Source organism: Pseudomonas sp. SCA2728.1_7 (genome assembly GCF_018138145.1).
GTDB classification, from domain to species: domain Bacteria; phylum Pseudomonadota; class Gammaproteobacteria; order Pseudomonadales; family Pseudomonadaceae; genus Aquipseudomonas; species Aquipseudomonas koreensis_A.
This window is the reverse complement of record NZ_CP073104.1, coordinates 740,130-970,815: the sequence shown is the minus strand read 5'-3', so window position 1 is coordinate 970,815 and position 230,686 is coordinate 740,130. Positions and strand designations below refer to the sequence as shown.

Genomic DNA, 230,686 nt, shown 5'->3' with positions numbered 1-230,686 from the left:
ACAAGCTGCGTCGACTCAGTTACCCGTCAGGCTTTCGATGCAGTGTCTACGCTTGCAGAAGTCGTTTCGATGAGTGTGCCCATGCAAGCCCTGTTCAATTATTTCCGAGCCGTGATCCACCCCGGTCAGGCCGCCTTGCTGTTTGCCCTGCGAACCATCGTGGCGGGCTTGCTGACGCTGTACCTGGCGTTCTTGTTCGATCTCGATCAGCCGAAGTGGTCGATCATGGCAGTGGTCATTGTCAGCCAGCCGTTGGCCGGGATGGCGCTGGCACGCAGCTTCGGTCAGGTGATCGGCACGACCCTCGGGGCGGCGGTGGCGGTATTGATCATGGCGATCTTTCCTCAGGCACCGCTGCCATTCATTACCACCCTGGCCCTGTGGCTGGCGCTGTGCACCGCCGGCGGCACGCTACTGCGCTACACCAGCTCGCAAGCCTTTGTGCTCAGTGGTTATACCGCTGTAGTCGTGGCGTTGCTGGCGATTCCGGATCAGGATGGCACCTTTTTACTGGCGGTTACCCGCGTCACCGAAACCTTGCTGGCCGTGGCCTGCGTATGCGTAGTCAGCCTGTTGACGGCACGCCCGCAAGCGGTGGCCAAGGGATATTTCGCCAAAGTCGATCAAGTCATCAAACTGGCCGCCAGTCACGCTGCGGCGGTCCTTCGCACGGAAGAAAGCGAGGCCGATTTCCAGCGTCGGCAAATGCAATTGCTCGGTGAGATCAGTGCCCTCGAAGGCCTGCGCCGGCACTTGTATTTCGATGCACCACGATTACGCAGCGCCAACCATCTGGTACTGCTGTTGGGCAACCAGCTGATGTTGTTGACCTCGCGATTGACCGCGCTACGCCATCAGCGCGAACTGCTCACCGAGCGCTGGGAAGGTGATCTGCCATTGGACATCCAGCGCCTGCGTGCGGACGAACTGGCGCTTCTTGATCAGTTGGCCGAGCAGGGGCGATCGCTGCCCGAGCCCACACGTCACCGGTTTATCACGCTGCAGCAACAGTTCGAGGCGCTGGCTTATCAGGCCGAACAACTGACTGAAGACATGAGCGCCACGTTGCGTTCACTGGCCTGGGCGTTGCGCTGGGAGCAGGCGCGGCTGTTGCAGCAACTGGAACAGATCCTCGAATTGAGCGATGCCATCCAGGAAGGGCGCGAGGCCAGTTGCCTCTATCGCGGTCAGGTCAGCCCGCTGCATCTGGATTTCACCCTGGCGTCGATGAACGCGATTCGTGCCTTCACCGCGTTGCTGGTGGCCGGGTTGATCTGGATCGAAACCGCTTGGGACGGCGCACGGGGCGGGATGATTCTGGTGGGAATTCTCTGTTCGCTGATGGCGACGTTTCCGCGTCCCCTCATGGCCGCACAGAGTTATGCCCGAGGCTTGGGGCTGGCGCTGGTGGTCTCGGCGCTCTATCAATTCATGCTGGTGCCGGCGATCAGTGATTTCGAGCTGTTGGCATTGCTGCTGGCGCCGCTGCTGTATGTGATCGCAATCGGTCTGGCCAGTCCGGCGACGGCGGGCATCGGCATGGGGTTGGGGTTGTCGAGTTTCCTCATGCTCGGCCCGCAGAATGTCGGGACCGGGCAGAACACCGCGATTCAATGGTTCGAATTTGCCGGAGCCTACGTCAGTGCGGCCATGCTTGCCCTGATCGTTTACGCGTGGATTTTCCCGTTTCGCCCGGCGTGGCGCCTTCGCCGCTTGTACAACGAAGCGCGCGAGCAGGTGTATGCACTGAGCAAAACCCCGGCGACCGATGAACAACAGTTTGCCTTTGAAAGCCGCATGGTCGATCGCCTGACCAGCATGCTCGGCCTGCTGCCAGCGGTGAACAACCGGGCCATGCAGCAACTCTATGAAATCAGCCTCGCTTGCGTGGCACTCGGTGTGGCAATGCACCAGTTGCGGCAGCAGGCGCAAAACAATGCGCTGCTGACGGACGCCTTCATTCAGCGTCTGGCATCGGCCGTGCGCAAGACCGGGCGCTTTGTCGCCGGGCGGCAGGATGTCGAACTGGCGCCATTGATGACCACGCTGCATACATTGGGCGATGAACTGGATGAACTGCACGTCGCCAGCCATGAGCATGTCTGGTCGCTGTTTCGTATGCGTGTGGCCCTGTTGATCGTCGTGTCATTTCTACAACGCCACGGTGACGCTATCCAGCACTCTGTTCCGGAAGGAGAAGCAGCCCTTGCCCATTGATTTCGAGATTGGCGGTGTCTACCTGCCGCCCATTGCCCAGGCGTTGCTGTTGGCCATACCGATATTCATGCTGCTCGACTGGGGGTTACGGCGTCTGGGTGTGCTGCGTCTGGTCTGGCATGAAGCGCTGTTCGAAGGCGCTTTGTATGCCTGCGTCTGTGCCACGCTGATTTTGCTGATGGGAGCCTGATGCCTTGAAAGTGTTATTCACGCGATTGATCACGTTGGCAGTGGTGCTGTTGGCGATCGTCCTCGGCTGGTTTGCCTGGGAGCATTACACCCGCGCGCCGTGGACTCGCGATGCGCGGGTCAGAGCCGATGTGGTGACGCTGTCGGCGGATGTCTCCGGGCGTATTGTCAGTCTGGCCGTGCAGGACAACCAGCATGTCGACAAGGGTCAATTGTTGATGGAGATCGACCCGGCGCGCTACCGCCTCGCGGTGGAACACTCGCGCCGTGAGGTGGAAGTCGCAAAGGCAACGCTGGGTCAGTCGCAAGCGGCAATTGTAGCCAGTGAGGCCTTGCTCAAGCAGCGGCAAAGCGAAGAACGCCGGCGGCGTACGCTCAAGCAGGGTTTTGCGATTTCCGGGGAAGAGTGGGAAAAATCCAGTACCGATGTCGCGGTGGCCCAGGCGGATCTTCTACGCAATCAGGCCAATCTCGGTCTGGCCGAGGCCAACGTGCAGTTGGCGATTGCCGCGCTGACCCAAGCCGAACTGGACTTGCAGCGCACCCGCGTCGAGTCCCCTGTGAGCGGTTATGTCACCAACCTGCTGACCCGTGAAGGTGACTACGCGGTGAGCGGTGGGGCTTTATTGGCACTGGTCGACAGTGACTCGTTCTACATCAGCGGCTATTTCGAAGAAACCAAATTACCGCGGATTACAGAGGGTGATCGGGTACGGGTTCAATTGATGAGCGGGGAGACTTTCGGCGGTACGGTGCAGAGCATTGCCTTTGCCATTGCCGACCGGGAAAACGCGCCGGGCAGCCGGCTGCTGGCCAACATCAACCCGAGCTACACCTGGGTAAAACTGGCACAGCGGGTGCCGGTGCGGATCGACATTGATGGCGACTATGCCGGCAAGAACCGCCTGCGTGCGGGCACCACAGCGACCGTCACCGTGCTGGAAGACACCCAATCCAAAGAACACCGTTAACCCCTGTGGGAGCGAGCCTGCTCGCGAATGCGTTGGATCAGCCCCAATGGTGTCGCCTGACACACCGCATTCGCGAGCAGGCTCGCTCCCACTAGATTTCATTGATCAAAAATGAAAAAAAAGCCCCGCGACCGAATGATACGCGGGGCAAAAAATTTGGTTGGTTGCGGCCAACCAAAGGAGCTCTTTAACAATCGATTACTTGCTGGCAACAGTCTCCGGTTGCCAGCCGCCGCCAAGGGCCTTGTAGATCGCGACGATGCCGCGATACAGGTCGACTTCAGCCTGGGCCTGACTGTCTTCGGCGTTCAACCGTTCGCGCTGCGCGTCGAGCAACACAAGGAAGTCGGTCGTGCCTTCGCGATAGCGGATTTCAGCGAGGTCGGCAGCCTTGCGGCTTGATTCGCTCTGACGTATCAGCGAGATCAGGCGTTGCTGACGTTTGCCGTAATCGCTGAAGGCGTTTTCCGACTCTTCCAGGGCCAGCAGCACTTGTTGCTCGTAAGTCGCCAGTGCGCCTTCGGCTTCAGCATCGGCGCCACGCAAACGGGCGCGTACGCTGCCAAGGTCGAACGCTGCCCATGTAATGCTCGGGCCGAGTGCCCAGGCGTTGGCCGCCGAGGAACCGATCTGCGAACCACGCCCGGCCGTCCAGCCGAGGAAGCCGCTGAGGCTGACCCGTGGGAACAGATCGGCTTTCGCCACGCCAATGCGCGCCGTGGCCGAAGCCAGATTGCGCTCAGCGCTGAGAATGTCCGGACGACGCTGCAGCAGTTCACCCGGATCACCGATTGGCAGGGCCTTGGCAATCGCTGGCAGGTCTTTTGGACTCAGATCGACGGTCAGTTTGTCCGGACGCTCGCCCAAGAGGGTAGCGATACGGTTTTTCTGCCGAACCTGTTCTGCCTGCAATTGCGGCACGCTGGCTTCGACCGAAGCCAGACGTGCATCGGCACGTTCGACGTCGAGCTGATCACCGACACCGGCGTCACGCAGGCTGATGGTGATCTTGCGCGATTCCTGCTGGTTGTTCAGGTTGGCCACGGCGATCTTTTCGCGCAGCTGAGCGCCACGCAGTTGACCGTAAGCGTCGACCAGTTCGGCAATCATGGTGACTTGCAGTTGATACAGATCGGCTTCGGCCGCTTGCTGGTCAGCGTCGCTGGCTTCCAGATTGCGCTGGATGCGGCCAAACAGGTCCAGTTCCCAGGCCATGTCCAGACCGAGGTCATAGCGTTCGCTATTGACCCGGTTGGTGGTCTGGCCAGGGATTTGTCCCTTGGCCAAGTCACTGCTGGCGCGGCTGGTGATGGTCGGCATCGCATCGTTGCTGGCGTCGTCGCGGATCGCCCGGGCGGCTTTCCAGCGGGCGAACGCCACGCGCAGTTCACGGTTGCCTTGCAGCGATTGGGTCACCAACTGGTTGAGGGTCGGATCATCGAATTGCTGCCACCAGATGCCTTCGAATTTCGAACGGTCGAAGTTCTTTTGCCCGGCGGCGCCGTCGGTGACGGCCGTGATATTGGCCGCCTCCGTGGCTGGGGTCTTGTAGTCGGGGCCGACAGCGCAGGCGCTGAGGGCCAGCACCAGCAGACTCGGCAGGAAGACTTTCAGACTCATTGTTGCGCCTCCAGTTTCAGAGCTTTGGCCGCTTTGCGGGCTTCGCCGCGTTCGACAAAGTTACGGATCAGTACGTAGAACACTGGTGTCAGCAACAGACCGAAGAAGGTCACCCCGAGCATCCCGGAGAACACCGCCACACCCATGGCGTGACGCATCTCGGCACCGGCACCGCTGGAGAACACCAGTGGCACCACACCCATGATGAACGCGAAGGAGGTCATCAGGATCGGCCGCAGACGCAGACGGCAAGCTTCGAGAACCGCAGCGAGCGGGTCGAGGCCTTCTTCCTGTTTGTCCTTGGCGAATTCGACGATCAGAATCGCGTTCTTACAGGCAAGTCCCACCAGTACGATCAAGCCAATCTGGGTGAAGATGTTGTTGTCACCGCCCGAGATGATCACACCGGTGATGGCCGACAGCAGGGTCATCGGTACGATCAGGATCACCGCCAGTGGCAGGCTCCAGCTTTCGTATTGAGCGGCCAGCACGAGGAACGCCAGCAATACGCAGAGCGGGAACACGAACAGCGCGGTGTTGCCGGACAGAATCTGCTGGTAGGTCAGGTCGGTCCACTCGTAGGTCATGCCGTTCGGCAGTTCATCCTTCAACAGTTTCTCGATGGCTTTTTCCGCCTGGCCGGAGCTGTAACCGGGAGCAGCCGCGCCGTTGATTTCTGCGGTGATGAAGCCGTTGTAGTGCATCACGCGATCCGGGCCCGAGGTGTCGCTGACCTTGATGAAGGTCGCCAGCGGGATCATTTCGCCTTTGTTGTTGCGTACTTTCAGCTGGCCGATCTGGTCGGATTCGAGGCGGAACTGTTGCTCGGCCTGAACGTTGACCTGATAGGTGCGCCCGAAGCGGTTGAAGTCGTTGGCATACAACGAACCCAGGTAGATCTGCAGGGTGTCGAAGATGTCGCTGACGGCCACGCCGTGGGTCTTGGCTTTTTCACGGTCGATGGCGGCATCGACTTGCGGCACGTTCACGGTGTAACTGGTGAACAGCCCGGCCAGTTCCGGCACGCTGTGGCTCTTGTTGATTATGTTCATGGTTTCTTTGTACAGCTCGTCGTAGCCCAGGTTGCCCCGGTCTTCGATTTGCAGGCGGAAACCACCAATGGTGCCCAGACCTTGTACCGGCGGTGGCGGGAAGATCGCCATGTACGCCTCTTGAATGTTCGCGTACTGGCCGTTCAAGGCACCGGCGATTGCGCCGGCGGACATGCTCGGGTCTTTACGTTCGTCGAACGGTTTCAGGGTCACGAAGACGATGCCGGCGTTCGGGCTGTTGGTGAAGCCGTTGATCGACAGACCCGGGAACGCTACGGCGCTTTCCACGCCTGGCTGTTTCAGTGCCAGGTCGGACATGCGCTTGATCACTTCTTCGGTGCGATCCAGGCTCGAAGCGTCCGGCAGTTGTGCGAAAGCTACCAGGTACTGCTTGTCCTGGCCGGGGACGAAACCGGTCGGCGTGCTGGAGAAACCGAAGAAGGTCAGCACCATCAGACCGGCGTAGAGCAGAAGGGCGATGCCGCTGCTGCGGATAACCCGGCCCACCGTACCGACGTAGCCATGGCTGGCGCGGTCAAAGAAGCGGTTGAACGGACGGAACAGCCAGCCACCGAAGATCTTGTCGAGTGCCTTGGAGAAGCGGTCTTTCGGTGCGTCATGGCTTTTCAGCAATACAGCGGCCAGCGCTGGCGACAGGGTCAGCGAGTTGAACGCCGAGATCACGGTCGAGATGGCGATGGTCAGTGCAAACTGTTTGTAGAACTGCCCGGTGAGACCGGAGATGAACGCTGCCGGAATGAACACCGCACATAGCACCAGAGCCGTGGCAACGATCGGACCGGTTACTTCACGCATCGCCCGTTTGGTGGCTTCGACCGGTGTCAGTCCGAGTTCAATGTTCCGTTCGACGTTCTCCACCACCACGATGGCGTCGTCCACCACGATACCGATGGCCAGCACCAATCCGAACAAGGACAGCGCGTTGAGCGAGAAGCCGAACAGGTGCATCACCGCAAACGTACCGATCAGCGATACCGGCACCGCCACCAACGGAATGATCGAGGCGCGCCAGGTTTGCAGGAACAGGATCACCACCAGTACCACGAGGATCAGTGCTTCGAAGAGGGTGTGTACCACCGCTTCGATCGAACCGCGCACGAAGATCGTCGGGTCATAGACGATGCTGTAATCCATGCCTTGCGGGAAGCCTTTCTTCAACTCGTCCATTTTCGCCCGAACGTCGTTCGAGATGTCGATGGCATTGGAGCCTGGACGCTGAAAGATCGGGATGGCTACGGCCGGCTGGTTGTCCAGCAACGAACGCAGCGCATATTGGCTGGAGCCCAGTTCAACGCGAGCGATGTCCTTGAGGCGAGTGATTTCACCGTCGTCGCCTGCACGAATGATGATGTTCTCGAACTCTTCTTCTGAGACCAGACGACCCTGTGTGTTGACCGACAGCTGGAAGCTCTGGGCATTCGGGGCAGGGGGCGCACCCAACTGACCGGCAGCCACCTGGCGGTTTTGCTCACGAATCGCGGTGACCACATCGGTCGCGGTCAGATTGCGCGAAGCGGTCTTGTTTGGATCGAGCCAGACCCGCAGCGAGTAATCGCCCATACCAAACAACTGCACATCACCAACACCGTTCAGACGAGCGAGCTCATCCTTGATGTTGAGGATTGCGTAGTTGGACAGGTAGAGCATGTCGTAGCGCTTGTCCGGGGAGGTCAAGTGCACAACCATGGTCAGGTCGGGCGAAGCCTTGTCGACGGTGATACCGATGCGCGTCACTTCCTCGGGAAGCTTCGGCTCGGTTCGGGTCACCCGGTTTTGCACCTGCACCTGCGCATTGTCCAGGTCAGTGCCCAGGGCGAAGGTGATGGTCAGGGTGATCTTGCCGTCAGCGGTCGACTGCGAGGACATGTACAGCATGTTCTCGACACCGGTGATGGCCTGCTCCAGCGGAGCGGCCACGGTTTCACCGATGACTTTAGGGTTGGCGCCTGGGAAGTTGGCACGTACCACCACGGTTGGCGGCACGACTTCCGGGTATTCGCTGATCGGTAGCTGGAACAGCGAGATCGCACCGGCGATCAGGATCAACAGCGACAGCACCGCTGCGAAGATCGGCCGTGAAATGAAGAATTGGGAAAAATTCATCGGAGTTGTCGTCCCTTAACCGCGTGGGGTCGTAGCAGCCAGCTTCACAACCGAACCGGACGCGCCTTTGGCAGGGGCGACTTTGGGCAGGTTGCTGGCTTCCAGCGCTTGACGTTGTTGAGCGAGTGCCGCGATGGTCTGTTCGCTGGCCATCGGCACCACTTCAGGCGTGACCGGGGAGCCAGGACGAACCCGTTGCAGACCCTTGACGATGATCGTGTCGTCCTTGTTCAGGCCATTACGAACGATGCGCAGGCCTTCGATTTTCGGACCCAGTTCAACGGCGCGGTACGCGGTTTTGTTGTCCGCATCCATCACCAGTACGAACTTCTTGCCGAGATCGGTACCGACGGCTTCGTCGTTGATCAGCATGGCGTTGTAGGTGCCGCTGCCGACCAGCTTCAGGCGTGCGTAGAGGCCCGGGGTGTAAGTGCCATCGCTGTTATCGAACACCGCACGACCACGGATGGTGCCGGTTTTCGGGTTGACCTGGTTGTCGACGAAGTTCATCTGGCCGAGGTGCGGGTTGCCGTCTTCATTGGACAGGCCCATGTACACCGGAGTGGTCGCGCCGCGCTGGCCGTTACGGGCAAGTTGGGTGTATTTGAGAAACACCCGCTCATCGGCGTCGAAGTAGGCGTAGACGCGGTCAGTGGAAACCACACTGGTCAATGGCGTGGTGTCGGCGGTCACCAGGTTGCCGGCGGTGATCTCGGCACGGCTGACGCGGCCACTGATCGGCGCGGTTACGCGGGTGAAGCTGAGGTTCAGTTTGGCCAGGTCCAGTTGCGCTTGCAGGGCACCGACGGCGGCGCGGGCTTCTTGGGCAGCGCTGGTACGCGAGTCGGCCAGTTCGGCGGAAATGGCGTTGCTGGCGCGCAGACGTTCACCACGACCGGCTTCGTTTTCACTGCGGGTGGCGTTGGCGCGGGATTGAGCTACGAGTGCTTCGAGGCGGCGAACCTCGGCTTGAAACGGACGCGGGTCGATCTGGAACAGCAGGTCGCCTTTTTTGACCAGTGCGCCTTCAGTGAACGCGACGTCATCGATCTGGCCGGAGACCCGTGGACGGATTTCAACGGTTTCCGGCGCTTCGAGGCGCCCGGTGAATTCGTCCCACTCGTTGACCGGTTGTTCCAGCACCTTGGCCACGCTGACTTTCGCAGCGGGCATAGTGGCGGCAGTCTCCGGAGTCTTGCCGCAGGCGCTCATCACCAGTACGGCCAACATGGCCAACGGGAAGCGCAAATGTTTGAGTGACTGTTCCATGGATGCATCCGCCAATGTATTGAAGATGGGCGGATGATGCTCGGCGGGGTGTGATGGCACGAATCGAATGAAGCAAAGGTAACTATCATTCGGAATGATATAAGACTCGAACTAGCCCTCTAGCATGCACCTTTCGTTAGGTGGCTATCAATCTCTTTGAGGGCAACTCTGTGTTGCCCAGTGTGCAAAAGTCTGGGGCGAGGCTGCGCGGCAAGGATTATGCGCGGATTAAAAATGCCGAACCCGCCATGGCGGCGGGTTCGACAATGCGGTCAGAGTTTCGGCAACTGGCCGATGCGGCCGATCATTTCGGTCACGATCTGCAGGTCCAGCTGGAATTGCTCCACGGTCTTGAACTCGCCATCGGTGTGACCGGTGTACTTCACGTTCGGCATGGCCAGACCGAATTGCACGCCGTTCGGCAACTCATGCACCGAGGTGGCGCCGGCGGAGGTGCCGAACTCGTGTTTCATACCGAGGTTTTCTGTCGAAACCGCCAACAATGCCTTGACCCATTCGCCCTCAGGATTGCGGTACATAGGCTCGGCGATCGAATAGTCGAAGGCTACGGTTACGTGGCTTTTCTTGCTCCAGGCAGCCAGTTTCTCAGCGATTTCAGTCTTGAGTTTCTCCGGCGACTTGCCCTTCGGCACGCGCAGGTTGACCGCGAGTTTGAAGGCCTTTTCGTCCATGCCGACGTAGGTCGGCGACGTTGTCAGCGGCCCCATGAAGGCATCGGAGAAACCGACATTCAGCTTGTTGCCCAGGTAATCCAGACCCCAATTGTCGGCAGCGTAACGTGCGGCATCGGTGATGTGGTTGTGCTTGAACGCGACTTTGCCATCAAGGCTATTGATAAAGACCAGCATGCGCGCGACCGGGTTGACCCCGGATTCGGGCTCGGAGGAGTGCGCAGATACGCCAGTCACGGTCAGTTTGACGTCTTTGCCGTCGACCTTGGCGCTCACCTGGAAATCGCCGCCGTTGTGCTTGGCAAACGCGTCACCGGCCTTTTGCAGGCTGGCAGCCAGTTCCGCAGGCGTGTCGGTTACCAGCGTGGCGACCGACGCCGATGGAATCTGGTTGGTCGCCAGGCCACCGGTCATCGAGATGATTTCCGCACCTTTGCCTTCACCTTTGCGCTTGGCAAAGTCGGCCATGACGGTGCCGTAGCCTTTCTCGGCAATCACCACCGGGTAACCACCATCCAGCGCGAGGTTGTAGTTCGGCGTCGGATTGCGTTCGAAGTAGTAAGGGATCGCGTCGCCCGTGGTTTCTTCGGTGGTGTCGACCAGCAACTTGAAGTTGCGCACCAGCGGCAGCTTTTCTTCCTTGATGACTTTCATGGCATACAGCGTAACCACGATACCGTTCTTGTCATCCTCGGTGCCGCGACCGTACATGCGATCGCCGATCAGGGTGATCTTGAACGGGTCGAGGCGGGTGCCATCTTTGAGCACCCAGTTTTCCGGCGTTACCGGCACCACATCGGCATGCGCATGAATGCCAACCACTTCATCGCCGCTGCCGTCGAGAGAGATCTCGTAGACGCGGTTGTCGATGTTGCGGAATTTCAGATTGAACGACTCGGCAAGGCTCTGAATCTTCGCCGCGATCTTGGTGAATTCCGGGTTTTCATGCTGTTCGACACCGTCCTTGCGAAAGGTCGGGATCTCGACCAGTTCGCGCAGGGTTTCGGTGGCGGCGGCGCTGTATTTCGCGCGCGTGTAGAGACCCAGCAGACGATAGATTTCGTTCTGCTGCTCGGCGGTCAGGGTCTTGTTATCAAGGTACGCACCAATCGCCGGGCCGATGTCGGCGGTTTTCGCCAGATCGCTCTTGCCCAGGCTGCCAAGGAACTGGCGGAAGTCCGTGGCTTTGTCGGCGCTGTAGGTCTTGAGAATTTCAGCGCTCTGCTGCGTGGTGATATTGGCTTGCGCGGGCGCGGTGAATACGGCAAGACCGGCCAGCATTAAAGTGGTGGCAGCCAGTTTTTTGAAAGGGACATTCATTACGAAGGGCATTCCTTTGCAGGGCAGTGAGTTAGGCGTGCCTCAACGCTGAGACACATACACTTACAAACTAACACCGTGCCAGAGCCTTGCGGGAGTCCTGAAAGGGGATGTGTCGCACAAAAACGCAAAAGAGGCGCACAAATGAAAAAGCCCGGGGACGGTTTCCGGGCTTTTTTATGGGTGCAATCAAGTGACCATCAGAGCTTCGCCAATTCCCTGCGCCAGGCTCAGCAAAGGGCGGTTATCTGAAGATCTGTTCAATCATGATCCTGGCCGGGATGAATAACGTGTTCGTGTAATACGCCTCATACCCATAGGCAGTTATGCGAACTTTGCACGGGATTGAAGCTTGCGACGCCAGCAACGGTTTGATGGCGTCGTAGTCATTCAAGTCGCGTTGCGTTCCATCCGCATTGGTGTAGTAAAAGATCAGATCGGAGGAAAACTTGTAATTGGGCCTGGCTTGACTGCTTGCGTTCACTCGCCCTTCGGCTTTTACCGCGATTGAATGCTCGGATGAGAATTCCATGTCTCGGTTCAGAGAGCAGATCAGGGTGGGGCTGAGCTGGTTGGAACTTTCGTAATCATTGAAAGCGTTCTGCAAATCCACAGTGGAGTTGAAGTGTGCCGTGAACAGATTGGCGGGGCCGAGCTCAAACGACGATAACGTGAGGTCGGCGGGTGGAATACTGGCCGTTTTTACGCAGCCAGTGCAGAGAAGAACGCCCAGGTAAATGACCGCGCGGAAGCTGTTCATTGGCCAAAGATACCGGTGATTGAATCAAAAATCAGATCGCAAGCGGACTTCGTTCCTTGCACAGGTTCGAAAAACATCCAGTCAGCAGAAGCATGGTGCTTATCAATGGTTTTATTGATGGTCGGACCTGCTTCGATAATCCAGCGCTCGCCGAAGTCAGCGACACCGTCAGATTGGTCGGGTGTACTGGCGTTGGCGCGGATGTTGATCCATGTTTCGGCGACAGGCGTTGGTTCAGAGAAATAGATGTCGGAACCCAGCCATACGAGGAACCCTTCACCCACGGGATCCAGTGTCACCAGATATTTGATGGTGTAACCGGCTTCGGACAGGATCTGTGACAGATGTGCACCGTTCCATGCGCCGAGACTGTGGCCGACGATGTAAACCGGGCAGGACTTATTGGGGATGTTGTCGATGAAGTGAGTCTGGATATCGCCGGCCCCCCTTGCATCCTTATAGCTTTTAGGGAGGCCCGTGTATTTCGCCTTCAGCTTAGCGTTGCCGGCTATTTTGGCGTCGAGCAGTTTTTGTGCGTCATCGATATTGTGGAACGCGCCCTGGAAATAGTATTTCTCCTGGTCGGCAGCCCCGCCGATGAAAAAAACTATCGCTTTCTTTATTGCAACGGGAGCCGTCTTTACAGACTGATCCTTCACGAGTGTTAACGTCGGCGTGACTGCCAGACTCGCGGTATTGCCATTTGGAAGCTGGATTTGCTCTGCCGGCATGTTTTCAATCTTCCAGGAAGAGTTTGAAGGTTTCTGCCACGTGCGAACTGACAACGTGCGTAAACCCCAACGCATCGCTGGTTCCGTACTCGAAGCTGCCGTTAGCGCGTTGAATGGCGTAGCCATGGTTAGGCATGGGCTCACCGGTGCTTTCGTCGATCAACTTGATCTTGTCGCTGAAGTGCACCGGCATCGGCAGCAGACCGCTGAAAGGTGCCGAGACGAAGGTGTCGCCGATGATGACTGTTCCGGAACCGCCCACCACGACGTTGCCGTGTCCGCCTGTGCTGTCAATCGTCGCAGCGTTCAAGCCATTGATGAAAACTGTCGAGCTGACGCCGCCGGTGATTGGACTGCCGCAGGCGGACTTGTCGGTCATCCGCGCGGCAGCAAGTCCGTCGAAGTTCACGTTGGGCGAGCCACTGGCAATTGGATTCGTGCCATGTCCCGGAAGAGGGCAGCTAGTGGGGTCCGAAAGGCGTGCAGCAGGTTTTCCGCTCATTGGAAGTTCCGTTTCAAGAGATCACAGGCTATTCGTTGAATGGTTTTCGTGCAGCGACGGCTGGAAAGCAGCGCTTGAGCTGGCCTGAGAATATCGGCCTCAAGCAGTCATGGTGACGGGGAAGTGCGAAGGTGGGGTGTCAGTTCAGCGAGACTTTGACCACGTGGGCATCCGGACGCACGCGCGTGCTCGCCTTCAATCACATCGACGATGCTTGAAGAGGAGAGATGCACAAGCGCTTGCATGCGCGAAGTACGCATAAAATCTTACCGTCCCTGGAAATTTCGTTGCAAAGAATGCCGCAAGCCAGTGTTGCGTTCAACAGTATTGCGCATCTCAAACGCTGATATCAGAGAGGAATACGGTGTGGCTCGCGCGTATTGTGGCGACAGCCGCCCCAGCAATGACGGCTTTTCACGAGACTTCCTGCGCAGGGAGGTGAGCTTTTGAGAGGGAGAGTGAGTGATAGATCAGAGAGTACGCACGATGAGGATTGATATGTTCAAGGTTAAAAAAATACGTCCCAAATTACACATTGTTGCGAGGATATCCCGGGAGCTGGCACTCGCCTTTGCATTGGGAGGAGTGCCAGTTCTGTTAAATTCAGAGTCGTCAACACAGTTCAAGGCAATGCTGGACCTTTTACTCACCGCGCCTTTTTTGATGGGCTACTACGCGTGTCTGTGTTTAGCATTCGCGATGGCCGCAATTTTTAAATACAAGTGGAGGTTCATGTCCGCTCGGTATCAGTGTTGGCTCGACGCTGTGCATCTTTTTTTAGGTGACATTGGTGGAAGTTTTTTGACTGCAGGCAGAACGGGTCTAGGCGCGATACTGGGATTTTTAACGGTTTGGCACTGGGTCGAACCCGACTCGTTGAGCACTGCGAATGTAATTCGTACGCTTGTCATGGTTGTCAGTCTCACCTTGCTTAGCATGATGCTGGCATTGGGCGAAGAGACTTTGAAAGATCCAAAGCAGGCAGCGGCCAGTAAATAGCTCAGTAAAGTGTTCGGAGCACTCTGTCGAGGGCAAAGACCTCTTGCGGGTCTCGTATAGCGACTGCGAGATATTCAGCGTTCGCTGCATATCAAGTCATACTGACGGCAATAGAGTTCCTGCAATGTACTGAGGTCAAACGGTAACGGATCCGCTTCACGAATCTGCTCTGTTTCGAGTGAGGTTACGGTGTCTTGATGGGCAGTTGTTACACGACTGCCCACGACTTCACGCTTGCGTACATCGAATGAGCTTTTGCCGGTGGTATCCAGCCCCAGGGATGGTAAAAGAGTTTGGTCAACCCGGCGACACGGTTTGTCGCCCGGCGCTGGAAGATAGGGTCAAACGTCACCGAGACCCTCATCATGAAAAACCTCTTCGCTTTCATTGGACTGTGCGTAGTGCTCAAAAAGGGCTACGAGTTCTACACCGAATACACCGACCTCAAACACGAGCAACGCCAGCGAGCAGACTCCTGACGTGGCTGCAGTCATGGATTTGAAGATAACTTCGGGGTGGAACCATCACGGAGTTATGGCAGAATGCCACTCTGTTGAATTGGATTCACTGCAATGCCCGGCCGCTGTAGCGGGCGCGAAGAGTACAAGGAAGTCCTGATGTCCCAGGCTAAAGACACACTGCTCAGGCTGTTTGCCTTGTTGCGCCTTATCCCTACCGAACCGCAGCGTATCGCCACCACGACCTTGTTGGAAAAGCTGCGCGACAAGGGCTTTTCGGTGACGTTGCGCTCGATTCAGCGTGATCTCAACCGGCTGTCCATCCCGTTCTCGCTGCAGTGCAACGATAACGAGGTGCCGTTCCGCTGGAGCTTCACCAAGGACGCGCCGTTGCAGCTGCAGGACATGGACGCCTCGACGGCGCTGGCCCTGTACCTGTCGGAAAGCTACCTGAACACCTTGCTACCGCAGACCGTGCTCGATCAACTCGGCCCGCAGTTCCGCCGGGCCCGCAACTTCCTCGGTGACCTTGGCCACAATGGCCTGGCCGACTGGTCGCGGCGGGTGCGTGCGGTGCCTAACGGCAAGACCCTGATCCCGGCCGCGATAGCCCCGAGCACCTGGGCCCAGGTGTCCCAGGCCTTGCTTGAGCGGCGACCGCTCGACGTAGCCTACCGCAGTCGCAGCAAATGCGAACTCAAGCAGTTTCGCTTGCACCCGGCGGGCCTGGTTTCGCGGCACTCCATCAGTTATCTGCTGGCCTCGGTAGACGGCTATGACGACGTGCGCCAGTTCGCCTTGCACCGCATGCAGCAGGTCGCGGTGGTCGACGCCCGGTCGCCATCGCATAGCCAGTTCGATGTCGACGATTACATCGCCACCGGGATCTTCAGCCACCGCCAGGCCGAGACGCAGGTGGAACTGGTCGCCGACGTCAGCGCGCAGATCGCCGTGCTGCTCGAAGAAACCCCGCTCAGTGCGCGACAGTCCCTTGAGGTCATCCCCGGACAAGCGTGGAAGCGCCTGCACGCCTGGGTACCCCAGGATCGCGACACGCTGTGGTGGATCTTTGGCCTGAACGACAACATTCGTGTCCACGCGCCACAGGTCTGGGTCGATGAGATCGCCCAGCGCCTGCACAGCATGCACGCGCTTTACCGAATGCCTGGCCTAGACGGCCGGCAACTCCTTTCAGCGGACACCGCTATCCAGGAAACCAGCCTGAGGAATACCCATGGATAAAGAACGCCAACGCGCGCTTGAACAGTCCGTCAGCCTGTGTCCGATCTGGACCGTGCAAGCTGCGGACAAGGCCGGGCGCATGCTTGCGGAAATCGGCCAAGCCAACGGCATCCTCGCCAAGGTCTCGTCCACCGCGCAAAACGCCGCGATCAAGGGCGGCTTCGCGGCGGAGACTTGGCACGCCGAGTCATTCAATCTTGACGCGATCCTGAAGGATAAGGACGTGCGCGCCTTCACCGACAACTTTGCCAATACGCCGCTGGGCCGTAACGACATGACCCACGACATCGTGGTCATGCGCGGTGACGACCAGTTGCTGGGCGCGCAGCTCAAGTACTTCAAAAATGCCGAGGCGACGCAGAAGGCGTTTCGCTCCACAAAGGACGGCGTGCACGCCTACAAGGACAGCGACCTGTTCCTCGGTCCCTCGGACCAGATCGAAGGCGTGCGCCTCTCGGCCGAGCGCGACGTCTTGAGGAATCAGCAGACCCGGCCGGAAGTGTCCCGGGCTGCGGAAAAGGTCCGGGACAACACCAGCGGGCAACTGGACGTCGATGGCGTGCAGTCCACTTCCTTGAGCAAGCGTGAGGCCGAGCACCTGGGCACCGCGAGCAAGACCGGCCAGGAGCTGCACGACAACTTGCAGACCGGCTACCTGAACAAGGCAACTGTGCAGCAAAGCCTGCGCGCCGCTGGCTCGGCGGCGGTCATCACCACGGTGATCGCCGGCAGCATTAACACCTTCCAGTACATCAAGCAGTTCAAGGACGGCCAGATCACGGCGGAGCAAGCCACCCTGCGCATCCTTGAGAACACCGTGATCGCCGCTGGCGACAGCGCCCTGAAGGCCGGCGTGGCCAATGCCAGCGTGAGTATCGCCGCGCGTTCCATGCCCGGCCTGTTCACGGGCACTCTGTTCAAGCGCAGCCTGGCCAACGGCGGCGTCGCCGGTGCGACAGTGTGCGCGGTCGACCTGGTGCAGTGCCTGGTGCTGTTCTCGGCCGGCAAGATGAGCGCGCAGGAAATGGAAACCCGCACCGGCAAGAACCTGTTCCAGACCGGCGCGGGCGTGGTCGGCGCGTCGGTCGGCGCCACTGTGGGGGCCATCGGCGGCCCGCCCGGGGCGCTGGTGGGCAGCCTGATCGGTGGCTTGATCACCACCCTGGCGATGAACATCGCCCTGGATAACCATATCGAGAAAGAGTTCCAGCTCACCCTCGCCAGTACCGAGCAGGTGGTGGGCAGCGCCATCGGCATGCATCAAGCGCTGGAGTTTCTGCAGGTTTCCCAGCAGTTCTACGCCGATTTTCACAAGGGCCTGTACCTGTCCGAGCGCCATTTCGCCGGGCAGGTCCGGACCCTGGCAGGACAAAGCAAACGACTGAAACACCAGATCGAAAACCTTTAAGGCCAATGAAATGACCGACACAACTGTTGAGGTAACGCAAGAGATCTTCGAACAGCCTCTCGAAGACGCAGACGCTCGAGCGATCGAAGCTCTGGTGAACCAGCACAAGGGCAATGCCGCCCTGACCCAGCAGTTGGCGCTCGATGCCTCGCGGGTCTTGGCGTCCAGCCAGGAACGCTTGGCCAGGCAGACCGGCGCGGGTTTCTTCAAGCGTTTGGGCAACAAGGTCAGCGGCAAGACCGGCCAGGATCAGTTGCACAACCAGGTCGACATGCTGCAGATGCAGAAATTCGCCTGGCACTACCTCAAGCAATTGCAGCAGCAAAACCTGATCAACGCCCAGAGCATCGCGGTGATCCGCAACAACCTGGGGACGATGAACGAATACATCATCGAGACCCGCGAATTCCTCTCGCTGGCGGTCGACAAGATCAACAGTCGCCTGGTGCAGGTAGAGAACCACGCCAGTTTTACCAACTGGTCGCTGCACATCGAAGCCAACAAGCGTCGCTTCAAGTCGATCCCGCGCAACCTGCTGGTGCTGCACCTCACCTATGACTTCATACGCAGCCACCGCGACGTGGTGTTGACCTCGCGGGACGTCAACCACCTGGTCGTTACCCTCGACAAGCTGGGGATCGACTGCGACGAAGATGTCCGCCTGCTGGACTTCATCATGGAGTTGATCGAGGGCATCGAGCTTGCCGGCATCGATCGCTTCCGCGAAATGATCGCGCTGGGCTTCGACGAGCATGTGGTGGATTCGCACTTCATCCAGAAGAACATCTCCGGCATTGGTTTCAATGCGCTGTATTTCTTGTCCGATCAGTACGAGCGCATCGTCAGCCTCATTGATGACGAAGAGATCTGCCGCAGCGACGAGGACCGCGAGAACATCATCTCGAAGCTGTTCGGCGAGGAGTTCTCCGGGCTGTCGACCACCTACGGCATCCGTGACCTGATCGGCGAGGTGATCGGCGGCAGCGCACTGGCCATCGACATCTACAAGGACGTCAACGGGCTCAACGTCGTCGAGCAGGACGACGAGCACGAGCATCAGGAGGGCGAGCCGCTGTCGCTGACCTCGGCGTTGCCGGAGATCAAGGTGCACAGCTTCTTCGACACGACACCCGACGAAGAAACCCGGCGCACCTACCTGCGCCTGTTCGCTTTGGCCATCGAGGGTTCCGCAACGCTGAACAAAGCAGGCGTGGAGTTCCTTGAACACCTGGCGGAGAAGGCCGGTTGCCCGGACATCGTCGGGCAGATCGGCCAGATCGCCGATAGTCCGCGCAAACTGCAGGACTACCTGCCGGCCATGCAGACGCTGCTCAACGAGGATGACCGCACCTACACCTGGCTGCTGGATGCCTTCTTCCTGCTGACCCTGTGCGGCCGGAAAATCGAGAACCAGTACGTGGCGCGGATTCTCGCGACCCTCAAGCCGGCGCAGTTCCGCGACAACTTCTCGCACATGCAGACGCTGCTCCGGGAGACCGAGGAAAAGCCGTTGCTCGACGCCGCCGCGAAACTGGCTGCACAGACCCGTGGCTGGAAAAACATCATTCGTTACCGCGTCCTGAGCTTCGAGCAGACCTACGAGGACATCGGCAAGAAACTGCACACCGCCAGTTGGGCTGCGACGACCCTGAGCTTCGACCTGATTGCGGTCACCAGCAAGGCCGCGGACCACTCGTTCTATATGGAATCGTTCGACGATGGTTTCTTGGCCAAGGTCAGTTCGGCAGTCTCCGCGTCCGCCTGCTCAGTAGGCCGCGGCCTGGCCCTGTCGAGTCTCAACACTGTGCGCAAGAAGGCCAGCGAGCTGATTTCAGAACACGGCACAGCCTTGAATTCGGCCAACGGCATGATCCGGCGCATGAATCTGCCGCCGATCAACTTCGACAGCGAGCTGGGCTACAGCGACTTCGACTTGGACAACTCGGCCTCGAACGACGACTGGCATGAACAGTTCTGCCGTTACGAAAGGCAGGTCGACAACACCCTGACCACCTTCTCTGAAGCGTGTTCCGCGGCGGATCGGCAGATCGACCTGTTCAAGGCTGGTGAATTCGACAGGTCGGTGGTGGAGATCGAGGCGCAGGAGCGTGCCTCCCGCGAACTGGCCCGGCAGCAGGAGCGGCTGGAGAAGTCGGCCGTCGTGGTCGAGATCGAGGGGAGCGCGCACCGCTTCAGCATCGAATGGCAAAACCTCGACAATCCACCTTGTGATCCGGAAAACGTCCGCCAGATCAAGACCAACGGCAAGGTCTGGTTGCTGGTCGACGACGATGGCGTGTTCCATCGCAGCGAGGACGGGCTGCACTGGCAGGTCGTGCAGCCGGATCCGCAGGAAGAGAAGCTCTACGTCAGGAAACTGTCTGTCGTCGACGGGGTGTGGATCCTGGTGGCGGGGTATCGCGAGGCTTTCTTCTACTCCCATGACGGGGTGTCCTGGCAGCGCAGCCAGATGCCGGACCTGCCCGATACCTACGGGTACTCGCCGACTGAGGATATTGTGCACTTCAATGGCAAATGGCTCTGGCGGTTCACCGAGCGAACCGAGTACTCGTATGTCGAGAAGGGCATCATTTTCGACTCGAACAGGACGGCGAGCTACGACAAGCCGTTGATCTACTGTGCCGATCGTCTTGATGGCACCTGGGAACGCTGGGAGGGTACTCCAAGGCTGCCCGAGGGCGCCGAGGCGAAAAGCATGCGCTCGCTGCCCGGTTCGCCGTGCCTGCTGCTGTTCTGCAGCTACAGCTACTTATACGTCTCGACCAAGAAGAAGAATGACGCGGCGTCCTTCGTCAAATACCTGCTGCCGGGCAAGAGCGACCGCACCTGTACCTGGGGCAGCGACAGGGACCACTTCGACGACCCGCTGATCACCCGCATGAGCGGCAAGTTGATGTGCGTCTGCTGGGATCAGTATCTGACTTCGGACAAGGGTTACGACTGGAAACTCCAGTCGCAGGAATTGCTCGTCGATAGCGTCTTCCACCTGGAGCGCCTAAGCCTGTTCACCAAAGCCAATGACGCCCAGCGCATCTATCTGAGCGAGGACGGCGAAGCGTTCAAAGAGTTCATGCTAGAAGAGGGGCGCTGGCGGTATCTGGCGGCGAAGGATCATGCCGTGTTGAGCGTCCACGAACTCAACGCCCATGAAACCTTTCTGCGCATCGGGCGCATTGTTTGCGAGCCGGTGGGGTGAGGTGATGCGGAGCGTTGCAGTCGCTGAGGCGATTCAACGCTCCGTGAGTATCGTCCGGTCGCCACGTTTCGAGTGAGTTTCGCACTATTATGAGCTAGCGTTCATGGATGCACTTTTCTGATCACTCGCTGGATACTGCTCTTATGAGAGACCTGCCGCCCACCGCGACCTTGCGCGCATTTGAAGCTGCCACCCGGCACTTGACCTTTACGTCGGCCGCACAAGAGCTACATGTGACTCAAAGTGCAGTCAGTCATCAGCTCAAGCACCTTGAGGCCCTTTGGGGAGTGCAGTTGTTTGAACGTGGCAAGGCGTTACGTCTCACCGCTGCGGGGGCTGCGCTGGCGCCCATCGTGCGCGAGTTTTTCATCAGCCTGGAGGCGACTTTGGGCGATTTGCGCGAGCAAAAAGACAGAGTTCGACTCAGCGTCAGCACTACCTATTCCTTCGCTCTCAAATGGCTGCTGCCACGCTTGCCACTTCTCGCTCGTCAGCACCCCGAGCTGCTGGTCTCGCTGGACACCACAGATAGAATAATCCACTTCTCTCAGGGCCAGGCGGATGTAGCCATCAGGCTTGGCAAGGGCGATTACCCCGGTCTGCATTCTGAGTTCCTGTTTGGGGAGCAGGTATTTCCTGTGGCCAGCCCTGAACTGCTGCGACGCGTCGGGACTCCGCAGAGCCCCGCAGAACTGTTGCATTTTCCGCTGCTGACGCGCGATGGTGTCGAACTGGTGCCAAAATGGGCGGTGTGGTTTCAAGCCGTCGGGCTGGCCTATTTGCCGCTCAAGGAGAGCGTCAGATTTGGCGATACCAACATGACGGTCGAGGCCGCCTTGCTCGGCCAGGGCGTTGCATTGGTGCGCAGCGGGCATGTCGAGAACGAAATCAGTGATGGCCGTTTGGTGCGGCTGTTTGATGTGCCATTCCCATCACCGCTGGCGTATTACTTCGTCTGTCCCAAGGGCATCGAAGCGCAACCGCACATCGCCAGCTTTCGCCAATGGTTGGTCAGCGAGGCACTGAAAGTCCGACGACTGGATGAGTGAGTCATGAGTTTTCGTTCATGCTGTGATGAGGAGGCTTCGCTTTAGTCCCGGTGCCGCATTGCCTAAAGTGACGCATGCCTATCCATATCATCTTCCTCGTGCTTTTCGCTGCGCTCCTGCATGCCAGCTGGAATGCGCTGCTGCGTAGCGGTGCCGATCGGCTGTGGTCGATGACAGTGATGTGTATTGCCATCGCCATCACCAGTGTCGTCGCCGCAGTGTTCATGGATCCCCCCGCGATTGAGAGCTGGGGCTATGCGCTGCTGTCGGGGTTGCTGCATGTCGGCTACAACCTGTTTCTGGTGCGCAGTTACCGGGTCGGCGACCTGGGGCAGACCTATCCGATTTCACGTGGATCGTCGCCGGTGCTGATCACCTTGGGGGCCGCCGTGTTTGCCGGAGAACGCATCACGCCTGACGTGTTACTCGGTATTGCGCTGGTGTCAGGCGGGATTATATCGCTGGCTTTCAGAGGGCGCAGTCTGTCGGTTCCCGGCCTGCCTTATGCGTTGGGAACGGGCGGCTTTATCGCGGCCTACAGCGTGGTCGACGGCATCGGCGCCAGGCTCTCCGGCGCGCCGCTGGCCTACACGGTGTGGATGTGCGCCCTGTGGGGCGTGCTGATGCCGGTGGTCTACATCGGCCTACGCGACACCCGCAGCTTGTTCTGCGTCCGGCCCGGAACAGTGACCGCATTGGTCGGCGGGCTGGTCTCTTTGCTTGCGTATGCAATGGTCACCTACGCCATGACCGAAGCGCCCTTGGGCGCAGTATCGGCATTGCGCGAAACCAGCGTGCTGTTTGCGGCGTTGATCGGCTATGTGTTTCTCGGCGAGACGCTCACCGCGCGCCGGATACTGGCATGCGTAGTGATCGCCAGTGGCACCCTCATCATCGGCTGATACAGCCAACGGCTCAGGAGCTTTATTTCATGATCAACGTCTCGCAGGCACCGCTGATTCTAATCACGGGGGGAAGTCGTGGAGTGGGGGCAGCCACCGCGCGGCTGGCCGCCGAAAGAGGTTATGACGTGGCGATCAGCTACGTTGCCAACGCGTCCGCAGCGCTGGCCGTGGCCGCAGATGTAGAAGCATTGGGGCGCCGGGCGTTGACGATGCGGGCCGACAGTGCGGACCCCCAACAGGTGGCCGATTTGTTCGCGGCCATCGACCGCACGTTCGGACGCATCGACGTACTGGTCAATAACGCCGGGATGCTGGCGCCTCAGTCTCGCTTGGAAGACCTCGGCTTCGAGCGGATGCAGCGCATCTTTGCGGTCAATGCCATTGGGCCAATACTCTGTGCCCAACAGGCGGTGAAGCGTATGTCTTACCGCCACAACGGCCCGGGCGGTGTAGTGATCAATGTCTCTTCGGCTTCGGCGCGCCTCGGCAGCCCCAACGAGTACGTCGACTATGCGGCGTCAAAGGGCGCCTTGGAGACGTTCACCATTGGCTTTGCAAAAGAGGTGGCTCGGGAAGGAATACGCGTCAACTGTATTCGCCCCGGACATATCTATACCGAAATGCATGCCAGTGGCGGTGAGCCGGGGCGGGTCGATCGTGTCAAGGACTCGATCCCGATGGGACGGGGCGGACAGCCTGAGGAAGTGGCACGCGCGATTCTATGGTTGGCGAGCGCGGAGGCTTCATTCGTTACCGGTACATTCCTTGATGTAACGGGGGGTAAATGAGTCGGTGGCAGGGATCATCGACTGTTTGCGCTCGATTTCAAGTAACAGCGGGCTGCCTCACCTTGCGACTCAATCCAGGCGTATTGCCCGTAATGCGCTTGAATGCACGACTGAAAGCGGCCTGGGAGGTATAGCCCAAACGCTGCGCCACCTCTTCAATCGGTAGCCTTTCGAGGGTCAGCCACTGGCTTGCAAGCCGCATCCGCAGTTCGGTGACATAGCGCAGCGGAGCCATGCCAATCGTCGCCTGGAAGCGGTCCGCGAAGACCGAGCGTGAGGTATTGCAGTGCTCTGCCAACTGCGCAACAGTCCAGTCGCGGCCCGGTTGTTGATGGAGCGCAAGCAGTGCACTGGCCAAGCGGGGATCGCGCAGGGCGGCGACCAGACCAGAGGCATTGCCGCAGGCGCACTCGACCCAGCCGCGAACGACCATGGCCGCCACCACGTCGGCCAACCGCGCGAGGATACCGGCGAAGCCGACACGAGCGGCGCTTACCTCGCGCTCCATGGTGGTGAGGATCGGCACTAGTCCGGGGTAACGCTGGCCGCCGGCATCAATCAGCATCAGGCCCGGCATCAGCCGGCCAAGGCCATGGATACTGCCCAGTTCAAACTCCATACAAGCACTGAACAGAATAGTGCTCGGAGTGGCGCTGGCATCGGTTCCGGTATCCACCGCGCTGACGGTGTCACCCAAGGGCGCACCGTCTAGATGATCGATGTCCTGAACAGGCGCGCCCTGATGGGAAAACAGTTGATGGGCTGCGCCATGGGAAATAAACACGGCGTTGCCGGCAGACAGCGCGTACGTAGTTCCGTCCTCCATCCGCAACACCGCATTGCCGACGGCCATGAAGTGGAACCAGGCGTGCCCAGGTTTTTCAGCAAAGCCCAAACCGAAAGCTGGACCCGTTTGGATACGCCGGTATTCAACGCCACGCAGGCGCATGCCGCGCAACAGCTCGTTGATGAGGTCCGAGGAAAGAGCAAACTGATCAGCAGGCATCGTTCAGGTGTTTTAGTCAAAAAGTAGAGACTTTGGATCATAGATCATCCGGATTTCGGCGCCTAGACTTCGGCTCTTAATGAAGATTGGGAAATCCGTGCAATGACTGACTGTGTATGTAACACCGTATCCGACCGCCCTTGCGGCGTCGGCGCGGACGTAGAACCTGCAACCCCCGCGTGGATGGCAGTATTTTCGTTGGCAATGGGTGTGTTTGGGTTACTGACCGCTGAGTACCTTCCGGCCAGTTTGTTGACGCTGATGTCTACTGACCTGGGAGTGTCCGAAGCGCTGGCTGGCCAGGCGGTAACGGTCACCGCCGTGGTGGCGCTGTTCGCCGGCTTGTTGGTGCCAGGTCTGACCCGTGGTATCGACCGACGCTGGGTGTTGTTGGGTTTTTCGACATTGATGGTCGCCTCCAATCTGTTGGTCGCCGTTTCCTCCAGCTTCGTGGTGCTGTTGTTGATGCGTATCTTGCTGGGCATTGCCCTTGGCGGGTTCTGGAGCATGGCGGCGGCGGTAGCGATGCGCTTGGTGCCGAGTGCCTTGTTGCCCCGGGCGCTGTCGATCATTTTCAGCGGCATCGCCATCGGCACGGTCGTGGCGGTGCCGCTGGGCAGCTATCTGGGCGGGTTGTATGGCTGGCGCAGCGCGTTCTTCGCAGCGGCGGCGGTAGGCATGGTGACCCTGGCGTTTCAGTCATTCACTTTGCCGCGCCTTGCGCCGCGCCGACCGGCACGTCTGCGCACCGTACTCGAGGTGTTGCAGCGCCCAGGCATCGCCATGGGCATGTTCGGTTGTGTGCTGGTGCACAGCGGCCACTTCGCGATGTTTACCTATGTTCGACCCTTCCTTGAAGGGACTACCGGTATCGGTCCGCAAGGGCTGTCCCTGATGCTGCTGGGGTTCGGTGTGGCGAACTTCGTCGGCACGCTGTTGGCCGGCCGGCTGCTGGAGCGCCACCCGCTGGCCACTCTGGTGCTGATGCCCGCGCTGGTCGGCGTTGCAGCACTGGCGTTGGTGCTGTTGCCGGCCTCGGTGCCGGGGCAGGCGCTATTGCTGGCGGTCTGGGGCATGGCCTTCGGTGGTGTGCCGGTGGCGTGGTCGAACTGGGTCGCCAGCGCGGTACCTGATCAGGCGGAAAGCGCCGGAGGCATGGTAGTGGCCTCTGTGCAGTCAGCCATCGCCACTGGCGCCGCCGCTGGCGGTGCAATGTTCAGCCTCGGTGGCAGCGCAGGCGTATTCGTAGCGGCAGCCGTGTTGATGCTGCTGGCCGCGTTGCTGATTGCCCTGCGTGTCCGCGTCCCTTCTGCCCATGGCGTTCGCCAGTCCAAGCCCGCGTTGCACCTTTGATCCGGTTTGCCAAACCGCCTAAATCCGTCCTGTTCTGTTACTGAACTCCCACGCCGCTAATGGGCCAGTTGGATTGGGTCCAACTGGCGCAGAAGCCGGATCCCGAAATCTGGCAGGGTTGGGTCAGTGAAGCGGCGGCCAGGAAAATCGATGCGACGTTCTGGAAGGTTTTCCAATGCAGGGAAGCCTTTTTTTAATCGCAGATAGATTGCGCTGAGTTTGCCGATGTTCGCCGTTCTAAAGTGCGCACCGTCGCGGTCGATAACTCAGAGTACGCATGGGCTCTATCTCCTCATAACAACACATGCGACGTTCAGTGCTAGCGTTTCCCCTTGCCAAAACTATAAATATCCGCAGGTGAAGTCATGAATATCAAGCAGAAGCTGACCTGGGCGTTTGCGGCAATCGCGTGCGTCCCGGTCATCCTTGTCGCCGTTTTGGTAGTGCTGAATCTGCGAGAGGGGGCCCTGACCAATTTTCTCGACAGCAGCGGTCGCGAGATCCGCCAGATCGACAATGGCATGAAACAGTTTTTCGACGGCATTAGCCAAAACGTCGACTATGTAGCCAAGGACCCGCGCGTTGTTGCGGCCAAAGACCTCAAGAGCTACGCGGGTGCCGAAGCCGCGCAAATTCCACTTACTCAGGCCAACAAAGAGCTGCTGGCGATATTTGACCAGTTCGCCAAAACTCATCCGAGTACCGCTTACCTGTCCCTGGGTCTGAGCGACGGCGGCTACGCCAGTTGGCCGGACGACACCAAGCTGAACAACTACGATCCGCGCGTCCGTCCCTGGTATAAAGCGGCCATCGCCACGCCAGGCACCACTGTGCGCACGGGTGCCTACTATTGGGCGCCGGACGATGTGACGCTGATCGGCACTGTGCGTACTGTCGCCGACGCCGCCGGAAATATCCTGGGAGTGGTTGGCCTGGACGTGTCGCTCAAACAGCTCACTGAACTGGTGCGCAACATCAAGCTGGGCGATAGCGGCTACCTGATGCTGGTGGAAGACAACGGTAACGTGCTGGTAGACGCTAGCGATGCGAAGCACAACTTCAAACCTCTGGCCGATCTGGGTCCCAACTACGCCGAACTAGCCAAGGGAGGCGACGGCGTGACCCAAATCGAGATTGATGGCGTGGCCTACATGGCCAACGTGGTCAGTTCCAAAGGCCTGGGCTGGCGCTTTATCGGCCTGATCAAGCGTGATGAAGTGATGGCCGACGTCACCCGGCTGACCTGGCTGATCGCCGCCATTGCCGCGGCATTGGCGTTGGTGTTCGCGATAGTAGGCGCCAGCTTTGCCAGCGTCATCGTGCGTCCGATTCGCGGCGTGGCCGACGGCCTGCAAGAAATCGCCGAAGGAGAAGGCGACCTGACGCGCCAACTCCAGGTGCAGGGCAAGGATGAAACCGCCAGCCTGGCGGGCTGGTTCAACCAGTTCCTGAGCATGATTGCACAATTGGTGCAACGCATCGGCAACGCCTCATCTGACCTGCAGACCGCGGCCGCCGACACGAGCGAAGTGGCCAACAACATGAACCAGGCTGCAGGTCGCCAGCGTGAGGCCGTGGAGTTGGTGAGCACCGCATTCAACGAAATGGTCGCTACTGCCAACGAAGTCGCACGTTCGTGCAGTGCTGCCGCGACGAGTGCCGACGAAGGCTACCGCGACGTACATGACGGCCAGCAGCACATCGGCGAAGCCACCGGCAGCGTGCTCAAGCTCAGCGAAGACCTGCAGAAATCGACCCAGACCATGCAGTTGCTGGAGCAGGACAGCCAGAACATCAACACCATTCTCGACACCATCCGCTCGATTGCCGAGCAGACCAACTTGCTGGCGCTCAACGCGGCGATTGAAGCGGCGCGCGCCGGTGACCAAGGCCGAGGCTTCGCCGTGGTCGCCGACGAAGTCCGCGCCCTGGCTCGCAGGACAGCCGACTCCACCGGCGAGATCGACAGCTTGCTGGGCAATCTCGCCCGCCGCACCCAAGAGGTCACGCAGCAGATGCAAGGCAGCCTGCAAGTGTCCCACGCCAGTGTGGAACGCATTCAGCAGGCGCGTGACAGCTTCGACAAGATCCGTGGCTCGGTGGACTCGATCCGCGACCAGAATACCCAGATCGCCACAGCTGCTGAGGAGCAGCACCAGGTGGCCGAAGAGATCAATCGCCACATCGCGCAGATCCATGCCGATGCCCAACTGGTCGAAGGCTTTGCTCAGTCGTCACAGGCTGGCTCGGGTCGATTGATAGACATTTCCGGTCAGCTCAAAGGCCTGGTGGGTCGTTTCAAATATTAGTATCCCGACCCGAATGAAAACGGTGAGCACTCACCGGTTTCATTCGGCCGACATACGCAGGTTTATTGCTTCCACTGTTCCGTTGAAAGTCTCAGACCGGTCTATCGAATAGCGGAGAAGACCCTAGAGACTATCCGGATCCCCGAAAAACATCTGAATCCGCGACCGTAACCACCGCTCACCCGGGTCATTATCCTGCGACCCACGCCACGCCATATGCAGTTCAAACGTGCGCGTCGGCAGCGGTGGATCTTCCGCACGAACGCCGCCAGCAGCCGTCAGCGCATCCGCCGTGTAATCCGGCACGGTCGCCACGATGTCAGTGCCTGCCAGCAACGTACTCAAGCCATTGAACTGCGGAACGGCCAGCACCACATGACGTTTGCGGCCCAGTTTCTCCAGCTCTTCATCAATAAAGCCACTGAGGTCGCCAGCAAATGACACCAGCGCATGCGGACGTGCGCAGTAGTCGTCCAGGCTCAACGGCCCCGGCACGGTATCGGCGCGCAGCAGTTTTGGTGCGCTGCGACGCAGGACCTTGCGTTTGGCGTTGGCCGGCAGGTCCGTGGTGTAGCTGACGCCAATGGAGATCTCGCCGGAGGCCAACAGGCCCGGCATCAATATGTAGTTGACGCGACGAATCACCAACACGATTCCCGGCGATTCGGCGCGCAGGCGTTTGAGCAGCATCGGCAGCAGGGCGAATTCGACGTCGTCGGACAGGCCGATACGGAATACCGAGGTGCTGGTCGCCGGGTCGAATTCGGCCGCACGGCTGACGGCGGTCGAAATCGAATCGAGGGCCGGCGAGAGCAGGGCGAAGATTTCCACCGCGCGGGCGGACGGTTCCATGCTGCGCCCGGTGCGCACGAATAGCGGGTCATCGAACAGGCTGCGCAGGCGCGAGAGCGCCGCACTGATCGCCGGTTGACCGAGAAACAGTTTTTCTGCCGCCCGGGTCACACTGCGTTCGTGCATCAATGTTTCGAATACGATCAACAGGTTCAGGTCGACACGACGCAGGTCATTACGATTCATCTGGAGTCCTGGCAGAGTCATCAAGCTTGACGAGAGCGGCCATATGAGAACAATGGCCGGCATGAATCTTACGGGGAAAGGCTGGTACTCTGCACCGGAAAATTCAGCTTTACTGAGACGGTGGCAGCAGTTTTTTCATGGATTTTGCCAACGCCGCCCCTGCTGCGGAATCAATGACAGGCATGTCGACTATTAATAGCCACTGATAGTCTTGGGTCAAAAGCCCAGATAGAGTTCATGGCATTAGAGGTTACTTTGACGAGGTTTGCGATGTCCCGCACGATCCGTTTTCACAAGTTTGGTCCGGCCGAGGTGCTCAAATGCGAAGAGCATGCGGCCGCTCAGCCAGGTCCTGGCGAAGTGCAGGTGCGCGTCGAGGCGATCGGCATCAGCTGGTACGACACCCTTTGGCGTCAGAATCTGGCCTCGTCTCAGGCACGACTGCCTGCCGGTCTTGGTCACGAGATGGCCGGTGTGATCACCGCTGTCGGCGACGGTGTCGATGATCTGGCAGTGGGTGACAAGGTCGCCAGCTTTCCGGCAGAGAGCGCGAACGACTACCCGGTCTACGGCGAGTCGATCGTGCTGCCGCGCACCGCGCTGACCCGTTATCCGGATGTGCTCAGCCCGATCGAAGCCAGCGTGCACTACACGCCGTTGCTGATCGCCTACTTTGCCTACGCCGATCTGGCGCGGGTCAAGCCGGGGCAGTTCGCTCTGGTCACGGACGCCAGCCATTGCGCCGGTCCTTCGTTTGTCCAGTTGGGCAAGGCGATGGGCGTGCGGGTGATTGCCGCGACCAAAGAAGCTGAAGAGCGCGAGTACCTGCTGTCCCTTGGTGCAGAAAAGGTCATCGTCACTGAAGAGGAAGATCTGTTGATGCGAATCAACAAGATCACCGACAACCGTGGTGTCGACGTGGTGTTCGACGGTCTCGGCGGGCCGCAGATGTCGCTGCTTGGCGATGTGCTGGCGCCGCGTGGCAGCCTGGTGTTGTATGGCTTGCAGGGCGGCAATCAGACGCCGTTCCCGGCCTGCGCAGCGTTCCAGAAGAACATCCAGTTCTTCGTGCATTGCATCGGCAATTTCACCGGCAAGCCGGAACTGGGCATTACTCAGGATCACGTCGCGTTGCAGCGTGCCTTGCGTGACATCAACCAGTTGACCGCCGACCGCGTGTTGCTGCCGCTGAAGACGCGTGTATTCCCGTTCAACGAGTTCGTCGAAGCGCATCGCTACATGGACGAATGTCCGTGCCGCGAACGGGTCGCGCTGCAGGTCGAACCGGCGTAAGCCCTGTCATCAGAGTCCGTGGCCCCACGGACTCTTGTGCGTTTACCTTCCCTCCTGAAAAACAGAGCTCCCTGGCACGATGCCCGGGGCCGTTCAGCAACTGAACTGGTTTTTGCTCTTCATCTGTATCTTCTAATCACAATGTAAGCCCTGATAATTGAATGATTACTTTCATCTCAAGGAATGAGTCATGGCTGTGCATTCAATTTGTCCTGCGCGATATCAAACGAATAAATCGATTGATCAAGCCGGTTTTTGTTTAATTGTTGTAGGGCTATTCGGAAACCGCTTCTCTTTTTCTTGTGCTCACTTTCCGTGGGACGTTGTGGGAAGTTTCCTAGGATTATGTCCAGGAAAAAATATCTCAACAATTACAGGGGCTTGGAGGTCCGCTTTGGCAGTTTAAGGCGGTTTGTCAGTTCAAGTGTTTCAAATAACTACAAACTTGTAAGTGTTAGCATTCGAACGTCTATTACTTATTGATGAATTGTCGCCTGACTGATTTTCAGTCCGCGTGGCATGAAACTTTCGATACCGGGTAAATACCGATGAGCACGATCCATGATCAGGCAATGAACTATGTCTACCAGCAAGTATTGCAGCGTTTGCTGAGTTTCTTCTCTCGAGCAGAACGCACGGCGCTGCAGTTGCTGATCCAGCGACTGGCAGTGGCTGCCGGCGGTATGGAGAACATCGGTCATTTCAAGGTACTGGTGAACCAGTCAGGGTCGCGCGACAGTTGTTATACGCTGGCATTGCTGCGGGCCGCTCAACTGACCATCGCTGGCCGTTCGCCCGCGACCTTCCAGTTGCGGGTCGCCAACCTGCGCTGGAACGGCAGCAGCCAGGTGTCGCTGCAAAACATGCATCGCAGCTATAGCGCACTGTTTCTGTATGACGATCCCCGGGTCGAACTGGTGATGGTGGATCACCGCGAGGTTCTGCCGTTTGATCATCAGGCTCCCATTGGCGAGGCGGGGCGTGAGGCCAACCGCATCAATCTGCTGTTGATTGGACATTGTCGAAGCTGGAACGAACCGCTCGAATTATGGGATGACGCTTATCTGGCCACAGCCGAGTTCTATGGACAGGTTGCCCGCTGGAACAATGGCGTCGATGCGATGATCGGCAGTGAGTCCACGCGCCGTCAGAAGCACTTCCTCGACGGATTGGGTCGCGCCGTACAGAAAGCTGCGATCGCCGGACCGCAAGTGAGCACTGTCGGCTTTGACATGCTGTTCCCGCTGCTCGATGGGCTCGGTGGCGATTATTACCGCGAGTTTTACCCCGAAGACGAGCGGGTAACCTGGCGGCCGGAAGGTCAGTTTGAAGCCTGTCGGCGCACCAGTTTTGTCAGTATCAACGACATGATTGTCGGCAAACTCGAAGAGCGCTGGCCTCTGCTGAGCGACTTTCTGGGTTTTCAGGCGGATGACCTGACGCTTTATCAAGGTGATGACGAACACGTGGAGCCTTTGGTGGCCGCGCATTTGCAAGGCATGCAGGCGCAATTCATCGAGGGACGGACCTATGAGGCCGGCGTCGCTGATTACCTGAAAAGCAGCCTGATCACGATGCGGCAAAAGCAGGTCCCAGAACCTGTTTGCGAACAGTTGCTGGCGAGCTTCGGCAATCTGCAGGAACCTGAAAATCTGCGTTTGCAGGCGGAAAGCTCCTTGTTGGCCAACTTCGACCTGAATGAAATTCAGCTGACGTGCCTGCTGTTTGCACCGTTCATCAACAGTGGTGCCGGGCTTGAGCGGTTCCTGCGTAATTGTCACCCCGGCATGTTGGTGGCGTTGCCGGAACTGCACCGGGCCATGCAGGGCCTGCATGCGCCGGAACAGGTCATGAAGTGGATGACAGATGTCAGTGGTCTGCCCGTCAAATTGATTGTGCGTCTTTACAAAATGGGCCCGATTCGTATGCCCGCAGCCAGCGACGAGGCTTCGAACACCGAAGGTGGGGACAACGCGAGTGTCGAACCGACAGTCGACCGATCCGCTGAAGGTTGATCGTGAGCCACTTGCCGGGAGCTAAAACCATGCCCACGGATGCGGGCTCGTGAAAGCGTCGAGGGCGAACGACTTCGTTTATCAGGCGGTGTATCGATATCTGACGTTGTTGATAGACGAGGCGGGGAGCAGTGCGGCGGTGCGCTTGCCCTCACTGCGTCAACTGGCTGATCGACTCAACGTCTCGATCTCGACTGTCCAGTACGCCTATTCGCTGCTGGAAAAGGAAGGCCGGGTGTATTCGATCGCCAAGTCCGGTTACTACGCGCAAGCGTTGCACGTGATGGATTCGCCAGAAAGTGGCAGTGATTTGCTGGAAACCGTTTACGTCAACGCAAGGCGCCCGGGCATGTGCGTGCTCAGCGCTGATGAACCGGCCTCATTGCAACCGCTCGACAGTCCGTTGTTAACGCTGGAGCGGGAGCTGCTGCGCCAGTATCCGCGCCAGCCGCAAGCGCTGGTGCAACCCTGTGGCGAACTGGAGTTGCGTACGGTACTCGCCGCACGTTACACCTCATCAACCGCCAACTATTGGCGTGCAGACGACGTTTACATTGGCGCAGATCTGCGCGGCGTCCTGGAAATTCTGATTTCCGTGCTTGAGCTGCGTCGGGCCACTGTGATCGTTGAATCGCCCTGTGACTGGGTGATTTTACGCCTGCTGGCCGCCGCCGAGGTGCGCGTCATCGAGTTGCCGTTGCTCGCCGGTGGCGTGATTGATCTGCAGCGGCTGGAGTCGTTGCTCAAAAATGAGCCGGTGCGTTTGATGCTGTTGTCGTCAGTGCTGAGCATGCCCCGGGGAAGCCTGATACCGCTGAGTAACCAGCAGGCAATCGCACATTTGCTCGGGCGTCACGGTACCTGGGTGCTGGAAAACGACTGTTACAGCGAGCTTCATGAAAGCGCTGATGCCCAACGGTTGCGCGACTGGCTTGATCCTGACCGTTTGCTGGTGTTTTCCACGTTCGAAAAATTCATCGGGGCCGAGGCGCCTTTTGGCATTTTGCTCTCACGACATTGGCGCAATGAGCTGCAGCGGCAATTTCTGTTACGCGCGTTTCGCTTGTCGCCGATCCGCCAGAAGGCCGTTGCCAGGCTGCTTGGGGGAGGGCGACTGGATCAGCATTTGCTGGTATTGAAACGGATGCTCAAGGAGCGTCGCACGCAATTGATCGAGTTGTTGCGAGAGCGTCTTGGCGATGCGCTGCAGATTGTCGAACCGCAAGGTGGCGCGACGATATGGGTACGTTCTCTGCGCCCGGTGAACATGGCACAGGTGTTCCAGCGCCTGCTCAGACAGCAAATCATCATTGCACCGGGCGAGCTGTTCAGCCTGCAAGGCCTGCATGCGCACCATCTGCGGTTGAGCCCGCTGAACCATGGCGACCATGACCTGGCCAGCGTCGTTGGCCTGCTCGGTGACGCCTTGCGTCTGGCGCCTGCTGAATAACGTTAAAAAACATCGGGAGCGTCCCGGATAGATCCCATCGCACTGCGGTCAAACTGCCAGTAAACTGCGCTCTATTCCTGAACCACTCTATTTCAGAGGTTTTGCATGACACTCAGTCCTTTTGCGGGCAAACCGGCACCGGCAGAATTGTTGGTCGATATCCCGCGACTGGTAACGGCTTACTACACCGGACAGCCCGACGCCTCGATTTCCACTCAGCGTGTGGCATTCGGTACATCCGGACACCGGGGCAGCTCGTTCGACTTGAGTTTCAACGAGTGGCACGTTCTGGCCATCAGCCAGGCGATCTGCCTGTACCGCGAAGCCCAAGGCATCACCGGGCCGCTGTTTGTCGGCATCGACACCCACGCACTGTCGACCCCGGCCGGGGCCAGCGCGCTGGAAGTTCTGGCCGCCAACGGTGTGACGGTGATGATCGCCGAAGGTGATGAATACACGCCGACACCTGCGATTTCCCACGCGATTCTCTGCTACAACCGTGGCCGTACCTCGGGCCTGGCGGATGGCATCGTCATCACGCCGTCGCACAACCCGCCACAAAGCGGTGGTTACAAATACAACCCAACCAATGGCGGGCCGGCTGATACCCACATCACCAAGTGGATCGAAGCCAAGGCCAATGAGCTGTTGGCCGCGAAACTGGCCGGTGTGAAACGCATCAGTTACGAGCAGGCGCTCAAGGCCAGCACCACGCATCGCCACGATTACCTGAACACTTATGTAGCCGACCTGATCAACGTGATCGACTTCGACGCCATTCGTGACGCCAAACTACGTCTGGGCGTTGATCCGCTGGGCGGAGCAGGGGTGCGCTACTGGTCGGCGATTGCCGAGCATTACCGCCTCGATCTGCAAGTGGTCAACAAGGAAGTCGACGCGACGTTCCGTTTCATGACCGTCGACTGGGATGGCCAGATTCGTATGGATCCGTCGTCCAGCCACGCGATGCAAGGCCTGATCGGGCTGAAAGAGCGCTTCGATGTCGCTTTCGCCTGCGACCCCGATCACGACCGCCACGGCATCGTGACGCCGTCCGGTGGTTTGCTTGCGCCGAACAACTATCTCGCCGTCTCGATCGATTACCTGTTCCAGAACCGCCCGCAGTGGCGCGCGGATGCTGGCGTGGGTAAAACCGTGGTCAGCAGCGGTCTGATCGATCGCGTGGCCAAGCGTCTGGGCCGTCGTCTGTACGAAGTTCCGGTCGGTTTCAAATGGTTCGCTGACGGCCTGTTCGATGGCTCGTTGGGTTTCGGTGGTGAAGAGAGCGCCGGCGCATCGTTCCTGCGCAAGGACGGTGGCGTGTGGAGCACCGACAAGGATGGTCTGATCCCGGCGCTGCTCGCCGCCGAAATGACCGCACGCACTGGTCGCGATCCAAGCCAGGCCTACAAGGCATTGACCGATGAGCTGGGCGAACCGTTCTCGGTGCGCGTCGACGCCAAGGCCAATCCTGAGCAGAAAGCACTGCTGAGCAAGCTGTCACCTGACCAGGTCACCTCGACCGAACTGGCCGGCGAGAAAATCCAGAGCATTCTCAGCCATGCCCCGGGCAACGATCAGGCAATTGGTGGTCTGAAAGTGATGACTGAAAACGGTTGGTTCGCCGCGCGTCCGTCGGGCACCGAAGACATCTACAAGATCTACGCCGAAAGCTTCATCAGTGACGACCATCTGAAGCAATTGGTCGTTGAAGCGCAGACGCTGGTGGATGGCGCCATCTCCAGCAAGTGATGCTCGCAAGCGCATGAAAAAAGGGGCAACCATGATGGTTGCCCCTTTTTTTGCCCTTCAGGCGATCAAGCCAAATCCACCAGGACGATTTCGCTGTCCTCAATGGCCGTGACGCTCAACACGCGCTCATGCGCCACCGCCACACCGTCTCGAGCTTGTGCACGCAAGCCGTTGACGTCAATCACGCCGGTGGCCGGTACCAGATACGCGCGACGGCCTTCATCCAGACGATATTCCGCCGTTTCACCCGCCTTGAGATTGGCCGCGACCAATCGCGCATCAGCGCGAATCCGCAGGCTCTGGTCATCGCCGTCCTTGCCGCTGGCCAAGGTGACAAAGCCTTCACGCTGGCCTTTCGGGAACGGTTTTGCGCCCCACGATGGCGGTGCGCCGGTTTCCGTCGGCAGAATCCAGATCTGGAAGATCTTGGTGTCTTTCGCTTCCAGGTTGTATTCGCTGTGAGCGATGCCGGTGCCGGCACTCATCACTTGGACGTCGCCAGCCTCGGTGCGGCCCTTGTTGCCTAGGTTGTCCTGGTGAGTAATCGCACCTTCACGGACATAGGTGATGATTTCCATATCGCGATGCGGGTGCTGCGGGAAACCAGTGCCTGCTGCAATCACGTCATCGTTCCACACCCGCAGGTTGCCCCAGTTCATGCGCTGCGGGTCGTAGTACTCGGCGAACGAAAAGTGGTGATGGGCATCCAACCAGCCGTGATGGGCGCCGCCCAGCGAGCTGAAAGGTCTGAGTTCAAGCATGATCGTCTCCTCAAAAGGTTCGTCATGGGGTGTGAATGGTTGACACCCGACGCGACACCGGTGGTTTATGACGGCCATCATCTATCAGTTAATAATCGATAAAAAGCGTAAAAAGTGCGGCGTTATGATCGAGATTTCAGATAGGAAAACAGCTCGAAAGCGTCTCATCTCACCTTCAGTTCATCGCCTAAACCAATGACCTGTAAGCATTTCGCTAGAACTGAACGGCAAATACAGACACCATAGCCGCAACAGCCTCACACACTGGAGCCCGTCAGCGTGGCGCAACACACCCCCGATCTTCCTCCCGAACTTCGCCCCTTGGCCGAGATGCCATGGTTCAAACGCCTGGCAGCGCGCTTCTTCGGCCATGGCTTGACGCGTCTGCGCGCGCAGCACCGTGCATCGTGGTTGCACGGTCAGGCCGATGGTTTCCGCAGCGGGCATACCGCTGGTGTCGAATATGGCTTTAAGGAAGGCAAGCTTGAGGGGCTGGAAGAAGGTCGGCAGGTGCTGCTGATCCGTGACAGCCGCAACACCGAGCATCGCCCGCCAAGCGTCGATAATCATCTGTTTGATGATTGGCGTCTGCCGCTGACAGCGGAATTGAAGAAGCGCATGAAGGCCGATGTCGCCCGTTTGTTGCCTGAGCACGCTCAGCCAAGCGTCGCGCAATGGAAAATGATTTTCAGCGAAACCCCGTCGACCTCAGTGGTCGCCGGCGCCGGTGCGGGGAAGTCCACCACACTGGTACTGCGAATTCTGTTGCTCAATCACTATCTGGGTTTTGAACTTGATTCGATGACCGTGGTGACCTTCACCCGCGAGTCGCGCAAGGATTTCATCAATAAGCTGATCGAGCTGTTCGCACTCTGGGGCCAGACGCTGAATCTGCGCCAGGCTCGCGACCTGGTGCGTACTTTCCATTCGCGCATTTTGCCGATGGTGCGCAGCTTGCCGGGTTTTGAGCGCTTGCAGGCCTTTGAAAACCTCAGCCACCGAGCGCAAGGTGCTGACGAGGAGGTCGACAGTAATCCGTTCGATCTGCGCATCAACGATGCGCAACGCCAGCAACTCAACGGCTGTTATCACCGCCTGTTCAACGAAGACGAACGTTTCCGTCAGCTGATTCAGCCATTGTCCCGCGCCGGTCTACAGCTCAAGGAGCTGGAACGCGATCACCCGGACGTGCAAAAACGCGTAGCGGTGACGCAGTTAGCCTCACAGCGCGATGAAGAACTGTGCGATGCCATCGAAGATCTGTGGTTTCGTGCTGGCGCCTGGCCGATCAAGGGCATTGAGCCGAACCGGCAGAGTTTCGATATCAACGGCGCAAAATTCCATTGCCATGGCTATATTCCGAGCCTGGATGCGTGGGTGGTGCTTGGTTTCGACCCGCGGGAAAACCCGCAGGTGAGCCGGCCAAACGCCAAGCTAAGCGTGCGCGCAGAGTGGGCAGTAAAGCGCACCCTGTTTCAAGCTTTCTGTCGTAAGCCGTTGATTTGGCTGGATAGTTACGAGTCATCAAGGCGCGTTCTGGCGACGCTGGCCGGCGATGCCAGCGCCGGGCCGGGCTTCGATTACAAGGTCAAAGGCGAGTTGGCCTCCGCGCCGTTACTCGACTGTTTCGTGGCGGCAGCGGGCTTCATCGAGAACCTGGGCCTGGACGTGCCTGATGCGGTCGGTCGCATGAGTTTTGCCAAAGACGATCCTGACCGTTTCTTCTTTGAGGCCCTGAGTCTGTTCTGGCGCGCCTTTGAAGATCATCTGCTGGATCAGAAACCGCCAATCATGACCTACAACCGTATGTTCGCGCTGTTCAGCGAGCACTCGCCGGAGAACCTCAAGCTGTTGAGCGATGAGTTGCTCCGGCCGTTGTCGCACTTGATGATTGACGAGTTTCAGGACGTATCGCCGCAGATCGTTTCGTGGATTCGCGCCAGCCTCACGGAAATCCGCAGCCGTGGCCCAGCCATGCATGTCGGGCGGGGCGCGCAGCGTTCATCGTTGCTGTGTGTCGGCGATGACTGGCAGTCGATTTACGGTTGGCGTGGCAGTTCGCCGAGTTACTTCATGGCGTTCGACAAGGAGTTCCCGTCGCCGAGCACCACGCGGGTGATGCTCAGTGACAACTACCGCAGCCACCAGCACATCATCGATGCCGCTGAGCATATCGTGCGCGCTGCGCCAGCGATCCCCGGCAAAAAAGCCAAGGCCAGCGGTGCGCCCAAGCCGCTGCAGCCAGTCAATGTGCTGGAGCGCGACGATCAGGCCTTGGGGCAACGCCTCGCCGAACACTACCGTCAGGGTCATTCAATCTTGATGCTGTATCGAAAAAGCAGCGATAAGTTATTGATTGAACAGCATATTCAGTCCGTAGTTAATGTGGATTCGAGCTTGCCATACGAGGCGCGGCGGCTGAAACAGCTGACCTACCACAGCGCCAAAGGCTTGCAGGCGGATGCGGTGTTTTTGCTCGGTGATTGCCAGCACTTGACCAGTTCGCCCTACAAGAACCAGGTCTATCGCATGGCAGGTTTGGGTAAATCGGGTGACAGCGAACCGTACGACAGTGCGCAAAAAGACGAGATCCTGCGCCTGGCGTATGTCGGCATCACCCGCGCTGTCAGTCATTGCTACTGGTACGTCGAGCCGCAGGAAGCGCAAGCGGTGAACATGCCTCGGGCATCCGACCGAGTGGCCAAGGGCAAGCCGTTTTTCGTTGATCATCGAGCGGCCAAGCAAAGCGCATAAGCCACAAAAAGCCCACATTGCTGTGGGCTTTTTTGTTTTAAATCATAAGCTTATGCGTAACTCCTGAAAGACTCCGGAGGTACGAAAGCTTCAAGCTCGTCCTCCACAGCCTCGATAATTCGTTCGACATCCGCTGCATTCATCACCGTCGCGCACGGGATACCGGCGATGGCGATCATGGTTTCGCCACTGGCGCGATCAAACAGACGGGCGATCATGCTGCCCGGCGCGTCCATCGTTGCCTCGAAACCCATGGGATGAAAATGCCAGCGCATCAGCTGGCATGCATTGGGGAACGTGACTTTGCTTGACCCTTTATTCATGTGTTGCCCGCCTTCTTCATCGAGCGCTTCCGTTTGCTCATGTTAGGTGGGAAGAGCCTTCATTGGCTCAACCGGTGACTGACATTAAAAGTAGCATCCGGATGTGAAATTCCTGTGAGATTTTTCAGTTCATTTTGCGATTGCTTCGCATTTTTTGATGTAAGTCATGGCCTACGCAATCATCGCCAAATGGCCACTACGGATTAGCCATTGAAGCCCGCGCCGAACTTCGGCAAGCTCGATTCTTTTGCGCCGAGCCCCTTATGCACGCCGACGACGACGGCCCAGAACAGACCCAGGCCACGGCGGCCACGGTCATGCGCTATCACCTGAGCTGGAAACACCGCGACCTCGACAGCGTCATGGCGTTGTACCACCGGGACATCCAGTACAACGATTTCTTCCAGAATCGCGTGCTCGGCCTCGACGAATTGCGCGAGTACGTGCGGGTCAGCATGCCGCGCGAATCTGACGAACTGCTGGAGCATTGCGACCGCATTCGCGTCGACGGCAATACCGCGTTCATTCAATACGAAGTGACCTTGCGCGGCGGTGACGGGCTGGTGTCGTTTCGCTCAAGCGAAGCGATCACGGTGAAGGACGGGCTGATCTGGCGCGTCAACGAATACGCTTCGTTGGTGCGCACGCAAACCCATGGCCCAACCTCTTCAAGCCAGCGCCCGGCGGTCAGTCGTCTGGGCCTTTCGCCGCGCCAGTTAAGCTTCATGGCTGAAGACCTGCAGCAGTACTTCGAAAAGCAGCAGCCGTACCTCGATCCCGAACTCGACCTGCAACGGGTGGCGAAGGAGTGCGGTTACAGCCGCAATCAGATTTCCTATCTGCTCAACCAGGTGCTCGGGCAAAGTTTCTACCGCTACGTCAATCAGGCGCGCCTGCAACATCTGCTGCGCTCGCTCGACAACGCCACGCCGCCGGTGCGCATCGATGAATTGGCGTTCGCTGCCGGTTTCAATTCGTTGTCGGCGTTTTACAGCTGTTTCCGCCAGCACACTGGTCAGTCGCCCAAGGCCTACGCCAAACAAATTTCTTTGCGGGCACGCGCGCAAGACATCAACTGAGCACAGCCACTAGGATCGACGCCATCGAAGGTTTTCAGTGGCGGAGTCTTGCATGCCGGCGTGGCGCACTATCAGTTTGTGGATGGATCAACTCGATGAGCCGCTGACCGCGCGGCCCGAGCTTGAGCGAGATCTGGACGTCGACGTGGCGATCATCGGCGCCGGTTACACCGGGCTGTGGACCGCGTACTACCTGAAGAAGCTTGCGCCGGGGCTCGACATCGCGATCGTCGAAGCGCAGACCGCCGGTTTCGGTGCGTCCGGTCGCAATGGCGGCTGGCTGATGGGCAACCTGCTTGGCGAGGATCGTCTGCTGGCCGGGCTGTCACCCGAGCAGCGCCGCGCGTCGTTCGATCTTCTGCACAGTATTCCAGATGAAGTCGAGATCGTCCTCGAACGCGAAGGTATCAACTGCGATTACCGCAAGGGCGGCGTGCTGTATTGCGCGGCGCGTTATCCGGAGCAGGAAGCCTCCCTGCGTGAATACCTGAACAAATTGCACGCCCAAGGCCTGACCGACGACGATTACCGCTGGCTCAGTCCCGAACAACTGGCGCAGCAGATCCGCGTGGCCAAACCGTACGGCGGGATTTACGCGCCACACGTGGCGACCATCCATCCGGCGAAACTGGTGCGCGGTCTGGCGCGCACCGTGCAGAACATGGGCGTGAGGATCTACGAAAACAGCCCGGTCACGCACTGGCAATCGGGCAGTTTGCGCACCGCGAAAGCCAGTGTGCGCAGTCGCTGGATCGTGCCGGCCGTCGAAGGGTATTCGGTGACTCTGCCGCCGCTGGGCCGTTATCAATTGCCGGTGCAGAGCTTGATTGTCGCCACCGAGCCTTTGTCGGCGGCGACCTGGGACGAAATCGGCCTCAATCGTGGCCAAGCCTTCAGCGAATTCAGTCGTCAGGTCACTTATGGCCAGCGCAGCGCCGACAACCGGCTGATCTTCGGCGCACGCGGTGGTTATCAGTTCGCCGGCAAGCTGCGCCACAACTTCGATCTGACCCGCGATGAAGTCGAATTGCGCCGCTATCTGTTCGGTGAGCTGTTCCCGCAACTGAAAAACGTGCAGATCACCCACGCCTGGGGCGGCAACCTCGGCATGTCACGGCACTTCAAGCCGCACATGCTTTGCGATCGCACCAACGGCATCGCGCTGTCCGGCGGTTATGGTGGGGAGGGCGTCGGCGCCAGCAATCTCGGTGGGCGCACGCTGGCGGATCTGATTCTTGAGCGCGATACCGAATTGACTCAGCAGCCGTGGGTACTGCCCGACGGCGGGATTCATGCACTGCGCGCCTGGGAGCCGGAGCCGTGCCGCTGGCTCGGCTACAACGCCATCATCAAAAGCTTCGTCCATGAAGACCAGACCCTGGCCAACCCCGCGACCGCGCCATGGCGGCGCAAGCTTGCCAGTCAGGTGGCGGGTTTTATGGAAGGTTTCATGCACTAAACGCCGATTGACTTCAAGAAAGCCCAAAAGACAGGTCAGACCATGAGCATTACCCAGTTTAAAAACACTGCGACATTGCAGCTCGACGAATCCAACCCGGTGGCCGTGCCCCTCGGCGAGCCGATCGCGATTGCCTCGACCACCAGCGTCGAGCGCGACGACGGCGTTGAAACCGGCGTCTGGGAATGCACGCCCGGGCGCTGGCGCCGGCAGATCACCGCGCAGGAGTTCTGTCATTTCATTTCCGGGCGCTGCACGTTCACCCCTGACGGTGGCGGCGAAACCCTGCACATACAAGGTGGCGACGCACTGATGTTGCCGGCCAACACGCTCGGTGTCTGGGATATCCAGGAAACCGTGCGCAAGAGCTACGTGCTGATTTTCTGATTGTTTGATCCTTTGATTGCCTGCCAACAAAAAAGAAAACCCACACAGGAATCGATCCATGATCCGCAAGACCCTCGCTCTGGCACCGCTGATGCTCGCCGTTTCCCTTGCTCAGGCAGCGGAAACGGTCAAGGTTTACAACTGGTCCGACTACATCGCGCCGGACACCACCAAGAACTTCGAGAAAGAGACGGGCGTGGGTGTCACCTATGACGTCTACGACAGCAACGAAACCCTCGACGGCAAGTTGATGACCGGTAAATCCGGTTACGACGTGGTGTTCCCGTCCAACCACTTCATGGCCCGGCAGATTCAGGGCGGGGCGCTGAAGAAACTCGACAAGAGCCAGTTGCCGAACTGGAAAAACCTCAATCCGGTGCTGCTCAAAGCGCTGCAGACCAACGACCCGAACAACGAACACGGCTTTCCCTATCTGTGGGGCAGCACTGGCATCGGCTACAACATCGCCAAGGTCAAAGCCGTGCTCGGCGACGACGCGCCGGTGGACTCCTGGGACCTGATCTTCAAGCCCGAGTACATGGAAAAGCTGCAGAAGTGTGGCGTAGCGATCCTCGACAACGGCCCGGAATTATTGCCGGCGGCGCTCAACTACCTGGGCCTGCCGCACCACAGCAAAAATCCCGAGGACTATAAGAAGGCCGAAGCGCTGCTGATGAAAGTGCGGCCGTACGTCAGCTACTTCCACTCGTCGAAATACACCAGCGACCTGGCCAACGGCGACATTTGCGTGGCGGTCGGCTTCTCCGGCGACATCCTGCAAGCCGAGAACCGCGCCAAGGAAGCCAAGAACGGTGTCGACATCGGCTACAACATTCCCAAGGAAGGCGCGGCGATCTGGTTCGACATGGTCGCCATGCCCGCCGATGCCCCGGACGAGAAGGCCGGTTATGCGTTCATGAACTACCTGCTGCGCCCGGACGTGATGGCCGGCATCAGCAATTACGTGCATTACGCCAACGGTAACGAGCAGGCCGACAGCCTGATCGACCCGGCGATCAAGAACGACACCAAGGTGTATCCGAGCCCGGAGATGATGGGCAAGCTGTTTGCGCTGGAGGCGATGCCGTTGAACATTGACCGGATCCGCACGCGGGTGTGGAACAAGATCCGGACTGGTAGCTAATCATCCAGGCATGCATAAATCCCTGTGGGAGCGAGCCTGCTCGCGAAGGCGGCCGGTCATTCAACATCATTGTTGTCTGACTCGACGCCTTCGCGAGCAGGCTCGCTCCCACAATGTCTTTCAGTGTTTGGCTGGTTGATATCAATACACTGGCATCGCACTAATAAAGTGCAGGAAAGTGAGACGCGCCTAACAAAAAACAACTTACCCATATTTAATATTTAAATAGAAAATCGTCAGACAATTAGGCAAAGGCCGCGCAACTAAAACATTCTTTCACCTCCGCACGCTTTGTTTACGGCAGTTTTACGAAACAGCCCGATTTGATCTCAAAAAAATCCTTTACGGCAGATTTCAAATTGTGTCAGGTTTCTTACGCCTTCATTGGGCGAGTGATAGGACGATCTCGCCAGAGAGAGTCCTATCGGACAAAAACTGTTCCATTGCTAAACAAGGAAGTGTGTTTATGTCGAAAGTTAAAGCGAATGCTATTGATACCGCCGAACAGGCTTTTCAGCTGTCTGCCTTCAGCTCGGCGTACAACCAGATCAATAGCTTCAGCCATCAGTACGACCGTGGCGGCAACCTCACGGTCAATGGCAAACCCTCCTTCTCCGTCGACCAGGCCGCAACCCAGTTGCTGCGCGACGGCGCTGCCTACCAGGACAAGGACGGCAGCGGCAAGATCGAACTCACCTACACGTTCCTGACCTCGGCATCGTCCAGCACGATGAACAAGCACGGGATCACTGGGTTCAGTCAGTTCAGTGCGCAACAACAATCCCAGGCCAAGCTCGCCATGCAATCCTGGGCTGACGTGGCCAACGTGACCTTCACCGAGAAAGCCTCGGGCGGTGACGGCCACATGACCTTCGGTAACTACAGCGGTGGCCAGGATGGCGCTGCAGCATTCGCGTATCTGCCAGGCACCGGCGCCGGTTATGACGGCACCTCGTGGTACCTGATCAACAGTGGCTACACGCAGAACAAGAATCCGGACCTGAACAACTACGGTCGTCAGACCCTGACTCACGAAATCGGCCACAGCCTGGGTCTCGCTCACCCTGGCGACTACAACGCCGGCAATGGCAACCCGACCTACAACGACGCGTCCTACGGGCAAGACACCCGCGGCTACAGCGTCATGAGCTACTGGAGCGAAAGCAACACCAGTCAGAACTTCAGCAAGGGCGGTGTCGAAGCGTATTCGTCCGGCCCGCTGATGGACGATATCGCTGCCATCCAGAAGCTCTACGGTGCCAATACCACCACCCGTACCGGTGACACCACCTACGGCTTCAACTCCAACACTGGCCGCGATTTCCTCAGCGCTTCGTCGTCGAGTGACAAAGTGGTGTTCTCGGTGTGGGACGCCGGCGGCAAGGATACTCTGGACTTCTCGGGCTTCACCCAGAACCAGAAGATCAACCTCAATGACGCCTCGTTCTCCGACGTTGGCGGCCTGGTGGGCAACGTGTCCATCGCCAAGGGCGCGATCATCGAGAACGCCATTGGCGGTTCCGGCAACGATCTGTTGATCGGCAACAGCGTGGCCAACGAACTCAAGGGCGGTGCCGGCAACGACATCCTCTGGGGTGGCGGTGGTGCTGACAAACTGTGGGGCGGCGCGGGTTCGGACACTTTTGTGTTCGCCGCCAGTTCCGATTCCAAGCCGGGTGCGATCGATCAGATCCTCGATTTCGTCAGCGGTCTGGACAAAATCGACCTGACCGGCATCACCAACGGTGCGGGCCTGCACTTCGTCAGCAGCTTCACCGGTTCTGCCGGCGACGCCATCCTGACCTCGTCGGGCGGCAACAGCCTGCTCTCGGTGGACTTCTCCGGGCACGGCGTGGCTGATTTCCAGGTCAGCACCGTTGGCCAGGCAGCGAACAGCGACATCGTGGCGTGATGTAGCAGTGGAAAGCGGCGTGTGATGCGCCGCTTTCTTTGCTTGCATCGTATTGGCAGGTAAGCAAGGCTACAGGCCGGAGCGAATATTCCCATGATCTATAAAGCTTTTACCTACACGGTAGCGGCGTGGCTCTCGGCGGCGCTCATCATGATTTCAGGAGAAACCAGCATGGCAAGCAGCCTCAGACTCGAAGAACCGTCCGTATTTGTCGGGCAGTGGCAAGCGACGCTGTCCACCCGAGGTGATGATCCACAAGCGCAAAAGCAGCAGGACAAACCTTCCAACACTTGCTCCTTGGAGTTAAAGGTCAACAAGACCTTGGGCGAGGGCGCCGACTGCCTGGGTGCCTGGCTTGAAGAACTTCCGATCGGCTGGTTTCCCGACCCTGACGGCCTGTCCATCACCGGCAAGGAAGGCTCAAGAATCCAGTTTTTCAGCCGACAACGTGACGGGCTTTATCTGACTACCTTGAAGTCGGGCCTGGTGATTACCCTCGAACGCGCGGCGCACTAGTTGTGATGATCCAGACTGCGACAAGGTTTTAATATAAAGCGCCAGCCGTTGGTTATAAGAAACACCGAGTGGCAACTGCACCGCTGTTAATTGCGCAAGTTGTTATGAAAGTGTAAGCGGGTACTTGCAAGTCATCTTTCGCAGGTAAGCGGAACATTAATTGAAGCCTCGCCCAAGTGTGGCGAGACCGGACATTTCAGGAAGAATCAATGAAGATGGCGAAGGCCCCAGCCACCGCTCCGTTATTCAAGGCTTTGGCTGACTATAAAAGTATCCTGATCAGCGTCGGCTGCTTTACCGCGCTGATTAACGTGCTGATGCTGGTGCCCTCCATCTATATGCTCCAGGTCTATGACCGGGTGCTGTCGTCGCAGAACGAAACGACCTTGGCGATGCTGTCGCTGATGGTCGTCGGCTTCTTTGCCTTCATCGGCATGCTGGAAGTGATCCGCAGCTTTATCGTCATCCGCATCGGCAGTCAGTTGGAGCGCCGCTTCAACTTGCGGGTTTACCAAGCTGCGTTCGAACGCAACCTGTTCAAGGGCGAGGGCAATGCCGGGCAGTCGCTGGGCGATCTGACGCACATTCGCCAATTTGTCACCGGGCCTGCGCTGTTCGCGTTTTTCGATGCGCCGTGGTTCCCGGTCTACCTGTTTGTGATTTACCTGTTCAACGTCTGGCTCGGCGTGCTCGCTACTGCGGGCGCTCTGCTGCTGATCGGCCTGGCCTGCCTCAACGAATACATGACCAAAAAGCCGCTGGGCGAAGCCGCCGGTTATTCGCAGAAGTCCAGCCAGTTGGCCACCAGCCATTTGCACAACGCCGAAACCATTCAGGCGATGGGCATGCTCGGTTCGCTGCGTAAACGCTGGTTTCAGGTGCACTCGCGTTTCCTCGGTCTGCAGAATCAGGCCAGCGACACCGGTGCGGTGATCAGCTCGGTGAGTAAAACCCTGCGTCTGTGCCTGCAATCGCTTGTGTTGGGCCTGGGCGCATTGCTGGTGATCAAGGGCGATATGACCGCCGGGATGATGATCGCCGGTTCGATCCTGATGGGCCGCGTACTGAGCCCGATCGACCAGTTGATAGCCGTGTGGAAACAGTGGAGCGGGGCGAAGCTGGCTTACCGCCGTCTCGATGCGTTGTTGCAAGCGTTCCCGCCGAGTGACGACGCCATGGCGCTGCCGCCGCCGAAAGGCCAGATCACCTTCGAACAAGTCAGCGCCGGCCCACCGGGGCAACGCGCGGCGACCCTGCAAATGGTCAACTTCAATCTGAATGCCGGCGAAGTGCTCGGCGTGCTCGGTGCATCCGGTTCCGGCAAATCGACGCTGGCCCGTGTGCTGGTCGGTGTCTGGCCAACCCTCGGCGGCACCGTGCGCCTCGATGGCGCCGATATTCATCGCTGGAACCGCGATGACCTTGGCCCGTACATCGGCTACCTGCCGCAAGACATCGAACTGTTCAGCGGCAGCATCGCCGAGAACATTGCGCGTTTCAGCGAGGCCGATCCGCAGAAAGTCGTGGCCGCCGCGCAACAGGCCGGCGTCCACGAAATGATCCTGCGTCTGCCGCAAGGTTACGACACGCAACTGGGCGAGGACGGCAGTGGCTTGTCCGGCGGCCAGAAGCAGCGTGTGGCATTGGCGCGTTCAATGTATGGCACGCCGAGTCTGGTGGTGCTGGATGAGCCCAATTCCAACCTCGACACCGTCGGTGAAGCGGCATTGGCCAGCGCCATCGCCGCACTCAAAGCCCAAGGCACTACGGTGGTGCTGGTCACGCACCGTTCTTCGGTGTTGGCCCAGGCCGACAAACTGCTGGTGCTCAATGACGGTCGCTTGCAGGCGTTTGGCCCAAGTCAGGACGTGCTCAAGGCACTTTCCGGCCAGCAGGAACAACAACGGGAAAAAGCTGCACCGGCACCGGGCGGGCTCAGCATGAGCCGTCAGTATCAGCCCTCGACAAGGAATTCGGGTGTATGAGCAGCGCAAGCATGAACACTGAAAACGAAGCGAGCATGGAACACGCCTACATCACCGAACGCCCAGAACGCGATGCGAAGTTTTTCGCGCGCATGGGCTGGATTCTGGCGATCGTCGGCGCTGGCAGCTTCTTCACCTGGGCGGCGCTGGCGCCGCTGGATCAAGGCATTCCGGTGCAGGGCACGGTCGTCGTGTCGGGCAAGCGCAAAGCGGTGCAGTCGATGAGCAGCGGCGTGGTCAGCCGGATCCTGGTGCGCGAAGGCGAAATCGTCAAGCAGGGCCAGCCGCTGTTCCGCCTCGATCAGACGCAAGTCGCCGCCGACGTGCAGTCGCTGCAGGCGCAGTACCGTATGGCCTGGGCCAGCCTCGCGCGTTGGCAGGCCGAGCGCGACAACCTCAAGCAAGTGACCTTTCCCGCCGAACTGAGCAATGACCCGGACCCGCGTCTGGCACTGGTGCTGGAAGGCCAGCGACAACTGTTCAGCAGCCGTCGCGAGGCGTACTACCGCGAGCAGGCCGGACTGCGTGCGAGCATCGAAGGCGCCACCGCGCAACTGGCCGGCATGCGTCGCGCCCGAACCGACCTCAATGCCCAGGCCGACTCGCTGCAACAGCAGTTGAGCAACCTGCAACCGCTCGCCGACAACGGCTACATCCCGCGCAACCGTTTGATGGAATACCAGCGGCAACTGTCGCAAGTGCAGCAGCAACTGGCAGAAAACACCGGTGAAAGCGGTCGGGTCGAGCAGGGCATCCTCGAGTCGCGGCTGAAGCTGCAACAGCACGCCGAGGAATACCAGAAGGAAGTTCGCACGCAATTGGCCGACGCGCAGCTGAAAAGCGTGACCCTGTCGGAGCAACTGACTTCGGCCGGTTTTGACCTGCAACACAGCGAAATCATCGCCACCGCCGACGGCGTCGCGGTCAACCTCGGTGTGCACACCGAAGGCGCTGTGGTGCGCCAAGGCGAAACGTTGTTGGAGATCGTTCCGCAAGGCACCACCCTGGAAGTGGAAGGGCACTTGCCGATCAACCTGATCGACAAGGTTGGCGCGCATCTGCCCGTGGACATTCTGTTTACCGCGTTCAACCAGAGTAAAACCCCACGTGTACCGGGTGAGGTCAGCCTGATTTCCGCCGACCAGATGGTCGATGAGAAAACCGGCGTGCCTTACTACGTGTTGCGCAGCAGCGTCAGCGATCAAGCCATGGAAAAACTCAACGGTCTGGTGATTAAGCCCGGCATGCCGGCAGAGATGTTCGTGCGCACCGGCGAACGTTCACTCCTCAACTATCTGTTCAAACCGCTGCTCGACCGGGCCGGCTCCGCGTTGACCGAGGAATAAGGATGTTCGGCTGTATGAATAAGCTTTCCCTGCTCGGCGCGGCAATGATGCTGCTCGCGAGTCACTCAGCAGTAGCGGCCATGGGGCCGTTCGAGATCTACGAACAGGCGTTGCGCAATGACCCGGTGTTCCTCGGGGCGATCAAGGAGCGTGACGCCGGTCTGGAAAACCGCGCGATTGGCCGCGCCGGCCTGCTGCCGCGCATCGGTTACACCTACAACAAGGGCCGCAACTCGTCGAAAGCCACTTCCCTAGACGAACGCGCGCGTAATCGTACCGATGACCGCAACTACAGCAGTTATGGCTCGGCCCTGACGTTGCAGCAACCGCTGCTCGATTACGAGGCTTATGCCGCGTATCGCAAAGGTGTCGCGCAGTCGCTGTTTGCTGACGAAAACTTTCGTGGCAAAAGCCAGGAATTGTTGGTCCGCGTGCTGGATAACTACACCAAGGCGTTGTTCGCGCAGGACCAGATCGACATCGCCCAGGCGAAGAAGAAGGCCTACGAGCAGCAGTTCCAGCAGAACGAACACATGTTCAAGCAGGGCGAGGGCACCCGCACCGATATTCTTGAGGCCGAGTCGCGCTATGAACTGGCGACCGCCGAGGAGATCGAGGCGCGTAACGAACAGGATGCCGCGCTGCGGGAACTGGGTGCGCTGGTTGGCGTGCCGGCGGTGGATATTGGTGATTTGGCGCCGCTGGGTCAAAACTTCCAGACCTTCGCGCTGATGCCGGCCAATTACGACACCTGGCACGAAATGGCGGTGAGCAATAACCCGAATCTGGCCTCGCAACGTCAGGCGGTGGAAGTTGCGCGTTATGAAGTGGAACGCAATCGCGCCGGGCATCTGCCGAAAGTCAGTGCTTATGCCTCGATGCGTCAAAACGAATCGGAAAGCGGCAACACTTACAACCAGCGCTACGAGACCAACACCATCGGTTTTGAAGTCAGCGTGCCGTTGTATGCCGGTGGCGGTGTTTCGGCGTCGACGCGTCAGGCCAGCCGCACTATGGAACAGGCTGAGTACGAGCTTGATGGCAAGACGCGCGAGACGCTGATTGAGCTGCGTCGTCAGTTCAGTGCCTGTTTGTCTGGGGTGAGCAAACTGCGGGCTTATCAGAAGGCATTGAGCTCGGCGGAAGCGCTGGTGGTGTCGACCAAGCAGAGCATTCTCGGTGGTGAGCGGACCAACCTCGACGCGTTGAACGCCGAGCAGCAACTGTTTACCACCCGCCGCGATCTGGCGCAGGCGCGGTACGACTACTTGATGGCCTGGACCAAGTTGCATTACTACGCCGGGACCTTGAACGAGCAGGATCTGGCGCGGGTGGATGAGGCTTTTGTGGTCGCTCAACAGCCCTCACCCTAACCCTCTCCCAAAGGGAGAGGGGACCGATCCGGGGATATTGCAGACGTACACCGACCTGAACGAGCGTCACTGAATCCAACATCGATTAGCTCCGTTTGCCTTGGCGAGGGAATGCTCTACCGAATCCATAATCGACGCGGTCTTTCAGGTCGATGTATGACGAGAGACACCTCGGTCAGCTCCCTCTCCCTCGGGGAGAGGGCTGGGGTGAGGGAAGTGCTCTACCGAATCCATAATCGACCCGGTGTTTCAGGTCGATGTAAGACGCAAGACACCTCGGTCAGCTCCCTCTCCTGGGGGAGAGGGCTGGGGTGAGGGGAACAGGCAACACCGCAAAACAACCTGCATAAAACAATAAAAGTGAGTGGTGAACATGGACGTACGCATCAAGCCGATTTCGGTCGGCACCCTGCTGCTTGTGGTTTCTGCGACCCAGGCCCAGGCGCAATACCTTGAAAGCGGCCAACCCGGCGATCCCACCAGTTGGCGCAGCGCTGAATTCCTCCGTGACTGGGGCCTGAGCCGCATGCAGGCCGAGCAAGCCTACGCCGCCGGCATCACCGGCCAAGGCGTGAAAATCGGTGCCCTCGACTCCGGTTTCGATGCCGCCCACCCGGAGTTCGCCAGCGACCGTTATCACCCGGTCACAGCCAGCGGCAGCTACATCGACGGTTCACTGTTCAATGTCGACGGCAACCTCAATCCCAACAACGACTCCCACGGCACCCACGTGGTCGGCACCATGGGCGCCTCGCGCGATGGCAGCGGCATGCACGGCGTCGCGTACAACGCGCAGATCTACGTCGGCAACACCAACAAGAACGACAGTTTCCTGTTTGGCCCCAATCCCGACCCGCGCTATTTCAAAGCCGTTTATGACGCCCTCGCCGATGCCGGCGTCCGTGCGATCAACAACAGCTGGGGCAGCCAGCCACCGGACGTCAGCTACCGCACCCTGGCCGATCTGCACGCTGCTTACGCCCAGCACTGGAACAAGGGCACCTGGCTCGATGCCGCCGCCGATGTCTCCCGACGCGGTGTGATCAACGTGTTCAGCGCCGGCAACAGCGGCTATCCGAATGCCAGCGTGCGTTCGGCGCTGCCGTATTTCCAGCCGGATCTGGAGGGTCACTGGCTGGCCGTATCGGGCCTCGATCAAAGCAATCAGCAGAAGTACAACCAATGCGGCCTCGCCAAATACTGGTGCATCACCACGCCGGGGGCGAAGATCGACAGCACCATTCCCGGTGGCGGTTACGCGATCAAGTCCGGCACCTCGATGTCGGCGCCGCATGCGACCGGTGCACTGGCACTGGTGATGGAACGCTACCCGTACATGAACAATCAGCAGGCACTTGAAGTGTTGCTGACCACCGCCACGCAACTGGATGGCTCGGTCACCGATGCGCCGACCGAACGGGTCGGTTGGGGCGTGGCCAATCTGAATCGGGCGATGCGCGGGCCGGGGCAGTTGCTCGGTGCGTTTGATGCCAACCTGGGGGTAGGGCAGCGCGATGTCTGGAGCAATGACATCTCTGACAAGGCGCTGATTCAGCGCCAGAGTGAAGACCTCGCCGAGCACAGCGCCTGGCAGCAAACCCTGCGGGACAAGGGCTGGCAGAACGGCGTTCCTACAGGCGCGAGCCAACAGGATCAGACCGACTACGCGGTCGGCACTGCCCGTGATGCAGCGGCGGCGAGCCGGGTGTATCAAGGCAGCCTGATCAAATCCGGTGGCGGGCAGTTGATCCTCTCTGGTGACAACACCTATCGCGGTGCGACTACAGTCAATGGCGGCTTGCTGACGGTCAACGGCTCGCTGACTTCTTCCGTGACGGTGAACGACAGCGGCACCCTCGGCGGTTCCGGGCGGATCGGCGCGTTGACCGCCAACAGCGGTGGCCGCGTGGCGCCGGGCAACTCCATCGGTACGCTGAATGTGGCTGGCGATGTGAACTTCGCGCCGGGCTCGACCTACGCCGTTGAACTGTCGCCAACCAGTAGCGACCGCATCGTTGCCGGCGGTACCGCCAACATCAGCGGCGCCACCGTCAGTCTGTCGCTGGAAAACAGCCCGACGCTGCTCAGCACCACCGAAGCGCAAAGCCTGCTCGGTCGGCAGTACGACATCCTGCAAGCGGCCGGTGGCATTCAGGGGCAGTTTGGCGCGGTATTGCCGAATTACCTGTTTATCGGCGGCAGCCTCGACTACGCCGCCAACGCTATTCAACTGAGCGTCGAACGTAACGCCACAACCTTCGCCAGCGTCGGGCAAACGCCGAATCAGCGCTCGGTCGCCGTTGCCGTCGAAGGCCTGGGCGCGGGTAACTCGGTGTATGAAAGCATGTTGCTCTCGCCAACAGCCGCTTCGGCGCAACAGGCGTTCCAGCAGTTGAGCGGCGAGATCTACCCGGCATTGAGTTCGATGCTGATCAATGACAGCCGCCAGTTGCGCGATGCGGTGGGCGAGCGCCTGCACGATACCAACGCAGCGCAAAGCAACGGCTGGATCAAGGCTCTCGGGGCGTGGGGCACGACCGATTCGAGCCGTGACACGGCGGGCTACAACACTTCGATTGGCGGTCTGCTGGCCGGTGTCGATGGCGCGCTGGACGAGCAGACCCGCATCGGTCTGGTCACCGGTTACAGCGACAGTTCGCTGAGCATGGGCTCGGGCACGCATTCCTCGGCCAAGGTCGACAGCTACCACCTCGGTGCTTATGCCGGTCACGAAATCGGTGCGTGGCGCTTGAGCACGGGCGCTGCCTACAGCTGGCATCGCGCTGATGTGAAACGCGATCTGCAATACGGCGACGTCAGTGGCAAACAGAAAGCCAAGGTCGACGCGGCGACCACGCAAGTGTTCGGTGAGGCGGCTTATCGCTTGCACCTGCAACCGCTGGCGCTGGAGCCGTTTGCCAACCTGGCCTACGTGCATCTGGACACTGAAGGCTTGACCGAGAAAGGCGACGCAGCCGCGCTGAAAAGTTCGGGCGATCAACGTGACGCCGTGCTGAGCACCCTCGGCGTGCGGGCGATCAAGACCTTCAATCTTTCGCCCGGGCAATCACTGGATGTGAGCGGCCACCTCGGCTGGCAGCACAGCCTCAGCGACATCGACTCCGAACAGCATTTGCGCTTTGCCAGCGGCGGCACGCCGTATTCGGTAGAGAGCTCGGCGCTGGTGCGCGATGCCGCGCTGGTTGGCGTGCAGGCCAGCCTGGCGCTGAGCAAAGACGTGCGCGTCAACCTTGATTACAACGGACAACTGGCCAATCGCGAAAAGCTGCATGGCGTTGGCTTGAGCCTGAACTGGCAGTTCTAAGCAAGATAACCCGGCTTCTGGTGATCGTTCCCACGCTCCGCGTGGGAATGCAGCCCGTGACGCTCCGCGTCACTGGACGCAGAGCGTCCCTAGAGGCATTCCCACGCGGAGCGTGGGAACGATCAGTTGCTCTGTGTGGCAACGATCAGGATTTTTCGCAACATCACTAAGGAAGGTCGCTGGATGAATAACAACAATACCCCCGCGCAAACGGGAGGCCGCTTTGCCCTGAAAACCCTCACGCTCGCCGTGCTCTGTGCCATCGGCACCGCCCATGCCGCGCCCTACGTGGAGAGCGGTCGCACGGGCGATCCGTCGAGTTGGCGCAGCGCCGAGTTCCAGGCCGATTGGGGCCTGGGCGCGATCGGTGCCGATCACGCCTACGCCGCTGGCTATACCGGCAAAGGCGTGAAACTGGGGATCTTCGACCAGCCGGTGTACGCCGCGCACCCGGAGTTTTCCGGCAGCAATAAAGTCGTCACCCTGGTCACCAGCGGGATCCGCGAATACACCGACCCGTACATCCCGGTCAAAGCCGGCGATGCGTTCCGCTATGACGGTTCGCCCTCGGTCGGCTCCGACGGCAAACTCGGCGCCCACGGCACTCACGTTGGCGGTATCGCCGCCGGCAGTCGCGATGGTGGGCCGATGCACGGCGTCGCGTTCGGTGCGCAGATCATCAGCGCCGACAACGGTGATCCGGGCCCGGAAGACGGCATCGTTCGCGGCAACGACGGCGCGGTGTACAAGGCCGGTTGGGATGCGCTGATCGCCAGCGGCGCGCGGATCATCAACAACAGTTGGGGCATCGGCATCACTGACCGTTTCGACCTCGGCGGCCGCGATCCGGCGTACCCGCATTTCACCGTCAATGACGCGCAGTTGCAGTTCAACGAGATCCGCACGCTGCTCGGCAGCAAACCCGGTGGCGCCTACGACGGCGCGATTGCCGCCGCGCGCAGCGGCATCGTGACGATCTTCGCCGCCGGCAACGACTACAACCTCAACAACCCGGACGCCATCGCCGGCCTCGGCTATTTCGTTCCGGACATCGCGCCGAACTGGATCACCGTCGCCGCGTTGCAGAAGAACCCGGATCTGGCCAGCGCCAATCCGTACATCATGAGCACGTTCTCTTCGCGCTGCGGCTATACCGCGAGTTTCTGCGTCTCGGCGCCGGGCACGAAAATCTTCAGTTCGATCATCGAAGGCACCAACGCCGACAACCTCACCACCGGCTACAAAAACTACAACGGCACCTCAATGGCCGCGCCCCACGTCGCCGGTTCCATGGCGGTGCTGATGGAGCGCTTCCCGTACATGAGCGGTGATCAAGTCGCCACAGTCTTGCGTACTACCGCCACCGACCTCGGCGCGCCGGGCATCGACGCCTTGTACGGCTGGGGCATGATCAACCTGCGCAAGGGCATCGACGGCCCGTCGATGTTCGTCACCGAGCAGGATATTCCGGCGGAATTCCGCATCGACGGCGCTTACGGCTCCGGCCAGTTTGTCGCGGATCTGCCGGGCATCGGCGCGATCATCGATCAGGGCAAACCGACCGAACGCGTGTGCACCGACATCACCTGCGGCCTCGACACCTGGCGCAACGACATTTCCGGTCACGGCGGTTTGACCAAGCAAGGTCTCGGCACGCTGGTGCTGACCGGCAACAACACCTACAGCGGCCCGACCCTGGTCAATCAGGGCCGCCTGGCCATCAACGGTTCGCTGCAGTCGGCGGTGACAGTGAATGACGGCGGTATCCTCGGCGGCAATGGCCACATCGGCGCGCTGTCGGTGAACAGCGGCGGTACGGTCGCACCGGGTAATTCCATCGGCACCCTGAACGTGGCCGGTGACGTGACGTTTGCACCGGGTTCGACCTACGCCGTAGAGCTGTCGCCAACCAGCAGCGATCAGATCATCGCCACTGGCAAAGCGGTCATCGAAGGCGCCACGGTAAGCATGTCGCTGGAAAACAGCCCGACCTTGCTGACCACCAACCAAGTGCAAAGCCTGCTCGGCACGCGCTACAACATCCTGCAAGCGGCGGGCGGCATCGAAGGACGCTTCGGTCAGGTGTTGCCGGATTACGCCTTCCTCGGCGGCACCCTGGCGTACTCGGCCGATGGCATTCAGTTGGCAGTCGGGCGTAACGATGCCTCGTTCGCCAGCGTCGGTTTGACGCCAAACCAACGCGCTGTCGGTGCCGCGGCGGAACGTCTGGGCGCCGGCAATGCGCTGTTCGAAACCCTGTTGCTGTCGCCGAATGCGGCGTCGGCGCAGCAAGCCTTCCAGCAACTGTCTGGCGAGATCCATCCGGCGATCGGCACCATGCTGATCAACGACAGCCGTTACCTGCGTGAAGCGGTGGGCGAGCGTCTGCGCGAGCGTGATCTGTTCAATGCTGGCGCACCGACCGACGAGCGCAGCAATGCATGGGTCAAGGTCTTGGGTTCGTGGGGCAAGAGCGATGGCGGGCATGACAATGCCGACTCCAACAGCTCCATCGGTGGCCTGCTGGCCGGTGTTGACGGCTTGATCGCTGAAGATACCCGTCTCGGTTTCGTTACCGGTTATAGCGACAGCTCGTTGAGCATGGGCAGCGGCACGCATTCGTCGGCGTCGGTCGACAGCTACCACTTGGGTGCGTACCTCGGGCATCAGATCGATGCGCTGCGTCTGACCGTCGGTGGCGCCTATAGCTGGCACCGTGTTGACGTCAAACGTGACCTGCAGTTCGGGGACGTCAGCGGTAAACAAAAGACCAAGCACGATGCCGCAACCACTCAAGTGTTCACCGAGGCCGCTTATGATCTGGGCCTGCAACCGATGAACCTGGAGCCGTTCGCCAATCTGTCTTACGTGCACCTCAATACCGAAAGCTTCACCGAGAAGGGGGATGCTGCAGCGTTGAAGGGCGGTGAGGACAATCGCGATGTGGTGCTGTCGACCCTCGGTGTGCGCGCCAAGCGTTCGTTCGCCTTGTCGGATCAGCAGCAACTGGAACTGGGTGCGAGCCTCGGCTGGCAGCACAACCTGAACAACGTTGATGCCGACAGCCATCTGGCGTTCGCCAACGGCAACAGCGCGTTCACCGTGCAGGGCGTGTCGATGGATCGCGATGCCGCAGTGGTCGGCGTGCGCGCAGGTCTGGCGCTCAATCGCGATGTGCGGGTGAACCTGGATTACAACGGCCTGATCGGCTCGAACGAGAAGGACCACGGCGTGGGTCTGACCCTGGATTGGCAGTTCTAAAGAGTACTGGCAGTTCTAAGGCGTGCTGGCAGCTCTGCAAAGAGCTGCCAGTCATTTGAAGGAAGAGAGAGCACAACATGGGACTGTTCGATTATAAAAATGCCGATGGCAAAGCGTTGTACAGCGACGCCATCGCACTGACGCTGTATGCCTACACGCCGACCGGCAAACCGTTGCCGGCCACCGCTTGGGCGCCGCTCACAGCGACGGCGCTGGGTTATCAAGGCAAGGTCGGGCCGCAGGGCACCTTCTTCGGCGAGAAGGACGGCTTCACCAGCGCCGAAGCCGAAGTGCTCGGCAAATACGACGCTGCCGGCAAACTGATCGGCATCGGCGTGGCTTTTCGTGGCACCGGTGGGCTGGGTTACAGCGACACCTTCGGCGACTTGAAAAACAACCTGCTCGCCGCCATCGGGCCGTCGGATTACGCGAGCAACTACGCGAAAAACGCCTTCGACAATTTGCTCAAGGCTGTCGCCGCATTCGCGATTGCCAATGGCATCGCCGCCAAGGACGTCCTGCTCAGCGGCCACAGCCTCGGCGGACTCGGGGTCAACAGCGTGGCCGAGTTGAGCGCGAGCAACTGGGGCGGCTTCTTCAAGGACGCCAACTACATCACCTTCGCCTCGCCAACCCAGAGCAGCACCGGCAATAACGTGCTGAACATCGGGTTCGAGAACGACCCGGTGTTCCGCGTACTCGATGGCACCACGTTCAGCACGGCCTCGATGGGCAAGCACGACAAGCCGCACGATTCGACCACCGACAACATCGTCAACTTCAACGACAACTACGCGTCCACCGCGCAGAACCTGGTGCCGTTCAGCATCGTCAATCCGCTGAACTGGTCGGCCCACAGCTCGCTGGGCTATGCCGATGGCTTGAATCGGGTCATCGATTCGAAGTTCTACAACCTGACGCATAAAGACTCGACGATCATCGTCTCCAATCTGGAAGAAGCTTCTCGCGGCAAGACCTGGGTTGAAGATCTCGGTCGCAGCGGCGAGCCGCACACTGGCAGCACTTTCATCATCGGCACGCAGAGCAACGACTGGCTCAAGGGCGGCGCGGGCAACGACTTCCTTGAAGGCCTGGGCGGCGATGACCGGTTCCGTGATGACGGCGGCTACAACATCCTGCTCGGTGGCCAGGGCCACAACACTTTCGAGCTGCAGAAGCCGTTGCAGAACTTCAGCTTCGCCAACGACGGTGACGGCACGCTGTACGTGCGCGACGCCTACGGCGGCATCAGCATGACCCGCGACATCGGCGCGCTGGTGAGCAAGGAGTCGGGTTCGTGGTGGGGCAGCAAGGAAATCACCTGGGGCGTCACCGCCAAGGGTTTGACCAACGGCAGCGAGCTGACCCAGTACAACCATTCGCTCAGCGGCGATGGCTACGGCAATGCGCTGCACGCCACGGCCGACGGTGACTGGCTGTTCGGCCTCGGTGGCGATGACAAGCTGATCAGCGACAAGGGCCATGTGACTTTCGTCGGTGGCGCCGGCAATGACGTGATGAGCGCAGTGGGTGGCAACAACACCTTCCTGTTCAGCGGCGCGTTCGGTTTCGATGCCATCAATGGTTATCAGGGCAGCGACAAACTGGTGTTCATGGGCGTCGAAGGCGCGGGGCAGGGCTACGACTACAAGCAACACGCGTCGCAGACCGGCAGCGATACCGTGCTGAAGATTGGCGACTATGCCGTGACCTTGATCGGGGTGGGAGTGGCTAACCTGTCGGACTCGGCGTTCGTGTTCGCCTAGTAATCCCTGTAGGAGTGAGCCTGCTCGCGATAGCGTTGTGTCAGGTTGCATTTTTTCATCTGGCACACCGCTATCGCGAGCAGGCTCACTCCTACAGTTTAAAGCTATGTAGATTCTGAAATGCTCCGGGGCGTCCCCGTGGGGCGCCCTGGCTGTGAGCTATCTCTAACAATTCCAACAAGAGAGAGGCAATAGCAATGGGTGTGTATGACTACAAGAACTTCGGCACAGCCGATTCCAAGGCGTTGTTCAGCGATGCCATGGCGATCACGCTGTATTCCTACCACAACCTCGATAATGGCTTTGCCGCCGGTTATCAGCACAACGGTTTCGGCATCGGCCTGCCCGCTACGCTGGTCACGGCGCTGCTCGGCGGCACCGATTCGCAAGGGGTGATTCCCGGCATTCCGTGGAACCCTGATTCGGAAAAACTCGCCCTCGACGCCGTTAAACAGGCCGGTTGGACGCCGATCACCGCCTCGCAACTGGGCTACGACGGCAAGACCGATGCGCGCGGAACCTTTTTTGGCGAGAAGGCCGGTTACACCACCGCGCAAGTGGAAATCCTCGGCAAGTACGATGCTCAGGGCCATCTCACCGAACTCGGCATTGCCTTTCGCGGCACCAGCGGCCCGCGGGAAAACCTGATCCTCGACTCCATCGGCGACGTGATCAACGACCTGCTCGCCGCCTTCGGCCCCAAGGATTACGCCAAGAACTACGTCGGCGAAGCGTTCGGCAATCTGCTCAATGATGTGGTGGCGTTTGCCAAGGCCAACGGCCTCAGCGGCAAGGACGTGCTAGTCAGCGGCCACAGCCTCGGTGGCCTGGCGGTCAACAGCATGGCCGATTTGAGTGGCGGCAAGTGGGGCGGTTTCTTTGCCGATTCCAACTACATCGCCTACGCCTCGCCAACGCAAAGCAGCACCGACAAAGTGCTCAACGTCGGCTACGAAAACGACCCGGTGTTCCGCGCCCTCGACGGCTCGACCTTCACAGGTGCCTCGATCGGCGTGCACGACGCGCCCAAGGCCTCGGCCACCGACAACATCGTCAGCTTCAACGATCACTACGCCTCGACCGCGTGGAATCTGTTGCCGTACTCGATCCTCAACATTCCCACCTGGATCTCGCACTTGCCGACCGCGTATGGCGACGGCATGAACCGGGTGATCGACTCAAAATTCTACGACCTGACCAGCCGCGACTCGACGATCATCGTCGCCAACCTCTCAGACCCGGCGCGGGCCAACACCTGGGTGCAGGACCTCAACCGCAACGCCGAAACCCACAAGGGCAGCACCTTCATCATCGGCAGTGACGCCAACGATCTGATCCAGGGCGGCAGCGGCAACGATTATCTGGAAGGTCGCGCCGGCAACGACACCTTCCGCGACAGCGGCGGCTACAACGTCATCCTCGGCGGACAGGGCAGCAACACCCTCGACCTGCAAAGCGCGGTGAAGAACTTCGACTTCGCCAATGATGGCGCCGGCAACTTGTACGTGCGCGATGCCAACGGCGGGATCAGCATCACCCGCGACATCGGCAGCATTGTCACCAAGGAACCGGGGTTTCTCTGGGGCCTGTTCAAGGATGATGTGACCCACAGCGTCACGGCCAGCGGCTTGAAAGTCGGCAACAACGTCACCGCGTATGAGTCCAGCGTCAAAGGCACCGCTGGCGCCGACACGCTGAAGGCGCATTCGGGTGGCGACTGGCTGTTCGGGCTGGACGGTAACGATCACCTGATTGGTGGCGCGGGCAACGACGTGTTTGTTGGCGGTGCCGGTAATGACCTGATGGAATCGGGGGGCGGGGCGGATACGTTCCTGTTCAACGGCGCGTTCGGGCAGGATCGGGTGGTGGGTTACACGTCCAACGACAAACTAGTGTTTCTCGGTGTGCAGGGTGTGTTGCCGGCGGAGGATTTCCGTGCCCATGCCGCGACCGTTGGACAGGATACGGTGCTGACGTTTGGCAATGATTCGGTGACGTTGGTCGGGGTGTCGCTGAATAGCCTGAGTGCTGACGGCATTGTGATCGCCTGATGTTGATGGGGTGCCGGTAAGGGCCCTTTCGCGAGCAGGCTCGCTCCCACACGGGATCTGTGTCGTTTACAAATCCCCTGTGGGAGCGAGCCTGCTCGCGAAGAACGATAACGCGGTTTCAAAAGTGACTCGACAGCCATTCCCTGACTCAAACCCCTGCAAAACAGCAAGTGCGGCCTAAAGCCGGCACGTGCGCACACGTTCTATAGCTAGCCGCCATTGAGTACAGGAGATTCAAACGTGAAAGGTTTCAAGGGGTATGTCGGGTTCGTTGCACTGACGCTGTGTTCGGCCAATGCCTGCGCCGATCTACCTCAAACTTCGATTCTGAGCCGTTACGGCATCACCACCGACCAACTGCCGAGTCCGCCGAAAACCGAGGTGGTCGAGCCGGTTGAAGAGAAGAGCCGCTTTCAGATTCAGCCCGAACAACCGTTCGTGACCCTGCGCCTGGGTGACGGCAAACAGCCGCAAACCACCGGCAATCTGAGCATTGATCGCATGGCGCAGCAGGATCTGGAACGCTGCCGGCGTTTGCAGGGTGAAGTGGTCAAGCGGGGCGGCACGTACATGCCTTGCGATGGCAGCATTCCGGGTATGCCGACCTTCGAATAATACAAATATCCCTGTAGGAGCTGCCGCAGGCTGCGATCTTCTGCCTTTGATTTTCAAGATCCGGATCAAAAGATCGCAGCCTGCGGCAGCTCCTACACGTATCGCGGGGTGTCAGTCTTCTTCGCGCACGGTCGCGACTTCATCAGCACGCACCTTCACCTTGGCCCCGGAAATATCCTCGAACTCATAGAAGCCGTCCTTGGTTTTGGTCTTCGGCATGTCCTTGGTCAGATACTGGGTGCCGTTCTGCAGAGTGACCACCGTCGGGGTCGAGCAACCGGCCAGTGCCAGCGCGGCAACGACGGCGAAAGGGATGCCCAGTGACTTGATTTTCATACCCACCTCTAAATCCTCATTCGATGTGATGCCGAGCATTGTCGGCCTTCTAACGCGGTTGGTGCCATCCCCGGGGGAAAAGTTCGATAGCCCGGCGAAAAAATGCCATTGATCATTTTCCGTTTGCACCGAGCAGGGCACAGCTGGTATCTGTACGCATAACCAGTACTCGCTCGCCATGGCCCAGAATTCCCGTGACTGCCAATCCCCTCGACGACCCGTTCTATTACCTTAACAACTTCCGGCAAGTGCTTGATTGGCTTGATTTTCGTTATGCCGATGTAATGAGTGAAACGGAGCACGCGTTTATCCGCGACTTCAAGACCTTGCCCCGTGCATCGCAGGGATTACTGGTGCGCATGGTGATGCGCAAGGGCGTGCACTTTCGTGCCGGCAAACTCAGTTACGCTGAAATCGGTAACATCGCCGAGGCCGCGCAACCCTTGTTGCAGCGTGGCTGGATCGATGAACACGCGCCGCTGGCCCTCGCCGAGTTGTTCGACGTGTTGCTCAAGGCCGAAATTCTGCAAGCCTTCGGCGCCGCCATCGAACAGCCCAAGGGGCGCAAGGACGACTGGCTGCCGCTGTTGGTCGAACAGTTCAGTGAAATGCGCAGCCTGCGCGACTGGGCGCCACTGCTCGATGACCGGCTGTTCAGCTTGACCATCATGGACCTGTGCGACCGCTTGCGTCTGATGTTCTTCGGCAATTTGTATCAGGACTGGTCGGAATTCGTCCTCGCCGACCTGGGCATCTTCACCTATGAAAAAGTCGAGTTCTGCGCCGACTCGCGAGGCCTGCGCAGCCGCGAAGACGTCGACGCCTGCCTGTTCCTGCACAACTGCCAATTGCGTTTCGAGGCCGGCGAACCGCTGGAAATCATCGTCGCGCAGGTCAGCGCCTTGCACTTCGACAACCCGTGGCTGCAACGCCGGCGTGGCAAGGTGCTGTTCCAGATCGGCCAGTATTGCGAGCGCATCACCGAGTTTGCCCTGGCCCTGAGCATTTACCGCGACTGCGCCTATCCCGGTGCCCGTTTGCGCATGATTCGCGTGCTGGAACGCAGCGGCGAATACTCGTTGGCACTGGAGCTCGCCACGCTGGCCGAACAGGCGCCGGAAAGCGCTGCCGAGCAGCAAGGCCTGCAACGGATATTGCCAAGGGTGCGGCGCAAACTCGGCGGCCCGCCGCTCAAACGTGTGCCGGCCAGACCGGTCGAGCGTCTGGACCTGCACTTGCCGCGCAGTGATCCCGCGTTGTCCGTGGAGTATTACGTGCAGGCGCATCTGCACGATGACGACGGGCCGGTGCATTACGTGGAAAACAGCTTGATCAACTCACTGTTCGGCCTGTTGTGCTGGCCGGCGATTTTCGCACCGTTGCCCGGGGCATTCTTCCACCCGTTCCAGCGTGGCCCGGTGGACCTGCTCAACGAAGACTTCCAGCAACGCCGCGCCGAACTGTTCCAGGCGTGCCTGAGCGAACTCGACGACGGCCGCTATGCCGAGACCATTCGGCAGCGCTTCATCGACAAGTGGGGTATCCAGTCGCCATTCGTGTTCTGGGGCGCATTGAATGAAACGTTGCTGGAGCAAGCACTGGCCTGCTTGCCGGCCGAACACCTCAAGCACTGGTTCAGCCGCTTATTGCTCGACATCAAGGCCAACCGTGCCGGCATGCCTGATCTGATCCAGTTTTGGCCGCAGCACAAAACCTATCGAATGATTGAAGTGAAAGGCCCCGGCGATCGCTTGCAGGACAATCAACTGCGCTGGCTGGAGTTCTGCCATCAACACCAAATGCCGGTGGCCGTGTGTTACGTGCAATGGGCGGAGCAGAGCGCTTGAGCTACAGCATTGCCGTGCGCGCACTGTGCGAGTTCACCGCCAAGACCGGCGACCTCGACCTGCGCTTCACCCCATCACCCACGGCGCTGGAAGGCATTGCCGGGCACCGCACCGTGGCCTCGCGGCGCAGCGAAAAGTATCAAAGCGAAGTGGCGCTGGAAGGCGAGTTTCTGCAATTGAAGGTCAAGGGCAGGGCGGACGGCTACGACCCGGCGCAAATCTGCCTGGAAGAAGTCAAAACCTACCGTGGCGACCTGAGCAAACAACCGGCCAATCACCGCCAGTTGCACTGGGCGCAGGCGAAGATCTACGGCTGGTTGATGTGCTGCAAACTCGAGCTTGAACAGATCAATCTGGCGCTGGTGTATTTCGATATCGTCAGCGAAAAAGAAACCTGTCTGGTCGAGGCGTTCAGCGCTGATACGTTGAAAGCGTTTTTCGATCAGCAATGCACGCTGTTCCTGCAATGGGCCGAACAGGAAATGGCCCATCGCGAGGCGCGCAATCTGGCCGCGCAACAACTGGCGTTTCCCCATGCGGATTTTCGTCCGGGACAGCGGCATTTGGCCGAGTCGGTGTTCAAGGCTGTCAGCACCGGGCGCTGCCTGATGGCCCAGGCACCGACCGGCATCGGCAAAACCCTTGGCACGCTGTTCCCGATGCTCAAAGCGCTGGCACCGCAGCAACTGGACAAGGTGTACTTCCTCACCGCCAAGACGCCGGGGCGCAAGCTGGCGCTGGACGCCAGCCAGGTATTGTTCGATCAGTCGCCAGCCTTGCCCTTGCGGGTGTTGGAAATGGTCGCCCGCGACAAGGCCTGCGAACACCCGGACAAAGCCTGCCACGGCGAATCCTGCCCGTTGGCCCAAGGCTTTTACGATCGCTTGCCCGCCGCCCGTGAAGCGGCCAGTCGACTCCAACTGCTCGATCAAGCGGCCATGCGCGAGGTCGCCGCGCAACACGCGGTGTGCCCGTATTACCTTAGTCAGGAGATGGCCCGTTGGGTCGACGTGGTGATCGCCGACTACAACTATTACTTCGACTTCAGCGCCATGCTCTTCGGTCTCGCCCAGCTCAACCAATGGAAAGTCGCGGTGCTGGCGGACGAGGCGCACAACCTCGTCGAGCGGGGCCGGCAGATGTACAGCGCCAGTCTCGATCAGTTCACCTTGGGCAGCGTGCGCAAAACCGCGCCGGCGGCGCTGAAAAATTCCCTGCAACGGATCAACCGTGAATGGAACGCCCTGCATGCGCCGCAACTGGCGGCCTATCAGGCTTACGACAAGGCGCCGGAAAAACTTCTGCAAGCGATCTCGTTATGTTGCGCGGCCATCGGCGATTACCTCAATGATCATCCGCAGGGTCTCGACAGCGCCTTGCAGAACTTCTATTTCGACTTGCTGCAATTCGCCCGGGTCGCGGAGCTGTACGACGCGCATTACCTCTTCGACATCAGCAAGCGTGACCTCGAGCGTAAAAAGCCGCTGTCGCAGTTGTGCCTGCGCAATGTGGTGCCGGCTGCATTTATCGGCCCGCGCTTGAAAGCGGCGCGCAGCAGCGTGTTGTTCTCCGCTACCCTCAGCCCGCGTCACTATTACGCCGATTTGCTCGGCACGCCTGCCGACAGCGTGTGGATCGACGTCGAATCGCCGTTTTGCGCCGAACAGTTGCAGGTGCAGATCGTCAGCCGCATCTCGACGCGCTTCAACCATCGGCAGGCCTCGCTGGAACCGATCGTCGAATTGATCGCGCGGCAGTTCAGCGAGCGTCCGGGCAACTATCTGGCGTTTTTCAGCAGCTTCGATTATCTGCAACAAGTGGCGTCGTTACTGGCCGAGCGCTATCCGAACATCACCCTGTGGCAGCAATCGCGGGGGATGCTCGAAGGCGCACGGCAGGCTTTCCTCGATCAGTTCACCGCGCACAGCCAGGGCGTCGGCTTTGCCGTGTTGGGCGGTGCGTTCGGCGAAGGCATCGATTTACCCGGTGCGCGGTTGATCGGCGCGTTCATTGCGACACTGGGGCTGGCGCAGTTCAATCCGGTCAACGAACAGCTGAAATACCGCATGGCGGCGATCTTCGGCGCCGGTTACGACTACACCTACCTGTACCCCGGCGTGCAGAAAGTCGTGCAGGCCGCCGGGCGGGTCATCCGTACCCGCGAGGATCGCGGCGTGGTCATGCTGATTGACGATCGCTTTGCCGAGAGCCGGATCAAACAGCTGCTGCCGCGTTGGTGGGCAATCAATCATGAGTCGGCCGCTTCCCAATTCGCCGGATTGACGCATACTTCCGATCATGACAATGGCTGGTGAGTGTGATGAGCGAGAAAAACAAGACCGCGGCGATCGAAGAGATGCGTTTTCGTCTGCTGATCGATGCGGTGGTCGACTATGCGATCTACATGATCGATCCCGACGGCATCATCACCAGTTGGAACTCCGGCGCCAAACGCTTCAAGGGCTACGAAGAAGCGGAAATCCTCGGCGAGCATTTCTCTCGCTTTTATACCGCTGACGATCGCGCCGCCGGTCTGCCGCAACGGGCGCTCGATACCGCCATCCGTGAAGGGCGCTTCGAAGGCGAGGGCTGGCGGGTGCGCAAGGACGGCACCAATTTCTGGTCGCACGTGGTGATCGACCCGATCATTGATCCCAGCGGCAAGTTGCTCGGTTTCGCCAAGATCACCCGCGACCTGACCGACCGCAAAATGGCCGAGGAAACCCTCAAGCAAAGCGAGCAGCAATTCCGCTTGCTGGTGCAGGGCGTCACCGATTACGCGATCTACATGCTCAGCCCCGAAGGCCGGGTCAGCAACTGGAACCAGGGCGCCCAGCGGATCAAGGGCTATCTGCCGGAAGAAATCATCGGCCAGCACTTTTCGATCTTTTATACCCCCGAAGACCGCGAACTCGGCGAGCCGCAACGGGCGCTGGAAATCGCCACCCGCGAGGGCCGTTTCGAGAACAAGAGCTGGCGCATGCGCAAGGACGGCACACGGTTTCTCGCTCATGTGGTGGTCGATGCGATTCGTGGCGACACCGGCACATTGCTCGGTTTTGCCAAGATCACCCGCGATATCACCGAAGCCCATCAGGCCCAGCAGGCGCTGGAAAAAACCCGTGAAGCGCTGTTCCAGGCGCAGAAGATGCAGGCCATCGGTCAGCTCAGCGGCGGCATCGCCCATGACTTCAATAATCTGCTGACGGTGATTCTCGGCAATCTGGAAATCGTGCAAAAGCGCATGGGTGACGATGCGAAAATCAGCCGGTTGCTGGAAAACGCCACCCAAGGCGCACTGCGCGGTGTGTCACTGACTCAGCGCATGCTGGCGTTCGCCCGGCGTCAGGAACTGAAAACCGAGTCGGTCGATATTGCGCAATTGGTTCAGGGTATTACCGGGTTGTTGCGCAGTTCGCTGGGGCCGGGCATTCGCATCGATACGCGGTTTCCTGCAGATCTGGAGCCGGTGCTGGCGGACACCAATCAGCTGGAACTGGCCTTGCTCAACCTGGCAACCAACGCCCGCGACGCCATGCCCGACGGCGGTACGGTAAGCATCACTGCTGAACCGCAAGTGGTGCTCGAACTCAGTGATTCGGATCTACCGGCAGGTCGTTACGTTTGTCTCAGCGTGATCGACAGCGGGGAGGGCATGGATGAGCACACACTGGCCTCGGCCAGAGATCCGTTCTTCACCACCAAAGGCTTGGGCAAGGGCACCGGACTGGGATTGTCGATGGTCCACGGCTTCATGGAGCAACTGGGTGGGCGTTTCGTCCTCAAGAGCAAAAAGGCCCAGGGCACCACGGCTGAACTGTGGATTCCGGTGGCCGTCGAGGGCATGGCCAGCAAGCCGCTGCTGCCACACGCCGAGCCGGTGACGGTGCCACGACTCAGCGTGCTGGTGGTGGATGACGACTCGCTGGTGTTGACCAGCACCAGCCTGTTGCTCGAAGACCTCGGCCATCGGGTGGTCAGTGCCACGTCCGGGGCGCAGGCGCTGGCATTGTTCGATCAGGGTGAAGTCATCGACCTGATGATCACCGACATGGCCATGCCGCAAATGAGCGGCGCGCAACTGGCCCACGCAGTGCGCCTGCTCAAACCGGATCTGCCGATCATCCTGGCCACCGGTTACGCCGAGCGTCTGGAAGGTTTTGCTGCGCAACTGCCACGCTTGCCCAAGCCGTTCACGCAAATGAATCTGGTGGCGATCATTGCTCAATCGATGAAGTGAGGCAGCGGTCAATCGTTCTGAACTTGCGCGCCGGTGGGGATTTCTAAATGTTTTCCCCAACCCGGAGCGTGCATCTTTTGTCTCGCATACTGACTGAGCCCACCGCTGAAGAAACCCTGACCGAACATGACGCGAAAATGTTCGGCTCACCCAAGGAACGGCTGGATTTCTATCGCCGGGAGATCCAGTACGAAACCAGCATCCTCGCCAACCGCACCGACGCCTATCTGGCGGCGCAGTCGTTTCTGGTGATTGCCTTTGCGTCCTGCATGGCCAATCTCAACCCGGAGTGGGGCAAGTTATTTACGTTGGTGGTGCCGCCGTTTCTCGCCTTGCTCGGACTGCTCAGCTCGCTGAATGCCTGGCCGGGGATTCGCGCGGCGTACGACATCATCGATCATTGGCATTTCAAACAGAGCCACTTGCTGCACAGCGAGCCGCTGATGGGCCTGGCGTATGACGAATCGCCGCTGTTCAGTGAGATGGAGTCGAGCCACAAGGGGTATCGCAAGTCGCTGCTGTTTTCGGTGCGCACGCCTTGGATCTTTGCGACGTTCTGGGTGTTGCTGGGGAGTTATGCGGTATTTATTCAGGTGACCAATCCTGGAGGGTGATGGGCAGATATAGAAAAGCCCGGCTTATGTGGCCGGGCTTTTTCATTCGCTTGGATTTTGTGTTGCCATTCAGACCGATCCCCCTCACCCCAACCCTCTCCCCCAAGGGGGCGAGGGGGAAGGGAGCAGATCTTCGTTGTGGTCAAAATCCGCGTTCGACTCGGTATCTCAGTGTCGTGGTCAAAATCCGCGTGCAACTCGGTATCTCAAGTCGGCGTACCTCAACCATTCACCGCGGTCAGTTCCCTCTCCCTCTGGGAGAGGGCTAGGGTGAGGGGCTGTCAGGGTTCATATCGCAGAGAGCCGATATTTGCACTGCTCAAAATCCGCGTGCAACTCGGTATCTCAAGTCGGCGTACCTCAACCATTCACCGCGGTCAGTTCCCTCTCCCTCTGGGAGAGGGCTAGGGTGAGGGGGCTGTCAGGGTTCATATCGCAGAGAGCCGATATTTGCACTGCTCAAAATCCGCGTTCAACCCGGTATCTCAGGTCGGAGTACCTCAACCATTCACCGCGGTCAGTTCCCTCTCCCTCTGGGAGAGGGCTAGGGTGAGGGGCTGTCAGGGTTCATATCGCAGAGAGCCGATATTTGCACTGCTCAAAATCCGCGTGCAACCCGGTATCTCAAGTCGGCGTACCTCAACCATTCACCTCGGTCAGTTCCCTCTCCCTCTGGGAGAGGGCTAGGGTGAGGGTCTGCTCTGACTCACTCCACAGTCTCAAGCTCTCGACGCAACGCCACCGAGTTCTGCGAGGACATTGGAATCGGCGGAAAATCCTCGTTCAACACGCACAAATGATCAATGGCATCTTCAAACATCAAATCGGCTTTCTTGCGCAGCGCTCGATAGTGCTCGAATTGTTCGATGTCCAGATGTTCAACTTCCAGCAGCGCATTGGCCGCGCGGTTGAGGGTGTGGGCGTTATCGAACAATTGACGATTGCGTTCCAGAGCCAGTGCTCTGCAAGCCTTGATTTGTGCCGGAGTCGAGCATTCTTTCATGACCGTAACCTTATTCTTCAAGGATTCCTTTAACAGGCTTAAACGCCGCAGTGGAACCGAACCTGCCGGGCCCCGCCTGATGTTTCCGGCGAGGGGTTATGCTTGTGACTGCCGGCCATTACGCAGGGATCCATTTTTTTACAGAAAAAAATTCGATCAATCAGCCGATAAAGCTCTGAATTAAAAATCAGGTTTTTAGTTTCTTGTGCTGCTCATAGCGAGCGAGGATCGGTTGCGTGCTGATCCCGTGGAGCAAAATGCTCAGCGCCACCACCGACAAGGTCAGGTCGGTACACACGCTGGCCACGGTGTCGGTCAGCCCGTGATTCAAGGCATAAAACAGATAGAACAGGCTACCGATCCCGCGAATGCCGAACCAGCCGATCAACAGCCGTTGCCGTCCTTCCAGTAATGCGCCCCACGGCATCAGCGCGACGCAGGCCGGGCGGATCAGGCAGAACAACACGCCGCCGACCAGCAACGCCCGCCAGTCCCAGTGCGCCACCACTACTACGCCGAGCAGGGTCACCAGAAACACTTCCATGGCACGCTCGACCAGACTGCCGAACGACAACATATCGCCCATCATGATCCCGGCGGCGACCTGGCTGCTTTCCAGTCGTTCGGTGTCGCCGTGCACCGCGTGTTGCGGTTCGACGTTTTGATGGCCGACCACCGGTTGCACCAGATGCTCGGCGGGCGGTTGGCCGGCGCCAGTGGATTTCACTTCGACCTGGCGCAAACCCAGCCCGGCCGCGAACACCGACAGGAAGCCATAACCGCCGATGGCTTCGGCGACGACATAGGCTAGGGCAATCAACGACAACGCCAGATAATCATTGGGGCTGAGCGTGCTGTCGTCGTTGTGGATACGCAGCGACAAAGTCACGCGGCCGATACCGCGGCCCATCCAGTAACCGGTGAGCAATCCGGCAGGCACCGCCCACAATAAACTGCGCAAGACCCAGCCCTGCCACTCGGCGGCAGAACCGTCCCCGTGGATCAGCAACAAGCCGAGAATCACAAAAGGAAAGGCCACCCCGTCATTGAGCCCGGCCTCACCCGACAGGCCGAAACGCACACTGTCGACATCCCGGGCATCGTTGACTTGCACCAGCGCCGCCAATACCGGGTCGGTCGGCGCCAGAATCGCGCCGATCAACAGCGACGGTCCCCACGGCAAGCTCAAGCCAAAGTGCAGCAGCAGACAAACGCCGACAATGGTCAACACCATCACCGGTCCGGCGAGGCCAAAAGCAATCCGCCAACGCTTGTCGCGCAGGGGCAAACGCAACTTCAAGCCGCAGACGAACAGGGAAAACAACACCGCGACTTCCGTCAGGTGCTCCATCCACAGCGAGGCGTTTTCCAGCGACAGTTTCAGCAGATCGAGGCCACTGGGGCCGATGCCGATCCCCAGCAGCAGGCAGACCGCCGAGGTGGTCACCGGCATCCAGCGCAGGTACGACGAGGTCAGTGCCAAGGTCAGCAGCACGGCGCCGAGCACCGCCACCCACACGACAAAACTCATGATGTGCCGCCCTCAGTGATTAATGACGGCCGCCTGCAGAGACCCTTTCGCTTCTGACGCCGCCCCTGTAGGAGCTGCCGCAGGCTGCGATCCTTTGACCTTGTTTTTAACATCCAAATCAAAAGATCGCAGCCTGCGGCAGCTCCTACAGTGCGGTTACTCACAGCATCGGCTTACCGCCGGTCACGCCATAGCGCTGGCCGGTGATGTAACTGGCTTCGTCTGAGGCGAGCAACACGTAGATCGGCGCGACTTCCACCGGTTGGCCGGGGCGGCCGAGCGGGGTGTTTCCGCCGAAGTTTTGCACTTCTTCATCGGGCATGGTCGAGACAATCAGCGGCGTCCAGATCGGTCCGGGTGCCACGCAGTTCACGCGAATCTCTTTCGGCCCGAGCATCTGCGCCAGACCGCCGGTGAAATTGGCGATCGCGCCTTTGGTGGTGGCATAGGCGAGCAGAGTGGGTTTGGGCATGTCCGAATTGACCGAACTGGTGTTAATGATCGACGCGCCGGCACTCATGTGTTTGATCGCCGCCTGACACAACCGGAAAATCGCGGTGATATTGACGTCGAAGGTCATCACCCATTCGTCATCGGGGATTTCCTCGAAGGTTTCGTGGGTCATCTGGAACGCGGCGTTGTTGACCAGCACGTCGATACGGCCGAAGCGCTCGACGGTTTTGTCGACCAAGGCCTGGCACTGGGATTTCTGCGCGATATCACCGGGCAGCAACAGACACTGACGCCCGGCCTGTTCGACCCAGCGCGCGGTTTCCTTGGCGTCTTCGTGTTCATTGAGATAGGCGACCGCAACGTCGGCGCCTTCACGGGCGAAGGCAATCGCCACGGCGCGGCCGATGCCGCTGTCGGCGCCGGTGATCAGGGCGATCTTGCCGGCCAGTCGCCCGGAACCGACATAGCTTTGCTCGCCGCAATCGGGATAGGGCTCCATTTTGCGTTGCGAACCTGGAACGGCTTGGGCTTGTGCGGGGAAGGGTGGTTTTGGATAGTCGGTCATCGCGGGTCTCCGAGGTCTCATGGCTGGTATGGGTGGTTGACCCGGTGCGTTTGCCGTGAGTTCGATCGGATTTACGACGAAGATTTTGCGTGAACATACATTCCCTGTAGGAGTGAGCCTGCTCGCGATAGCGGTATTTCAGTCAACAATGATGTTGAATGTCAGGACGCTATCGCGAGCAGGCTCACTCCTACACGGGGGATGTGGTGCTCTTAAATGTTGCGGTGGGTCAGCGCGCGTTCCATGCGGGCGATGCCTTCTTCGAGCAACGAGCGCGGGCAGCCGAAGTTCAGGCGCACGAATTGCTGGTGTTGATCGCCGAAGTCCAGACCTGGGCTGAGCCCCACTTTGCCCTGCTCAAGGAAGAACTGCTGCGGGTTATCCAGATCCAGCGCCGAGCAATCCAGCCACGCCAGGTACGTGCCCTGCGGGACATTAATGGTCACACCCGGCAACCGGCTGCGCACCGCTTCAACCAGCCAGTCACGGTTGGCTTGCAGATAGGTTTTCAACTCGGCCAGCCACGGCGCGCCGTCGCTGTAGGCCACGCGGGTCGCTTCCATGCCCAGCGGATTGACGCTGTCGACCATGCCGCAGCGGGCGTGGTTGACGCGCTCGCGCAGGGCGGCGTCCTGGATGATCATGAACGACGTCTTCAGCCCGGCGATGTTGTACGCCTTGCTCGCCGACATCAGGGTGATCGTGCGCTGGGCGATTTCCGGGCTCAGCGAAGCGGTCGGAATATGCACGCGACCATCGAAACACAGCTCGGCGTGGATCTCGTCGGAGATGATCCAGGCATCCTGCGCCGCGCAGATATCCGCCACCGCTTGCAGTTCCTCACGGCCAAACACTTTGCCGATCGGGTTGTGCGGGTTGCTCAGCAACAGCGCGCCGCCACCGTTCAGCGATTCACGCAGTACGTCCAGCGGGGTGGCGTAGGTGCCGTCGGCTTGTGCGACGAACTCCAGCTCGACCTTGTTCAACCCCCAATGCCCCGGCGCGTGGCGCAGCGGCGGGTAGTTCGGCACCTGCACCACGACATTCTGTTGTGGCTGCATCAACGCTTTCAAAGCCATGTTGAAACCGGACTCGACGCCCGGCAGGAAGATCAGCTCTTGCGGTTTGACCTTCCAGGCGTACTTGTTCCAGAGGTCGGCGACGATGGCTTCACGCAGGTTGTCCTGCGCCACGCTGTAGCCCACCAACGGGTGCAGCAAGCGTTGCTGCAGCGCCTCGATCACCACCGGCGGCGCGGCGAAATCCATATCAGCGACCCACATCGGCAACACCTCGGCCGAATAGCGGCTCCACTTGGTGCTGCCGGTGTTGTGGCGGTCGAATACCTGATCAAAATCGAAAGTCATGCGCGGTCTCGTGAAGGCGGGATTGGTCCTGCGGGCATGATAAGCCCATGGCCGTGCAGGAGCACACAAAACCTGTGGGAGCGAGCCTGCTCGCGAAGGCGGTGTGGCAGTCAATATTTGTCTCAACTGAAAGGGCCTCTTCGCGAGCAGGCTCGCTCCCACAGGTTTTCCAGTGCATGACCGATTGTCGCCGACGGTCGGTTTTCACACAGATCGTGTGGTCATTGTCTACAGTGAAAAGGTCGGCACTCAATTGCCGCAACCGTGATTGTCCAGATAAAACCCGGCTCAAGTACCGGGTTCCACCTGATCAGGAGTGCACGATGGATCTCAGCCGTCGTCAGTTCTTCAAGGTCGCCGGTATCGGCCTTGCAGGCTCGAGCCTGGGCGCGTTGGGCATGGCCCCGACGCCAGCCTTCGCCGAGCAGGTGCGCCACTTCAAGCTTGCCCACACCCATGAAACCCGCAACACCTGCCCGTATTGCTCGGTCGGTTGCGGGTTGATCATGTACAGCCAGGGCGATACCGCGAAGAACGTAGCGCAAAGCATCATCCATATCGAGGGCGACGCCGACCACCCGGTCAATCGCGGCACCCTTTGCCCGAAAGGCGCAGGCCTGCTCGACTTCATTCACAGCCCCGGCCGCTTGCTCTACCCGCAAACCCGCAAACCGGGCAGCAGTGAATGGACGCGGATCAGTTGGGACGAAGCGCTCGATCGCATCGTCGACCTGATGAAGACCGACCGCGACGCCAACTTCATCGAGAAAAATGCCAACGGGCAAACGGTGAATCGCTGGCTGAGCACCGGGTTCCTCGCGGCATCGGCGGCGTCCAACGAAGCCGGTTACATCACCCAGAAGGTGATTCGCAGTCTCGGCATGCTGGGGTTCGATAACCAGGCGCGTGTCTGACACGGCCCGACGGTGGCAAGTCTTGCCCCGACGTACGGCCGTGGTGCCATGACCAATACCTGGACCGATATCGCCAACGCGAATCTGATCCTGGTGATGGGTGGCAACGCAGCAGAAGCGCATCCGTGCGGCTTCAAATGGGTGACCGAGGCCAAGGCGCATAACGCTGCGCGGCTGATCGTGGTCGATCCGCGTTTTACCCGGACCGCGTCCGTGGCCGACTATTACGCGCCAATCCGCACCGGCACCGACATCGCCTTCATGGGCGGCTTGATCAATTACCTGCTGACCGAGGACAAGATCCAGCACGAATACGTGCGCAACTACACCGACGTGTCGTTCATCGTCAAAGCAGGCTATGGCTTCGAAGACGGCATCTTCAGCGGTTACGACGTCGCCAAGCGCAGCTACACCGACAAATCCGGCTGGGGTTACGAGCTGGGCGACGACGGCTTCGCCAAAGTCGACCCAACCCTGCAAGACCCGCGCTGCGTCTATCAATTGATGAAGCAACATTACAGCCGCTACAACATCGACCTCGCCAGCCAGATCTGTGGCATGCCGGTCGACGCCATGCAGAAAATCTGGGACGAAATAGCCACCTGCTCGATCCCGGGCAAGACCATGACGATTCTTTACGCCCTCGGCTGGACCCAGCACTCGATCGGCGCGCAGATCATTCGCAGCGCGGCGATGGTGCAATTGCTGCTCGGTAACGTCGGCATGCCCGGTGGCGGCGTGAATGCCTTGCGCGGTCACTCGAACATTCAGGGCCTGACCGACCTGGGTTTGCTCTCCAATGCACTGCCGGGCTATCTGACCTTGGGTCAGGACAGCGAGCAGGACTACAACGCCTTCATCCATAAACGTACGCAAGTGCCGCTGCGCCCGGGGCAACTGTCGTACTGGCAGAACTACAGCAAATTCCACGTCAGCCTGATGAAGTCGTGGTACGGCGCCAACGCCACCGTCGAGAACAATTGGTGCTACGACCACTTGCCGAAGCTCGACATCCCCAACTACGACGTCCTGAAGATGTTCGACCTGATGAGTCAGGGCAAGGTCAACGGCTACTTCTGCCAAGGCTTCAACCCGATCGCTGCACTACCGGACAAGAACCGCGTGATGGGCGCACTGGCCAAGCTGAAATGGCTGGTGGTGATGGACCCGCTGGCCACCGAAACCTCGGAGTTCTGGCACAACGTCGGGCCGTATAACGATGTGAAAAGCGCGGAAATCCAGACCGAAGTCATTCGCCTGCCGACCACTTGTTTTGCCGAGGAGGACGGTTCGCTGGTCAACAGCAGTCGTTGGTTGCAATGACACTGGAAAGGCGCCGATGGTCCGGGCGAAGCGCAGACCGACATTCGCATCATGGCCGAACTGTTCCTGCGCCTGCGCAAGCGCTATCAGGCCGAGGGCGGCAAATTCCCTGATCCGCTGTTGAAACTGACGTGGCCATACAAGATCCCTGACGAGCCTTCGCCGGAAGAGCTGGCCAAGGAAATCAACGGCAGCGCTGTTGCCGATTTCACCGACGCCACGGGTGTCGCGGTCAAGGCCGGCTCGCAACTGGCCGGTTTCGGCTTGCTCAAGGATGACGGCAGCACTGCGTCCGGCTGCTGGATTTTCGCCGGTAGCTGGACCGAGGCCGGTAACCAAATGGCGCGGCGCGACAACAGCGATCCGTTCGGCATGCACCAGCATCTCGGCTGGGCGTGGGCCTGGCCGGCGAATCGGCGGATTCTCTACAACCGCGCTTCGGCGGACGTCGCCGGCAAACCGTGGGATCCGAAAAAACGTCTGGTCTGGTGGAACGGCAAAACCTGGGGCGGCACCGATGTGCCGGACTACAAGGCCGATGTGCCGCCAGAGGCGGGGATGAACCCGTTCATCATGAACCCCGAAGGCGTGGCGCGGTTCTTCGCCGTCGACAAGATGAACGAAGGCCCATTCCCCGAGCACTACGAGCCGTTCGAAACGCCGATCGGCATCAACCCGCTGCACCCGCAAAACAAGAAGGCCACCAGCAACCCGGCGGCGCGGATCTTCGATTCGGTCTGGGAAACCCTCGGCGAGGCCAAGGACTTCCCGTACGCCGGCACCAGTTACCGGCTCACCGAACATTTCCACTTCTGGAGCAAGCACTGCAAGTTGAACGCGATTGCCCAGCCTGAGCAGTTCGTCGAAATCGGCGAAGTGCTGGCGAAAGAGAAGGGCATTGCTGCCGGAGATCGCGTACGGGTCAGTTGCAAACGCGGCTTTATCGAAGCGGTGGCGGTGGTGACGAAAAGGATCCGGCCGCTGCAGGTCAACGGCCAGGTCGTGCATCAGATCGGCATCCCGCTGCACTGGGGTTTCACCGGCCTGACGCGTCACGGTTATTTGACCAACACCCTGGTGCCGTTCCTCGGCGATGGCAATACACAGACCCCGGAATCCAAGTCATTCCTGGTCAACGTGGAGAAGCTCTGATGGAGAATCTTTAAATGGCCAGCCAAGACATCATTGCCCGCTCGGCTACGACCACGGTGCCGCCATCGGTGAGGAATCAGGAGGCGGTCGCCAAGCTGATCGACACCACCAAATGCATCGGCTGCAAGGCCTGCCAGGTTGCCTGCTCGGAATGGAACGAGTTGCGTGACGAGGTCGGCCACAACCACGGCACCTACGACAATCCGCAGGATCTGAGCGCGGAGACCTGGACGTTAATGCGCTTCACCGAGCACGAAACCGATGCTGGCAACCTCGAATGGCTGATCCGCAAGGACGGCTGCATGCACTGCGCCGAGCCCGGTTGTCTGGCGGCGTGCCCGAGCCCCGGCGCGATCATCAAGCACGCCAACGGCATCGTCGATTTCGATCAGGACCACTGCATCGGTTGCGGCTACTGCATCACCGGTTGCCCGTTCAACATCCCGCGTATTTCGCAGAAAGACCACAAGGCCTACAAATGCACCTTGTGTTCGGATCGGGTCGCGGTAGGGCTGGAACCGGCCTGTGTGAAAACCTGCCCGACCGGCGCCATTGTTTTCGGCACCAAGGAAGACATGAAGGAACACGCCGCCGAACGCATCGTCGACCTGAAAAGCCGAGGCTTTGAAAACGCCGGTTTGTATGATCCGGCCGGTGTTGGCGGCACGCATGTGATGTACGTGTTGCACCACGCCGATACGCCAACCATCTACGCCAACTTGCCGCAGGATCCGGCGATCAGTCCGTTGGTGGGGTTGTGGAAAGGCATCAGCAAACCTCTGGGCCTGTTGGCCATGGGCGCGGCGGTATTGGCCGGGTTCTTCCATTACGTGCGCATCGGCCCGAACCGGGTCGAAGAAGATGAACATCCAACGCCACCCGACACCTCGGTGCACGTCGTCGACCCGGCGGTGCACACCTTCGATCCACGCGGGGAGGACCGGCCATGAGCAACAAGACGATCCTGCGCTACACCGCCAACCAGCGCACCAATCACTGGCTGGTGGCGATCCTGTTTTTCATGGCCGGGCTGTCCGGGCTGGCGTTGTTTCATCCGTCGCTGTTCTGGCTGAGCAATCTGTTCGGCGGCGGGCCGTGGACGCGGATTCTGCATCCTTACATGGGCGTGCTCATGTTCGTGTTGTTCCTCGGTCTGGTGTTGAATTTCTGGCGGGCGAATTTTTTCATCAGCAACGACGGCAAATGGCTGCGGCGCATTGATCGGGTGCTGGTCAACGACGAAGAAAGCGTGCCCCCAGTGGGCAAATACAACGCCGGGCAGAAGCTGCTGTTCTGGACTTTACTGCTGTGCATGCTCGGTTTGCTGTTCACCGGGCTGGTGATCTGGCGTGCCTGGTTCAGTGCGTATTTCGGCATCAGCGTGATTCGCTGGGCGATGCTCCTGCATGCGCTGGCCGGGTTCATTCTGGTGCTGAGCATCATCATTCACATCTACGCCGGGCTGTGGATCAAGGGCTCGGTCGACGCGATGATGCACGGCTGGGTGAGCCGCGCCTGGGCGAAGAAACACCATGAACTCTGGTATCGCGACATCACCCGCGATGAGCGTCAACCGGACGTGCCGGAGCGACCGATCACCAAAAAGGGCTGACTTTTGCCAACCATTCTGGAACCTGGGGAAATTGAGGCGGCGGCGAGTTCGCCGCCGTTTCTGCATCTGCCGCCTTCGAATCTGTTTGCGCTGCGGGCTGATCGACTGGAGCAACTGGCCGAGGGGCATGCGCTGGCTGACTATCTGCGGCTGATTGCCGGGTTGTGTCGGGTGCAGCAGCAGGTGTTTGACGATCCGCCGCTGACGGCGCCGTTCGATCAGCAACGGATCGAGGCTTGTCAGCAGCATGGGTTGCCGCCGTTCGCGGTTGATACCTTGGTGCGCGAAGAGGGTTGGCAGGCTTATCTCGAAGCTTTGCTGCAGCGTTATGAACCTGATGAACAGCCCGCCGTCATTGAGGCGCTGACAACGTTGCGGGTCGCCAGTCCCGGTCAGTTACGTGCATGGGCCGTGGCGTTGGTCAGCGGTCAATATTCGATGGTGCCGGCGCAATTGGTGCCGTTTCTTGGCGCGGCACTGCAAGTGGCGTGGAGTCACTGGCTGCTCAGCGCGGCGAATCTGCAACTGAAACCCGGCGACAGCCTCAGCCAATGCCCGGCCTGCGGTTCGCCGGCCATGGCCGGGGTGATCCGCCATCGCGGCAAGCACAACGGTTTGCGTTATCTGGTGTGTTCGCTGTGTGCCTGCGAATGGCATGTGGTGCGGGTCAAGTGCGTGTATTGCGAGTCAAGTAAGGGTCTGGATTATTTCAGCCTTGAGGACGATCGCCATGCGGCCAATCAGGCGCCGATAAGGGCGGAGTTCTGTCCGGGTTGTAACAGTTATCTGAAAATGGTGTATCTGGAAAACGATGCTGATGCGGAGGCGTTGTCGGCTGATTTGAGCAGCTTGCTGCTGGATATGCGTCTGGCGCAGGACGGTTATCAGCGGCTGGCACCGAATCTGTTACTGGCCCCGGGAGACGAATGACGAGAGCAAAACTGTGGGAGGGAGCCTGCTCCCGAAGGGGCCACATCAGCTTTGACTGACTTACCGCCTTCGCGAGCAGGGATTGGCTGCGTGCACTCATTTTGCAGGCCGCCCCAAAGCAATGTGGGAGCGAGCCTGCTCGCGAAGGCGTGAGGTCAGTCACATCCACACTAACTGGCACACCGCTTTCGCGAGCAGGCTCGCTCCCACAGTGCGTCTACACTTCTGAAACCCTTGTGGGAGGGAGCTTGTTCCCGAAGGGGCTGTTTCAGTTGAATCAGGAGTGGCTGATGTCTTCCAGCGTTGCCCTGCGGTTGCCGTCTATTGACGGCTTGTTGCGTCACCCGGCGTACGCGCCGTTGGCCGAGCGTTACGGCCGGGATTCGTTACTGACGGGGCTGCGTCAACTGCTCGATGAGCTGCGGCCCGGCGCGTTGAGCGGGCAGTTGTCCGCCGTTGAAATCGGCGCCGAAGTCCTTGCCGGCCGAGTCGGTGAGCGCTTAGCCCAGCAACAACGCAGCAACGTGCGCCGGGTGTTCAACCTCACCGGCACCGTCCTGCACACCAACCTCGGCCGCGCCTTGTTGCCCGACGAAGCCATCGACGCGGTGCAAATGGCCGCGCGTTATCCTCTCAATCTGGAATTCGATCTGGCCAGCGGCAAACGCGGCGATCGCGATGACCTGATCGAAGGCCTGATCCGCGAACTGACCGGCGCCGAAGCCGTCACCGTGGTCAACAACAATGCCGCCGCCGTGCTGCTGACGCTCAACAGTCTGGGCGCGCGCAAGGAAGGCATCATTTCCCGTGGCGAGCTGATCGAAATCGGCGGCGCCTTCCGCATCCCCGACATCATGGCCCGCGCTGGCGTGCGTCTGCACGAAGTCGGCACGACCAATCGCACTCATGCTCGTGACTACGAAGCGGCGATCAGCCCACGCAGCGGTTTGATCATGCGTGTGCATGCGAGCAACTACAGCATCGAAGGTTTTACCGCGCGGGTGCCGACCGCTGAACTGGCCGAGTTGGCCCATCGGCATGGCTTGCCGTTGCTGGAGGATCTGGGCAGCGGCAGTCTGTTGGATCTGACCCGTTGGGGTTTGCCGGCCGAACCGACGGTGCGGCAGGCACTGCTGGATGGCGCGGACATCGTCACCTTCAGCGGCGACAAATTGCTCGGCGGCCCGCAGGCCGGGTTGATCGTGGGGCGCAAAGAGCTGATCGCGAGGATCAAGAAGAACCCGCTGAAACGCGCGCTGCGGGTGGACAAGTTGACCTTGGCGGCACTGGAGGCGGTGCTGGGTTTGTATCGCGATCCGGATCGCCTCGCTGAACGTCTGCCGAGTCTGCGCCTGTTGACTCGTCCGCAGGCAGACATCTTCGCCCAGGCTTCACGGTTGCAGCCCTTGATGGCTGAAGTCTTGGGTTCGCTGTGGCAAGTCAGCGCAGTCGAGGCCTTGGGCATGATCGGCAGCGGCAGCCAACCGGTGGCTCGCTTGCCGAGTGCGGCGCTGTGCATGCGCCCGCAAGTGTCGAAGCGTTTGCGCGGGCGTTGCCTGTTGAATCTGGAAGCGGCGTTGCGCGCCTTGCCGATCCCGGTGCTCGGGCGCATGGGCGACGACGCGTTGTGGCTGGATCTGCGCCAGCTCGACGATGAGCCGGCGTGGCTTGCGCAATTGCCGCAGCTGCAGGTCGACCCGTGATTGTCGGCACGGCGGGGCACATCGACCACGGCAAGACGTCGCTGCTGCAAGCCCTGACCGGACAGAACGGTGACCGCCGCCCGCAGGAACGCGAACGCGGGATGACCATCGACCTTGGCTATCTCTATGCCGAACTTGAACCCGGCGCCGGCCTGACCGGGTTTATCGACGTCCCCGGCCACGAGAAATTCACCCACAACATGCTCGCCGGCGCCCAAGGCATCGATCTGGTGTTGCTGGTTGTTGCCGCAGATGACGGCGTGATGCCGCAGACCCGCGAGCATCTGGCGATTGTCGAATTGCTCGGCATCCCGCGCGCCCTGGTGGCGATCAGCAAATGCGATCGGGCTGAGGCGGGCAGGGTGGAAGAAGTGCAACGTCAGGTGCTGGATCTGCTTGCCTCGGGGCCGTTTGCCGAGGCGCCGATCCTGACCGTGTCGAGCCTGAGCGGGCAGGGTATTGATGGGTTACGCCAGTTGTTGGTACAGACGCAAAGTGAAGTGCACGAGCGTAGCAGTGAAGGTGGTTTCCGCTTGGCCATCGACCGCGCGTTCAGCGTTGCCGGTGCGGGGATTGTGGTGACCGGCACAGCGTTGTCGGGCACTGTTTCAGTCGGCGACAAACTGTTGCTCGGACCTTCCGGCAAATCGGTCCGGGTTCGCGGCTTGCACGCGCAAAATCAACCCGTCGAACAGGCTTTCGCCGGACAGCGAGTGGCTTTGAATATCAGCGGCGAGCGTCTTGAACTGGCGCAGATCCATCGCGGCCAGTGGCTGCTGAGCGAATGGCTGTACGCGCCGACGCAACGGGTCGACATCGACTTTCATCTGTTGCCCGGTGAGCGCACCTTCGAACACTTTCACCCGGTGCACGTGCACCTCGGCACGCAAGATGTGATTGCACGGGTGGCCTTGCTCGAAGGCCCGCGCCTAAATCCCGGCGAGCGCATGTTCGCGCAACTGCTGATCAACGCGCCGGTGCACGCGGTGAAAGGTGATCGACTGATTCTGCGTGACCAGAGCGCGCAACGCACCTTGGGTGGCGGCCAGGTCCTCGACCCGTTCGCCCCGGCGCGACAACGCCGCAGCCCCGAACGGCTGGCGCAACTGCAAGCCTTGGCTAGCAGTGACAGCCTCGAACAAGCCTTGCCGGTGTTGCCCAATCACAGCGCCGGCGGACTTGATCCGCAGCGGCTTGAACGCCAATTCAATCGTCCACGCGCGTCCTGGTCGTTAGCGGAAAACGTGCGCCTGATCGACACCCGCCAAGGCCCGCTGCTGTTCAACGTGCAACGCTGGGCGCAACTGAAGTTCACCCTGCTGGAGCAACTCGAGCAGTTCCATGAACTGGAACCCGACCAGATGGGCCCGGACCGCGATCGCTTGCGCCGCTTCAGCGGTCTGGCACTGGAACGCTCGACGTTTGTCAGTTTGCTGGACGAATTGCTCACCGCCGGATCGATTCAGGCAAGTGGTCCGTGGCTACATCTGCCGGATCATCAGGTGCGCCTGAATGCCGAGGACGAAAGCCTCTGGCAGGTATTACAACCGCTGTTCGAAAACGCCGGATTTGACCCACCGTGGGTGCGCGACATCGCGAAAATGCTCGGGCAGGACGACGCCGTCGTACGCCTGCTGCTACGCAAACTGGCCCGGCTCGGTCTGATGCATCAAGTCGTGCGCGATCTGTTCTTGAGTGACGTGCAACTGCGCCGAATGGCCGATGTGCTCCTGAAGCTCGCCAAGGAAAATCCGCAGATCCAGGTGACAACCTTCCGCGATGCGCTAGGCTTGGGACGCAAACGCTGCATTCAGTACCTCGAATACTTCGACCGCGTCGGCCTGACCCGACGCCTCGGCGAGTCCCGCCAGATCCGCCCCGACAACGCGCTGGCCCACGCCGATGCGCAATGAGTTAAAGGAAGGCAATCGCGCCCGGTGGCGCGGCCGGGCTTCAAACCCGGTTGGGGACGGCATCCGTTCCCGGGCAGGTTCGACTCCGGCTGCCTTCCGCCAGTTTCCAAAAAGCCAAAGAACGGCTGCCGCAGATTGATCGTTCCCACGCTCTGCGTGGGAATGCAGCCCGGGACGCTCCGCGTCCCTTCCAAAGCCGAACGCGGAGCTTCCGTTGAGGCATTCCTTTGCGGCGCGTGGGAACGATCTGTATCCCTGCTACTGCGGCAACTCCAGATTATCCATCACCCGATTCACCGCCAGCTCCCCCAGCATAATCAGTTGCGCAATCCCCAACAGCTTTCTGCGCTGCGACGCGGGTATTAGGTGGGCAAAGTCATGGGCGATGGTTCTGGCGGAGGCAAGTGTTTCGCTGGCATCAGCCAGCAATTCTTCGTTTTTGAAGTCGGCGGTGACGGCGTACATCCGGCGGGTTTTGCGCGGTGGCGGGGTGGAGCCGGGTGGGCAGAGGTAGTGATCGAGGGCGCGCTCGGCGGCGTCGTTGAGCTTTTTTGAATCGAGGGATTCGTAGGGGGAGGCGAGGTCGGTTTCGGGTGGGTTGGGTGTTGGTTTTATCATGGTGAAGCTCCTTGAGATGTGGAGCCGTCATCCATCGCTGCTAAACGGATAGGGTGGCGGCTGTACGCGGGTTAGCAGACCAGGCTCAAGGATCCCGGCGCACCGAAGTGCCCCACGCAAAGCCGCCATAACGTAATGGCGATACTCGCGTGCCTTGAAATTTTCCGAGCTGCTAAACCCGATCGCTGATTCGTCAGCGACCGCACCACAATAGAACCCGCCCCCAAAGCACACAAGCCGGCGGATTCTGGCGTAGCTGTAGGCAATGGCGCAAGAATTTGTAGCCTTGAAGGCGTGTCTGGAGGTGTCTTTTAAACACTGAAGTTTAAAAGACTAAAAGTCGGGCAAAGGTCTGGGGGCAAACGGGGTTTGTCCCTGATACCTGATAACGCGTTCCGCCAGTTTGCCAAAAGCAAAAGATCGCAGCCTTCGGCAGATCCGACACCGATCTATGTAGGAGCTGCCGAAGTCTGCGATCTTTTGATCTTGCCGGTGTTGATCGTTCCCACGCTCTGCGTGGGAATGTAGCCCGGAACGCTCTGCGTCCCATCCAGAGCCGAACGCGAAGCGTCCGTTGAGGCATTCCCACCCAGAGCGTGGGAACGATCTGTACCCGAACTAATTCGGCAATTCCAGATTATCCATCACCCTATTCACCGCCAGCTCCCCCAGCATGATCAGCTGCGCGATCCCCAACAGCGTTCTGCGCTGCGACGCGGGGATGAGATGGGCGAAGTCATGAGCGATGGTTCTGGCGGAGGCGAGTGTTTCGCTGGCGTCGGCCAGCAACTCCTCGTTTTTGAAATCTGCGTTAACGGCGTACATCCGGCGGGTTTTACGTGGTGGTGGGGTGGAGCCGGGTGGGCAGAGATAGTGATCGAGCGCGCGTTCAGCGGCGTCGTTGAGCTTTTTTGAATCTAAGGACTCGTAGGGGGAGGCGAGGTCGATTTCGGGCGGGTTGGGTGTTGGTTTGATCATGGGTAAAGCTCCTTGATTACTGAAGCCGCCACATTTCGCTGCGAAACGAAGAGAGGTGGCAGCTGTACGCAGGTTCGCAGACCGGGAATCAAGGTACCCGGCATACCCGAAGGTATCCCGCGCACAGCCGCCATGAAGCACCGTTGCATAAATCTTGATAGCAACGATTGGGTGCGCTGTGCGCCTTGATTGATCCGGGCTGCGAAACCCGATCGCTGATTTGTCAGCGACCGCACCACAATAGAACCCGCCCCCAAAGCGCACAAGCCGGCGGATTCTGGCGTAGCTGTAGGTAATGGCGCAAGAATTTGTAGCCTGAAAGGCGTGTCTGAAGGTGTCTTTTAAACGCCTGAGTTTAAAAGGCGATTTGCGCTGACTTCACTGGCCCCTTCGCGAGCAGGCTCGCTCCCACAGGTTCGGCGGTGTAAACACAGCCTGGTGATCGACGCAGAAACCTGTAGGGGTGAGCCTGCTCGCGATAACGGTGTATCAGTCAGCATGAATGTTGCTGAAAAGACGCTATCGCGAGCAGGCTCACTCCTACAGGGGATAGCGTTTCAAATCGCGAGGGGTGGTGGGTTAGAAACCAAGTGGGTACTGGATCACCACGTAGATCCGGTCAATATCATCCCCTGCCTGCGCCTCATTGGCCCGGTGCGAAACATGCGACACCTGCACCGACAAATCCTTCGCCGCGCCCGATTGCACGACGTATTTCAAATCGATATCGCGCTCCCAGTGTTTGCCGCCATCGCCTTGCTGCGGCTGGTAACTGCCGCTGTCAGGATCGAACGGGTTGTAGGCGCCGCCCTTGGGCGCGTGGGTGCCGTCGATGTGGCTGCCGCTGACGTAGCGGGTCATGAAGCTCAGGCCGGGGATGCCCAAGGCGCCGAGGTCGAGGTCGTAGCGCGCTTGCCATGAGAGTTCGTTGGCGCCGTTGAAGTCGGCGTATTTGATCGAGTTGGCGAGGTAGATCGAGTCGCCGCCCACGAAGTCGAACGGCGTGTCACCGTTGATCCGTTGCCAGCCGAGCATCACTGCATGTGGGCCGAAGGCATATTTGCCGGACAGGCTGAACGCGGTGTTGTCGATGGCGCCGGCCAGCGCGCGGCCGGTGTCGCGGGTGTGGTAGAGGTTGGCATCGAGCAGCACGCCGGACTGCTTGAAATGCAGATTGCCGTAGTACTGGTGCCAGGTATCGCTGAGTTCAGACGCGTACAACGCGCCGCCAATCGGGGTGTCAGCGAACAGGTCGGCGCCGAGGAAACTGATCCCGCCGGCCTCGGTATTGGCGCCATAGCCGTAGAAATCGCCTTTGCCGGATGAGCTGTCCTGATTCTTGAACGCAGTGAAATGCCCGGCCACCAGATTGACGTGATCGAGCTCGGCACTGTTGAGCAGAAACCCGCTGGCGTACTCCGGTTGCAGGCGTTTGTCGGAGGTGTCGAACACCGGGGTTTCGACGGTCATTTCACCGAAGGCGAGGGTGGTGCGCGAGGCTTTCAGCTTGAGCGCGCCGCCGGCGCTGGAGTAATCGTTTTCGCTGCGACCGTCGCTGTCCACTGGCAACAAACCGGTGCCGGAATGGCCTCGACCTCCGTCCAGTTTCAGCCCGGTGAAGGCGTGGGCGTCAATGCCGAAACCGACTGTTCCTGCTGTGAAACCAGATGAGAAGGTGCCGATAAAGCCCTGAGCCCATTCCTGTTTGTAGTTTTTGCCCGACGGTGAGGGCGAGCGGTAGTCGTTGCTGAGGAAGAAGTTGCGGCTGAGGATTTCGCTTTTGGCGTCGTCGAAAAAACCGCTGGCGTGGGCGGTTGGGTTCAGACCGCAGAGCAGCGTGAGGAGGGTGAGACGCAAAGGGGCGCGGTCGATCATGGTCGGTGGCCAGCGGCAATGAAGGTGGCCTGAATGATCGAGGGATTTCAGCGCCGGGGATTGAGCGGATGTGCTCAATGAACGGCATCACACAACCCCCTGTAGGAGTGAGCCTGCTCGCGATAGCGGTGTGTCAGTCTCGATAAATTTAACTGACAGACCGCTATCGCGAGCAGGCTCGCTCCTACAGGGGATTTGGGTTGAATGGGGATTTTGTGGCGGAGCTGAAACCTGTGGGAGCTGGCTTGCCAGCGATGGCGGTGTGTCCGTCAAGTTTATTCTGGCTGACACACCGCATCGCGAGCAGGCTCACTCCTACAGTTTTGATCGCGTTACGACAGTGGCGGCGTACGCGGCGGGATCTGGCGTTTGCTGCCGGTCGATTCAAATGCGGCGGCCAGGCGCAGCAGGTTCGAGTCGTCGTAGGCGCGGCCGGCGAAGGTCAGGCCGACCGGCATGCCGATGTCGGCCATCACGCCCATCGGCACGGTGACGGTCGGCACGCCGAGGTGGCGGATCGCGAGGTTGCCGTTGGCCACCCAGATGCCGTTGCTCCAAGCGATGTCGGCTGACTCAGGATTGACATCGGCGTCCGCCGGGCCGACATCGGCGACGGTCGGGAACAGCACGGCGTCGAGGCCCAGCTTATCCATCCACTCCTCAAGATCGATACGTCGAGTCTGCTCGAGACCGCGCAGGCCGTCGGGTACGGTAGAGATTTCATTCCACGGCGTGATGCCGCGCTCGGCCATGCGCACGTATTCGTCCATGCCCGCCACCAGATCACCTTCACGGTTAGGCAGCGTGCCCGGTTCGTGCGGGAAGATTTTCGGCCCGTCGACGTCGACCAAACGATTGAGTTTCGGGTCGCCGTTGGCTTGCAGGAAGTCGTCGAACGCCCATGCGGTCAGGTCCCACAGCTCATGGTGAAGGAACTCTTTCGAGACCAGACCACGGGTGAATACGGTTGGCGCACCGGGACGATCGCCTTCGCAGTTGGAGACCAGCGGGAAATCGGTTTCGACGACTTCGGCACCGGCCGCTTCGAGGGCCTGGCGCGCCTGCTTCCACAAGTCGATTACCGAAGCGCGGGTATTGATGCGCTGGCCGGTCGGGCCACCGATGCCCGGTGCTTCGCTGGTGCCGGCTTCAGGGTCGGCGTTGATGAACATGCGTGGTACGGCGAATCGCTTGCCGGCCAGTGCTTTGGCGTCGGCGGCCAGATCGGCGTAAACGACGGGGCGCACTTCATTGACGCTCGGAATCGGCACCCACGGTTGCAGGCGCCAGAGGTCGCCACGGGTGTCCGGGTCTTCGGCAACGACGATGTCGAGGACTTCGAGCAAGTCAGCCATGGTCCGTGCGTAAGGCACGACGACGTCCATGGTCGGCGTCAACGGCCAGTTGCCGCGCACCGAGATCACCCCGCGCGACGGCGTGTAGGCGCACAAACCATTGTTCGACGCCGGGCCACGCCCGCTCGACCAGGTTTCTTCGGCCAGACCGAACGCAGCGAAACTCGCTGCCGTGGCGGTGCCAGCACCGTTCGACGAACCGGAGGCAAACGGCGCAGTCAGGTAATCGGCGTTGTAAGGGCTTTCAGCGCGACCGTAGACGCCGCGCTGCATGCCGCCATTGGCCATCGGCGGCATGTTGGTCTTGCCCAGGCAAATTGCCCCGGCCGCGCGCAGGCGTTCGATGGTGAAGGCATCGCGATAGGCAACCAGATCGGCGAAGGCCGGGCTGCCGGACGCGGCGGTGAGGCCCTTGACCAGATAGCTGTCTTTGGCGGTGTAGGGAATGCCATCGAGCGGGCCGAGGGTTTCGCCTTGGGCGCGGCGGGCATCCGATGCGCGGGCTTCGTTCAACGCTTCAGGGTTGCGCACGACCACGGCATTCAGCGCCGTTGGGGTGTCGGCGCCATCGTAGGCATCGATGCGTGCGAGATATGCCTGCACCAGTTCGACCGCGGTGGTCTGGCCGGACTCGAGCGCGGCGCGCAGTTGGGCAATGGAAACTTCGGTGACTTCGATCATGCGCTCACCGCTGTTTGAATTTGGGTGTTTTTCCTGGAGTGGGTGTTCATATCGGTTCTCGTTGCACAGCTATAAGCGACAAGGTTAAGACTGGCGCCTATTTAACACCAAGCGGCGTGCGGAGTAATCGACGGGATTGAATCTTGCCTGTTTTCAACCCGACTGACGCCATCGCGAGCAGGCTCACTCCTACAGGGGAACGCATTCCAAATGTAGGAGTGAGCCTGCTCGCGATAGCGGTAGTCCGGCCGCCATATTCCTTCAGCCGATCACAAAACGCCGTACTCCCGCGCCGTCCGATCCACCGCAATCCGCGTCTTGTCGATCAGCTCATCCAGCTCCGCACGCGTGGCCACCAGCGCCGGCGCCATGATCATCCGCCCCAATGTCGAGCGAATGATCAGCCCTTCCTCAAAGCCAATCGTGCGGCAACGCCAGGCAATGTCGTTTTCATTGGCAAAGCGCTTGCGGCTGGCCTTGTCTTCAGCAAACTGCAACGCCGCCACCAGACCAACGCCCTGAATCTCACCCACCAACGGGTGATTGCCAAACACCTCGCGCAAGCAATTCTGCAGATACGGTCCGGTATCGGATTTCACCTGCGCGACCACGCCTTCATCGCGCAAGGCCTTGAGGTTGGCAATCGCCACAGCGGCCGCCACCGGGTGGCCGGAATAGGTCAGGCCGTGGGCAAACACGCCGCCTTTTTCCACCAGCGCCTCGGCCATGCGCCGCGACAGAATCAAGCCACCCATGGGGATGTAACCGGAGGTCAGGCCTTTGGCGATCGACAACGTGTCCGGCTCAAACCCGAACGTCTGATGCGCAAACCATTCACCGGTGCGACCAAACCCGCCAATCACTTCGTCAGCACACAGCAACACATCGTACTTACGGCAGATACGCTGAATTTCCGGCCAGTACGTCGCCGGCGGAATGATCATGCCGCCCGCACCCTGAAACGGTTCGGCGACAAATGCGGCAACCTTGTCGGCGCCCAGTTCGAGAATCTTGTCTTCCAGTTGTCGCGCCGCGCGCAAGCCGAATTCTTCCGGGCTGAGGTTGCCTTCGTGGGCGAACCAGTACGGCTCATCGATGTGCGCCACATCGGGAATGGTGCCGCCCATCTCGTGCATGAACTTCATCCCGCCCAGCGCCGTCGCGGCGAGGGTCGAGCCGTGGTAGCCGTTCCAGCGGCCGATCATGATTTTCTTCTCGGGTTTGCCCATCACTTGCCAGAACTTGCGCACGGTGCGGATCAGCACTTCGTTGGCTTCGGAGCCGGAGTTGGTATAGATCGCATGGCTGTAGTGCTTGGGCAGCAGGCTGAAGAGCAGCTCGGACAGCTCGATCACCGCCGGGTGAGTGGTGTGGAAGAACATGTTGTAGTAGGGCAGTTGTTCCAGCTGTGCGGTCGCGGCGGCCGCGAGATCCTTGCGCCCGTAACCGAGGTTGGTGCACCACAGACCCGACATGCCATCCAGATAGCGATTGCCGTCGTTGTCCCACAACGCCAGCCGATCACCGCTGACCATCACTCGCGGACCTTCCTCGTTGAGGGCCTTCTGATCGACGAACGCGTGGATGTGGTGAGCAGCGTCAGAGGCTTGGTAATCGCGGGTACTGCGGGTCGAATCGAATTCGGCGGACATGGCGGATCTCCAGAGCAAAGGGCAAGTGAGTGAGTTCGTTGCAGCGCTGCACGGAGAAAGTTTTGTCATCTAAAAATATTTTTGTAAAGAAAATATTTGTCGGTGAAAAAAGATCTCCGTAGGCTGAGGGCCATTGGCAAGGATCATCAGAGGCAACATGAGCGGACTCAGAGAACGGCAGAAGGAACAGCGCCGGCAGGTGATTGCCGAGGCGGCGCTCGAGTTGTTCAAGCGCAACGGCTTTGCGGCCACCACGCTGGAACAGATCGCCGTGCAGGCGGGGGTTTCCGCGCCGACGGTGGTGAATTATTTCGGCGGCAAGCAGGAGATTCTGCTGGCCTTGCTCAAGCAACCCGACGAGCAAGCCATGCGCGAGGCGCGGGCGAATCTGGACGAGGACAGCGATCCGCTGGAGGCGCTGTGCGAGTTCGAAGGGCTGATGACCGATTACCAGCTGCAGGCGATGCCGGCTTCGCTGTGGCGGGAGTTGGCGCCGTTTCTACTGACCGGCGAACTGGCCGAAGCGATGAGCCCGTGGAATGCGGCGGTAATTGAAGAGACGAAAGCGCTGCTCCTGCATTTTCAGCAGGCCGGCAAAGTGCGCGAATCGATCGATCTCGACGTGGTGGCGACGCTGTTCAACCAGTACGCGAACATGGCGTTCATTCGTCTGGCGACGCAGGAAGTCCCGGATCGGGCCGCGCACGCCTTGCACATGCGCGGGGTTTTGAATCTGTTGTGTCACGGCATGCTTGCGCGCTGATCGTCTCGATCAAAATCGCCATGAGCCTGTGTCGGTAAAGTCGCTCCAGTCCTGCCAGTTCACCGAACTCAACAGCGTCCATTGTTCGTTCAACTGATGGGCGTTGCTGTTGAAGAGTATTCTTTCGAAGCGCAAGCAGTGAAATCGATGAAGGCCGTTGATACTCCCCTGTTTCGACCCATCACCAAGAACCTCTCGCAGGAAATGGACTGTTCAAGGTTCTCGGGTTGCAACGTTAGTGTGAATTCACGGGAGATTGCTTGGGTCTGTTTTTCATCAAAGTGAACTCTTCCATTTCCAGTTTCAAGCGACTGTCGATGATGTCGTGCTGATCAAATCCCAGTCGGTTGTTGGTGGCGCTTATGTAGTAGTCATGAAGTTTTTTATTGTTTTTATCTTTTCGTTCGCGAGCCGAGTAATCAATCGCGTAGTGCATTTCTGTTGAAAAGGCTTGAGGGTTAAAGTCTTCTGCGTGAGAAAAGATGCGGCCATGAGTCGCCTTCCAATACGCCTTCATCATGGCGTAATCAAAGAACTTGAAAATATGTTTTCGTATCGATGCGTCCAGTTCTGGAAAAAGCTCGCGAAACTGACCCTGATACAATAAATTTTGCAGTGATGCCTCAATTGCAGATGAGCTTTCGCTCATCATGTCTGCTGCTGGGTAAAGCATTCCGCTTTTAATGTTAAGGAGGTTGTCAGACAGGCTTGAAGAAAATAGCCAATAACGCGCTTCTTGATATTTCTTCACTTCCTCGATTACATAGAGGTCCACCAGTCGCTCGGCCAGAGTCATTAGTTCGATATCGGATTTACCCTTTACGTCGACTAAAGATATCTCTCGCAGCACAGCTTCAGACACATGCTGAGTGCTATGGATGTTATCTCCTGGATCTCGGAATCTCATCGGTCTTATCAAGAATTTGAAGGTATCCATGTTTTCCGTCACGCGTAGCGCAATCAACGCAGCACCTGTATCAGCAATCGATTCCGCAATGAGTTGACCCGTGTCCTCATCAATGTCCATGCCATATTTTTGTGTTGTATCCAAGTAGTTGCGGGTATGAACTGCCTGGTCGTGAGCATGGGTCATTTCATGAAAGAACGCCCACTGATTAAGTTCCTCCAGTGTGGTCGCGTAAGGCACAGCTCGCGGTGAGTCCTCTATAAAGTTGGTGGGCGACTCGGGCCGGAGAAAAGCTACCGATTGACCATCATCCAAACCGCTGCGATTAACGTTTGCTGTTGTGCTGTTTGAAAACATGTAACTTCGATCAATCAGAAAATTCCAGTCCTCCTTTGTGAAGTCAAAAAAGTATCTTCCGACAGGATTGTTGAGATATTTGAGCTTTCTGGTGGTCGTGCCCCCATCCCCGTGGTCTGGGTAGTTGAATTGAGCGTCAAGCTTGTTGGGGTAATTCACTAGGAAGAAATCTGACTTCGGGTCGCTTGGCAGAATAATAACCATGTCTTTTCCGCCGAACTCCTTGGTAATTTCGGCGCTTTGCGAACTCATTTGTTGGCGAATATCTGAAATGGTGAGCGGTTTATAATTATTCAAGGCTCGGTTTATGTCGATGAATGCAAGATTAGCCTTTAGCTTTTCGCCGTCTCTTTGAATTGCTTTTAGACAGGGATACATGATCCATGAAAGCAACCCTGCGGCAACAAGTATAATTATCGGCGGCAGTGCGCGAAAGAAAGGCGCCGCTATCCTTTTTTTATTATGTGGCTTGTTATGTAAGTTGGAGTCGGGATTTGGAGAAACGTCCTTGGCACTCATAAAGGCCCTCAAAAAATAGTTGTCAGGTATCGATGTCTACTGGATGTACAACATGAAGTGCGATTGCAGGTTTGCGAGTCTGTAATCGTGAAAAGCCCACGTTTCCATAAGTAGCCCCGCACAGTTGCTGCTGGCAGCGGTAGTAGCCCGTCTAAGTCGGCCGGTTAAAAAGTCACACAAAGATAAAAATATTGCGAGCGATGTTAACACGCCATCATCCGGGTCGGCAGGCCTTTGAACAGAGCATCAGTGGTCAGATATTCCACGGCGGCAGGCAATCTTATGCAGCATCCACATATGGCTGCTCGTGGTGCGGGATAAAAATTTGCTGAAAGGGTTGATGGGCCGGGTGTACGCCTGTTCCAGCTTGGCGGGAAAATTTACGGTGCCTGCCGGGATGTGAACTAGGCTCACAGCGGTTCAACGCTGGCCCAATCAGGAGAGCCGACATGGAAGACAAACCGCTGATAGCGTTTCAGAGTTCCAGAGCGCTGCTGGATGTGCTCATTCGAGCGGGGCTGATCACCATTCTGGTGCTGTTCTGTTACGACATTTTCCATCCGTTTCTCAATGTCATGCTCTGGGCGTTGATCCTGGCCGTCACGCTGTATCCGCTGAATCAGCTGCTGGGCGCGAAACTCGGCAATCGCTACGGCTGGGCGGCAATCATTCTGGTGCTGCTGGGCTTGGTGATTCTGATGTTGCCGTTAAGCCTGTTGGGCGCGTCGATCGCCGATTCGATCAAAGGCAGCATGCACACGTTCGAGGCCGGGCAGTTCGAAATTCCGCCGCCCCCGGCCAGTGTGGAAGGCTGGCCGCTGATTGGCGCGCCGCTGTACGGCATCTGGACGCATGCGTCACAGGATCTGAGCTGGGTGTTTCAGGAACTGGCGCCACACCTCAAGGACTGGAGCAAAGTGGTGTTGCATCAAGCCGCCGGTGTCGGAGCGGGCATTGTGGTGTTCGTGGTTGCCTTGATCGTCGCCGGGCTGATCATGCATCACGGCGAGCGCGGCCACCGCACAGCGGTGGCTGTCACCACACGCATTTCCGGGCCGGTGCGCGGCCCGCAGATTGCCGAACTGTGCACGGCAACCATCCGCGCCGTGGCGCAGGGCGTGGTTGGCATCGCGTTTATTCAGATGCTGCTGGTCGGCGTGGCGCTGGTGGTCATGGGCGTACCAGCGGCCGGTGTTCTCGCCTTGATGGTGTTGCTGCTGGGCATCACCCAATTGCCGGTGTTGCTGATCACGCTGCCCATCGTGATTTATGTCTTCGCCGTGGATGGGGTCAGCGCTGGCACGATTATCTTTGCAGTGTGGATGGCGATTGCCGGGCTTGCCGACAACGTGCTCAAGCCGATGTTGCTGGGGCGCGGCGTCGCGGTGCCGATGCCGGTGGTGCTGATTGGCGCACTGGGCGGCATGGTCACCAGCGGCATTATCGGTTTGTTTACCGGGCCGGTGATTCTGGCGGTTGGCTATGAATTGTTCATCGGTTGGGTGTATCAACCGGCCGATGTCACCGAGCTTCTGGAGAGCCAGCGCAAAGAACATCTGCCGTGACATTCACCCCCTCTCGCTGATGCATTGGCGTACCCCCGGACTGAGGTCTAGGCTGGTCAATCAGTCGCCCTTCGGGCGCAATGCCCACCCAGGGACAGGAGCGGAACCGATGAAAGCCCCAGCCAGTATTGTCTGCCTGATGTTCACACTGGTTCTCGCGCCGGGAGCCCGCGCCGAAGACCCGCCGGCTGCGCCCACTGCCGAGGCCACGGACGCCGCGCCGTTGATCAACCCGCAAGTGGTCGACAAGCTCATCGACATGGGCAATTACCTGCGCAGCCTGCCGAAATTCCAGGTCGATGCCCAAGTCTCGCGCGACACGGTTCTGGAGTCCGGGCAGAAGATCAAGACCGAGTCCGCCAATACCCTGAAAGTGCTCGGCCACGATCGCCTGTATGCGAAAAGCGAAGGCGATGTGCGCACCCGCGAGTTCTTCTACAACGGCAAAAAACTCACCCAGTATTCGCCGTACCTGAAGTACTACACCACCGTCGACGCCCCGGCCACCATCGCGGAAACCCTGCACAAGGTCGAGAACTTCTACGGTGTGCAGGTACCGATGGAGGACCTGTTTCTGTTCGGCAGTGATCAGGCGCAGATCGATGCTTTGAAAGCCGCGCTGTATGTCGGGCCGTCGGTCATCAAGGGCCAGCTCTGCGACCATTTGGCGTTTCGCCAGGAAGGCATCGACTGGCAGTTGTGGCTGACCCGTTCCGACAAACCTTTGCCGTGCAAACTGGTGATCACCACCACTGACGAGAAGAGCTTTCCCGAGTACAGCGCGGTGTATCAGTGGAACCTCAAGCCGACCATCCCGGACACGCAGTTCACCTTCAAACCGGGCAAGGGCGATGTGGCGATTGCGTTTAAAAAAGCCAGCGATCAGGGAGGGCAGTGACATGAACAAGTCGATGACGTGGAGTCTGTTGTTGTCGCTGGCCGCCGCCACGCTGCTCACCGCCGGTTATGTCGCTGAAGCCGATGCACGGGGGCAACGCGCTCAGGGACATGCCCGCGCCAACGTCAACCGCGCGCCGGCGCCGAACGCGCAACGGGCGCAGCGCATCAATGCGCCGCAGCGCAGCAACAATGTCAGTGCCGGCAATCGGGTCAATTCGGGCAATCGGGTCAATGCTGGCAACAACGTCGGCAACCGCACGAACGTCAATAACAGCAATCGCAACGTCAACCGTAATGTCAACATCGATAACAGTCGCGATGTCGATATTGATGTCGACGGCCATGGCCGCTATGGCTACGACGATCACTACCATCCGCTGGCGGCCGCAGCGGCGGTCACGGCAACCGTCGCGGTCACGGCGGCGGTGGTGGGCTCGATCTTTACCCCGGCGCAAATGCCCAGCAGTTGTGTGCAGGTGATTCAGTACAACGTCGCCTACATGCAGTGCGGTTCGACCTGGTACCAGCCGCAGTATCAGGGCAGTGATGTGACGTATGTGGTGGTCAACGCGCCGTGATCAGGCTTTCGGCACCCACGGTTGCATCTGCGCCAACAGGCCACGACCGCCGATTACGGTGGTCTTGATGAACTTGCACATGACGGCTCCTTTAATGACGGGCGATGCGGATTCAGGCTAGTCGATAAAAATGTTGAGCCGGAGGGTGAAAGGGGTTCGAATGGCGCCGTTACGAAGCCCTTCGATTAATCTACGAGCCCCAGACATGACAACAGCCCATCCGGTGGTGCCGGACCAAGAGCAATGGCAAGCCTGGACACCCGATGAGTTGGCGCGGCGACTGCGTTCGGTAGACCGCCCATGGTGTGTGGTCGGTGGCTGGGCGCTGGACCTTTGGCTCGGTCGGCAAACCCGCGCGCACAGTGACCTGGAATTCACGGTGCTTCGGGCCGATTTCGCCTGTTTTCGCCAGGCACTCGGTGATCTCGATTTCTATGCAGTAAAGGACGGTACGTTCCAGTTTCTGTCAGCGACTTGCCTGCCCGCCGAAGACGTTTTTCAGATATGGGCTTACGACCGCACCGCACCGGCCTGGCGCGTGGACGTGATGATCGAGCCGGGCACCCCGCAAACCTGGGCCTATAAACGCGATCCGTCGATTACCGGTCCACGCGCGGAAATGGTTCTGCAAAGCACGGGCGGCATCCCGTATCTGCGACCTGCCGCCGTTCTCTTGTTCAAAGCCAAGCACACGCGCCCCAAAGACCGCATCGACTTCACGACGGTCTGGCCTGATTTGTCTGCGCCGGAGCGCGCGTGGCTAATTCGGCATCTGACGCTGTTGCACCCAGAGCACGACTGGCTCAGCAGCGTTCTGGCGTTATCAGCGCCGCCAGCTGCCCAAGGGTAATTCGACCTCGCGCTCGGCAGCAGCCAAGGCGATCTCCAGCCCGGCCTTGTCCAGCGGCGCGCAGTAAGCCGGTTTCGCCCGCTCGAATCGCCAACTGTCATCGAGGCTTCCGGCGTCGACCGCATCGAAGCCAAGTTCGTCCAGCAAACCCACGACCAACGCCTTGGCGTCAGCGTCATCTGCGGCGACGGGCAGGGCGCGCCGCTCGCTGGAGCCGTGCGGCCGGGTATCGGTGAGCAGGTCTGCGGCGAGGATGGCATTGAATACCTTGACCACCGTGGCGCCGCGCAAATGCTCGGCAAGCAAACGGCTGGTGGTGGTCTGGAAGGTGTCGAGTGCGGCGATGTGGCCATCGCGATCGGGGTAATAGTTGTTGGCATCGAGCACGGTTTTGCCCTCGAACCACGCCGGCGGCAGGCTCGGGATGTGTTCGTAGGGGATGGCCAGCAACACCACGTCGGCAAACTGCGTGGCCTGTTCGGCCGTGCCGATCTGGCAGCCGGTGATGCCGGCGAGCACGCTGCTCATGGTCTGCGGGCCGCGGGAGTTACTGAGCATCACTTCGTGCCCGGCGGCGAGGGCGATTTGCGCGACGGCGCGCCCGATGAAGCCGGCTCCAACGATTCCAATGCGCATGGTGTGTTCCTCTGTCAGGTGGGGAGCCACTATGATGATTGCTGATCAGATGCAGATAAATTGCACTCTGTTACTTACTTTCGCTAACAGGAGTTTCGAATGGATCGGCTGACCAGCATGGCGGCTTTCGTGATGGCGGCCGAAGCGGGCTCGTATGCCGGCGCCGCGCAACGCCTCGACATGTCGGCGCAAATGGTCGCCAAACACGTGGCCGCCCTTGAGCAACGGCTCGGTGCACGGTTGCTCAATCGCACCACGCGCCGGCAAAGCCTGACCGAGCTGGGCCAGGCCTATTACGAGCGCTGCAAGCACATCGTCACTGAGGCAGAAGCCGCTGATTCGCTGGCGCAGATCATGAACGACACGCCGCGCGGCAAGCTCAGGATCAGCGCGCCGGTTAGCTTTGGCTCTTACAGTCTGATGCCGTTCGTGACTGCGTTTTTGCGTGACTACCCCGAAGTGGAAATCGACCTGCACCTGACCGACCGTGCGGTCGATCTGGTGGAGGAGGGGTTTGAGGTGGCTTTCCGGATCGGCCCGTTGGCCACGGCCAGTCTGACCGCGAGGCCCTTGGCCGCGTACCGCTTGATCGTTTGTGCGGCGCCACGTTATCTGGCCGAACACGGCACGCCGCAAGTGCCCGCCGATCTGCAACAGCATGAGTGCTTGGGGTATGCCTACTGGTCACGGCCCGCCGATCACGAGTGGTCGTTTTTTAACGGCGAGCAGGTCGAACGCGTGCCGGTGCGCAGTCGCTTGCACGTCAACGAAAGCAAGGCGTTGTTGTCAGCGGCGATTGATGGGTTCGGGATTGTGCTGGGGCCTGCCGATTTTCTTGAGCCGGCATTGCGCAGAGGGGAATTGGTCAGGTTGTTGGAGGGGTTTCAGGCACCGAGCAGGCCGATGCACCTGCTGTACACGGCCCATCGGCAGAAGACCGCGAAAGTTCGCCAGTTCATCGATGCCGCGGTCAGGCGCTTTGCCTGACCGGGCATACGGCTCAGTTAATTCGCGGATGCTGCTGCACCAGTTCCTTGCGCTTGGCTTCCAGCGCAGCGATTTCAGCGTCGATGTCTTCGATTTTCTGCTCGATGTTGTCGTGGTGTTCTTGCAGCAGTTCCTTGGCTTCCTCAAGGTCGGAGGCCGCCGGGGCTGCACCACGCAACGGCTTGTTGGCGGTTTCCTTCATGGTCACGCCGGTGGCCAGACCGATCACGGCGATAACCATCAGGTAATACGCCGGCATGTACAGATTATTGGTGCTCTCGACCAGCCAGGCGACCACGGTCGGGGTCAGGCCGGCAATCAATACCGAGACGTTGAAAGCCGCCGCCAGCGCGCTGTAGCGAATGTGCGTGGGGAACATCGCCGGCAGCGTCGAGGCCATGACGCCGATAAAGAAGTTCAGCAACACGGCCAGCATCAGCAGGCCGGCGAAGATCAAACCGATCTTGCCGCTGTTGATCAACATGAAGGCCGGGATCGCCAGAATGAACAAACCGATGCTGCCAACCACGATGAAAGGCTTGCGGCCGATCTTGTCGCTGATGAAACCGATTGCCGGCTGCACGAAGAGCATGCCGACCATGATCGCGATGATGATCAGCACGCCACGGTTTTCGCTGTAATGCAGGTTGTGCGACAGGTAGCTCGGCATGTAGGTGAGCAGCATGTAATACGTGACGTTGGTTACCGCGACCACGCCGATGCAGGTCATCAGGCTGCGCCAGTGTTTGGTCGCGACCTCCTTGAACGAGACTTTCGGGCCACCGGCGAGGCCTTCGCGATCGCCTTGCTCAAGCTTTTCAACGTGCTGCTGGAACGCCGGGGTTTCTTCCAGGGCGTGACGCAGATAAAGGCCGATCATGCCCAGTGGCAAGGCGAGGAAGAACGGCAGACGCCAGCCCCATTCCTCGAACTTCGCCTCGCCCAGCGTCGTCGAGATCAACACCACCACACCGGCACCGAGGACGAAACCGGCAATCGAGCCGAAATCCAGCCAACTGCCGAGGAAGCCGCGTTTGCGGTCTGGCGCATATTCAGCGACGAAGATCGACGCACCGGTGTATTCGCCACCGACCGAGAAACCCTGGGCCATTTTTGCCAACAGCAGCAGGATCGGCGCCCAGATGCCGATCGAGGCATAGGACGGAATCAGGCCAATGGCGAAGGTGCTCAGCGACATGATCACGATGGTCGCGGCGAGGACTTTCTGTCGTCCGTACTTGTCGCCCAATGCGCCGAAGAACAAGCCGCCCAGCGGCCGGATCAGGAAGGGCACCGAGAACGTCGCGAGCGCGGCAATCATCTGCGTGCCCGGGTCGGCGCCGGGGAAGAACACTTTGCCGAGCACATAGGCGACAAAGCCGTAGACACCAAAATCGAACCATTCCATGGCATTGCCCAGTGCGGCGGCGGTGATCGCCTTGCGCATCTTGGCGTCGTCGACAATGGTGATGTCTTTCAGGCCAATCGGCTTGACGGTTTTCTTGCGTGATTTCATCCGGGTCTTCTCTTTGCTGATCCATCGTGCCGCGTAGATGCCATCTATTTGATGGCGCGTACTCTTTGGCTCAGATACATGAGGACACGAAATAATTCACTGCCCGGCGCTTTTTTTCCCTGCGAACCCTGATTTTCCCTGTAGGAGCTGCCGCTACCGGCGCAAGGATGCGTAAGATTTGCCGAGGTCACTGGCCCAGCCATCCAGCACGACCTTGACGTCGTCGGCAGTCAGCACCTGCTGGTCGTTCTCCAGCGGCACACCGGTGCCTTTGCGCACCACTTCGGCAATCACTTCGCCGGTCGAACCGTCCTCGAAGGACACCTCGGTGGCAACCTGACTGTCCTGATCACGGATGCCTGTGGCCGTGCTCACACCGGCCGCGACGAGGGTGACGGGCAGCCACTCATAAAAGCGCAAACCCTGAGTACTGGTCGCCACTTGGGTGATGGCGGGGCGCACCACCAACGTGTTCGGCCCCGGTTGGTTGACCAGATGCATCACCTTGCCCAATTCCAGCCGTAGCGCCGCATCGTAGTAGTCAGTGACCCCGGACAGCGTGCTCAGCGGAATCCGCGGCGTCGGCTCGGCGCTCGGGTAAAACTGACTAGGCGCCAGATACACCTGAGTGTATCGACCCCGGGCGAGCGCCGGGCTGACCCACGCCAGGACAGGCTGGCCGGACGGCGACTGGCGTTCGGCCAACACGCTGTAGTCATGCAGGAACCCACTGTGTTCGACCTTGTTACTGGTACAGGCCGACAAGCTCAGGGTGGCAGCGAAGGCCAGCGACAGCGAACTCGTGCGGGTCATCAACGGGTTTCCTTGTGTTGTTGCGTGGCGATGCTGTCGGAACATTCGATGTGCAACTGGCCGTGGCTCATGATCCATTGGATGAGGTCGGCGGCGGCAATGCTGTGAACGTACTCGACCCAGTGCGCATTGGTCGGGCTGAATTGCTCGAAGTAACGGCGCAGGAAGATCCGGCTCTGATCGCTGGACACGCTCAGGCACGACTCCTGAAACACAATCGGCGTATCAGGGCCGAGCGCGGCGGTACGCTGGCTGAGGATCAACGGACGATTGCTGTTGTGCCCCTCGGCGCCATGGTTGTCGTTCAATAGCTTCATGCGAACCCCCTGGATTGGAATGGCCGCAGAATGCCCGCGCGGTTTTGCCAGAGAATGTCCGCTTGATGTCTGGCGCGTAGAAATGTTGCTCGATTGAAATAAATGACCCGGGCGGCGAAATGGCTTTAGATTGGCGTTTTTTCGCCGCATGGATCTGTAACTGTGAGCAGACTGCTGTTCGTCGACGACGACGTGGAAATCCTCGCGCTGCTGAAGAAGTTCTTCGTGCAGCACGCCTATGAAGTCGACGTGGCGCCGCATGGCGAAGCCATGTGGGCGGCAATCGCGCAGAACCGTCCGGACACGATCATTCTTGATCTGATGATGCCCGGCGAAAGCGGCCTGAGCCTGTGTCAGAAGGTGCGCGCGCAGCTGGGCATTCCGATCATCATGCTCACCGCCATGGCCGAGTTGAGCGATCGCATTGTCGGGCTGGAACTGGGTGCCGACGATTACCTGACCAAACCGTTCGCCCCGCAGGAATTGCTCGCCCGGGTGCGCGCCTTGCAGCGTCGCGCCGGCGAACAGCGCCAAACAGTTGAGCCTTCACGCCCGGTGATCGGCTTCGCCGGTTGGCATCTGGACATCACCTGCCGCGAATTGCGCTCGCCGGAAAACGTGATGATTCCGCTGTCCGGCGGCGAGTTCGATTTGCTCGTGGTGTTTCTCGATCACCCGCAGCGCATCCTCACTCGCGAGCAATTGATCGATCTGACCCACGGCCACGGGCATGACGCTTTCGATCGCAGCATCGATGTGCAAGTCAGTCGTCTGCGGCGCAAGATCGAACCCGACAGCAAGCGCCCGGACTTGATTCGTACGGTGCGCAACGGCGGCTATCTGTTCACCGCCAAGGTCACTCGCTCGTGATTCGTCGACTGTGGCGCGGCGACACCCTGCGCCGACACATCGCCCTGACCATCGTGGCGGCGATGCTCGCTTCGCTGGCGTTGAATGCGCTGTTCGTGCAAGTCGCCGGCATCTGGGCGCGACCACCGATTGAACGCACTGGCCTGCTGGAGCAGATTGCCGCGACCTCGCGGGTGATCGAAGCGGCCCCGGCCAACCTGCGCCCGCAACTGGCCGAGGCGGCGAGCAGCGCCATGCTGCAGGTGTCGTGGCAAGCGCAGCGTGCGGATTTCGATCTGCCCAATGACGGCCTTCGCCTGCCAGCGAGCAGGGTGCCGGTGCTCCAGCAACTGCTGGGCAATGATCGAAAAATCGAGGTGTTCAGCCCAGGCGATTGGCCGAACGGCAGTCCCCAGGCGCATTACGCCGCCGTCGTGCAATTGGTCGATGGCAGCTGGTTGTCATTTATTCCGCCGGAGCGCAGTTGGGGTCTGGAATTTGGCGTGCGTATCGCGATCGTCATCGCCTTGGGACTGATTGCCACATTGCTCGTCGCCTGGGTCGCCACCCGGCAACTGGCCAACCCCTTGCAGCGTTTCACGCGGGCCGCCAGACGTTTCGGCACCGATCTGCGCGCACCGCCGATCAAGCTTGAAGGCCCCGACGAAATCCGCCAGGCGATCATCGCCTTCAACACCATGCAAGCGCAGATTCAGCATTTCATCGCCGAGCGCACGCACATGCTCGCGTCAATTTCCCACGACCTGCGTGCACCGCTTACACGCATGCGTTTGCGCAGTGAGTTCATGGAAGACCTCGATCATCAGGGCAAACTGATTCGCGACGTTGAAGAGATGCAGTCAATGATCAACGCTGCATTGGCGTTCTTCCGCGAAGACACCCACCGCGAGCAAACCACAGCATTTGATCTGTCGGAGCTGCTGCAGACCATCGTCGACGATTACCGTGATCAGCAGATCAATGTCGACTTTGCCGGTCCTGCGCATCTGGTGTACGAGGGTCGGCCGCTGGGGATCAAGCGGGTGATCGTCAATCTGCTGGAAAATGCGCTGAAGTATGCGCAGCGTCCGGCCATTGCGTTGACGCGTGACGAGTATTCGATCTGCATCGAGGTCAGCGACGAAGGCCCCGGTATTCCCGAGGCAGCGCTGGAGCAAGTGTTCGATCCGTTCTTTCGTCTGGAGGCTTCGCGCAATCGTGACACCGGCGGTGTGGGCCTCGGGCTGTCGGCGGCACGGGCGATTGCGCGCGAGCAGGGTGGCGAGTTGACGTTGAGCAACCGCCACGGTGGAGGGTTGTTGGCGCGAGTCGAACTGCCACTCTAGGGCGGACAGCTTGTACGAAGTTCGCTGAACACTTGTAGGCGTCTATCTGGAACATTGCCGGCGCTATGCGCTGCAGCAATGATCCACGCAGCGAGTCATTGGGCCAGCCCGGCGAGTGCAATGCCCAACGGCTGCACCGCTCCCGTCGCAGCGGCTTTCATTTCACTGCGGTAGCCGTGGGGACTGATGCCCAAATGCTTCTGGAAGGCCCGGCGCATACGTTCCTCGCGGCCAAATCCCGCCGTTTCGGCAATGCGCTTGATCGGCTCGCGGGTGGTCTTGAGTAGTCGAGTCGCCGTCTCCAGACGCAGGTTCTCCACCGCTTGCGCCGGGGTTTCTCCGGTGGCGGCGACATAGGCACGGGCAAAATGGCGCGGGCTCATGCCGAATTGTTCGGCCAGCCGCTCGACGCGCAAGTCTCCGTTCAGGTTCGCCGCGATCCATGCGTGCAGCCGCGCCAGACGCGCGTCCGGGTCGGTGCGCAGGGCCTTGGATTGAGCATTGAGCGAGGCACTGAGCTGCGGCTGTTCGGCATCACGCCACATGAACACCGTGAAGTACCGCGCCAGGGCCAGCGCCGCATCGGCACCGAGGTCTTGTTCAACCAGACCAAGGGCCAGATCGATACCGGCAGTGGCGCCGCCGCAGGTCCAGAGGTTGCCATCGTGCAGATACAGCGCATCGGTCTGGCAGCGTACTGCCGGGTAGCGCGCCTGCAGTTCGGCAGCGAATTTCCAGTGTGTCACCACTTCGCGGCCATCGAGCAGGCCCGCTGCGGCCAAGGCAAACGAACCCGTACCGATCGAGCACAGCCGACGGATGTCAACCGAGCGGCGGCGTAGCCAAGCGCACGCGGCTTCGTCAGCTTCAAGCGCGGCCATGCCCGGCCCACCGGCGACGATCAGCGTGTCGATCACCGGGGCCATGGCATCGATCTGTTCCAGCGAACAGGTGGTCACGCTGATGCCGGAAATGGACATCACCTGACCGCCATGCGGCGATGCCACCAGCAAGCGGTACGGCGGACTTGCGCTGTAGGGCGCAGCCAACACGCGCGGTATGGCTGCAAACACCTCAAGCGGGCCGGCCGCATTGAGCAGCAGCAAGTCATCGAACGCCAACACCACGACAGTGCGAGCAGGCAGCGGCGCGGCGTCCGTGATGGCAGCAAAGGAGGGGTGTTTGGCATGGAGCGACACGGCGGGCCTCGACATACTGAAATCAATGCACAAATGAGCGCACGACAATGCCGGTAAAACTTCCTGCTGCCAAGCGTCTGCTGGCACACCCTGTAAAAGCGCTGCTGTGCGGCGTTGCGTTGCTGCTCAGCCAGCCGCTGTCGGCCACTGCCGAGCCGTTGAAACTGGGCGATCAGAGCGGTTTGACCCAGGCATTGCTGCATGCCGCCGGCGAAGATCAACACCTTGCCTATGCGCTGTCCTGGCACCCGTTTCTGGCCGGGACTACGATGCTCGAAGCGTTGAGCGCCGGAGCGATCGATGCCGGTGTCGTGGGCAATGCACCGCCGGTGTTCGCGCAGGCCGGTGGCTTCGACATCCGCATCATCGGCGTCGCGAGCGGTGCACAAAACAACAATGCGCTGCTGGTTCCCGCAGGCTCCGGCGTTCAGCAGGTCGCCGATCTGAAAGGTCAGCGGGTGGCCGTGGCCAAGGGCAGCAGCGGGCATTATTTGTTGTTGGCCGCGCTACATAAAGCAGGCCTCACGCCTCGGGATGTGAACATCGCCTACGTCAGTCCGGTGGACGCACAGAATGCGTTTGCCAGCGGCAAGCTTGATGCCTGGGCGGTGTGGTATCCCTTCGTCGGCCAGGCGACATCGCGCGGTGCACGGGTTCTGGTCGATGGCAGCGCCTGGCCGGAAACCGGGTTGAATTTCACCGTCGCCAGTCTGCAGGCACTGAATGATCCGCAGCGGACAGGGCCGTTGGGCGATTTGCTCGCCAGGCTGGCCCGCGCTCAAGCCTGGGCCACGGCACACCCTGAAGAATGGGCCGAAGTTTTCGCGCAAACCACACGACTCCCCGTGGCGCTGGTGCAAGAAATGCTCGCGCATCAAGCTCTTCGCTATGTGCCGATCGAATCCTCGGTCATCGCCTCGCAACAGCATCTGGCCGACCTGTTTGCCAGCGAACGTCTGATTCCGCGACCACTGCAGGTCGGTCAGATCTTCGACGATCGCTTCAACCCTTTACTGCCAAGCCACCCATAACCCTTCAGTTCACCTTGCCGCGTTGCTCGCGGCAGGTTTTCACACGCCCGGAGAAAAGCCATGCCCAACCTCGAAACCACCACACTCAAGCGCCGCAAAACCGGCCTGATCGCTGTCGATCATGCGCGCAGCGCTGGCGGCTACACGCTGTTCGCGCCACAAACGGCGGATGGCAACGTGTTCCTCGTCGACCTTGATGGCGAGGTCGTTCATCGCTGGAAACTGCCTCAGCGCCCCGGCCGCGACGCGGTGATCCTGCGCAACGGCAACCTTGGCTACAACGGCAACCATCCGGATTCACCGGATCTTTTTCCGGGCTGGTCGGTGTGGCATGGCGGCGCGTTCAGCGAAGTGACGCCGCAAGGCGAAGTGGTCTGGGAGCACACCGATCTGCTTCACCACCACGACGCGCAATGGCTGGACAACGGCAACCTGCTGTACACCACCGCCGAGCCGTTGAGTGCCGATTTGGCCCAGCGTGTGGTGGGCGGTATTCCCGGCAGCGAGGCGCCGGGCGGGGTGATTTATGCCGACGTGGTCAAGGAGGTCGATCGTCAGGGCAATGTGGTTTGGGAATGGCGCAGTTGGGAACATCTGCGACCTGAAGACTATCCGCTGCACGAATGCTTTGAACGCCACCACTGGCCGATGACCAACGCGGTCACCCCCGGCCGTGACGGCAAGGTGATCCTCAGCCTGCGCAGTGTTTCGTCAGTGATCGCCGTGCAGCGCGGCAGTGGTGAAGTGCTGTGGCGATTGGGCCACGATCTGGTCGCGCAGCAGCACTGCCCGAGTGAGCTGGAAAACGGCAACGTGCTGGTGTTCGACAACGGCATCTTCCGCCCGCACGTGAGCATGCCGCACTCGCGCATTCTCGAAATCAACCCGTCGACGCAACACATCGAATGGCAATACGCGGACACCCCGGGGTATGCGTTTTTCACCCCGTTCATGGGCGGCGCGCAGCGTTTGCACAACGGCAATACGCTGATCACCGAGGCCAACTTCGGCCGTTTGTTCGAAGTCACTGCGACTGGCGAAGTGGTCTGGGAGTACGTCAATCCGCACTTCGCCACGTACCCCGATGCGGCCTCACGACGTTATTTGCCGGGGGAAAACAACGCGATATTCCGTGCTCACCGTTATCAGCGCGCAGACCTGCCTTGGCTGCGTGACTGAGCACCTTGGCTTGCCGGCGTGAAATATATTCTGTAGATTTTCATGAAATTATAAAAAGATAATTTCATGGGGGCGCGAATGTTCCTGCAATCCAGCCAGCACGTCGACAGCTATTACGCCCACAGTTGCGCCGATATTCTGCGTGATCGGCCGGCGCTGGAAGGTGAAATTGACGCCGACGTGGTGATCATCGGCGCCGGTTTCAGTGGCCTGCACACGGCGCTGCGTCTGGCCTTGGCGGGCAAACGCGTGATCGTGCTGGAAGCCAGTCGCGTGGCGTGGGCCGCGTCGGGCCGCAATGGCGGGCAAGCCATTCTCGGTTGGTCGTGCGACATGCCACCGCTGGAAGCTGCGCTGGGTCAGGAGCGGGCGAAACGCTTGTGGGACGGTATGCGCTGGGCTGCTCGGGAATTGCGTGAATTACCGGATCGTCACGGCTTCGATATCGATTATCGCCCCGGGCACCTGTGGACCTCGGTGATGCCACGCCGGGTCAGCCTGCTAAGCGAATGGCAACACGAGGCCAGCCACAAGTGGGGCCACGATGTGTTGCAGTTCATTCCTCGGGAACAACTGCCGGAATGGGTCGCCACCGATCGCTATCAGGCCGGGCTCTACGACCCTGAGGGCGCGCACCTCAATCCACTGAAACTGGCGCTGGGCCTGGCGGATGCCATCGAGCGAGCCGGCGGGCGTATTCATGAACAAAGCAAGGCGCTGAGTTATCAGGAGCAGGGCGGTGGATTCCGGGTCAACACCGAGCGCGGTTCAGTGCGCGCCGATGTGCTGGTGCTGGCGTGCAACGCTTATCTCGATGAACTCGACCCGCAGTTGTCCAGCTGCATTCTGCCGGTGGGCACTTACCAGGTCGCCACCGCAGCGCTGACGTCCGAGCAGGCCACTGCGCTGTTGCCGCGCAATGTCTGCGTGACCGACAACCAGTTCGTCCTCGATTACTTCCGGCGCACGCCGGATAACCGTTTGTTGTTCGGCGGCGGTTGCACCTATCTGGGCGGCATGCCCAAGGACATCGCGGCGGCGACACGGCCGTTTCTTGAGCGGGTGTTCCCGCAGCTCAAAGGCGTCGGCATCGAGTTTGCCTGGGGCGGGCATATCGACCTGACGATCAACCGCACGCCGGACGTTGGCGGCGAGGGCAATCGTTATTGGCTGCAAGGCTATTCGGGCCACGGCGTTCTGCCGACATTGGCCGCCGCGCGTGCGGTGTCCGCTGCGATTCTCGGCGACGCGGATGAACTGGCGTTGTATCAGGGCTTGAGCAATGGCCGTTTCCCCGGCGGCAAACATTTCGCTGCACCGCTGGAGGCCATCGGCAAGGCCTGGTATCGACTGCGCGACAGCATTTGATGAGACTTTTTTCGGAATCGGCGACCATGAACAAGCAAGAAGAAATCGCCGCACTGGCGATCCTTATCCACGACCTGCGCAAGCACAAGAAGTGGACCCTGAAGGAACTGGCCGACAAGATCGGCCGTTCGGTGGGTTTTCTCTCGCAGGTCGAGCGCGGTTTGTCGCGGCCGACGGTGGCGGATCTGACCGCGATCAGCGAAACCTTCGGCGTGCCGACCACCTATTTCTACAGTTTGCCCAAGCCCAAGGAATTGCCTTGGGTGACCCGTCCGGACGAGCGCCGCACGTTGTATTTCGCCAACGGCATCACCGACATTCTGGTGTCGCCGCAGATCCGCGCCTCGTTCTCCATGCTCGAAAGTCATCTCGAGGCCGGTGCGAGCAGCGGCGACCGCCATCTGACCGACAGCTCGGAGCAGGGCGGTTACGTCCTCGAAGGCGAATTGACGCTTTGGCTGGGCGACGACGAAGAACCGACGACGTTGAAGGCCGGCGACAGCTTTCAATTCGACAGTCATACCCGCTGCCGCTACGGCAACCTCACCGAGCAGCTGACCCGCGTGCTCTGGGTCTACACCTGATCACAACAAAGGATGAACACGATGGACGCTGTCTGCGCTGACCTGCTCGCCGAAGTGCGTGCCTTTCGCCAACGCTACCCCGAGGTGCGTTATGTCGACCTGATTTGCCTGGACATCCCGGGGCACTTTTATGGCAAGCGTTATCCAATCGACATGCTCGAAAAAGTCGCCGGCGGCAGCGTACTGAAACTGCCGCAAAACTGCGTATTACTGGGCGTGCAGGGTGGTTTGTTTCCGATTGGCGATTACTGCTTCAACGACGGCGACCCGGATGCCGTGCGCCGTCTGGTGCCGGGCACACTGAAGCCGGTGACCTGGGAAGCGCAGCCGCTGGGGCAGATGCTGATCACTTCGGACGGCACCGAAAAACCGATCGAATTCGAACCCCGTGAAGTCCTCGCGCAGGTGCTAAAACGCCTGGCGCGCAAAGGCATTCACCCGGTGGTGGCGTTCGAGCTGGAGTTTTATCTGTTCGACAAAAAACTGCGCGACGGCCTGCCGCAATTTGCCCGCGACGATCTGACCGACGATGCTGATGATCAACCGAACTTGCACATCGAACGGCTCTCACGTTTCGCGCCGGTGCTGGATGACATGGTCGAAGCCACCCGGGCGCAAGGTATCGACGCCACGGTGATCACCGCAGAACTCGGCCCCGGCCAGTTTGAAATCAACTTCGGCCATCTCGACGACGGTTTACGTGCGGCGGATTGGGCGGCGTTGTTCTGCCGCAGCACGCGTGGTGTTGCGCTTAAACACGGCTATCGCGCCAGTTTCATGGCCAAGCCGTACTTGCAGCATCCCGGCAGTGGCATGCATGTGCATGTCAGCCTATATGACGCTGAGGGAAATAATCTGTTGGCCGCCAATGATCAGCAGTCGTTGCGCCATGCAGTCGCCGGATGCCTGGAATTGCTGCCGCGCAGCATGCCGATCTTCGCCCCGAACCAGAACTCGATGCGTCGCTTGGGCGGTACGGTGAACACCGCGACCAAAGCCAGTTGGGGCTTTGAGGATCGCGATGCGTGCCTGCGGATTCCAGAGTCGGACGTGAAGAACCTGCGGGTTGAATATCGCTTGGCGGGCGCGGACGCCAATCCGTATCTGGTGCTGGCGGCGATTCTGGTGGGGCTTGAACACGGGCTGGAGTCGGGCAAAGAGCCCATTGCGCCGCTGAATGAAGATCGCAGCAGCGGGATCGATTTCCCCAAGGAAATGTTCGAGGCCGTGCGCGCGATGCAGCATCAGCCGCCGTTGCGTGAGGGGCTGGGTGCTGAGTTTGTCGATGTGTATTGCGAGAACAAGCGCCAGGATCATTTGGCATTCATGCAGGAAATCACTGCGCGAGAATATCGCTGGTATTTGTGAGGGCGAGGGCAATTTCTTGAATGTAATGAATTCACGCGAGCTTGCAGAGTGCCTGTGAGAAGAAGGATGTAACCCGTGCAATTATTCCATCGGTTCTCTGCCGAAACTCGAAGTGCCGGTCTCCGGCAGTACGGCAAGGGCAGGCGGATCACTGAAAGGAATCACGTATGACCACCCCATCACCTGCTCACACCCTGAGTGCATTGCCCGATCTTGATTACTATCACAGCAGATCGTTGCTGCTGCCTGTTGAAATCACCACTCTTGATGCCTGGAACTTCATGCGGGCCAAGCCGGGACGGTGCATGCGGCTGGCGTTTCGAACGAGGGATGCGATTTCTTCGTTATTCGGTGTGGAGCGCATCGGCGGGTTCTCCGGTGCCCGGCGAGAAACCGTACAGGCTGGCGAAAAGCTGGATTTTTTTCTGGTGGAGCATAGCGCCCCCGACTTGCTCGTTCTGAGCGTGAGAGACCGGCACCTGGATGTCATGATTTGTCTTTCGATAACAGATCGGGTGTTCACGATCACATCGTCTGTCGTAACGCATAACGTCTTTGGGCGCCTCTACATGTTGCCGGTGGGCTTGGTCCATAAGTTACTGGTCAATAGGGACCTTGAGCGTCTGAAACGCGAGACAGGCGCCGCCGCAACGTGATTGTCGACGCCAGCGTCGAGAGGGGTCGCTATCGACCAATTTCCACCTAGCGATTGCAGCTTTTCTAGCTACGCTTGCCAGCAAGAGATTGGTGCAAGCACGCCGACTACTTAATTGTCTGGCAAGGGAGCCAACAACCATGGATAGCACTCACGGCGTTTACCCATCAGCTACCGTTCTGGTAGTCGACGATACCCCCGATAACCTGATGCTGATCGCCGAGTTGCTCAAGGACAAATATCGGGTCAAGGCCGCCAACAGCGGCGAAAAAGCCCTGCGCCTTCTACAGGCCGACCCGCTTCCCGACCTGATCCTGCTGGACATCATGATGCCCGGCCTGTCCGGTTATGAGGTTGCCGAACAGCTCAAGCTTGACGCTCGCATTCGCCATATTCCGATCATTTTCCTGACCTCGATGACCGCTACGGAGGACGAGATTCGCGGCTTGAGCCTGGGCGCTGCGGATTACATCACCAAGCCGATCATCCCGCCGGTGCTCATGGCCAGGGTCGAGACTCAGATCAAGCTCAAGGCCGTTGCCGATTTCCTGCGCAATCAGAACGACTTTCTGGAGCAGGAAGTGCAGCGGCGTACCCGCGAGGTGATCGCCATCCAGGATGTCACGATCCACGCCATGGCTTCGCTGGCCGAAACCCGTGACAACGAAACCGGCAACCACATTCGCCGCACCCAGCACTACATCAAGCGTCTGGCTGAACTGTTGTGCAATCACCCGCGCTTCCGCGACTTTCTCGACGAGGACACGATCAAGCTGCTCTTCAAATCGGCGCCGCTGCACGATATCGGCAAGATTGGCATTCCTGATCGCATCCTGCTCAAACCGGGACGGCTCACCGCCGAAGAGTTCGAGATCATGAAGACCCACACCACCTTGGGGCGCGACGCCATCCAGCACGCAGAGGATCAGTTGGGAATAAACGTCGACTTCCTTCATCTGGCCAAGGAAATTGCCTACGGCCATCAAGAAAAATGGGATGGCAGTGGCTACCCGCAAGGCGTGGCCACCGATGACATCCCGATCAGCGCCCGATTGATGGCCGTGGCGGATGTCTACGATGCGCTGATCAGTCGTCGCGTGTACAAGCCCGGCATGCCCCACGAACAGGCGGTGAAAATCATCCGCGAAGGCCGCGGCTCGCATTTTGATCCGGACATCTGTGACGCGTTTCTGGCCAATGCCGAGCAGTTCCGCGAAATTGCCGAGCGCTTCGCCGACAGTGACCAGGACATGGCCAGGCAGGTAGCTCTGCTTGAGCAGATTGCCGACCGTCCCTGAGCCCCGCGAATCCGTTTGCACATCCAGCTGAAAGAGGCCGTTTATGAACAGACTGTTCGAGATGCTCGAGCGCCTGTCCCTGCGCAGCAAATTGATTATCGGCTTCGCCGCGCTGCTGATATTGATCCTGATACTGGGCGTGCAAAGCCTGCGCACCCAGTATTCGCTCAGAAATGAAATGCAGCAGTTGTACCAACAGGATCTGGTGGGTATCCAGCATGTGCAGGAGGTTCGGGTGCAGTTGCCGCATCTGTTGCTCGCCATGCAACGTGCAATCGCTACCAACAACGCCGACATCCGTATCAGCGCCAGAGCCCAGATGGATGTCGCCCAGGCGCGACTCCATGAAGCGCTGGAGCAGGTCCGTCCAACACTGCGCCGACAGAGCAGCATCAGCAGCCTGCTGGAATTCGAACGGGTATTGCAGCGTCTGCAAAAAGATGGCGATGAAGCGTTGGAGTTCGCCGGCAAGGGTTCCTTGGGGCAGGCCTTGATGTTGCTCAACAGTAAGGACTTTCTTGCGTTGGAGCAGGGCGGCGACGGGCTGCTTACGCAGATCGAGAAAAACAAGGAAACCGACATCCACGATACAGCGAAGAACCTGGCTGAGTACGCAGAGCGTAGTACTGCGATCACGTACATCTTGCTGTTGGGTGGTTCGACGCTGGCCTTGCTGTTGACCTGGCTGGTCAGTTATTCCATTCGCGTGCCGCTGAACCGCGTACGCGTGGCCGTGGATGAGTTGGCGTCGGGCAAGCTGGACGGTCAGATCCCGCACACCGACCTGCGCAATGAAACCGGCGATCTGGCGCGCGCCATTGCCACGCTGCAGGTGGAGGCTTGTCAACTTGAACGGCAGCGCTGGGTGAAAGCTCACGCCTCGCTCCTGCAAGTCGATCTGCAACAGGCCGAGACACCGCAACAATTGGCCCAGGCTTTTTTCAGCCGTATCGCGCCACAGTTGGGCATGTGCCAGGGGGCGCTTTACGTGCTCTATGAAGGCGCATCACGCCTGCGACTGGTCGGCGGTTATGCGGTGGACAGTGAGCACCCGTTGCCCGCCGAGCTTGAACTCGGTGAGGGTTTGCTTGGCCAGTGCGCTCTGGATCGCCAACCCCGTCAGCTTGAGGATCTGCCCGAATCGTTCTGGCATGTGCGCGCGCAGTTGGGCGCAGCTGCCGCCAGCCACCTGATGGTGCAGCCGGTGCTGCGTGGCGAGCGCCTGCTCGGCGTTGTGGAAATGGCAGGCTTTCGCTCGCTGGAGGAGAACGAGGTGTTGCTCTTGCAAGAAGTCCTGCCCAGGCTGGCCGGTGCGATGGCCATTATGGAACGCAGCGAGGCAGCCCAGGCGCTGCTGCAGGAAACTCGACGCCAGGCTGACGAAATGGGCGCGCAAACCTTGCAGCTGGAACACCAGGCCAGAGAGCTGGAGGCCCAGCAGGCCGCACTGCGCGCCACCGAGGCCTGGTACCGCGGCATCATCGAGGCAGCACCGGACGGCATGCTGGTGCTGGGGGCCGACGGCCGTATTCTGATGACCAACCCGCAAATGGACACCTTGTTTGGCTACGCCCCCGGCGAGCTGATTGGCGCCAGCATCGAACGTCTGGTACCGCAGGCTGCCCGCGAGCGCCATGTCAAGTTACGCGATGGCTTCATTGCCAGCGGCGGAACCCGGCAGATGGGCGGCGACCTTGACGATCTGAGCGGGGTACGCAAAGACGGCAGTCTGTTCTCCGTGGAAATCGGCCTTTCTCATCTACCGCGTCTGGAGGGGCGTGGTGTCTGCGTGTGTGCCTCGGTGCGCGACGTGAGTGAACGCCGCGCGATGGAAGCCCGGCTGCGAACCGCCAGCGATCGCCTGAACCTGGCACAAGAGGCCGGTGACATCGGGCTGTTCGACGTCGATCTGGTCAGCGGCACAAATTATTGGACGCCTCAGCTCGAAACCCTGTTCGGACTTGAGCCTGGCGGATTCGGTGGCACGTTGGCGCACTGGCAGGCGCTGATGCATCCCGAGGACGTGGCACGCGTCAGCAGCGCCTTCGAGAGCGCCATCCAGAGTGGCAATGACCGCGTCGAGTTCGACTTCCGGATCGTCCGCAAAAACGATGGAAGGGTGCGCACGCTGCGGTCGCTGAACCGCTTCTCACGCACGCCTGACGGCAAACCATTGCGCGCAACCGGCATCAACATCGACGTCACCGCATTGGCAGAGGCAAGGGCTGCGGCCGAAGAAGCCACGCAGGCCAAGAGTGAGTTCCTCGCCAACATGAGCCATGAAATCCGTACGCCGATGAACGCCATCATCGGTATGAGCCACCTGGCGCTGCGTACCGAACTGGACAAACGCCAGCGCAACTACATTGAAAAGGTCCACCGCTCGGCGGAGAACCTGCTGGGGATCATCAACGACATCCTCGACTTCTCCAAGATCGAGGCCGGCCGGATGAGCCTCGAACAGGTGCCGTTCCGCCTCGAAGACGTACTCGACAGCTTCGCTGCCATGATTGGCCTGAAGACCGAGGACAAGGGCCTCGAGTTGTTGTTCCAGATCCCGCCCGACTTGCCCACGGCACTGCTGGGCGATCCCTTGCGGCTGGGGCAGGTGCTGATCAACCTCGGCAACAACGCGGCCAAGTTCACCGAACACGGCGAGATCGTGGTCGGTCTGGAACAAGTGGGCGCGTACACCGACAGCGTGGAGCTGCATTTCTGGGTGCGCGACACCGGCATCGGCATGACCGTCGAGCAGTGTTCACGCCTGTTCCAGTCGTTCAGTCAGGCGGACACTTCGATCACCCGCAAATATGGCGGCACCGGTTTGGGATTATCTATTTCCAAGAAACTGGTGGAGCTGATGGCCGGCCGAATCTGGGTCGAGAGCGAGCCGGGAGTCGGCTCCACGTTCCACTTCCAGGTACAACTCGGCGTACAGCAAAATGTTCTGCCGCGTCGCATGTTCAAGGCTGGCGAGCTGTTGGGCATGCGCGTACTTGTCGTGGATGACAACACCAGTGCCCGTGAAATTCTCTCGGGCATGGCACGCAGCTTTGGCCTGGAAGTGGACGTCGCGCAGAACGGTAGTCTGGCGCTGCGCATGTTGGCCGACGCCGAGCACAAGGTCCTGCCTTACGATCTGGTCTTGATGGACTGGCGAATGCCCGGCATGGATGGCATGGAAACCGTGAGCAGAATGCATTCCGCCAGTCTGCTGCGCACGCCATCGGTCATCATGGTGACGGCTTTTGGCCGCGAAGAAGCCCGCGAAGAAGCCGAACGCCAAGGCATCCAGCTGCCGGTGGTACTGACCAAACCCGTCACGCCGTCATCGTTGCTCGAAGCCATCGGTGTCGTGCTGGGCAGAGACACGCACAGCGACACTCGGGCTGGCGAACGCTCCCAACACAATGCCAGTACCGTCGCCAGTCTCAATGGCGCGCGGCTGCTTCTGGTCGAAGATAACGAGTTGAATCAGGAGCTGGCCAGCGAGCTGCTGGGGAGCGTCGGAATACGCTTGCGACTCGCCACGCACGGCCAGGAGGCCTTGGATATTCTCGGCGAGGATGGCGACTTCGATGGCGTGCTGATGGATTGCCAGATGCCGGTGATGGATGGCTACACGGCCACCCGGCAAATTCGCCAGCAACCGCGCTTCAGCACGCTTCCGGTGATCGCCATGACCGCCAATGCCATGGACGGTGACCGCGAGCGCGCGCTCGAATGCGGCATGAACGACCATATTTCCAAGCCACTGAATGTCGAAACCATGTTCGCGACAATGGCAAAGTGGATCAAACCAAGAGCCGCTCAAACACCGCTGAACGCAGGTTTCGCCGATGGCTTGCCAGAGCGTCTTGAGGGCATTGATTTGGCTGCGGGTCTCGCCACCTGCATGGGCCGGCGGGATCTCTACTTACGTCTGCTCTGCAAGTTTCGCGATACGCAGACGGACTTTGCCGAGCAATTCCAGTCCGCACGGATCGATCCGGATCCTGCTGCCGCCGGGCGGCTGGCGCACAGTTTGCGCGGTACCGCCGGCAACCTCGGCGCCAAAGCCGTGGCGCAGGCTTGCGCTTTGCTGGAACAGGCCTGCCAGAACGGCGAACCGGCGACGCTAGTGCAAGCGCTAGCGACGCAGGTCGAACAGTGCTTGCGCCCGACCCTGGCGGCTCTGGCCGACCTTAAAGCGGACACAACGGCCTCCACGGATGGTGACCGGCTGGACGACTCGGCCATCAGCGAGCAACTGAACAGGCTTATTGTTCTTTTGGACGAAGGTGATACGGCGGCTTTGGACGTGCTGGCGGCACTGCGCAACAGGCCACTCGATCGAGCGTTGGCAGACCGTCTGACACTCGTCGCGGCGCAGGTGGAACTGTTCGACTTTGATCGCGCCTTGCAGCTTGTGAAAGGCTGCGATGGGCAGTAGACCGCTATTGGCGAACGTCTAATGCGGGCCACAAGCGGACATAGCCCAAAGGAAGCCTTCGGACCGAAAAAAGACCTTGTCCTAAAAAACCGATAGGCTCATGTACTTGTTATCAGTAAGAATCCAGGCGAAAGGACATGGCACTTTGTAAAGGCGATCTCATAAAACTAATCAGCGCTGATCAAGCAAAAGTAGTTTTAACTGATTGGATTAACTCTCGGGAGGCGGCACCGGGAGATATCGCTTGGGTGGAAGAAGTCTGTATCGCAGAGGATGGGCAGATCGTTCGCCTTCTGTGCGAGGACCGTCCTGGTTTTCTAGAGTGGCGAGCTTGCTTTTATGAGGCCGGGTTGGCCTATGAACTCCTTCCGGGCCCCGCTGACGTCGCCAATTGAATCTTTGCCTCAGACAATTATTGCTCCCCACCAAGAACTGCTTATGGTCGATGGACACTCGTCACGAACGACTGCCTTCGTCCAGCAGCAGGCCCTCACCTTGAAATGAGTAGAAGCAAGAAGATTCGGAGTAGGAAAATGCAATGTAGCTGCAACGCCAAGGGCGACCTGGTAGAGATTGGTCAGAAGTACACGGCGTTTGTCGCAGGAATGCGCTGCCTTGCAACGGCGGACTGGGTCAAACTATTGCAATGCCCCGGGTGTGGGCAGCTTTGGCGAACCGATGAGTGGGATAAATATCAACCGCTGTACGCGCGCAAGCTGGACTCGCCCGAGGGCTGGGAATCAGCTGATATGGAATCCTTGATCAAGCTACGCATCGTCGAGAATCATGGCGGTCTGGATACATCTGCTTGTCTGGCGAAGGACTGCCAGCAACCTGTACTCAAGGGACGAGCCTATTGCGTTGACCATTTTTATGAAACCGGAGCGAGAGGTTGAACCGTTGAAACTGGCCAGTAGAGCGGGATTAAAAGACAGACCCTGAAGGCCCCCCCACAAATCTACTCCAGGCTCTGCGCCTGATGACGCAGCTCATCGCGCAGAGCTTTCTCTAATCTTTCCCAATCTCCGCTGCCTCCGAACGCTATGCATCTACGCCAAGACTCCAGGCCCTGTCGCCACAATGAGAGCACGCGTCTTTCTCTGAGACTGTTGCTTTGATAGCGCCGCTCAAGGTTACTTTTTCGAGCCTGAAGTCCTGTTAAAAAGAGCAGGTAATGGGCGAGAGCGGCAATCAACAGCAGTATCTCAATACGATGCAGGCAATGGCTTCGATGTTGATTCAGACCCAATCCCAAGTGCTTACTTTTCACATCCCTGAAGCCCTCCCGATTTGCATACGGCGTTTATAAACCGCCACGATCTTTGCCGGACTCCACTCGTCCTGAGCCAGGTTGCTGGCAAGCAACCAAGGTTCAGGCTCGCGTCTGGCGGACTGTCGACTCAGTTTGTTTTTTTGCAATTGAACCCGTAACGCGTTGGTGTTTGCGGCGCTTGGCGCAGTGCCGTACGCAGTACAAGTCGATGAAGTGTTGGGCGCTTCGAGTCATCTCGACACGGCCAAGTGCCTTGGGTGAGGCGGCGGTCAAAGCATACAAATTCTTCACCGGTTGCCAGTCAGTTTCATCGCGCTGATAAAGTCGCTATTCCTTATCCGCGCGACGTAATACCAGCCTTGCGCAGCCACTGCCTTCATCCACGGTCGTCGAAAACCCGCACCGGTGACCAGAATCGCGACGCAGTTATCAGGTAGCAATTCGACCAGAGATTTGAGTAGGCGGTTTTGGTACTTGGGGCAGCTCTCGCGCTCATGAACGCTTTCATAAACAGGAAATGAGCGCCCCGCCAGAGGAGTCGATGCTCTTAGCAAAAAGGCTGTGCCTTAAGTGTCAATTCGAGACCAGTGACCAGGATCAAAGGCTCAGTGATGTCAGGCGGCGAGAATGGATAGAGGGCAGTGCTTGAGCGAGCGTTCTGGATGGCCTGCATGGGTTCGGTTTCTTGTATTTGTGTGGTGCAAATCAAGTTGCCGACTCATGCAGATCTCTTCAATATTCCAACTTCTTGATATTCTGTAAGAAAAATCGGGGGCCCCTCAGGATCTATCCTCCTGTTGATCAGAAAGAGAGGGAGTTATTAAAGAAGTCGATTAAATAAATCCCCTCTTTCTTCCGTTTTTTGATGACCTATTCAATACTGATGCCAACCCCTTCATTAGGCAGTTTAATGCTCACTCTTAATGTCATCAATAAGCCCTCCATTAGGAAGAATACCGATATCAACGAGGTTATCACGAGGCAGTTTAAAGTTGTCATCGTCATTTATACAACTTCTACCAGCTGGTACAATAGGCAGTTCAATTCTATCAATGTCATCTTTGTTGAATATACAGGCTATATGGTCATATTTTACATAAACTGAGACTGGCTTCATGTTGACCACTTCCTTGATTGTCAATCCGTAACTATCGGTCCCTTCAAGAGTCCCCTTATAACTTGGTGCCTTCGTCGTCCTCATGCCTTCATTATTTAAAAATACGGTCAACTCATTACCAATACCAATCTTACTATCGGCAATTTTTTTTCCGTCATTATTTTCCATCACACTAATCTCCGAAGTATTTTACTGACAATAACAAATGGAATGCATATCCGTCTCACTGCCCTTCCTCGGATTACGCAATAAAACAGTAGGCTGTTATCAGCATTGAATCACCTGTAATAAATGACAGTTTTTAATACTTTTTTGCGATAAGGGGACAAGAGAAGAGAGAAAAGCGAGAAAAGGACAGAAGGAATAAGGGGCCAGATTCTGAGGGATCCCCACAAACTACTCCAACACCTGCGCCTGTTGATGTACCTCGGCTCGCAAGGCGCGCTCAAGTCTCTCCAAGGTTTTTCGAGAGTTTGAGCCGCGTCCACTGCGCCAGTATTCCAAGCCCAGTCGCCACAGCGACAACACCCGTCGGCGTTAAAGACTATTGCTTTGAAAACGATGTTCATGACCCGCTTCGCGGGCCTGCAACCCCGTGAAAAAAATGATGTGATTGGCCAAAGCCGAGATCAGTAAAAGCACTTCGATTCGGCGTGGACAGTGACTCCGATGGCGAGTCACGCCAACGCCAAAGTGCTCGCTTTTTACATCCCTGAAGCCTTCCTCTATCTGCATACGCTGCTTGTAAATGGCCACGATTCTCGATGGATTCCATTGATCCTCCGGTAAGTTGCTGGCCAATAACCAAGGCTCTCGCTCACGATTGGCCGATTGCCTGCTGAGTTTGTTTTTGGCGATTGAACCGGTGACACGCTGATGCTTGCGACCCTTTGCAGAATGCCTGATGCAGTACAAATGGATGAAGTGCGGAGCGCTTTGGGTCATCTCGATCCGACCCAGTGATTTTGGTGCGGACGACGCCAAGGCGTAGAGGTTTTTAACCGGCAGCCAAATTTGTGCGTCGTTGCGGTAGAGATCCCGGTTACGCACTCGACCCACGTAATACCAGCCTTGCGCCTCGACGGCTTTGATCCATGGCCGGCGAAAACCTGCATCAGCTCCAAAACAGCGAACGCTCGGTTTGCAGATGCCGATTACCCAGCAACAGATCGACTCGTTTGATGGTGTGTTTGGGGCAGGCCTTGCCTGACATGAATCGACCAAGCCCCGTCAGAATGAGCCGACGTCCTTGGAGTAATGCGCTGACACAACACATCAATGTTTTCAGACGACGAGAATGGACAGCGGGAAGTGCTTGGGCGAGCGCGCTGTGTAAGAATCGGATGGCCTGCATGGGATTGGGATCTTGTTTTTGTGTGGTGCAATACTAGCTGCCGACCCATGCAGGTCTCTTCAATTACTAACTTCTTGATTTATTGTAAGAAAAAGGCTGGCAACAAAGCCTGATTAGCGGGCCATTGTTAAACGGTGGCGCTGACAATAGCCGGCGCTGCCTTTATTTGGCTTTTTTCGAACGCCTGAAAATAATCTGAACGGCCTCGGAACCTGCTCGCCTAATGATTAGCTTGTGGTCAATCGCACAGGCGCTGTGTCAATCACGGCACACTCCGAGAGGTGGTCAACGTGGCTAAAGACGAAAAGAAAAGCAAAGACAAAGGTGACGCTTCGAAAGCCAGCAAGGATCTGAAAGACAAAAAGTCATCACCTGCGAAGAAATCAGCGGCAGCTTCGGCGCTTTCCAAGTCCTCCGACAAGGACAAGAAAGACAAGAAAAAAGATGCCGAGCCGAAGAAGTCTGCCAAAAAAGCGGACAGCAAGCCTGAGAAGGCCAAGGATTCGAAGAAGGCTGACAAGCCGGCTAAAAAGAAAAAGTGATCTTGAAGACAATAAAAAACCCGGCATTCAAACCGGGTTTTTTATTGCCTGCTATTCGGGGCCTCAGAGTGCAGCTTTCACCTGCAATCCAAACACCAGCGCATTGTCGATGTCCTGCCCGGAGAACGCGCCCGGCTCGATGATGTACTGCACATTCGGGCGCAGGGTCAGCCAAGGCGTGGCTTGATAGCCATAACCGAGTTCGATCAATTGCTCGGCGCTGTCCAGGTTCGGGAATGCCGTGCCGTTGTTCAATGTGGCGTCCTGCAGCACGTCGCGGCTGCGCGGGTTCGGCACGGCGCGACCGTAGCCCAGCGCGACGGTGTCTCGCGGGCGACCTTCGAACGGTTTGTACAAAACCACGCCGGTACCGTACCACTTGCTGAACGGCGAAGCCGCTTCACTGGCGGCCGAGTACTGACCGAACGCGTGCAGGCTGCGGCCTTCGGACGTTGGCGAGTTCCAGACGGCCTGATCGATCAGCAGGTAATGACCGCCGCGACCGGACACTTCTTTATCGCTGCCGATGCGTTTTACATCGGAGCTGTCGTAGTAATAGCCGAGTTTGTATTCGCCTGGCAGGGCGCCCGCGTGTTTGTAGACCAACTCGATCGGCACCACGGTGCCGGTGGTGTGTTTCGGGCCAAGGTGCCAGGCACGGCTGGAGTTGCCGTTGCTTTGCGGGTCGACGTTGAACGCGGCCACGCGCAGTTGCCAGGACGGCGACAGGTCGTATTTCACCCGCACACCGAGGTGGGCGTTGGGGTAGTTGGTCCAGCCACTGCCGCCGGACATGTTCAGCGGGTGACCGCAGAAACCGGCGTTCATGAAGTTGCACAGAATGCCGCTGTCGAGGCCGCCGAGGTCATTACCCATGGCCATGTAACCGAGCTTCACGTTGAGCGCCGGGGTAAACAGGCTGCGCTCGTAACTCAGTTCGGTCAGGCGCGTGTACAGGCCGCCGTAGTTTTCCTGAATCGGCAGACGGTTTCCGACCAGATCTTCCGAAGCGCTGTTGCCGCGACGGTCGTTGATGGTCAACTGAACCTTGCCGGCATTGTCGACGCCGTACAGTTTGCTCAGATCGAACTGCACACCGAGCTTGATGTTCTGCGAGTAGCGCGCCGAGCGATGCAGGCCGCCGTCGGCGTTGTAGGCCATTTCACCGCTGTAATCGCCGGTGAACTTGATGCCTTGTTCATCCATCTGGTGACGCAAGCCACCCCAGTCACCGGTGAGGGTGCTGCGGGTCAACAGATCGGAATCGTTGTCGGCCAGCGCGGGGAGGGTGGTGGTGCACGCGACGCCCAGCAACAGGCCTTTGAACAGGTCGGAACGGGAAAAACCAACAGCCGATAGCATGTAAATCTTCCTGCAGAAAACATGAGCAATAAGGGGGAAAGCAGCGCGGCACCCGAAGGTGCCGCGCTTTACGTGGACACCGTGATTTACGGCAGGGCGTAAGCCATCACGTAGTCGCCGCGATCGGTCGACTGACGCGCGCCGCCGGCGGTGATGACGATGTACTGCTTGCCGGTTTTCGGCGAAACATAGGTCATCGGGCCGCCCTGGCTGCCGACAGGCAGGCGTGCTTTCCAGACTTCTTCACCGTTGCCGCTGTTGAAGGCGCGCAGGTAGAAGTCCTGAGTGCCGGCGATGAAGATCAAACCACCTTGGGTCGACAGCGTGCCGCCGAGGGTTGGCAGGCCGATCTTGATCGGCAGGTGCATGCGGATGCCCAGTGGACCGGTGTCTTCAACAGTACCGACCGGAACCTGCCAGGCGATTTTCTGGGTCTTCATGTCGATCGCCGTCAGCGTGCCGAACGGTGGTGCCTGGCAAGGAATGCCGGCTACCGACAGGAAGCGGTTTTTGTTCACGGCGTACGGCGTGCCTTTCAGCGGCACGGCGCCCATGCCAGTGTTCAGCGCTTCGCCACCGCCAGCGGCCTGGCCTTTGTTCTGCGACGGGATCATCTGAATCCACAGACCCAGGCGCATGTCGTTAACGAAGATGAAGCCGTGCACTGGGTCAGTGGAAATGCTGCCCCAGTTCATGCCACCCAGCGAACCCGGGAAGCTCAGCGATTTGTCCATGCCCGGCGCGGTGTACAGGCCGTCGTAGCGCATGCCTTTGAAGTCGATGCGGCAGAGCAACTGATCGTATGGAGTAGCGCCCCACATGTCCGATTCAGTCAGGTGCTGAGCACCGATTTCTGGCATGCCCACCGATTTCGGCTGAGTCGGGGAGTACGGTTCGTTGGGGATGTTCGCCGCTTTCACCGGGACTTCTTTAACCTCGGTCAGCGGTTTGCCGGTGGCACGGTCGAGCACGTAGATCTGCCCGGCCTTGGTGCCGATGACCAGCGCCGGAATGCTTTTGCCGTCCTTGGTGAAGTCGATCAGGCTCGGCTGCATCGGCAGGTCGAAGTCCCAGAGATCGTTGTGCACGGTCTGGAATACCCAGCGCTCGTCACCGCTGGTGGCGTCCAGCGCGAGGATCGAAGCACCGTAGGTGTGATCGAGTTTGCTGCGCTCGACACCATAGATGTCGGTCGACGAGCTGCCCATCGGCAGGAACACGGTGTTGGTCGCCGGATCATAGGACATCGGTGCCCAGCTGTTCGGCGTGCTGCGCACATAAGTGCTGCCTTCGGCCGGCGCGTTTTTATCCTGCGGGTTGCCCGGGTCGAACGCCCAGCGCATGGCGCCGGTCATCACGTCGAAACCACGGATCACGCCGCCTGGCATGTCGGTCTGCACGTTGTCAGCCACGCGACCGCCAACCACCACGGTGGTGCCGGCCATCAGCGGAGCGGAGGACAGCTGATAGTAGCTGTCCGGGACATTACCCAAACCAGCCTTCAGATCAACCTGGCCGTTGTTGCCGAAACCCTGGCAGAACTCGCCGGTGTCCGCATCGACCGCGATCAGGCGCGCATCGATGGTGTTGGTCAGCAGACGACGCTGGCAATTGGCGGCCGGCGCAGGCTTGGCTTCGATGATCGACGAGTTGCTCGGCTGAGCAATCGCTTTGGTGGCGTCGAAATAGGCCATGCCACGGCAGCGCTGCCAGACTTTCGACTGAGCGTTGATCGCGTTCTTCCACAGCTCTTTACCGGTGTCGGCATCGAGGGCGATCAGGTTGTTGTGCGGGGTGCAGATGAACACCTTGTTGCCAACCTGCAGCGGGGTCAGCTGATCTTCAGCACCGTTGCCATCGCTCTCGGCGACGTCACCGGTGTGATAGGTCCACGCCACTTTCAGCTTGTCGACGTTGTTGCGGTTGATCTGGTCCAGCGCAGCGAAGCGGCTGCCACCTTCGGTATTCCCGTAGTGAGCCCAGTCCTTTTGCGCCTTGTCCGGCTCGACCGGGGTCAGGCCCGGGCCAGTGCCGGTTGCCGCCACGGTTGGATGGGCGACAAACATATTGCCGGCCGCCACAACCACGCCGACCGCGAGCACCGCAGCCACGGCGTAAGCGCCGCGACCAGCAACGCCACCGTTGGCACGCTTGAGCTGCGGATAAACCAGCGCCACGACCAAGCCGATCACACTGAACATGAACAGGCGCGAGAACACCGGCCAGAACACCAGCCCGGCATCGCTCACCGCCCAGATCGCGGTGCCCACCAGGAACGCGGCGAACAACCACGCGCCGGCCAGCTTGAAGCGCGCGATCAGCAGACCGGAAACGGCCATGACCAAGCCACCCACCAGGAAGTACCAAGAGCCTCCCAGGCTGACCAACTTCACGCCGCCAGCAGCGAGCGCCAAGCCGAGCAGGGCGATGACGATGCCCAGCCCGATCAGAATGAATTTTGATATGCCCGAGAGGCGTTGACTCTGCTTCACGTTGAGTGTCCCGTTGAAATGAGGAACGCATTATATAGTTAGGTAACTACCTAGTTAAATCACTAATTCAGTAATAAAGCGTTATTGGATTTTTGATAATCCGCTTGGGCCGCAAATGGCGCTCTGACAGGCTTCAACAGAGCTTTTGAAAACCTGCAAAAGACGCCGTTTTGTCAGAAAAAATCATGGTTATGACAGCATTTCTATTTTGCTGTTTTCACTCAGCCAACAACGTTCAACTGACGCACGGCCGTAACACCAGCTTAGCGGGTACGCGACAAATGGGGCGGCCCCCGCTCGTTACCAGTTGATGTGCGTGGTTCGACTCATACGGGCGTAGTGAGCGAAAAGGGAATGCGCAGCTCTTCGACAGGCCCTGTATCGCGCCCGCACATTTCGTCGTGCACGCATTGCTGCACCAGCACGCAGGGAAAGGCCGGCACGGTCTGCAGCAAGTCACGCAGGTGGGTGATCGAGCGCAGGTGCATCGGCTTGGCTGCGTCATCCAGCAGGGTGAACTGGCCGTGATCCAGACGGATCCGCGCCAGATAAAAACCACCTTCGAGTGACAGCAGCTCCAGTTCACGTATTTCACTGTTGGCCGCACGTTCGGTGAGGGCTTGCAGGTTCATGCTTCACTCCTTGCCTACCAGGGTAGGCGTTCTCCATCGTAGGCAAAGAAATGGCCGCTGTCGGCCGACGTCAACTGGTCTATCAAGGTCAGTAACTGTTCAGCGGCAACGTCTGCCGGACGGGCGCTGGAGGCGCCGCGAAAAGGTTGCGACAACCCCGACACCACCGTGCCCGGGTGCAGACTGAGCAAGCGACTCTGCGGGCGCGTGCGTGCCAGTTCGATGGCGGCGGTCTTGATCAGCATGTTCAACGCAGCCTTGGAGGCGCGGTAGGCGTACCAGCCGCCCAAACGGTTGTCGCCAATGCTCCCGACCTTGGCCGAAAGCATCGCCATCGCTCCCCGAGGATCGAGCAGTGGCAGGAAATGACGCAACACCAATGCCGGTCCCAGCGTGTTCACTTGAAACACGGTTTGCAGCGCCTCCGGCTCGATTGCGCTGAAGCTTTTTTCCGGTTTGATCCCTTCGCGATGGAGCAGACCGGCCGCGTGGATGATCAGTTGATACGGCGCTTCGCCTGCCAGTTCGGAGGCGGCACTGGCAATCGTTTCGGGCCGTTCAAGGTCGAGCGCGGGGAGGGTACGGCGCCCCAGCGCACGAACGTCGGCACAGCGCGGATCCTGTTTCAGCAGTTGGCAAAAGGCTGTGCCGAGGGCGCCACTGGCGCCGATCACCAGCGCGCGATAACCGTCGCCGAGCGAGGCCAGGGTCAATGCGCGGTTCATTCGCTGACTCCGGCACCCTGGCGACGGAAGAACAATGTCACCTGTCCGACCTCTACGCCGAATTTGGACATGCTGGTACGGTTGATCAAGGTGTCCTCGTCCATCAAGTACATCCAGTCGTCCATGCTCATTTCGTAAGTCGAGTCATCGACCGGCAGATTCAGGCGATAACGCCAGTGCAACGTGTTGCCCGCGACCTGGCCCTCGGCGACACCCACCACGTCAGCCGCGCGACCGCTCCAACGCCCCTGGCCTTCGGGCGTGAGAGTCCAGACGCGACGTTGGCGGGTGCCGTCGCTGTACAGGAAGCGCTCGTCGAGAATCAGGTTGTTGCCCTCACGCCGGCTGACGATGTTGACCTCAAAACGCTTGGCCACCTCACCGTTGCGCTTCTGAAACATCCCCCAGGCTTTGACGGGCTGGCTGAAAAAACGCTGCAGGTCCAGGGCCGGTTGTTGCTCGGCATAACGGGCAACATCTACGCTGCCGCAGCTTGCAACGCTGAGGACCAGTGCCAGTAACAGCAGAAATCGGGTCATCGCCTAACTCCCTGAAACACACAAGTGAAGAGGGTGAGATTCGAACTATCGGCTTGTACAGTGACTGTCCCCTGTATAGCTTTATCGACGTCCGATCAGTTGCAGGAACTCCTGCCGTGTCGTCGAACTATCCCGGAAAGCCCCCAGCATCACGGAGGAGGTCATGACCGAATTCTGCTTCTCAACGCCGCGCATCATCATGCACATGTGCCGCGCTTCAATGACCACCGCCACACCGGCGGCATCGGTGATCTGCTGGATGGCGTCGGCAATCTGCCGTGTAAGGTTTTCCTGGATCTGCAGGCGACGCGCGAACATGTCTACCACCCGCGCGACCTTCGACAGCCCCAGGACCCGGCCGGTGGGGATGTACGCGACATGTGCCTTGCCGATAAAGGGCAGCATGTGGTGCTCGCACAAGGAATACAGCTCGATGTCGCTGACGATCACCATTTCATCGCTCTGCGACTCGAACAAGGCACCGTTGGTGACGTCTTCCAGGCTCATGGTGTAGCCGTTGCACAGGTACTGCATCGCTTTGGCGGCGCGCTTGGGTGTGTCCAACAGTCCTTCGCGCTCGGGGTTTTCACCGACGCCGACGAGAATTTCACGGTAATGGCTGGCTAATAGTGGGTTCATTCAAGGTGCTCGCGGCAGTGCTGTGCGTGAGGCCAATCCATAGCGAAAGAGTTGTACGCAATGAAGTGCTTTGTATAGGTTTTATTGAAGATAGGCTGAAAAAAATCACCTGACAATGAATCGGCAATCTTTTTTATGCAGATGCGAAAACCTCACATCGCAAAATGTGAGACCGCGAGGAGCGGGAAGCAGAGGGGGATGACAGTGAGCGCTCCGGGAGATGTGTGAGCGCGGTGCGATCACAAGCGATGTTGTGCGGCGTTCTGATTGATTTGGAAACCGTCAGACGTCCTGACGGTTACCGATTGCTGCACCTCAAGCGTTCTCTTCAAGCCTGCGCACGTCACCCAAAGAATCACGCTGCATCGACTGCAGGTTTTTCTCGATGGTTTCGCACAGGGCTTCCATCTGAATCTGGTGCTCGCTGTGGCGAAACGGGCTTTGCAGATCGGTGCCGATACGTTCGATGGCCAGCAGCATAAAACCCACCACGGTCGAAGCCAGCGGCGTGAACCAGCCCAACGATTCCACCAGACCGACCGGGACGATCAGGCAAAACAGCGAAATAAACAGCCGTGGAAAATACACATAAGGGTAGGGCAGCGGCGTATTGGCAATCCGTTCCATACCGCCCTGACTGTTGGACAAATCCACCAATGTCGACTCAAGCCGCGCCAGGCGAATGCTGTCCAGACGCCCGGCCTTGTATTCCCGCGCGAGCAAAGTCGCTGATCCGGTGAGGATATCGTTGGCAAAGTTATTGGTCGTGCCACTGCGGGCGAATTCTTCGGCGGGAATGAAGGCGCGGACTTCCTCGGGACAAGGCTGGCCTTGCAGATGCGCCGCGAGGCAGTTCACATAGGCGACATGGCGGCGCAACAGGGTCGACTTGACCGGATTGACCTCGCCATCGGGATCATCCAGCAACGTCAGCACCTGGCGGGCGAAGCTGCGCGAATTGTTGATCATCGAACCCCACAACGTGCGTGCTTCCCACCAGCGGTTGTAAGCGCTGCTGTTGCGAAAACTGATCAGCACGATCAATGCCGAACCCAATAACGTCAGTGGCATCAATGGCAGATTCAGCTTGGCGTTGAGGAACAACATGAAATCGACGGTGACGGCGATGTCCCAGAGCAGCAGCCAGAACAACGCCCAGCCGACATAGCCCAGAGTCTTGATGATCAAACGGTATTTTCTGACGATGGCAGCTTTCAAACGGAAACCTCGTGGTGAGCGGTAAGCGATAACGCCTTAGCTCGGACGCTGTTTTCGCGGGAAAGGTTCGGTCAATAGTCTGGCAATCGGCGTCTGGACTTTTCCGGGGTGATCATCGCCAAGGGTTATACCCTACGTTCTCGCTACGCCCGGCACATCCATATTGATCTTGCGCCAGAAAGCTTCCGCCAGACTGTAGACCGAGAAGGCAATCAGCCCCAAGGCCATCACCATCAAAATCAGCCAGCCAGCGGGTAGATTCTGCAGCGCATCGAGCGCTTCCTTCATCCCCGGTGGATCCATGGCTTGATAGGTGGAACCGCTGACCGCCAGCAGCAATGCAATCTCGATAAAAACCACGCCGCGCGCTATCAGACCAAACCGCGAGACCGGGCGGACGTAGCGCATGACATCCTCGTCGGCCTCGAAATACTTCTCGAACGTCGCTTTCCAGCCCTTGAAGATGTGAGCAATGCCGACCCCAAGCGGAATGAGGGCGATCAGGTACACCAGCCAGTTCGAGTGTTCCCAGGACAGAAGATGCGCCAGCCAGTCTTTGGTCTGTCCTGCGGAATCGCCCGAGCTTTTAATCCCGCTGATGAGTAGACCCAATGCAAAGAACGCCAGAGCACCGTTGACCAAGCCGCCCACCAACAGCCCTGTGCGAATCACCAGCCCTTTGAATTTTGTGCCGTGATGGTCGACATCACGCGTTGCCTGCAGGACACGCCAGGCGGCAAATGCGAGCAGCCCCGCCACGACAAGTCCAACCAGAAAATAGCCGAATGGCTGGCCCAGCAACGCTTCCAGACTCTTGTGACTGTCCTTTGGCCTGGTTGAATCCTGGGCTGCCAGCAACGCAAAGATGCCGATGATCAAATACAGCATTCCCCGGGCGGCGTAGCCTCCCCGAGCGAGAATGACAAGGTTGCGTTGCGCGGACATGGGACGTATTCCTGAGAGGGCATACCAGAGCAGACCCTTCTTGCCGGGAGGGGTTCTATGACCTGTCGAAGAACACAGTGAGCTGGTTTGTGCAGACAACTCATCAATAGCCGGAATCGTCACCTGATAAACCACGTCGTTTCGTTGCCGGCCGACAACGCCGACACAGAGTAGCCGCGCGGCTCATTCTGCGAGCGCTTTGGCCCTGGCAATTGAAAACGCTTTCGGCAGGCTGGCGCCATTCTTCGCCGCAAGAATCTCGGCCATCACGCTAACGGCGATTTCCGCAGGCGTCTTGCTGCCAATGTAGAGGCCGATCGGCCCGTGCAGGCGCTCCAGCGACGCCTCGGTTTCAGCAAAATGCTCGATCAGGCGTTCGCGGCGCAGTTGGCTGTTGCGCCGCGAGCCGATCGCACCGATGTAGAACGCCGGGCTGTGGAGCGCTTCGAGCAATGCCAGATCGTCGAGTTTGGGGTCATGACTCAAGGCGACGATGCAGGTGCGCAGATCGACCGCGAAGTCGCGGACCACGTCGTCCGGCATGCCGACAATCCGCTCCACACCGTCTACTGCCCACGTCTCGATGTACTCGGGACGCGGATCGCACACCGCCACCTTGAAGCCGTTGAACAAGGCCATGGTCGCCAGATATTCGGCCAGCGCTCCGGCCCCGATCATCAGCATCCGATAGCCCGGCCCCAAGGTGTTGAGCATCTGCGCACCATCGAAACTGAATTGTTCCGGCGTTGCGGTGGATTCAAGTATGACCTGACCGGACTCCAGCGTCAGGCCACGGCGAACCAGTTGCCCGGCGTCCAGTTGCGCCAGCAGCTCATCAAGCGACTGCCACGCCGGGTTGAATTCAAGGATCAGTTCAAGCGTGCCACCGCACGGCAAGCCGAACCGATGCGCCTCATCGGCGCTGACGCCATAGCGCACCACTTGCGGTGCGCTGTCGCTAAAAGCGCTGCCGCCATGGGCCGTGGTGAAGCGATGGATCAGATCGTCTTCGATGCAGCCACCGGACACGCTGCCCACCACGCGGCCATCGTCACGCAAAGCCATCATCGAACCCGTCGGGCGTGGTGATGAACCCCAGGTGCGCGCCACCGTGGCGAGCAACACACGCTCGCCAGCGGCCAGCCAGTCCCGCGCTGTGCGCAGGACCAGCAAGTCGATGCTTTCCATTAAAACCTCCTCTTAGCGCATCTGCAGGATGATCGGGCTGCTGCTGGCCGGATCAGTGTGTTCACGCAGTTTGCCCACCGCCTGCGCATCGACCGCTGTGCTCTGATTGCCCCAGGTGCTGCGCATGAACGTCAGCACTTCGGCGATCTGCTGATCCGACAACTGCTCACGGAAGGCCGGCATGCGATAGGCATCCGGCACGCCAGCCGCGACGACACGCTGCGAACCATTGAGGGTGATGTTGATCGCCGAGGCGCTTTCCTTGGCCAGTGCCGCGGTGGCGCCGGCCAGCGGCGGCATCCATTCAGGTTGCCCCTTGCCGTCGAGGCCGTGGCACGAAGCACAGCGCGTCACGTAGGTATGCGCACCGGGCGAGTCCAGTCGTTGCGCTGCCGATACCGCTTGATACTGCCACGGCGCGCCATCCCGTTCGCGATCCCCGGGAAGCGATTTCAGGTAGTGGGCAATCGCGGTCAGATCATCATCGCTCATGAACTGCGTGGAGTTGTTGAACGCTTCGGTCATCGAGCCGTAGACCACCGCATGTTTATTGCGACCGGTCTTGAGGAACTGCACGATCTCCGGCTCGCTCCAGCGGCCCAGGCCAGTGTTGTGATCATCACGCAGGCTCGGCGCGTACCAGCCATCGAGCAAGGCGCCGGCGAGGTACGGTTTACCGGATTCATCCAGTGCCTTCTCGTTGAACGCCAGGCCACGCGGCGTGTGGCAACTGCCGCAGTGCCCGGCGCCCTGAACGAGGTAAGCGCCACGGTTCCACTGTTCATCCTGCGACGGTTTCGCCGCATACGGTTCGGCATCGACAAACACGCTGTTCCACAGTGCAATCGGCCAGCGCAGATTCAGCGGAAAAGGAATCGCGCTCGGGATGTTGGCCTGTTTCACCGGCGCCACGCCTTTCATGAAGAACGCATACAACGCACGTACATCATCGTCACTGAGCTTGGCGTAGGACGGGTAGGGCATCGCCGGGTACAGACGGCGACTGTTGGGGGCCACGCCGTGACGCACCGCCCGGTCGAAGTCCGCCAGGCTGTAATGGCCAATGCCGGTTTCCGTGTCCGGGGTGATATTGGTCGCATGGATTGAGCCCAGCGGCGTGGCCATTTCCAGGCCGCCGGCGAACGGTGCGCCGCCCGGCACGCTGTGGCAGGCCACGCAATCGCTGAGCCGGGCGACGTATTCGCCACGCGCGACCAGTGCCGGGTCGATGTCGGCCACGGCGATCTGATGGTTTTCCAGGCGCGAGACGGGCTCGCGGGTGACATACCAGGCCAGCAGGCCTGCCGCGACCAGGCACGGCACTGCCAGCCAGCCTGCGGTTCTTGCGAATCGGCTGTTATTCATGGACGCTCCGGCGCTGATCAAGTGAAGGTGTGTCGGCTCATGGGCAGGCTGCGCACCCGCTGACCGGTTAGCCTTGCCACCGCGTTAGCGACGGCGGGCGCGACCGCTGGCAACGGCGGTTCACCGATGCCACCCATTTTTTCTCCACTCTCGACCACACGCACGTCGACCCGGGCCATCCGCGCAGGCGGCAGGATCGGGTACAAGTCGTAGTTGCGCGCCCGAGGCTTGCCATCCACCCACACGGCTTCCTCCACCAGGGTTTGCGACAGTCCCAGCGCCACGGCGCCGTTGACCTGCGCTTCGACAATCGCCGGGTTGACGATGCTGCCGGGGTCAATCGCCTGCCAGATGTCGTGCACCTTGACCTGACCGTTCTCGATGGACACCTCGGCGATCACCGCCGTCTCTGTACCGAACGGCGAAGCCATCGCCACCCCGCGTGCACGTTTGCTGCCATCCTCGGCAGTAAACGGCCCGCGCTTCCAGCCGCCCGACAATTCACCCACCGCTTGCAGCAGGGTGGTCAGGCGTTGGTTGTCACGCAGCAAATGCAGGCGCAGGTCGAACGGGTCTTTGCCACCCTTGTCGGCCAGTTCATCGAGGAACGATTCATAGAAGAAGTCGTTGAGCGAATTGCCCACCGAACGCCAGTAACCGAGCATCGCCGGGCCTTTGACGTAGATCTGCGCGATGCGTTTGTTGGCGATCGCGTAGGACTTGCCCGACAAGCCTTCAAGCGCCGTCGGGTCGAGCTTTTCACCTTGTTTGCCGGCGAGGGCTTCGGTCGGACCTTCGGTGGCACTGATCGCTTCGATTGCCAGCGGCCAGCCGTCGTTGTCCAGCGCGGCACGGAAGTTCACTGCAGCAACCGGGCGGAGCACGTCGCGCAGGAACTCCTCTTCGCGACTCCAGATCAGTTTGACCGGACGGCCCACCGCTTTCGCCAGCGCGATTGCCTGAGGGTAGGGACTGGCCGAGTCGTAGAGGAAATGCCGGCCGAAGAACCCGCCTAGCAGCGGCGAATGCAAGGTGATGCGCGTCGGATCCAGCCCTGTGCGTTTGGCAATGTCGGCACGGAACATGTCCGGCGCCTGATTCGGCAACCAGACTTCCAGCGTACCGTCCGGGTTGAATCGGGCCAGTGCCGAAGGCGGCTCCAGTTGTCCATGGTTCAGGTATTGGTTGTGGTAAGTGGCGTCGATCCGGGTCTTGGTGTCCTTGAGAATCGACGCCACGTCGCCTTCGTTTTCATCATCTTTGGCCGGGCCTTTGTCTTCAGCGAGGCGCTTGAACCAGGCATCGCTGGAAAAGTCGGCGGGCATCGGCCGCACTTTGCTGTCGGCCGTTGGCTCTTGCCAGTCGACCTGGATCGCCTCGACGGCACGTTTGGCGTGCCACCAGCGCTCGGCGACTACCGCCACGGCGCCCGGCAGACGGTGCACGGAATGCACGCCTTTCATTGCTTTGACCTGATCTTCGTTGCGCAGGTTGCCCACGGTCATGCCTAGGCGCGGGGCGTGCTGCACGGCAGCGTGGAGCATGTTGTCGACCTTCAGGTCGATGCTGTACAGCGCTTTGCCGGTGGACTTGTCGTAGGCATCGAGGCGTTTCACCGGTTTGCCGATCCAGCGGAACTGGCTCGGATCACGCAGTTGCACGGAGGCCGGATCGGGAACCGGCAGATCCATCGCCCGCTCGGCCAGTTCACCGTAGGCCAGCGAGCGGCCCGACTTGGCATGCACGACTTTGCCGGGCTCGGTGCTCAACTCGCTTACCGGCACGCCAAGTTGCTGCGCGCCCGCCTGCAATAACATGGCGCGGGCGAGGGCGCCGAGGCGGCGCATGACCGGGTAGCTCATGCGCACCGACATGCTGCCGCCGGTGATGCGCATGCCGTTTTCCAACACTACATAGGCTTCGCCGGGCGGTGCCGCTTCGACCAGGAAGGTTGCCGGGTCAGCATCCAGTTCTTCACCGACGATCTGCGCCATCGCCGTGAACGTGCCTTGCCCGCCTTCCATGAACGGGCAGAGCAGACGCACGCGGTTGTCCGGACGGATCTCGAGAAACGCCGGCACCTGCGTGCCGCGCTCGGCCGTCGCCGCTGCAACGGCAGCTTGCACGCGCGTTGTACCGAGCGGCAGACCGAAACCGAGGACCAGCGCGCCGACGGCCGTACCGGTGAGAAAACGTCTGCGCGATACATTGATCGGTTCGTGCAGATCCAGCACCGAGGCTTGCTGTGAAGGGTCGATACGAACGTTCATCACGCGTCTCCCTTGCCGGCCAGCTCATGCATGGCGGCATGAATGGCGTTGTAAGTGCCGCAGCGGCACAGATTGACCATCGCCGCTTCGATCTGCGCATCACTCGGTTTAGGGTTTTGTTTGAGCAGCGCAGTGGCGGCCATCACCTGCCCGGACTGGCAGTAGCCGCACTGCGCAACCTGCAGATCGACCCAGGTCGCGACCACCCGTTTGCCGACTTCATCGCTTTCGATGGCCTCAATGGTGGTGACCTCGCGGCCGACCACACCGGCCACCGGCGTGACGCACGAGCGCACGACGTTGCCATCCACCAGCACCGAGCAGGCGCCGCATTGCGCCAATCCGCAGCCGTACTTGGTCCCGGTCATGCCCAGATCATCGCGGATCACCCACAGCAAGGGCGTATCGGCGTCGGCATCGACCTGATAGGTCTTCTGGTTGATTCGTAGTTCCATGATTCACCCGCTGATCATCGGTTGACGTGCATTGTTATGAGCGGTGACACGCGGCAAGGCGCATCAGCGTTTTTCGTTCAATTCGCTACTGTGCCCAGGGCTTCTGCTTCAAATGGCTGCCCGCGCAGGAGGGCGATGTCACGACTTGGCGCGGTGCCGAACAGCCGGCCATATTCGCGGCTGAACTGCGAGGGGCTTTCATAGCCAACCGCAAACGCCGCCCGCGAAACGTCGAGCCGCTCGACCAGCATCAGTCGCCGCGCTTCGTTGAGCCGCAGCCATTTCTGGTACTGCAGCGGGCTCATTCCAGTGAGCTGACGGAAATGATGGTGAAAGGTCGGCGCGCTCATCTGCACCCGCGCGGCCAGATCGTCGATGCGCAGGGCATCGGTGTAGTTGACCTTGAGCCAGTCGATGGCCTTGGCGATGCGATAACCCTGACCATCGACGGCAGTGATCTGCCGCAGCCGTGCACCTTGGTCGGTATGCAGCAACCGATAGTGGATCTCGCGCAAAATCAGCGGCGCCAGCACCGGGATCGCCTCGGGTTCGTCGAGCAATGCCAGCAGGCGATCAAGTGCGCCCTCCAGCGCGGACGACAGGCTGCCAATCGCGGCGCCGGTGCCCGTTGATGGCTGCCGCTTGGCCGGCAAGCCGCTCTTGGTGATGACTTCGGCGAGCATGCTCACATCCAGTTTCAGCACCAGACCGACACAGGGCTGTTCGGGACTGGCAAGCGTCACTTCGGAGTTGGCGGGCAGGTCCAGCGACGTCACCAGAAACCGCGAAGGGTCATAGCTGTAACCCTCACCACCAACCCACAAACGCTTTTCACCGCGACCGACGAGAATCAGGCTCGGTTCGATCATACACACCACGGGCGGCGCTGGCTGGTCGCGACGAAACAGCGACAAGCCGGGTATGGCCGTGGCGAAGTCACCCGGCGCGCTCACACGCGGGTCAATGTTCAACGCCAAAGGCGATTCCTGGGGCAGAGGGGTAGGGATCATGTCGGGTCACTCCTGTTGACCGAACTCTAATCCGCGCGCGAGACGTTTCCTATCCATCACCCTGCATCGCCAGAGGATCAGGCAAGCATTCAAGAGGAATGCGCTAGGGAAGGGCGGGATTGACCGGGAGAATGTGTCTATCTGTTACAGGGGCAGTGCCCGAATGGGTTTCAAGCTGCTTGCCCCTGCGCATCACATCCACAGGTTTTTCGCACCACAGGTAGTTGCCATGACGTTTCCTTCTACAGATCCTTCTAAAACAACAGGCGGCTGGAGCGCTGTGCTGGCCATGTCGCTGGCCGCATTCGCTTTGGTCGCTTCAGAGTTCATGCCCGTCAGTCTGCTGACGCCGATTGCGGCCGACCTGCACATCACCGAAGGCCAGGCCGGGCAGGGCATTTCCGTGTCGGGTGCCTTTGCCCTGATAACCAGCCTGCTGATTGCCTCGGTCGCCGCTCGCGTCGAACGCAAGAAGCTGCTGCTGGGCCTGACCTTGTTGATGATCGTCTCCGGTACGGTCGTCGCGGTCGCGCCGGGCTACCCGTCATTCATGTTCGGACGTGCGCTGATCGGTATAGCAATTGGTGGTTTCTGGTCATTGTCAGCGGCGACTGCGATGCGCCTGGTGAAGCCTGAACAGGTTTCGCGAGCGCTGGCCATCGTCAATGGCGGTAACGCGCTGGCGACGGTCATCGCCGCTCCGGCGGGGAGCTTTCTCGGCTCGCTGATCGGCTGGCGTGGTGCATTCTTCTGTGTGGTTCCGGTCGCGGTGCTTGCCGCCGTCTGGCTGCTGATCAGCCTTCCATCCTTCAAGGCCGAACGCCAGGCCGGAAGCGGCAACGTTCTGCGCCTGATGAAGCAATTGCCAGTGGCCTTGGGCATGGTCGCCGTCAGTGTGTTTTTCATGGGCCAATTCATGCTGTTCACCTACCTGCGGCCCTTTCTTGAAGGCGTGACGGGCGTCAGTGTTTCAACGTTGTCCTTGATGCTGCTGGGGCTGGGACTGGCCGGTTTTATCGGCACCTTTCTGATCGAACGGTTTATGGGGCGCGGCCTCTACCGCACGTTGACCGTCATCCCGCTGATCATGGCGGCCATCGCGCTGGCGTTGGTCAGCTTCGGCAAATCACCGGTACTGACCGCCTCGTTACTCGGACTCTGGGGACTGGTTGCCACCGCCGCGCCGGTCGGCTGGTGGACATGGCTGGCGCAGACGCTGCCGGATGATGCGGAGGCCGGAGGCGGCTTGCTCGTCGCGATTGTCCAACTGGCGATCGCCGGTGGCGCGATCATTGGTGGCCTGGCTTTTGATCTGAGTGGTTATAAAGCTACGTTCGAGCTTAGCGCCGCGGTGTTGGTTGTCGCGTCTGTGCTTGCCTGGCTGGCGGGGCGCAATGCCACGGAGGTTCATCTTGTCGAACCGGCAACTCATTCGAGTGCTGTTTCCGGCGAAGCTGCGTCCCGATTTGTCTGATCAAGCAGGAAGCTGCTCAGTGCGCCAATGACGGTTGGGTCGCGACCGAGACAGTGAAGACCACGACAAACAGCACGACCAATCCCCAGAAAATCACCATGACTGTCAGCAGAAAGACCTTAAGGCCTTGATAAAGCCTGCGCAGCCAATGGCCTTCGGGTTTTGCGTCTGCGCGGGTTCTGAGTACGCCTTTCAAATAAAAGCCGAGGAGCGCCAATAGCGCGCCATCGATCGCCAGCGCAGGCAGGCCGGCTACGGGAAAAATGCTTTCCCACCGATAGAAAGAAGACCGGCTGAGAAAGACCACATAACAAGTCAGACTGCCGTAGGGCAGTGCTCTCCACCATTTGCCGGCCAGCGCGCCGACCATCAGGCACATGATCACCATGAACGGGCTGAGGAGAATATGGAGTATCCACTCCAGTACGTTGGGCAAGTAGTCCGGGGAATGGATGCTGCGCCAGAGGTATTCCAACATTGTTCGGGTTCCTGCCGTCCATGAAGTAAGTGCTGCTGCGGTGCTTCCGTGCTGCTGGAGGATATCGGCGTGTTTTTGGGTTACATGAGGGGGTTATGGGAATTGGGCAGGAATGCACATTCGCGAAGGACCGGTTTCGCCCCGTGACCACCGTTTACAGCTCAATCGCTACAGTTCCAGCCAGTCGGAATGAAGCAGCGGAAAGCGCTCTTGCAGCCACTCGATAAAAGCTTGAACCTGGGGCGCCAGATGAGTCCGGCTCGGGTATAGCAACGACACCGGGCGAGGGGCTGGCCGATAAGGCTTTAGAATTTCCACCAAACCGCGACTTTCCAAATGCTCGGCCACGGCGATCCCGGGCGCCTGAATTATTCCGAAACCCGACACGCCACACTGAACGTACGCATTCGACTCGGTGACGGTGATGCCGGCGTTACTCACAAAGGATCGATCCTGATCTTTCACCGAAAAATGCCAGGGCAATGTCCTGTTGCTCTGACCGGACAAGAAGTTGACGCCTCGATGGGAGGCCAGATCGTCGAGTGTCTTGGGTTCGCCATGCTCGTTCAAATACCCGGGCGCGGCACACGTCACCATCGTCGCCATCGCGATAGGGCGAGCGATCAAGCTCGAATCCGGTAGATCGCCGATACGCAACGCACAGTCGACGCCTTCGCCGATCAAGTCGACAGCCCGATCAGTCACGCCCAGAACCATGTTGATACTGGGGTAGCAGACGGTGAATTCTTTAAGGCTATTGATGAATTTCATCTGCGCGAAGGCGCTTGGGATATCGACGCGCAGCCGGCCTGTGAGCGTTGCTCCTGATCGATCGAACATTGAGGTCGCAGCAGAAATACCCGCCAGAATTTCCTGTACCCGCTCATAGAACCTCTCGCCCTCGGCGGTGAGTGCGACCTTTCTCGTGGTGCGCTGGAACAAGCGCACGCCCAGTGACGTTTCCAGCTCCTGGATATACCGAGTGACCTGCGGTCGCCCGATGTCCAGCGATTCGGCAGCTTTGGTAAAGCTGCCAAGTTCGGCAAGCCTGGCGAACAGTCGCATCGATTGAAGCAATTCCATGACGCTTTCCTATGAACCCGGACATCAACGGTTGAACATGATTGTTATCCAAGAATAGAACAATCATGTCTTTTTCCACGCATTTATTGCGCACCTTCAACAGCGAAAAATGCACCCAAGGCGGAACCGGCTCTGGTTCGAGGCCATTGATGTGTATTTGGAGATTGGCAATGAAAGCTTGGTTATTGAACGATTTCGGACTCGACAACCTGCAATTGGGAGAGGTAGCGACCCCGCAACCCAAGGCTGGCGAGTTACTGGTGAAGGTCGGCGCTGTCTCGCTCAACTTTCGCGATAAGGCTATCGTCGACGGCATTTATGAACCGCACAGGGTGCCCAAACCTCTGATTCCCGTAAGTGATGCAGCCGGCACGGTGGTTGCGATTGGTGACAACGTCACGCGTTTTAAAGTCGGTGATCGTGTCAATTCCCACCTTTACTCACGTTGGCTGGATGGCGAACCAGGGCCGAACGAACCCGATTACTGCTTCGGTTCGCCGTTGCCCGGCGGTCTGGCCGAATACATGATCATCCATGAAGACAGCGCCGTCGGTGCCCCCGACAACATGAGCGACGAGGAGGCGGCAACACTGCCTATTGCTGCGCTCACAGCCTGGTATTCGCTGGTGGACTTTGGACAAATCCAGCCGGGTCAAACCGTATTGGTTCAAGGCACTGGGGGTGTATCGATATTTGCCGTGCAGATTGCTACTGCACTTGGCGCGAAGGTCATCGCTACGTCGAGCAGCGACCAGAATCTGCAAACCGTGAAGGGGCTGGGGGCTATGGCCGGGATCAACTACAGAACGACCCCGAAGTGGGCGGACGAAGTGCTGAAGCTGACCGAAGGCAAGGGCGTGGATCTGCTCCTCGATGTGGCCGGTGGCAGTGGCATCAACCAATCGGTCGCAGCAACCAAGGCATCGGGGCGTATTGCGCAGATCGGCTTTCTCACGGGACAAACCGTTGAGCTCAATCTGATGCCACTTATTTTCCGCCAGACGACCATTCGCGGAATCGCCGTGGCGCCGCGTTCATCATTTGACCGGATGAATACTTTCCTCAACGAGCACGAAATCCGTCCCGTGATCGATCAGGTCTATCCGTTCGAGAAAGCACGAGAAGCTTACGAACATCTCGCGGGGGGAGCATTTGGGAAGGTTGTGATCAAAGTCGCTTAATAACGTAAAGGCGCCAATTTGGCGCCTTTTTTCTCGCCCATCGCAGCAGATCTGCCCGCAAATTCTAATGTCAACGCGTGAGCAGGGAGAGTCGAACACTAAACCGCCGGACGGCACTAGTCATCAAGCTGCTGCATGCGTTTGAAAAATCTTGCTAATCACAGTCCACTTGCCATCAACTTTCAGCAGATGAAAAAAGTCGGTGAAAGAGATACCTGACATGTCGTTGGCGTCGATGCGAGCGCTCGCCGCCGTACCGACGACTTCGACGCGAACGATAGCCGCCGGTGCATCAGGAGAAGGGCGGAAACCCTTGTCGATCCCGTCGAACAGGATTGAAATTGCGCCGCCCGTCAGCTTACCGTCGCCATCGACGCTGAACATGGTCGCTTGCTCACTGAAGGCTGGCTTCATGATGCTGCTTTTGGCCTGCTTGCAGCCCTCAATGTACTGGTTAAGCACCTCGGTGATGGCTTGGTATTCTTCAACGTAAGTCGGCTTGCTCATGTGCTTGCTCCTGCTTCATAGGATTAGTGCAACAAAGGCATCAGGCTTTGGCATCAAGCCAGACAGATCCATAACGTGTGTAGGCGGTAGGAATCTCAATGATTTCTTCAAGATCATCTGCAGCGCTGCGAACCCAGAATGGATCTCGGAGCATTTGCCGCCCGACAAACACCAGATCAGCTCGGCCGTTCTGCAGGATTTCTTCAGCCTGACGTCCACTCTGAATCACACCCACAGCGCCTGTTGCTATATGCAACTCCTTACGCAGTAATTCAGCGGCCGGCACCTGGTAACCCGGGTAGGTCTCGACCTTGACCATCTTGATCCCGCCGGAGCTGCAGTCGATCAAGTCAACGCCCTGCGCTTTCATCCAGCGACCATATTCGAGGAACGACTCGGGCGTGTTTCCGCCTTCGGCGTAATCAGAACTGGAGATGCGCACGAACAGAGGGCGATCCCCCCAATGCGTTTTGACCTCTTCCAGCACCTCGCGCAGGAAGCGATAACGACGCTCGGCATCTCCGCCATATTCGTCGTCGCGGGTATTAGCCAACGGCGAGAGAAACTCACTTAACAAGTAGCCGTGCGCGGCATGGATCTCAAGCACATCGAAGCCAGCTTCGCTGGCTCGACGTGCGGCATCGCCGTACAGCTTTACCAGAGCCGGAATCTCATCAGCCGCGAGTTCGCGAGGAACAGGGCTGGTTTGCGTAAATGGAATCGCCGATGGCGCGATGTGAATCAGACCGGGCAGGTCAGCATTGCGCCCCGCATGGCCGATCTGAGCGCCGGCTTTTGCACCAAAGCCGTGAAGCAATTCCGTCAGCGCCTTCAAGCCGACAACGTGCTCATCGCTCCAGATGCCAAGGTCACCGGCGCCAATACGACCGTCAGCCTGAATGGCCAGCGTTTCGGGAAAAATCAGCGCCGCCTGACCCAGAGCACGAGCGCCGTAATGAACGCGGTGCCAGTCAGTGACGAAACCATCATCCGCCGCCATATGCATGCACATAGGGGACATGACGACCCGGTTTTTCAGGGTGAGGCCCTTAATTTCATAGGGTGATAACAACAAACTCATCTGTCCGATTCCATAGTGGTGAATATGGAATCCATGCTAACTTTTGCAGCACATCGACGTAAGTACGCACAATTTTGTGCGGTAGGCACACTTTTTATACCATGGTGATAACAGTGAAAAAATGTAACCCCCAGGATGAAATCGAGGCTTTCGCTTGTCCCGTCGCATTCACTGTCGATGTCATCGGTGGAAAATGGAAATCGCTCATACTTTTTCACCTGATGTCAGGCACGAAGCGCTTTAACGAGCTACGTCGGCTGATTCCAGATATCACGCAGAGGATGCTGACACTCCAGCTCAGAGAACTGGAGACGGACGGGGTGATTCATCGCGAAATCTATCGCGAGGTGCCACCCAAAGTGGAGTATTCGCTTACAGCGTTAGGTCATTCACTCGCGCCATTGGTGAGTGCGATGCGAGAGTGGGGCGCAGTGCATGAACGCACGATCCTGGAGCTCAGGCGCTCTGCCGTCTGTGACGACAAGTTGGAATCTCTGGCTTGAATCACGCCGATGTTGAGAGGTGGAGGGGGTGAACAATGCGAAGTTTGTTGCTCAAATCAGTAATGTCTCAAGCGCATTCCGAGATAAAGCCACATCGAACTGGTTGCGCCGGATCTGGACATGATGGCGCCCGTCATCATGAATGAAACCGAGCTTCCTGGCTGACTGATCACTAATGTGGATGCCCCCTCATGGTTCGTCGTCCCAATAATCAAGCGTAGTCCCGGGCCGCTGCACAGCGGTGAACGCGCGAGCTCCATTGATTGTGACCATCGCCTGATATTTGCCGGAGTCCGGGTATTGGCAGATTTCGGGGGTTTCTCGGGTGCTAATGGACAGGTACTTCAGCGGCGCATCCGAGGTGTTGATGATTTGATGCGGATACTCGGGGCCGGCCGGAATGAAGATGACGTCGCCGCTTCGGATCGGCAACATTTCACCCGCCACGCGCAGGGTGCCGAACCCTTCCAGGATGACAAACATCTCTTCCTGAGCATAATGAAAATGGTAGGGGCAAGAACGCTTGCCTGGCGCGACGATGTCCATCGACGCACCGAGTTTCTGCGCGACGGTGTCAGTGCCGAGGCGCGCGCCATGGCTCTCGTAAAGAGGGTCGCGGCGCTCGTATTGCAGCGGCACATCATTGAAGTTGCGAATCATGCGCGCAGCTAAAGCACAGGGGTCATTGCTCATTAATCACTCCCGAAAGTATTTGTACGGGCATCCCGCCTCGCGTAGCTAATCGAGTTGCCATTTATGCGGCAGCAGCTCTTCAATTTCACTTGCCCGATGCGTAAGCGTTCACCGAAGTCATGATGCATGACTCAGGCCGATGTCTGAAAGAAGGTCTGACGCGTCTGCCGACGCGCCGGGCGAGTGATATTTCCGACCTGTTGCCGCACAGGTGGATGCCCATCTCACTGTGCAACCCTATTTCAACCATTTGCCCGCGACCAGCACGTTCTGTCTCAGCCATACATGTACAAAAGGTTGTCGATCAGTTCTAGGTCCTGCTGCGTGTACTGGACCTTGTTGTACCGTCTAATGTCCTCAAGCACACCCCTGATCGGAACTTGCCGCGAAGGATCCTGAACAATTTCGATCAGACGGTCGTAATCGGGATCTCTTCCCTTGAGGTATTTTTCAATCAGTTCTTTGAGTGCTACGCGCGCCTCTGGATCGGATAGCACTGTCACATCTCCCGCAAAATCGTGAATTCATCGGCTTTGATAATGGATAACGCTGGATTATATCCAGACGTCGTTCAAAGCCGTTCTTTCGTCATCCTCATGCCCGGTGTTCAAAATGCCTCGAGGCTCGATCATCAGCAGTTTTGCTTCACCTTCTGCAGCCGTCCGATGTTCTACGCCGCGGGGTACTACATACAGTTCGTCGGGATTCACATAGACGCAGCCATCCGGCAGGTCGATGCGCAAGGTGCCTTCCAGGACAAGAAATGCTTCGTCGGTCTCAGGATGTGAGTGCCAGATGAATTCGCCTTCGATTCGCACAACCTTGAACTGGTAGTCATTCATTTCTGCAACAACCCTGGGGCTCCATTGCTGTTCGATGAGCGAAGCTTTATGTGCCAGGTTTACAGGAACTGATGATTGTTGATGACGGAGCTTTGACATGACGGATCCTCGGTGTTCGAAGTCGCCATCCTAAGAGCATGGAGCAGGGCGCTCTTGTACGATCCTGCAAGTCAGCGTGCGGCGCGCAATCGTTCCAGCCAGCGCATGGGTGGAACTCCGTAGCAGCGGGTGAAGTGTCGCGTCATATGACTTTGATCGTGGAAACCCGCGACGAGGGCCGCATCCACCAGGGTGAAGCCTTGAAGCACCAATGCGCGGAACCGATCCAGACGGCGCAGGGTGACAAATCGGTAAGGGCTCGTGCCGTAAAGTGTTCTGAAGTCGCGTGACAGGCTCCAGCGCTCGCGCCCACTGGCATGTTCCAGCATCTCCAGCGAAATGCATGTGTGCAGATGTTCGAGGATGAATGCTCTGACGCGCTCGGCTGCGCGGTAATCCACACGCTTGCGCCCGCGCGGTTTGCCGCCGACCGCACGCAACGCCATCGCCAAGTCATACAGCGCGTCCTGTTCCTCCAGTGTTTCCAGAGAATGATCCACTGCTTGCACGAATGCTTCACTGGCATGGAACAGACGCGGATCGCTCGAAAGTCCCCCTGCGATAAAAGGCAAAGGTTCTCCGCCCAAAACGGTCTGGATTAATGCCGGATCAACGTAGGCCATTCGATAACGAAAGCCTGCGTCCGTACCGGCCATGCCATCGTGGAGTTCGTCGGGGTGAAGCACCAGCGTGTTGCCGGGGATACCGTGGCGCAACGAGCCTGCGTAGTGAAAGCTCTGGACGCCCGCCAACGTACGGCCGATCGAGTAGGTGTCGTGTCGATGAGGATCGTAGCCGTGGCTGCCGAACCACGCTTCGATACGTTCGATACCTCCAGGTTGAACACTGCGGATGACCCAGTCGGCATTGGCACGTTGGCCATTTTTCTGATCCATGAATGTACCTCTCCGAATCCGCGCAGGGGGCGTGAAGATCTGCCTTTCGGGAATATACAAGCACGGTTATTCAGATGTCTGTTTTTGACTGCTTTGGACCCGAAGCCTTTGGTGTCTGTTTGTTGTCGTCATAGGTTGCGGGCATTCATGGCGGATCTGACTGATGGCACGCGTAGGTTTGATACTGACACCCGGTTTTGCGGACTGGGAATATGCTTTCATTGCGGGTACAGCGTCCCCGTTTTACGGGATCGGCGTCAGGTTTTTTGCTCCTGCTACGGGGCAGTTTCGTTCGCAGGGGATTGCTCGGTTCAGGTCAATGTTGGCAGCTAAACATGGATGATCGCGTCGTCCCGGCATGTCGGGCACATTCTCAGGAGACATTTCATGGACTCATGATCGCCGCCAGTTTCGGATGGTTTTTCGCGTAATACAGCTCTGACTCGGCGTCATCGTCCAGGAATTGCCATATCTTTTTTGATCGCATGGAATACATGACGATAATCAGAAATACCCCGAGATAAAGCCACATCAAACTGGTTGCGCCGGATCTGGACATGATGGCGCCCGTCATCATGAATGAAATCGAGCTACCTAGCTGACTGATCACTAATGTGGATGCCATCAGTCGTACGCGAACACCGGAGGGGATCGACATGAGCCTCTTGTCCATTCCGACCATCGTAATGCAAGCACTCGCCGCTCCGGCAAAAAACAGGCAAGTACCCAACAGCCAGATTTCGTCGGCTTGTGTCGCTGCACAGAGTGCAAACGTTAACAGTGTCCAGCATCCAAGATACTTGTTGCGCTGATTTTCCTTTTTGCTAATCAGCGGGCTTAAAAAGAACAACCCTGCAACGGCTCCACCCGCAAATACCGCATTGAACAAGCCAACGCTACCTTCGGCTAGGCCGCGCGCGTGTATGAGCGCTGGAACCAGCATCGGTACGGTCGCGGTGACGGCCAGACTCAGTAGTAATCCGGAAAAGGTCAAAAACTGTTCTGGCGGTAAAACGCATTTGAGTTTAAGCCCCAACAGCATGTCATTAACAAGATCAGTTGATGATTTTCGGGGTTGCAGGGCAGGAGCTGCGCTGACCGGTAACGCCATGCCTAAAACCACAATGACCAATCCCAAGATCGACACAAATAGCAGCGAGATTTCCAGTGAATAAACCGTAATCACAATACCCGCCAACAAAGGCCCCGCAACCCGGCCGACCGTAACAACGATGCGCCGGACGCGAAATGCAGCCTCCGCACGATGTTTATCAACGGTTTCCGCAGGATAGATGCCCAAAAGAGGCTGAATCATTCCAAATGCTGATGCAGCGATCACATCGACCAATATCAGCGCATCAAGCGAATACCAGCTTGCGGCAAAAAAGTATCGCAAAACACTTGCGATCAAGATCGCAAAACAGCCGACCTTAAGCGCTGTACTGCGGCGCATTGACTCAACACGCGGCGCCAGGCACAACATTGAAATGATCGCCGCGAGCGCGAGCGCTGTTTCGTATGCCGCCAGCTCCAGCAGACTTCCTCGCTGCACGATAATCAGCGGTAGCGTCGTATTCCAGCAGCCGAGGTAGATCCAAAGTAACAAGTCCAGACAAAGATACTTTCGAAATGTACTCAATGGGTACTTCCTTGTTCCGCACCTTGTGTATGGGATGTCATTCGCACGCGCCGAATTATCGGCAATGCAACTGCGCAAATATCAGCTTATACCTGCGCTGACATCCGGTGATGCTCCAGCAAGAAGTCCACGAACAACCGCACCCGCGCCGGCATCGCCGCGCCACCGACGAACACCGCATGAATCGGTTCCTGGTCCCCGGGGTTGCAGGTTTCCAGCAGCGCAATCAGGTCGCCGCGCTGCAGATCCTTGCTCACGCTGAACTCCCCGATACGGGCAATGCCGGCACCCATTCGCGCGAATTGTGCCAGCGCTTCACCACTGCTGCATTCGATGTTGCCGCTGACCTTCAGGGCAAACGATTTGCCATCGCGGATGAATGGCCAGTTGGGTTCGGCACGGCGGAAGTTGAAGCGCAGGCAGTTGTGCTGGAGCAGGTCTTCCGGTTCCTGCGGGACGCCGTGGCGCTGCAGATACTCGGGCGATGCCACCACGACCTGGCCGGTGGTGCCGATCCTGCGTGCGGTCAGCGGGCTGTCGGGCAGAAGGCCGAAGCGCACCGCGACGTCGGCTTGCCCGCCGAGAATATCGACCACTTCGTCGCCGAGGTTGAGGTCTACGACGATGTTCGGGTAACGGGCGCTGAAGGCCGCGACCAAGGGAACAATGGCCAGGCGTCCATGGCCAAGGGCGGCGCTGACGCGCAATCGCCCTCTGGGCACGCCTTGGTCGGCGATGGCTTCTTCGACCTCGTCCATGTCGGCGAGGATACGCCGGGCGCCGCGCAAGAACGCTTCGCCCTCGGCCGTGAAGGTGATCGCCCGGGTGGTGCGCAGCAGCAGGCGAGTGCCAAGCCGTTGCTCGGTGCGCGCAATGATCCTGCTGACTGCCGAAGGTGTCAGGCCCAGCGCACGCGCGGCGGCCGACAGGCTGCCTTCCTGGGCCACGGTGGTGAACACGCTCATTTCACCTGACCTGCCGTTGAAATCCACTTGTGCCTCCTACGCAAAGGTGATTGCAAAAAATGCTATCTACCGCCTGAAAAGACGGGATCGTAGCATTGGCGGCACAGATAAGGAGCTTTCCATGCGTATCAATCCACCACTTGTTGCACTCGCCATCGGTGCCTTCGGCATCGGCGTCACAGAATTCGCCCCCATGGGCATGTTGCCGGGTATCGCTGCGGATCTGGGTGTTTCCATTCCCGCTGCCGGTTTGCTGGTCAGTGCTTATGCGCTGGGCGTATTGCTCGGCGCACCACTGATGACCCTGACCACCGGCAAGATTCCCCGGCGCTATCTGCTGATCGGGCTCATGGCGATTTTCACCCTCGGTAATCTGATGTCAGCGTTGGCCACCGATTACTACAGCCTCATGGTTGCCAGGGTCGTGACCTCACTGAACCACGGTGCCTTCTTTGGCGTTGGCTCCGTCGTCGCCGCCACCCTGGTCGCCCCGGAGAAACGTGCCGGTGCGGTTGCGGCGATGTTCATGGGCCTGACCTTGGCGACCATTGGCGGTGTGCCGCTGGCCGCCTGGTTTGGCGAACTGTTCGGTTGGCGCACGGCTTTCTGGGGCATTACCGGCCTGGGCGTGCTGACCATGGCTGCGTTGTGGTTCGCCCTGCCTAACGTGCGGGCGCCGCAAAGCGTCGGTGTCATGGCGGAAATCCGCGTCTTGGGGCGCGGCCCGGTGCTGGCCGCGCTGGCCCTGACCGTGGTCGGCTCGAGTGCCATGTTCACCGTTTTCACCTACATCGCGCCGATCCTCAGCAGCGAGACCCATGCATCCACCGCCTTCATCACCGCCATGCTGATGCTTTACGGTGTCGGGTTGACGCTGGGCAACATGTGGGGCGGCAAGGCCGCTGACCGCTCGATAGATCGCACCTTGATCGTCTCGCTGAGCGTGCTGATTCTGGTTCTGCTGGCGTTCACCGTACTGATGCGCTGGCCGCTACCGGCCGCCGTGGCCATCCTGATCTGGGGTATCGCCAGTTTTGCCTTGGTGCCGCCGCTACAGATGCGTGTGATGGAAGCGGCCAAGGACGCGCCCAATCTGGCCTCGGCGGTGAACATCGGCGCCTTCAACTTCGGCAATGCGATTGGCGCAGCGCTTGGCGGCGCGGTGATCAGCAGCGGGCTGGGTTATCCGGCGATCTCCCTGGCCGGCGCGGCAATGGCGGGCCTGGGGTTGCTGATGGTGTTGGGGTTTGCGTGGCGTTCCAGAACGATTGAAGCCGCCGTGGTGTAACACGTTCAACAATGCTCGGCGAGTTGTCAGCCATTGATAGGGTGAGTAAGCTGCCCCCATGAATCAGCCATCCCTAACTGCCTCCTCGCCGAGCACTCGCGGCCCCGCCGAACACGACATTCGTGACCAGATTGTCGCCGCGGCCAACGAGCACTTCAGCCAATATGGCTACGGTAAAACCACGGTTTCCGACCTGGCCAAGGCCATCGGTTTTTCCAAGGCGTACATCTATAAATTCTTTGATTCCAAGCAGGCAATTGGCGAGGCCATTTGCGCCAACTGTCTGGGGCAAATCGCTGCAGCAGTCGAGCACGCGGTTAACGCAGAAGCGCTTTCAGCGACCGAGCGTTTGCGCAGGTTGGTCAAGACCGTGATCGCCACGGGTGTGGATCTGTTCTTCAACGATCGCAAGCTCTACGACATCGCGGCGTTTTCCGCATCGGAGCGCTGGAACAGTGCCCAGATGTATGAAGCGCAGATCAAGGGCTTTATCCTCGATATCGTGCGTCAAGGGCGAGAAGCGGGGGAGTTCGAGCGCAAGACGCCGCTGGACGAGACCGTCGAGGCGATCAATCTGGCGTTGCGACCTTTCGTCAACCCGCTGCTGCTGCAACACAATCTGGATCTGATCGAGCAAGCGCCCACGCTGACCACCAACCTCATCCTGCGCAGCCTCATGCCTTGACCCATCGCTGAGCAAGGTTTTCAGGCGATTCGAGTCAAACGACATCCCTCATTACGCTTCCTGCCCACCGGCACATCAGTGCCGGGAGGGCATTGAATTTAGTCTTTAAGTGACTATTGACTGGATCGGTCACATGGATAATATGGTTTCGCTGTAGTGCTCGATGTTCTATTCCAGTGATCTCCATAGAGTCCAATAATGAAAAAAACAATGCTCAAGAGCCCCGTGGGCCTGGCCGTCGTGCTTGCGTCTTCCAATGTGTTTGCCGGTGGCTTTGCACTCAACGAACAAAGCATCAGCGGGATGGGCTCCGGTTTTGCCGGGCGCTCTTCTTCAGCCGAAGACGCCAGTACGATCTACGGCAACCCGGCGGGCATGGCGCGGCTTAAACGAGAGCAGGTCAGCGTGGGCGCAGCGACGCTGTTCGCCAAGTCAGATATCAGCCGGACGCGCAGTACGTTCGGCGGCAATGAAGATGGCGACATGGTGCCGACGACCACCGTACCGATGGGGTATTACGTCAAACCGATTGATGATCACTGGGCATTCGGCGTCGGATTTTATGTGCCGTTCGGGCTGATCACCGACTACGGCAGTGGTTTTGCCGGGCGCTATTACGCCAACAAGAGCGAAGTCACCACGCTGACTTTCCAGCCGACCATCAGCTACGCCTTTAACGAAAAAGTCTCGATCGGCTTCGGTCCGACCATTAACCGTATCAGCGGCGAGATATCGGGCATGGTCCCCAATCCACTCAGCCCGGGGCGTAATGACGGCAAGCTGAAAAGCACCGGCGATGACACCGCACTCGGTTTCAACGCCGGCGTGCTGGTGCAGGCGACAGACCAGACCCGCCTGGGACTGACCTACCACTCCAAAGTCAGTTACCACCTGGATGCGAAAACCAAGGTCACCGATGGCATCTTCAGCGTGCTAGGCGTCAGCGGTCGCAGCTATGACGCCTCGCTGGACGTGGACACGCCGGAGTCGGTGGACGTTTCGGTCACGCATCAATTCAATAACGACTGGACGCTTTATGTCGGCAGTACCTGGACGCGCTGGAGCCGCTTCAAGGAGCTGACGATCGAGAACAGTGGCTTGCCGCCGTTGCTGAATGGCCAGTTGGGGACGATCAGCGAAGAGCAGAACTGGCACGACACCTGGGCTCACGCGATCGGTGCGGCCTATCAATTGAGTAACCAATGGGTGCTTCGTGCCGGTTTCTCGGTTGATCAGTCACCGGCCAACAACACCAATCGGGGGCCGCGCATTCCGACGGGCGACCGCAAGGTGCTCAGCTTCGGGGCAGGCTGGACGCCCGTGGAAAATGTCACGATCGACCTGGCTTATTCCTACCTGTGGGAGGAGAGCGTCGAGGTCAACGACACCTCGGCATCGAGAGGTGCCTACAGTGCCCGATACAAGAACAGTGCTAGCGGGCTGGGGACTTCGGTGAGCTACCGTTTTTAGTCGGGCCTGTCAGTCGATTTGCAGGCCGATATTGCTGATGGTCAGGATGCAGTTATTTCTCATGTAGTGACTATTGACGATAATGGTCACAAGACTGAGAATATGATGATCATCCTATTCTCAGTAAGGGAATCTATGCGCCGGCTCCGACCTTTCCCCATTGCCGCATGCTTGTTGCCTCTCGCCCTGAGCGCCTGTGGCGAATCTTCCAGCGTTGCAGATCCCCGCACACAGGCGCCACTGGTCAGATCCGCTGCCGTTCAAGCATCAGCCGATGTCGCTCGCTCTTTCACCGGAGTGGTCGCGGCGCGCGTTCAGGGCGACCTGGGGTTTCGCGTTTCGGGCAAGGTGCTCGAACGTCTGGTTGATACGGGGGAGGTCGTCAAGCGCGGGCAGCCGCTGATGCGTCTCGACCCGATCGATCTCGGACTGCAAGCGCGGGCGCAGCAGGCGGCGGTCATCGCTGCTCGCGCCAGCGCCAAACAGACAGCCGACGATGAGGCTCGCTATCGCAAACTGGTCGGCGTTGGCGCCATTTCGGCATCAGCTTACGATCAGTTCAGAGCCGCCGCAGAGACTGCAAAAGCGCAGCTCAACGCCGCGCAAGCGCAAGCCGACGTGGCCCGCAATGCTTCGGGTTATGCGCTGCTGGTCGCTGATGCGGACGGCGTGGTGGTGGAAACCCTCGCTGAACCGGGACAAGTAGTCAGCCCGGGACAACCGGTGGTGCGGCTGGCGCGTGCAGGTCAGCGTGAAGCCATCGTGCATCTGCCCGAAACGCTACGCCCGGCAGTCGGCTCCACCGCGCAAGCCAGCCTTTACGGAGTGAACTCAGCGCCTGTCACGGTAAGTCTCAGGCTGCTTTCGGACTCCGCAGACCGCACGACGCGCACATTCGAAGCGCGGTATGTGCTCGAGGGACCGTTGGCCAACGCGCCAATCGGTGCGACCGTCACCCTCAGCATTGCCGAGGGCGCCACCCGGACACAGGCGTTACAAGTCCCCATTGCCGCGATTTACGACCCGGGCAAAGGTCCGGGTGTGTGGGTGATCGCTGGAACACCGGCAACAGTGACCTGGCGAGCGGTGCAGGTGCTGGGGTTGAGCGACGATTCTGCCCGTATCGCCGGCGACCTCACTGCCGGTGAGCAGGTGGTGGCGTTGGGCGCCCACCTGCTGCGCGATGGCGAAGAAGTACGATTGCCGCAGCAGAGCGAAGCCAGCGTTGCCGGGAGTCGTCCATGAGCCAGGGACGATTCAACCTTTCGGCCATCGCCGTGCGCGAGCGGGCGATCACGGTGTTCCTGATTTTTCTAATCGCTGTTGCAGGAACGTTGTCGTTCTTTAAGTTGGGACGTGCGGAAGATCCACCGTTTACGGTCAAGCAGTTGACCGTGATTACCGCGTGGCCCGGCGCGACGGCGCAAGAGATGCAGGATCAAGTCGCCGAACCCCTTGAAAAGCGCCTGCAAGAACTCAAGTGGTACGACCGCTCGGAAACCTACACTCGCCCTGGACTGGCGTTCACGATGGTGTCGTTGCTCGATAGCACGCCACCCTCGCAAGTGCAGGAAGAGTTCTACCAAGCGCGCAAGAAACTCGACGATGAAGCCATCAGGCTACCGGCCGGTGTCATCGGGCCGATGATCAACGATGAATTTTCCGACGTGACCTTCGCGCTGTTCGCCTTGAAAGCCAAAGGCGAACCACAGCGCTTGCTGGTGCGTGATGCGGAAGCCATGCGCCAGCGTCTGCTGCATGTGCCGGGGGTGAAGAAGGTCAATATCATCGGTGAGCAAGCCGAGCGCATCTACGTTTCGTTCTCCCATGACCGGTTGGCGACCCTCGGCTTGTCACCGCAGGACATCTTCGCCGCGCTGAACAGTCAGAACGTGCTTACGCCCGCCGGCTCCATCGAAACCAACGGGCCGCAGGTGTTTCTGCGTCTCGACGGTGCCTTCGACAAGGTGCAGAAAATTCGCGACACACCGGTCTTCGTGCAGGGGCGCACACTCAAGCTCTCTGATGTGGCGACGGTCGAACGCGGTTATGAAGATCCGGCCACTTTTGTCGTGCGCAATAACGGTGAAGACGCGCTGCTGCTGGGCGTGGTGATGCGCGAGGGCTGGAACGGTCTGGATCTGGGCAAGGCGCTGGATGCGGAGACTGCGCGGATCAATGCGGAAATGCCATTGGGCATGACCCTCGCCAAAGTCACCGACCAAGCGGTGAATATCGACTCCGCTGTCGGCGAGTTCATGGTCAAGTTTTTTGTCGCGCTGCTCGTGGTCATGCTCGTGTGTTTTCTCAGCATGGGCTGGCGAGTAGGGGTGGTGGTCGCGGCGGCTGTGCCGTTGACCCTGGCGATCGTGTTCGTGGTGATGGCCGCCACCGGCAAGAATTTCGATCGCATCACCCTCGGCTCATTGATCCTCGCGCTCGGGCTGTTGGTCGATGACGCGATCATCGCCATTGAAATGATGGTGGTGAAAATGGAGGAGGGCTACGACCGCATCAAAGCGTCCGCCTATGCCTGGAGCCATACGGCGGCGCCGATGCTGTCCGGTACGCTGGTGACCGCAATCGGTTTCTTGCCCAACGGTTTTGCCCAGTCCACTGCCGGCGAGTACACCAGCAACATGTTCTGGATCGTCGGCATTGCGCTGATCGCGTCCTGGGTCGTCGCGGTAGCGTTCACCCCGTATCTGGGCGTGAAATTGTTGCCGGACATCAAGAAGGTCGAAGGTGGCCACGCGGCGATCTACAACACGCCGAATTACAACCGCTTTCGCCGGCTGCTGACCGCGGTGATCGCTCGCAAATGGCTGGTGGCAGGCACGGTGGTCACGCTGTTTTTCGTCGCCGTGCCAGGCATGGGGCTGGTGAAGAAACAGTTCTTCCCGACCTCCGACCGTCCCGAGGTGATGATCGAGGTGCAAATGCCCTACGGCACCTCGATCGAGCAGACCAGCGCCACGGCCGCCAAGGTCGAGGCCTGGTTGCACAAGCAGAATGAGGCAAAAATCGTCACGGCCTATATCGGCCAAGGTGCGCCGCGTTTCTTTCTGGCGATGGCGCCGGAATTGCCCGACCCTTCGTTTGCCAAAATCGTGGTGCTGACGGACAGTCAGGAAGCACGCGAAACCCTCAAGTTCCGGCTGCGCGAAGCGGTTGCCGAAGGACTGGCCCCGGAGGCCCGCGTTAGAGCAACGCAAATTGTCTTTGGTCCTTATTCGCCGTTTCCGGTTGCCTACCGGGTGATGGGCCCTGATCCGGCGAAGCTGCGCGATATCGCCGAGCAGGTCCGCGGCGTGCTGCAAGACAGCCCGATGATGAGAACGGTCAACACTGACTGGGGACCGCTGACCCCGACATTGCATTTCAGTCTCGATCAGGACCGCCTGCAAGCAGTGGGACTGACCTCGAATGCGGTTGCCCAGCAACTGCAGTTCCTGCTGAGTGGTGTGCCGATCACGGCGGTTCGCGAGGATATTCGTTCTGTGCAGGTCGTTGGACGTGCCGCCGGTAATATCAGGCTCGACCCGGCGCAGATCAAAGGCTTCACCCTGGTCGGCGCGGCGGGGCAACGCATCCCGTTGTCGCAGATCGGCGAGGTCGACGTGCGCATGGAAGATCCGATCCTGCGGCGCCGTGACCGCACGCCAACCATCACCGTGCGTGGCGACATTGCCGAAGGCTTGCAGCCACCGGATGTTTCGGGTGTGATCCTCAAGCAGTTGCAGCCGATCATCGAAACACTGCCTTCCGGTTACCGGATCGAGCAGGCAGGCGCCATCGAGGAATCCGGCAAGGCGGGCAAGGCGATCTTGCCCTTGCTGCCGATCATGATCGCCATGACGTTGCTGATCATCATGGTGCAGGTGCGTTCGATCGCGGCGATGATCATGGTCTTCCTTACATCGCCGTTGGGCTTGATTGGTGTGGTGCCGACGCTGCTGATCTTCAATCAGCCATTCGGCATCAATGCGCTGGTCGGGCTGATTGCGCTGTCGGGAATCCTGATGCGCAACACGCTGATTCTGATCGGGCAGATCCATCACAACACGCTGGAAGGACTGGATCCGTTCCACGCTGTGGTCGAAGCCACGGTGCAACGCGCGCGGCCGGTCCTGCTGACGGCGCTGGCGGCCATCCTGGCGTTTATTCCCCTGACACACTCGGTGTTCTGGGGCACGCTGGCTTATACCCTGATCGGCGGCACGTTCGTCGGTACCATCATGACGTTGGTGTTCCTCCCGGCGATGTATTCCATCTGGTTCAAGATCCGCCCTGAGCACCAGGCTCAGACTGAAACAGTCAAACTGGCGTAGTGACAACGCCTGAAATCGAGGCCCGCTCTGGCGGGCCTCTTTGTCCCCGCGTCAAAGCGTGGTGATCTGCCCATTGCGATCCAGCTCATACACCTTGTTGCCCTGCAATTTCTCCTTCAACCACCGTTCCGCTTTACCCAGCGGCCGTTGCCGCGCCCAGAGCAGATCGACACCAATCTGCCAGTCCGTATGCGGATACGCCGAGAGCTGCAGTTCCACCAGTTCACCCTTGACCAGTTCACGCTGAACAAGCTGCCGGGGCAGGGTGGCCCAACCGAGCCCGGCGCGGACCATTTCCAGTAACGCCAGATAGCTTTCCGCTTGCCACAACTGGGTCGAGCGCAGGTATTCACTGCTCGGCAGTTTGCTCGCGTGGGCGCTGAAGGCCAGGCGGCGATGGACGTGCAGGTCGTCGAACGTGACGTTGTCGAGTTGCGCCAATGGATGATCGGGATGGCAGACGTGCAGCATGATCAGTTTGCCCAACTGCTGGAACGCCAGTTCCTTGGGATAGCCGGGCTGTGAGAACGCCACGCCGAGTACCGCTTCGCCGCTGCTGACCAGTTCGCTGACGTCGCCGTACACCGGATGACGGATGATCAGGTCAACGAAGGGGAACGCGGCTTCGAAGGCTTTGAGCACCGGCATGATCGGCCCGTACGGCGTTTCAATCGCCAGTGTCAGGCTGGTTTCGACGTTGTCCGAAAGGCACTCAGCGTGGGCTTCGAAGGTCATGCAGCGTTCGAGCACGGCTTCGGCCTGCACCAGCAATTTGTGGCCGCTGGCGGTGAGGGCAGGGCTGCGGTTGCTGCGGTCGAACAGGTCGACACCAAGGTCGGTTTCGAGGTTGGCAATCGCCGCGCTGATGGTCGATTGGGTCTTGCCCAGTTGGCGCCCGGCGGCGGAAAACGATCCGCTTTTGACCACTTGGACGAACATCAACAGTTGATCGAGTGAGAAGCGCAAGGGTGGACTCCCGGGTCGAAATGAATGTTTGGAGCGGCTAACGAATGCCTGATTGTGCCATCGAAAAAAGCGATGGTTGCTAATTTGTTTCATCGCAATAAACGTTCAAATATGCCCTCGCGTCAAACGATCTCCGGGGCGGATCTACCCTTCAAACGCCCTTGGGCATGCCCGCGATCTCAACAGATGCCGCACCTTCAGGAGCGTGTGAAATGACTACACAACGCATTCATCCGGTGGACGAGGTTTTGCCACTGCGACAGTTGTTCACGTTTGGCTTGCAGCATGTGCTGGTGATGTACGCGGGAGCGGTGGCGGTGCCGCTGATTCTCGGCAGTGCGATGGGGCTGACGTCGGCGCAGGTGGTGTTGCTGATCAACGCCAACCTGTTGACCTCTGGCGTGGCGACGCTGATTCAAACTCTCGGTTTCTGGAAATTCGGCGCGCGGCTGCCGCTGATTCAGGGCTGCTCGTTCATTGCTCTGGCGCCGATGATCATGATCGGCAAGGAGTTCGGCCTCAGTCAGATTTTCGGTGCGGTTATCGCCGCTGGCTTTATCACCATTGCGCTGGCGCCGGTGTTCAGCCGTTTGCTGCGTTTTTTTCCACCGGTAGTGATCGGCAGTCTGATCACCATTATCGGCATCTCGCTGATGCCGGCAGCGGCGATCTGGCTGGGCGGCGGCAATCCCGACTCGGCGGATTTTGGTAATCCCGCGAACTTGTTGCTGGGCCTGGCCACGGTCAGCGTAACGCTGGTAATTTACGCCAAGTTCAAGGGCTTCATCGGCAACCTCAGCGTGCTGATTGGCTTGTTCGTCGGCAGTCTGATCGCAGCGGCTTGCGGCATGACTCACTTCAATCGGGTCAGCGAAGCGGCGTGGTTTGAGCTGAGCGCGCCGATGGCATTCGGCGCGCCGGAATTCGCGCCGGTGCCGATTCTGATCATGACCCTGGCGATGCTGGTGATCATGGCCGAGACCACCGGCAACTGCCTGGCGATCGGCAAACTGACCGGCAAACCGACTACGTAACAAACCCTCGGCAATGCGTTTCGCGCCGATGGGTTGTCGACCATGCTCGGCGGCTTGTTCAACAGCTTTCCCTACAACGCCTTCACCCAGAACACCGGTTTGATTGCGCTCTCAAACGTGAAAAGCCGCTTCGTCGTGGCCGCCGCCGGGTCAATCATGGTGCTGATGGGTTTGTTCCCGAAACTCGGTGCTTTGATCGCCGCGGTACCGACTCCGGTGCTCGGCGGCTGTGCGATCGTCATGTTCGGCATGACCACGGTGGCGGGCATTCAAGAACTGTCGCGGGTGCAATTCGAGGGCACTCGCAACGGCATCATCGTCGCCGTATCGGTAAGTGTCGGAGTGCTGCCAATGTCCTTTCCGGCGCTGTTCGAACACGTTGGGCCAACGCTGAAACTGGTACTCGACAGCGGGATTTTCCTCGGCGCGATCACCGCCATTGTCCTCAACATCCTGCTCAACAACGATAAAAAATCGACCGAAACCATCGGCGCTGAACTGGCCGACTGACTTTTGTTTTCCACTGCCCAGGAGTTACCCATGAATCAATTCACTCAGCTCATTCCGGCCGGCGTCAGCGAGCTTGATCTGACCTTGCTGCGCCAGACCATCGCCTTGTCCGAGGCATCGAAACAACGCGGTCGCCATCCGTTCGCGGCATTGGTGGCGGATCGCAACGGCAAGGTGATTGTCGAAGCGGGGAACAACTCGATGCCGCCGCAAGGCGATCCGACTCAGCATGCCGAGTTGGTGGCGGCCGCCGCAGCGGCAAAACTGCTGTCGCCGCAAGAGCTGGAACTGTGCACGCTGTACACCAGCGCCGAACCTTGCTGCATGTGCGCCGGCGCGGTGTATTGGACCGGGATCGGGCGGGTGGTTTATGCCTTGTCGGAGCATGCGTTACTGGGATTGACCGGTGACCATCCGGAGAACCCGACGTTCTCGCTGCCATGCCGCGAGGTGTTCGCCAAGGGGCAGCGCAAGGTCAGTGTGTTGGGGCCGATGCTGGAGGGGGAGGCGGCTGAGCCGCACAAGGGTTTTTGGTCGTAACCAGCTTTGCAACGAAGCTCGAATGGGGTGAGGTTGCGCTATCCAGAGACTTAAGAGCACTTGCTCGCCGAGAGGGAGAAGGTGCGAAGTTTTGGAACTGCCAGCCCTCGGCCGATGCCGAATGAGTAACCAGAACGAGGGCAAAGCAATGACTGAAGAAACAGCACAATTTCCAGAGGAAGAAGTACCGGATCAATCGACGCCGGCGCATTCCACAGAGGAAGAGCAAAAGCGCCTTAAAGATTTTAACAAGGAAGGCATCCCGCCCGGCAGTTGCTGATCGGTAGGCTCGGGACACATACCTTCGGCGCGTCGCTTTGCGACGCGCCATGAGGCGTTGGCCCGTGCCTGTGCGGCCATCGGCGGGGATTTCAAGCGTGTGTGTCAACGCTGAGTGTCATTTGGATCAATGTTGCCTGCAGCGCGTGGAGGTTGCCAGCGCATACAGAAATCTGATTTTGAATCTCGATTGTTCTTTGAGCCTTCTCTTCTTCTGGCATATTCATTCTTTCGGTTTTAGCCAGCTCTGCTCTGCGAGTTGCAAGTTGTTGCTGTATCTCGGCAATTTGTTTTTTTATGAGCTCGACTGCACTAATAGGCTGTTTGACCGTATTAACACCTTCTTCGCTGGACTCAATTCTAATCTTGTCGTCGCTTGTGGTTTTCTTCGTAAGTGCTAGATGATTTTGCGAATCTGATTTTATGTGTTGGTTGTTCTCTGGTTTTTTCTTATAGATGGTTACGCTCATTGCACTGATTTTTGGCATGGCTAATTCTCTTGGCTTTCTCGCCTATAGGGCGGTGGGGCTATTGATCTCACACGGTTGCGCGTGAGTGCTCACTACGCCTTTTATGGTAATGAGTCTTCTGCGTGTGGATATAGGAATTGTCTTGTTTTTATGCGCCATGGCTAGACGCGCAGAAACGACAAGGCTCTGAATAAATCAGAGCCTTGATGTTGAAGATTGAAGAATTGAACGTGTTATTTCGATGTGTCTACGCTGGTAGAGCAAGAAAGCCGGTAATGCTCATAGTTCAAATCCTTTAGCCTTTCTGGAAGCTTGTAGGGGGCGGGGCAACTCTTGCCCTGCCACTTGATTGTGATGATGCCTTGATCTTTGGTAACAAGCGCTAACGCCTTGCCGGTGGGGTCGGAAAGTGCCAGTTGTTTACCTTCGGCGTCCATCAATACGGCTCCGAATGGGAGGGGTTTGCCCTCGGCATCGTAGAGTTCGAACTGGATCCGTCTCCCTTTGCTGCCTTCGAAGCGCGCAAGCACTACTGAACCTCGTCTCGGTACGAGTTGTTGGGTGGCGTTGTCCAGCTCTATGTCACCGCCGAGATTTCGTGTGTCCAGCGTCACCCAATTCACCCGATAGGGCTGTGCGTTTGGAAGGACGGCATAGCCGTTGAGGCCGGTTTTCACGCCGGAGTAGCTGCTGACTTCTACCCCTGACATACCAGGCACTTCCACCATTGCGAATGTTTCGCCGACGGTCTGGCCCATGTTGATTCCCCCCGCGTGAGCCACGATCGATCCGGCCGCGCTCAGGTTCTGTGATTCATAACCGCTGCCTCGGCTGTAGCCCAATCCCAGATCGCCCATCGCTGTCCGGGTACTCAGGCTGAGTGAGCCGGAGCGATCACCTTGCACACTGCGCCCGGTCTGTACGGAATAGTAGGTATCACTGTCTTCAGTCAGATAACCATTGATCCCGGCTTGCGTACTGGTGCCGGTGTTCTGATGATTGCTGGAAATATAGGCGCGAGGTGCGCGAGGTGTCGATCCGAGCGGGAATGAGATCGAAACGCTCAGTTGGGTGTCGTGAGTGGTGTCACCGCGTGCGCCGAACTCTTCGGTTTTACTCAAACTGATGTTGTAGTTCAGGTCGCGCCAATTGTTGTTGTAACCGGCGGAGAAGCTGCGCGAGCCGCCGCGATCCCAATAGCGCTGATCACTGGCATTCAAGTACAGCGAGCCGTACTGGCGCGCTTCGCCCAGGGTCTGGTTGACCGTGAGGTCGGTACGGGTTTTGGCGTTACCTGCGCGCCGCGTAGCGCCGGTGCTGGTGTCCTGAACGTGGTCGGTCAGCGTGCGGTAACCCTCGGTCGAATAACGATAGGCGGCGAGGGTGAAGCTGGTATCGGTGCCGGTGAAGGTCTTTGCATAGAGCGCGCGTACGCTGCTGCCCTGGGTCGTTTTACCGAATGCCTTGCTGGACGATTGCGTCACGTCCAGCGACATCGCGCCAATCGAAGTGTTCTTCGCCGCACCGACGGAAAGCGCCTTGAAACCATTGCTGGCCTGAATGCCGGCAATGCCTGTCAGGTTGCTGGTCAGACCGTAGGCGAAAGTGCCGCCCAGGAAGGCCGGCTTGTCGTAGCCCTCGCTGTTGTTGTTGAATTTGCCGCTCGACAGGCTGTACTTCAACTGTCCCTCACGCACCATCGTCGGCAAGGCGGAGAACGCCTGCCGGGTGACCTTGCGCCGACCATCCGCCTCGACAATGGTGATCTCCAGATCGCCATTGGAACCCGATGGATAGATATCACTGATCTCGAACGGCCCCGGCGGCACGTTGGTGGTGTAAAGAATGTAGTTATCCTGGCGGACCTCGATCTTCGCATTGGTTTCAGCCACGCCACGAATGATCGGCGCATAGCCGCGCTCGCTGTCTGCGCGCATGCCCTCATCAGAGGCCACCTTGACGCCTTGATAGCGCACGCTGTCGAACAGATCCGAATCGGAAAATATTTCACCCGCACTCAGTTGCCCCTTGATCGCCGTGAGGTCGCGCTGGATGAACGTGCGATTGCTGACAAACCGATTGGGCCGGCCGGTGGCACTGCTCAGATTGGACTCGTTGCGCAAACGCCAGGCACCGAAGTTGATGCCGTTGCGCAGCCCCAGATTATTGGAGATTTGCGTCGAGTAATCGGTTTTGCTGCGGGTGCTGCTCAACTGATAGTTGATGAATCCGGCGGCCACGCCATCGTCCCAAAGCTCTGGGTCAACATAGCCGCGCATGCCGCGTGCCATAGCAACCTGCGGCACGCTGATATTGAGGCGCAGGCGGTTGGCGTCAAAACTGATACTGGCTTGCTCGATCATCGACGCAAGATCGTAGTGATCGGCAGGCCGTTGCTCATCAACCAGACCTTGCTCACGCAGTTTGCGCATGTCCACACCCAGCTGCTGTAACAATTCCAGGGTGATACGTGGCTCGACTTTGCCGTTGAGCGGGTTGGCCGCGAAATCAACGTCGCGACGCCCGACCAGCGTGCCGTTGCTGAAAACGTCAACGCGATATCGGCCTGGCAGAACGCTGTTGGCATTCAACAAAGGTTGCAGATCGACCGCCGATGAACCTTCAAGAAACAAGGTATTGAACGCTTCACCCGCTACCGCGGCCGGGGCTTCGGCACCCATGGCGAAGCCACAAATGGCCATGTTGATGGCAAAGCACAATGGATGCAGGCAGCCCAACGCCGTTTTGCTTTTATGGCGCACAACGTGATGCTTTACACAACTTGAAGATGTGTGGTGTTGGGAGGAGAACATGCAATTTGCCTTATCAGTCCGTGTTGCTTCAACCGGAGTCCGGAACTCGTAAATAGCTTGTGAATTGGCGGGGTGGGGCGAGGAAGTTACTGGGCGGATGCATCTTTCACGCGCTCGGCATGACTTTCGGTAGCGCTGAGTGGTGCATCGAATCGTTGTTGTGCGCCGTAATCATTAATGGCTGAAAAAGTCAGGCGTGGAGAACCGGGTGGCAACTCTTTCAAGTTGAACGAGCGAACTTCGCCCGGAGCGATCATTGTCGAATCAATCACCAGTTCCGCTTTATTTCCAGCAGCGACTTTCAGGTCGGCCAGCGATACGTGGTAATTGCTTTGATTTTTTACTTTCAGTACCGACTTGCCAGCTTGCGTGACCAGTTGCCATACAAGTTGCACCGGCGCTTGCGCGGCGGCTCCGGTGAGTCCGTCCGGACGGAAGAAAACCTTGATGCGCTGACGTACCGCCAGTTGCAGCGTATTGACATCGGCAGCACTGGCCTGAGGGATTTCCTGCACGTTCAGCCACACCACCGACTCTTTGTCCGCAGGCATGCCGCGGCCTTCATAAAGAATCCTCAACAGTTGCTGTTGATTGGGTTCGAGTCGGGCCAGCGGTGGAGTCACCGCGAACGGCGGCGCGCTGCCAGCCGCGTCGCCGGCATCCAGCCACGATTGCGCCAGGATGGTTTGCCCGCCGTTGCGCACGGTGACGTTTGCCTCTTTGTGCGCGCCATCGAAAATGATCCGGGTGGAACTCAAGGAGATGCTGGCGAATGCCGAGTGCGTCATCAACACCCCGGCAAGCCCCAGGCACAGCGGAAAATAGCGACTTAACATAGTTTTCACCGATTGATCTGGTGGGGAAGGACGAGGCACAGCGGCCCCGTCCAGGTATTGCGTGCTGCTTATTCGTATTCGAGAACGAACGGCAGAGTGGCGTTACCGGTACCTGCAGTAGCGGTGGTCTTGTCGCCGGTGGTGACGTAAGCGGCTGCGAACGACAGGGTGCCGTCGCCGCCAGTGGTGCCGTCGCCGGTCAGACTGGTCTGTACTTTGGCAGTGGCTTCAGAGCTCAGGTCGATCAACTGGCCGTTGCTGTCCAGCAGCGCGATACCTACGCCTTTGGCCGCATCAGTACCTTGCAGCTTGAGAACTTTCTTGCCATCAACCAGGCCCGAACCACCGTTTACGGTTGGTTTGAACAGCATCGACACCTTGGTGCCGGCGTTGCAGTTCACTTTCAGGTTGAAATCGTTGGCAGCCACGCGACCAGCACCCGGGGCAGAATCGGTGCCCATGTCTTTGATCGATACGCTGCCCATATCCACAGCGATCATCTTGTCGTTACCCGAAGCGCCATCTACCGAGCACGCGTCGTTGTTGATGACGCCGGTGAAACTGATTTGACCGCTGCCGCCCTTGACGGCTTTAGCGGCTTCTTCAGCCAGTGCGCCAGTGGAGGCAGCCAGTACGGAAAGAGTGAGTACTGCGAAAGCGAACTTTTTCATGTTTATATCCGAAGTTATTGTGAAGTGCTGCATTGAAATGCCAGGCCATGTTAGGTCGGTGATAGTGATGGGTCTTTGAGATTTGTCTTAAAGCGTGGCAAGTGCGAACAAAGCGGCAATATCGGAAGTGCGTATTTATATTCTCAGTAAAGTACAGTGGACTAAATGAGACAATTCTCAAAGTCGCGCGAGCTCTACCTGATTAGTATTCGCGGACGCAGAAATTCTCAGTCAATGCAAAGTTTGTGAGCAATCTTTCTGTTGGAAGATGATTCAAGCTTTTCGCTATTAATGGCTGATAGAAAGAGGTTCCCGGTTTGTGAACACGCTTCGTATATTGGTATTGGAAGATCACGCCTTCCAGCGCACGGCTGCGGTCAGCGCGCTTAACAGTCTGGGTTACAAAAATATCTTTCAGGCGGCTGACGGAAAGGATGCGCTGGCTTTGATCTCCCAGGCAGGGGGCGTGGACGTTGCGTTGTGTGACTTGAGCATGGCCGGGATGGATGGTTTGACCTTTTTGCGCCTGGCGAGAGAGGCCGGATTGATTCGCGCAGTGATCATCTGCAGTTCATTGCCTGAAGACTTGTTGCGCACGGTCGATCGAATTGTCACGTTGCAGGGCCTGGAATTGCTCGGCAGTGTCGGCAAGCCCTTGATGGTCGATGTACTGGCGCCATTGCTGGCTCGCTATCGGCCGCACAGCCAGGTCGATGCCAAACTGGCGGAAAGTCATCTCGATCAGCCTACGGAGAACGAAGTGCTCGAAGCGATACGCCGGCAGGAATTTCGCGCGTACTTCCAGCCCAAGTTTCACCTGCGCAGTGGTGAGGTGGATGGCGCCGAGGTGCTGGTGCGCTGGCAAAGCCCCAGTCGCGGGTTGCTTTCACCGGGTATGTTTCTGCCAACGATCGAGCGTTGCGGACTGCTCGACGAAATGTTTTTCAGCCTGCTCACGCAAGGACTGAGTCTGCAGCGTTTCGTGCAGTCCCACGGCAAGCCGTTCAAGCTCGCCTTCAATCTCGACGTCACGCAGATGGCCAACCCGAATCTCGTCGACCGGATCAAGGCGCTGTTGCGCATTCACGGCGCCTCGCCAGCCGGGCTCATATTCGAGCTGACGGAAACCGGTCTGCTGCAGATGCCCGAGATCAGCATGGAAAACATGGTGCGTCTGCGCATGCTCGGCTTCAGCCTGGCAATCGATGATTTCGGTGTCGGCTATTCTTCGCTGGAGCGACTGTGTCAGATGCCGTTCAACGAAATCAAACTCGACGCCGGTTTCGTGCAGAATTTCCAGCAGGCTCGCTACAGTGCGGTCATCCACGGTGCCCTGGCCCTGGCGCGCGAGCTGGACATGCGTGTGGTCGCAGAAGGCATTGAAACCGCAGACCAGGTTCATCACCTGGCTCGACTCGGTTGCCAGTGGGGGCAGGGTTTCTTCTATGCTCGGCCCATGAATTGGGCGCACCTGGTCGATTGGCGTTTCGAGGGTCAAAAATCGTCCTGGCGCCGGGCAATAGGCACGTCCGACCTTTGATCCGCACGCGCGGTCTGACTTTTGGGACAAAGCCCTATTTCGTCACGTCTTCAAAACAATCATCATGTGCCGAGAAATCAATCAGATGCACCTGAATGCTTCGGTGATGCCCGGGATCGGCTGCGGTTGCCAAGTGCTGATGATCCTTCAACCCTCCTCATCATGGAGCTGCTCATGCATTGGTCAGTCGTGAATCCGTTACGCGTTGCCATCCTTGATGATCACTCGCTCATACGTCTGGCGATGAAATCGCGGCTGACGCGCGAAGCCGAGTTCAGTGTCGTGGGCGTGTACGCGAGCAGTGCGCAGTTACTCGCTGGATTGCGCGAGACCGAAATCGACCTGCTGATACTCGACTACAAGCTGCACGATGGCGAGCTGGACGGGCTTAATCTGATTCGTCTGCTGCGCAAGCAATATCCAGGCATGCGCATCCTCGTCTCATCCTCCGAAGAGCGCCCGGCGGTGGTGAACATGGCGATCGGAGCGGGCGTCAGCGGATTCTTCGGCAAGTCCCAGCCAGTCGATGACCTGATCACCGGCATCCGCTGCGCAGCGTCCGGCCAGTTGTACCTGTCGCCGGCAATGGCCTTCGAACTTGATGTGCTGCCTGTGTCAGTCGATGAGCCTGCTGGTACCAATGATGACGGCGCGGCGCACAGCGACGATTTTCTGAGCAATCCTCTGCTGTCGCCGAAAGAGAAAGAAGTCTTGCGCTGCTGCCTCGAGGGTATGGGGGTGACGCAGATCGCTTTGAAGTTCTCGCGCAGTCGCAAAACCATCAGTGGGCAAAAACAGGCCGCTTTCAAAAAGCTTGGCATTCGTGGTGATGCAGAGCTGTTCAAGTTGCAGCACAGCCTGACAGCCGACAACCAGGGATAACTCGCTTATGTTTCATCTGTTGCGCGGTGTTTTGCTCGTCAGTGTGCTTTTCGTATTCGGTAGCGGGTCGTTGTGGGCAGCAGAGCCGCGCACTCTGCAGGTGTTCGGTCGATCGGACTGCAAGGAGGTGCAAGTCGATCTGGGCAACGAAGACTGGAGTTGGCTACGGCAGAAACGCAGCCTCGTATTGGGATCGGCGCTTCCGGATTTTCCGCCCTATGTGATGACCGCAAGCGGTACGCGTTATGAGGGGATTGCCGCCGACATTGCCTGCATTATCGGCCAGGCCTTGCATGTCGAAGTTACCGTCAAGGCTTATCCTGACCGTCGCGACGCCATGGCGGCGCTTGAACGCGGCGACATCGATATGTTGGGCAGCTCCAACAGTTTCGAGTTGATCGACGGCCTCGTCACGCTCAGTAAACCTTATGTCGAAGACGTGCCGGCAATGTTCATGCGCGGCGATGATCGTCGACCGATGCCGGCCAATCTGGCCGGTTTGCGTATTGCGGTTGCCGACGATTACCTGCCATCCAGTCAGTTGCATGGGTTGTATCCCAACGCCGAGTTCGTACTTTTCCCATCGAACGAGTTGGCACTGGCTGCGCTGGCCTTTGGCAAAGTCGATCTGTTTCTGGGCGACACGGTGTCCAGCAACTATCTGATCAACCTCAACTACTTCAACTATGTGCGCCTGCACTCTTTCGTCAAAACGCAAACCAACGGTTTCAGCTTTGCCCTGCGCCGAGGGAATGATCAATTGTTGCGTCTAATCGACTCGGTCATTGAGTCGATGGGTGAGGGCAAGATAGCCGAAATCACCAAGCGCTGGTCCGGTGGCGGCGGGGCACTGACACCCAAACGTATCGATCTGACACCCGGCGAAGCACGCTGGCTTGAGCTGCACCCGGTCGCGCGGTTCGTGATCAATGACGACCAAGCGCCATTTGCGTTCTTTGATGGCGATGGCAACTTTGGCGGAATCGGCGCCGATCTGCTGGAACTGATTCAGCGGCGCACTGGTTTGCAGATCGATGTAGAGCGCACCGACAGTTTTTCCAGCTTGAGCACGCGCCTGCTTGATGGCAGCGCCGATATCTCGTTGCTGACGCCAACCGTCTCCCGTGAAGTCGGTATGCGTTTCACCCACCCGTTCCTCGCCAGTCCCTTTGTGATCGTCACCGCCAAGGAAGCTGGCGCGCCTTCAAGCCTGCAGGAGCTACGCGGCAAGCGCGTCGCCGTCCCCGAGAGCTCTGCAGAGCGTGAGCTGCTCAAGGATTATCCCGACATTGAAATTGTCGACAACGAGACAGTGCTCGGCGCTCTGGCTGACGTGAAGGATGGGCGAGCAGACGCGATGATTACCACGCTGCACAGTGCGCGCTATTACATCGCTCACATCTACAGTGACAGTTTGCGCATCTCCAACATCGTCGGCATGAACAAGGGTTTTCTCGCCTTCGCCGCCCGACGTGCCGATACCGAACTGGTCAGCATTCTGAACAAGGCTCTGCTGAGCATTCCACCCGATGAGCTGGACGTAATCCTCAACCGTTGGCGCCCCATTGCTGCGTTCTCGGGTTTGTCATGGCGCGATTACAAGACGTTGATCTACCAGATCAGCGCCGGCGCTTTCTTGATTATTCTCGGATCGCTGGCGTGGAATTTCTATATTCGCCGGCAGATCCGCGAGCGCAGTCGGGCAGAACGCTTGCTCGGCGATCAACTGAAGTTCATGGGGGCGCTGATCAACGGCACGCCGCATCCCATTTACGTTCGCGATCGGGAAGGTCGACTTGTCACCTGCAATAACAATTATCTGCAAACGTTTGGCCTGCTGGAAAAGGACGTGATCGGCAAGACCGTGCTCGAAAGCGGCAAGCGCAATCGCCAGGAAGCGTTGCAATTTCACGATGACTATCTGCGTGTCATCGAGCGGGACGAACCTTACGAGGTGGATCGCACGCTGCATGTCGGTGAAACGCGGCTGATCATTTATCACTGGATCCAGCCTTATCACGACACGACGGGCGAAGTCAGAGGCGTGATCTGCGGCTGGATCGACATCAGCGAGCGCCGCGAACTGATCGAAGAGTTGCGTTCGGCGAAAGAGCTGGCCGATGAGTCGAGCCGCGCCAAAACCACATTCCTGGCGACCATGAGCCACGAAATCCGTACGCCGATGAGCGCCGTGATCGGCATGCTTGAACTCACGCTCAAGCGCGCCGAGCAGGGCCACTTCGATCGACCGGCGATTGAGGTGGCCTACGACTCGGCGAAAGGCCTGCTGGAACTGATCGGCGATATCCTCGATGTGGTTCGCATCGAGTCTGGGCACGTCAGTCTTTCGCCGAAACGCGCCAACCTGCGCGAACTGGTGGAGTCCGTGGCGCGGGTGTTCGACGGCCTGGCCAGGCAGAAGAGCCTGGTATTGAAACTCGATATCGACGCCACTGTCGGCTGTGACGTACTGGTTGATCCGATGCGCTTCCAGCAGGTGCTCTCGAACCTGGTGGGCAATGCCATCAAGTTTACCGATACCGGGCATGTCAGCGTCTCGATTCGTGGCCAACGCCTTGCTGACGAACGTTTGCAAGTCGACCTGAAAGTCGAGGACACCGGCATCGGCATTTCCAGTGCCGATCTGCAGAACCTGTTCCAGCCGTTTTCTCAAGCCAATCACGGCCCGTCGAACAGGGGCGGCACCGGTCTGGGGTTGGCGATTTCACGCTCGTTGTGCGAGTTGATGGGCGGGCGACTGAATATAACCAGCACCTTGGGCAAGGGCACCTGCCTGGAAGTGTCGCTGTTCTTCAATATCCTCAGCCCGCTCGGCGGCAAGGTGCTGCCTGTCTCGGTTGTCCAGGACAAGCCAGTGCCGACGCTGCGGATTCTGGTAGTGGATGACCAGAGCGCCAACCGCCTGTTACTGACGCAGCAGCTCAGCTTTCTTGGTCAGGCGGTGCGTGATGCTGCCGATGGTGCGCAGGCATTGGCATTGTGGCGCTCTGAGCCGTTCGACATTGTGATCACGGACTGCAACATGCCGGTCATGAACGGCTATGAACTGGCCCGCACCATCCGCCAGGACGAACGCGACAGTGGTGGCGCGCCGTGTATCGTCTTGGGCTTCACAGCCAACGCGCAGCCGGAAGAAAAAGTGAAATGCCGAGAGGCGGGGATGGATGACTGTCTGTTCAAACCGATCAGCCTCAGCACCTTGTCGACCCTGCTTGCCGGCTGGGAAAAAGATGTCGAAACCGAGCCAGTTGAGAGCCCGCCTGCGACGGGTACCAAGGAGCTGGGATCGATTCGCGAGCGTCTGAACGAGCTCACCGGAGGCGACCTCGACATGATGAAAGAACTGCTGCGCGAGGCGCTGTCGAGTTGTGAGAAGGATCTGGAGGAGCTGCATTCGCTGATACCCGAAAGCGATCCCGGGTTGTTGGCTGACCTGGCACATCGGATCAAGGGCGCGGCGCGCATCGTCGCCGAGCATCAGGTCATCGAGGCGTGTAACGAGCTTGAGGCCGAGTGCGAAGCGCCGGTCATCGATCCACTGGATATCAATCGCAGCGCGTTGAAGCTTGAGCATGCACAGGCTGATCTGATCAAGAAAATCAAACGGGTCGAGCTGTAACCGTATTGGCGCAGGGCCCTGCTGACTGGCCTTGTAATGAAGGGGGACGTTAAAGATCATTTTGCAACGGGCGATACCTTGGTTAATAACCATGGAGTTTCGCGATGATCATTCGACGTCCTTTATTGATTGCCAGTCTCTGCCTGCTGGGTTTTGACACCGTCAGCGCGGCCCAGTCTGCGCCCGTCAGCGGAGTGATTCGCTTCAGCGGACAGATTGTCGAGGCAAGTTGCATGGCGAGTGGCGCCAGCCGTGCTTCTGCTTCTTTCGAGCTGCTTGATTGTCCGCAGGCGAGCACTGGTCAGATGTTCTCGGTGACCAACGTCAGTGCGGCTGGGCGGGGTGAGCCGCGCCAGCAAGTATTCGTGAAGATGATTGCCGATACCCACGAGCAGGAAAAATATTACGACCAGCGCCTGCTGCTCACGGACAACAACGGCCACCCGATAACGACTGGCAATTACGTCGTGACGCTGACGCTGCCTTGATGGACTGAGAAATAATGAGTTTGCGCCCCTTGTTTCAAGGTTACTGACAACAAGGGGCATTAATAATGAGAATTGTCTGGTTCGTACACAACCGTCTCGCGCTTCTGGCATTGCGCCGCTCTCCACTGTTGCAAAATCCCTCCCTCCAAAGACTTTGAACCATGCCGGGCCCCGCTAGCGCGGGCTTGTCAGCAAAGTGTGGTTTTCGTTCAGCGACCCCCGCGGTCATTTTGAGACAAGTCTCATATCGGACGGGCTGGCCCTTGGTTATTTTCTTGAAAGGAAGAATGGAGCTGCCAAAGGTGTCCGATGTTTCTTGAAAATAACCGAAGTCGATCCTTGCGGATCCTGATCGCCGATAGCGACGTGCGTAGAGGCCTGTCGATTGAACAGCAGTTCAACAAGCTGGGCTGTCTCAGCGTCGTGAACGTATGCACTTATCGTGACCTGAGAATACTGACGTATTACTGCCCCCAGCGGCTCAGCCTGGTCGTCGTCAATGCTGAGTTGCTCAACGAGATGGCGATGGATCCGCTCGATTTTTTTGGGGAAAACCCGCTGATTCGTCACCTGCTGATTTTCAACCCCAGTGATGATCATCAGTGGTCGAAGACCTTCTTCAACCCGCATCCGCAACGCTGGATGCGTCTGGTCTCGAAAATCAATCTGCCGCGATTGGCGGATTTTCTGATGCTGGCTGATCCCGCGCTCAATGAAAGTGCGGAGCCGGCCTCAACTGATCCCACGCTTTCTTCGTGTGCAAACCGCTAGCTGCACCCTTGCGCGGTGACGGCTGATTGTCTGCGCCAGCTTTCCTGCCAGCTCGTAAGACCCATTGTCTTGAATACACTCTAAGGTAAGGCATCATGCTGCTTCGTAAACTCAACCTCGCGCCGCGATCGGCGCTGTGTTTTGGCTTGTTCTGTCTCATGATTATCGCGATCGGATTGATCGCCTTGCAGCAAGTCGACTTGCTCAACAAGGCAGAAACCTATGTCGAGACGACCATCGTGCCAAGCATCAAGCTGCTCGGCCAACTGGATCGCGAGTTCATCGAAATCAAGGGCAATAACGCCCGTTTGCGTAACCCTATCGAAACCCCTGAGCGCAAGGCTCAGGCCCTGATGGACATTCAGCAATCGCGTCAGCTCATCAAAAATCATCAACGAGCGCTCATTGATCTGCTGACTACTGACGCTGGGCGTAAAGCGTTCGAGGAGTTCGCCAAAGCACAAGCGGTCAATGATCAGGCGCAGGACCAATACCTTGAAACCGTGGCGAAAGGGCAGCTTGAAGCGGCCATTGCGCTGTCAAAGAATCAGATGCGTGCCGCCTCGGACGGCGTGCAGGTCGCGCTCAAAAAGCTGATTGCTCTCAACGAGATCGAAGCATATGAAGCGGGCAAGCAGGCCGACAATGTCTACGAACACACGCTGTTGATCGTCAGTGTGTTCATTGTCATTGCCATCGGTGCTTCCTTGGCCCTGGCGGTGTTGTACACGCGCAGCCTGACGGTGCCGATTGCAGGCTCGCTAAGGGTTGCGGAATGCATCGCCGCCAACGATTTGAGCGAAACCATCGCGCTGGATGGTTCCGATGAGGCGGCGCAGATGCTGTCTTCGTTGGCCGCGATGCAGGCCAGTTTGCGTGATGCGCTGATCATGATCCGTGACTCGTCCACGCAGTTGGCCGAAACCTCGGAAGTCATGCACGGCGTCACCGAAGATATTTCGCGTATCACTCAGCGTCAGAGTCATGAAATCGAAATGGCCGCCACCGCCGTGACTGAAATGAGTGCGGCGGTGGAGCAGGTCGCGGACAACGCCGCATCGACCTCGCAACTGACGTCGGAATCAAGCGCAGCAGCTGTTGCCGGTAAAGCCCAGGTCAGCGAAACGGTCGCGGCAATCAATCTGATGGTTTCCAGCGTGCATAGCACCTCGGCTGAAGTGCAGGCGCTTTCTACGATGGCGAGCGATATCAGCAGCGTGCTGGACGTGATCCGAGAAGTCGCCGAACAAACCAATCTGCTCGCTTTGAACGCGGCCATCGAAGCGGCGCGGGCGGGGGAGGCGGGCCGTGGCTTTGCCGTGGTTGCAGATGAGGTGAGAGGGCTGGCGCAGCGTACTCAGAAATCTACCGAGGACATCGAGTCCATGGTCAGCTCCATTCAGTCGGGCACCAGCAGGGCGGTTTCTTCCATGAGCCACACCCGCTCTCAGGCGGAAAGAACACTTGAGATGGCCAATATCGCCGGCGAAGTGCTGACCGACATCACTGGCTCTCTGAATCTTATCAATGAACGAAACCTGCTGATGGCGACCGCTGCCGAAGAGCAGGCTCAGGTTGCACGCGAGGTGGATCGAAGCCTTATCAGCATTCGCGACCTGTCTTGCGAAACCGCAGAAGGTTCGAAACAGACGGCAGTTGCATCGGCGGAGCTTTCGCAATTGGCGGCCTCGCTGAATAAGTTGACCAAGGAATTCAAGCTATAAAAAGTTAACGGGAAGCCCTGATTGCCAGGGCTTTTTCGGTCCGCGATCAATCGTATTGCGCAACGAGTGCAGGCTCATTTCTGTGTTGGCAATGCGGTTTGTGCCGTCAGCTGTTCAATGCAGTGGGCGAGTTGTTTTTCATAGCTTTCCAGCACGGCTTCAGCATCAGCTTCGCGCTCATCACGCAAGCGAAAGAAGTCGTCGCGACTGAGCTGATCCGCTACGAGGCGGATATTTTGCTCGATGATCGCGCACAGTGAGTCTTCGTCCTCTAACGCGGTGCTGGTTTGCGCCGCGCGTTGATTGTTTTCCAGTTCGGTCTTTGCCGCCTCGGCGGCCTTCGCTTGTTCCTTCGCAGTCACAAGGTCGGTTTCCAGGGCCTGCTTTTGTTCTGCCAGACGCTTGAGTTCTGCGCTCATTGACTGGATAGCATCGGCGCGGTGGGTGAGTTGGACCTCCTGTTGTTGCACCACATCCTTCAGTGGAAACAGTTCATTGAGCTGGTAACCGGCGACCACGGTCATGGCGATCAGCGCCAGTGCCAGAATCGTCAGGCAGTAGATGGCGGCGTTGCTCTGGGGTTTTGGACTATTGAGGGTATCGAGGGCTCTCACGGAATCGTTTCTCCTATCAAGAGAAGTCAGTGTAATGGCAGAGTTTCGTTGTGCCTTTAAGACGAGTCTTAAATTGGTTGTTGGTTATTTGCGCTGGTAAAGGTGTTCAACTTGGCCTTTTATAGATATTCCGAATTTAGCTAGTGGCTATAAGTCCATGAGAATTGTCTGGTTGTTGAATAAATAAAACTTTTGCTCAAGTGTTATTTATTCATTATCTTTTCGCTCCGTTTATGGTGATTTTGCTGCCGGTTAAATATTCGCACCATCGTCAATCATTCAGTTTTTTGCATGCAGCGCAGAGTCAGAGGGAGTGTTATGAAGTTATGCCATATATCAATTGTCGGGCTCTTGTACATGCTGTCGTCAAACGCAACGGCGGCGGTATGCGAATTTTATCCCGACAATTCCATGGGCAACCTCCGAGTTGTCCTTCCGGCCACGATCTCGGTACCGCGGGACACGCCGACCGGCACGGTTATCTATGAAAGCCCAATCGTGACCCTGGGAGCCATTCCCAGTTCGTTCAGGTGCTCTGCGGTACACAATGAAGGTGTGCGCAATTCTGTGGGCACCACCCAGGCGGGCGCGCAGACTTTTCCCATTGGAAATACCGGCATCGGCTGGCAATGGGTTCGACCGCCATCGGGCAAAGTATGGAAAGGCTTTCCGGGTGACTCCGACGTCGCTGGCGGTTGGGGGTGGAATGGCACTGAGCACATCTTGCGGCTTGTAAAGACGGGGGAGATTTCCGGTAGTGCGACGATACCCTCAGGCCAATTAGGGAAATTTGTCGCTGCTGAAATCGAGCCTCTTGCATTGAATACAAGTGGCACGCGGGTGGTCTCACAGTCTTGCGAAACACCCGATGTAAAAGTTGATATGGGTAGCTATAACTTGAGCGATTTCCCGAAGAACGGTGCCTATGCCAAGGAGCAATACTTTTTTCTCAGTATGAAAAACTGTCCTGCCGGAATAAACAACTTCCGCTACTCCTTTTCGCCCACTGCGGGCAGCCCTGCGTGGGACGCTAATACTGGCATGGTAAATCTGAACAGTAGCTCCACTGCCAAAGGTTTGGCATTGCAGATGCGCTTCAGAGACGGGAAGCCACTCAAGCTGAATCAGAACTACATAACAAAAGCGCCTACATCGGAAGGCGGGAATGCATCTGTAGACTTGCAAGCGCGCTTCGTGCGCATCGAGCCTTCCAATGCGCAAATGCGAGCGGGCAATGCCAATGCCGAAATTGCCTTTGTCGTTGAGTATCTATGAGGAGGCCAACAGCTTCTTCACCTCAGCCACAATCATCGCAATGTCGAAAGGCATGGCCAGCCCCACGTCGAACTTTCAAAGAAAGGCATGAGAAGCGGGTTGTCGACATACGGAACAGGTCGACTAAGCCCGAACACTTATGCATGTCAATGCATAAGCAGAAAACGGTGCCCATCAAGGGCACCGTTGTTAATCGACCATTCGACCCGTTTTAAATCAAGTCTTCTGGCTGCATCGTCAAAATGATTTTCCCGACGTTCCCGGAAGACTCCATCCGGCGATGCGCATCGGCAGCCCGCGCTAGAGCAAACGTGCTATCGACGACCGGCTCAAGGCTTCCGGCACCCTCGAAGCGATCAAGCCAGTGATCGCGGAATCGCTTGATCATGGCGTGCTTCTCCGGTTGCGTGCGTGACTTCATCACCGTGCCGATGATTTGCAAGTGGCGGTAAAGAATGTCCTCCAGCGCCACCGTGACGTTGCCGCCACCGCCAAGGATGCCGACCTGAATCAGGCGACCGCCCTTGGCAAGGGACGCGATGTTGCGGGCGAAGTAGGGCTCACCGATAAAGTCGATGATCACATCGACGCCACGCCCCTGGGTTTTGTCGGCGATCACTTGAGCGAAGTCCTGCGTCTTGTAATCGATCGCCACGTCTGCGCCCAAATGCTCGACACGCGCCAGCTTGCTGCCTTCGGTGGTCGCATACACCGTGGCGCCGGTGGCGTAAGCCAACTGCACCGCAGCAGACCCGACGCCGCCAGCGGCCGCGTGTATCAGCACCGAATCGCCAGCCTTGAGCCGAGCCAGGTGCATCATCGCTTCATGGGCCGTGACGAAGACCTCGGGAATGGCCGCCGCATGTACATAGTCAACCTGCGCAGGGATGTGCATGGCCATGCGGTAATCGATGCGTGCCTGCTCGGCGTAGGCGCCGCCGCCGACCACACCCATGACGCGATCTCCGACCTCGAACCCCGTCACCGCTTTACCTTTGCCGATCACTTCGCCAGCGATTTCCAGGCCGATGATCAGCGAGTCACCGAAATTCGGATGGCCGTACCCACCGGTCCGGTGAGTCAGATCCGCACGGTTCACCCCGGCGGCATAGACACGCACCAGCAGGTCGTCGGGACGGACTTCAGGATTGGCGACCTCGACGAGTTCGAGGACGTCTGGCGCACCGAATTCTATGATGTTGATGGCTTTCATTCAGTTGTTCTCCGTTTCGCTGAACGTGGCGTTGGCGATAGCCGATGCGGTGATGGCGCCAGGGAAGCCCACATAGAAAGCCAGGTGTGTGATCGCTGCCGCCAGTTCGTCTTGGGTTACACCGTTGCCAGCCGCGCGGCGTAAGTGGGCAGGCAACTCTTCCGAGTGACCAGCGGCAATCAATGCCGCCACGGTGATCAGACTACGGTCGCGCAGGGACAGCGCGGGATCGCTCCAGATTTGCGGATAAAGCGTCGAGTCGACGAATTGCGCCAGCTTTGGCGTGAACGCGCGCGCGGCTTCCCGAGGACTGCTGAAATTGAGCTTGGACATGGGCGAGTTCCTTAAACCTGGCTGATGAATTTGTGGGTCAGATAGTGCTCGATGCCTTCAATGCCACCTTCGGAGCCGTGACCGCTTTCTTTCATGCCGCCGAACGGGAGCTCGGTTGCGACGATGCGGTATTGGTTGATCCCGATCATCCCGGCCTCTAACCCGTCGGCGACGTCAATGGCCGTGCGCGCGCTGGAGGTGAACGCGTAGGCCGAAAGTCCGTAGGGCAGGCGGTTGGCTTCTTGCAGCCCATCGGCCAGCTCATCGAACCGCATCAGTACGGCGATGGGGCCGAAGGGTTCTTCGTGCATGATGCGGGCGTTCATCGGCACATCCGCCAGAACGGTGGGCTGGAAGAAGTAGCCCTCGCCTGACAAGGCTTCGCCACCGACCAATACCCGTGCACCTTTTTCGACGGCATCGGCGACCAGTTCTTCCATTTTTGCCAATTGCCTTGGGTTGGCTAACGGTCCGACCTGAGTGTCCGGATGCAGGCCGTCACCGATTCTCAGGGCTTGGGTCGCCGCGACAAAGTGATCGACAAAAGCTTGATAGGCGCCACGCTGGATCAGAAACCGAGTGGATGAAATGCACACCTGCCCAGTGCCGCGAAAGCGGTTGGCGACACCTTCGATAGCGGCTTTTTCGATGTCGGCATCCTCGAACACCAGCACCGGTCCGTGCCCACCGAGTTCAAGGGTGATGGGCTTGACGCCTTCGGCAGCGCGTGCAGACAGCAGGCGACCGATAGGCACTGAGCCGGTAAAGGTCACTTTGCGAATGATCGGCGAGGCGATCAGATGGCTGGACACTTGATCCGGTACGCCGAAGACCACTTGCAGCACACCCTTGGGCAATCCTGCATCGTCGAGTGCACGCGCCAGGGCCAGTGCTGTGGAGGGACTTTCCTCACCCGGTTTGAGGATGACGCTGCAACCGGCGGCCAGTGCTGCCGAGAGCTTGCGTGCCGGGGTGATGGCCGGGAAATTCCACGGTGTAAATGCGGCCACCGGGCCGATGGCCTGGCGTTTGACCAGTTGCAACACGCCTGGTCGGTTAGCCGGGACCACACGGCCATCGATACGCCGGGCGCTTTCGGCGAACCATTCGAAATACTCCGCCGCACGGGTCACTTCATCGAGGCTTTCACTCAGCGGTTTGCCTTCCTCCAAGGTCATCTGCGCGGCAATCTGCGGTGCACGTTCCAGGATCAGGTCGGCGGCACGCTTGAGGATTTTTGCGCGTTGGTCAGGTACGGTCTGGCGCCACTGCTCGAAGCTCAGGCGAGTCACTTCCAGGGTGTGATCAAGATCGCCTGCGGTGGCGAGCGGGACGCGGCCGATTTCCCGGCCGGTCGCCGGGTTGACGACGGCGGCGGTATCGCGCCCTTCGGCACTGATCCATTCACCACCGATGAAAAGATAAAGCGGGTCGTAGGAAGTCTTCATGATGTGCCCTTCAGTTGGTTGTCAGAGATTCGTAAGAAACCCGGCGCCGGCTCAGGCAGCCTGTGCAACCAAGTTTATGGAAGGAGGGGGCATTGATTTAGACGGGCCAGAGGGAATCATTGTTGTTGCCAGAGGTAATATCGAGTCGCGGGCCGAACGTGTAGCATCCGGAAAAAATGCGCGTTATCACGGGTGAGCGTCAGATCTACAGGAAGGTCGCGATGGATAAACTTTCGAACATGTCGGTGTACATAAAGGTTGTCGAGATGGGCAGTTTCACGGCCGTGGCCAATCATCTGGACTCCACCGTCGGTAACGTATCGCGTGCTGTATCGGCGCTGGAAAACGTGCTCGACGCACGTCTGTTGCAACGCTCGACCCGACGCCTGTCGGTCACCGATGCCGGGCGACGGTTCTATGAGCGCTGCACGAAGATTCTGGCTGATCTGGAGAGTGCCGAAGCCGAAGCCAGCAATGCCGCGCTGGAGCCTCGGGGAACACTGCGGGTGCATTGCGTACCCGGGCTGGCTCGGCATCTGGTTACGGGGGCGGTGCTGGAGTACCGCCAGCAATTCCCGGAGGTGACGGTGGATTTATTGCTCTCGCAACGCATGCCTAACCTGTTGGAAGACCAACTGGATGTCTCGATCCTGATCGCCCGCGCGCTCCCCGATTCGGCGTATGTCAGCCAGAAGATCGGTGTCAGCCATTGTGTGTTGGTGGCGTCGCCAGACTACTTGGCCCGGCATGCGGCTCCCGAGACGCCAGAAGACCTGCGTGATCACCAGTGTCTGCTGTTGGGCACCGTCGACTATGTGCGGGATGAGTGGCAACTCAAGAGCAAGGCCGGGGACGCGACGTTTGTCCCGACAGGGCCAAGTTTCAGCGTCAACGATATGGATGCGATGGCGCTGGCCATTCGAGAGGGCGCGGGGATTGGCTTGCTGGCCGGATTTACGGCCATCGATGATTTGCGTTCCGGCAAGCTCGTGCGGGTTTTGCCTGACTACCATACCTATGAGCGTAACGTGTACGCCGTCTATACCTCTCGGCAGTTTGTCGATGCAAAAATCACCCGGTTTATTGAAACGCTGAAAGATCGGGTTGGCAGTCAGCTGGCAGCCACGGCCAAAGAACTGATCGATTGAAATACTGCGGAGCAAAAAGGTATTTGCGCCTCGATGAGACCACTCTCCGAGGCGCAATGATGGGTAAACAGCTGACTTAGCCCTGGCTGCAACGGCCCATGACGTTATAGGCCAGTACATGGCGTTTGCCTTGCGAGTCCTGGTAAGTCATGTGCGTCGGTACCACTGCGCAAACATCCGGCACCGGTTCTTCAGAGATGACCTTGGCGACATCCAGGTGGGTACCGTAGCGATATTGCTCGACCTGTTTAGTCGTTGCAGGACCGTCCTGCGCTGCTACCACAGAGCTGAAGCCCAAGAGTGCGACGATGATCATTGCCGTTTTCATGATGAGATTTCCTAAAGTAAGTGTGATGTTGCTGGCAGGACGAACTTTAGGCTTGAGGGTGTTGCGCAAACAGGCACGGATCAGGGAAAGACTTTTATCAATTTCGAACACAATCGGGAGGTGTCTGACGTTACGGGCGCTCTACAAGGTCGGCGTGGCGGTGACAGTAACCGGGCTTGAGTGCCGCGCACCTTCGGATGCGCGGCAAGCTGTGTTTCGACGCTCACGAAACTGTCGTGAGACGAACCGCGCTTTTACAACGCAAATGTAGTCCCACGGGTATTCACAAACAGCGAATAGATCGAGTGACTGCTGGCCATGAACAATCGATTTCCTTCGCGCCCCCCAAAGCACAAATTCGGGCAGCGCTCTGGCAGGGAAATGTGCCCGATGGCCTTGCCCTGTGGATTGAAAACGCGCACGCCGTCGAGTTTTTCCAGGTCGGCCTTGGGATCACCGTTGCCGCCCCAGCCGCACCACAGGTTGCCCGCTTCGTCGCATTTGATGCCGTCGATCGCGGCATATTCCAGCCCTTCGATGTGCTTGCGGCGTTCGCCGAGTGTGCCGTCATCCTTCACGGTAATCGCCCAGATCAGCCGATTGGGCTTGGCGCGTCCTTCGACGACGTACAGGGTCTTCTCATCGGGCGAAAAGCACAGGCCGTTGGGGCCGTTGAGATCATCGATGACCCGAGTGACTTTTTTGCTCTCGCCGTCGATGCGGTACACGGCGTGGGGTTGGCTCGGGGTGATTTTGTGACCCTCGTAGTTGTTGCTGGTCTGGAATGGCGGATCGGTAAACCAGATCGATCCGTCACTTTTGCAGACGATGTCGTTGGGCGAGTTGAAGGGGTTGCCGTCGAAGCTGTCGGCCAGCACAGTGATCGTGCCATTGGCTTCGGTGCGCGTGATGCGCCGACCTTCGCTGGTGGTGGTGGAGCCTTCGCAAACAATCAAACGCCCTTGGCGATCCCGGCACATGCCGTTGGAGAAGTTGGAGTGTTCGCGGTAAACGGAGAAGGTATCGGTGATTTCGTCCCAGCGCATGATGCGATTATTGGGAATGTCGCTGACCAACAAATAGCGGCCATCACCGACCCAAACCGGCCCTTCGGCCCAGCGCATGCCGGTGGCAAGGTTTTCGACACTGGCATTGAAAATACGTAGATCGAGGAAGCTGTCGTCGAGGATGTGAATCAGCGGATCTGGGTAGCGCTGACTCAAGGGTTCGGCGGCCTCGGCGATCCGCGTCAATGCGGTGCTGCCGACGGTGGCGAGCGTGGCGGAAACGGCAAGAGACTTTTTCAGGAAGCTACGGCGGGTGTTGCCTTGCGCTCGGTCAAGGTTTTCAGGTCGAGCGGACAGGGATGAGTCCATGTAGAGATCTCCGTGGTTTTATTTTTTTTGTGGGAGACGTAGTAATACCTTGTGATAGGACATCGTACAAGCTGTTCGTTGTCTGCGAGTTGTAGGGCGCTTGTCCATAAGCGCCCTGATCGGTCAGCGGTCCAGCCAGAGCTTGATCTGCGCGCAGACGGCCTGGGTAGAAATGCCGTAACGATCATGCAGTGTCGGCAAAGCACCCGCGTCCAGAAACGCGTCCGGCAAAGCGATCTGCCTGAACGCTGGCGTGACCCCGTTACGCAGCAGCACACCAGCGACGGCCTCGCCGAGTCCGCCAATAATCGAGCTGTTTTCTGCGGTAACCACCAGACGACCGGATTTGCGTGCCTCGGCAAGAATGGCTTGCTCGTCCAGCGGCTTTATCGTCGGTACGTGCAACACGGCGACATCCACGCCATCGGCTTGCAGTTCCTTGGCGGCTTCCAGTGCACGCATTGTCATCAGGCCGGTGGAGATGATCAGCACATCGTTACCGGTGCGCAGGGTTTTGGCTTTGCCGATCTCGAACTGATAGCCGTATTCGTCGAGCACCAACGGTACATTGCCGCGCAGCAAACGCATGTACACAGGCCCCTGATGCGCGGCGATCGCGGGTACGGCCTGTTCGATTTCCAGGGCATCGCAGGGGTCGACAATCATCAGGTTGGGCATGGCACGGAAGATGGCCAGGTCATCGGTGGCCTGGTGGCTGGGGCCGTATCCGGTGGTGAGACCGGGCAGGCCGCAGACGATTTTGACGTTGAGGTTTTCCTCGGCGATGGCCATGCAGATGAAGTCATAGGCACGCCGCGAAGCAAACACCGCGTAGGTCGTGGCAAAGGGTACGAAACCTTCACGGGCCATGCCTGCGGCTGCACTCATCAGCAGTTGTTCGGCCATGCCCATTTGATAGAACCGGTCCGGGTGGGCCTTGGCAAAGATGTGCAGGTCGGTGTATTTGGACAGGTCGGCGGACAGACCGACGATGTCCTGGCGTTGATCAGCCAGCGCCGCCAGCGCATGACCGAAAGGCGCGGCTTTGGTGGCTTGGCCCTCCGAAGCGATGGACGCGATCATCGCCGACGTGGTCAGGCGTTTCTTGCTCGGCTCGGCAGTCGGCATGGGTGTTTTGACGGCGTTGTTCATTGGTTTTTTCCTTCTTCAAGATTGCGCAGCGCCAGTTCCCATTCGTGCTCTTCCACACGGATGAAGTGGGTTTTCTCGCGGGTTTCCAGGAAGGGCACGCCTTTGCCCATTTTGGTGTCGCAGATGATCACCCGTGGCTGACGGCCGGAATGATTACGCGCAGCATCGAACGCACTGACCAACGCCTCCAGATCATTGCCGTCGACGCGCTGGGTGAACCAGCCAAACGCCTGCCAGCGATCGACGATGGGTTCGAACGAGAGGATTTCGCTGGAGTGGCCGTCGGCTTGCTGGTTGTTGACGTCGACGATGGCGATCAGGTTGTCGAGCTTCCAGTGCGAAGCCGACATGACCGCTTCCCAGGTCGAGCCTTCGTTCAACTCGCCATCGGACAGCAGGTTGTAGACGAAGGATGGCGAATCTTTGCGCTTGAGTCCCAGACAGGCGCCGACCGCGATGCCCAAGCCTTGGCCCAGCGAGCCGCCGGTGATTTCCATGCCCGGGGTGTAGGCGGCCATGCCCGACATCGGCAGGCGACTGTCGTCCGAGCCGTAGGTTTCCAGCTCTTCGAGCGGGATGATCTCGGCCTCGATCAGCGCTGCGTACAGCGCAATGGCGTAGTGACCGATGGAAAGGTAGAAGCGATCGCGCTGCTCCCATTCGGGATCAGTTGGGCGATGATTCATCGCATGAAAGTAAGACACCGCCAGCAAATCGGCAGCGCCGAGTGCCTGGCCGACGTAGCCCTGACCCTGGACCTGGCCCATGCGCAGCGCGTGGCGGCGAATGTTGTGCGCGCGCTCCGTCAGGCTCAGGGATGCAGCGTGTGAAAGATTAGTCGTCATGATGAAACTCCGTTAACTCAACGATTGACCAAGGCGGCGGGGATGCGCAGGACCAGACTGGCACCGAGGAACAGCACGCCCGTGATCAGGTACATGCCGATGGCACTGGAGCCGGTCAGGGTGGTGATCCAGCCGATCAGATAAGGCGAGCAGAACCCGGCAAGATTGGCGAAGCTGTTGACCGCGGCGATGCCAGCGGCAGCAGACACCCCGCCCAGCAGCGTGGTGGGCAGCATCCAGAACAGCGACGTTGCGGACAAAATGCCGGAAGCGGCCAGGCACAGACTGAGGATCGACAGCGTTGAGTTGCCACCCATCATCGCCGCCAGGCTCAAGCCAATCGCACCGGCAATCATCGGCACGATGAGGTGCCAGCGGCGTTCGCGATGCTTGTCACCACTGCGGCCCACCAACAACATCGCGACGATGGCGCACAGGTAGGGCAGGCTGGTCATAAAACCGATGTGCAGCGGGTCGGAAACCCCTGCATTGCGCACCAGCGTGGGCAGCCAGAAGGTGATTGCGTACTGGCCCATCACCACGCAGAAGTAGATGGCTGCCAGCAGCCACAACCGGCGATCGCGAATGAACTCGCCAACCGAGGCGTGGGTGACTTTTTGCTGGTCGTCGTCGGCCAATTCGCGAGTGATCAGGGCTTTTTCTTCGTCATTCAGCCAGGTGGCCTGATGCACGCCGTCTTTCAGATAGCTCAGCACCAGCAGCCCGACGATGACGGTCGGTACCGCCTCCAGAACGAACATCCACTGCCAGCCGGCCCAACCGTGCACGCCGGCAAAGTGGTTCATGATCCAGCCGGACAGCGGACCACCGACCATGCCTGACAACGGAATGGCGATGAACCACAACACCGTCATGCGTGCCCGACGGTAGGACGGAAACCAGTAGGTAAGGTAGAGCAACAGGCCCGGCGCCAGACCCGCTTCGGCGATCCCCAGCAGAAAGCGCAGCGCATAGAACTGCCACGCGGTTTCGACGAAGGCGAACAACGCCGAGACGATGCCCCAAGTGATCATGATCCGCGCGATCCACACGCGCGCACCGACCTTGTGCAGGATGATGTTGCTCGGTACTTCGCAGAGGAAGTAGCCGATGAAGAACACGCCAGCGCCCAGCCCGTAGACCGTTTCGCTGAGGGCCAGATCGTTCATCATTTGCAGCTTGGCGAAGCCGACGTTGACCCGATCCAGATAAGCGCACAAATAGCACAGCATCAGGAAAGGCATCAGGCGCCAGGCCGTTTTGCGATAGGCAGAGGAGCGCACGGTCGAAACCGCTTCGAGCGACAGGGTAGTCATGATGGTCTGATCTCTTGTTTTTATTGACCGCCAGGCCATCAGGCCCGGCTGCATCATCGATCCAGAACCGCACGGGCCATACAGGCCCGCCCAGAAATACTCAGTGAATCAGCATGCCGCCGTTCACATCCAAAGTGATGCCAGTCAGATAAGAGGATAAGTCGCTGGCGAGAAACAGCGCAGCGTTGGCGACATCCTGCGCCTCACCCAGGCGACCCAGCGGAATGCCGTCGATGATGGCGTGACGGCGTTCGTCTTGTATCAGGCCGCCGGTGATATCGGTGTGGATCAGGCCCGGCGCGATGGAGTTGACGCGAATGTTGTCGGGGCCCAGTTCCCGCGCCATGGCTTTGCCCAGACCCAGCACACCGGCTTTGGCCGCGCTGTAATGCGGGCCGCCGAAAATGCCGCCACCGCGTTGGGCAGACACGGACGACATGCAGACGATGCTGCCGCAGGCCTGTTGACGCATGAGCGGAATCACCGCTTGGGACATGAGCAAAGTGCCGCGCAGGCTGACGTCCAGCACCTTGTCATAGTCCGAAGGACGAATGTCGAGGGTTTTGAGTGGCTGGGTGATGCCGGCGTTGTTGACGAGGATATCAATGCGCCCGAAGTGCTCGATGATGGTGGCAACGGCTTGCTGAACCTGCGCCTCGTCCGCGACGTTAGCCGCCAGTCCCAGGTGACCTTCGCCCAGCGACGCAGCGGCGTCGCGTGCTGCGGAGGCATCCAGATCGAGAATGACGACACGTGCGCCTTGTTGTGCGAACGTCGTCGCAGTAGCGCGGCCGATGCCACGGGCAGATGCGGCACCGGTGATGATTGCGACTTTGCCTTGGAGAAGCATGGAGGAATACCTCGAATTGTTTTTATTGGCCCGGTTCGCAATGAACCGATGACTCAGCTTGTCCTCCAGACCGGCCCTGAGCAATAACGCAAACTTCACTGGGTGCTGAAAAAAATTCAGCACTCGCCAGCGTTGTCTGCCGATGTTTGAATAGCCACAAGCCCGGCCCAAGCCACTTGCAGCGGAAAAACAATCATCATGAGTTCATCTGGCGAAGCACCTGCGACCCTGCCACCCCTGAAAGCCATTCAGGCCTTTGAGCAAACGGCCCGCTTCGGCAACGTTGCCCGCGCGGCCGAACTGCTGGATTTGACCCCGTCGGCGGTCAGTCACCAATTGGCCAAACTGGAAGCGATGATCGGGCGTCAGCTGTTTCTCAGAACAGCCAGGGGCGTGACCTTGACGCCGGTGGGCGAGCAATACCTGACCGAAGTGTCCGGCATTCTGCACAGCCTGGCGGTGGCGACAGAACGCGCCGCCAGCGATGTCAGTCTCGATTGCCTGCGGTTGCACTCGTCGCCCAGCTTCGGGCTGCTGTGGCTGATGCCGCGGCTGGAACAGTTTCGCCAGAGTCATCCCGACATCCAGCTCAATCTCTCGTGTTCTTACGAATCACTGCATTTCAGTCGCGACAAGATCGATGTCGACATCCGTCACGGCATGCCCAATTGGCCAAGTTTCGAAGTCCGTACGGTGCGCAATGAAAAGATCGCGGTTCTGGCGTCACCGAAACTGCTGCAGCAGCGCCCGATCCGCACAGTCGCGGATCTGCTCGACTGCAATCTGATCCTGTCGGAAGCGACGCTGATCAAGTGGCCCCAGCTGTTTGCTCAACATGGCCTGTCGCGTCCTGAAAAACCCTATTCACTCAGCTTTGACCGCTCCTACATGACATTGGAGGCGGCCAGTCACGGGCTTGGGTTCGCGTTGGAAAGCACGCTGCTTGCGCAGGATTATCTGGCGCGCGGCGCGTTAGTCGAAGTGACGCCAGGGTTGAGTGCCCCGATCACCGCACACCACCTGGTGTTCCCGAGGGCGCACGCCGGTTTTCCGCGGGTCAGGCGATTTCTGGAGTGGATGCAGAATGAGCTGGGGCACGACTTCAACTACTGACGGTTATGTCATGAAGCCTGTGCCCGAATGCCGGGTATCTATTGATGTATCTCGGTCACGGACATGGTGAACACCAATCTGGATCTGCCCGCGTTGGAATAGGAGTGAGGCACATCGGTTTTCGCCACTGCCGAACTCCCGGCAGGAATGACAAGCTCTGTTTCCCCAACCGTGCATTTCAACGTGCCTTTCTCCACATGGAACAGTTCAAGCGTGCCTTGAGGGTGCCCCGGTGAAGCGAACGATTCGCCTGGATGCATTTCCCAGCGCCATAACTCGATCATGTTCGGGCCGGACGTTCCTGCAAGAAGTCGCGCGGTGCCTCCAAGGTCACCGGTCCAGAGCGTAGGGATATCCTGGCTTTCGATGATATGGGCAGAGGGTGCCTCGGTCACATTGACGATGTCGGCAACCGACAGGCCCAGCGCGGCGGCGATTTTGCAAAGAATGCCGATACTGGGATTCGCGGTGCATTTTTCTATTTCGACGACCATTCCTTTGCTCACGCCTGAGCGCCGAGAAAGTTCGTCCAGCGTGATTTTCTGTGCCTTGCGGGCTTGTTTGAGTGTGCGTGCGACGGCCAGGCTGACGGCTTGAGCATCAGCACCCGGAGTAGTCGACAAGCTGGTATTCATGGTCATTGATCAGGTTCATGAAAAAAGTGCTGGAATTTTCGGCCCTTAACGATCGTGGCGTCAATCGACTCACCCACTGAGGCGGATCATTGCGGTCATTATATTGACTAAATCAGTCATCGATAGATAGCATGAAACACCATTTGAATCCTGGAGGTTTTTGATGCTGTCCGTACTGCCGTTGATCGATCCAGCCGTTGCAGAACTGGCTCCGGGGTTCCGGGCCCTGAGCATTGTGGTGGAAGCTGCACCACTCACCCGTCCTGAAGTTGCCCGGGCCGCCCTGGATCACGCTTGCAAGGCTGTGCAGGCGGGTGGTCCAAGCTGGGGAGACGCTCACCTTGCCGCCTGGGCCGACGCCTTCAGAAAGTTCGGGGCCAAGCCACAGCGCACGCCTTGTTCAGCCGAAGCGTTGCGTAAAAGGGTTTTACGTGACGGGACCTTGCCGAGCCTCGATCCCATCGTCGATCTCTACAACGCCATCAGCATCGAGTACGCCATTCCGGTAGGCGGGGAAAACATAGAGGCTTATGCAGGCGCTCCGCATCTTGTCGTCGCCAATGGCAGCGAGCCCTTTGACACGATGAAAGAGGGCGTTCCCGCTGTCGAGTATCCAGATGCCGGCGAAGTGGTCTGGCGCGATGACAAAGGCGTGACCTGCCGCCGCTGGAATTGGCGGCAAGGGGTCAGAACCCGCCTTGGGGCCGATGCGCAGAACATGTGGTTCATTCTCGAGAGTTTGCCAGCGATGCCGCTTGAAGCTTTGACTGAAGCAGGGGACAAGCTGATCGCAGGTTTGCAGCAAATGATGCCCGGCGTGCAGATTGAAAGCTCGCTGATTGGTCCCGGGGCCAAATAGTCGATAGACCACTGAACAGAATGATGAACCGCCTTGCTGGAAGAAGGGCACACGTCGGGAATGCCCTTCTGGAGTTCAAGCGTTAGGAACGATATGGGATCTTAGTCAACCATCACCTCATCCAGTGCCTGCTCCAGCAGGCTGACCGTGCGCTCGATATTCTGCAGCTTCTCCAGTCCGAACAGCCCGAGGCGAAAGGTCTGGAAGTCGGCCGGTTCGTCGCATTGCAGTGGCACGCCGGCAGCGATCTGCAGACCGTGCTGGGCAAACTTCTTGCCGTTCTTGATGTCGGCATCATCGGTGTAACTCACGACGACGCCGGGCGCCTGAAAGCCTTCTGCGGCGACGCTTTTGATGCCTTTGCCGGTCAACAGCGCACGCACCCGATCGCCCAGCGCCTGTTGTTCATCGCGAACCTTGTCGAACCCGTACGCTTGTGTCTCTTTCATCACGTCGTTGAACCGCGCGAGTGAATCGCTGGGCATCGTCGCGTGATAGGCATGTCCACCCTGTTCGTAGGCCTGCATGATCTGCAGCCACTTTTTCAGGTCGCAGGCGAAGCTGCTGCTTTGCGTCTGTTCGATGCGCTCAAGCGCTGCAGAACTGAACATCACCAGGGCGCAGCAGGGGGAAGCGCTCCAGCCTTTCTGTGGTGCGCTGATCAGCAGGTCGACGGCGCATTTGTGCATATCCACCCAAATGGTGCCGGAGGCAATGCAGTCCAGCACGAACAGACCACCCACCGCATGCACGGCGTCGCCAACGGCACGCAGGTAGTCGTCGGGCAGGAGGATCCCGGATGAAGTTTCAACGTGGGGTGCGAAGACCATCCGCGGTTTCTGTGCGGCGATGGCGGCCAGCACTTCGTCCAGTGGCGGCGGGGCGTAGGCTGCCTGGCGACCCGTCTCGACCGGCCGGGCTTTGAGCACTGTGGTAGCTGCAGGGATGTTGCCCATCTCCAGAATCTGGCTCCAGCGATAACTGAACCAACCGTTGCGTATCACCAGACATTGCTGGTCGGTAGCGAACTGCCGCGCCACCGCTTCCATGCCGAATGTGCCGCTGCCCGGAACCACCGCCACCGCTTCGGCGTTGTAGACCTGTTTCAGGGTCGTGGAAATGTTCTTCATCACGCCTTGAAAGGACTGCGACATGTGGTTCAGCGAGCGGTCGGTGTAGACCACTGAGTACTCGACCAATCCCTCGGGATCGATGCTCGGATAGAGCTTGGACATGGTGACTCCTTTGGCAGAGGGGTAAACATCTTTGGCAAGCAAGTGTAGGCAAAGGGCAGGGATCAGCTCATTGAATTGCGCAAATGAGGTTAGAGTGCTCAGCAATGTCTCTGTCGTTGCGTGAACCATGAAGCTGCCGCTGTTTATTTCTCTGGATGGGCCCAAGGGCACCGGCAAAACCACACTGCTGGAGGCCGTTACCGCTGCGCTGCGGGCAGACAAGCACAAAGTCATCCGCCTGTGCGAGAGAAAAAGCGATCCGTACCGCGGCGAAACCATGGCCCTGGTCAACCAGCTCGCCAGACATCCCTCGCGGGAGTTGGAGTGGGCAGTGTGTCAGCGCCTCGCGGATAGCCGTCGCTGGATTTCTGAGCGGGTGCTGCCCAAACAGCCATTGAACAGCATCATCCTGATCGACCGCTGGTATCCGTCTGACGCCGCATTTCGCCATAGCGTGCCGTTTGCCGAGATTCTGCAGTTGAACAGGGAGCGAGGCGTACGCGTGCCGGATCTGCATGTCGGCGTTGTCACCGCGCCGGATATTTCATGGGCGAGGGCAACTGCACGATCACGAGGACTGGGCGGCACGGTGATCCAGAAACACGCAGAGCACGTCACCTGTAGCGAGATGTTCGAACAGGCGGTTGCCGATAACGGCTGGGTGTTGTGCCGCAACGAAGGAACCATCGAAGCCGCAACGACTCAGCTAGTTGCAGATATCTATAAAGTGCTTGGCTGATTGTCGATGTGCAGGCGCTGGTTTAATTTGAATTTCAGGTTTCTCTGATCTGAGCTAACTGTACTGACGGATCACACGCCCCCCATGCTCACAAACCTCTGGTATGTCGTTGTCCCATCGTCACAACTGACTGATGGACTGATGCCGGTTCAATTGCTCGGACAGCCTTTCGTAGCGTTCCGCGATGATGCGGGCGTCGCGCACGTGCTTTCGGATATCTGCGTGCATCGCGGCGGCTCGCTGTCCGCCGGCAGCAAAGTGGGCAACAGCGTGCAGTGTCCCTATCACGGCTGGCGGTTTGGTGGTGATGGCGTCTGCACGCAGATACCGGCGCAGCCCGACCTGCGGATTCCCGCCAAGGCTCGCGTCGATGCGTACCCGACGTTGGAGCGATACGGCTGGATCTGGGCGTTTTTAGGTGATCTGCCTGAGTCTGAGCGTCCACCCTTGCCGACGCTCGACTGGGTCGACGATCCCGCGATCCGTGTGGTCTCGGGTCACTTTGACTGGCAGGCCAGTTGGGACCGGATTATCGAAAACGGTCTGGACTTCGCGCACGCACCGTTTGTCCACGGTTCAACCTTCGGTGATCCGGATCATCCGGAGATTGAATCATTCGAGGTCGACAGCGAGGCGTGGAGTGGCAGCGCGCAAATGCTTATGCGCAGGCCGGCACGCAAAGGGCTGCTCAGGCGCAAATCCTCCACCGAGTTTGTCAGTGTGACCACCGTTCCGGGTTTCCACTTGTCCGGCCCTTGTACAACGCTTGAGCTTGAGTTGCCCAACGGCTGGCGGATCTACATCGTCTCGGCGCATGTCCCGATTGACGCCAATCGCACCCGCACCTGGTGGATGATGGGCAGAACGTTTCTGCGCTCACGGCTGCTGGATCGCAGATTCATTGCGAGCAATATCCGCATCTTCGAACAAGATCATGCCGTGCTGAAAAACGTCCGGCCGGAGCGTGTGCCGGATTCTTTCCAGCAGGAGGTTTCGTTGAAATCCGATGCGCTGCAGATTGCCTTTCGCAAAAACGTGCAGGCACTGGAGTTGCGCGGCTGGCGCATTGATGAAGAGCGTCTTGCGCGTACTTTCACCGGACGCAAGGCCTGCGCAGTGCCTAGCCCCGAACGTCGTCAGATTCGCGCTTGGGCGATCGAGCCGATTCCGCTCGTGGATATCACCCACGAATCCGAATAGTGCTGCGAGCCAGCCTGCGTTTGGCGCAGACTGGCGAAACCCTCAGCGCGTCTCACATTGCGGCGAAGGCTCGCCGCTCAATGCATCCACCATCGGCGGATGCTCCTGCACCGCTTGACGCAAATCTTCGGTCACCCGCAGCTCCGCACCTGTCGGTGAGAACGTGGCTGCCGCTGCAAACGGCGCGGGATTGGCCGGAACCGGGCGTTTGCCACGGCGCCACAGGAAGAAGGTGACCATGCACAGATTGACCAGCGCAAATACCCAGAACAAACCATTGGCGCCGAACGAATTCATCACCGGAGAGATCATCATTGGGCTGATCGCCGAGCCGAGCGAATTGATCAGCAGCAGGCCCTGAATCATCGGCACCAAGGCTTCGGCCGGGGCGCGGTCGGCGGCGTGGCTGACGGCAACCGGGTACAACGCAAACACACCGCCACCGAGCAGAAACAACATCACCGCGAGCATTGTCGCGGACAACGGCAGCAGGACGATCAGCAGCGACAATACCGTGCACGCCACCGTCAGAATGGTCAGCACTTGCAAGCGATCCTTGCGATCAGACCAGCGTCCGACCGGGTATTGCAGGAGCATCGCGCCAAGAATCGTCCAGGCCATCATGCTGCCGACTTCACCGACATTCAGCCCGCTGCGTTGCAGATACAACGGCAGCAAGGTGTAGATCGCCGCGATGGTCACACCCGAGCCGAAACAGCCGACCAGTCCGGTCGGCGTCACGCCCAGCAGTTGTCGAGGCTTGAGCGGTTCCACCTGATCGAGCAGCGGCGACACGCGCGGCAGGATCACGATCGGCAGCACCGAAAACGAAGCGAGCATGCCGGCGACCATGAACGGTGCGCTGTCGCTCAACCCGGTGATTTTGCCCAACGTTGCCTGACCCAGCACACCGGCGCCGTACAAGACGATCATGTACAACGCGAGCAAGCGCCCGCGAATCTTCGCGTCGCCCGCCAGCAGCAGCCAGCTTTCGATCACCAGAAACACGCCGACTGTGGCCCAACCGTTGATCAAGCGCAGGGCGAACCAGCCCCAAGTGTCATAAAACAATCCCTGCAGCAGAATGGTCACGGCGATCAGCGAAGCAAAACTGCCGTAGGCACGGATGTGGCCGATACGCAGAATCAAACGGTCATTGAATACCGCACCCAGGGTCAGGCCGATGAAGTAGGCCGAGGAAACGACACCGATCATCGTCGCCGAAGCGCCGGCGGCGTCGAGTCGAAGGGTGGTCAGGGAAGACAAGAAGCCGTTGCCCAGCGCAACAATGAACAGCCCGAGCAGGGGCGCCAGCGCCATGGCCAGCAAACGCGGAGACATAAAAACCTCTAGAGATCGAACAGCGCAACGTGCGCCTCTGCGCATGCGATTGCCAAGCCGAAAAAATGTGTGGTGCGAATGCCTGCCGAACGGGCAGGGCGGTTGAGTCGGCCACTCGTCAACGAGGTGTGGCCAGCCATTCAGGTACGCGTTTTTGTGACAGTGATGCAGGCAGCCACCGATGGGGGCCGCAAGAGAGCGCGGGATTCTAAGGCTTGTGCAGGATTTGCCAAGAGCTGTTTGCTGCGACGTTAGGACGCAGGTGTTGCCATTTATGCTTGTCCTGAGCGGACGGAGAAAAAACAGCTTTTTGCCATCACCCAAGTGCTAAATTGCCTCGTGTACGGTAAGTGTTGCGCAATAACGCACGTTTCTGGAGATCAACAGCATGGAAGCCACCCCGATAGGCCGAACAACCGCAACACGTTACCTCGCAGCATTTGGTCTATCGCTGCTGTTCAACCCTTCAACCCCGGCCTTCGGCTTCAACCCCGACCTGCATTCGGCCTATGCACTGAGAGCAGCGCAGGCGTATCAACGCTGCCCGGGGGTGAAGTTGCCCGAGCAGTTGGCCGAGGCTTCGGCGGCAGGCACTGACGCTGAGGATTCAAACCTGCTGACGCTCCCTCTGCGCGCTACCAATTGGCACTTCTACAACCGCAACAAAAAGCTTGAGCCATTCTGGTTCGCCAATCGCAGCCTGGATGTGATTTTTTCCAAACGCATTGAGAAGCTGAACGAGCTGCTGGCGGAACCTGATGCCGATCCCGTTGCGGTATACGAGCAAGCGGGAAGGGTCTTGCATTACATACAGGACATGAGTGTACCCGGCCATGTAGTCCCGGCTTACCACGCCAAGTTGCCGGGCAATGATCCCGATCCGTTTGATGAGTTCGAGAGTATTGAAGCGCTGCCAGTGTTCGGTTTGTCTGAAGCGCAGTGTCAGGCGCTTCGTGATGAGGCAGGTAAAGCCGATGCCACACCTCAACGTTTTCTGGACGCCGCCGCGACAGCCACCTTGCAGGCGATAGAGCAGATAGACGCGGCTGGTAAACCTGTCGTCGACGGTGCATGGAACGCGTATTGGGTTTACCCCGCGCGAGACACCGATGAAGCCCGCAAAGGCTGGGGCCAATACGGTACCTGCGAATTTGCAAAGGGCAATGTCAATGCTGGGTGCAAGCGTGAAGAAGAGCTTGTGGCGTTGTTCGAACAACAGTCTCGCCAGGCTCAGAGCAATTCGGTGTTGATGCTCTTTTATGTGCAAAAGAAGCTGGCCGAAGCAGGCCAGAAAAACGCCAGTGCAATGGCTGATCAATAATGGGGACTGAAATTTAGAATGCGCCGCTTAATAGCCCATGGATGTGTTGTTGTCAGTGTCGCGATGCTGTGTTCCGGCTGTACCTCCTATGCGACCGTGCCGACAATCAACGAACACGTCGGAACTGGAACACAGGAAATCATCTCCAGCTTCAGTTACGAAATAGACTCTCCCTGGAAAAACAGTCGCCTTGGCAAAGACGCCTACGCGCTGACAAAAAGCATGTTTCCAAATGCACAGGATCACAGATCCGGGCCTGTAGCTTCGAAACTGCCTGCATTGGAAATAAAAGTCTCGGAATTTTCATTGGGTGGCGCTTGCACACAAGAGTATTTGACGGGTTTGAGTTTTGGCTTGATTCCGAGCTGGTGCACAAGGCCAGACCTGTACAAGTTTGATTTCACCCTGAATAAAGATAACGGCTTTTGCAGGCAGAGAACTTACTCAGTCAGCGCCACAACGGTTTCACATCTCGTGATGATTCCGTTTGCGCTGTTTGAGCCCGAGAAACGACCACTGGCCATTTATCAGGCTTCGCTAAAAGATTTCCTTCAAGCCGATCAATGTTCCAAAGGCTTGTGACCCGCGCATCAGGCTTTCAAAAATCTCGCGGCGTAACTGACAAACAACAACAGAAAAACCAAGCCACCCAAAGCGACCACCAGCGTACTGAGATGCGCAACCATGCCGATAAACGCCGGGCCCATGAGAATGCCGGCGTAGCCCATGGAAATGATCGCCGGAATCGCGGTGCGCTGCGGCATGCGCTGTTGTCGACCCGCAGCGGTAAACAGCACTGGAACAATGTTCGAGCAGCCGATGCCGACCAAGGCATAGCCCAGCAATGCAGCCTGCCAGCTCTCGAACACAAGCGAAACCAGCATGCCCGCCGCCGCGCAAATCCCGCCCAGCGCCACCACGCGAACGCCACCCAGCCGGCTGACGATGGCATCTCCAGTCAGACGCCCGAGCGTCATCGCCGCCGCAAAACTCGCATAGCCCAAACCGGCGTAGCTGGGTTCCATTGCGCGTTGCGAGGCGAGGAAAACCGCGCTCCAGTCGAGCATGGCGCCTTCCGTCAGGAAAACAATGAAACACAGACAGCCCAACAGCAGCACGATCCCCCTTGGCAGCGCCAACAACGGGCCGTCTCTCTCCGTGCCATAGGGCAACAAACCTGGCGCAGCCTTGTACAGCGCGGCGAGGATAATCGCCACCAGACACAGCACCGACAACAGCGGATCCAGCCCCAGGCTGAGCATCGCCGTCATGGCCCCGGCGCCGGCGATACCGCCGACACTGTAGAGCCCGTGGAAGCCGGATTGCAGGGTTTCTCCGCTGTTCTTTTCAACAATGATCGACTGGATATTGATCGCGCAATCGAGCATGCCCATGCTGGCGCCGAACCCCAGCACCGCAAGCGCCAGCCCCGGCAGCCATGTCAGATGGCTCAGCATCGGCAGCACTGAACACAACGCGACAGTCGAGCAGATGATCACCGGTTTGCAGCCAAAACGTGCGGTCAGGTAGCCGGCAAACGGCATGGCGACGATCGAGCCGATACCAAATCCCAGCAACAACAGGCCCAGTCCGCCGTCGTCCAGTCCGGTACGCGCTTTCACCAACGGAACGAGTGGTGCCCAGGCCGACATCACGATGCCGGTGATCAAAAATACGATGCGCGTGGACACGCGTTCGCCGTGGTTTGCATAAGCTGCCAAAGATGACGTCGAGGTGTTCATTGAGGCGGACATCCTTATCGGTGTCTCACGGCTTTTTTGGCGACGAGCCGGAATAACAGCTTTTCGAGACGAAAGATTCCCTTCCAGCAACCGTCGGGATGCTGGCAGGGAGCAGGGTTAACGCAGATCAGCCAACAGACTTCAACGGGATAGGGCCTTTGAGCCGATCCATCATGGTCGCGCAGTACCAGTCATCGAACTGGCAAACGCCGGTCTCGGCGGTTTCCGAATAAGGACCCGGCTCATACGAAGGGGAGGTCACGCCACGCTGAGTGCCCTCGACCAGCGTGCGGTCCTGATCGTTGGTGGCAATCCAGACTTTGGTCAGGCGCTCGATATCGTAATCAACGCCTTCCACTGCGCTTTCGGGTACCAGCCATTTGGTGGTGACCAATGTTTCCGTGGCGCTGATCGGCAGCACGCGGAAGCTCAGCGCGTGGTCACCGAGGAAGTGATTCCAGGTGGACGGATAGTGGAAGTACAGCAGCGCGCCGATGTCCGCTTCAGCTGTCTTGTCCAGGCGACCGGCAACGGCCGGTTTGCCATCCATGGTGTAGCTGACGGCACCGGATGACAGCGGAATACGGGTCATGCGGAACTGGCCGTTGATGTCCATCACCAAACGGCTTGGCAGTCCGGCGCTCTCGCACTTGGACCAGTAAGCCGACAGCTCTGGATCATCTTCGCCACTGACGCCGCCCACCGACAGGTTATCGACGAACGAATGCAGCAACTCCGGGTGCGACCCGTCGCAGTGATAGCACTCGCGATTGTTTTCGAAGACCAGTTTCCAGTTGCCTTTCTCGACGATGTTCGACTCGAACGCCACTTTGCAGTTTTCAAGGTAATGCGGCGCTACGAAAGGGCTGACGGCTTTGCGGAAACCCTCGAAGTCCGGGGCCTTGGCGGCGACGCAGACATAAATGTAGGTATCGACGATCTCGCAGTGAACGTTTTTCAGACTGTATTGGGACTTGTCGAAATCCTGGCCCATGTTGCCGGCGAACAGCAGGTTGCCATCCAGCTCGTACGTCCACTTGTGATACGGGCAAACCATCTTCGCCACTTTGCCGTGATCGGCCTCACAGATTTTCGCGCCTCGGTGACGGCAGGCGTTATGGAATGCCCGGACCTCACCGTCTTTGCCGCGTACCACTGCGACGGGATAGTCACCGATCTGCAGGGTGAAATACTGCCCCGGCTTGGTGATTTCAAAGGTGTGGCCGGCGAAGATCCAGTCCTTGTGCCAGATCTGCTCAAGATCCTGGCGGTAAACGCTTTCACTGCTGTAAAGAGCGCCGGGCAACGAGTGCCAAGCTTTACGCTGTGCAATCAGGTCAAAAACGCTTTCTTTATTGTTCATTTTTATCCTCCCATAGGCGACATGGTTCTCAGCCTATATGGCCCAGGACTGACGTCACAAACGACATTTGCTGTGGGCAATTCATGCGTTGGCGTTATCGATGGGGTTTGACTGGTGTGCCGCAACGGCGTGAAAAATCGGCGCAAGAGCAGTAATGGCGCAACTGGATTGAGCGATGTGTTTGATCGCCGCTTTCACCGCGGCACTGCGCTCTACACCGAGACCGCTGGCGAACAGATCAAATTTCTGGCTCAGCTCTTCACCACTCAGAGCCGTTTCGGGATCGCCCCGCGCGGCGGTGACCGGACTCACCAGCACCGCACCGTTCTTCAGGGTAATGGTCAATCGGGAGAGGATTTCGTCGGGGAATCGGGCCGAGATATCGGCGGCTTCGACGACTTCGATACGGCGGCTCAGTGCCAGAATGTCTTCGGCAAAAATCGCCGCCCCGGTGACCTCTTCCGGACCGACCTTGCCCCTGACAATCAGTGCTGCCAGCGGAAAGGCGAGGGCGTACTGCGCCTCATCGGCGTCACTCGGCGTATGCCCCTGTAAACACATCGACTCGTAGAACGTTTCCACACGAACGGTTTCTATCGAGTCGGCATCGAGTTGAGGGTTTTCCCGCTGCAATTGGAGCATGGCGGTCAGCGCCGGTTGTGCCCAGCGGCAAACTGGCCAGGGTTTGAAGTACTGACTGTCGATCTCCCAACGTGCACCGATGTCGTTCCAGTATTCGGCGACGGTGACGTCTTCAACCGTTTCTGCCGGCGCACCGGTGATGCCTTCCCGGGCCATGAGCAAGGCGTTCAATCCCGCATATGCGCCTGCACCGTGGGCATCGCGCAGCATGGTCGGCGCTTGCACCACGCGCATCATCGGACAGCGTGCACTGAAGTATTCGGCGATGCCCAAGGCGTGGCGAAAGGTCGGCTCATCAAAGCCCAGCATGCGCGCGCCGGCGCAGACAACGCCCAGCGCGGAAAAACCACCCGATGCGTGATAAGTCGGCGAGGTCGCCATCAAGGCCGAACCTGCCCGCAGTGCCGTTTCATAACCGATGCAAAGGGCAGTGAGCAGTTCATGGCCGCTGATCGACTGGCCTTGATGATGCAGCGCATCGGCGAGGGCAAGCACGGCGGGAACAACGGTCGCTCCGGCGTGCCCCTTGGATTTGAAGTGGCCTTCGTGGGCATCGAGGCTGTCAGCGCTGAAACCTCCGGCCCAAGCCGCACCGAGCACGTTGACACGCTGCCCGCCGAAGATCAGGCGACTGCTATAGGCACCCGCTGGGTAATGCAGTTCGGCAAAACGCCGCATCGCGCTGGTGGTGTCATTGCTGGCCGCGCCGGCCATGACGCCGACGATATCCAGCAGACTGTCCTGCACAATTGCGCGGGTCTTGAGCGGGGCATCGAGGAAATCAAAGTTGCGACAGAATTCGAAGAGTGACATTCAACAATCCCTTCCTGTGAGTTGAGCCGGGCCGATCATGGCCGGCGCTGCTCAACAATGAGCCAGGGGGAGGGTGCCGCTCTAGCAACATTTTCGGCGGGCTATTGATAACCAAATCAGCCGACGTCTGTGCCGACTGAATTAACGGCGGGGAAACTTCGCCAGAATCCATTCGCGAAAACGCCGCAGTTCGTCTTCGTTTTCGGAGCTTTCGCGACAGCTCAGGTAGTGCCAGCTATTGCGCAATTGCACCTGTTGCTCGATCGGTCGCACCAGCAGACCTTGCTGCACCAATCCCGTGACCAAGTGATTCCAGCCCAATGCAATGCCCTGATGGGTCAGGACCATACTGATGAGCAGGTTGTAGTCGTTGGCGTTGAAGATTTGCGGGCTGTTGGTCGGACGGTCATCGATATCGATGGCCTGAAATGCCAGCCACACGCCCCAGTCGACATGTTCGGCGACTTGCGAGCGGCCATAGGGACTCAGGTTGAGCAGGGCCGAATCGCGCACGCCTTCGATCGTCGAAATCTCTGGGTGCTTCTCCAGATACTGCGGGGTGCACACCGGGTAAATCACGTCGTGGCACAACGGGTAGCTTCTATAACCATCACGGATGCGCGAAATCTTGGTGATGAAGATGTCCGGCTGCACACCGGGTTCCATGGTCAGAAAGTTCTGCGTGGTGATCAGGTTGAGTTCGATGTCCGGGCACTGCGCGAAGAACTCCTGCAGATGATTCGACAGCCACAGTGCGGAAAAGGCCGGCGAGCAACAAACGGTGAGCACCTTCTTGGTCGACTGGCTGCTGCGAATGCGTTCGGCAGCCTGGGCGATATTGACGAACGACAGTTGCGCGGCATCAAAGAACACCGCGCCGGCGGCCGTCAGTTCCACCGCACGGCCGACCCGGGTAAACAGTTGCGCGCCCAGATAGCTTTCCAGCTCACGGATCTGCCGGCTGATGGCGGCTTGCGAAACGCACAACGCCTCCGCCGCACGGGTGAAGCTTTCGTATTTGGCCGCGGCGACAAATGCCTTCACAGCCCTCAAGGACGGCATTTTCAGCAGGATGGTGTCAGGGTCGACATGCTTGCTCATTCGTACACTCTCCTAACGATACAGCTCCCCATCGAAGCGCGAGGAGGGTAACGGAACCGTGCGGGGAGGGCTACGCGAGCGTCGCTGCGGGGATAGACCCGGTCGCTCATGGTGCTGACGCGGCACTCGGCAGTGGCTGTCGTCGCAACCGATAACCCGACGTTATCGAATTGCCCCTGTAAATGTAGTTGGATTAAGCGGGGTGATGCTAATAGATTTGAAACATCCCTTTTTCCTGGGACCTCAAAAATAATAAAAGGAAGCCCGTCGTGAAGACATCTATTCATTACCGCTGCCGCTTACAATTATTTTTGCTCGTTTGCCTGTCGCTTAATGCGAAAGATGCACGATGCGAAGGAGGCAAGGTATGACAAGTTCCGACGAGATCATTTGCGTAAAGAATGTTTTCAAAGTCTTCGGTACGCAGCCAGCACTTGCCATGAAAATGGTTAAAGAAGGCGCATCAAAAGCTGAAGTGTTCAAAAAGACCGGTCAGGCGATTGGTGTTTTTGATGCCAACTTCTCGGTTCGCCGTGGTGAGATTTTCGTCATCATGGGTTTGTCCGGTTCGGGCAAATCGACCATGGTCAGATTGTTCAACCGGTTGATCGAACCGACCTCCGGGCAGATCTTTCTCAATGGCAAGGAAATCACTGGCCTGGGCGACAAGGACTTGTTGCAGGTTCGCCGCAAAGACATGGGCATGGTCTTCCAGTCGTTTGCTTTGATGCCGCACATGAGCGTCATCGACAACGTCAGCTTCGGCCTGGAAATCAGCGGTGTCAGCGAGAAAGAACGCTATTGCCGCGCGATGGGCGCACTGGAGCAGGTCGGACTTTCGGGGCAGGAGTTGAGCTTTCCTCACCAACTCTCCGGCGGCATGCAGCAACGCGTCGGCCTGGCCCGCGCGCTGGCCAACGATCCCGCCATTCTGCTGATGGACGAAGCCTTCTCGGCACTCGATCCGATGATTCGCAGCGAAATGCAGGGCGAACTGATCAAGCTGCAGGCCGAGCAGGACCGCACGATCATTTTCATCTCCCACGATATAGAAGAAGCGGTTCGCATCGGTCACCGCATTGCGATCATGGAAGGCGGGCGCGTGGTGCAAATCGGCACGCCGCGTGAACTTCTGTGCAACCCGGTGAATAAATATGTTCGCGATTTCTTTAATGGCTTCGACACCAGTCGCATTCTGAAAGCGGGTGATATCGCGCAACAGGATTGCAATGTCGCTTATATACCGGGCGGGCAAACGCCGATTAAAGCGGAAGCGTCTCTTCGCGACATCTTTCATCTGGTTGCGGCCTCGTCAACTCCCATGCCGGTGGTGGATGAAGTTGGGCTTTATAAGGGTTCGATTTCGCAAGGCCATCTTCTGAGCTGTCTGTGTAATAGCTGAACTGCGAATAATCAGAATTGATTTACCGCTTCTGAGGGCGAGGTAGCACCATGTCAGACTTCAACTTTCTAGATCCTTTCCAAAGTTTAAATATCCCCTTGGGATCCTGGGTGGAAACCGCCCTTAAATATCTGGTGCATAACTTCAGGGAAGTATTTCGTTCGATCCGCTGGCCGGTCGATCAAGTGCTCGACGGTGTGCAGTGGGGACTGCTGTCGGTTCCGCCGACGGTGTTCATCATCATCGCCGGACTGATCAGTTGGCAGATTGGCGGCAAGCGCATCGCCATTTTCAGCGTCGCCACCCTCACCGGGCTTGGACTGATCGGTGTGTGGAGCGATGCGATGGTCACGCTGGCCTTGGTACTGACATCGCTGTTGTTCTGCGCCGTGATCGGCATACCGCTGGGCATCCTGTGTGCACGCAGTGATCGCACGGAAATGATCATCCGCCCGGTGCTGGATGCCATGCAAACGCTCCCTGCATTCGTCTATCTGGTGCCGGTGGTCATGCTCTTCGGCATCGGCAACGTGCCGGGTGTGATCGTCACCATCATCTTTTCCGTCGCGCCGCTGGTGCGGCTGACCAACCTTGGTATTCGCCAAGTCCCCGCGGACAAGGTCGAAGCCGCTCGAGCGTTCGGCTGCACGGCTACGCAAATGCTGATGAAGGTGCAGTTGCCGTTGGCGGCGCCGACGATGATGGCCGGTCTCAACCAGACATTGATGCTGTCGCTGTCGATGGTGGTGGTCGCCTCGATGATCTCGGTGGGCGGTCTGGGCTTGATGGTGTTGAGCGGCATCGGTCGCCTCGACATGGGCCTAGCCAGCGTCGGCGGTGCCGGCCTGGTGTTGCTCGCGGTATTCCTTGATCGACTGACCCAGGCAATGGGTGAGCGCAGCAGCGATCTGGCCAGCGGTCAGCGCTGGTATGAAAGCGGCCCCGTGGGGCTGGTCATGAAACTGAAGAAAAAGAAGAACGTTGCACGTCCAGTGACGAATTGAGTTGGCCTGCTCACCCCATTAAAAATTCCAAGCGTGGTGAAACATGAAACTGACAAATCTCAAGAAAAGCGTGGTTTCGAGCCTGGTAGCTGCAGTGTTTGGCACCTTGTTGTGCTCGGCGGCCTACGCGGCCGATGCCAACAAACCCGGTGCCGGCGTTTCGATTACGCCGATTTTCCCGACCATTGCTGAAGAACGCTTTCGTGGTGAGGTGGTGATCGCCGGCCTTAAGGAGTTGGGCTACGACGTCAAACAGCCGAAAGAGGTCGACTACCCGGCGATGTTTCTCGCGCTGTCTTATGGTGATGCGGATTTCACCGTGCATGAATGGGAACACCTGCACCAAGCGTTTTATGAAAAGGCCGGCGGCGATGACGTGATGGTCAAGGTCGGGCAAGTCATGAAAGGCGTGCTGCAGGGCTACATGATCGACAAGAAGACTGCCGACGCTTATCAGATCAAGGATCTGTCGGACCTGAAGAAACCCGAAATCGCCAAACTCTTCGACAGCAACGGTGACGGCAAGGCCGACCTGACGGGCTGCAACCCGGGTTGGGGCTGCGAGATCATGATCGAACACCACATGAAAGCCTATGGCTTGGGTCCAACCGTCGTCGACAACCGCGGCTCGTACTTCGCGTTGATGGCTGACACCATTGCGCGGCTTCAGCAAGGCAAGCCCGTGCTGTTCTTCACCTGGGTTCCGCAGTGGATTGCCAGTGTATTGGTAGAAGGGCGTGACGTGGTCTGGTTGCCGGTGCCGTTCACTTCGCTGCCGGATGGCAAGGAAAGCAAGGACACCTTCCATGACGGCAAGAACCTCGGTTTCCCGGTGGACACGATCAATGCCGTCATGAACAAAGAGTTCGCCGAGAAAAACCCGGTGGCACGCAAGTTCCTCTCTGAAGTCAGCATCCCTACAGCCGCTGAAAGTGCGCAAAACCTGCGCATGCAGAACGGTGAAAAGTCGCTGGCCGACATCAAGCGTCATGCCGCGGAATGGATCAAGGCCAACCAGCAAGCCTATGACGGCTGGTTGAGTGACGCCCGGGCGGCAGCGAAGTAATCGGTTCGACCACGGTTTGGCGGCGGGCGGTGCCAGTCGCCAAGCCACAAGGTTGTCGTTTCAAGTGAAGGTGAGCGGGTGACGCAAGATGGAAACTTTCCAGAGTCCGTTGAAGCAACAGAACATCGGCTTTCGCCCATCCACCGTGATGTCGGGTCATGAACGTGTGGTGCGGGTGGCGTTTATCCTGCTCGATCATTTTTCGTTGACGTCCCTTTCAACGGCGATGGATGCCTTGGCCACTGGAAACATGATCAATGGCGAAACGATTTACCAGGTGTCGACCTACTCACTGCAGGGCGGGCTGGTTGAAAGTGATATCGGCGTGTCGCTAGCCTCGCAAAGACTGGTGGCGGAAGGCTTCAGTCATGATGCAGTGATTGTGGTCGGAGGCCAGCGTGTGAGGCTTGCCACACAGCCAGTGCTGCGCCGAGTGCTCAAGAAGTCCTCGGGCAAAGGGATCGTTGCCGGTTGCTGGAATGCCGCGTTTTATCTCGCCGATGCCGGTTTGCTCGATGCTCAGGAGTTCGCCTGCCACAGCGACAGCTGCGGACTGATGAATGAATATTTCCCGCAGTTGAACGTTTCGACTCGCGAGTTTATTTGCGCAGAGCGCCGAGCCACTTGCGCCAACGCTCATTCGGCGCTGGATATGACCCTGGCAATCATGCAGGAACTGGGCGCGCGCAACGATGCGGCACTGGTCGATGAAATAAAACGGGTTCACCAGTCTGGACATCTTCAACCGAAGACTGCCGACAGTCTCCGCTGTTCAGCGATTCCCAAGCCTTTGAACATCGCGCTCGACCTGATGGAAAAAAACATTGAGGAACCGTTGGAAATCGATGCAATCGCCAGCCAGGTCGGCGTGTCACGCCGGCAACTGGAAAGAAGGTTTGCCCGCTATCTCAATGCCGCACCGAATCGCTACTACCTGGAATTGCGTTTGACCCGGGCCCGGCAACTGATTGTGCAAAGTGATCGTTCGTTGACCGATGTGGCTCTGGCCACCGGGTTTGTCAGCTATCCGCACTTCTATAAACGCTTCAAGGACCTGTTCGGCTTACCGCCCATGACCTTCAGGGATTATTACTACGCCAACGACTATGCCAGTAGCGGCCGTTATGCCGTGGCGGCGAATTTTTAAAACAAACAGTCAATCGTCACTGTTTGTGTAAGTGCCAGTTTTGCAAGTTTCCGGATCAACGCCATTGCGTGCGTTTGCTTTGTGCCGCGTGCGTTTTGCAACTTCAACGATTAACGGTTCAACACTATGAAAGTCAGTTCATTACCCGCCGATGATGATAGTTGTGGCTGGTTTCATTTGAGCAAGCCACGCAGTCCCGAGCCGGCTCACCGCGGGCACCGTTCAGCCCGCTGGGTGATCATCGGTGCCGGCTTCACGGGACTGGCGTGCGCGCGGCAACTGGCGTTGAATTTTCCCGACGACGAAGTGGTGCTGATCGAAGCGCAGGAAGTCGGACTGGGGCCCTCGGGGCGTAATGCCGGGTTCGCCATTGATCTGCCCCATGACATTGGCGCTGAGGATTACATCGGTGACATCGCGCTGGCCCGCACCAGTTTGAAACTCAATCTGGCCGGCCAATCGATACTTCGCGAGCTGGTCGATCAATACCGCATCGACTGCCAGATGAAAGCCTGCGGCAAATATCAGGCGGCGGTGGAGAACCGTGGTATCGCCGTACTCGATGCCTATCGCCGGGGCCTGGAAAAACTCGATCAGCCTTTTCAAATGATTAATGCCGATGAGTTGCCCGAACATCTGGGCACACGGTTTTATCGCCAGGCATTGTTCACCCCGGGGGCGGTGCTACTGCAACCGTCCGGGCTGGTGAAAGGCCTCGCCGACCATCTGCCATCGAACGTCACGCTGTATGAGCGCACCCCGATTCTGGAAGTGGAATACGGCGCCAAGACGATCCTCAAACACGCTCACGGCAGCATCACCGCCGACAAGCTGATTCTGGCGAACAACTCGTTCGGCATGCGTTTCGGTTTCCTGCAGGGGCGCATGTTGCCGATCTACACCTACGCGAGCATCACCCGGCCGCTGACCGAAGAGGAGCAGGCGCGCCTGGGCGGCAAACCGTTCTGGGGCGCCATTCCAGCGGATCCGTTCGGCACCACGGTGCGCCGCACCCCGGATAACCGCCTGCTGATCCGCAACAGTTTTACCTTCAACCCGGATGGTCGTAGCAACACCAAATACAACGAGCGTTTCGTGCGCCGGCACAAGGCTTCATTCGATCAGCGTTTTCCGATGTTGCCGGAGGTGACGTTCGACTACACCTGGGGCGGCGCATTGGCCATGTCGCGCAACCACAACGGCTTCTTCGGTGAACTGGCGCCCAACGTTTATGGCGCGCTGGGCTGCAACGGTCTGGGCGTCACGCGCGGAACCGTCACCGGCAAGTTGCTCGCTGACTGGCTGGCGGGACAGCGTGACCCGCTGATTGATTTCTTGTTGCAGGCGCCAGGTCCCAACAGCAACCCGCCAGAACCGTTCCTTTCGCTTGGGGTGAACATGAACCTCAAGTGGGGGCAGTACCGCGCCGGGAGAGAAAGCTGAGTTTCCTTTGACTAGTCGCTGAAGCCTCGTCGCTCTACTGCCGTCCTGAAGGCTTGCGCCGCCAATAACCACGGTCTGCCCGGCATGCCGTCGGGCGCACGGATTGAACATTGAACCACTGGAGAAAACGCTATGAACTTTGACGGAATTTTTACCCCTGCCATTACCCCGTTGTCCGCTGATGGCCAGATCGACTATTCGGCGTTCGCCGACGTGCTCGAATATCTGATCGAGTCCAAGGTTCACGGCATCGTTATTGGCGGCTCCACCGGCGAGTATTACGCACACACCGCCGAGGAGCGCGTGGCCGTGGCCGAGCGAGCCAAAGAGGTGATCCGCGGACGCTTGCCTCTGGTCATCGGCACCGGCGGCATTCGTACCGAAGACTCGGTGTACTTCGCCGAAAAGGCCAAATCCCTGAAAGCGGACGCGATTCTGGTCGGTTCGCCACCGTATGCGTTGCCGACGCAAAAGGAAATTGCCGCCCATGTGCTCGCCGTGGACAAGGCCGCCGGGCTGCCGATCATGCTTTACAACTATCCGTCGCGAATGGGCGTGACGATGGGCGACGAATTTTTTGAAGCGATTGCTGGCTGCAAGAACATCGCCGCGATCAAGGAAAGTTCGGGCGAGATGAGTCGCCTGCACCGTCTGGCTCACGCTCATCCGTCGATCCAGTTGTCCTGTGGCTGGGATGATCAGGCCCTGGAGTATTTCGCCTGGGGCGCGCGCAGCTGGGTTTGCGCCGGCTCGAACTTCATCCCGCGCGAACACATCGCGCTTTACCAAGCCTGCGTGCTGGAAAAGAACTTCGATAAAGGCCGGCGGATCATGTCGGCGATGCTGCCGTTGATGGATTTCCTCGAGAGCGGCAAGTTCGTGCAGTCGATCAAACATGGCAGCGAACTCAGCGGCCTGCGTGCCGGCGGTGTGCGGGCGCCACTGCAAGCGCTGGAGCCTTCAGAGAAGCAAGCGCTGGAAGGCGTGATCAAAACCCTTCAGCAAAACGTCGCGCGTATCGTCGAGGAGGCTTGAAATGGCAGACCTGCTGAGTCAAGAGCAATACCGTGAACTGGCTGCGAAGCTCGAGTTTCGCAATCAAGCCTTTATCAACGGCCAGTTTTGCGCCTCCAGATCGGGCAAGACATTCACCACGACCAACCCGGCCACCGAACAGGTATTGACCGAGATTGCCGCGTGCAATGCCGAGGACGTCGATGCCGCCGTTGCAGCGGCCAAGGAAGCCTTCGCCGACGCACGCTGGCATTCACTGGCGCCGTCCGCACGAAAATCGGTATTGCTGCGCTTTGCCCAGTTGCTGGAAGACAACGCCCACGAACTGGCGGTGCTCGAAAGTCTGGACAGTGGCAAGCCGATTCGTGAATGTCAGAACATCGACGTACCCGAAACGATTCATACGTTGCGTTGGCACGCTGAGCTGATCGACAAGATTTACGACGCCACGGCCCCCGTCGGCTCGGGTGCGGTGACCATGGTGGTGCGCGAACCGATCGGGGTTGTCGGCCTGGTGTTGCCGTGGAATTTCCCGCTGCTGATGCTCGCCTGGAAAATCGGTCCGTCGCTGGCCGCCGGCTGTTCAATCGTGGTCAAACCGGCCAAGGAAACTACGCTGAGCACTTTACGCGTCGCCGAACTGGCGCATCAGGCGGGGATTCCCGCCGGCGTGTTCAACGTCGTGCCCGGGGGAGGCAAGGAGGCGGGCGAGCCACTGGGGCGTCACCCGGATGTGGCCATGGTCAGCTTCACTGGTTCAACCGATACCGGGCGGCTGTTTCTCAAATACTCCAGCGAATCGAACCTGAAACGCATCGTGCTGGAATGTGGCGGCAAGAACCCTGCTGTGGTGATGAATGATGTCGAAGACATCGACGTTGTCGCCCAGCATGTGGTGAATGGCGCGTTCTGGAACATGGGTGAAAACTGTTCGGCCTCATCAAGGCTGATCGTCCACGCCGACGTCAAGGAAGAACTGTTGCAGCGTGTGCAGGTTCATTTGGGTGACTGGAAAATGGGCGATCCATTGGACCCTGAAAATCGCTTGGGCTCGATGATCAGCAAGGCGCATTTCGACAAGGTGCGCTCCTACCTTGATGTGGCCCGCGACGAAAACCTCAGCGTGTTGGTGGGCGGAAACACCCGCGACGACATCTTCGTCGAACCCACCATCGTTGATGGCGTGAGCCGCGATAGCCGCCTGTTCCAGGAAGAAATCTTCGGCCCGGTGCTAAGCGTCACCACCTTCCAGAGCGTTGACGAAGCCATTGTGCTGGCCAACGACACGGCCTACGGCCTGGCGGCGTCGGCTTACACCGGCAACCTGCGCCATGCCCTGAAACTCTCACGCGGCATCCGTGCCGGGATTGTCACGGTGAACTGCTTCGGCGAGGGCGACGCCTCTACGCCATTCGGCGGCTACAAGGAATCAGGGTTCGGCGGGCGCGACAAGTCGATCTGGGCGCACGACCAGTACACTGAAATCAAAACCATCTGGATTGATGCTTCCTGATAGTGCTTTGACGCAACAAATCGCATCGCCCCGACCACTGGATTGAGTGGCGGGGCGATTGCCCCATACCGTTACTCCATCTATGAGCTGGATTGGTTGGTGGCCACGTCAGCAGAAAGCTTTCAGTCATCCGCTTTTCGTCAGCCATTTTGAACCTAACTCGAAATCGGTCGCTCAACCGGGAAATATTCGGGGTGGGCGAAATGAACGCGTTCAAGAATCAACTGACATTCGCACAAGAAACCAGATTACTCGCGTTGGCGGCCTGGCAACGTGCACTGGAAAACCTTGAACTGCGAAGGGACTGTCCAGACGCCTATCACGACGAACTGCTGCGCCAGTCGGATGAAATGGACCGCTTGGGCCTGCTCAGCTGGGACGAGTGGCGCGACCTGCGCAGAGAAGCAGACGTTGCGTACCTGCGCGCAGTCGCTGGAGACGATTACCACTGAGGTCATGTACGTTGGTTATCCGCATCCGCTGAAAATATCGAATCAACAAAACAGGAGATTTCCATGCCCGAGCCGTTGACCTCATCAGCCGCACCCGCTCGCTCCTGGTTCGCCCGATTCTCAGGCTCCGGGTGGGGCGGGCGCGTCTTCTGGTCAATTCTGATCGGGGTGACAATCTTCCTGCTGATAAGCGGGTATGGCGCCTTTGTCGGGGCCAACAAACAAAATCTGCACTTCGCTTTTATCGGCGGCATGACTGGCTTCGCTGCGACAGCAATCGGTGCTGTCGTAGCGATCGCGTTGCGAGACATCGCCGCCCGAACCCAAGACATCATGCTCGGCTTTGCCGCCGGGATGATGCTGGCCGCCAGTTCGTTTTCGCTGATTCTGCCGGGCATAGAAGCGGCTCAGGCGCTTTGCGATAACCAGTTGCTTGCGGCCTGCGTCGTTGTTGCAGGGTTGGGGTTGGGTGTCGCGCTGATGGTCGGTCTTGATCGTTTCGTCCCTCACGAACACGAGAAAAGCGGACGCCGTGGGCCGGCCGCGCAGCGCATCAATCGTGTCTGGTTGTTCGTGCTGGCAATCACATTGCATAACCTGCCGGAAGGCATGGCCATTGGCGTGAGCTTCGCCAACGGCGATATGAAGGTCGGACTGCCGCTGACCACTGCCATCGCCATTCAAGACATTCCCGAAGGTCTGGCAGTCGCCCTGGCATTACGCGTAACCGGCATCTCAGCGCTTCGCGCCGCGCTGATTGCGGTGGGTTCGGGGTTGATGGAACCGATTGGCGCCGTTGTCGGCTTGGGTATTTCCAGCAGCTTTGCGTTGGGATATCCCATTGCGCTCGGTCTGGCCGCCGGGGCGATGATTTTTGTGGTGTCCCATGAGGTCATTCCCGAGACTCATCGCAACGGTCATGAGACCCCGGCGACCTTGGGGCTGATGCTCGGTTTTGGGGTGATGATGTTTCTCGACACTGCTTTGGGTTAATCACTAACCTGACCACTGAAGAGAAACCCTCACGCACTGGCTTTAACCTCAGCCTTGACCACTGATTTGCGATAAGTCAGCAAAACGATGCCCATGACCACAATCACTCCGCCGAAGATCTGTCCTGTACTGAGCATCTGATCCAGCACAATCCAGCCCATCAACAGCGTTGCCAATGGCTCGATGTTCATGACCGGCGCATTGCGTGGCATGTCGAGTCGAGGCACCGAAATGAACAGGACGATAAAACCCGTGCCATACAGCACCACCAGAGTGGCGAGGGCCAGCCATCCGGTCGAGGTGGCGGGCAGGTTCAATCCGCCGGGAAGGGCACCCGTCAGCCCTGCCAGGTTGACGCTGCTGAACACGATGAAAATGGTCAGCAGACTGCGCACCGAGCCACGTACCTGAGACAGTTTGTGGTCGGTGATCCACAGCGCGCAGGCGAACACGCTGGCGGCGCAGAATGCGAGCGCAACGCCCGTCAGCCATTGCGCACTGACGTCTGTCGTGGTCGAGAGCCGCCCGGGGACATCCAGCACAAACACCAGGCCCAAGAGAATCAGACCCATCAATGTCGCGGTGCGGGCGCTCGGTCGCGGGCCACCCAGCGCCCAGGTGAGCAATGCCAGCAGAATTGGGAATACGTTCGCCACCAGCAGGGCCAGCGCCACCGGCACCCGCGCGACAGCGGAATACAGACACAGACTCTGCGCTGTGATCAGCAACCCCAGCAACAGTTGCCAGCGCCAGGCACCCGCCGGCAAGCGCGGGCTTTGTCTTTGCCACAGCACCAGGATGGCGAGCACCAGCAAGGTCCCGCCGGAACGCATCAAAATCGCCAGCAGCACACCCGCACCATCATCAAAGGCGACTCGCGCCGCCACATGATTGCCGGCAAACGCACAGCCCATGCACAACAGAATGATCACAGCCAGATAACGGGAGTAGGGCGGCGGTACGGTTTGCGTAGCGGTAGGGCGAGGCATGGCAGATCTCAGGATTTTTAGCCGTTCGAACGACTTGGTTTTTATTAGGTTGTCGTACAACCAGATCGTTTTATCGCATTCGGCGACGCCGGGCAATAGACCTGAAAACGCACAGCTACGCATAAGTTCAGCGTTATGGTGGATTTTTACTTATTTGATTAAGCGCAGAGATCGTATGACTTGCTAGGGCAGGGGCGCATCGGCCCCTGCTTCCATGGATTTACACATTCATGAGATGCGGGCGGTCTGCTTCTGCTCAGGCGTGAAATGGATAATCGATGTAGCCACGCTGATCCCCACCGAAAAAGCTGCCTGGGTCTGGCACGTTGAGTGTCAGACCATCGTGCAGCCTACGCGGCAAGTCAGGGTTGGCCAGGAACGGCCGGCCAAACGCGATGATGTCGGCACGATCGGCAATCAGCGCCTGTTCGGCAGATTGCGCATCGTAGCCGCCCGCCAGGATCAGCACGCCGTTCCACGTCTTGCGCAACTGGGCAATGATCGCGTCCCAGCGCGGGTCGAAGTTCTCGTCTTTGACTGTGCCGACCATCGCCGGCTCGACCAGGTGCAGATAGGCCAGGTTCCATTGGTTGAGCGCCTCGACCAAGTGGCCGAAGGTCGCCTCCGGGGTGTCATCGCCCATGCCCATGAAGCGCCCCATCGGCGTCAGGCGCACGCCGACGCGCTCGGCGCCGACTTCCTCGGCGACGGCTGCGACCACTTCCAGCAGAAACCGCGCGCGGTTCGCCACACTGCCGCCATAGGCGTCGTCACGCTGGTTGCTGTTGCTGTTAAGAAACTGGTCGAGCAGGTAACCGTTGCCAGCATGAATCTCTACACCGTCCATGCCCGCCTGCAATGCGTTGCGCGCGGCCACGCGGTAGTCCTCGACGATGCCGGCGATTTCCGCGGTTTCCAGCGCACGCGGCACCGGCACGTCTCCCCAGACGCCGTTACCGTTTTCATCGACGATAAACGTCTTGCCAGGCACGGGCAGTGCGCTGGGCGCAACGGGCAGGCCGGCATCGGGTTGAAAGCTGGGGTGGGACACCCGGCCGACGTGCCACAGTTGCATGAAGATCAACCCGCCGGCCTCATGCACCGCCGCGCTGACGTCACGCCACGCCCTGACCTGCTCGGGGCTGTAGATGCCCGGCGTCCAGGCGTAACCCTGAGCCTGCCGGGAGATTTGTGTGGCCTCGGTGATGATCAGCGCGGCACTGGCCCGTTGGCGGTAGTACTCGGCGTTCATCGGTGTTGGCACATCGCCCGGTTGGCCGGCGCGTGAGCGCGTTAACGGCGCCATCGCCACGCGATGGGCAAGGGTGTAAGGACCGAGTGCGAGGGGTTGGAACAGACGACGAGTCATGGGTAGCTCCAGATTTCAATTGAAGGAATTAAAGCGCGGCAGCGGCGCCGCGAACCAGTGCCGCTAACTTAACCGGGTGTTGTGGGGGTGATAATCGGTAACCGGCGCTACGCTGTTTTGCGCACAACGCAACGGCGCCCGTGCTCATCAGCGATGAACACGGGTGTGGCTCAGGCGGGTTGGTTTGAGCGCGTCAGCGGCAGGTTCAGCCAGCGACGGCCGGTGGCGTTGGCCACGGCGTTACCAAGGGCGGCGGCCATCGGCCCCTGGACGATTTCAGCAGCACCGAGGAACGGTTCTCCCGGTTGGTCGAGCAAGTGCACGTCGACTTTTTTCGGCAGTTGCGTGAAACGCAGAATCGGATAACCGCTCCAGTCGTAGCTGCGAATGCCCCCCGCGTCGTAGGCGACTTTTTCGTACAGGGTCCAGCTCGCGGACTGCACAATGCCGCCCTCGACCTGATTGCGCAGGCCGTCGGGGCTGACGATCTGGCCAACGTCAACCGCCGTCACCACGTGATCGATGCGAATCTCACCGGTCTGCGGATGCACGCGCAGCTTCACGGCGATGGCGCAGTAACCCATGATATTTTTATAGCGAGCAAAGGCGAAACCGATACCGGCGCCGGGCTCGCTGCTTTTTTGCGGCCAACCGATCTCATCACGCACACGTTCTACCACCGCGCGAGCACGCGGGTCGCTGAGGTGGGACAGACGCAAGGCGACTGCGTCGATGCCGGCCCTGATCGCCAGCTCATCGATACTCGCCTCGATGGCGAAGATGTTGATGTGCGCACCCAGTGAGCGCATGGCCGAGGTACGAAAGGGCATTTCGGTGACGAAGGTCATGTTGATGCGCGTCGAGTTCAACTCGTACAGCGGCACCGCGTTGCGATCACCATCGCCTTCGGGCTGGGCGATCGGCACGGAGGGCGCCGAGGCGAAGGGCCGCGCGAGCAAGCGTGCCGGCAACAGGCGCCCGGCGTTGACGATGCGTTCGTTGTGCGGCGTGGTCCAGAGTTCGTAGGCCCAATCCTGCAGGCGGCCGTGGCTAAGGCCAGCGTCGACTTCAGTGACCATCGCCGAGCTATACGGCTCCCAAAGATTTTCCTGTTCGCGCATCCATTGCACGCGCACCGGCGTACCGGGCACGCGCAGGGCAATCAATGCTGCATCGGCGGCAGCATCATCGGCGCCGTTGTGCCCGTAACACCCTGAGCCTTCGGTATGAATACAGCGTACCCGCTCAGGTGGCAGACCGAGCATTTCGGCAATGCCGACGCGCAGCGGGTAAACACCTTGGGTGTGGGTCCATACGGTGAGAACGCCGTCCTTGAACCAGGCCACTGCGCAGGACGGACCGATCGAGCCATGCATCAGATATTGCTTGGTGACCCGCGCCTGAAAACGCGTGTCCGCCGCGCCGCTCGGCGTGCCGCTATTACTGATCGGATAGCGCCGTGAGGGCAGGCGTTTGAGCAGACCATGAATCTCGGCCGCCTCGGGAATCGCCTCACCGCCGCTCCATTGCGTCACCTCGCTGGCCTTGCGCATGGCTTTGATCGCTTGCCACTCATCACCGGCGACCACCGCCAGATAGTTGCCGTCGCGGATCACCTTGACCACGCCAGCCAACGCCTCAATGGACGCCGCATCGAATGCTTGCAGCGTGCAGCCGGGACGAGGCGGGCGGATCACCCGCGCATGCAGCATGCCCGGCAGGCGCATGTCCTGGACGAATGCTGCGCCACCGCTGACCTTCGCCGGGATGTCGAGGCGCGGCAACGAATGGCCGATCAGTTTGAAATCAGCGGCGGCCATCGCCGGTGACTGAGCCTTGGCATATTGATGCACATCGACATGCTTGACCGCCTCGGCGTAACTCATCCGCTGAGCGGCCGGGCCTTCGATCACACCGTCGCGGGTGCTGAGGAGCGCCGCATCAAGCTGCCAACTGCGCGCGGCGGCTTCAACGAGCATTTCGCGCACCTGCGCGGCGGCGTTATACAACGCGGTACCGCTGTCGAAAATGCTGTGGCTGCCGGCGGTGTAGCCTTCGTTGGGTGTCAGCGCGGTGTCGGCGGTGAGCAGGTTGATGGAAGCAGTCGGCACCTGCAAACGCTCGGCGGCGATTTGCAGCAGCGCGGTTTTCACCCCGGTGCCCAATTCGACCTTGCCGGTGTAGACGGTAATGCCGTCGGCGCCTATGCGGATCCAAGCGTCGAGAAACGGATTGGTGCGCAGGCTTCCGGGCAGGTCGGGGGCAAGGACCACGGTGCCGAGCGTATCGACTTCCGTATCCGCTAACACACGCCGCGCGACCGGCAGCAGGGTGAACGCCATCAGCAACGCACCACCGCGCAGGAAGGCGCGTCGGCTCGGATTCAATTCATTCGACTCACTCATGTCAGGCTCCCGTTGTGCCCGGCCACCTGTTTGATCGCCTCGATGATTCGCAAGTGCGTTCCGCAGCGGCACAGGTTGCCGGCCATGTGCTCGCGAATGGTCGCCTCATCCGGGTGGCGATTGCGCTCAAGCAACGCCTGCGCGCGCATCAGCATGCCGGCAATGCAGTAGCCGCATTGCGCGGCCTGTTTCTCGATGAATGCGGCTTGCAGAGGGCCAGGTTTTTCCGCACTGCCGAGGCTTTCCACGGTGCGGATTTTTTTGCCTTCGAGACCGGCGCAGGGCGTCAGGCAGGCAAACACCGGTTGATCATCGACGATCACCGTGCAGGCGCCGCATTGACCGAGACCGCAGCCGTATTTGGCGCCGTTGAGGTTCAAGTGATTGCGCAGCGCATACAGCAGCGGCACGTCCGGCTCCAGCTCAAGCGGTTGCGCGGCTCCGTTGACGTTGAGGGTGATCTGGCTCATTTCGTCTCCTGACGTAACGCTTCAATAGTGGAGGAGAGGTCGGCCCACGGCTGATCGGGGCTGGCTTGCTGACGCAGATACGCGGCCAGTGCGCCGAGTTGCGCGTTGTCCAGGCTGGCGGCGAATGCCGGCATTACCGGGCCGGGCGATCCGGGTGTGGCGGGCAGCCCTTCAAGCACGGTTTTGAGGAAATTGCGCGAACTGGCCGCTTGCAGCGCCGAGGTGTTTTGCAGCGCCGGGCGACCATCGATGGTGCGCATCGGTGCCGCCGGGCCATGGCAGCCGGCGCAGGCGCTGCTGAAGAGCAGGGCGCCGGTCGCGTGGTCTGCCGGTTCACTGGCAGGCGTCTTCGCCGTCGTCTCTGTCACCGAAGGCGGGTTTTCCAGACTGAGCAGGTATTCGGCAATCGCCTCGGCTTCACTGGCCGGCAAGCGCGCCAGACTCAAGCTGACCGGCCGCATCGGCCCGGCGGGTGTGCCGTGGCCATCGACGATCTTGGCGCGCAGATAGCCCACCAGTTGCTCACGACGCCACGGGTTGCCGCGCTGGCCCATGCCGACCAGCGCGGGCGCTTGCCAGCCATCGACGCTGCCGCCCTGTAGATACTCCGAGGATTTTTCCGCGCCGATCAGGTTCAGCGGCGAATGGCAGCCGGCGCAGTGCCCCGGGCCGTCGACCAGATAACGCCCGCGATTCCACGCCTCGCTGCGCTGTGCCAGCGGCGTCAGCGGCTCACCGTGCAGGAACAGCAGGTTCCAGAACGACACCAGCGGGCGAATGTTCATCGGGAAATTCATCTGGTTCTGCTCAGCCGGCGCGTACACGGCGGGGCCGCTCATCAAGTAGGCGTAGGCGTCGGCTATGTCTGCTGCGCTCATGCGCCGGTAGTGCACGTAGGGGAACGCCGGATAAAGAAAGTGACCATCGCGAGCAATGCCTTGACGCATAGCCCGCTCGAAGGCCGGCAGCGACCATTGGCCGATACCGGTTTCTACGTCCGGGGTGATGTTGGTGCTGTACAGCGTGCCGAACGGCGTTACCAGCGGCAGTCCGCCGGCCAGATATTCGCTACCGGGGCGGGTATGGCAGACCGCGCAATCGCCGGCTTCGACCACCCGCGCCCCGCGTTGCAACTGCGCAGTATCGAACATCGTCGGGCGCTCGATCGGTGTAATTGCCGGGCGCCACATCAACCAAACGGCGCCGATCAGGCCGAGCACGGCGACGACGGCCACGCTGATCCATAGCGTTCTGGACTTCAGAAATGAGCTGTTCATGGGACGGAGAAAAACGCGGCAGGCAATGGCAGAACGGATCGGATACGGGTCATGACAACGCTCCTTGTAACAGCCGGGGAAGGGCGCCGATGGGGACGACGGCGCCAGGGGCCAAAGCGTAGAGAAACCGTCTGCGCGGGAGAATCAGCGGCGCACGCAATAGCGCGTTGCGCGAGAAGCAACGCCTGCGCCGTTGCGCCGGACGCATCAGTGCGTTGCCCGCCGCGTGGATTCTGTGGATCGCCACAGGGCCGTAGCCTTGGCAGCACTTTCCTGAACTCAATGAGGTGTCATCATGCTTACGGGCAATCCGGCCGTTGCGGCGAATGCCGAACAGCCAACTTCACTTTCCGGCCTGATGGTCGCGTTCCTGGCATTCTGCTGTGGCGCGGTCGTGGCCAATCTTTATTACGCACAACCGATCGTCGAACTGATTGCACCGCAGATCGGTCTGTCCAGCGCCAATGCCAGCCTGATTGTTTCGCTGACGCAGTTCGGTTACGCGCTGGGCCTGTTGCTGCTGGTGCCGCTGGCCGATCTGATGGAAAACCGCCGGCTGGTGGTCGGCTTCACTCTGGCGGCGAGCGTCACATTGCTGTGCGCCGGGCTGACCCATTCGCCGTCGATGTTCCTGCTGTTGTCTTTGCTCATCGGTTTGACGTCGGTGGCCGTGCAGATCCTCGTGCCGCTGGCGGCGCACCTGGCGCCCGAGGCCAGTCGTGGCCGCGTCGTCGGCAATATCATGAGCGGTCTGCTGTTGGGGATTCTGTTGTCGCGGCCACTGTCGAGCCTGCTGGTTGAAGTGTTCGGCTGGCGCGGGGTGTTTTACAGCGCAGCAGCCCTGATGGCCGTCATCGCTCTGATTACCGCTGTAGCACTGCCGCGTCGGCTGCCGACGCATAAAGCCACGTATGCCGCGCTGATCGGCTCGGTGTTTGCCTTGGCCCGGCGCTATCCGCTGTTGCGTCAGCGCTCGCTGTATCAGGGTTTGCTGTTTGCCAGTTTCAGCCTGTTCTGGACCCTCGCGCCGATTGAACTGATGCGTCACCACGGCTTTACTCAGACGCAAGTCGCGATCTTTGCACTGGTCGGTGCGGTGGGTGCCATTGCAGCGCCAATTGCCGGGCGTCTGGCCGATGCCGGGCATGGTCGTCGCGGCACGCTGGTCGCACTGTTGCTAGCGCCGGTTTCGCTGTTGATCGCCGCACTCCCGGGCAGTGGCTATGTCTGGCTGGTGGTGTGCGCGGTGCTGCTGGATTTCGCCGTGCAATTGAACATGGTGCTCGGCCAGCGTGAGGTGTACGCCCTCGATCCCCACAGCCGTGCGCGCCTGAATGCGGTGTACATGACCAGCATTTTCGTCGGCGGCGCCGTGGGTTCGCTGGTCGCCAGTCCGCTGTACGAGCACTTCGGCTGGAACCTGTCCGCCGTCGCGGTGGCGCTACTGCCAGCGCTGGCGCTCGGATTGTTCCTGAGCCGCAAGGCCGATGTCTGAACATCCAGCAGGTGCCGGCAAGCACGGCGGTACAAGACGTCGGGGGAACAGTGATGCACAATCATCCGCGTTCCCTTTCGACCGGACCCCGCTTATGGACAAGTTGCTGGCACTGAAGATGTTTGTAGAAACCGTGCGCTGCGGGGGCTATTCCTCGGCAGCGCGCAAACTCGGGATATCAACGTCGTCAGTGACACGGCAAGTGGCAGGGCTGGAACACGAGCTGGGCGCGAGCCTGCTCAATCGCACCACGCGCAACACCAGCGTGACCGTTGCCGGCCAGACCTATTTCGAAAAAGCCGTGGCGATTCTCGACGCGATCGACGAAGCCGATGCTGTCGTCGCCGATCGTGGCGCCGAGGCGCAGGGCCGTCTGCGCATCAGCGTGCCGGTGGAGTTCGGGCGACGCCTGATCGCGCCGCACCTGGGCCGCTTGCTTGAGCGGCATCCGGGTCTGGAGATCAGTCTGTCGCTGAGCGATCAGGTCAGCGACCTGCTCAGCGAGCAGATCGATGTTTCCGTGCGGCTCGGATCGTCGGTGGTCAGTGAAGACATCGTCAGCAAACGCGTAGGGCAGTTCGAACGCTGGGTGGTGGCCAGTCCGGCGTATCTGGCGCGTAGCGCGGCGCTCAGTCATCCACGGGATTTGCTTGAGCACCAATGCCTGCGTTTCGATTACGGCGGCACACACCAGCACTGGACCTTTCAGAATGAAGACGCGCCCATTCAGCTCAATGTCCACGGGCGCCTGCAAAGCAACAACGCCGACATCCTGCGCGAAGCCGCCATCGGCGGCGGCGGAGTAACGCTGCTGGCTGATTGGCTGGTGCGCGACGACGTCGCAGCCGGCCGGTTGACCCGCTTGCTTGAGCACTACGAGGTCAATCCCGGCAGTGCCAGCACCTGCATCAACGCGCTGTATTTACCCAATCACCGTGGGTCCAGCCGGATCAATGTGTTTATCGATTTTCTGGTGGAGATTCTCAGTCCGGCTGCCGTGACCACGCCCGCCGCGTGATCCCTTCTGCTCAACGGCGCCCGGTCCGCGTACTGACATCCACCCAAACCGCCAACACCAGAATGCTGCCCTTGACGATCATCTGCCAGTAACTGTCGACGTCGAGCATCGACATACCGTTGTCCAGGCTGGTGATGACCAGCGCGCCGAGGAGGGCGCCGTACACCGTGCCGGAACCGCCGCGCATGGAGGTGCCGCCGATAAAGCACGCGGCGATGGCGTCGAGTTCGCCCATGCTGCCGGCCGAAGGCGAACCGGCGGCCAAACGTGCAGTGTTGACCACGCCGGCGAGGGCGCACATCACGCCCATGATCCCGAAGATCCACAGCTTAACCGCCTGCACATTGATCCCGGACAGGCGCGTCGCTTCCATGTTGCTGCCCACGGCATACACGCGGCGACCGAACACGGTTTGACTGGTCACATAGCTGAATACACCCAGCAAGACCAGCAGCAACAAGACAGGCACGGGAATGCCGTCATAGCTGTTGAGCGTCTGTACAAAACCGGCGAGCACGGCGCCGATCACCAACACGCGGATGACATCACGCACCAACGAATGCGCCGCGAGGCCGTGCAGGGCGCGATTACGCCGTTGTTTCCAAGTCAGAAACACGGTCAGTGCAAACAGCAGAACGCCGAGGCCAGTGCCGATCGCGTGGGGCAAGTAACCCTGGCCAATGTAAACCAGCTCCGGCGATACCGGCGCGATGGTCGTGCCGCCGGTAATCCCCAGCAGAATCCCGCGAAAAGCCAGCATGCCGCCCAGCCCGACGATGAAGGAGGGTATGCGCAGATAAGCCGTCATGTAGCCGTTGGCGAGGCCGATCATCAGCCCGCAGAGGGCGACCAGACTCAGGTTGGCCAGCAGCGGAATGTGGTAGACCACATCGAGAATCGCCGCGAGACCACCGAGCAGGCCGAGCAATGAACCGACTGACAAATCGATCTCGCCGCTGATGATCACCAGCACCATGCCGCAGGCAAGAATCCCGGTAATGGACATTTGCCGCAGCAGATTGGACAGGTTGCGCGGGGTCAGGAATCCGCCCTCGGTCTGCCAGCTGAAGAACAGCCAGATCAGCACCACGGCAAACACCAGCGCGAGCATTTTGTAGCGGGTGAACAGTTGTTTGACCTGATTCATTTACGCGGATTTCCGATCATTATTGTTATGGCTGCCAGGCTGGCTGAGGGCGGCGGCGAGTACCTGTTCCTGTGTCAGATCATGGTTGATGAAGTCGCCGCGCAACTGGCCTTCGCCGATTACCAGCACCCGGTCGGAAACGCCGAGCACTTCGGCCAGCTCCGACGAGACCATGATGATCGACACGCCGGCGGCGGCCAGCGCGCCCATCAACTTGTAGATTTCGTATTTGGCGCCGACGTCCACGCCTCGGGTCGGCTCATCGAGAATCAGCACTCGGGGTTTGGCCAGCAGCATCTTCGCCAGCACGGCCTTTTGTTGATTGCCACCGGACAGACTGGTGATCGGCAGGAACGGGCTGGCGGTCTTGAGGTGCAGGCGCGAAATCTCCTTATCGATGCTGCCCAGTTCGGCTTCGGCATCGATGCGGGTCAGCTTCGAGTAGTTGTCCAGCACAGCGAGGGTGATGTTCTGGCCGACGCCCAGATCCGGAATGATGCCCTGGTGCTTGCGGTCTTCCGGCACCAGGCACAGGCCGGCGCGGATAGACTTGAGCGGCGTGCGCGTGTCGATGGGATGACCATCCAGCCAGACTTCACCCTCATAGCGGCCGGGGTAAGCGCCGAACAGTGCGGTCACCAGTTCGGTGCGCCCAGCACCAACCAGCCCGGCGATGCCGAGGATCTCGCCGCGCTTGAGGACGAAGGAAATATCGTCAACCCGTTTGCGCTTGGGATTGTCGACGTCGTAGCAGGTGATGTGACGGGCCTCGAAAATCACCTCGCCAATGTCGTGTGGTTCGCTGGGGTAGAGGTTGCTCATTTCCCGTCCGACCATCTGCGTGATGATCTGCGCAATGTCCATGTCGGCCATGGCGGTGGTGGCGATGTGTTTGCCGTCACGGATCACCGAAATGGTGTCGCACACGGCCGCCACTTCATCGAGTTTGTGCGAGATGTAGACGCAGGCAACGCCCTTGGCTTTGAGGTCGCGGATGATATTCAGCAACACCTCGATTTCTGAACGGCTCAAGGCCGATGAAGGCTCGTCGAGGATCAGCAGCCGGGCTTTCTTGTTCAGGGCTTTGGCGATTTCCACCAGTTGCTGATAGCCGCCGCCGTACTGCGAAACCGGCAGCGAAACGTTCATGTCGGGGACTTTCAGTTCGCGCATCAGCGCTTCGGCGCGGTGAATCATCGCCGGGTAATTCATCCGTCCGCCGGGCAGCGTCAGTTCATGGCCCATGAAGATGTTTTCGGCCACCGACAGGTCGGGCACCAGCGTCAATTCCTGATGAATGATGACGATGCCGGCAGCTTCCGTTTCGCTGATCGATTGCGCCCTGAGCGGTTGCCCGTCCCAGAGGATTTCACCGTCCCAGGTGCCGTGCGGGTAGACCGCCGAGAGGATCTTCATCAGCGTGGACTTGCCGGCGCCATTCTCGCCGCACAGGCCAACGCACTCGCCGGGCCTGACCTTGATGTCGATGCCGTTGAGCGCTTTGACACCGCCGAAGGTTTTGACGATGCCGTTCATTTGCAGCAGATAGTCGGACATGGGCAGGGCTCGTATATCAAAGACTCACACACCACTGAACCTGGGTGGGAGCGAGCCTGCTCGCGAAAGCGTCAGTTCAGACAATGCTTCGTTGACTGACAAGCCGCATTCGCGAGCAGGCTCGCTCCCACAAGGGTTTTCGCATTACCGGAGATCACTTCCCGGCGATTTGCGCCTTGGTGTAGAAGCCGTCCTGTTCGAGCAGGTCGATGTTGTCCTTGGTCAGCGGGGTGGGCGTGAGCAGGATGGTGTCGACTTTTTTGCTGCCGTTGTCGTACTGCGAGCTGAAGGCGGGTTTTTCGTTGCGCGCCAGTTGTACCGAGAGCTTGGCGGCTTCGCTGGCGATGAGTTTCAGCGGCTTGTAAACGGTCATGGTTTGCGTGCCGGCGATCACACGTTTAACAGCAGCAAGGTCAGCGTCCTGCCCGGAAATCGGCACCTTGCCGGCCAGTTGCTGCGCCGCCAGTGCCTGAATGGCGCCGCCCGCCGTGGCGTCGTTGGAAGCGACGATGCCGTCGATTTTGTTGTCGTTGCGGGTCAGGGCGTTTTCAACAATGCTCAGCGCTTCGGTCGGGTTCCATTCCTTCACCCACTGCTGGCCGACGATCTTGATATCACCCTTGTCGATGGCCGGTTGCAGCACTTTCATCTGGCCTTCGCGGAGGATCTTGGCGTTGTTATCGGTGGGCGCACCACCGAGCAAAAAGTAATTGCCCTTGGGCGCCGCTTTCAGGACGCCGCTGGCCTGCATCTCGCCGACTTTTTCGTTATCGAAGGAAATATAGGCGTCGACATCGGCGTTGAGGATCAGACGATCATAGGACACGACTTTGATCCCGGCTTTCTTCGCTTCGGCCACCGCGTTGGTCAGCACCGTGGCGTTGAACGGCACGATGACGATGACATCGACACCCCGGGAAATCAGGTTTTCGATCTGGGAAATTTGTTTTTGCTCGTTTGCATCGGCCGACTGCACGAAGACCTTGGCATCCATTTTTTCCGCTGCCGCGACGAAGTAATCCCTGTCACGCGACCAGCGTTCCAGGCGCAAATCATCGATGGAGAAACCGATTTTCGGGTGGGCAGCGTCAGCCATCACCGGCAGTGACAACAGCGCCAGGGCAGTGGCCAATAGCGTGCGTTTTACATTCTTCATAGTGGGGCGTCCTTTTATTGTTGTTGGAAAGACACGGCCTGACGATGAGTATCGGGCTGGTAAAACTGTAGAGAATCCGCAGACGCCGCAGGCACAGATTTGTCGTAGAAATGTCACCGCGTCGATGCGCCCGTAGACTCCCTATTTGATCAGCGATAAATAAAGCGGTTAACGATGTTCTCGAGCATTTCCTGGCGGCCGCTGACGGCTTGCGGGTTCAACTCGTTGGTGAACGCGTGCTCGGCCAACGACTCAAGGTTGAAGTCACCGGCCATCACCGCCTGCCCGAACGGCTGCTGCCAACCGGCGTAGCGTTGATCCTTGAGCCGTTGCAGTTCGTCGTTCTGCACCATGGCCGCTGCGCGCTCCAGCGACAGGGCGAGAACGTCCATGGCGCCGACGTGGCCATGGAACAGATCGATCTGATCAAGGCTTTGCCGGCGCACCTTGGAGTCGAAATTGAATCCGCCATTCTTGAACCCGCCGGCCTTGAGGATTTCGTAGGTGGCCAGGGTCATTTCTTCGACGCTGTTGGAGAATTGATCGGTGTCCCAGCCATTTTGCGGATCACCGCGGTTGGCGTCGATGCTGCCGAAAATCCCCAGCGAGACGGCCGTGGCAATCTCGTGATGGAAGCTGTGCCCAGCCAGTGTCGCGTGGTTGGCCTCGATGTTGACCTTGATTTCGTGCTCCAGTCCGAACTGCTGGAGAAAGCCGAACACGGTGGCGCTGTCGTAATCGTATTGATGCTTGGTCGGCTCCTGCGGTTTGGGCTCGATCAGCAAGTCGCCGGTAAAACCGATCTTGTGCTTGTGCTCGACCACCATGCGCATAAAGCGGCCGAGCTGTTCGCGTTCACGCTTCAAGTCCGTGTTGAGCAGGGTTTCGTAGCCTTCGCGGCCGCCCCACAACACGTAGTTGGCGCCTTTCAGGCGATGGGTCGCGTTCATCGCGCTGAACACCTGAGCAGCGGCGCAGGCGAACACTTCCGGATCCGGGTTGCTCGCGGCGCCGGCAGCGAAACGCGGGTTGCTGAAGCAATTGGCGGTGCCCCACAGCAGCTTGATGCCGCTGGCTTCCTGGTGTTGCTCGAGGTGATCAACCATCTGCGCGAAGTGGTTTCGGTATTCCTTCAGAGAGCTGCCTTCCGGGGCGACATCGGTGTCATGGAAGCAGTAATAGTCGATACCCAGTTTGGAGAAGAATTCGAAAGCGGCTGCGGCTTTGCCGATCGTCAGTTCCATCGGGTCGCCGGCGTGTTGCCATGGGCGCTTGAACGTCCCCGCACCGAACACATCGGAGCCCGGCCAAACGAACGTGTGCCAGTAACAGGCGGCCATGCGCAGGTGTTCGCGCATGGGTTTGCCGAGGATGAGTTTGTTGGCGTCGTAGTGACGAAAGGAGAGGGGAGAATCGCTGTCTGGACCTTCGTAGCGAATCGCATCGACATCGGGGAAATACTGCATGGACCTTGTCCTTGTTGTTCTTGGCGGTGTCTCGATACTAGCAACGGCCCCGACCCTGCTGATTATGAAAAACATCAACGCCGAGTGCGATTTTGCGTATTGAGCTTCTTCGGCCAGGCGCCTAGTCTGTGCCAATCGCCTCTGTGAAAAGGGGCCCGGGACAAGCACAAGAACAATGAAAACCGTACCGCCTGTTCACCGCATCGCCCTGCTGTTCAACGGCAGCAAGATCTATGACCGTGGGATCATCAGCGGCATCGGCAACTACCTGAGCAGCACCCGCGCCTCCTGGGACCTGTTTCTCGAAGAGGATTTTCTCTGTCGCTTGAAAGGTATCGAGCGCTGGCAGGGCGACGGCATCATCGCCGACTTCGACGATCCGCTGATTGGCGAGGCGCTGGCTGATATCCAGATGCCGGTGGTAGCAGTAGGGGGCTCGTACGAGGATAAGCGCGCCTATCCAAAAGCGATTCCCTACGTCGCCACCGATAACAACGCGCTGATGACACTGGCTTACACGCATTTGATAGAGGCAGGACTGCAACGTTTTGCCTGCTTCAGCCTGCCTGAAGCGCAAGCCAATCGTTGGGCGCAGGAGCGCGAGAAAGCCTTTCGCAAACTGATGAAACGCGATGGTTTGCACGGCGAAATCTATCGCGGCATGGGCACCAGCGCACCGCTCTGGGACAGCGCCGTCGAACAACTGATCGCCTGGCTGCAGAGCCTGCCCAAACCCATCGGCATCATCGCCGTCAGCGACGCCCGCGCGCGCCAGTTGCTGCAAGCCTGCCTGACCGCCGGCATCGCCGTACCGGAGCAAGTGGCATTGATCGGCATCGACAACGACCCGCTGACCCGCAGTTTGACTCGAGTGCCTCTGAGTTCGGTAATACAGGGCACGGAAACCATGGGCCGAACCGCCGCGCAATTGCTCCACCAGATGCTGCACGGCATGCCGTCGACCGGCACGCAGATCCTGATCCCGCCGGATGCGGTCAACGTGCAGGTGTCGAGTTTGCACCAGCCTTTGGGCAATCCGTACGTTATGCAAGCGCTGTTGTTCATCCGCCAATATGCTTGCCAAGGCATTAAAACAGCGCAGGTGGCGGCTTATGTCGGTGTGTCGCGTTCATCACTTGAAGCGCATTTTCGTGCTGAGCGAGGGTGTAGCGTGCATGACGAGATACTGCGTTTCAAATTGGCTGCGGCTACCAAGGGCCTGACAAGTACCGACTCGGTGATTGCCGACGTTGCGCGAAGTTGTGGGTTTAAATCTGCGCAGTATTTGCACACGGTGTTTCGACGGGAGTTTGGTTGTACGCCGCGTGAGTATCAGCAAGGGGCGGGAATGCGTTAAACGATGCAGGTGGTTGCTGAGATCTACAGGTGCTGATGGATTGTCGAAATGGAAACAGACGTTGCTGCAAGGGCGCATAGCGCAATACTTGATTTAACATAATATACATTACACGTAACAAGATGTTTCGAGATCAGCCCGGTTGCACAGTGGATTTCAACCTGCAGAATCGACCTTAATCCGATCCACAGCTTTTCCTTGAATTCGACGGCGCTCAACCCTCATCACGCGTCAGCTTTTCAATCAGCGTTCGATGCTGTGGAAATTGTTGCGTGAGTTTCTGCCGATCACCCAGTTCCATATCGGCAAAATCAAATCCTGGCGAAACGGCTTCGCTGATCAGCCCAAATCCGTTTTCGCCTTCGAGCAACCGCGAAGCTTTCCATAGTCCACCCGGTACGTGTAATTGCAAAAGCTGTCCTGCCAGAATGTCGGTGCCCATTACCAATGTCTGCAACGAGCCATCAGCATGAATCAGGCTGTACTCAATGGCGTCGCCCAGGTGGAAATAATGCAGGATGTCGGATCGATTGAAATGAAACTGGCCCACCGGTGATTGCTGATCCAGCAGATAGTAAATCGAGGTCATCAGATACCGTGGACCGCTGGGGGTTTCGAGTGGGTCGCGATGATCGGCTTGATAGGTTCTGCGGAAATAGCCACCTTCGAGGTGAGGCTGCAGATCCAACGTTTTGATAACGTCTCTAGCTTTGGCTTCACGCATGATTATGGTCTTTTCTCCGTAGAATATGATGCTATTTTACGTTAACTCGACTAAACGGCCATTTAGTGTAGTTAAACGTGAACCGCAAGGTCTGCGTCGAACTCATCCCTTTTCATCACTTTCCTCCATTTAAAAAGCCAGCCCGCCCAGTGCGAAACTCTTTTTCGAACTGGGCTGTTACGGTGCAGGCCGGGGGCTGAGCTCGATTGGCGTGGTTTCAATCAAGCGCTTCGACACAATCATCGACTGCGTGGTAACGGCGTACTTTTTGAAGTGCGGCGATTCGATATGGCTTCGGTATGCCGAATCGCTGGCGTAGATTTCGAAGAAATGAAACCAGTTCGGGCGGTCGACTTCGGCGACAGCATAGATTGATATAACGCCCGGCTCTGTTCGAGTCGATTCTGAGATCTCTTCTTTGACTGCGGCTTGATAGGCCGCAACCTGTGCAGGATCGATTTCGAGTTGCGCGATGCGCACCACCAAGCCTTTTTCCTCGTCGGCCACGGCTCCTCCTGCAAGTAATCCTGCCAATGCGACCATACCTAATAAACGTTTACCTATCATGTTTCCCCTCCTTCACTGCGGCAGCGCATACGCCCGCGCAAGGTCGATGGTGTTTTGAGTAATCGGCAATAACATCCATGGGGCAGCCTCTTGGTAAAGGGCGACGCTTTTTCCCTGTGAAGGTCTTTGTCCACCGACCGCTTCTGGCCGATTTCGTCTGTCGAGCGCTTCGAGACCGCAGACTGACAGATTAACAACGCAGGCTGAAAATCCGCTTCATATCGCTATTTCCCACCGAGACTCCCTCCCCCATCGACGCTGATCACTTGGCCAGTAACGAAGGAAGCCCCCTCGCTCAACAGGAAGTTAATCAGCGAGGCCACTTCTATTGCATCAACGATCACCTGCGCCGCTAGAAGCAGACGTTCCAGATAACTAACTCCAAGCAATATGACCGCCCTTCAGTGTCGGTGAATTTCAATCCATATCCCCTCATTCGTATCTGGAGCACGAAAGTAGCTCGTTATCAAATCGAACTCAGCGTCGCTTGCTCTAAACTCATGCTCGGCGCGGCCATTGCGCCGATGTAGCCTGCCCCGACAGGTCTCATCATCCACTTCGATGTAATGGAAACAGTGGGGAATTTCGGCAGCGTCAGCCAGACCGCGTAACCACTGCCGATCCTCTGGAGTGTTGGCCGGGAAATCCAGAACCACAGTCACGCCAGCCTTCAGCACATCGATGACAAGCGGGCCCACCAGTGCCCGAATCTGACGCGCAAGCCTCACGTAATCGGCCACTGACTGGATCTGATCAGGGTAAAGCCTTGAGAGCCAATAATCCTCACTCATCAAAATGGCCGACCGTTCAGACGCCAAGGACTTGGCCAACGTCGATTTACCGGATGCAATCTTGCCTGACATCAAATGAAGCATTGGCTTGGTCATGGGGGACGTCTCCTTGTCGAGTTCTGATGACGTTCATTGAAAAGCATCGAAGCAACCGCATGCCCTCCACTGTCAGCTTCGGGCCGGAAGCGGTGGTCGTGAGCGTCTGCCAATCATTAAACCAGCACGTTTTCCCGGCGCATCACGGTGACCTTCTCAGAGGAAGTGTGCGTTCAATCAGATTGAGCGCCTCCTTCCAAAATCTCAAACCCATCATCAATGGGAGCATATCCGACAATTTTTCTACTCTGATCAATAGAGAGGCGCTTATAGCGGTTATCTGAGACCCCATGAATAACGTGGAATCCCTTTAGCTCGGCTTCAACGCAATTATTGAGTAGCGCGACAACATCTCTAAAACTGATGAAGGCCGCGACGTCTCTGGGACTGTGGGTCTCCCCTTGTTGAAATTTGGCTACGTTGGCAATACGGACTGCGATGGTCGTCATCTGTCCGTCGTTTGCATACATCGAAGCCAAAGCTTCTCCAAACGCCTTGCTGACGCCGTAGAGATTGCCTGGTTTAGGTGCCATGCATTCCTGTATCTGAACATCCGTTGGATATCCTTCGATCACTTGGGCACTGCTCGCAAATATGAAGCGCTTGCAGCCTTGTGCCTTTGCGGCGAACAGCATGTTGTAAGTGCCCACAATGTTCACTGGAAGCAGTGAGGCCATGAAATCGGCGTCCGGATTTGGGTCAGCAGCTAGATGGATGACGGTATGGATACCTTCGCAAGCTCGAAGGCAACTGGCTTGATCCGTGACATCGAGAGTGAAACGCTGTGCCGAGCCCGGAAGTGCTGTTACGTCTAGATCGGCCAAACGCAAATCGGATTTATCGTCGCGCTCTTGCCAAAAAGCATTGCCGATCTTTCCTGCCGCACCTGTGACGAGGATTTTTCCTGAGCTCATTTCGGCATGTCCGTATGGTAAATGTCACGCTAGCCTCCCAGCCTTTTGGGCGGTCTACAACCTCTGATCCAATGACCAAATATCAGCCGCCCGCCAACTCGCGTCGGGCAGCAGCCCTCAACGCCGATTTCACGCTAGTCTGCCGCGACTCACTCCTCACTCGGGTCATAACTGTTCACATTGGGCACTTGCAGATGCAGGCGCCCAAGCAAGTCAACCAACGTGTCGACCTCGGCCGGGGTCAATCCGCTGAGCAGACGCGCTTCTCGCTCAAGTGCAACTTTGAGCACGCGGTCATGCAGTTCTTTGCCGCTGGCCGTCAATCGCACGGTGTAACGCCGCGCGTCCTCGGGATCCAGCTGACTGGTGATCCGCCCCGCTGCTTCCAATGTCTGCAATGAACGACTGACCGCGCTCTTGTCGAGACCGATCGCCTGGCAGATTCGATTGGCAGTGATGTCGGATTCAACCGCCAGCATTGAAAGCATTCGCCATTCAACCACGCCGATGCCGAAGTGTTTGCGGTAGCACTGCGAGGCTCCCGTGGCGAGTTTGTTCGCCAGGAAAGTCACCAGGCCAGGTACATAACGCGACAGGTTCAGTTGTGTATCGGTAGGCATCAAGAAACACCGTAGATCGAAGATCTTGCAATATGGTTGACACCGCAACTAATTTATCTGAGGATTCACTCAGCCTGGCATTGCGGACGATGCGCCGCATGATACGCCGTAGCACAACCTCAAAAAAATAATTACAGGTCTTGCTTATGAACCCTCGCCAACCGTGCCCTTCCCTGGCGCCCACGATTAGCCACTCCTCCTGCTTCTTCGCGCCCGGCTGATTCGTCACCCGCTCGCACCCTTTTTTGCCGTTCGTTTTTCAGCAGCCACTTCAATGTGGAGGGAGAAGTCATGCTTCAAGTCAACGTCACCCGCAAAGTCGTTGAGGCCGAGGGTATTTGCAGTTTCGAGCTGTGCGCAGCGGACGATCAGCCGTTGCCACCGTTCAATGCCGGTGCCCATATCGACATCCACATTGCCGGCGGCCTCACCCGGCAATACTCGCTGTGCAATGACTCAAAAGAACGTCATCGCTACGTAATCAGTGTGCTGAAGGATCCTGCCTCCCGCGGCGGTTCTGCTGCAATGCACGACACCATCAGCCAAGGACAGACACTCAGCATCAGCGAACCACGCAACCTCTTCCCACTCGCGGACTCAGCCAAGCGTCACCTGCTGTTTGGCGGCGGCATTGGCATTACGCCGATACTGGCGATGGCCCATGAACTTCATCATCAAAGCGCAGATTTCGAGCTGCATTACAGCTTTCGATCCAGCGAACGTGCCGCGTTTATCCGATGGCTCGGAGAGGCGCCCTTCGCCAGCCACGTGTATTTGCATGACGACAGCGGATCGCCCGAACAGAAACTCGATGCAACCGCCCTCCTCGCCGCGCCAGATACCACGACTCACCTTTACGTGTGCGGCCCCGCCGGCTTCATGAATTTCATCCTCGACACCGCGCAGGCCGCTGGCTGGCCGGAAGATCGCGTGCACAGAGAGTTTTTCGCCGCCGCACCTGTCGATGCAAGCGCGGATTCGCCCTTCGAAGTTCAACTGGCGAGTACAGGACAGATTTTTTACATCCCCGCCGATCGCACCGTTTTCGAGGTGCTCGATGAGGCCGGGATTGCCATCGAATCATCGTGCGAGCAAGGCGTCTGCGGCACCTGTGTCACGGTTTTGCTCGAAGGCATTGCTGATCATCGTGACCAGTTCATGACGGCTGCTGAACACGCTGCCAATGACCGTTTCACCCCGTGCTGCTCACGTGCCAAATCGCCCCGCCTGGTATTGGACCTTTGACCTGAACCGAGCCTTGACCGCTCGCCGGAGAACATCATGACAACTGCTGCCCAACCCCTTGCCCATGAAATCGCCCCGGCCACCGTGCCGAGTTTCCCGCTCGATCAATGGTACGTCGCAGCCTTGAGCCGGGAACTGAAACACCAGCCACTTGGCCGTACGTTACTGAATAAACCCGTGGTGCTTTTTCGCACGGCGGATAACCAGGTCGCCGCGCTGGAAGATCGCTGCTGCCATCGAGCACTGCCGCTGTCCGGCGGCGCGGTGGAGGAACGTGGTTTGCGCTGCGGTTACCACGGTCTGCTGTTCAATGAAGGCGGTAAATGCATTGAAATTCCGGGCCAGGACAAGATCCCGAGCAAAGCCAAAGTCCCTGCCTACCCTGTCCGGGAGCAGGATCAGATCATCTGGATCTGGTTCGGCAGCGCCGAGCATCCTGAGCCGACATTCGCGCCACCGACCTACGACGTGCACAGCAGCGGTAAATACCTGTTCGACGGTGATGTCTATCACTACGACGCGCCCTATCAACTCATCCACGACAATCTCATGGATCTCAGTCACTTGGGCTACGTCCATTTGCACACCATTGGCGGCAACGCCAGTATTCATATGAACGCGCAGATGAGTGTGGACGGCGACGACTCGATGGTTCGTGTGGTTCGCCACATGCCCGATTCCGTTCCGCCGCCGACCTACACCGCAGCCTACCCGTTCAAAGGCAACATCGACCGCTGGCAGGAGATCGAATTTCACTTCAATCACCTGCGCATCTGGACCGGCGCGATAGACGCGGGCACAGACGACCTGAACAACCCGGATCGAGGTGGTTTTCATATGCGTGGTTTTCACGGCGTGACGCCGGAAACAGACACCACAAGCCACTATTTCTGGACCATGGCCACCAACCCTGAACATGATCCCGAGGCCGTCACAGCCAAAGTTCTGCATCAGACGCGATTAACGTTCGACGAAGACAAAGTGGTGATCGAAGCGCAGTACCAGAACATGTGCCGGTTCGGTACGCGCCCGATGATTGATATTCATGTCGACGTCGGAGCCAATCGTGCTCGTAGAATCATCGAGCGACTGCGCAATCCGACGAATTAGAGGCCTCAAAACAGTGGCGGCGGCAAACGCCGTCCACTGTGTTCAAAGCCTGCCGTTCTCTTACTGTCGTTAAAGGAATGCCTCAAACAGCCCGATCACTCTTCGAAAATAGCCACCGCGCGCACAAAACCTGCAGACGCATGCCGGATCTTGTAAGGAAAGCACGACACCGTGAATCCGCTCGCTGGCAGGGATTCGAGGTTGGCCAGTTTTTCCATTTGCCCGTAGCCGATATCGCGCCCGGCCTTATGCCCTTCCCAGATGATCGAGGCATCGCCGCTGGCAGCAAAACGTTCACGGGTGTATTTGAACGGCGCGTCCCAGCTCCAGGCGTCGGTGCCGACCACGCGCACGCCACGTTCCAGTAGATACATCGTCGCTTCGCGCCCCATGCCGATGCCGGCATCGAGGTAACCCGGCTGACCGAACAGTGCCCCGGCGCGGGTGTTGATCAGCACGATATCCAGCGGTTGCAACGTGTGCTCGATACGCGCCAGTTCCGCTTCGACCTCTTCTGCCGTGACCACGTGACCGTCGGGCAAATGGCGAAAATCCAGTTTGACCCCCGGCTGCAAACACCAGTCCAGCGGCAACTCATCAATGCCAAACGCCGGCTCGCCGCCATCGGTGGTCGAGGCGTAGTGCCAAGGCGCATCCATGTGGGTGCCGCTGTGGGTGGTGATCTGCAAACGCTCGGCGGCCCACGACTCATTGCCGGGCATCTGTTCAAGCTGCAACCCCGGGAACATAGCCGCCATCTCCGGCCAACCTTGCTGGTGATCCATGTAATCTATTTTCGGCAACAGCGGTGGCGGGTCTGTGTACGGGTTGTTATCGAGGGTCACCGAAAGGTCGACCAGACGACGTTTACGCGGGATGGGCTGTGACATGAGGCGTGTCTCCGTTC

General features: G+C 59.0%; 186 protein-coding genes, 1 tRNA gene and 5 pseudogenes (1 of these 192 running past the window's edge). 100 read left to right on the top strand and 92 right to left on the bottom strand.

Going from position 1 to position 230,686, the window contains the following annotated elements; genetic code table 11:
* The first annotated feature begins 81 nt into the window (after nucleotides 1–81).
* The 3 genes from KBP52_RS04220 to KBP52_RS04210 are packed head-to-tail and all read left to right on the top strand — an operon-like array spanning nucleotide 82 to nucleotide 3,377.
* A complete protein-coding gene (locus KBP52_RS04220; protein ID WP_212622162.1) occupies nucleotides 82–2,217 on the top strand; it encodes an FUSC family protein in 2,136 nt (711 codons plus the stop codon).
* Nucleotides 2,207–2,407 carry a DUF1656 domain-containing protein gene (locus KBP52_RS04215; RefSeq protein ID WP_007914938.1) on the top strand — a complete coding sequence of 67 codons (201 nt, stop codon included), beginning with the start codon at nucleotides 2,207–2,209 and terminating at the stop codon, nucleotides 2,405–2,407. The genes KBP52_RS04220 and KBP52_RS04215 overlap by 11 nt, the downstream gene beginning before the upstream one ends.
* Nucleotides 2,408–2,411: 4 nt before the next feature.
* Nucleotides 2,412–3,377, top strand: coding sequence for an HlyD family secretion protein (locus KBP52_RS04210; RefSeq protein WP_212622161.1), 966 nt, complete (start codon nucleotides 2,412–2,414; stop codon nucleotides 3,375–3,377).
* 198 nt (nucleotides 3,378–3,575) lie between these two features.
* On the opposite strand, the gene KBP52_RS04205 is transcribed toward KBP52_RS04210, so the two are convergent.
* From KBP52_RS04205 to KBP52_RS04175, 7 genes are all read right to left on the bottom strand, one after another.
* Nucleotides 3,576–4,997, bottom strand: a complete 1,422-nt coding sequence (locus KBP52_RS04205) for an efflux transporter outer membrane subunit (protein WP_116032660.1) — start codon at nucleotides 4,995–4,997, stop codon at nucleotides 3,576–3,578.
* Entirely contained in the window at nucleotides 4,994–8,173 is a 3,180-nt protein-coding gene (locus KBP52_RS04200) for an efflux RND transporter permease subunit (RefSeq protein WP_212622160.1), read from the bottom strand. The genes KBP52_RS04205 and KBP52_RS04200 overlap by 4 nt, the downstream gene beginning before the upstream one ends.
* A 15-nt stretch (nucleotides 8,174–8,188) precedes the next feature.
* Entirely contained in the window at nucleotides 8,189–9,442 is a 1,254-nt protein-coding gene (gene mexE, locus KBP52_RS04195; protein WP_077573018.1) for a multidrug efflux RND transporter periplasmic adaptor subunit MexE, read from the bottom strand.
* Nucleotides 9,443–9,714: 272 nt separating this feature from the next.
* Complete coding sequence (locus KBP52_RS04190; protein ID WP_212622159.1) at nucleotides 9,715–11,454, bottom strand: dipeptidase; 1,740 nt, start codon at nucleotides 11,452–11,454, stop codon at nucleotides 9,715–9,717.
* A 244-nt stretch (nucleotides 11,455–11,698) separates the two neighbouring features.
* Nucleotides 11,699–12,214, bottom strand: a complete 516-nt coding sequence (locus tag KBP52_RS04185) for a hypothetical protein (protein ID WP_116032671.1) — start codon at nucleotides 12,212–12,214, stop codon at nucleotides 11,699–11,701.
* A complete protein-coding gene (locus tag KBP52_RS04180) occupies nucleotides 12,211–12,945 on the bottom strand; it encodes an alpha/beta hydrolase (protein ID WP_212622158.1) in 735 nt (244 codons plus the stop codon). Before KBP52_RS04180 ends, KBP52_RS04185 begins: the two co-directional genes overlap by 4 nt.
* Nucleotides 12,946–12,949: 4 nt before the next feature.
* The gene (locus tag KBP52_RS04175) at nucleotides 12,950–13,447 is read right to left on the bottom strand and encodes a PAAR domain-containing protein (RefSeq protein WP_116032678.1); all 498 of its coding nucleotides are present in this window, start codon (nucleotides 13,445–13,447) and stop codon (nucleotides 12,950–12,952) included.
* A 498-nt stretch (nucleotides 13,448–13,945) separates the two neighbouring features.
* Here KBP52_RS04175 and KBP52_RS04170 point away from each other — a divergent pair, with 498 nt between their 5' ends.
* The 7 genes from KBP52_RS04170 to KBP52_RS04140 all read left to right on the top strand — a co-directional run bounded on the left by KBP52_RS04170 (nucleotide 13,946) and on the right by KBP52_RS04140 (nucleotide 23,513).
* Nucleotides 13,946–14,446 carry a hypothetical protein gene (locus tag KBP52_RS04170; protein ID WP_147304430.1) on the top strand — a complete coding sequence of 167 codons (501 nt, stop codon included), beginning with the start codon at nucleotides 13,946–13,948 and terminating at the stop codon, nucleotides 14,444–14,446.
* A 617-nt stretch (nucleotides 14,447–15,063) separates the two neighbouring features.
* Nucleotides 15,064–16,146 (top strand): WYL domain-containing protein, encoded by a 1,083-nt coding sequence (locus KBP52_RS04165; protein ID WP_116032688.1) that lies wholly within the window; start codon nucleotides 15,064–15,066, stop codon nucleotides 16,144–16,146.
* On the top strand, nucleotides 16,139–17,554 hold the full coding sequence (locus KBP52_RS04160; RefSeq protein WP_116032692.1) for a hypothetical protein: 1,416 nt from the start codon (nucleotides 16,139–16,141) through the stop codon (nucleotides 17,552–17,554). Before KBP52_RS04165 ends, KBP52_RS04160 begins: the two co-directional genes overlap by 8 nt.
* A 10-nt stretch (nucleotides 17,555–17,564) precedes the next feature.
* Nucleotides 17,565–20,771, top strand: coding sequence for a hypothetical protein (locus KBP52_RS04155; protein WP_212622157.1), 3,207 nt, complete (start codon nucleotides 17,565–17,567; stop codon nucleotides 20,769–20,771).
* A 143-nt stretch (nucleotides 20,772–20,914) separates the two neighbouring features.
* A complete protein-coding gene (gene gcvA, locus KBP52_RS04150; RefSeq protein ID WP_212623096.1) occupies nucleotides 20,915–21,820 on the top strand; it encodes a transcriptional regulator GcvA in 906 nt (301 codons plus the stop codon).
* Nucleotides 21,821–21,894: 74 nt separating this feature from the next.
* On the top strand, nucleotides 21,895–22,722 hold the full coding sequence (locus KBP52_RS04145; RefSeq protein WP_212622156.1) for a DMT family transporter: 828 nt from the start codon (nucleotides 21,895–21,897) through the stop codon (nucleotides 22,720–22,722).
* Nucleotides 22,723–22,751: 29 nt separating this feature from the next.
* A complete protein-coding gene (locus KBP52_RS04140) occupies nucleotides 22,752–23,513 on the top strand; it encodes an SDR family oxidoreductase (RefSeq protein ID WP_212622155.1) in 762 nt (253 codons plus the stop codon).
* Nucleotides 23,514–23,550: 37 nt separating this feature from the next.
* Here KBP52_RS04140 and KBP52_RS04135 read toward each other — a convergent pair whose 3' ends face one another.
* The gene (locus tag KBP52_RS04135) at nucleotides 23,551–24,519 is read right to left on the bottom strand and encodes an AraC family transcriptional regulator (protein WP_212622154.1); all 969 of its coding nucleotides are present in this window, start codon (nucleotides 24,517–24,519) and stop codon (nucleotides 23,551–23,553) included.
* A gap of 102 nt (nucleotides 24,520–24,621) precedes the next feature.
* Here KBP52_RS04135 and KBP52_RS04130 point away from each other — a divergent pair, with 102 nt between their 5' ends.
* A complete protein-coding gene (locus tag KBP52_RS04130) occupies nucleotides 24,622–25,872 on the top strand; it encodes an MFS transporter (protein WP_212622153.1) in 1,251 nt (416 codons plus the stop codon).
* A 365-nt stretch (nucleotides 25,873–26,237) separates the two neighbouring features.
* Nucleotides 26,238–28,181 carry a methyl-accepting chemotaxis protein gene (locus KBP52_RS04125; protein WP_212622152.1) on the top strand — a complete coding sequence of 648 codons (1,944 nt, stop codon included), beginning with the start codon at nucleotides 26,238–26,240 and terminating at the stop codon, nucleotides 28,179–28,181.
* A 123-nt stretch (nucleotides 28,182–28,304) separates the two neighbouring features.
* Here the strand turns inward: KBP52_RS04125 and KBP52_RS04120 are convergent, their stop codons facing one another.
* Complete coding sequence (locus tag KBP52_RS04120) at nucleotides 28,305–29,219, bottom strand: LysR family transcriptional regulator (RefSeq protein ID WP_034154182.1); 915 nt, start codon at nucleotides 29,217–29,219, stop codon at nucleotides 28,305–28,307.
* A gap of 270 nt (nucleotides 29,220–29,489) precedes the next feature.
* Here KBP52_RS04120 and KBP52_RS04115 point away from each other — a divergent pair, with 270 nt between their 5' ends.
* The 4 genes from KBP52_RS04115 (at nucleotide 29,490) to pgm (ending at nucleotide 35,729) form a co-directional block, all read left to right on the top strand.
* Nucleotides 29,490–30,512 carry a zinc-dependent alcohol dehydrogenase family protein gene (locus tag KBP52_RS04115; RefSeq protein ID WP_016983050.1) on the top strand — a complete coding sequence of 341 codons (1,023 nt, stop codon included), beginning with the start codon at nucleotides 29,490–29,492 and terminating at the stop codon, nucleotides 30,510–30,512.
* Nucleotides 30,513–31,060: 548 nt separating this feature from the next.
* On the top strand, nucleotides 31,061–32,527 hold the full coding sequence (locus KBP52_RS04110; protein ID WP_212622151.1) for a hypothetical protein: 1,467 nt from the start codon (nucleotides 31,061–31,063) through the stop codon (nucleotides 32,525–32,527).
* A 49-nt stretch (nucleotides 32,528–32,576) separates the two neighbouring features.
* On the top strand, nucleotides 32,577–33,977 hold the full coding sequence (locus tag KBP52_RS04105) for a PLP-dependent aminotransferase family protein (RefSeq protein ID WP_212622150.1): 1,401 nt from the start codon (nucleotides 32,577–32,579) through the stop codon (nucleotides 33,975–33,977).
* Nucleotides 33,978–34,082: 105 nt separating this feature from the next.
* Nucleotides 34,083–35,729: a phosphoglucomutase (alpha-D-glucose-1,6-bisphosphate-dependent) gene (gene pgm, locus KBP52_RS04100; RefSeq protein WP_077573003.1), complete on the top strand. Its 1,647-nt coding sequence runs from the start codon at nucleotides 34,083–34,085 to the stop codon at nucleotides 35,727–35,729.
* Nucleotides 35,730–35,794: 65 nt separating this feature from the next.
* Here pgm and KBP52_RS04095 read toward each other — a convergent pair whose 3' ends face one another.
* Nucleotides 35,795–36,490: a pirin family protein gene (locus KBP52_RS04095; RefSeq protein WP_116032729.1), complete on the bottom strand. Its 696-nt coding sequence runs from the start codon at nucleotides 36,488–36,490 to the stop codon at nucleotides 35,795–35,797.
* A gap of 279 nt (nucleotides 36,491–36,769) precedes the next feature.
* On the opposite strand from KBP52_RS04095, the gene KBP52_RS04090 reads away from it, so the two are divergent.
* A complete protein-coding gene (locus KBP52_RS04090) occupies nucleotides 36,770–39,244 on the top strand; it encodes a UvrD-helicase domain-containing protein (RefSeq protein WP_212622149.1) in 2,475 nt (824 codons plus the stop codon).
* Nucleotides 39,245–39,294: 50 nt separating this feature from the next.
* On the opposite strand, the gene KBP52_RS04085 is transcribed toward KBP52_RS04090, so the two are convergent.
* Nucleotides 39,295–39,567 carry a DUF1652 domain-containing protein gene (locus tag KBP52_RS04085; RefSeq protein ID WP_016983056.1) on the bottom strand — a complete coding sequence of 91 codons (273 nt, stop codon included), beginning with the start codon at nucleotides 39,565–39,567 and terminating at the stop codon, nucleotides 39,295–39,297.
* 263 nt (nucleotides 39,568–39,830) lie between these two features.
* Here KBP52_RS04085 and KBP52_RS04080 point away from each other — a divergent pair, with 263 nt between their 5' ends.
* The 14 genes from KBP52_RS04080 to KBP52_RS04015 all read left to right on the top strand — a co-directional run bounded on the left by KBP52_RS04080 (nucleotide 39,831) and on the right by KBP52_RS04015 (nucleotide 61,786).
* On the top strand, nucleotides 39,831–40,646 hold the full coding sequence (locus KBP52_RS04080) for a helix-turn-helix domain-containing protein (protein WP_116032735.1): 816 nt from the start codon (nucleotides 39,831–39,833) through the stop codon (nucleotides 40,644–40,646).
* 52 nt (nucleotides 40,647–40,698) lie between these two features.
* Complete coding sequence (locus tag KBP52_RS04075; RefSeq protein WP_212622148.1) at nucleotides 40,699–42,105, top strand: FAD-dependent oxidoreductase; 1,407 nt, start codon at nucleotides 40,699–40,701, stop codon at nucleotides 42,103–42,105.
* 42 nt (nucleotides 42,106–42,147) lie between these two features.
* Nucleotides 42,148–42,492, top strand: coding sequence for a cupin domain-containing protein (locus tag KBP52_RS04070; protein WP_077572998.1), 345 nt, complete (start codon nucleotides 42,148–42,150; stop codon nucleotides 42,490–42,492).
* 58 nt (nucleotides 42,493–42,550) lie between these two features.
* Nucleotides 42,551–43,636 (top strand): polyamine ABC transporter substrate-binding protein, encoded by a 1,086-nt coding sequence (locus tag KBP52_RS04065; protein ID WP_077572997.1) that lies wholly within the window; start codon nucleotides 42,551–42,553, stop codon nucleotides 43,634–43,636.
* 466 nt (nucleotides 43,637–44,102) lie between these two features.
* The gene (locus tag KBP52_RS04060; RefSeq protein WP_212622147.1) at nucleotides 44,103–45,548 is read left to right on the top strand and encodes a serralysin family metalloprotease; all 1,446 of its coding nucleotides are present in this window, start codon (nucleotides 44,103–44,105) and stop codon (nucleotides 45,546–45,548) included.
* A 93-nt stretch (nucleotides 45,549–45,641) separates the two neighbouring features.
* Nucleotides 45,642–46,064 (top strand): AprI/Inh family metalloprotease inhibitor, encoded by a 423-nt coding sequence (locus tag KBP52_RS04055; RefSeq protein WP_212622146.1) that lies wholly within the window; start codon nucleotides 45,642–45,644, stop codon nucleotides 46,062–46,064.
* A gap of 209 nt (nucleotides 46,065–46,273) precedes the next feature.
* Entirely contained in the window at nucleotides 46,274–48,049 is a 1,776-nt protein-coding gene (locus tag KBP52_RS04050) for a type I secretion system permease/ATPase (protein WP_212622145.1), read from the top strand.
* Entirely contained in the window at nucleotides 48,046–49,395 is a 1,350-nt protein-coding gene (locus KBP52_RS04045) for an HlyD family type I secretion periplasmic adaptor subunit (protein WP_034154169.1), read from the top strand. Before KBP52_RS04050 ends, KBP52_RS04045 begins: the two co-directional genes overlap by 4 nt.
* 2 nt (nucleotides 49,396–49,397) lie before the next feature.
* Entirely contained in the window at nucleotides 49,398–50,768 is a 1,371-nt protein-coding gene (locus tag KBP52_RS04040; RefSeq protein WP_077572993.1) for a TolC family outer membrane protein, read from the top strand.
* Between the two features lie 373 nt (nucleotides 50,769–51,141).
* Nucleotides 51,142–54,093 carry an autotransporter serine protease gene (locus KBP52_RS04035; RefSeq protein ID WP_212622144.1) on the top strand — a complete coding sequence of 984 codons (2,952 nt, stop codon included), beginning with the start codon at nucleotides 51,142–51,144 and terminating at the stop codon, nucleotides 54,091–54,093.
* 183 nt (nucleotides 54,094–54,276) lie between these two features.
* Nucleotides 54,277–57,354 carry an autotransporter serine protease gene (locus KBP52_RS04030; protein ID WP_212622143.1) on the top strand — a complete coding sequence of 1,026 codons (3,078 nt, stop codon included), beginning with the start codon at nucleotides 54,277–54,279 and terminating at the stop codon, nucleotides 57,352–57,354.
* Nucleotides 57,355–57,431: 77 nt separating this feature from the next.
* Entirely contained in the window at nucleotides 57,432–59,120 is a 1,689-nt protein-coding gene (locus tag KBP52_RS04025; protein WP_212622142.1) for a polyurethanase, read from the top strand.
* A gap of 197 nt (nucleotides 59,121–59,317) precedes the next feature.
* Entirely contained in the window at nucleotides 59,318–61,171 is a 1,854-nt protein-coding gene (locus tag KBP52_RS04020; protein ID WP_212622141.1) for a polyurethanase, read from the top strand.
* Between the two features lie 240 nt (nucleotides 61,172–61,411).
* Nucleotides 61,412–61,786, top strand: coding sequence for a hypothetical protein (locus KBP52_RS04015; protein WP_212622140.1), 375 nt, complete (start codon nucleotides 61,412–61,414; stop codon nucleotides 61,784–61,786).
* Nucleotides 61,787–61,897: 111 nt separating this feature from the next.
* On the opposite strand, the gene KBP52_RS04010 is transcribed toward KBP52_RS04015, so the two are convergent.
* Complete coding sequence (locus tag KBP52_RS04010) at nucleotides 61,898–62,122, bottom strand: YgdI/YgdR family lipoprotein (protein ID WP_077572987.1); 225 nt, start codon at nucleotides 62,120–62,122, stop codon at nucleotides 61,898–61,900.
* Nucleotides 62,123–62,316: 194 nt separating this feature from the next.
* On the opposite strand from KBP52_RS04010, the gene KBP52_RS04005 reads away from it, so the two are divergent.
* From KBP52_RS04005 to KBP52_RS03990, 4 genes are all read left to right on the top strand, one after another.
* Nucleotides 62,317–63,969 carry a VRR-NUC domain-containing protein gene (locus KBP52_RS04005; protein WP_212622139.1) on the top strand — a complete coding sequence of 551 codons (1,653 nt, stop codon included), beginning with the start codon at nucleotides 62,317–62,319 and terminating at the stop codon, nucleotides 63,967–63,969.
* Entirely contained in the window at nucleotides 63,966–66,284 is a 2,319-nt protein-coding gene (locus tag KBP52_RS04000) for an ATP-dependent DNA helicase (RefSeq protein ID WP_212622138.1), read from the top strand. The genes KBP52_RS04005 and KBP52_RS04000 overlap by 4 nt, the downstream gene beginning before the upstream one ends.
* 5 nt (nucleotides 66,285–66,289) lie before the next feature.
* The gene (locus tag KBP52_RS03995; RefSeq protein ID WP_212622137.1) at nucleotides 66,290–68,209 is read left to right on the top strand and encodes a PAS domain-containing sensor histidine kinase; all 1,920 of its coding nucleotides are present in this window, start codon (nucleotides 66,290–66,292) and stop codon (nucleotides 68,207–68,209) included.
* A 77-nt stretch (nucleotides 68,210–68,286) separates the two neighbouring features.
* A complete protein-coding gene (locus KBP52_RS03990; protein WP_016983364.1) occupies nucleotides 68,287–68,823 on the top strand; it encodes a hypothetical protein in 537 nt (178 codons plus the stop codon).
* A 706-nt stretch (nucleotides 68,824–69,529) separates the two neighbouring features.
* Here KBP52_RS03990 and KBP52_RS03985 read toward each other — a convergent pair.
* The 4 genes from KBP52_RS03985 to KBP52_RS03970 all read right to left on the bottom strand — a co-directional run bounded on the left by KBP52_RS03985 (nucleotide 69,530) and on the right by KBP52_RS03970 (nucleotide 73,742).
* Entirely contained in the window at nucleotides 69,530–69,826 is a 297-nt protein-coding gene (locus tag KBP52_RS03985) for a hypothetical protein (protein ID WP_077572983.1), read from the bottom strand.
* 187 nt (nucleotides 69,827–70,013) lie between these two features.
* A complete protein-coding gene (locus KBP52_RS03980; RefSeq protein WP_212622136.1) occupies nucleotides 70,014–71,357 on the bottom strand; it encodes a cation:proton antiporter in 1,344 nt (447 codons plus the stop codon).
* 160 nt (nucleotides 71,358–71,517) lie between these two features.
* Complete coding sequence (locus KBP52_RS03975; RefSeq protein WP_077572981.1) at nucleotides 71,518–72,375, bottom strand: glucose 1-dehydrogenase; 858 nt, start codon at nucleotides 72,373–72,375, stop codon at nucleotides 71,518–71,520.
* A gap of 212 nt (nucleotides 72,376–72,587) precedes the next feature.
* Nucleotides 72,588–73,742 carry a PatB family C-S lyase gene (locus KBP52_RS03970; protein WP_212622135.1) on the bottom strand — a complete coding sequence of 385 codons (1,155 nt, stop codon included), beginning with the start codon at nucleotides 73,740–73,742 and terminating at the stop codon, nucleotides 72,588–72,590.
* Nucleotides 73,743–74,065: 323 nt separating this feature from the next.
* Here KBP52_RS03970 and fdnG point away from each other — a divergent pair.
* The 7 genes and pseudogenes from fdnG to KBP52_RS03935 all read left to right on the top strand — a co-directional run bounded on the left by fdnG (nucleotide 74,066) and on the right by KBP52_RS03935 (nucleotide 83,391).
* Nucleotides 74,066–77,131, top strand: a pseudogene (gene fdnG / locus KBP52_RS03965) (formate dehydrogenase-N subunit alpha).
* A gap of 14 nt (nucleotides 77,132–77,145) precedes the next feature.
* Nucleotides 77,146–78,081 carry a formate dehydrogenase subunit beta gene (gene fdxH / locus KBP52_RS03960; protein ID WP_008082738.1) on the top strand — a complete coding sequence of 312 codons (936 nt, stop codon included), beginning with the start codon at nucleotides 77,146–77,148 and terminating at the stop codon, nucleotides 78,079–78,081.
* The gene (locus KBP52_RS03955) at nucleotides 78,078–78,743 is read left to right on the top strand and encodes a formate dehydrogenase subunit gamma (protein WP_212622134.1); all 666 of its coding nucleotides are present in this window, start codon (nucleotides 78,078–78,080) and stop codon (nucleotides 78,741–78,743) included. Before fdxH ends, KBP52_RS03955 begins: the two co-directional genes overlap by 4 nt.
* A 3-nt stretch (nucleotides 78,744–78,746) precedes the next feature.
* Complete coding sequence (gene fdhE, locus KBP52_RS03950) at nucleotides 78,747–79,673, top strand: formate dehydrogenase accessory protein FdhE (RefSeq protein ID WP_212622133.1); 927 nt, start codon at nucleotides 78,747–78,749, stop codon at nucleotides 79,671–79,673.
* 290 nt (nucleotides 79,674–79,963) lie between these two features.
* Nucleotides 79,964–81,376 carry an L-seryl-tRNA(Sec) selenium transferase gene (gene selA, locus KBP52_RS03945; protein ID WP_212622132.1) on the top strand — a complete coding sequence of 471 codons (1,413 nt, stop codon included), beginning with the start codon at nucleotides 79,964–79,966 and terminating at the stop codon, nucleotides 81,374–81,376.
* On the top strand, nucleotides 81,373–83,289 hold the full coding sequence (gene selB / locus KBP52_RS03940; RefSeq protein ID WP_212623095.1) for a selenocysteine-specific translation elongation factor: 1,917 nt from the start codon (nucleotides 81,373–81,375) through the stop codon (nucleotides 83,287–83,289). The genes selA and selB overlap by 4 nt, the downstream gene beginning before the upstream one ends.
* Before the next feature lie 6 nt (nucleotides 83,290–83,295).
* A tRNA-Sec gene (locus tag KBP52_RS03935) sits at nucleotides 83,296–83,391 on the top strand.
* A gap of 156 nt (nucleotides 83,392–83,547) precedes the next feature.
* Here KBP52_RS03935 and KBP52_RS03930 read toward each other — a convergent pair.
* The 5 genes from KBP52_RS03930 to KBP52_RS03910 all read right to left on the bottom strand — a co-directional run bounded on the left by KBP52_RS03930 (nucleotide 83,548) and on the right by KBP52_RS03910 (nucleotide 90,448).
* Entirely contained in the window at nucleotides 83,548–83,907 is a 360-nt protein-coding gene (locus KBP52_RS03930; protein ID WP_212622131.1) for a hypothetical protein, read from the bottom strand.
* A 618-nt stretch (nucleotides 83,908–84,525) separates the two neighbouring features.
* On the bottom strand, nucleotides 84,526–84,885 hold the full coding sequence (locus KBP52_RS03925; protein ID WP_212622130.1) for a hypothetical protein: 360 nt from the start codon (nucleotides 84,883–84,885) through the stop codon (nucleotides 84,526–84,528).
* Nucleotides 84,886–85,464: 579 nt separating this feature from the next.
* Nucleotides 85,465–86,760, bottom strand: coding sequence for an OprD family porin (locus tag KBP52_RS03920; RefSeq protein ID WP_212622129.1), 1,296 nt, complete (start codon nucleotides 86,758–86,760; stop codon nucleotides 85,465–85,467).
* A 332-nt stretch (nucleotides 86,761–87,092) separates the two neighbouring features.
* A complete protein-coding gene (locus KBP52_RS03915) occupies nucleotides 87,093–88,796 on the bottom strand; it encodes an amidase (RefSeq protein ID WP_212622128.1) in 1,704 nt (567 codons plus the stop codon).
* 269 nt (nucleotides 88,797–89,065) lie between these two features.
* Nucleotides 89,066–90,448, bottom strand: coding sequence for an aspartate aminotransferase family protein (locus KBP52_RS03910; protein WP_212622127.1), 1,383 nt, complete (start codon nucleotides 90,446–90,448; stop codon nucleotides 89,066–89,068).
* Between the two features lie 157 nt (nucleotides 90,449–90,605).
* Between KBP52_RS03910 and KBP52_RS03905 the strand changes: the two genes are divergently transcribed.
* A complete protein-coding gene (locus KBP52_RS03905) occupies nucleotides 90,606–91,211 on the top strand; it encodes a TetR/AcrR family transcriptional regulator (RefSeq protein ID WP_212622126.1) in 606 nt (201 codons plus the stop codon).
* Nucleotides 91,212–91,446: 235 nt separating this feature from the next.
* Here the strand turns inward: KBP52_RS03905 and KBP52_RS03900 are convergent, their stop codons facing one another.
* Complete coding sequence (locus KBP52_RS03900; RefSeq protein WP_212622125.1) at nucleotides 91,447–92,994, bottom strand: hypothetical protein; 1,548 nt, start codon at nucleotides 92,992–92,994, stop codon at nucleotides 91,447–91,449.
* Nucleotides 92,995–93,443: 449 nt separating this feature from the next.
* Between KBP52_RS03900 and KBP52_RS03895 the strand changes: the two genes are divergently transcribed.
* From KBP52_RS03895 to KBP52_RS03880, 4 genes are all read left to right on the top strand, one after another.
* Nucleotides 93,444–94,559 carry an AI-2E family transporter gene (locus KBP52_RS03895; RefSeq protein WP_137217155.1) on the top strand — a complete coding sequence of 372 codons (1,116 nt, stop codon included), beginning with the start codon at nucleotides 93,444–93,446 and terminating at the stop codon, nucleotides 94,557–94,559.
* A gap of 109 nt (nucleotides 94,560–94,668) precedes the next feature.
* Nucleotides 94,669–95,457, top strand: coding sequence for a DUF2092 domain-containing protein (locus KBP52_RS03890; RefSeq protein ID WP_212622124.1), 789 nt, complete (start codon nucleotides 94,669–94,671; stop codon nucleotides 95,455–95,457).
* Between the two features lies 1 nt (nucleotide 95,458).
* Nucleotides 95,459–96,037, top strand: a complete 579-nt coding sequence (locus KBP52_RS03885; RefSeq protein ID WP_212622123.1) for a hypothetical protein — start codon at nucleotides 95,459–95,461, stop codon at nucleotides 96,035–96,037.
* Nucleotides 96,038–96,242: 205 nt separating this feature from the next.
* Nucleotides 96,243–96,887 carry an amino acid transporter gene (locus KBP52_RS03880; RefSeq protein ID WP_212622122.1) on the top strand — a complete coding sequence of 215 codons (645 nt, stop codon included), beginning with the start codon at nucleotides 96,243–96,245 and terminating at the stop codon, nucleotides 96,885–96,887.
* Here KBP52_RS03880 and KBP52_RS03875 read toward each other — a convergent pair.
* Nucleotides 96,861–97,523 (bottom strand): NAD(P)-binding domain-containing protein, encoded by a 663-nt coding sequence (locus tag KBP52_RS03875; RefSeq protein WP_123594655.1) that lies wholly within the window; start codon nucleotides 97,521–97,523, stop codon nucleotides 96,861–96,863. The genes KBP52_RS03880 and KBP52_RS03875 overlap by 27 nt on opposite strands.
* Nucleotides 97,524–97,622: 99 nt before the next feature.
* Here KBP52_RS03875 and KBP52_RS03870 point away from each other — a divergent pair, with 99 nt between their 5' ends.
* Nucleotides 97,623–98,510 (top strand): LysR family transcriptional regulator, encoded by an 888-nt coding sequence (locus tag KBP52_RS03870; protein WP_212622121.1) that lies wholly within the window; start codon nucleotides 97,623–97,625, stop codon nucleotides 98,508–98,510.
* A 13-nt stretch (nucleotides 98,511–98,523) separates the two neighbouring features.
* Here the strand turns inward: KBP52_RS03870 and proP are convergent, their stop codons facing one another.
* The 3 genes from proP to KBP52_RS03855 all read right to left on the bottom strand — a co-directional run bounded on the left by proP (nucleotide 98,524) and on the right by KBP52_RS03855 (nucleotide 101,156).
* The gene (proP, locus tag KBP52_RS03865; RefSeq protein WP_077572961.1) at nucleotides 98,524–100,026 is read right to left on the bottom strand and encodes a glycine betaine/L-proline transporter ProP; all 1,503 of its coding nucleotides are present in this window, start codon (nucleotides 100,024–100,026) and stop codon (nucleotides 98,524–98,526) included.
* Between the two features lie 153 nt (nucleotides 100,027–100,179).
* Nucleotides 100,180–100,839 (bottom strand): DUF3313 domain-containing protein, encoded by a 660-nt coding sequence (locus KBP52_RS03860; protein ID WP_212622120.1) that lies wholly within the window; start codon nucleotides 100,837–100,839, stop codon nucleotides 100,180–100,182.
* Nucleotides 100,839–101,156 carry a hypothetical protein gene (locus tag KBP52_RS03855; protein ID WP_212622119.1) on the bottom strand — a complete coding sequence of 106 codons (318 nt, stop codon included), beginning with the start codon at nucleotides 101,154–101,156 and terminating at the stop codon, nucleotides 100,839–100,841. The genes KBP52_RS03860 and KBP52_RS03855 overlap by 1 nt, the downstream gene beginning before the upstream one ends.
* 162 nt (nucleotides 101,157–101,318) lie before the next feature.
* Here KBP52_RS03855 and KBP52_RS03850 point away from each other — a divergent pair, with 162 nt between their 5' ends.
* Nucleotides 101,319–102,026 carry a response regulator transcription factor gene (locus KBP52_RS03850; RefSeq protein WP_212622118.1) on the top strand — a complete coding sequence of 236 codons (708 nt, stop codon included), beginning with the start codon at nucleotides 101,319–101,321 and terminating at the stop codon, nucleotides 102,024–102,026.
* Entirely contained in the window at nucleotides 102,023–103,351 is a 1,329-nt protein-coding gene (locus KBP52_RS03845; RefSeq protein ID WP_212622117.1) for an ATP-binding protein, read from the top strand. Before KBP52_RS03850 ends, KBP52_RS03845 begins: the two co-directional genes overlap by 4 nt.
* A gap of 95 nt (nucleotides 103,352–103,446) precedes the next feature.
* Here KBP52_RS03845 and KBP52_RS03840 read toward each other — a convergent pair whose 3' ends face one another.
* Nucleotides 103,447–104,550, bottom strand: a complete 1,104-nt coding sequence (locus KBP52_RS03840; protein ID WP_249122249.1) for a helix-turn-helix domain-containing protein — start codon at nucleotides 104,548–104,550, stop codon at nucleotides 103,447–103,449.
* 47 nt (nucleotides 104,551–104,597) lie between these two features.
* On the opposite strand from KBP52_RS03840, the gene KBP52_RS03835 reads away from it, so the two are divergent.
* From KBP52_RS03835 to KBP52_RS03795, 9 genes are all read left to right on the top strand, one after another.
* Entirely contained in the window at nucleotides 104,598–105,581 is a 984-nt protein-coding gene (locus KBP52_RS03835) for an ABC transporter substrate-binding protein (protein WP_212622115.1), read from the top strand.
* Nucleotides 105,582–105,641: 60 nt separating this feature from the next.
* On the top strand, nucleotides 105,642–106,760 hold the full coding sequence (locus tag KBP52_RS03830; protein WP_137217147.1) for an aryl-sulfate sulfotransferase: 1,119 nt from the start codon (nucleotides 105,642–105,644) through the stop codon (nucleotides 106,758–106,760).
* Nucleotides 106,761–106,838: 78 nt separating this feature from the next.
* Entirely contained in the window at nucleotides 106,839–108,128 is a 1,290-nt protein-coding gene (locus KBP52_RS03825; protein WP_212622114.1) for an FAD-binding oxidoreductase, read from the top strand.
* 26 nt (nucleotides 108,129–108,154) lie between these two features.
* Entirely contained in the window at nucleotides 108,155–108,712 is a 558-nt protein-coding gene (locus KBP52_RS03820; protein WP_212622113.1) for an XRE family transcriptional regulator, read from the top strand.
* Between the two features lie 21 nt (nucleotides 108,713–108,733).
* Nucleotides 108,734–110,080: a glutamine synthetase family protein gene (locus KBP52_RS03815; protein ID WP_212622112.1), complete on the top strand. Its 1,347-nt coding sequence runs from the start codon at nucleotides 108,734–108,736 to the stop codon at nucleotides 110,078–110,080.
* A gap of 167 nt (nucleotides 110,081–110,247) precedes the next feature.
* Nucleotides 110,248–110,736, top strand: coding sequence for a DUF2867 domain-containing protein (locus KBP52_RS03810; RefSeq protein ID WP_212622111.1), 489 nt, complete (start codon nucleotides 110,248–110,250; stop codon nucleotides 110,734–110,736).
* Between the two features lie 139 nt (nucleotides 110,737–110,875).
* The gene (locus tag KBP52_RS03805; RefSeq protein ID WP_077572949.1) at nucleotides 110,876–112,033 is read left to right on the top strand and encodes a two-component system response regulator; all 1,158 of its coding nucleotides are present in this window, start codon (nucleotides 110,876–110,878) and stop codon (nucleotides 112,031–112,033) included.
* A 43-nt stretch (nucleotides 112,034–112,076) separates the two neighbouring features.
* On the top strand, nucleotides 112,077–116,465 hold the full coding sequence (locus KBP52_RS03800; RefSeq protein WP_212622110.1) for a response regulator: 4,389 nt from the start codon (nucleotides 112,077–112,079) through the stop codon (nucleotides 116,463–116,465).
* Nucleotides 116,466–116,998: 533 nt separating this feature from the next.
* A complete protein-coding gene (locus KBP52_RS03795) occupies nucleotides 116,999–117,361 on the top strand; it encodes a hypothetical protein (RefSeq protein WP_212622109.1) in 363 nt (120 codons plus the stop codon).
* Between the two features lie 152 nt (nucleotides 117,362–117,513).
* Here KBP52_RS03795 and KBP52_RS30430 read toward each other — a convergent pair.
* The 3 genes and pseudogenes from KBP52_RS30430 to KBP52_RS03785 form a co-directional block, all read right to left on the bottom strand.
* Nucleotides 117,514–118,325 (bottom strand): annotated as a pseudogene (locus KBP52_RS30430) (IS4 family transposase); the annotation flags it as partial.
* A gap of 320 nt (nucleotides 118,326–118,645) precedes the next feature.
* A complete protein-coding gene (locus KBP52_RS03790; RefSeq protein ID WP_212622108.1) occupies nucleotides 118,646–119,023 on the bottom strand; it encodes a hypothetical protein in 378 nt (125 codons plus the stop codon).
* A gap of 228 nt (nucleotides 119,024–119,251) precedes the next feature.
* Nucleotides 119,252–120,209: pseudogene (locus tag KBP52_RS03785) on the bottom strand (IS4 family transposase).
* A 290-nt stretch (nucleotides 120,210–120,499) separates the two neighbouring features.
* Between KBP52_RS03785 and KBP52_RS03780 the strand changes: the two are divergent.
* Nucleotides 120,500–120,751 (top strand): hypothetical protein, encoded by a 252-nt coding sequence (locus KBP52_RS03780; protein ID WP_123594637.1) that lies wholly within the window; start codon nucleotides 120,500–120,502, stop codon nucleotides 120,749–120,751.
* A gap of 63 nt (nucleotides 120,752–120,814) precedes the next feature.
* Here the strand turns inward: KBP52_RS03780 and KBP52_RS03775 are convergent, their stop codons facing one another.
* The 13 genes from KBP52_RS03775 to KBP52_RS03715 form a co-directional block, all read right to left on the bottom strand.
* Nucleotides 120,815–122,113, bottom strand: a complete 1,299-nt coding sequence (locus KBP52_RS03775) for a carbohydrate porin (RefSeq protein WP_212622107.1) — start codon at nucleotides 122,111–122,113, stop codon at nucleotides 120,815–120,817.
* Between the two features lie 86 nt (nucleotides 122,114–122,199).
* Nucleotides 122,200–124,605 carry a glucose/quinate/shikimate family membrane-bound PQQ-dependent dehydrogenase gene (locus tag KBP52_RS03770; RefSeq protein WP_212622106.1) on the bottom strand — a complete coding sequence of 802 codons (2,406 nt, stop codon included), beginning with the start codon at nucleotides 124,603–124,605 and terminating at the stop codon, nucleotides 122,200–122,202.
* A gap of 326 nt (nucleotides 124,606–124,931) precedes the next feature.
* Nucleotides 124,932–125,237, bottom strand: coding sequence for a DUF6482 family protein (locus KBP52_RS03765; protein ID WP_077572938.1), 306 nt, complete (start codon nucleotides 125,235–125,237; stop codon nucleotides 124,932–124,934).
* Nucleotides 125,238–125,251: 14 nt separating this feature from the next.
* A complete protein-coding gene (locus KBP52_RS03760; RefSeq protein ID WP_077572937.1) occupies nucleotides 125,252–125,962 on the bottom strand; it encodes an SDR family NAD(P)-dependent oxidoreductase in 711 nt (236 codons plus the stop codon).
* A complete protein-coding gene (locus tag KBP52_RS03755; protein WP_077572936.1) occupies nucleotides 125,959–126,501 on the bottom strand; it encodes a DUF3833 domain-containing protein in 543 nt (180 codons plus the stop codon). Before KBP52_RS03755 ends, KBP52_RS03760 begins: the two co-directional genes overlap by 4 nt.
* 81 nt (nucleotides 126,502–126,582) lie before the next feature.
* Nucleotides 126,583–127,140 (bottom strand): GTP cyclohydrolase I FolE, encoded by a 558-nt coding sequence (folE, locus tag KBP52_RS03750; RefSeq protein WP_077572935.1) that lies wholly within the window; start codon nucleotides 127,138–127,140, stop codon nucleotides 126,583–126,585.
* 315 nt (nucleotides 127,141–127,455) lie between these two features.
* Nucleotides 127,456–128,358, bottom strand: coding sequence for a bestrophin family ion channel (locus KBP52_RS03745; protein ID WP_160057785.1), 903 nt, complete (start codon nucleotides 128,356–128,358; stop codon nucleotides 127,456–127,458).
* A 132-nt stretch (nucleotides 128,359–128,490) separates the two neighbouring features.
* Complete coding sequence (locus tag KBP52_RS03740; RefSeq protein ID WP_212622105.1) at nucleotides 128,491–129,303, bottom strand: DUF1206 domain-containing protein; 813 nt, start codon at nucleotides 129,301–129,303, stop codon at nucleotides 128,491–128,493.
* A gap of 183 nt (nucleotides 129,304–129,486) precedes the next feature.
* Entirely contained in the window at nucleotides 129,487–130,491 is a 1,005-nt protein-coding gene (locus KBP52_RS03735) for an XdhC family protein (RefSeq protein WP_212622104.1), read from the bottom strand.
* A gap of 12 nt (nucleotides 130,492–130,503) precedes the next feature.
* Nucleotides 130,504–131,856, bottom strand: coding sequence for a cytochrome c (locus KBP52_RS03730; RefSeq protein ID WP_212622103.1), 1,353 nt, complete (start codon nucleotides 131,854–131,856; stop codon nucleotides 130,504–130,506).
* 17 nt (nucleotides 131,857–131,873) lie between these two features.
* Nucleotides 131,874–134,126, bottom strand: coding sequence for a molybdopterin cofactor-binding domain-containing protein (locus KBP52_RS03725; RefSeq protein ID WP_212622102.1), 2,253 nt, complete (start codon nucleotides 134,124–134,126; stop codon nucleotides 131,874–131,876).
* Nucleotides 134,126–134,581 (bottom strand): (2Fe-2S)-binding protein, encoded by a 456-nt coding sequence (locus KBP52_RS03720; protein ID WP_212622101.1) that lies wholly within the window; start codon nucleotides 134,579–134,581, stop codon nucleotides 134,126–134,128. Before KBP52_RS03720 ends, KBP52_RS03725 begins: the two co-directional genes overlap by 1 nt.
* 77 nt (nucleotides 134,582–134,658) lie before the next feature.
* Complete coding sequence (locus tag KBP52_RS03715) at nucleotides 134,659–135,591, bottom strand: AraC family transcriptional regulator (RefSeq protein ID WP_212622100.1); 933 nt, start codon at nucleotides 135,589–135,591, stop codon at nucleotides 134,659–134,661.
* A gap of 229 nt (nucleotides 135,592–135,820) precedes the next feature.
* On the opposite strand from KBP52_RS03715, the gene KBP52_RS03710 reads away from it, so the two are divergent.
* A complete protein-coding gene (locus tag KBP52_RS03710) occupies nucleotides 135,821–137,065 on the top strand; it encodes an MFS transporter (RefSeq protein ID WP_212623094.1) in 1,245 nt (414 codons plus the stop codon).
* Nucleotides 137,066–137,081: 16 nt separating this feature from the next.
* Here the strand turns inward: KBP52_RS03710 and KBP52_RS03705 are convergent, their stop codons facing one another.
* Both KBP52_RS03705 and KBP52_RS03700 read right to left on the bottom strand, forming a co-directional pair.
* Nucleotides 137,082–137,543 carry a hypothetical protein gene (locus KBP52_RS03705; RefSeq protein WP_212622099.1) on the bottom strand — a complete coding sequence of 154 codons (462 nt, stop codon included), beginning with the start codon at nucleotides 137,541–137,543 and terminating at the stop codon, nucleotides 137,082–137,084.
* A gap of 168 nt (nucleotides 137,544–137,711) precedes the next feature.
* Nucleotides 137,712–138,626: a LysR family transcriptional regulator gene (locus KBP52_RS03700; protein ID WP_212622098.1), complete on the bottom strand. Its 915-nt coding sequence runs from the start codon at nucleotides 138,624–138,626 to the stop codon at nucleotides 137,712–137,714.
* Between the two features lie 170 nt (nucleotides 138,627–138,796).
* Between KBP52_RS03700 and KBP52_RS03695 the strand changes: the two genes are divergently transcribed.
* Nucleotides 138,797–139,807, top strand: coding sequence for an NAD(P)-dependent alcohol dehydrogenase (locus KBP52_RS03695; protein ID WP_123594626.1), 1,011 nt, complete (start codon nucleotides 138,797–138,799; stop codon nucleotides 139,805–139,807).
* 123 nt (nucleotides 139,808–139,930) lie between these two features.
* Here the strand turns inward: KBP52_RS03695 and KBP52_RS03690 are convergent, their stop codons facing one another.
* Together KBP52_RS03690 and namA are read right to left on the bottom strand one after the other, a co-directional pair.
* Complete coding sequence (locus KBP52_RS03690; RefSeq protein ID WP_077572924.1) at nucleotides 139,931–140,314, bottom strand: nuclear transport factor 2 family protein; 384 nt, start codon at nucleotides 140,312–140,314, stop codon at nucleotides 139,931–139,933.
* Nucleotides 140,315–140,354: 40 nt separating this feature from the next.
* Nucleotides 140,355–141,395 carry an NADPH dehydrogenase NamA gene (gene namA / locus KBP52_RS03685; protein ID WP_077572923.1) on the bottom strand — a complete coding sequence of 347 codons (1,041 nt, stop codon included), beginning with the start codon at nucleotides 141,393–141,395 and terminating at the stop codon, nucleotides 140,355–140,357.
* Between the two features lie 113 nt (nucleotides 141,396–141,508).
* Here namA and KBP52_RS03680 point away from each other — a divergent pair, with 113 nt between their 5' ends.
* Entirely contained in the window at nucleotides 141,509–141,898 is a 390-nt protein-coding gene (locus KBP52_RS03680; RefSeq protein ID WP_123594701.1) for a helix-turn-helix domain-containing protein, read from the top strand.
* A gap of 189 nt (nucleotides 141,899–142,087) precedes the next feature.
* Here the strand turns inward: KBP52_RS03680 and KBP52_RS03675 are convergent, their stop codons facing one another.
* The 4 genes from KBP52_RS03675 to KBP52_RS03660 form a co-directional block, all read right to left on the bottom strand.
* Nucleotides 142,088–142,591, bottom strand: a complete 504-nt coding sequence (locus tag KBP52_RS03675) for a cupin domain-containing protein (RefSeq protein ID WP_212622097.1) — start codon at nucleotides 142,589–142,591, stop codon at nucleotides 142,088–142,090.
* A 275-nt stretch (nucleotides 142,592–142,866) separates the two neighbouring features.
* Entirely contained in the window at nucleotides 142,867–143,088 is a 222-nt protein-coding gene (locus KBP52_RS03670) for a hypothetical protein (protein WP_077572920.1), read from the bottom strand.
* A gap of 57 nt (nucleotides 143,089–143,145) precedes the next feature.
* A complete protein-coding gene (locus KBP52_RS03665; RefSeq protein WP_212622096.1) occupies nucleotides 143,146–143,532 on the bottom strand; it encodes a cupin domain-containing protein in 387 nt (128 codons plus the stop codon).
* Nucleotides 143,533–143,603: 71 nt separating this feature from the next.
* Entirely contained in the window at nucleotides 143,604–144,428 is an 825-nt protein-coding gene (locus KBP52_RS03660) for an AraC family transcriptional regulator (protein WP_212622095.1), read from the bottom strand.
* Between the two features lie 163 nt (nucleotides 144,429–144,591).
* Between KBP52_RS03660 and KBP52_RS03655 the strand changes: the two are divergent.
* Nucleotides 144,592–144,729: pseudogene (locus KBP52_RS03655) on the top strand (glutamine amidotransferase); the annotation flags it as partial.
* An 84-nt stretch (nucleotides 144,730–144,813) separates the two neighbouring features.
* On the opposite strand, the gene KBP52_RS03650 reads toward KBP52_RS03655, so the two are convergent.
* Both KBP52_RS03650 and KBP52_RS03645 read right to left on the bottom strand, forming a co-directional pair.
* Nucleotides 144,814–146,067 carry an MFS transporter gene (locus tag KBP52_RS03650; RefSeq protein WP_212622094.1) on the bottom strand — a complete coding sequence of 418 codons (1,254 nt, stop codon included), beginning with the start codon at nucleotides 146,065–146,067 and terminating at the stop codon, nucleotides 144,814–144,816.
* 86 nt (nucleotides 146,068–146,153) lie between these two features.
* Nucleotides 146,154–147,059 carry a LysR family transcriptional regulator gene (locus tag KBP52_RS03645; protein ID WP_212622093.1) on the bottom strand — a complete coding sequence of 302 codons (906 nt, stop codon included), beginning with the start codon at nucleotides 147,057–147,059 and terminating at the stop codon, nucleotides 146,154–146,156.
* A 94-nt stretch (nucleotides 147,060–147,153) separates the two neighbouring features.
* On the opposite strand from KBP52_RS03645, the gene KBP52_RS03640 reads away from it, so the two are divergent.
* The 5 genes from KBP52_RS03640 (at nucleotide 147,154) to KBP52_RS03620 (ending at nucleotide 154,806) form a co-directional block, all read left to right on the top strand.
* Nucleotides 147,154–148,320 carry an MFS transporter gene (locus KBP52_RS03640; protein WP_212622092.1) on the top strand — a complete coding sequence of 389 codons (1,167 nt, stop codon included), beginning with the start codon at nucleotides 147,154–147,156 and terminating at the stop codon, nucleotides 148,318–148,320.
* 58 nt (nucleotides 148,321–148,378) lie between these two features.
* A complete protein-coding gene (locus KBP52_RS03635; protein WP_212622091.1) occupies nucleotides 148,379–149,005 on the top strand; it encodes a TetR/AcrR family transcriptional regulator in 627 nt (208 codons plus the stop codon).
* 198 nt (nucleotides 149,006–149,203) lie between these two features.
* Entirely contained in the window at nucleotides 149,204–150,475 is a 1,272-nt protein-coding gene (locus tag KBP52_RS03630; protein WP_212622090.1) for an outer membrane protein transport protein, read from the top strand.
* A gap of 135 nt (nucleotides 150,476–150,610) precedes the next feature.
* The gene (locus KBP52_RS03625) at nucleotides 150,611–151,720 is read left to right on the top strand and encodes an efflux RND transporter periplasmic adaptor subunit (RefSeq protein WP_212622089.1); all 1,110 of its coding nucleotides are present in this window, start codon (nucleotides 150,611–150,613) and stop codon (nucleotides 151,718–151,720) included.
* The gene (locus KBP52_RS03620; RefSeq protein WP_212622088.1) at nucleotides 151,717–154,806 is read left to right on the top strand and encodes an efflux RND transporter permease subunit; all 3,090 of its coding nucleotides are present in this window, start codon (nucleotides 151,717–151,719) and stop codon (nucleotides 154,804–154,806) included. The genes KBP52_RS03625 and KBP52_RS03620 overlap by 4 nt, the downstream gene beginning before the upstream one ends.
* 51 nt (nucleotides 154,807–154,857) lie before the next feature.
* On the opposite strand, the gene KBP52_RS03615 is transcribed toward KBP52_RS03620, so the two are convergent.
* Entirely contained in the window at nucleotides 154,858–155,772 is a 915-nt protein-coding gene (locus tag KBP52_RS03615; RefSeq protein ID WP_212622087.1) for a LysR family transcriptional regulator, read from the bottom strand.
* A gap of 212 nt (nucleotides 155,773–155,984) precedes the next feature.
* Between KBP52_RS03615 and KBP52_RS03610 the strand changes: the two are divergent.
* The 3 genes and pseudogenes from KBP52_RS03610 (at nucleotide 155,985) to KBP52_RS30650 (ending at nucleotide 158,136) form a co-directional block, all read left to right on the top strand.
* Nucleotides 155,985–157,316, top strand: a pseudogene (locus KBP52_RS03610) (nucleobase:cation symporter-2 family protein).
* 30 nt (nucleotides 157,317–157,346) lie between these two features.
* The gene (locus KBP52_RS03605; protein ID WP_077572909.1) at nucleotides 157,347–157,856 is read left to right on the top strand and encodes a nucleoside deaminase; all 510 of its coding nucleotides are present in this window, start codon (nucleotides 157,347–157,349) and stop codon (nucleotides 157,854–157,856) included.
* A gap of 148 nt (nucleotides 157,857–158,004) precedes the next feature.
* Complete coding sequence (locus KBP52_RS30650; protein WP_086936038.1) at nucleotides 158,005–158,136, top strand: hypothetical protein; 132 nt, start codon at nucleotides 158,005–158,007, stop codon at nucleotides 158,134–158,136.
* 91 nt (nucleotides 158,137–158,227) lie between these two features.
* Here the strand turns inward: KBP52_RS30650 and KBP52_RS03600 are convergent, their stop codons facing one another.
* The 4 genes from KBP52_RS03600 to KBP52_RS03585 all read right to left on the bottom strand — a co-directional run bounded on the left by KBP52_RS03600 (nucleotide 158,228) and on the right by KBP52_RS03585 (nucleotide 162,925).
* Nucleotides 158,228–158,623 (bottom strand): hypothetical protein, encoded by a 396-nt coding sequence (locus tag KBP52_RS03600; RefSeq protein WP_077572908.1) that lies wholly within the window; start codon nucleotides 158,621–158,623, stop codon nucleotides 158,228–158,230.
* Between the two features lie 215 nt (nucleotides 158,624–158,838).
* Nucleotides 158,839–161,286, bottom strand: coding sequence for a fimbria/pilus outer membrane usher protein (locus KBP52_RS03595; protein ID WP_212623093.1), 2,448 nt, complete (start codon nucleotides 161,284–161,286; stop codon nucleotides 158,839–158,841).
* 218 nt (nucleotides 161,287–161,504) lie between these two features.
* Complete coding sequence (locus tag KBP52_RS03590) at nucleotides 161,505–162,254, bottom strand: molecular chaperone (RefSeq protein ID WP_212622086.1); 750 nt, start codon at nucleotides 162,252–162,254, stop codon at nucleotides 161,505–161,507.
* A 68-nt stretch (nucleotides 162,255–162,322) separates the two neighbouring features.
* Nucleotides 162,323–162,925 carry a fimbrial protein gene (locus KBP52_RS03585; protein WP_016986831.1) on the bottom strand — a complete coding sequence of 201 codons (603 nt, stop codon included), beginning with the start codon at nucleotides 162,923–162,925 and terminating at the stop codon, nucleotides 162,323–162,325.
* A 319-nt stretch (nucleotides 162,926–163,244) separates the two neighbouring features.
* On the opposite strand from KBP52_RS03585, the gene KBP52_RS03580 reads away from it, so the two are divergent.
* The 6 genes from KBP52_RS03580 (at nucleotide 163,245) to KBP52_RS03555 (ending at nucleotide 171,970) form a co-directional block, all read left to right on the top strand.
* The gene (locus tag KBP52_RS03580) at nucleotides 163,245–164,465 is read left to right on the top strand and encodes an EAL domain-containing response regulator (protein WP_122661958.1); all 1,221 of its coding nucleotides are present in this window, start codon (nucleotides 163,245–163,247) and stop codon (nucleotides 164,463–164,465) included.
* Nucleotides 164,466–164,639: 174 nt separating this feature from the next.
* Nucleotides 164,640–165,347, top strand: a complete 708-nt coding sequence (locus KBP52_RS03575; RefSeq protein ID WP_077572904.1) for a response regulator transcription factor — start codon at nucleotides 164,640–164,642, stop codon at nucleotides 165,345–165,347.
* A gap of 7 nt (nucleotides 165,348–165,354) precedes the next feature.
* Nucleotides 165,355–168,987: a transporter substrate-binding domain-containing protein gene (locus tag KBP52_RS03570; RefSeq protein ID WP_212622085.1), complete on the top strand. Its 3,633-nt coding sequence runs from the start codon at nucleotides 165,355–165,357 to the stop codon at nucleotides 168,985–168,987.
* A gap of 104 nt (nucleotides 168,988–169,091) precedes the next feature.
* Nucleotides 169,092–169,475 (top strand): hypothetical protein, encoded by a 384-nt coding sequence (locus tag KBP52_RS03565; protein WP_077572902.1) that lies wholly within the window; start codon nucleotides 169,092–169,094, stop codon nucleotides 169,473–169,475.
* Between the two features lie 339 nt (nucleotides 169,476–169,814).
* Nucleotides 169,815–170,246, top strand: a complete 432-nt coding sequence (locus KBP52_RS03560; protein WP_148053359.1) for a hypothetical protein — start codon at nucleotides 169,815–169,817, stop codon at nucleotides 170,244–170,246.
* 95 nt (nucleotides 170,247–170,341) lie between these two features.
* Nucleotides 170,342–171,970: a methyl-accepting chemotaxis protein gene (locus KBP52_RS03555; RefSeq protein ID WP_077572900.1), complete on the top strand. Its 1,629-nt coding sequence runs from the start codon at nucleotides 170,342–170,344 to the stop codon at nucleotides 171,968–171,970.
* Nucleotides 171,971–172,044: 74 nt separating this feature from the next.
* On the opposite strand, the gene KBP52_RS03550 is transcribed toward KBP52_RS03555, so the two are convergent.
* Nucleotides 172,045–172,494 (bottom strand): hypothetical protein, encoded by a 450-nt coding sequence (locus tag KBP52_RS03550; protein WP_212622084.1) that lies wholly within the window; start codon nucleotides 172,492–172,494, stop codon nucleotides 172,045–172,047.
* A 447-nt stretch (nucleotides 172,495–172,941) separates the two neighbouring features.
* On the opposite strand from KBP52_RS03550, the gene KBP52_RS03545 reads away from it, so the two are divergent.
* Nucleotides 172,942–173,859 carry a fimbrial protein gene (locus KBP52_RS03545; RefSeq protein ID WP_230669501.1) on the top strand — a complete coding sequence of 306 codons (918 nt, stop codon included), beginning with the start codon at nucleotides 172,942–172,944 and terminating at the stop codon, nucleotides 173,857–173,859.
* Nucleotides 173,860–174,070: 211 nt separating this feature from the next.
* On the opposite strand, the gene KBP52_RS03540 is transcribed toward KBP52_RS03545, so the two are convergent.
* Genes KBP52_RS03540 through KBP52_RS03530 form a run of 3 tightly spaced genes read right to left on the bottom strand, consistent with a single transcriptional unit; the run spans nucleotide 174,071 to nucleotide 176,853 of the window.
* Entirely contained in the window at nucleotides 174,071–175,072 is a 1,002-nt protein-coding gene (locus KBP52_RS03540; RefSeq protein ID WP_077572897.1) for an NAD(P)H-quinone oxidoreductase, read from the bottom strand.
* Nucleotides 175,073–175,405: a carboxymuconolactone decarboxylase family protein gene (locus KBP52_RS03535; RefSeq protein ID WP_077572896.1), complete on the bottom strand. Its 333-nt coding sequence runs from the start codon at nucleotides 175,403–175,405 to the stop codon at nucleotides 175,073–175,075.
* 11 nt (nucleotides 175,406–175,416) lie between these two features.
* Nucleotides 175,417–176,853, bottom strand: coding sequence for an NAD-dependent succinate-semialdehyde dehydrogenase (locus tag KBP52_RS03530; protein ID WP_212622083.1), 1,437 nt, complete (start codon nucleotides 176,851–176,853; stop codon nucleotides 175,417–175,419).
* 221 nt (nucleotides 176,854–177,074) lie between these two features.
* Here KBP52_RS03530 and KBP52_RS03525 point away from each other — a divergent pair, with 221 nt between their 5' ends.
* Complete coding sequence (locus KBP52_RS03525; protein WP_122661952.1) at nucleotides 177,075–178,001, top strand: LysR family transcriptional regulator; 927 nt, start codon at nucleotides 177,075–177,077, stop codon at nucleotides 177,999–178,001.
* Between the two features lie 76 nt (nucleotides 178,002–178,077).
* Here the strand turns inward: KBP52_RS03525 and KBP52_RS03520 are convergent, their stop codons facing one another.
* The 6 genes from KBP52_RS03520 to KBP52_RS03495 form a co-directional block, all read right to left on the bottom strand.
* A complete protein-coding gene (locus tag KBP52_RS03520; RefSeq protein ID WP_016984519.1) occupies nucleotides 178,078–178,329 on the bottom strand; it encodes a DUF2790 domain-containing protein in 252 nt (83 codons plus the stop codon).
* 254 nt (nucleotides 178,330–178,583) lie between these two features.
* The gene (locus KBP52_RS03515; RefSeq protein ID WP_212622082.1) at nucleotides 178,584–179,705 is read right to left on the bottom strand and encodes an SMP-30/gluconolactonase/LRE family protein; all 1,122 of its coding nucleotides are present in this window, start codon (nucleotides 179,703–179,705) and stop codon (nucleotides 178,584–178,586) included.
* 123 nt (nucleotides 179,706–179,828) lie between these two features.
* The gene (locus tag KBP52_RS03510) at nucleotides 179,829–180,857 is read right to left on the bottom strand and encodes a transketolase family protein (protein WP_186615157.1); all 1,029 of its coding nucleotides are present in this window, start codon (nucleotides 180,855–180,857) and stop codon (nucleotides 179,829–179,831) included.
* Entirely contained in the window at nucleotides 180,854–181,702 is an 849-nt protein-coding gene (locus tag KBP52_RS03505) for a transketolase (RefSeq protein ID WP_077572890.1), read from the bottom strand. The genes KBP52_RS03510 and KBP52_RS03505 overlap by 4 nt, the downstream gene beginning before the upstream one ends.
* 17 nt (nucleotides 181,703–181,719) lie before the next feature.
* Entirely contained in the window at nucleotides 181,720–183,018 is a 1,299-nt protein-coding gene (locus KBP52_RS03500) for an MFS transporter (protein WP_077572889.1), read from the bottom strand.
* A 100-nt stretch (nucleotides 183,019–183,118) separates the two neighbouring features.
* Entirely contained in the window at nucleotides 183,119–183,868 is a 750-nt protein-coding gene (locus KBP52_RS03495; RefSeq protein WP_077572888.1) for an SDR family NAD(P)-dependent oxidoreductase, read from the bottom strand.
* 198 nt (nucleotides 183,869–184,066) lie between these two features.
* On the opposite strand from KBP52_RS03495, the gene KBP52_RS03490 reads away from it, so the two are divergent.
* Nucleotides 184,067–184,981 (top strand): LysR substrate-binding domain-containing protein, encoded by a 915-nt coding sequence (locus tag KBP52_RS03490; protein WP_077572887.1) that lies wholly within the window; start codon nucleotides 184,067–184,069, stop codon nucleotides 184,979–184,981.
* A 38-nt stretch (nucleotides 184,982–185,019) separates the two neighbouring features.
* Here KBP52_RS03490 and KBP52_RS03485 read toward each other — a convergent pair whose 3' ends face one another.
* Nucleotides 185,020–185,622 (bottom strand): XRE family transcriptional regulator, encoded by a 603-nt coding sequence (locus KBP52_RS03485; RefSeq protein WP_116030293.1) that lies wholly within the window; start codon nucleotides 185,620–185,622, stop codon nucleotides 185,020–185,022.
* A gap of 157 nt (nucleotides 185,623–185,779) precedes the next feature.
* Here KBP52_RS03485 and KBP52_RS03480 point away from each other — a divergent pair, with 157 nt between their 5' ends.
* A complete protein-coding gene (locus tag KBP52_RS03480) occupies nucleotides 185,780–186,475 on the top strand; it encodes a B3/4 domain-containing protein (RefSeq protein WP_016986055.1) in 696 nt (231 codons plus the stop codon).
* 101 nt (nucleotides 186,476–186,576) lie between these two features.
* Here KBP52_RS03480 and KBP52_RS03475 read toward each other — a convergent pair whose 3' ends face one another.
* Entirely contained in the window at nucleotides 186,577–187,710 is a 1,134-nt protein-coding gene (locus KBP52_RS03475; RefSeq protein WP_212622081.1) for an aminotransferase class V-fold PLP-dependent enzyme, read from the bottom strand.
* A 127-nt stretch (nucleotides 187,711–187,837) separates the two neighbouring features.
* On the opposite strand from KBP52_RS03475, the gene KBP52_RS03470 reads away from it, so the two are divergent.
* Together KBP52_RS03470 and KBP52_RS03465 are read left to right on the top strand one after the other, a co-directional pair.
* Complete coding sequence (locus tag KBP52_RS03470; RefSeq protein WP_212622080.1) at nucleotides 187,838–188,449, top strand: dTMP kinase; 612 nt, start codon at nucleotides 187,838–187,840, stop codon at nucleotides 188,447–188,449.
* A gap of 84 nt (nucleotides 188,450–188,533) precedes the next feature.
* Nucleotides 188,534–189,649: an aromatic ring-hydroxylating dioxygenase subunit alpha gene (locus KBP52_RS03465; protein ID WP_212622079.1), complete on the top strand. Its 1,116-nt coding sequence runs from the start codon at nucleotides 188,534–188,536 to the stop codon at nucleotides 189,647–189,649.
* Nucleotides 189,650–189,691: 42 nt separating this feature from the next.
* Here KBP52_RS03465 and KBP52_RS03460 read toward each other — a convergent pair whose 3' ends face one another.
* Complete coding sequence (locus KBP52_RS03460) at nucleotides 189,692–191,035, bottom strand: MFS transporter (RefSeq protein WP_349251753.1); 1,344 nt, start codon at nucleotides 191,033–191,035, stop codon at nucleotides 189,692–189,694.
* 343 nt (nucleotides 191,036–191,378) lie between these two features.
* Here KBP52_RS03460 and KBP52_RS03455 point away from each other — a divergent pair, with 343 nt between their 5' ends.
* Both KBP52_RS03455 and KBP52_RS03450 read left to right on the top strand, forming a co-directional pair.
* Nucleotides 191,379–192,311, top strand: coding sequence for a hypothetical protein (locus KBP52_RS03455; RefSeq protein WP_212622077.1), 933 nt, complete (start codon nucleotides 191,379–191,381; stop codon nucleotides 192,309–192,311).
* Nucleotides 192,312–192,329: 18 nt separating this feature from the next.
* The gene (locus tag KBP52_RS03450) at nucleotides 192,330–192,893 is read left to right on the top strand and encodes a hypothetical protein (protein ID WP_212622076.1); all 564 of its coding nucleotides are present in this window, start codon (nucleotides 192,330–192,332) and stop codon (nucleotides 192,891–192,893) included.
* 8 nt (nucleotides 192,894–192,901) lie between these two features.
* On the opposite strand, the gene KBP52_RS03445 is transcribed toward KBP52_RS03450, so the two are convergent.
* From KBP52_RS03445 to KBP52_RS03430, 4 genes are all read right to left on the bottom strand, one after another.
* Entirely contained in the window at nucleotides 192,902–194,053 is a 1,152-nt protein-coding gene (locus tag KBP52_RS03445; protein ID WP_212622075.1) for an MFS transporter, read from the bottom strand.
* 127 nt (nucleotides 194,054–194,180) lie between these two features.
* A complete protein-coding gene (locus KBP52_RS03440; RefSeq protein WP_212622074.1) occupies nucleotides 194,181–195,416 on the bottom strand; it encodes an aromatic ring-hydroxylating dioxygenase subunit alpha in 1,236 nt (411 codons plus the stop codon).
* Between the two features lie 81 nt (nucleotides 195,417–195,497).
* Complete coding sequence (locus KBP52_RS03435; protein ID WP_212622073.1) at nucleotides 195,498–196,871, bottom strand: MmgE/PrpD family protein; 1,374 nt, start codon at nucleotides 196,869–196,871, stop codon at nucleotides 195,498–195,500.
* 141 nt (nucleotides 196,872–197,012) lie between these two features.
* Nucleotides 197,013–197,972 (bottom strand): LysR family transcriptional regulator, encoded by a 960-nt coding sequence (locus tag KBP52_RS03430; RefSeq protein ID WP_016986064.1) that lies wholly within the window; start codon nucleotides 197,970–197,972, stop codon nucleotides 197,013–197,015.
* 367 nt (nucleotides 197,973–198,339) lie between these two features.
* On the opposite strand from KBP52_RS03430, the gene KBP52_RS03425 reads away from it, so the two are divergent.
* The 9 genes from KBP52_RS03425 to KBP52_RS03385 all read left to right on the top strand — a co-directional run bounded on the left by KBP52_RS03425 (nucleotide 198,340) and on the right by KBP52_RS03385 (nucleotide 208,006).
* Entirely contained in the window at nucleotides 198,340–199,374 is a 1,035-nt protein-coding gene (locus tag KBP52_RS03425) for a glycine betaine/L-proline ABC transporter ATP-binding protein (RefSeq protein ID WP_150792809.1), read from the top strand.
* Between the two features lie 50 nt (nucleotides 199,375–199,424).
* Nucleotides 199,425–200,378, top strand: a complete 954-nt coding sequence (gene proW, locus KBP52_RS03420; RefSeq protein ID WP_102899766.1) for a glycine betaine/L-proline ABC transporter permease ProW — start codon at nucleotides 199,425–199,427, stop codon at nucleotides 200,376–200,378.
* A gap of 43 nt (nucleotides 200,379–200,421) precedes the next feature.
* On the top strand, nucleotides 200,422–201,444 hold the full coding sequence (proX, locus tag KBP52_RS03415; protein WP_212622072.1) for a glycine betaine/L-proline ABC transporter substrate-binding protein ProX: 1,023 nt from the start codon (nucleotides 200,422–200,424) through the stop codon (nucleotides 201,442–201,444).
* Nucleotides 201,445–201,532: 88 nt separating this feature from the next.
* Entirely contained in the window at nucleotides 201,533–202,591 is a 1,059-nt protein-coding gene (locus KBP52_RS03410) for a helix-turn-helix domain-containing protein (protein WP_212622071.1), read from the top strand.
* A 126-nt stretch (nucleotides 202,592–202,717) separates the two neighbouring features.
* On the top strand, nucleotides 202,718–204,034 hold the full coding sequence (locus tag KBP52_RS03405; protein WP_212622070.1) for an FAD-binding oxidoreductase: 1,317 nt from the start codon (nucleotides 202,718–202,720) through the stop codon (nucleotides 204,032–204,034).
* A gap of 132 nt (nucleotides 204,035–204,166) precedes the next feature.
* Nucleotides 204,167–205,069: a dihydrodipicolinate synthase family protein gene (locus KBP52_RS03400; RefSeq protein ID WP_212622069.1), complete on the top strand. Its 903-nt coding sequence runs from the start codon at nucleotides 204,167–204,169 to the stop codon at nucleotides 205,067–205,069.
* Nucleotide 205,070: 1 nt separating this feature from the next.
* Nucleotides 205,071–206,561 carry an aldehyde dehydrogenase gene (locus tag KBP52_RS03395; RefSeq protein WP_212622068.1) on the top strand — a complete coding sequence of 497 codons (1,491 nt, stop codon included), beginning with the start codon at nucleotides 205,071–205,073 and terminating at the stop codon, nucleotides 206,559–206,561.
* A 203-nt stretch (nucleotides 206,562–206,764) separates the two neighbouring features.
* Nucleotides 206,765–207,013 carry a hypothetical protein gene (locus tag KBP52_RS03390; protein WP_212622067.1) on the top strand — a complete coding sequence of 83 codons (249 nt, stop codon included), beginning with the start codon at nucleotides 206,765–206,767 and terminating at the stop codon, nucleotides 207,011–207,013.
* A gap of 63 nt (nucleotides 207,014–207,076) precedes the next feature.
* On the top strand, nucleotides 207,077–208,006 hold the full coding sequence (locus tag KBP52_RS03385) for a ZIP family metal transporter (RefSeq protein ID WP_212622066.1): 930 nt from the start codon (nucleotides 207,077–207,079) through the stop codon (nucleotides 208,004–208,006).
* 29 nt (nucleotides 208,007–208,035) lie between these two features.
* On the opposite strand, the gene KBP52_RS03380 is transcribed toward KBP52_RS03385, so the two are convergent.
* The 5 genes from KBP52_RS03380 to KBP52_RS03360 all read right to left on the bottom strand — a co-directional run bounded on the left by KBP52_RS03380 (nucleotide 208,036) and on the right by KBP52_RS03360 (nucleotide 214,516).
* Nucleotides 208,036–208,995, bottom strand: a complete 960-nt coding sequence (locus KBP52_RS03380; RefSeq protein WP_212622065.1) for a DMT family transporter — start codon at nucleotides 208,993–208,995, stop codon at nucleotides 208,036–208,038.
* Nucleotides 208,996–209,251: 256 nt separating this feature from the next.
* Nucleotides 209,252–210,364, bottom strand: a complete 1,113-nt coding sequence (locus tag KBP52_RS03375) for an alkene reductase (RefSeq protein WP_212622064.1) — start codon at nucleotides 210,362–210,364, stop codon at nucleotides 209,252–209,254.
* Between the two features lie 170 nt (nucleotides 210,365–210,534).
* Complete coding sequence (locus KBP52_RS03370; RefSeq protein ID WP_212622063.1) at nucleotides 210,535–212,769, bottom strand: molybdopterin cofactor-binding domain-containing protein; 2,235 nt, start codon at nucleotides 212,767–212,769, stop codon at nucleotides 210,535–210,537.
* Nucleotides 212,766–213,239 carry a (2Fe-2S)-binding protein gene (locus KBP52_RS03365; protein WP_077572865.1) on the bottom strand — a complete coding sequence of 158 codons (474 nt, stop codon included), beginning with the start codon at nucleotides 213,237–213,239 and terminating at the stop codon, nucleotides 212,766–212,768. Before KBP52_RS03365 ends, KBP52_RS03370 begins: the two co-directional genes overlap by 4 nt.
* Entirely contained in the window at nucleotides 213,236–214,516 is a 1,281-nt protein-coding gene (locus tag KBP52_RS03360; protein WP_212622062.1) for a c-type cytochrome, read from the bottom strand. Before KBP52_RS03360 ends, KBP52_RS03365 begins: the two co-directional genes overlap by 4 nt.
* Nucleotides 214,517–214,811: 295 nt before the next feature.
* Here KBP52_RS03360 and KBP52_RS03355 point away from each other — a divergent pair, with 295 nt between their 5' ends.
* Nucleotides 214,812–216,011: an MFS transporter gene (locus KBP52_RS03355; protein ID WP_212622061.1), complete on the top strand. Its 1,200-nt coding sequence runs from the start codon at nucleotides 214,812–214,814 to the stop codon at nucleotides 216,009–216,011.
* Nucleotides 216,012–216,105: 94 nt separating this feature from the next.
* A complete protein-coding gene (locus KBP52_RS03350; RefSeq protein WP_212622060.1) occupies nucleotides 216,106–217,029 on the top strand; it encodes a LysR family transcriptional regulator in 924 nt (307 codons plus the stop codon).
* A 10-nt stretch (nucleotides 217,030–217,039) separates the two neighbouring features.
* Here the strand turns inward: KBP52_RS03350 and KBP52_RS03345 are convergent, their stop codons facing one another.
* The 4 genes from KBP52_RS03345 to xylA all read right to left on the bottom strand — a co-directional run bounded on the left by KBP52_RS03345 (nucleotide 217,040) and on the right by xylA (nucleotide 222,355).
* Nucleotides 217,040–218,176 (bottom strand): sugar ABC transporter permease, encoded by a 1,137-nt coding sequence (locus KBP52_RS03345; protein ID WP_077572861.1) that lies wholly within the window; start codon nucleotides 218,174–218,176, stop codon nucleotides 217,040–217,042.
* Nucleotides 218,177–219,733, bottom strand: a complete 1,557-nt coding sequence (gene xylG, locus KBP52_RS03340) for a D-xylose ABC transporter ATP-binding protein (RefSeq protein ID WP_212622059.1) — start codon at nucleotides 219,731–219,733, stop codon at nucleotides 218,177–218,179.
* A 154-nt stretch (nucleotides 219,734–219,887) separates the two neighbouring features.
* Nucleotides 219,888–220,889 (bottom strand): D-xylose ABC transporter substrate-binding protein, encoded by a 1,002-nt coding sequence (gene xylF, locus KBP52_RS03335; RefSeq protein ID WP_102899781.1) that lies wholly within the window; start codon nucleotides 220,887–220,889, stop codon nucleotides 219,888–219,890.
* A 149-nt stretch (nucleotides 220,890–221,038) separates the two neighbouring features.
* The gene (xylA, locus tag KBP52_RS03330; protein ID WP_212622058.1) at nucleotides 221,039–222,355 is read right to left on the bottom strand and encodes a xylose isomerase; all 1,317 of its coding nucleotides are present in this window, start codon (nucleotides 222,353–222,355) and stop codon (nucleotides 221,039–221,041) included.
* Nucleotides 222,356–222,530: 175 nt separating this feature from the next.
* Between xylA and KBP52_RS03325 the strand changes: the two genes are divergently transcribed.
* Nucleotides 222,531–223,712, top strand: coding sequence for a XylR family transcriptional regulator (locus tag KBP52_RS03325; RefSeq protein ID WP_212622057.1), 1,182 nt, complete (start codon nucleotides 222,531–222,533; stop codon nucleotides 223,710–223,712).
* 214 nt (nucleotides 223,713–223,926) lie between these two features.
* On the opposite strand, the gene KBP52_RS03320 is transcribed toward KBP52_RS03325, so the two are convergent.
* The 6 genes from KBP52_RS03320 to KBP52_RS03295 form a co-directional block, all read right to left on the bottom strand.
* The gene (locus KBP52_RS03320; protein ID WP_212622056.1) at nucleotides 223,927–224,436 is read right to left on the bottom strand and encodes a cupin domain-containing protein; all 510 of its coding nucleotides are present in this window, start codon (nucleotides 224,434–224,436) and stop codon (nucleotides 223,927–223,929) included.
* Nucleotides 224,437–224,613: 177 nt separating this feature from the next.
* Nucleotides 224,614–225,003: an antibiotic biosynthesis monooxygenase gene (locus KBP52_RS03315; RefSeq protein ID WP_123594580.1), complete on the bottom strand. Its 390-nt coding sequence runs from the start codon at nucleotides 225,001–225,003 to the stop codon at nucleotides 224,614–224,616.
* A 224-nt stretch (nucleotides 225,004–225,227) separates the two neighbouring features.
* The gene (locus KBP52_RS03310; protein WP_282961198.1) at nucleotides 225,228–225,374 is read right to left on the bottom strand and encodes an SDR family oxidoreductase; all 147 of its coding nucleotides are present in this window, start codon (nucleotides 225,372–225,374) and stop codon (nucleotides 225,228–225,230) included.
* Between the two features lie 30 nt (nucleotides 225,375–225,404).
* Nucleotides 225,405–225,890 carry an ATP-binding protein gene (locus tag KBP52_RS03305; RefSeq protein ID WP_077572850.1) on the bottom strand — a complete coding sequence of 162 codons (486 nt, stop codon included), beginning with the start codon at nucleotides 225,888–225,890 and terminating at the stop codon, nucleotides 225,405–225,407.
* A 173-nt stretch (nucleotides 225,891–226,063) separates the two neighbouring features.
* Nucleotides 226,064–226,804, bottom strand: a complete 741-nt coding sequence (locus KBP52_RS03300) for an NAD(P)-dependent oxidoreductase (RefSeq protein WP_212622055.1) — start codon at nucleotides 226,802–226,804, stop codon at nucleotides 226,064–226,066.
* 149 nt (nucleotides 226,805–226,953) lie between these two features.
* The gene (locus KBP52_RS03295) at nucleotides 226,954–227,424 is read right to left on the bottom strand and encodes a MarR family winged helix-turn-helix transcriptional regulator (protein WP_212622054.1); all 471 of its coding nucleotides are present in this window, start codon (nucleotides 227,422–227,424) and stop codon (nucleotides 226,954–226,956) included.
* A 291-nt stretch (nucleotides 227,425–227,715) separates the two neighbouring features.
* Here KBP52_RS03295 and KBP52_RS03290 point away from each other — a divergent pair, with 291 nt between their 5' ends.
* Nucleotides 227,716–228,669 (top strand): PDR/VanB family oxidoreductase, encoded by a 954-nt coding sequence (locus tag KBP52_RS03290; RefSeq protein ID WP_212622053.1) that lies wholly within the window; start codon nucleotides 227,716–227,718, stop codon nucleotides 228,667–228,669.
* A 36-nt stretch (nucleotides 228,670–228,705) separates the two neighbouring features.
* Complete coding sequence (locus tag KBP52_RS03285; protein WP_212622052.1) at nucleotides 228,706–229,779, top strand: aromatic ring-hydroxylating dioxygenase subunit alpha; 1,074 nt, start codon at nucleotides 228,706–228,708, stop codon at nucleotides 229,777–229,779.
* A gap of 95 nt (nucleotides 229,780–229,874) precedes the next feature.
* Here the strand turns inward: KBP52_RS03285 and KBP52_RS03280 are convergent, their stop codons facing one another.
* Entirely contained in the window at nucleotides 229,875–230,669 is a 795-nt protein-coding gene (locus KBP52_RS03280) for a cyclase family protein (protein WP_034154022.1), read from the bottom strand.
* Nucleotides 230,647–230,686: the 3' end of an NAD-dependent epimerase/dehydratase family protein gene (locus tag KBP52_RS03275; RefSeq protein ID WP_116030324.1), read on the bottom strand. 962 nt of this gene lie beyond the right edge of the window; only the last 40 of its 1,002 coding nucleotides appear in the window; its start codon lies beyond the right edge, outside the window; it ends in the stop codon at nucleotides 230,647–230,649. The genes KBP52_RS03280 and KBP52_RS03275 overlap by 23 nt, the downstream gene beginning before the upstream one ends.

What these genes read in the sequence shown, in the direction of transcription:
- KBP52_RS03730 (WP_212622103.1), bottom strand. Translation starts at nt 131,856, where the DNA reads ATGAATAACAGCCGATTCGCAAGAACCGCAGGCTGGCTGGCAGTGCCG.
- KBP52_RS03575 (WP_077572904.1), top strand. Translation starts at nt 164,640, where the DNA reads ATGCATTGGTCAGTCGTGAATCCGTTACGCGTTGCCATCCTTGATGAT.
- KBP52_RS04020 (WP_212622141.1), top strand. Translation starts at nt 59,318, where the DNA reads ATGGGTGTGTATGACTACAAGAACTTCGGCACAGCCGATTCCAAGGCG.
- proX (WP_212622072.1), top strand. Translation starts at nt 200,422, where the DNA reads ATGAAACTGACAAATCTCAAGAAAAGCGTGGTTTCGAGCCTGGTAGCT.
- KBP52_RS03635 (WP_212622091.1), top strand. Translation starts at nt 148,379, where the DNA reads ATGAATCAGCCATCCCTAACTGCCTCCTCGCCGAGCACTCGCGGCCCC.
- KBP52_RS04075 (WP_212622148.1), top strand. Translation starts at nt 40,699, where the DNA reads ATGCCGGCGTGGCGCACTATCAGTTTGTGGATGGATCAACTCGATGAG.
- KBP52_RS04055 (WP_212622146.1), top strand. Translation starts at nt 45,642, where the DNA reads ATGATCTATAAAGCTTTTACCTACACGGTAGCGGCGTGGCTCTCGGCG.
- KBP52_RS04095 (WP_116032729.1), bottom strand. Translation starts at nt 36,490, where the DNA reads ATGCTTGAACTCAGACCTTTCAGCTCGCTGGGCGGCGCCCATCACGGC.
- KBP52_RS03410 (WP_212622071.1), top strand. Translation starts at nt 201,533, where the DNA reads ATGGAAACTTTCCAGAGTCCGTTGAAGCAACAGAACATCGGCTTTCGC.
- KBP52_RS03285 (WP_212622052.1), top strand. Translation starts at nt 228,706, where the DNA reads ATGACAACTGCTGCCCAACCCCTTGCCCATGAAATCGCCCCGGCCACC.
- KBP52_RS03855 (WP_212622119.1), bottom strand. Translation starts at nt 101,156, where the DNA reads ATGAAGCTATTGAACGACAACCATGGCGCCGAGGGGCACAACAGCAAT.
- KBP52_RS03985 (WP_077572983.1), bottom strand. Translation starts at nt 69,826, where the DNA reads ATGAAAGAATGCTCGACTCCGGCACAAATCAAGGCTTGCAGAGCACTG.
- KBP52_RS04140 (WP_212622155.1), top strand. Translation starts at nt 22,752, where the DNA reads ATGATCAACGTCTCGCAGGCACCGCTGATTCTAATCACGGGGGGAAGT.
- KBP52_RS03460 (WP_349251753.1), bottom strand. Translation starts at nt 191,035, where the DNA reads ATGCGCAGAGGCGCACGTTGCGCTGTTCGATCTCTAGAGGTTTTTATG.
- KBP52_RS04045 (WP_034154169.1), top strand. Translation starts at nt 48,046, where the DNA reads ATGAGCAGCGCAAGCATGAACACTGAAAACGAAGCGAGCATGGAACAC.
- KBP52_RS03890 (WP_212622124.1), top strand. Translation starts at nt 94,669, where the DNA reads ATGAAAGCCCCAGCCAGTATTGTCTGCCTGATGTTCACACTGGTTCTC.
- KBP52_RS03505 (WP_077572890.1), bottom strand. Translation starts at nt 181,702, where the DNA reads ATGACGACTAATCTTTCACACGCTGCATCCCTGAGCCTGACGGAGCGC.
- KBP52_RS03905 (WP_212622126.1), top strand. Translation starts at nt 90,606, where the DNA reads ATGAGCGGACTCAGAGAACGGCAGAAGGAACAGCGCCGGCAGGTGATT.
- KBP52_RS04025 (WP_212622142.1), top strand. Translation starts at nt 57,432, where the DNA reads ATGGGACTGTTCGATTATAAAAATGCCGATGGCAAAGCGTTGTACAGC.
- KBP52_RS03485 (WP_116030293.1), bottom strand. Translation starts at nt 185,622, where the DNA reads ATGACCATGAATACCAGCTTGTCGACTACTCCGGGTGCTGATGCTCAA.
- KBP52_RS03710 (WP_212623094.1), top strand. Translation starts at nt 135,821, where the DNA reads ATGACGTTTCCTTCTACAGATCCTTCTAAAACAACAGGCGGCTGGAGC.
- KBP52_RS03925 (WP_212622130.1), bottom strand. Translation starts at nt 84,885, where the DNA reads ATGATCAAACCAACACCCAACCCGCCCGAAATCGACCTCGCCTCCCCC.
- KBP52_RS03450 (WP_212622076.1), top strand. Translation starts at nt 192,330, where the DNA reads ATGCGCCGCTTAATAGCCCATGGATGTGTTGTTGTCAGTGTCGCGATG.
- KBP52_RS04135 (WP_212622154.1), bottom strand. Translation starts at nt 24,519, where the DNA reads ATGCCTGCTGATCAGTTTGCTCTTTCCTCGGACCTCATCAACGAGCTG.
- KBP52_RS03975 (WP_077572981.1), bottom strand. Translation starts at nt 72,375, where the DNA reads ATGACCGACTATCCAAAACCACCCTTCCCCGCACAAGCCCAAGCCGTT.
- KBP52_RS03305 (WP_077572850.1), bottom strand. Translation starts at nt 225,890, where the DNA reads ATGACCAAGCCAATGCTTCATTTGATGTCAGGCAAGATTGCATCCGGT.
- KBP52_RS03345 (WP_077572861.1), bottom strand. Translation starts at nt 218,176, where the DNA reads ATGAATCAGGTCAAACAACTGTTCACCCGCTACAAAATGCTCGCGCTG.
- KBP52_RS03860 (WP_212622120.1), bottom strand. Translation starts at nt 100,839, where the DNA reads ATGACCCGCACGAGTTCGCTGTCGCTGGCCTTCGCTGCCACCCTGAGC.
- KBP52_RS04190 (WP_212622159.1), bottom strand. Translation starts at nt 11,454, where the DNA reads ATGAATGTCCCTTTCAAAAAACTGGCTGCCACCACTTTAATGCTGGCC.
- xylG (WP_212622059.1), bottom strand. Translation starts at nt 219,733, where the DNA reads ATGTCCGACTATCTGCTGCAAATGAACGGCATCGTCAAAACCTTCGGC.
- KBP52_RS03315 (WP_123594580.1), bottom strand. Translation starts at nt 225,003, where the DNA reads ATGATAGGTAAACGTTTATTAGGTATGGTCGCATTGGCAGGATTACTT.
- KBP52_RS04070 (WP_077572998.1), top strand. Translation starts at nt 42,148, where the DNA reads ATGAGCATTACCCAGTTTAAAAACACTGCGACATTGCAGCTCGACGAA.
- KBP52_RS03835 (WP_212622115.1), top strand. Translation starts at nt 104,598, where the DNA reads ATGCCGGTAAAACTTCCTGCTGCCAAGCGTCTGCTGGCACACCCTGTA.
- KBP52_RS03530 (WP_212622083.1), bottom strand. Translation starts at nt 176,853, where the DNA reads ATGAAGACTTCCTACGACCCGCTTTATCTTTTCATCGGTGGTGAATGG.
- KBP52_RS03665 (WP_212622096.1), bottom strand. Translation starts at nt 143,532, where the DNA reads ATGTCAAAGCTCCGTCATCAACAATCATCAGTTCCTGTAAACCTGGCA.
- KBP52_RS04175 (WP_116032678.1), bottom strand. Translation starts at nt 13,447, where the DNA reads ATGAGCGGAAAACCTGCTGCACGCCTTTCGGACCCCACTAGCTGCCCT.
- KBP52_RS04155 (WP_212622157.1), top strand. Translation starts at nt 17,565, where the DNA reads ATGACCGACACAACTGTTGAGGTAACGCAAGAGATCTTCGAACAGCCT.
- KBP52_RS04065 (WP_077572997.1), top strand. Translation starts at nt 42,551, where the DNA reads ATGATCCGCAAGACCCTCGCTCTGGCACCGCTGATGCTCGCCGTTTCC.
- KBP52_RS03830 (WP_137217147.1), top strand. Translation starts at nt 105,642, where the DNA reads ATGCCCAACCTCGAAACCACCACACTCAAGCGCCGCAAAACCGGCCTG.
- KBP52_RS03875 (WP_123594655.1), bottom strand. Translation starts at nt 97,523, where the DNA reads ATGCGCATTGGAATCGTTGGAGCCGGCTTCATCGGGCGCGCCGTCGCG.
- fdxH (WP_008082738.1), top strand. Translation starts at nt 77,146, where the DNA reads ATGGCCAGCCAAGACATCATTGCCCGCTCGGCTACGACCACGGTGCCG.
- KBP52_RS04130 (WP_212622153.1), top strand. Translation starts at nt 24,622, where the DNA reads ATGACTGACTGTGTATGTAACACCGTATCCGACCGCCCTTGCGGCGTC.
- KBP52_RS04220 (WP_212622162.1), top strand. Translation starts at nt 82, where the DNA reads ATGCAAGCCCTGTTCAATTATTTCCGAGCCGTGATCCACCCCGGTCAG.
- KBP52_RS03445 (WP_212622075.1), bottom strand. Translation starts at nt 194,053, where the DNA reads ATGAACACCTCGACGTCATCTTTGGCAGCTTATGCAAACCACGGCGAA.
- KBP52_RS03600 (WP_077572908.1), bottom strand. Translation starts at nt 158,623, where the DNA reads ATGCCAAAAATCAGTGCAATGAGCGTAACCATCTATAAGAAAAAACCA.
- KBP52_RS03320 (WP_212622056.1), bottom strand. Translation starts at nt 224,436, where the DNA reads ATGCGTGAAGCCAAAGCTAGAGACGTTATCAAAACGTTGGATCTGCAG.
- KBP52_RS03825 (WP_212622114.1), top strand. Translation starts at nt 106,839, where the DNA reads ATGTTCCTGCAATCCAGCCAGCACGTCGACAGCTATTACGCCCACAGT.
- KBP52_RS03300 (WP_212622055.1), bottom strand. Translation starts at nt 226,804, where the DNA reads ATGAGCTCAGGAAAAATCCTCGTCACAGGTGCGGCAGGAAAGATCGGC.
- KBP52_RS03815 (WP_212622112.1), top strand. Translation starts at nt 108,734, where the DNA reads ATGGACGCTGTCTGCGCTGACCTGCTCGCCGAAGTGCGTGCCTTTCGC.
- KBP52_RS03640 (WP_212622092.1), top strand. Translation starts at nt 147,154, where the DNA reads ATGCGTATCAATCCACCACTTGTTGCACTCGCCATCGGTGCCTTCGGC.
- KBP52_RS03585 (WP_016986831.1), bottom strand. Translation starts at nt 162,925, where the DNA reads ATGAAAAAGTTCGCTTTCGCAGTACTCACTCTTTCCGTACTGGCTGCC.
- KBP52_RS03470 (WP_212622080.1), top strand. Translation starts at nt 187,838, where the DNA reads ATGAAGCTGCCGCTGTTTATTTCTCTGGATGGGCCCAAGGGCACCGGC.
- KBP52_RS03540 (WP_077572897.1), bottom strand. Translation starts at nt 175,072, where the DNA reads ATGAAAGCCATCAACATCATAGAATTCGGTGCGCCAGACGTCCTCGAA.
- namA (WP_077572923.1), bottom strand. Translation starts at nt 141,395, where the DNA reads ATGAGTTTGTTGTTATCACCCTATGAAATTAAGGGCCTCACCCTGAAA.
- KBP52_RS03630 (WP_212622090.1), top strand. Translation starts at nt 149,204, where the DNA reads ATGAAAAAAACAATGCTCAAGAGCCCCGTGGGCCTGGCCGTCGTGCTT.
- selA (WP_212622132.1), top strand. Translation starts at nt 79,964, where the DNA reads ATGTCTTCCAGCGTTGCCCTGCGGTTGCCGTCTATTGACGGCTTGTTG.
- KBP52_RS03555 (WP_077572900.1), top strand. Translation starts at nt 170,342, where the DNA reads ATGCTGCTTCGTAAACTCAACCTCGCGCCGCGATCGGCGCTGTGTTTT.
- KBP52_RS03885 (WP_212622123.1), top strand. Translation starts at nt 95,459, where the DNA reads ATGAACAAGTCGATGACGTGGAGTCTGTTGTTGTCGCTGGCCGCCGCC.
- KBP52_RS03790 (WP_212622108.1), bottom strand. Translation starts at nt 119,023, where the DNA reads ATGGAAAATAATGACGGAAAAAAAATTGCCGATAGTAAGATTGGTATT.
- KBP52_RS03800 (WP_212622110.1), top strand. Translation starts at nt 112,077, where the DNA reads ATGAACAGACTGTTCGAGATGCTCGAGCGCCTGTCCCTGCGCAGCAAA.
- KBP52_RS04205 (WP_116032660.1), bottom strand. Translation starts at nt 4,997, where the DNA reads ATGAGTCTGAAAGTCTTCCTGCCGAGTCTGCTGGTGCTGGCCCTCAGC.
- KBP52_RS04030 (WP_212622143.1), top strand. Translation starts at nt 54,277, where the DNA reads ATGAATAACAACAATACCCCCGCGCAAACGGGAGGCCGCTTTGCCCTG.
- KBP52_RS03435 (WP_212622073.1), bottom strand. Translation starts at nt 196,871, where the DNA reads ATGTCACTCTTCGAATTCTGTCGCAACTTTGATTTCCTCGATGCCCCG.
- KBP52_RS03970 (WP_212622135.1), bottom strand. Translation starts at nt 73,742, where the DNA reads ATGACTTTCGATTTTGATCAGGTATTCGACCGCCACAACACCGGCAGC.
- KBP52_RS03795 (WP_212622109.1), top strand. Translation starts at nt 116,999, where the DNA reads ATGCAATGTAGCTGCAACGCCAAGGGCGACCTGGTAGAGATTGGTCAG.
- KBP52_RS03425 (WP_150792809.1), top strand. Translation starts at nt 198,340, where the DNA reads ATGACAAGTTCCGACGAGATCATTTGCGTAAAGAATGTTTTCAAAGTC.
- KBP52_RS03880 (WP_212622122.1), top strand. Translation starts at nt 96,243, where the DNA reads ATGACAACAGCCCATCCGGTGGTGCCGGACCAAGAGCAATGGCAAGCC.
- KBP52_RS03810 (WP_212622111.1), top strand. Translation starts at nt 110,248, where the DNA reads ATGACCACCCCATCACCTGCTCACACCCTGAGTGCATTGCCCGATCTT.
- KBP52_RS03515 (WP_212622082.1), bottom strand. Translation starts at nt 179,705, where the DNA reads ATGGACTCATCCCTGTCCGCTCGACCTGAAAACCTTGACCGAGCGCAA.
- KBP52_RS03500 (WP_077572889.1), bottom strand. Translation starts at nt 183,018, where the DNA reads ATGACTACCCTGTCGCTCGAAGCGGTTTCGACCGTGCGCTCCTCTGCC.
- KBP52_RS03385 (WP_212622066.1), top strand. Translation starts at nt 207,077, where the DNA reads ATGCCCGAGCCGTTGACCTCATCAGCCGCACCCGCTCGCTCCTGGTTC.
- KBP52_RS03805 (WP_077572949.1), top strand. Translation starts at nt 110,876, where the DNA reads ATGGATAGCACTCACGGCGTTTACCCATCAGCTACCGTTCTGGTAGTC.
- KBP52_RS03900 (WP_212622125.1), bottom strand. Translation starts at nt 92,994, where the DNA reads ATGAGTGCCAAGGACGTTTCTCCAAATCCCGACTCCAACTTACATAAC.
- KBP52_RS03980 (WP_212622136.1), bottom strand. Translation starts at nt 71,357, where the DNA reads ATGAGTTTTGTCGTGTGGGTGGCGGTGCTCGGCGCCGTGCTGCTGACC.
- KBP52_RS03695 (WP_123594626.1), top strand. Translation starts at nt 138,797, where the DNA reads ATGAAAGCTTGGTTATTGAACGATTTCGGACTCGACAACCTGCAATTG.
- mexE (WP_077573018.1), bottom strand. Translation starts at nt 9,442, where the DNA reads ATGGAACAGTCACTCAAACATTTGCGCTTCCCGTTGGCCATGTTGGCC.
- KBP52_RS03995 (WP_212622137.1), top strand. Translation starts at nt 66,290, where the DNA reads ATGAGCGAGAAAAACAAGACCGCGGCGATCGAAGAGATGCGTTTTCGT.
- KBP52_RS03455 (WP_212622077.1), top strand. Translation starts at nt 191,379, where the DNA reads ATGGAAGCCACCCCGATAGGCCGAACAACCGCAACACGTTACCTCGCA.
- KBP52_RS04185 (WP_116032671.1), bottom strand. Translation starts at nt 12,214, where the DNA reads ATGAACAGCTTCCGCGCGGTCATTTACCTGGGCGTTCTTCTCTGCACT.
- KBP52_RS03920 (WP_212622129.1), bottom strand. Translation starts at nt 86,760, where the DNA reads ATGATCGACCGCGCCCCTTTGCGTCTCACCCTCCTCACGCTGCTCTGC.
- KBP52_RS03605 (WP_077572909.1), top strand. Translation starts at nt 157,347, where the DNA reads ATGAATCAATTCACTCAGCTCATTCCGGCCGGCGTCAGCGAGCTTGAT.
- KBP52_RS03755 (WP_077572936.1), bottom strand. Translation starts at nt 126,501, where the DNA reads ATGACCCGATTTCTGCTGTTACTGGCACTGGTCCTCAGCGTTGCAAGC.
- KBP52_RS04115 (WP_016983050.1), top strand. Translation starts at nt 29,490, where the DNA reads ATGTCCCGCACGATCCGTTTTCACAAGTTTGGTCCGGCCGAGGTGCTC.
- folE (WP_077572935.1), bottom strand. Translation starts at nt 127,140, where the DNA reads ATGAACCCACTATTAGCCAGCCATTACCGTGAAATTCTCGTCGGCGTC.
- KBP52_RS03595 (WP_212623093.1), bottom strand. Translation starts at nt 161,286, where the DNA reads ATGGGTGCCGAAGCCCCGGCCGCGGTAGCGGGTGAAGCGTTCAATACC.
- KBP52_RS03295 (WP_212622054.1), bottom strand. Translation starts at nt 227,424, where the DNA reads ATGCCTACCGATACACAACTGAACCTGTCGCGTTATGTACCTGGCCTG.
- gcvA (WP_212623096.1), top strand. Translation starts at nt 20,915, where the DNA reads ATGAGAGACCTGCCGCCCACCGCGACCTTGCGCGCATTTGAAGCTGCC.
- KBP52_RS03725 (WP_212622102.1), bottom strand. Translation starts at nt 134,126, where the DNA reads ATGAACGTTCGTATCGACCCTTCACAGCAAGCCTCGGTGCTGGATCTG.
- KBP52_RS03660 (WP_212622095.1), bottom strand. Translation starts at nt 144,428, where the DNA reads ATGGATCAGAAAAATGGCCAACGTGCCAATGCCGACTGGGTCATCCGC.
- KBP52_RS03430 (WP_016986064.1), bottom strand. Translation starts at nt 197,972, where the DNA reads ATGAGCAAGCATGTCGACCCTGACACCATCCTGCTGAAAATGCCGTCC.
- KBP52_RS03405 (WP_212622070.1), top strand. Translation starts at nt 202,718, where the DNA reads ATGAAAGTCAGTTCATTACCCGCCGATGATGATAGTTGTGGCTGGTTT.
- KBP52_RS04085 (WP_016983056.1), bottom strand. Translation starts at nt 39,567, where the DNA reads ATGAATAAAGGGTCAAGCAAAGTCACGTTCCCCAATGCATGCCAGCTG.
- KBP52_RS03570 (WP_212622085.1), top strand. Translation starts at nt 165,355, where the DNA reads ATGTTTCATCTGTTGCGCGGTGTTTTGCTCGTCAGTGTGCTTTTCGTA.
- KBP52_RS04165 (WP_116032688.1), top strand. Translation starts at nt 15,064, where the DNA reads ATGTCCCAGGCTAAAGACACACTGCTCAGGCTGTTTGCCTTGTTGCGC.
- KBP52_RS03370 (WP_212622063.1), bottom strand. Translation starts at nt 212,769, where the DNA reads ATGAGTGAGTCGAATGAATTGAATCCGAGCCGACGCGCCTTCCTGCGC.
- KBP52_RS03775 (WP_212622107.1), bottom strand. Translation starts at nt 122,113, where the DNA reads ATGCTATCGGCTGTTGGTTTTTCCCGTTCCGACCTGTTCAAAGGCCTG.
- KBP52_RS03720 (WP_212622101.1), bottom strand. Translation starts at nt 134,581, where the DNA reads ATGGAACTACGAATCAACCAGAAGACCTATCAGGTCGATGCCGACGCC.
- pgm (WP_077573003.1), top strand. Translation starts at nt 34,083, where the DNA reads ATGACACTCAGTCCTTTTGCGGGCAAACCGGCACCGGCAGAATTGTTG.
- KBP52_RS03380 (WP_212622065.1), bottom strand. Translation starts at nt 208,995, where the DNA reads ATGCCTCGCCCTACCGCTACGCAAACCGTACCGCCGCCCTACTCCCGT.
- KBP52_RS03510 (WP_186615157.1), bottom strand. Translation starts at nt 180,857, where the DNA reads ATGAACAACGCCGTCAAAACACCCATGCCGACTGCCGAGCCGAGCAAG.
- KBP52_RS03590 (WP_212622086.1), bottom strand. Translation starts at nt 162,254, where the DNA reads ATGTTAAGTCGCTATTTTCCGCTGTGCCTGGGGCTTGCCGGGGTGTTG.
- KBP52_RS03545 (WP_230669501.1), top strand. Translation starts at nt 172,942, where the DNA reads ATGCTGTCGTCAAACGCAACGGCGGCGGTATGCGAATTTTATCCCGAC.
- proP (WP_077572961.1), bottom strand. Translation starts at nt 100,026, where the DNA reads ATGAAATCACGCAAGAAAACCGTCAAGCCGATTGGCCTGAAAGACATC.
- KBP52_RS04180 (WP_212622158.1), bottom strand. Translation starts at nt 12,945, where the DNA reads ATGCCGGCAGAGCAAATCCAGCTTCCAAATGGCAATACCGCGAGTCTG.
- KBP52_RS03400 (WP_212622069.1), top strand. Translation starts at nt 204,167, where the DNA reads ATGAACTTTGACGGAATTTTTACCCCTGCCATTACCCCGTTGTCCGCT.
- KBP52_RS03820 (WP_212622113.1), top strand. Translation starts at nt 108,155, where the DNA reads ATGAACAAGCAAGAAGAAATCGCCGCACTGGCGATCCTTATCCACGAC.
- KBP52_RS04125 (WP_212622152.1), top strand. Translation starts at nt 26,238, where the DNA reads ATGAATATCAAGCAGAAGCTGACCTGGGCGTTTGCGGCAATCGCGTGC.
- KBP52_RS03765 (WP_077572938.1), bottom strand. Translation starts at nt 125,237, where the DNA reads ATGAACCTGCAAGCCCTCACCGAACGTGCGGCCAACAGTGAAATACGT.
- KBP52_RS03360 (WP_212622062.1), bottom strand. Translation starts at nt 214,516, where the DNA reads ATGAACAGCTCATTTCTGAAGTCCAGAACGCTATGGATCAGCGTGGCC.
- KBP52_RS04200 (WP_212622160.1), bottom strand. Translation starts at nt 8,173, where the DNA reads ATGAATTTTTCCCAATTCTTCATTTCACGGCCGATCTTCGCAGCGGTG.
- KBP52_RS04120 (WP_034154182.1), bottom strand. Translation starts at nt 29,219, where the DNA reads ATGAATCGTAATGACCTGCGTCGTGTCGACCTGAACCTGTTGATCGTA.
- KBP52_RS03375 (WP_212622064.1), bottom strand. Translation starts at nt 210,364, where the DNA reads ATGACTCGTCGTCTGTTCCAACCCCTCGCACTCGGTCCTTACACCCTT.
- KBP52_RS03735 (WP_212622104.1), bottom strand. Translation starts at nt 130,491, where the DNA reads ATGGAAAGCATCGACTTGCTGGTCCTGCGCACAGCGCGGGACTGGCTG.
- KBP52_RS03365 (WP_077572865.1), bottom strand. Translation starts at nt 213,239, where the DNA reads ATGAGCCAGATCACCCTCAACGTCAACGGAGCCGCGCAACCGCTTGAG.
- KBP52_RS03440 (WP_212622074.1), bottom strand. Translation starts at nt 195,416, where the DNA reads ATGAACAATAAAGAAAGCGTTTTTGACCTGATTGCACAGCGTAAAGCT.
- KBP52_RS03620 (WP_212622088.1), top strand. Translation starts at nt 151,717, where the DNA reads ATGAGCCAGGGACGATTCAACCTTTCGGCCATCGCCGTGCGCGAGCGG.
- KBP52_RS03895 (WP_137217155.1), top strand. Translation starts at nt 93,444, where the DNA reads ATGGAAGACAAACCGCTGATAGCGTTTCAGAGTTCCAGAGCGCTGCTG.
- KBP52_RS03700 (WP_212622098.1), bottom strand. Translation starts at nt 138,626, where the DNA reads ATGGAATTGCTTCAATCGATGCGACTGTTCGCCAGGCTTGCCGAACTT.
- KBP52_RS04145 (WP_212622156.1), top strand. Translation starts at nt 21,895, where the DNA reads ATGCCTATCCATATCATCTTCCTCGTGCTTTTCGCTGCGCTCCTGCAT.
- KBP52_RS03475 (WP_212622081.1), bottom strand. Translation starts at nt 187,710, where the DNA reads ATGTCCAAGCTCTATCCGAGCATCGATCCCGAGGGATTGGTCGAGTAC.
- KBP52_RS03870 (WP_212622121.1), top strand. Translation starts at nt 97,623, where the DNA reads ATGGATCGGCTGACCAGCATGGCGGCTTTCGTGATGGCGGCCGAAGCG.
- KBP52_RS03955 (WP_212622134.1), top strand. Translation starts at nt 78,078, where the DNA reads ATGAGCAACAAGACGATCCTGCGCTACACCGCCAACCAGCGCACCAAT.
- KBP52_RS03715 (WP_212622100.1), bottom strand. Translation starts at nt 135,591, where the DNA reads ATGATCCCTACCCCTCTGCCCCAGGAATCGCCTTTGGCGTTGAACATT.
- KBP52_RS03760 (WP_077572937.1), bottom strand. Translation starts at nt 125,962, where the DNA reads ATGAACCGCGCATTGACCCTGGCCTCGCTCGGCGACGGTTATCGCGCG.
- KBP52_RS03565 (WP_077572902.1), top strand. Translation starts at nt 169,092, where the DNA reads ATGATCATTCGACGTCCTTTATTGATTGCCAGTCTCTGCCTGCTGGGT.
- xylF (WP_102899781.1), bottom strand. Translation starts at nt 220,889, where the DNA reads ATGAAGAATGTAAAACGCACGCTATTGGCCACTGCCCTGGCGCTGTTG.
- KBP52_RS03490 (WP_077572887.1), top strand. Translation starts at nt 184,067, where the DNA reads ATGAGTTCATCTGGCGAAGCACCTGCGACCCTGCCACCCCTGAAAGCC.
- KBP52_RS04170 (WP_147304430.1), top strand. Translation starts at nt 13,946, where the DNA reads ATGTTCAAGGTTAAAAAAATACGTCCCAAATTACACATTGTTGCGAGG.
- KBP52_RS03355 (WP_212622061.1), top strand. Translation starts at nt 214,812, where the DNA reads ATGCTTACGGGCAATCCGGCCGTTGCGGCGAATGCCGAACAGCCAACT.
- KBP52_RS03915 (WP_212622128.1), bottom strand. Translation starts at nt 88,796, where the DNA reads ATGATCGAAGTCACCGAAGTTTCCATTGCCCAACTGCGCGCCGCGCTC.
- KBP52_RS03550 (WP_212622084.1), bottom strand. Translation starts at nt 172,494, where the DNA reads ATGACCGTGGTCGCCGGTTACCAGCTCAATGAACTGTTTCCACTGAAG.
- KBP52_RS03280 (WP_034154022.1), bottom strand. Translation starts at nt 230,669, where the DNA reads ATGTCACAGCCCATCCCGCGTAAACGTCGTCTGGTCGACCTTTCGGTG.
- KBP52_RS04035 (WP_212622144.1), top strand. Translation starts at nt 51,142, where the DNA reads ATGGACGTACGCATCAAGCCGATTTCGGTCGGCACCCTGCTGCTTGTG.
- KBP52_RS04050 (WP_212622145.1), top strand. Translation starts at nt 46,274, where the DNA reads ATGAAGATGGCGAAGGCCCCAGCCACCGCTCCGTTATTCAAGGCTTTG.
- KBP52_RS03525 (WP_122661952.1), top strand. Translation starts at nt 177,075, where the DNA reads ATGGATAAACTTTCGAACATGTCGGTGTACATAAAGGTTGTCGAGATG.
- KBP52_RS04040 (WP_077572993.1), top strand. Translation starts at nt 49,398, where the DNA reads ATGTTCGGCTGTATGAATAAGCTTTCCCTGCTCGGCGCGGCAATGATG.
- KBP52_RS03465 (WP_212622079.1), top strand. Translation starts at nt 188,534, where the DNA reads ATGCTCACAAACCTCTGGTATGTCGTTGTCCCATCGTCACAACTGACT.
- KBP52_RS03495 (WP_077572888.1), bottom strand. Translation starts at nt 183,868, where the DNA reads ATGCTTCTCCAAGGCAAAGTCGCAATCATCACCGGTGCCGCATCTGCC.
- proW (WP_102899766.1), top strand. Translation starts at nt 199,425, where the DNA reads ATGTCAGACTTCAACTTTCTAGATCCTTTCCAAAGTTTAAATATCCCC.
- KBP52_RS03930 (WP_212622131.1), bottom strand. Translation starts at nt 83,907, where the DNA reads ATGATAAAACCAACACCCAACCCACCCGAAACCGACCTCGCCTCCCCC.
- KBP52_RS03520 (WP_016984519.1), bottom strand. Translation starts at nt 178,329, where the DNA reads ATGAAAACGGCAATGATCATCGTCGCACTCTTGGGCTTCAGCTCTGTG.
- KBP52_RS04060 (WP_212622147.1), top strand. Translation starts at nt 44,103, where the DNA reads ATGTCGAAAGTTAAAGCGAATGCTATTGATACCGCCGAACAGGCTTTT.
- KBP52_RS04010 (WP_077572987.1), bottom strand. Translation starts at nt 62,122, where the DNA reads ATGAAAATCAAGTCACTGGGCATCCCTTTCGCCGTCGTTGCCGCGCTG.
- KBP52_RS03705 (WP_212622099.1), bottom strand. Translation starts at nt 137,543, where the DNA reads ATGTTGGAATACCTCTGGCGCAGCATCCATTCCCCGGACTACTTGCCC.
- KBP52_RS03625 (WP_212622089.1), top strand. Translation starts at nt 150,611, where the DNA reads ATGCGCCGGCTCCGACCTTTCCCCATTGCCGCATGCTTGTTGCCTCTC.
- KBP52_RS03535 (WP_077572896.1), bottom strand. Translation starts at nt 175,405, where the DNA reads ATGTCCAAGCTCAATTTCAGCAGTCCTCGGGAAGCCGCGCGCGCGTTC.
- KBP52_RS03740 (WP_212622105.1), bottom strand. Translation starts at nt 129,303, where the DNA reads ATGTCCGCGCAACGCAACCTTGTCATTCTCGCTCGGGGAGGCTACGCC.
- KBP52_RS03910 (WP_212622127.1), bottom strand. Translation starts at nt 90,448, where the DNA reads ATGTCCGCCGAATTCGATTCGACCCGCAGTACCCGCGATTACCAAGCC.
- KBP52_RS04080 (WP_116032735.1), top strand. Translation starts at nt 39,831, where the DNA reads ATGCACGCCGACGACGACGGCCCAGAACAGACCCAGGCCACGGCGGCC.
- xylA (WP_212622058.1), bottom strand. Translation starts at nt 222,355, where the DNA reads ATGCAGTATTTCCCCGATGTCGATGCGATTCGCTACGAAGGTCCAGAC.
- KBP52_RS04110 (WP_212622151.1), top strand. Translation starts at nt 31,061, where the DNA reads ATGAGCACGATCCATGATCAGGCAATGAACTATGTCTACCAGCAAGTA.
- KBP52_RS03325 (WP_212622057.1), top strand. Translation starts at nt 222,531, where the DNA reads ATGAAAACCGTACCGCCTGTTCACCGCATCGCCCTGCTGTTCAACGGC.
- KBP52_RS03690 (WP_077572924.1), bottom strand. Translation starts at nt 140,314, where the DNA reads ATGAGCAAGCCGACTTACGTTGAAGAATACCAAGCCATCACCGAGGTG.
- KBP52_RS04160 (WP_116032692.1), top strand. Translation starts at nt 16,139, where the DNA reads ATGGATAAAGAACGCCAACGCGCGCTTGAACAGTCCGTCAGCCTGTGT.
- KBP52_RS03290 (WP_212622053.1), top strand. Translation starts at nt 227,716, where the DNA reads ATGCTTCAAGTCAACGTCACCCGCAAAGTCGTTGAGGCCGAGGGTATT.
- KBP52_RS03390 (WP_212622067.1), top strand. Translation starts at nt 206,765, where the DNA reads ATGAACGCGTTCAAGAATCAACTGACATTCGCACAAGAAACCAGATTA.
- KBP52_RS03395 (WP_212622068.1), top strand. Translation starts at nt 205,071, where the DNA reads ATGGCAGACCTGCTGAGTCAAGAGCAATACCGTGAACTGGCTGCGAAG.
- KBP52_RS03480 (WP_016986055.1), top strand. Translation starts at nt 185,780, where the DNA reads ATGCTGTCCGTACTGCCGTTGATCGATCCAGCCGTTGCAGAACTGGCT.
- KBP52_RS03350 (WP_212622060.1), top strand. Translation starts at nt 216,106, where the DNA reads ATGGACAAGTTGCTGGCACTGAAGATGTTTGTAGAAACCGTGCGCTGC.
- KBP52_RS03675 (WP_212622097.1), bottom strand. Translation starts at nt 142,591, where the DNA reads ATGAGCAATGACCCCTGTGCTTTAGCTGCGCGCATGATTCGCAACTTC.
- KBP52_RS30650 (WP_086936038.1), top strand. Translation starts at nt 158,005, where the DNA reads ATGACTGAAGAAACAGCACAATTTCCAGAGGAAGAAGTACCGGATCAA.